Below are 222,740 nucleotides of genomic sequence, written 5' to 3' on the forward strand. Positions count from 1 at the left end.
GAAGACCTGCTCTGCTGGGCGGTAGACGCGAACCACCTGCATGTCAGGCTTCCCGACTTCATCGCCGGAGTAAAGCTGGATGCCGGTGCGAACCGACCGAGCCTCGGCAACAAGGTATCCGTCGCCAGTCCGGCGGGTGCCCGACAGCGTGACTGAATCAGTGAATTGCATTGCTTCGCCTCAAGGAAGGAGCAAGTGTAGGAATGCAACCTGTGGAGGCTACATGACTGGATTCTCTAAGCCGTACGTCGTCTTCTTCGAGGACCTCGGGAGGGGGCCTGAGTATATCCGAGAAGGATACCTGCCCGAAGAACTCGGTGGCACGATCCCTAATGTAGGAGATTTTGTGCTTTATCCGGGCGTTCCGCAGCATGCGGATCGCGGAGACGCCGCTGCTTATACTGTTTACGAAGTGCTAAAACGCTACTTTCAGCCGCAGTCTTCCGAGAAGTATGGGGCTAGGATTCATCTGGTCGTTCAGAGCCGGCCGGGTCGACAAGACGAGATAGAGATACTGGTCAGGTCGTAATGTGCTTCACCGCCCACATGACAGCTTCATCTACCTTGGTCTCTACGAGCAATATCCCTACGGTTGTCGAAGGGGTTTGCTTGATATTTTGCGGCACTTGAAATATATTCTCGCTAAGGTCGCGTTCGCTTTGGGCGTTAGCTGATAGGGACCGCGAAAGCGGGGCATGAGAGCAGCGATCTACCACCCCCCCTTTTTCTTCCTCAACGAGATCATGTCCAACCGACGTTTGCCGGCTTTCACGTCGCCAACGTAGTGGTAGCCAATCCCGTCAATCTCCGCCTTTATGACGAACCGGGGTAACGTACTTTTGTGCGTTTCGGGCGGGTGTATTATTCCCGACCTGACGATCTGAGGTAGCTTCTCAAAGTCCGCAGCTGTGACAGCTATTTGCCCTCTTGGAGTCTCTACCTTTGGGTTCCCATGGTTCTTCAGTGTGTGGGAGATCGACTGATTGCTCACAGAATGTCGGAAACCACGAACATCGACGCCGGTCACCTTTTTGATGGCCCCGGGTCTGACAACTGCGGCGAACTCTACATGAACTGTCGCATTCTGCCCTGCCAGACGCCCTGCCTGCCCAATACTCTCCGAGGTCGGTACAAACCTGCCGTCTCCACCCCTCGGGTGCTTGGCCGGGTCAAACGCTTTTTGGCTTCCGCGATTTCTTCGCTTTCGCGCGTCCTCGAAAGGGCGCGCCACCGAATGGCGCACCTCCGTCTTCAGTCACACCTTCTTTCCAGTCTTCCTTGACCTCTGCGAACAGTTCCGGTCCGAGGATGATCTCACCCTGATATGGCGCCACGTCGGCAAGATCTGGTGCATCCGGATCGTAGCTGATCGTGATGTGAGGCTGGTACTCGGGATGATCCCAAGACGCGCCAGCTTCCTTGATGCTCTCGTGCCGCCACTGCAGCTCGCTCGCCTTGAACAGCAGTACGCGGGCTTCCCCGAACTGCTCCATCAAGCGCGGGCCACCGGCGGCGACCTTTAGCTCGTTCTGCCAGCTCTCACCGATCGACATCCAGTCCACCGGCGTGCGGCTGAAGGCGATCGTGACATGCAGGTCATCGGCCGGGAGCGTGGTCTTGAACCCCTGCCCCTTTGCCCATGCGATCAAATCCGCAGCGTTCAGCACCTTGCGGGACACGTAGAGCGTCCGCGGAGCGGCGTCGTTCGCTGCCTGCTGCATCCGCACCACGTTGTTGGCGTTCGCCTGCTGCGCGGCTGCTGACGCGGCAAGCTCGGCCTCGGATGGCTCTTGCTCGCCAATCTCTCCGAACTCGTCGACTGCATCCTCAAGGCCTGGCAGAACACCATCCTCGACGAGGCGATTGACCAAGGCACGCGATACCGCATCACGAGCAATGATTTCCTGACCTGTCCCGCTACCGACGAGCTGCCTTGCGGCGTCTGCAGTGGTCTTGAATATCTCCGCCCGTTCCTTCTCGCTCATCTGCTCGAGAGGCGCCCAGACCGAGTGAACCTCCGCCGGCCGCGATCCGAGGGCCGATCTGATCAGGCACTCATCAGCGATCTGCAACGCCGGCGAGATCTCCAGCTCCTGGATGGACTGGATCCGATCGTGGTAGTTCTTCATGTCCGAGGTGCCGGTCGCGCTCATGCCTGCAGGCGACTGGCCAAGCAGGCGTGTGACCGGGATATCAGCGGCGCCAGACACGATCTGCATGAAAGCCATGAGGATGTCGGTCAGGCCCGCGAGCTGCGCGCCCTTGGTCTCGTATTCCTCTTCCTTGTCGAGGAGCAGCGTGCCGTTGATGCCCTTCGACATGTTGGCCAGCGTATAGCGCTCGATGATCTTCGCCTTGTACCGCTCGTCGCCGAGCGAGGCCATGAAGTTTGGAATGCGGATCACATCGACCTTCGCCTCGAACACCAGCGAGGCAATGTTGCCGGCCGTGCTGTCAGCGTTTTTGATGGCATCGAGCGTTGCTGTCAGGACGCTGTCGCCCCATCCGTCCAGCGCGTTGAACGTCATCAGGCTGTCGGGCTGGCGAGCGCCGACGAACAGGATCAGACGCGATGGGTGAATTCGCACCATCACGTTGGCGCCGGTCACCTCGTGATAGGAAGGCTTGCCATGATACGGGCTTGTCACGTCCTGCTCGATCGGGCCTGCCGTCATGTCACGGCGGGAAAGGACCGTGAGGTACTTCAGTCCACCTTGGTTGACCGTTGCCGGATCGAGCGGCTTCTCCGGGTTCTGGTCGCCAGTCCCGATGAAGATCGCAGAGCCGCCGAACAAACGCGCCTTCGTCAGCGCATCGAGCACCTTGCCCTTGTAGTTCAGCCGGATCTCTTCCGCCTCGATCAGCTCGATGTCGGTCGCCTTGGCCTGCCAGTCACGCCACTTACGGCAGCTGTCCAGCGCCGGGATGTCGACGATCTTGCGCGGGAGCCAGGAGCCACGATAGGCAGCAAGGGCCTGCTCATCGGTCATCACCGGGTGGGTGTAGAAGACCGTGGCGGCCTTGTCCCTGTCTGTGCCCATGCGGGACACAAGACTGGTCAGGCTGTCATTGAGCATCGCGATCCTCAGATGTTCTGGAGGGTGAAGGTGCTGGCGCTGAGCAGCGCGTTGAAGGCGCGGCTCGTGCTGTCAGCATCATCATCGTGTTTCGCTTCAGGGAAGCTTTCGAGCGAGTTGAACCATGCATCGTTCCAAGGCGCGCGAAGCACAGCGACATTGCCGGCTTCGGCCTGGGCAGAGAACGGACTAAAGCGCGTGATCTTGTCGCCCGATTCCGGCGATGACCGGACATCGAAGCCCGACAGCATCTTCGTTAGGTTGATGATCTGCGACTTGCCCGCCTGCCCCGGATCCTGCGGCAGTGAAATTTGCGTCTCGATACCATCAGCATCAGCCGTGTTCTTGATCAGCCGCTCTACACCGGACGGTGACAGGTGATCGGTGACATGATGCCCGACGATGTAGCTCCCATCTGGCAGCTTGCCGATTTTCGTTCCGGCCGTCGCATCCGGATCCTTGCCTTCGACCTTTGGCGTTGAAGCCAAGTCCCAACCTCGCATCCAGCGGACGCCGGCAGGAACAGCATCGACGACGCGGCACCATCCGCGCTGGAACAGAAGTCCGGCAGCTGGCCTGATCTTCCAGTTGCCGCCGAGGAGGCGTTCCCGTTCGACCGTAGGCTGGGCCATGAGGTTGGCGAGATAGCCAGGATCGGCCGCCATCAGCATGGCGTTGTCGCTGAGCTTAGCCGGGATAAACGTCACCGACTTCGCCGGGATAGGATCGCCGGTCAGCGGGTTTGTGTGGTGTGCAAGCTCCCCGGGGCTGTCCGCCCATATGATCGTGTCGCCGATGCGGATGAACCAGCGAAGGACGCCGGCCCGCTCTGCAATGGCAAAGCCTGTCGCCTGGTCGATCCACCAGGATATGAACTCGGCAACCCAGCTGTCAGCATCGGGGTTGCATGTCGCTCTCACGTAAGGCCGAACGCCACACATCGAGCGGTTACGGCTGAGCATGTACCAGAACTGCTTGGCGCTGAAATGGGTCAGCTCGTCGAAGCAGATGAGCGGGATCTGCGACCCCTGCCAGTTATAGATCGTCTTCTCGTGTTCGAGGTGGGCGAAGGAGACGCCGGCACCCGATGGGAACGACCAGCTCAAGTCCGGCGCCGATCGCGGGTTCGCGCTCAGGTGCGGATAGAGCTTCTCGCTCTCGTCCCAGAGACCACCTTCGTTCCTGACCTGCGTCAGGTTCCTTCGGAAGAATACAGCGCCGAATGCCGGGTTGCCGATATGGCGCAGCGGTTCCATCAGCAGCGCCCAGGTCTTGCCACCTCCTGCCGCGCCACCGTAGATGGCGATGTCTGCCGGCGACGATAGGAACGTTGTCTGTGGGCCCGCTTGCGGACGGATGATTGTCTGGGCTGCCTCGCCCTGGTCAACTCCTGCCATTATCGGGCAACTGGAAGATCGTCACCGGTGACACTGGCACCGGCAAGTCCTTTCCATCCTTCCCTGTCAGCTCGCGCCGATTGGTGTAGCTTCCGCCGACTTCCTCTGCCGCCTGCTTGAGGAGCGAGGATGCGAGAACCATGTTGCCGCTCGTTTCGGCCTTGTCTGCCATGCGCTGAAGAGCGCGAAGACGAACGGCGCGGTGGCTGATGGCGATCGATGCGGTATCTTCGAGGAACGTCTTGCGTGTCTCTTCAAACAGCGCTCGCCACTTCGGTGCAAGACCGGACGCTGCCTTCTTGTTCGGGTCATGACTCTCGACAAGTTGCCGGCTTACGCCGATTCCGAACTCAGTCTTGACTGATCCTGCCACAATGGACGGGCTGTCAAAGCAAGCTAGCGCCTGAACAATGTAGGTTTTTACGTCGTCTGAGAGCTTGGCTTTAGCCATCGTTGTGTCAAAGTCCGGTCAAATGCGGAGGAGCGAAGATGGTCAAGAAGTTAGGCCGCAAAGAGCAGCAAATAATGGACTTCCTTCATGAGCGGGTATTCGACCCGATCTTGGCGTCAGGTGAAGCTTCAGAGAGCTTGAAGCGCGGCATCCGGTACACGAAGATGCGGATGGAAGAGCGAGACGCTCCTGGCATGGTGAAGTACTATTGGTCCGCTATTGTCGGTACCGAACCTAGCATCAACTTCGCGGCGCTCATGCGCAACGAAGGCTTCGCTCGCTTCGAAGAGGCGATAGATGAATTCCGTATGCGCTTCGATGATACATTTCTTCGCGCAAAACCCTAGGACGCGCGCAGCTGGCACGTCCCACATGCATGTTCGATACGAGCGCGAGCTATCTCGGGTGGACGGTTGGCTGCATCAACCATCTCCCGAACGCCTGATGCATCTGTACCATAGCGACGGACTACACCGACGAACTGCTCGACGTCATGCCCGCGGATAGTGAACACCGGTTCGCCTGTGCTCTTACTGAACTTAGGCTGACCGAATGCATCCACTTCTTGGGCAGCGTGGTACAGCTCGTGCTCGACCAAGGCCATGAACTCGGCATCTCCACACTGTGCGCAGTAGGCGGCATCGAGGGTGATGATGAAGTCCGGCACAGAGCCGAACCATTCTTCCACCTGCATGACTGCACGAGCGCGGGACCACTTGCCCATTGCGCCCTGCGGTGATCCTGTCTCGCACTGACCGATTACGCGACGGCCCTTGCTGTTGTTCTCGATGGCTGTCCAGAGGAAGCCGATGCTAGCATTTGCGAGGTGGGCGTGATCGGGGTTGGCGACAGTGGAAGCCTCATCGAAGAACGTTGCCTCTACCCATGCCGTGACTTCAGGTGCAGGCTCGAATGGCTTGCCGTCGATCTCGCTCATGGATTCGGGTGGGTAAGGTCTCATGCTTATGCCGCCTTAGGCGAATGGTCCTGGAACGCGGGCTCACTCATCTCAACTTGCCTAATCCAGTTCTGCGGAGGAAGAGGCTCGGGAGATGAGATCACGACAACCATTCGGCCTCACTCTCCCTATGAGAAGAAAGGAGGTGCTAGATGGACCAAGCTCTAACTCTACTGACTATCGTCGTCATGCTGATACAGATCGTCGACGCAATCGAAGCGAAGCTGTAATGCCGCCATCTCTACCCTATCAGGGTACAGATTGAGGCACCGGAATGGAGGCGGGCCGATGTGGCCTCGCCTCCTTGTTTGAAGAACGGAAATCAGAAGCGCATTCGACCGGCGTCGAGACTGAGCCCGTGGGTGTCGTAGCTCTCGCGGTAGACCGGTTTGAGTTCGCCGATCTTGCGGAATGCTGTGACGCCGGCCTCTCGCATGAAGCGCCAGGCATGGCCGTAGTCGATGCGCAACGCGAGCCGAGCAAAGTCGGCAACGATCAGGGCGACGGATGCGAGGATGTCATACAGGCGGTAGAAGCCGAACATGAAGCTATGGCTGCGCATGCTGTTTCCTTTCTGCAGGTTGAAACGCGAAAAGCCCGCTGGCCGGGTCACAACACCGGGGCGGGCTTCAACTGGTACGGAAATCTCTCTAGCCGTTTTCTCTGCGCTAGGCGCAAATCACGACCATATTCACTACATAGCGCACTCAGAACCTGAAGAAAATACCAGTCAAGCACGCATTCGCAGTTTTCCTGCGTTTTCATAGCCGAAATGCACCGCCAATGCGGTCAGGCCTTGCTTCAGCATCTCGATGTAGGCGCGCTGCAGGTTCTTGCTCTGGGTCAGCTCTGTGACTGCCCTGCCCTCGCCGGCGACTTTGACCATGACGTCGTAGCCGATGCCCAGCACCCGCCGGCAGTCTGCAAGATCGATCCCCGCCTGGATCTGGCGATCTGAAAGCGCCGAACGTGGACCGCCACCGTCGACGAGTTCGCGGCTGTAATCGAACGATCCTGCACCCGCACCGCCCAGGGATTCCCAGATTGTCCGGAATCGCTCACCTGCCTTCACCTGCGCCTGGTCTATCGAACCGCGCTGCTCAAGCGTTACGAGCGCGCTTTCCTTCAGGTTCTTGATGCCGGTGACCTTCTTCGGGTTCCAATGCTCGCCGTCGTGCGCCGGGTTGTGGAGAGGATTATCGATTTCGTCGAGAACCGGCATGGTCTGCCGGTTGCCGATCGCCGCAAGGCTGACATTGCCGAGCTTTGTCTTCCGTGTTTTCTTTACCGCCATCTTCGTTCCCTCGCCTTACGCCCGTTCGACCTGGATAGTTCTGCCCCCGCCGAGGAACAGCATTTCAGCTTTCATGCGGGCCGAGCTGGTCGGCTTCGCATCGAATGTCTCGCCGCGGATCGGCCGGCCGTTCATGAAGGCGACCAGATGTTTCAGCGCTTCTTCGGCAGCCTCGCCCTTCGTGGCGAACACCTTCGGCCTGTCGGCTTCGGCCATGATCGGAGCCGGGTGAGCATCACGGCATAGGCGAAGCATTGCCCAGTATCCAAAACCGCCCGGGATACGATGGGCATAGGCGCTATATTTATTCATTCGATCCATCCCTTCCGGAAAGCTGTCGCGACTAGGCCGGCGGCGTTGCCGGCGTCGAGCGTCTGAATTGCCCGCTGAATGTCGTTGTTGACCATGTGGACGCTGAGCTTGAGATCGGCGGCGATGCGCTTGGCTGGTCTCCCGGTGGAGATCGCATCGATGACCTGCAGCTGTCGGCGCGAAATGCCAATCACCTGCATGTCTTCCTGCAACGTGACCATCATGCCGCCTCCTGAGACTGCGAGACCTGACCAGCTTGTGGCGCCCAGACTTCATCGATTGCCCAAAGGTGGACAGCGCCGGTCGGCAGCTCACGCTTCTTGGTAAGATTGTTGAACGTCTCGTGGCTCTTGCACTCGCGGAGGAACACGAACCCTGCTCGCTGCAGCTCCTCAGCGCGCAGCCGGTGTGTGATGCGCAGATCGTTGAAGCCTTGTGCATGGGTATGCCTCGGCGTGGCTTCGGACTTGGCGTTGAATATGGCCCGGGCGCGCGCCAAGTCCTCGACCATCGGTGCATCCTCTGCCCGGGCGAGGATGGCGAACTCCGGCGCGTTCGGGATGAACGCCCGGTGGATCTCGTATTCGCCGCGGATGATCTTCGCCACGACGCGCTTCAGCGCCGATCCGGATATGCCCTTAAGGGCGAAAGCGTAGACAGCCGGCGCCATGTCAGGCGAAAGCGCGGAAGGCAGGGATAGGCCGGATGACAGCAGAGACTTGATCGCCTCGGCCACATGCGCCTCATTGCTCGGCGCCAGCTTGTCAGTGAGAACGGATATCTCGGCTTTCAAGGTCGAGAGTGTTGCCGGCAAATTCGTCATCGTTGATAATTCCTAGTTTCCGGTCGAATGCTTTGATGGCTGCTTGGTGGCGCTGCTGATGCGGCGTCAGGCTTGGACGCTGTCCGGGAGGCGGCTGCGCTCGCTCCCATGTCCCGGCAGACCTTCGACGGTCGAAGGCGTCTTGAATGGCCGGCACGAAATAGGCCCAGGATCGCGCAGGACGCGTGAGTTTGCTCGCGGTGGAGCGGATGGCCGGCAGAACGTCGAGATCGACGTCAGCCCCCGCTAGGATCAGTTCCATGACGGGTCCGACGACAAACCCACCACTTGGCTGGATCTTATCGCCGGCAGCCTCTCGCATTTTGCTTTCGAGGATCGTCGGATCGAGCGCGGCGCCTGCTGATGCTTCGTTAGAAGCAGAAGCAGTAAGGTTGTCGGTTAAAGGTGGCACGCGCGTGTATGTGCTTTTGCTTTGCACATGCATTGCATTTGCATCTGACGGCTGCTTTTTCGGCTTCGAATAACGGGACTCTGCGGCGGCGCGGCGTTTCTCGATGATGTCATCGGCCTTCGAAAGCTCGGCGTCGATGCGCTTGTGCGTCCAGTTGGGGCCAAACAGCATGGCGATCACGTCGCGGCTCTCCTCCCACTGCTCGACCGTCATGCGGGCGACACGGGCGATGAGCTTTTCGTTTTGTGGAAGATGGCCGTTCTGCCAATAGTGCATGATCAGCAGCAGGTAGGCGCCGTGCTCTGCAGCGTTCAGGTGCCCGGTGTCTGACAGGTAGTCCGCGATGTGAAGCGGCATCCACGCCCGGTTACTCATTTCCACACCTCGACATCGATGTTGTAGGCGGCTTTGATGAGCTTCTGGACGCGCTTGAAATCCTTGGTGACGACGCCCTTTACGTCGATCGTCCGAAACCTGCCGTCCCGGTCATGGTCGATGAAACAGAAGTCGGCGCGGTAGGTGCCGATGATCTGACCATTGACGATCAGTTCGAATTTTCGCTGAAGCACGAGGCCGGAGATGCGGCCTGCGCGCTCGAGGTTCTTGAGGTCGCTGTAGACCTCGCTCTCGCGTTTGCTGTCGAACGTGATGCCGTCGACGACCGTGCGCCTGGCGCCGAACTTGTTGCCCTTCTTCGCACGCCTCTTGCCGTGTTCGATCATGGCGAGCTCGGCGCGGTACTGGCGGCGGGACAGGACCTCGGTCATGCGGAGCCCCTCTCGTCATATCCGGCGTAGCGGACGAGCTTCTTCGTCACTAACGGGGCTGGGCCGACGACTGCCGGCGCCGGAGCGCGTTCGAGGTATGCGGCGTTCATCGCAGCGTTGATACGGCGATCGACGTCAGGCGGGGCTATGCCAGTCTCCGCGGCGATGCGCTCAACGTCTGGGCCGTAGGTGGGGAAGGCTTGCTCGAAGGTCATGCGGCTACCTCATCCTGCTCGATCGAGATCGGCGCGCCTGTGATCCTGCGTTGCGCGATATCGGCATATTCGGGATTGAGTTCGACCATGACGCTGCGAAGTCCAAGCTGCTCGGCAACGAGTGAGACTGTGCCGGCACCACCGAACGGGTCGAAGACGACGCCGGGTTCGGTACCGAAGACCTCGCATATTGGGCCACATCCAGACGGCGCTCCACAGCAGGCGCATATGAGCTTCGGCGTGCCAGCCTTCATGCACCGTTCGGCAAGCGCAGGCGGGAACGTAGCGAAATGAGCGCCGCTGAACGCCTTTGGCGTTATAGTCCAGACGTTGCGGGCATTTCGCGTTTCGACCAGGTCGCCAGTCGCGGCAGCGAAACTCGGCTTCGACTTGCGAAACGGATCCGTTTCTTCAGCAACCTTTGAAACAACTCGGTCCCGACCTCGATCGTTTTCGCCAGCGTTGATCCGATCGAGATGACCCCAGCCGACACCTGTGTCTGACTTCTTGCGAGACACCGGAATTCGATCGACATTCTGCCGACTGTTCTTGCCGGGCTTGCGAGCATGCGCCGTGCCAGTCGTCGGCTCCCTGATCGCCTCGTGATCGTAGAAATAGTCCTCACCCTTCGAGAGAAGCCAGACTTTCTCGTGTGATGTCGTCGGACGGTCGTAGACGGATTCCGGCATTGGGTTTGGCTTGTGCCAGATGATCTCCGAACGCACCCACCAGCCATCATCCTGCAGGGCGATAGCCAGACGGTTCGGGATCATGCAAAGATCCTTCGGTTTCAGGTACCCACCTGGTCGAATCGTCCTGCCGCTATCAGCTCTGTATGCTTCCTTTGCGCCTGCGCGCTGTGGCCCCCTAGTGTCAGGCTGAAGGATCGGCCCGACCGTCGAGAACGGCTTGTCGCGAAAGGTGCGGTCGTCGCTGCCGTCTGCCTTATAAGCCGCGGCCGACTTGCCGTTTGGCTGTGCAGCGTAGCAGTCACCATAGTTCAGCCAGAGCGTGCCGCGAGGCTTCAGGACGCGCCAGACTTCACGGAAGACGGCAACCATTACCTCGAGGTGTTGACCCAGCGTCGGCTCAAGACCGATCTGTCCGGCAACACCGTAGTCACGAAGGCCCCAGTAAGGCGGAGACGTCACCACGCAATCGACCGAGTTCGCTGGCATTGCGCGCATGGCTTCGATGCAGTCACCGACATGCATGGTGCAACGCCCGTCGAGTAGTGTTCGGGTAGCTATCACGATGCGCTCTCCCTACGCTGGAGAGCCGACCGGAGGCGTTCAAGCGTCCGCGTCACGCAAGCAAGCTTGATGTGCTGGTAGCCGTTGTCCTGCTTCGCCATGCGGGCCTTAAGTCCTTCGGCGATGTCGGACTGGACGGTGATCTCTTGGGTAAGGAGTTCGATGTCGGTCATGCCGCCCTCGACTGCTCGATCGCATACCCCGCCCACTGATCAGCCATCGCCGCAGCAATGCCGGTAAAAAAGCGGGAGCGTTCCTTCCAGCGATCTGGGCCGGGGGGCATGCGATGCACGCGCGCTTCGCGACCATCTACCACGTTCGTTGGGACGAGCGGGGGCCGGCCCTTGAGCCAAAAACAGGTGCGCTTGACTTCGGGATGACCGAACTGCCACGGCTGAACGCTCTGGGCAAACTCCCCGTAGTTTTCAATCCGCTCTTTGGCGTGCCGATGCATGACGGGGTTCTCGATCGCGATACGATCAATCGGCGCGTTCCAGAACGATGAGAACAAGGCGGCACCCTCGTCCAGTTCCGCCCACATCTGCTCAGCAGTCTTGCCCGGAGGTGGCGACGACAACCACCGAACACCTGAATTGCAAAGGCGGGTGCATGGTGGGTGCGCCACCATGAGCATGTCCCAGCCGTCGTTGAGCAGATCGCGCGCATCGCCAGTGATGTGGCGATTGCTTCCGTCTTCGGCCGGCAGAAGATCGCAAGACCATGCGTCGTGTCCGCGATCGAGAAACGCGTTTCGAACTGTCCCGGAGAACTCGCAGGCAACGAGAATTTTCATGCTCCTCATTGTTCATTCTCCTCTGTCAGCTCTGGGCAAATCCATTCCGCGAGGCCCGCGGCGCTATCTCTCAGCCACAGTGCGAGCGACTGTCTCCGCTCGAAGCTGAGCCATCTGACGAAGAGCGGCGGTCTTGGCTTTGTAGTCAGCATGGGCGTCCCTCGCCTCCCTCAGGGCTTCGGCTGTTTCGAAAAGCTCGACCATCTGGAAGTGCTTGACGACACGGCTCTCGTTGTTCCACCACCCGCGAAGGCGGCGTTCTGTCCATTGATTTTCAGGGTCGTCGCGGTGAGGAAAGCGTGCACGCAGTTCGCGGCAGGCGGCACGGAACATGTCGCCTACATGGCGCCTCGCTCCGATCTCCTCGACCAAGAAGTTTGCTGTTGCTACGTCACTCATTTTCCTGCGGGCGCCCTGTTTTAAGTTTCCCGAATGTCCGGGTGAGATTTCCGATTTCATGCTCGGCTCCTGTGCGATCTTTGGCTCGTTCGAAGGAGCTACAGATGCGCAGGACCGATGATAGAAAAGACGGCGGTGATCGCCTTGCAGGGCTTTCGCCCGCCGTCTCCGGTCCGCCTGGGCCAACCGTTCTAAAGTTTCCAAACCGCAGAGCCGAACCGCCATCCGGCTTTGCCGCCGAATCTTCTCCGCCGGAGGCTTCGGCACCTTTCGTAGCGCTGGGTCCGATCGTCCAAGCCGTTGTTCTCAGGCTCAAAGACGATCGGGTCAGGCTGCGAGTTGAACGGGTCCATACCGATCGGGAGGATTCATTCGGACTGGACCCGGATTGACGGGCTGGGAGGAGGTCAGCCCGTCAATTGATCAGCCGAGCCAAGCGAATGGCCTCTGGCTGGGTGTTGTCGTCTTGGCTCTTGTGCTCGTGGGCCGCGGCTTTCGAGCCGATCAGCAGAGCAGCGATGAAGAAACCGGCAGGCGCTCCGAAGACGGATCGGACGAGAGCGCCGAGTAGGAACTGGCTCATGCTGACCTCACAGGGCGCTGGACGGGTTTGCGAACGAGGCCGACGCCGCGCTCAATTGCGCGCTGTGCCATTGCATCGATCGAGGATGGGGAGAGGATCGGTGTCATGCCGTCTCGAGCTCCCGCATCGCGGCCAGGCAATTCTGGCAGTGGTTCTTTCCCGATCCGCCGCAGACTTCTTCGCCGGGGTGCCGGCAATGAGGTCGCAGGAGGAGGATGGGATGGTCGGCCGGGCGGCTGGTACTGAACGGCGACCCGGCCTGCTGTGTTGCGGCGTACTGGGGTTGAGCTACTTGATCATCTGGGCACTCTCCTGTGTTGGCGTCGGCGCGGTGAAGTGCCGGCTCAGTTGCCGGTGGCTCGCTCTCGACGCTGGGGGCTTCGGCTTCACCATGAGAGGCCGGAGCGATTTCGGAATTGGCGACGGTTCCGCTCTCGGTACCGACAACTGTCAAGCTCATGTCGTCGGCTTTAACGGTGTCGTTCTGGTTTTCCGCCACACCTGCGTCAGTCCCGTTGGTAGACATTTTGAGGCCGTCTTGAACGGAGCCGAAGCCATCCAGCCTTCTTGTCGCCGTTTCCGGCTGATTGATTGCGACCCGTGCCGAAACCGTCGTCACTGTGCGCGAAGCCTGAAGGGGCTTTGCTGGCGATCTGACCGGAGCGGCCGCTGCCGGCTCGTCGTCCCGCTCGAATGGTTCGGGAATCATGCCGAGGGCTGCAAGGTAGGTATCGAGGATGAGTTCCTGCTCGGTGCGCTCGTGCTCGTCCTTCTTGCGGAGGGCGATGACCATCTTCATGATCTTGGTGTCGTAGCCCATGCCCTTGGCCTCGCCGTAGACATCCTTGATGTCGTCAGCGATGGTCTTCTTCTCTTCTTCGAGACGTTCGATCCGCTCAATGAAGGCGCGGAGCTGGTCGCGGGCTACGCCGTGTGCGTCGGTCATGCTGATATCGCCTTCCTGGAAGATGTGTGCCGGGTAGCAAGCCACTGCCAATCGACGCCCGCGATGCTCTTCCGAGCTGCGGCCGCAATCACACCATTCCAGTGCCGAGGCGAAATGCTGTCTCGCAGTCTCATTTGGCGGGCGGCTTCGTATCCGCAGCCGACGTCAGCGGCGAAATCACCGATGGTGTCCCAGAGGTCGATGAGGCTCGAAATGGAAGTGGGTGTCTCGCTCATGGTCTGCATCGTACAAAAGGTACTGCGTCAACGCAAGCCAAAATCGTACACATTGCACGATAAATTTGAGCGATAATGTACGAATGGAATTGCCAAAGGACAGATTGAAGCAAGTGCGCGCCGCGGCAGGGTATGAGAGCCCGACCGATGCGGCGAACGCGTTCCCGCGTGAGATCAACAAGAATACCCTCATCAGCCACGAGAACGGCAATCGTCCGATCTCACGCAAGGCCGCCGAGAGATATGGCGAACTATTTGGCGCTAAGGCGGGGTGGATTCTGTTCGGTGATGGACCGGGAGAGGATACTGGAGCAGCGTTGAGCGACGTGACACTCAGCCGGGTGGGTATGACGGTCGGGCGCGTTGCCGGCGTGGTCGAGGCTGGCGCTTTCCGCGAGGTCGATGAGTTCGATCAGTCGGAGCCCATCGAGATCATGCTACCGCGGGACGAGAAGTTTCCGAACGCTCGGCAGCTGGTGTTCGATTGCGCTGGCGACAGCATGAATGATTTGCGCCCTCGCCCGATCTTTCCAGGCGATCGCCTCGTGTGCCTGGCTTATGAAGACATCGGGCATATTGAGTTGCGGTCGGGAATGGTTGTCATCGTTCAGCGATCACGGGACGGCGGTCACTTCCGAGAATGGTCGGTTAAGCAGATCGAGGTGTTCCCCGATCGAGCAGAGTTTCACCCTCGCTCCACTAACCCGAAACATAAGCCGATCATAGTCGAGCGTGACGACGAGGCGGACGAAGGCGTTACGGTTGAAGTGATCGCATTAGTTCGTCGCGTTATGAACGATCTGCCGGGGTTCTAACAGTTTAGTTTTCTTCAATATCAATAACGTCATGGACGTGGGTAACTGCGTAGGCCACAGGCTTGCCGCGGACCACTTTCGTATGCACGTCAACTATGAAACCTTTTTTATAGACGTTCTCGTCGGCTTCTCGAATTTCGTGTTTTAGCTTCCGCTCTGCTAGATCCGAACCATACGTGAGGCTGATCGACTTATCTGAAATTTCCTCGATCATGACTTTCTCGCCGGAAGGTTTCCCCAAGGATGCGGAATGAACGTCGCTCCGAGTAAATACCATAAGCACGCGTTCGTGCAGATCTTGCGCCGGCTTTTCCAATTCATGCTGGCGGTGTTCTATAACTTTCTCTGCCGCTCTTGCTTCGGATGTAGTGAATTCAAAACTGTAGCGAACTTTTCTTTTCCCATCCTCAAACACAGCAGCCTCTAGGCGCGATGTAGCTTTAGGATCGCGAGCAATCGCGGTGACGGCCTTTGAAAAGTCCTTGAACTCTTGCGGTGTGGTTGGAGCATCTTTGATTTGATCGTTGATAAGGGCTGAGAGCCTCCTGCCCCATCTTCTAACAAAATCCTCGACGATCATCACTTGGTCGGCGTTCGCAATGAATGGCGCGACGACCGCCATCGCGGGGATCATATCGACGATCGTCGATCCTTTGCGTACCTCCTTCACGAAGAAAGAGGCATCCCCCGCTAGGTCTTTGTGTTGCTCTTTCACGAAGCGCTCGAACTCGTTTCCGATCGCAACGAATTGCGCAACGAAGTCGCCGAGTTCGACTGGTTCTTTTGTTTCGAGTATATAGGTAAGATGGACGGGGCTTTCTCTCATAAGCCCAAGATAGCTGCTGATCATTGATACTCACCTAACAACTTTAGGCTGCGAAGTGTCGCAATCCTTTGAGATCGAACTGCCTACAAGCGTCCGCAATATCTTGGACGAACCACCTCTTGGGCGGATCGCACATGTAGCTTTCGCCATTTGGGCCGGGATAGTTCATGACTGGCAGCACACAGAACTCATCTTCATCACCGACCGGGGCGAATGGGCCCACAGTGAAGTCGTAGCCAGGGAAGCGGCGCGACAGGTAATCCTCGAATCGCTCCTTCGCCGCCGTGACTGCAGCCCGTTGCGCGTAAGGTGGCACGATGATGAAACTCAAGACTTCCCGCTCAATAGCCATTTGACATACCTCCATCGATCCCGAAGAGCCGGCCGATTACGCTTCCGCACGGCTGGCACCTGAACTGGATAGTTTCCAGATAAACGCTTTCGGTCAGTTCATCCGCATCACTCGGAATCCCCTCGCCTACCGGCATGACGATAAACTTCTGACTGTGTCGTAAGCAGTTCTCGCACCGGATATGGAGCGTGAACTCTGCTGATGCCTGAACTGCTGCCAACATTCCGTTCTCCTTCTGTTCTCATGAAAGCAGAACGAACCGGGGGAGTCGAATCGATTCTTCGCCAAACGCTAATTTTGCAAAATCGACGTTTATCGTACAAAATGTACTTGCGCTGAAATCGTACATAAAGTACGTTATCTCCATAGAAGCCGCCCACCAAACCGGGTCGGCGCCAGTGAGGAGAGACAGCATGGGCAAGGTGGTCGAGTTCAAGATCGACATTTCGACTTTCGATCCGGAAGCGTGGAAGCGTCTTGTTGAAGCTCGCAAGGCCGTTGCGGATATCGAGGCCGATATCGTCAAGGCCTATTCCAAAAGCGAACGCGCCAAGGCCGCTTACGATCTCGCAGGGTTTGGCGATTACGGCACGAAATACAACCCGATCACTCGTATCGACGCGAGCCGGATCAGCACATCTGTGAACGTGGACATCGACGACGGCAAGGCTACTGCATCGCCGCGCCCGACGCTCTACCTCGCAGAGAAGACCGTCAACATGCTCCTGAGCGGCAAGCTGCTCAATGACGATCAGAAGAAGGCCTTGCTCAAGCAAGTCGGCTTCGACGTAGACGCTCTCGAAACACCCACAGCCTGATCCGCTTCTTCCTCTCGCATCCGTGCGGGAGTGAGAAACCGATCCCAACGTGAGGGAAACGACATGGCATCCGCAGCAGAAACCACCACCCGCAAGCATCCGATCGAAGCGAATGAAACGCTCGTCGCTGTCGTCTGCAGCCAGCGCATCAAGCGCCAGTACCTGCAGGAAAGCTCCTTCTTCGGAAAGACGATGACGGCGGCAGAACTCCTTGGCGAGCTGGCCGACGACGAGATTGTCACCGTGCTTCGCGTCGATACCACGACATGGAAGTCGGAAGACATCACCGAGTATTGCGCCCGCCAGTTCCTCTACGCGATGGACGAGGAAGAAGGCATTGAGCTCGACGACGAGGATCGTTTCCCCGCCTACGTCAAGACCAGCAAGGCATGGGCGCTCTGGAAGGATGACCTCGAAGCATCCGCTCCTGTCCTCCCCGATCCCGATCGTCTTCACGACGAGCGCCGCGACCATCAGGCAATGGGGTGGGTGGCATGAACAAGGAACGCATCCTCGCGCTAGCCGACCTCATCGAGCAGCAGCTCCATACAACACCTAGCGCGCCGATCGGCTTCACGATGTCCGACTATGTGCACAGCTGCGGGACACCAGCCTGCATAGCCGGGTGGGCGGCTTGGGAGTCAGAGAACCAGCCTGACTTCCTCGATTGGCGGCAGGTCGACTTCAAGGCCACCAAATACCTTGGTCTCGATCAGGAAACCTCTGAAAAGCTGTTCGAACCTGAAGGCGTCAGTTCGTGGTTCGAGATCACGCCGGCACATGCCGCTTTCACACTCCGCCATCTGGCACGAGCCGGCGTCGTCGACTGGGCCGCATATGGCCGCGCCGCTCTCATGGAGAAGGCCGATGCATAGCGGAACCGACTTCGACGAAGAACTGATCCTCATCGAGGCGGGGAGCTTTGCCAAGCGCGCCGAAGAGATCAACCGCAAGATCATGGCACGGCAGAAGGCAGACGCCTTCCTCGTACCGCTCGCCTTTGCCGTGGCATTCGCCCTCATCGCGTCATCTTTCATCTTCTCCGCCATCCCGAACAGCAACCGGACGGCCAAGGTCGAACAGGAGTACTTTTCCTATGCCCAACGATAACCTTTGGAAGTGGTGGCAGGACGCCCTCGCCGGCAACCGTGGACCGATCCATGACAGCGACCCCCAGCAGGGCTTCTACCGCACTCGCTACAGGGACAAGCCTTGGGAGCCCGTGGCCATCTGGTTTGAGGATGGCAAGTGGCACGCCATACGCGGTGATCGCACTATCGACGCCTCCGAAATCTGGACGTTCTGCTGCCGGAACCCAATCACGCACGAAGCCTACACCAAGGCGATCGAAGGCGGCGGCTGGGACGACGAGCCGGAGCAGGTTCGCGGCATGGGCGACAATCTGCCCAGCGATCCGTTCGAAGCTTTGAAGTTGGAATTTGCCGGCGAGCAGGAGCTTGCCGACGCATTGCTCAAGTCCAAGGTCGAGACCCAGGATCAGGCGAACAAGATCGGCGTGCTGTCGAAGCGTATCGCAGGCATCTCCAAGCGCGCCACCGACCTGCACAAGGTCGAAAAGCAGCCGCACCTCGACGCCGGCCGGAACGTCGACAACAAATGGCGCGACCTGAAGGAGGAACCTGACACCCTCTCCAAGCGCCTCAAACGCCACCTCGATGCTTTCCTGCAGGAGGAAGCGCGCAAGGAACGCGATCGCCAGGCAGCAGCTCGCGCGGAAGCCGATCGCATTCAGCGGGAAGCTGATGCCGCCCGCATCGCCGCAGAACAAGCGTCCGCGAAGAACGACAACAGCGCGGCAGCAGAAGCAGAGGCCGAACGCCTCGCCCAGCAAGCTGCCGACGCCGCGAAGGAAACGCAGGCTCGAAACGCCAGCGCCGGCCGCACCGGTGCCAAGGTTTCGCTCCGCACCTTCGTCTTCGCCGAGATCACCGACTTCGATGCTCTCCTACTTTCGCTGAAGGACCGGGCGGAGATCCGCGAAGTCGTCGAGACGCTGGCGAACCGCGCGGCGCGCTCCGGCGTCGAGCTGGCCGGCATGGCGATCAAATCTGAACAGAGGGCTGCCTGATGAATGCTCACGTACCTGCATTATCCGCCGGCGGTCAGGTCATGGCCATTGTGCCGCAGACCTTCGAAGAAACGATGCGTGTCTCTCGCGCCGTCGTCGCTTCGGGCCTCGCGCCCTCTGCTCTTGTCGGCAAGCTCGAGGGTGACGCGGCGGCTGCTGCCGTCGCCGTTGCCATCATGTCCGGCGCCGAGCTCGGCCTTAAGCCTATGGTTAGCCTCCGAAGCTTCACCGTCATCAATGGCAAGCCGGCGCTGTATGGCGATGGCCTGATCAACGTCGTCCGGATGTCCGGCAAGGTCACCTACCTGCGGACCGGCTGCGACGAGGTCAACGGCAAGCTCATCGGCTTCTGTGAAGCGAAGCGGAGCGACACCGGTGAAGACAAGCGCGTCGAATTCAGCCAGGACGACGCCGTTCGGGCAGGCCTGTGGCAGACAGAAGCCGTCGTCACGAAGTGGAACAAGTGGGACAAGAAGAACGAACAGAAGCCGAATGACAGCCCTTGGTATCGCTTTCCGAAGCGGATGCTTGCATGGCGCGCGGCCGGCTACTGCCTTCGTGAACTTTTCGGCGACGTGCTCGGCGGCATTCGCGACGAGTTCGAAGCGCGCGAGATCGCCGACGCCGACGAGATGCGGGACGTAACCCCGACATCTGAAAGCCGTCCTACGCCTCCTAAGCCACCGAAGCCGCCAACGCCGCCGTCCGCGAAGACGATCGAAGCCGAGCCGGCCAAGGAAGATGCCGGTGAAGATCAGTTCGATCTTGGCGGCTATCTCGAGGAAATCGAAACGGCGCTTGGAAGCGCGGCGGATGAAGCCAGCGTCGAGGAGATCTGGAACGACTTCGATGCGCCGGCCACGCTGGAAAGCGAGGGCCATGCCGACATGATCGATGCGGCGTTCTCGATCAAGACGCGGCGTCTTGCGCAGCTTCACCCGATGAATGGCGGCTGATCCATGACCCAGCGCCAACGGTTCATCCTCATCAACGACAAGGTGCGCGCGAACGCCCTCGCCGCTGTTGCTGCTGCCGACGAAGGCAGCGCGATCAGCATCGGGCCGAAGACGCGCAGCGGAGACCAGAACGCAAAGTTTCATGCGATCTGCACCGACATAGCCAGCTCGCAGATGACGTGGGCTGGAAAGCGCCGGGATGCCGAAGCTTGGAAGGTCTTGCTCGTCTCCGGGCATACCGTTGCGACAGCCGGCGAGGTCGAGATCATTCCCGGCCTCGAAAACGAGTTCGTCAACATTCGCGAGAGCACCGCCCGCATGTCGGTCGGTCGCGCCGCGAGCCTCATCACCTACGCGATCGCCTTCTGCGACACGAACGGAATCCATCTCACCGAGACGATCCGTGGCGGCTTCCATGAGGGCGCAAACGATTGGAGAGCAGCATGAGCACCAGTGTCAAAGCGCACACGCGCGGCGCTCCCGATCCATTCGCACCGGTCATGGAAGCGAAACGGAAGCGCTTCGCGTCGAAATGGGGTGTCGAGCTCGTCTCCGCGAATGACGATCGCCTGGCAGCACCTATCCCCGATCCAGTACCGGGGCCGGCGCCTATGAGCCTAGCCGAGATCGCAGATCAGCTTGAGGAGCTATCGAAGCGGGCTGCCATGATCGGGAGGCAGCTATGAGCCGATCGACACCAGAGTGGATTGCCAAGAACGACGATGCCAAGATCCCCGATCGGGTGAAGGTGCGGATCCTCGAGCGCGAAAACTTCATCTGCCATCTCACCGGCTTGCGGATCGATCCGCTCAGGGACGAATACGATTTTGACCATAAGGTCTCGTTGATACTGGGCGGATCGCATCGCGAGTCCAACCTTTTCCCGGCTTTCAGGGAAGAGCACCGGAAGAAGACTGCGGTCGAGGTCGGCATCAAGTCGAAGATCGCCAAGGTTAAGAAGAAGCACCTCGGCATCACCAAGCCGAAATCTTCGCTCTCAGCCGGCCCGTACAAGCGCAAGATGAACGGCGATGTCGTCGACACCCGAACAGGAGAGGTAGTGAGCAGATGAGCAGTGAAACAAAGAACGTCGCCGCAGGCGAACCTGCCGGCTGGCTGTATCAGTTCAAGACCAGCCAGCCGATCTTCATGCTCGAAAAGCGCGACTGGGCAACTCCTACCTCAGGTTGGACCGAAACAGTGCTCTTCGCCGCTCCAGCCATGACCGAACAGAAGCGCCAGCCCATCACGGCTCTAACGCTCACCGAAGACCAGCAGAACGCGATCAGGTCCGTCGCAGCTCGCATGGAGGCTTCACCTGAAGCAGTCCTTAAGCGGGCGATCGGAAGCTACTGCGCGAAGTTCGGCAGCGAACGTGTGGCAAGCGAGGATAACACAACTAACGTGACGATATTAGGAGGCCAGCCATGACCGACATCAACATCTCCAAACAGGCATTCGACGACCTGACGAACATCGGGATCAAGATGTCGAACATCTGCTTCAATATGTCGTTTTCGGGGAGCATCGGCAAAGCCCAGAAGGCAATCCTGAAAGGTGCCAACCAGCGATGGGATGCAGCACTACGTGGCGCCAGATCGTCTGTGGCGGCTCTCGCAGTCGCGCCAGCCATGACCGAACAGAACAAGCAGTCAAGCCGGCCCTTCGCCTGGTACTGGTACGATCAGCACGGCTGCCTCTACATCACTGGGGACGATCGGAAGCCGGACCTGCCGGGCGACGCCCAGCCGCTCTACGCGACCGAACAGAACAAGCAGCCTGATACCCCAGCGCCCGTGCAGTTGACCGTCTGCCGAGAGTGCGCAGGTAGAGGAAAGGTCATCTATGACGGCGACTGCTACGAGGACTGCGAAACCTGCAAAGGTGATCGTTTCCTTGAAGCATTGTCACCCCAGACGCAGGCGGCGTCCCCTATGTCAGAAACCACCCCTGTTTCTGAAACAGACGGAGCGGCTATTTCAGAAAGGGTGGGGGGATGAGCGCTGATCGAGATGGGAAGCAAGCCGGCCCGCTGATGAAGCGGGTCACGATAGAGGGTAGAGACCACTTCCTGCCTGTCGATGCCAAGCTTGCTGAGCCGTTCCCAGCCGGGGGGACGGAAGAGGAGCAGATGACGTGGATGGATAAGCACATGGCAGAAGAGCTTGGAGGGACATGGTGATGACGGGTTTGCCAACGGTATTCACCCCCGAGCAGGTGGCGGAACACATAGGCTGGAGCGAACGCAAACTGCGCGAGTTCGCTAGAGAGCTTGGCGCCTGTCGAGTTTTAGGCAATCGTATGGTGCTCACTCAGCAAGACTTCGATGCGATCATGGAGGCCAGCAGGCCATGCCCATCACCCTCTACAAACGCCCCGGCGGCAAGGTCTTCCACTACCGTGGCACTATCAACGGGCAAAGGTTACGCGGGTCTACTGGAACTGCGAAGAAAGCAATTGCAGAGCGATTCATCAGCCAGCTCGAAGAAAAGCACTGGAAAGGTGATTTCGATGGCCCAGAAGCCATCCTAAGATTTTCAGATGCGGCCGCTCATTACCGGATGGCCGAGCGGTCGCATCGATTCCTTCAGATGGTCGAGGACTATTGGAAGGATACCCTCGTCAAATCGATCGCCTCTGGTGCTGTGCGCAAGGCCGCTATGGCGCTCTATCCGAAAGCGACAGGCGCAACGCGGAACCGTCACGTGATCGTGCCGACGCAGGCAGTGATCAACCACGCTGCATCACTCGATCTATGCAGCCCGCTCAAGGTCGAGCGATTCCCGGAGAACTACAAGATCAAGACGCCGGTGACATGGGAATGGGTGCAGGCATTCATGGCCGCATCGAACCCGCACCTGGCGGCGCTCTGCTGTTTCATGTTCTTGACCGGCGCCAGAGTGAGCGAAGCGATCAATCTTCGTTGGGAGGATGTGGATCTCGTCAAGCGCCGCGCAAAAATCCGGCAGACAAAGATCGGGGACGAGCGAAACGCTCATCTGCCGGCCGCGCTCATCGCAGCAATTGCGAATATCGATAGCGATCGGGAACGTGGGTCAAAGGTCTTCAAATATTCGACGCGCAACACAGCCAACCCGCAATGGGTGAAGGCTTGCAAGCGCGCGGGCATTCCGTTTTACAGCTTCCATTGCTGCCGGCATGGGTTCGCAACCTCGCTCTTGCACAAAGGCGTAGATCCGATCACAGTTTCGAAGCTTGGCGGGTGGAAGTCTGCTCAGCACGTCTTCGAGACATACGGGCACGCGATGAGCGACGATACCCTCGCGGATCGGCTGACTGACACACCAGTGACACCGGCGGCAGCTGTGTCAATGCAAACAATTGGGAAAACAAAGGGTTAGCGTGGAAGACTTGTACCCTCGTTGGGGAGGAGTGTCCCGCCGCCGTGGATAGTGGAAAGATGAGAAAAGCGCAAGTGAAAATGGATTTCTGGAGAGTGCGGCTAGCAAGATCGCGCTGATGGACGCGGAGTAGCACAAGACCAAGATCGGTCCGCTAGCATATGTATGATATGCCGATTCCCCGACTGATCACCCTTGCAAAGTCCAAAAGACTATCGCGCCGATAGTGTCGATATGGCTTGCAGCCCTGCAACGTCAGTGCGTCTCCAGCAATATGAGTCTGAAGCCCGCAGCCTATCGGGAAACTTTTCTCCTCCCAGGCTGTTTGACAGCTTACCTACAGATCCAGGAGCAGACCATGAAACGCTTTTTTGTACTGGCTGCAGCAGGCCTCCTCACGGCCTGCTCGACATCACAGGTCGACCTTTCCCCCATCCCCGGGAGCATCACATACAAAGGGCAGCCTCACACGCGGCTGAAAAACGCACCGGTGGGAAGCAGGATACCCCATGAATTTCGCAACCAGTTCGGTGAACGGATCAGCGAAACTTACGTCATCGAACCTGATCGTAGCCTGCGCATAATCGACAGACACAGGATCGACGGTCCGTTCGATGACTGACCGTCGATCAGACTTCCCTGAAAGCCCTGGATTGGTCGCCTAGACAGTTGACGCCGCGATCTGGCTCTAGCGCGCCTCCTCGTGACGCTCTTAGTGTACCAGTGAGATGAAAGGGCAGAGGCAACCGGTCATCGTCCGAGGCAGGCAAACGACAAAAGGCCGCCCGGAAGGCGACCCTTTTTTCTCGAGGTCGAGATAAAGCTTACTTATAGACCAGCGGAGCCGGTTCCGGCTCGTAGGCGACGGGTGTCGCGCAGCCGCCGAAGACGTAGCGAGCGCCAAGGCGTGCTTCGTGGCTGTAGAAGCCCTTGTCGCGGCCCGGACCACCATTCGAGGCGTAACCGAACATGTCGCCGCCGTCGACATAGCGGAAGCGGTAGCCGACATCGGCCTTGACGTTGCAGGTCACGTCGATGGTCGCGCCAGCCATCAGGGCACCGGTCGCGCGCCACGAGCCCTTGCCGCCGTGTTCAACCGAATCATCGCACAGCGCCGGGTTTCCGGTGGCGCAGGACGTGTTGCGCAGCTTGTCCCATTTCACGTAGGTCGCACCGATACCGGCGCCGACATAGGGCGTGAAATAGGCGTATGTGCCGAGATCGACATAAACGTTGGCGAGAAGGCTATAGGCCCTCATCGATGCACGATCCTTGGAGATGCAGTCCGCCGCCACGCCGCAGCTGCCGCTCGTCGACCCTTCAAAGTCGCTCTTCGTCAGGTAGTCGAAAGTCACGTCCGAGCGAAGGTAGTTGTTGATCTGGTAACCGACACCACCGCCGAACGTGAAGCTGTCGTCGATATCCGTCGACCGGAAATCCGTTTCGCTTGCCGAGCTGCCGCCCTGAAAGAACTTCGCGCCGCGCAGCTTGTTGAAGGAATAACCGACGTCGCCGCGCAGGTACCACCCGGTCGACTCCTGAACGGTCACTTCCGGTGCATCCTGAAAGGCTTCCGGCTGCGGCTGATAGACATCCGCGGAATAGGCAACGGTGGTCGTCAGCAAGAACGCCATCGTGGCTGCTAGGCACTTCTTCATGGCTCATCTCCAAGCTTGTCGCGTCAATGGCAGGCACGACGCCCGGCCACCTCTTTGACAATGAAGAATGAAGAAAAAAGGTTAAATGCTGATTAACTATAACCCCAGCAAGGTTATATTCGTGAAGATTTGCGGTTAACAGCACACTGCTCTTAACGACATGTTCACATTATATAAGTGAATTCTAAAAAATTATCGGCGAATTTTTCGTGAATGACGCCCTCGCTTGCCGCCCACTCGCGTCGGTCAGCCTTCCCGGTCCGCTTTGGCTTTGCGTTTCAGCTCGGCCACGGATCGAAGATGGTCGGCGAGCGCAGTCCTCAGTTTTTCCTGCTCATGCCTTGCGACAAGTTTGACCGCTGCCCTGCGGACAGCTTCGATTTTCACGTGCTGCATCTCTTCCATCCCGTCCTTGCGGGAAAGAGAACGCACCATCTCGAAGTTCGATCCCTAAAAAATCAGGGGTAACTTCTTGGCGAGCCAAGACGTTATCGGCGAACCGATCTGCTGCTTCGGAGTTGTCCGTTCTGCATAGGAAAGGGTCAGGTTTTGACACAACTGAATACCGATACTGGGAAATCATTGGCGGTCCACGCCGACGTGCCGCGACCGATCGCCGAACATGGTGCGGTCGGCAATCTGAGAACCCTGGCGCTGGTTGCGCGCGATGGTGCGATCGATTTTCTCTGCTGGCCGGATCTGGACAGTCCCAGCATCTTCGCCGCACTCCTCGATCCGGAAAAGGGCGGCGCGTTCGAGCTTTCGCCTGACATCGACGATGCCCGTCGTCTGCAGATGTATATCCCCGAGACCAACGTCCTCCTCACCCGCTGGCTCGGACAGCACCAGAGCGCCGAAGTGGTCGATCTGATGCCGGTGCCAAAAACCGAGGACGGGGTGGAGAACCTGATCCGCCGGGTTGAAGTCACCCGCGGCGAGATGACGTTTTCGCTGCGTTGCTGGCCGCGCTTCGACTATGCGCGCAAGGTGCCCGAGGTCACGGTCGACGGCGGCGTGTCAACGTTCCGCTGCGGTGATTTCACCCTTCGCCTCTCGGGCCCGGTGACCTTCGAAAAGGAAGACGGCGGTGTCAGCGCCACGTTTTCATTGAAAGCCGGAGAGACGGCCGACTTTGTTCTGGACGGAAACGACGGCGACGTCTGGGACAAGGACGCTGTCAGCGCTGCAATCGCGGACGCCATAGAATACTGGCAGGGCTGGGCAAAACGCTCGACCTATACCGGTCGCTGGCGCTCCTCCGTCACGCGCTCGGCACTGGCGCTCAAGCTTTTGACCTCGCAAAAGAACGGTTCCATTGCCGCAGCGGGAACATTCGGTTTGCCCGAAGCTCCGGGCGGCCCGCGAAACTGGGATTACCGTGCGACCTGGATCCGGGATGCCTCCTTCACGATCTACGCGCTGATGCGCCTTGGCTATCAGGACGAAGCGAACGCATTTTCCCATTGGCTCGTCGACAGGACGGACCGGTCGCCAGGTGGGGAAATACAGATCATGTACAATCTCGATGGCAGTCGCGTTGACACCGAACAGGAACTCGACCACCTCTCGGGCTATGGTGGCGCCAAACCCATCCGCGTCGGCAACAACGCAGCTGAACAGATCCAGCTGGACATCTACGGCGAGCTTCTCGATTCGGTCTATATCAGCAACAAATACGGCGAGGCGATCTCCCACGACAACTGGAATGCAGTCCGGCGCATCGTCGACCACGTCTGCGACATCTGGCAAGACGCCGATGCCGGCATATGGGAAATCCGCAGCGAGCCGCAGGAACATCTGCATTCCCGGCTTATGTGCTGGGTCGCGGTGGATCGTGCCATCCGGCTCGCGCAGAAGCGGTCGCTAACAGCTCCGTTCGGACGCTGGGTCGAGGCACGCAATGCCATCAGCGACGATATCTGGGCAAACTTCTGGAATGCCGATCTCGGGCACTTCGTTCATGCCAAGGGCGGCAGTGATCTCGACGCGTCCATGCTGATGATGCCGCTCGTGCGCTTCATCAGTGCCACCGACCCGGCCTGGCTGGCGACGCTCGATGCAATCGGCAACGAACTTGCCGATGATGCGCTCGTCATGCGCTACAAGCGCAAGGACGGCCTGGACGGCGATGAAGGCTTCTTCGCCGCCTGTTCATTCTGGTATGTGGAATGCCTCGCTCGCGCCGGTCGTCTGGCCGAAGCCGAGATCAACATGGAAAAGCTGCTTCTGTTCGGCAATCACCTGCAGCTCTATGCGGAAGAATTCGATCCGCGCGGTGAGTTCCTCGGCAATTTCCCGCAGGCCTTTACCCACCTCGCCCTGATCAGCGCCGCCTTCTACCTCGACGGCGCACTGGACGGCAAGTTCAGGCAGTGGCGGCCGTAACCAGCGAACGGCCACAAGGTCGTGGCCCATCCCTCTCCCGTCATAGCCGGGAGAGGCTAGATCCGAACGATCCGTCAGGCCGCTTCCGGTCTGGCGTTGGCAATCACCGTGACGAGATCGCCGACGATGCGCTCCACCTGGGCCCGGTCGTCGCCTTCAGCCATGACACGGATCAGCGGCTCGGTGCCCGATGGGCGGATGACGAGTCGGCCCTTGGTGGCAAGCTCGGCTTCCGCATCCGCGATCGCCTGCCGCACAACGGCGTTTTCCAGCGGCTTGCCACCGGCGAAGCGTACGTTTTTCAACAGCTGCGGCACCGGCTCAAACCGGCGGCAGACTTCGCTCACCGGGCGATCGAGCCGCTTGACGCGGGCAAGGATCTGCAAGGCTGCGACAAGACCGTCACCGGTGGTGCCGAAATCCGACAGCACGATATGACCGGACTGTTCGCCACCCACGTTGAAATCGTGATTGCGCATGTGCTCGACCACATACCGGTCGCCGACCTTGGTGCGAGCAAGCGTCAGGCCCTTGGTCTCCATGAAGCGCTCGAGCCCGAGATTGGACATGACGGTCGCGACAATGCCGCCACCGGTCAGCTTGTCGTCTTCCGCCCAGCTTTCGCCGATGACCGCCATCAGCTGGTCGCCGTCGATGATATCGCCATTCTCGTCGACGATGATGACACGGTCCGCGTCGCCATCCAGCGCAATGCCGATATCGGACCGCGTCTCGTGGACCTTGCGCTGCAGCGCCGCCGGGCTGGTTGAGCCGCAATCGAGATTGATGTTGGTGCCGTTCGGCTCGTTGCCGATGGTGACCACTTCGGCGCCGAGTTCCCACAGAGCCAGCGGCGCGACCTTGTAGGCGGCACCATTAGCGCAATCGATCGCGACCCGAAGACCGTGCAGCGTCACGTCACGCGGGAGCGTGCGCTTGGCCTGTTCGATATAACGGTAGATGTCGCCCTCGACGCGCTTGGCGCGACCGATATCGGCCGATTTTGCCAGCTGCGAATGGAGGTCGCTGTCGAGCAGATCCTCGATCCGCATTTCCAGCTCATCGGAAAGCTTGTAGCCGTCGGGGCCGAACAGCTTGATGCCGTTATCCTCGAACGGGTTGTGTGAAGCGGAAATCATCACGCCGACATCCGCACGCAGCGAGCGCGTCAGCATGGCGACGGCGGGCGTCGGGATCGGGCCAAGCAAAAACACGTCGAGGCCGGCTGCGGTAAAGCCCGCGACCATGGCATTTTCCAGCATGTAGCCGGAAAGACGGGTATCCTTGCCGATCACCACGCGGTGGCGGTGCGTTCCGTTGCGAAAAATTGTTCCGACGGCAATACCGACGCGCATCGCGAGATCTGGCGTCATCGGATAGACGTTGGAATGCCCGCGGATGCCATCAGTCCCAAAATAGCGGCGTGTCATGTAAGCTCCCTGGTACACGCGCTCTCAAAAGCGCGGTCTTCGCCCGGTTATGGCTATATGTGCAACATGCCCGAGCGGATCGGCGGCATTGCCGTCCAAGATCGGCTCATGCCACAGTTCATCTGCGTTGGCACCTAAATTACCGTCAAAATCGCTTATATCCCGTTACCGAACCAGTCCCGCTAAGGTCGATAAGCAAAAGCCGCCGCGGAAGTTTCCGCAGCGGCTTCAATAGGTTTGATGCAGAAGAGATCAGTGCGGCTGCGGTTCAAGACCGCCTTCGGGCGCATCGCCCTTCGGCTCGTCCTTCTTTGCACCGGCGCTCGGCACAGCCGAACCACGGCTTGGCGTCGAATCGTCGCCAAGGTCACGCGACGGCTTCTGGCCGAGAATCAGCGCTCTGATTTCGTCACCCGAAAGGGTTTCGTACTCGAGAAGGCCCTCAGCGATGGCCACGAACTGATCGTGGTATTCGGTCAGGATATGGCGCGCTTCCGTATAGGCTTCGTCGATCAGACGGCGCACTTCGCTGTCGATCTTCTGGGCCGTCGATTCGGACACGTTCTTCGACTGCGAAACCGAATGTCCGAGGAAGACTTCCTGCTGGTTTTCACCATAGGCGACCTGACCGAGGATGTCGGAGAAGCCCCACTGGGTGACCATGGCGCGGGCAAGCTTTGTCGCCTGCTCGATGTCAGAGGAAGCACCGGACGTGATGTTTTCCTTGCCGAACGTCAGTTCTTCGGCAACGCGGCCACCCATCATGATGGTCAGGCGCGACACCATCCACTTGTAGCTCATCGAATAGCGGTCGCCTTCCGGCAACTGCATGACCATGCCGAGCGCACGACCGCGTGGAATGATCGTCGCCTTGTGCAGCGGATCGGCAACGGCCACCTTGAGGGCGGTGATCGCATGACCGGCTTCGTGATAGGCGGTGAGCTTCTTCTCGGCTTCGGTCATCGCGGACGAGCGACGCTCGGCGCCCATCATGATCTTGTCCTTGGCGTCTTCGAATTCCTGCATGGTGACGAGACGCTTGTTGCGGCGCGCTGCCATCAGGGCAGATTCGTTGACGAGGTTCATGAGGTCGGCACCGGAGAAACCAGGCGTACCACGGGCAAGAACCTTGAGATCCACGTTGGGAGCAAGCGGCACGTTGCGCGCGTGAACCTTGAGGATGCGTTCGCGACCGACGATGTCAGGGTTCGGCACGACGACCTGACGGTCGAAACGGCCTGGACGCAGAAGTGCGGGATCGAGAACATCAGGACGGTTGGTTGCGGCGATGAGGATGATACCCTCGTTCGCCTCAAAGCCGTCCATCTCGACCAGAAGCTGGTTCAGCGTCTGCTCGCGTTCGTCGTTACCACCGCCGAGGCCTGCGCCACGGTGACGGCCGACGGCGTCGATTTCGTCGATGAAGATGATGCAGGGCGCATTTTTCTTGGCCTGCTCGAACATGTCGCGCACACGGGATGCACCGACGCCGACGAACATTTCCACGAAGTCCGAACCGGAGATCGTGAAGAACGGCACGTTGGCTTCACCTGCCACCGAACGGGCGAGCAGCGTCTTACCGGTGCCCGGAGGGCCGACAAGCAGCACGCCGCGCGGGATACGACCGCCGAGACGCTGGAACTTCTGCGGATCGCGCAGGAATTCGACGATTTCCTCGAGGTCAGCCTTGGCTTCGTCGACGCCGGCAACGTCCTCAAACGTGACGCGGCCATGCGCTTCGGTCAAAAGCTTCGCCTTCGACTTGCCGAAGCCCATCGCACCGCGTGAGCCACCCTGCATCTGGCGCATGAAGAACAGCCAGACACCGAGGATCAGCAGCATCGGCAACAGCGTGCCGATATAGCTCAGGAAGCCAGACGATCCGTCTGTCTCGGGGCGAGCCATGATCGAGACGTTCTTCGACTGAAGACGCTCCATCAGGCTGTCATCGATGACCGGGGAGTATGTCTGGAAATTGGTGCCGTTCTCGGTATAGGTGCCGAGGACACGATTGCCGGTCACGACGACGTCGCGAACGCGGCCGGAATCCACGTCACGCAGGAACTGCGAATACGGAATTTCGCGCGAGGACGTCTGCGACGGCGCCGTCTGGAACATGCTGAACAAAGCGATCAGCAGCAGGGCTATAATGGCCCAGAGGGCAAAATTGCGAAAATTTGGGTTCATCGAACTCCCCAGTATGCCAACGGTCACATCATGGCGACCGCCCTTCTTGGAACCTAACATAGGGTTGAGCTTTGGCATTGCCAAGGCGAACCGGCACGGACGCCTAGCTTTTCCGCTGCGAAAGCTTAACCGGAAGCGGGGGTATATCGTCGCATCCGACCAAATCGGCGAACTGGGCTGCAATCTCGAGCTCGAACTGCGACAGGAAGCGTTCGAACGTCCCCAGGACCGGGTGCATGTCAATCGCGTGCAGCAGGCCAGTTTCGAGTGTTCGCACCTGTGGCATTGCCGCCATGGCCCGCATCGCGACCGACCCGGGCGCATTCGGGAAAAGCGAGCCCGCCAGCGTGCGATCGGGAATGGTCGGCCCGATCACGATTTCGCTATTGGTTGGGTTGTGGACGCGGTATCGGCCATCCCAGACCTTCCCCGCCCCCGCCGCGATGCGAACAGGGTTCAGATTGCGGCTTTCCCGGTAAAGATACAGCCCATCCCGACGCAGATCGAAGATGACCCGCCCTGCAGACATTCGGCCGAGGTGCCGGCCATCCAGAAATGCCGCGACCCGTGTCATCGTCTCGGTCGAAGGAACGTGTTCCCGTCCGCCCAGGAGCGCGATGAGATGTCCGAGCAGATGGTCCCGAGCCAGTGGATCGCCGCCCAATGCTTCGACCGGAAGATAAGCCAGAACCCCATGGCTGATGGTCAGCTGCTCGCGGGCCAGTTCCGCCGCATGGCGGGACAGACGCGTTCGCGAAGCGCCGGCCGCAGCGATCTCGTCCATCGTCACCGTCTCGATGCCCGTGAGGGCATTTCGAGTTCTGACCCTCTCGTAATGGCTGTCGAGATTGCTAGGGTCGTCGATCCAGCCCTCGCCTCCCGCTGCAAGAAAATCCCGGATCGCTGAGCGACGCACAGACAGAAACGGTCGCAGCAGCCAGCGCCGTCTGTCGAGCAGGACTGCACCTGCCATGCCCGCCAGACCCAGCTTGCCCTTCGTGCCGTTGCGCACTGCGCGCATCGCCACCGTTTCGATCTGGTCGTCCAGCGTATGGCCCGTGAGGATGGCGGTGGCTGCGATCTCGTCAGCGATCTCCATCAGCAGCCGGTAGCGAGCTTCTCGTGCGGCAGCCGGAATGCCGGTCGTTGGTTTGTCGCCGTCCCAGCGGCGGATCGTGTGGGGAATGCCCTTGCGTGCGCAAAGAGATGCCACCGAGCCGGCCTCCGCGCCTGATTCGGCTCGCAGCGCATGATCGATCGTGGCGGCGGCAAGTTCGATCCCGCCTTCCGGGTCAGTAGCCAGCGCCTCTTGAAGCGCGAGCAGAAGCCCGGTCGAATCACTGCCGCCGGAGATCCCCACAAGCAGTTTCGCCGGCCTTGAAAGACCGGCGAGAAATTCACGAACCGCTGACTGCGGGGATGGATCCGGGGTGGTCACCGCCGCAGGATCAGCAGGACAGCCGCTTCTGCTCGGTCGTCACCTTGCCGAGCACGGCGCGCTGCGCATTTGGATAGCGCTTGGGTACCTCGCGAAGCGTCGCGCAGGCCGTATCCTTGTTGTCGAGAGCCGCAAGCGACATGCCGAGCTTCAGCAGCATTTCCGGCGCCTTGGCGGACTTGCCGTAGGTCTGGTGCGCGTTGAGAAAGGTCTTTGCCGCATCGGCATATTTCGCCTGCGAGAACTGCGCTTCGCCGAGCCAGAAATTGGCGTCTGCGGCCCGTGAGCTCTTCGGGTAGCTGGCAAGGTAGCTGGAGAATTCTTTCTCGGCGAGCGGGTAGTCGCCGGAAAGAACATGGTCATAGGCGATCTTGTAGCTGTCGCCCTCACTGCCGAGCGAGGCCGTCTGCTGCGGATCCTGCGACCCACCGCTGCGCGACGAGCCGGAAGCAACACCGGGAAGACCGGCCGAATTGCGGGCATTGTCGTTGCGGGACGCACCGACAGTATTTCCGCTCGTGTCGAGATTCATCGAGCCAAGCGTTGTTGGCGCTGGTGCGGCGCGGTTGCCTGTGGTCGCGGATGGGCTGGAAGGCTCACCAATGATGCGAGCCACGTCGTCGGCGCCTTGCGCGGCAGGTGGGGAGGGTTCGCCGGAGGAAGCCGAAGATGAAGGGCGGTTGGACGCCACGGCCGGTTGCCCGCCCGTGTCGCCCAAGTCGCTTCTCTTCTTCTTTTCCAGGTCCTGGAAACGGAATTCGTTATCTTCCTGCGTTTTGCGCAGTTGTTCCTGCATCTGCAGGAGCTGATAACTCATTTCCTCGATACGGCCGTTAAGCTGCCGTACCTCTTCCTGAAGCTGCTGCGTCCGGACGGCATCGCCGCCCTGCGCGAGGATCACAGGCCGTTGTTCGGCCTGCGGCTGTTGCGGAACGCTTTGCTCGCCCTGGAAGAGTTTCGGAAATGAGAAGGCCCCAGCAGGGCCCGCCATCGCCGCCAGCCCCAGCATCGCTGCCAAGACAATTTTCTTCATGTCGTCCGTCCTGCTTCCCGCGCTTCGGCCCTCAAGCCGGAATGGCTTTCGGAAAGAACGAAGCGCAACCTATGTTCTACAACGCGCTGTGCGCATCGGAAACCCGGTGCGCGGCGCTGTAGCGTGCGCCGGATTGGCGCAATACGGATTTTTCTGAACTGCCGTCAAAAAGCAACCAAGTCGACGTTCAAAATCAAGGGAAACGGGGCCAAACTAAGGAAAAACAAAAAAGGTGGCGCGAAGGCCACCTTTTCTCACCAAAATGTCATGTGTGGAACGGGGACTGGCCCGGCCCCTCACCGGCATTACATGCCAGCGCCACCGAGAACGGTAACCGCGCGGCGGTTCTGCGACCAGCAGGAGATGTCGTCGCAAACTGCGACCGGACGTTCCTTGCCGAAGGAAATGGTCTTGATGCGGTTGGCAGGAATGCCGCGCGAAGCAAGATATTCCTTGGTGGACGAAGCGCGACGGGCGCCGAGTGCCAGGTTGTATTCGCGTGTACCGCGTTCGTCGGCATGGCCTTCGACGGTGATCGCGTAGTTCGGGTAACGCTGCAGCCACTGAGCCTGACGATCGAGCGTCTGCTGGGCATCTGCACGGATCGAGGTCGAGTCCGTATCGAAGAAGATCCGGTCGCCGACATTGACCGTGAAGTCCTGGCTCGAACCAGGTGTCGCCGAGCCGCCGGCGCCACCGCCGTTGAGGCCAAGGTCACCCGCGTTGTTCGGAAGGTTCTTCTTGTTCGCGCAGCCTGCGAGAGCGAGGGCCAGCGTCAGAGCGATGACGGCCGGGTTGCGAGCGAGGGTCTGCATACGGCTCATCGCCGGGGTATGAATGCGGCTCATGGCCGTTCTCTCCTTGATCATTTAATTTAAGAGTTGCCGAACTCTAACGGATTTAGGTTAACCATGATCAAACGCTTATGGTTAACGAATTCCTTCCGGTGCCCTATTTTTCACTCGTTCGCTGCCGGTTGGAACGCAAGCGCGGCAGATCTGCCGCGCCTCAAACGTGCCTCCTATTCAAGAAGCGGCGACCAGGCCGGGTCGGACCCGAATGCCGGTGTCTTGACCATCTGCTCGTTATAGCCGCTGAGATCGATCGAATACAACTGCGGACCACCGGCACCGGCATTCTGACGGAAGAACATCAGAACGCGACCGTTCGGTGCCCAGGTCGGACCCTCGTTATGGAAGCCCGATGTCAGAATGCGCTCGCCGGAACCGTCCGGACGCATGACGCCGATCGAGAACTTGCCGCCCGACTGCTTGGTGAACGCGATCAGATCGCCACGCGGCGACCAGACCGGCGTCGAATAGGAACCATCGCCGAACGAGACGCGGCTCTGGCCCGAACCGTCTGCACCCATCACATAGATTTGCTGGCGGCCGCCTCGGTCGCTTTCGAACGTGATGCGCGCACCATCGGGCGAATAGGATGGCGCGGTATCGATCGCAGCCGTCGACGTCAGGCGCGTCGTCGTGCGCGAACGCAGGTCCATCGTGTAGATATTGGCGTTGCCTTCCTGCTGAAGGCTCATGATCACCTTCTGACCGTCAGGCGAGAAGCGCGGCGAGAACGTCATGCCGGGGAAATTGCCCACCACTTCGCGCTGTCCGGTTTCCAGCTGCAGCAGGTAGACCCGCGGCTGGTTGCCCTCGAACGACATGTAGGTGACTTCCTGGCGGCTTGGCGAAAAGCGCGGCGTCAGCACGAGATCCTTGGTGCCGGTCAGCATGCGGACGTTGAAACCGTCCTGGTCCATGATTGCCAACTGACGCTGACGGGCAGTCTTCGGACCGCTTTCGGATACGAACACGACGCGGGTGTCAAAGTAGCCCTGCTCGCCGGTGATCTGCTTATAGATCGCGTCGGCGATGATGTGCGCCAGACGACGCCAGTTTTCCGGCTGGGTGAAGAACTGCTGGCCGGTCATCTGCTGGCCGGCAAACGTATCCCAGAGACGGAATTCGGCGCGCAGACGACCGTCGCCTTCACGGCTGACACGGCCGACGACCAGCGCCTGGGCGTTGATCGCCTTCCAGTCTTCGAAACGCGGCGCGCGGCCCGGATCGGTGATCTTTTCGATGAACGCCTGCTTGTTCACAGGCGCAAAGAGGCCCGAGCGCTGAAGATCGGCGGCGATAACCTGCGAAATCTGCGGTCCAAGCTCGTTGTTGGACAGGAAATCGGTAATCGCGATCGGCAGCGGCTCAACATTGCCCTTGTTGATGTTGATCTCGACCACCGCGTTTGCGGGGTTGGAGATCGCGGCAGCACCGGCGGACGCCATCATGAGCCCGAGGAAGGAACGTCTGATCATGGTTTGGCCTTTCAAAGCATATCAAGATCGCTGGGGCTGAAGTTCACGATGACTTCGCTCCACGCATCGTATTTGTCTGCCGGCAGGTTCTTGAACGGCGACGAACGCAAGACAGCGCGGCGCGCGCTGGATTCGAGCGTCCGGCGGGCCGTATCTGAACCGCCGCTTGAGGAAACTTCGGGTTCGCCGACGATCATGCCCGACTGGTCGAGCCGCATATGGACGCGGATGACCACGCCTTCTGCACCTTCGATGCCTGCGATATAGGACCAGTTCTTGCCGATCTGCCCGCGCAACGCGTCCATTTCGCTGACGCTGAGCTTTGAACCGGTCGATGGCTTCGTGCTGCCCGTGGAGGCAGGCGACGTCGAACGCTTGGCACCGCCGCCCGACGCGTCCTGCTTGTTGAGAAGCGCTGCAATCTGGTCGGCATTGAAGTCGCTGGCCTTGGAAGACGAGGACTTAGCAGTCTCCTGCTTCTTGCCTTCCTTCTTGTCGGTCGGCTTGGAAGCTTCGGTGGCCTTGGTGTCAGCCTTGGCGGTCTCGGTCGGCTTCGGCGGGTCAGGCTTTTTCTCGACCGGCTTTTCGACGGGCTTTGCCTGCTCCTTCGGCGGTTCCTGCTTCGGCTTGGCGGCCGGCAGCGGAACGCTGTCTGGAAGCGGCGCTTCCTCGGTCTTGGCTTCGGTCGGAGTTGGGGTCGGTGGCGGTGTCTCGGCCTTGGGCGGCGTCGGCTCGGGCTTTGGCGGGGTCGGCTCCGGCTTCGGCTGCGGCAGCGCTGCCACTTCCTGAGGCTTCGGTGCCGTCTCTTCCTTGACGATATCCTTGACCTGGTTGTCCTCGTCCGTCGGGGTCGGCGTCGGGCGCTCCACCGGCTTTGGCGCGGCGGCGGCTTCGGTCTTCAGGGGCTTCTTGGCGGGTGTCGGCGGGGACTTCAGGTCGATGTCGCTCTCGCCGGCATTCTCGGCGTTTTCGACGACCTTCTGGTTCTTGGTTTCCTTCACCGAAGGCTTTTCGGTGAGAGGCGCCTTCTTGTCACCCTGCTGCATCTGGGTGATCGATTCCACCGGGACGATGTCGACCGGAAGCGCCTCGACGTCGGCGACGTTGAGCTGCATCGGTGAACTCAGCGAGACAAGCGCCCAGCCGAGAAGCACCGAATGGAGAACCAGCGATGTGCCGATACTACCCTTCATGGCGTGGGATCACTGCTCCTGTTCCTGAAGGGTAACGAGGCCGAGGTTCTTGTAACCGGCAGACGAAATGCGGGCCATGACCTTCATCACCACGCCATAGGCAGCGGCAGTGTCGCCACGCACATAGATGCGCTCGTTATAGCCGGTCGTGGCGATCGCCTGCAGCTTCGGCAGGATCTCGTCGATCGTGATCGGGGTTTCCTGCAGGAAGATCTGCCCTTCCGGATTGACCGAAACGGTGATCGGCTGCGTATCGGAATTCATCGCCTTGGCCTGGGTTTCAGGCAGGTCGATCGGCACGCCGACAGTCATCATCGGTGCGGCGACCATGAAGATGATGAGAAGCACGAGCATGACGTCGACAAGCGGCGTGACGTTGATTTCGCTGATCGCGCCGCTACGGCTTCGCCCACCGCGACGTCCGCGACGACCGCCTCCCGACTTTGCTCCTCCGGCCGACATGCCCATGGTGCTTACTCCTGGCGTTGTGCCTGATTACTGAGCGGCCTGGCGTGGCTGCAGCTTCTCGTCGATCTGGCGCGAAAGGATGGCCGAGAATTCGTCGGCAAAACCTTCCATCCGCGATGAAAGCTTGCCAGCCTCGCCCATGAAACGGTTGTAGGCGATAACTGCCGGGATAGCGGCAACAAGGCCGATGGCGGTTGCCAAGAGCGCTTCGGCGATACCCGGTGCAACGACCGCAAGGTTGGTGGACTTCGATCCGGCGATCGCCTGGAAGGAGGTCATGATACCGATGACGGTACCGAACAGACCGATGAACGGACCGGCCGAACCGATGGTCGCCAGCGAACCGAGACGTGCCTCGTAGGCCTCGCCTTCACGCGACATCGTCACATCCATGGCGCGGTCGATACGCATCTGCAGACCGATCGGCGAACGGGCGCCGCGCTCAAAGCTTTTCTTCCATTCGCGCATGGCAGCGACGAAGATGGCGGCAAGGCCCGTGTTCTGGCGCTCGCCGAGCGTGCGGTAGAGTTCTTCGAGCGACTGACCCGACCAGAACACCTGTTCGAACTGATCGAACTGGCGCCGCGCCTTTGCAAAGCTCATATATTTGTCGATGACGATCGCCCAGGTCCAGACCGAGGCACCCATCAGCCCGATCATCACCATCTTGACGATCAGTCCGGCCTGCATGAACAGCGCCCAAAGGCTCACGTCATGCGTCGCAGCTTCCAGAGCTACCTGTTCCATCTGTCTTCAATCCCCGAATCCAAACGCCCGGCATTTCACAACCGGGCGGGTTCCAAAGCGCGCTCTCGCGAGAATGTTTCTGTCCGCCGAGATCGCCGCCTAACGCCCAAGATGTCCTGAGTTTTCAGCTTGGCTTCTCGCCTTCAAATTTGGTCAAAGGAAGGCGTGCGTTGCACAAATTCCTCACGGGTTAGTAAGACTACATTATCGTTAATAATGTGTTACGGCCGCAAGCTTGATCAGCGCTTTGGCTCTATTGTCCGAAGCTCAGATCGGCACTGTTAGAAACTTCTCCGCGATCGCCTCCGGCAGTCGTCGTGGACGGCCGTGTCTGTTGATGACGGCGATGACCACCTTCGCCACAATCAGCAGCGTTTCGCCGCGGCGGATTTCCTGGGTGAGAACCATCTTGGCGCCACCCGCCTTTTCGGTGATCGTCTGGATCGTCAGTATATCGTCCATCCGGGCCGGTTGCTTGAAATCGATCTCCATGCGGTGCACGACGAAGACCAGCCCCTCCTCATCCGCCGACAGAAGCGCACCCTGCTCGCAGCCGAGGCAACGCAGATAATCGGTTCGGCCGCGCTCGAGAAAGTGCAGGTAGCGGGCGTGATAGACGAGGCCGGAGAAGTCCGTGTCCTCGTAATAGACCCGCTGGACGAGGCTGTGACCGCCCTCGATCAGTTCTCCGGATAACAAAAAATTCTGCTCTGTCATAAGCTTGCCTTGAAATTCCATCTTCATCCCCTGGATAAAGGCGGAATACCGATCCACTTTCGGTGTCCTGTCATACTTCCCGCCCGCATAAAATAGGGCACCCGCGAACGGAGAGAACATTCATGAAGATTGCAGTCCTTGGCGGCGATGGTTTCGTCGGCTGGCCGACATCGCTTCACCTGTCCGATGCCGGCCACGAGGTGCATATTCTCGATAACCTGTCGCGCCGCTGGATCGATACGGAACTCGGTGTTCAGTCGCTGACGCCGATGGACAGCATTCAGGAACGGACCCGCATCTGGCACGCCGAGACCGGCCGCCGCATCCACTTTCACCTGATCGACCTTGCCAAGGATTACGAGCTTCTGAAGGGTTGGCTGGCGGCGAACCGTCCAGACGCCATCATCCACTTCGCCGAACAGCGGGCAGCCCCCTATTCGATGAAGAGCGACCGCCACAAGAACTACACTGTCAACAACAACGTCAACGCCACGCACAATCTGTTGAACGCCATGGTCGAGCTCGACCTCGACGCGCATCTCATCCACCTGGGCACAATGGGTGTCTATGGCTACTCGACCGTCGGTGCGGCGATCCCGGAAGGCTACCTTCCTGTTGGCATCGAGACGATGGATGGGCGCACGGTTAGCCAGGAGATCCTCTATCCAAGCAATCCCGGCTCGATCTACCACATGACGAAATGCCTCGATCAGCAGCTCTTTGCGTTCTACGCGAAGAACGACGGCCTGCGGATCACCGATCTCCACCAGGGCATCGTCTGGGGAACCCACACGGAGCAGACCCGCCGCCACGAGCAGCTGATCAACCGGTTCGATTACGACGGCGATTACGGCACGGTTCTCAACCGCTTCCTGATCCAGTCGGCGATCGGCTATCCGCTGACCGTCCACGGAACCGGCGGGCAGACCCGGGCCTTCATCCACATCCAGGATTCGGTACGCTGCATCGAAATCGCGCTCAACACACCGCCCGCCCGCAACAACCGCGTCGAGATCTTTAACCAGATGACGGAAACCCACCGGGTGCGCGATCTGGCCGAAATGATCTCCAAGATGAGTGGCGCCCAGATTGCCTGGCTGCCCAACCCGCGCAAGGAAGCCCCCGAAAACGATCTCGTCGTGAAGAACGACAAGTTCCTGAGCCTTGGCCTGCAGCCGACCACGCTCGGCGAAGGACTGCTCGCCGAGATCGTTGATGTCGCGAAGAAATATGCCTACCGCGTCGATCGCAGCCGTGTCCCCGCCGTTTCCGCTTGGACGCGCGATATCGCCGCCAAGGTCGAGCACGATCCGGAAGGCATGCGGCTGAAATCCGTCTCGTGATGGCGCGATGAAAAACGCCTTCGTCACCCTCGTCACCAATGCCGATTACGCGATGGGCGCGACGGCGCTGGCCCGATCGATCAGGTTGACCGGGACCACGGCCGAGATCGTCGTGCTGTATACGGCTGCGGTCTCAGCTTCCGACCTTGGCCCGCTCGAGGCCCTAGGCTGCAGGCTGGTGGAAGTCGCGCACCTTCCGCTGTCCGACGCGTTCAACGACCGTCACGCCCGAAAGAACCTGCATGGGGCGACGCCCTTTACCAAAGGCAACAAGCCGGAGTTCCACACGCCGCTCGACAACTTCTGCAAGCTGCGCCTGTGGCAACTGACCGAGTACGACACAACAGTTTTCATCGATGCCGACGCGCTGATGCTGAAGAACATCGACAAGCTGTTCGCCTATCCGGAGTTTTCCGCGGCACCGAACGTCTACGAGAGCATGGCCGACTTCCACCGGATGAACTCCGGCGTGTTCGTGGCCAAGCCATCGCTGCAGACCTTCGACGGTATGATGGCGGCGCTGGACGTTCCCGACGCCTTCTGGCGGCGCACCGACCAGACGTTTCTGGAACACTTCTTTCCGGACTGGCACGGCCTGCCGGTGACCATGAACATGCTGCAATATGTGTGGTTCGCAATGCCCGATCTCTGGAACTGGGAAAGCATCGGCATCCTCCACTACCAGTATGAAAAGCCCTGGGAGAAGGATCACCCGAAGGCGCAGCAGTTGAAACCTCTGATCGATCTCTGGTGGAACTTTTACGAAGGGCGCTCGCCCGACATCACCGCGCTGCCCAATCCGGCGCCGTTACCATGAAAGTCCTCGTCTCGGGCGGGACCGGACTCGTTGGCCGCTATATCGTCGAAGCGTTGCTGGACGCCAGCTACACGGTCACCGTCGGCGGCCGGACACGGCCGCAACCCGACCTGTTCTCGAAACCAGTCGAATTCGTCCCCCTCTCGCTCGATCCCGATCTCGACCAGAGTGATGTCTTCACCGGTGCCGATTTCTTCGTCCACGCCGCCTTCGACCACGTCGCGGGAAAATACCGGGGCGGCGAAGGCGACGATCTCACGCGGTTTGCCCGCATGAACCTCAATGGCACGATGAAACTGTTCGAGACTGCCAAACGAGCCGGTCTCCGCCGCGCCGTCCTCATCTCCAGCCGCGCTGTCTATGACGGCCTGCCTGACGGGTTGCCGCTGATCGAAGACACGGATCTGTCACCGACAAGTCTCTACGGCGAAATCAAGCATAAAGGCGAATTGGCAGTCGCCGGGCTTTGCGACGCGCACTTTTCGACCGCAAGCCTGCGGTTGACTGGTGTCTACGGACATCTGAGACCCAACAAATGGGATCAGATGTTTGAAACCTACCGTTCCGGCGGCGTCATTGAACCGCGTGCGGGAACGGAAGTAAACGGCAGCGATGTCAGCTCCGCCGTTCGTCTGATGCTGGAAGCCGAAGCCTCCAGGATCGCCGGCGAAAGTTTCAACGTGTCAGACATACTCACCGATCGAAGCGAAATCCTCAGTCACGTCGACAATGGCCGCCGCTTGCCCGAGAAGGCTGATCTGTCGCGAGTGCGCGTCATGCCGACGGCAAAGATCGAGGCGCTTGGCTGGAGGGGCGGTGGCAAACCGTTGCTTGCACAAACAATCCGCCGCCTCGCCTCCTCCTGATCTTATCCCCGCTACGATCCTAGTGGGACGAGGTGCGTTGCGTCTTGGCCTCTTGCTTCGTCTTGTCGATCTGCTTCATGTGCTCTTCGGCCCATTTCTGGCCGGCGTCGCCGCCCCACAAAAGCCAGGCAATGTAACCAGCAGATGGGTTGCCGTCGTCGCCGAAATTGTCGGAGCGCTTGTCGACATTGTGACGCTTGAAGTAGCTTACCATCCGCTTCACCGTCTGTTCCGACAGGTGCTTGCGGTGCTGAAGATCGCGAGCGCGGGCGATCCCGACCGTCGTGCCGCCACGCCGGTATTCGGCGCGCAGCTTCAGGCCCTTCTCGGCCGCAGCCGCAACGTCGGCTGGCGGCTTGTGGTCAAGCTGCGATGGTTTGGACGGGCTGCGCGGGCGAGTCTTAGACTGCTCGTGCTGATGTTCGTGCGAAGATCTTTCAGCCATCGGTCTTCTTCAGCTCCGATTGGCTTTTCAAAACCTTGTCGCCGTCTTCCTGCTTGACGAGGAAGGCGGGCTTGTCGGCATCTGCCTTGCGCTTGATCGTCTTGCCCTTGATCTTACGCTCGACATCCTTGGTGAACTTCTCGGCGACCTTGCCTTCGGCCTTCGACTTTCCCCATTTCCATTCGACTTCGTTTCCGACGCTGATCTTCTGCATGGATCATCTCCTTCTACTCCTGAAAAAACTCAAGGGAGCAAAGGATGTTCCAATATCAGTCTTTCAGATCGAGATCGCCATCGCGCCAGACCACGTGTTTCGGGCTGATGGGCAGATCTTCGATCTCGTCCGCGATGAAATAGGGCGGGATATCCAGCGCCTTCAACGAGACCCTCGTCGCCTTCACCCACTTGAACTCGAGTTCGTGCGTGTCGACGATCCGATGGACGATATCGGTCGGATGAAACGGAAAGCTCTCCGGCAGCTCCATCAGGTAGTAGAAGCCGAGTTCGTGCCAGTCGCGGTCTTCGTAGTGGAAGAAGTTCTCGACCGCCCAGAGCAGCCGTCCGACCTTCACCTCGACCCCGAGTTCCTCGACCATCTCGCGTTTCAGGGTCTCCTCGGAGGTTTCGCCCACTTCCGCGCGTCCGCCGGGAAAGGTCCAGAACGTCTCATGCACGGCGCGGTGCACCAGCACATGGCCGTCGCGAAAACCAAGCCCCGCGATGCGCATCTGAAAAATGCGCTTCGGCTTGAACTTTATCCGGATGCGCAGATCCCGAGGTTCGTCGCTTTTACTCATCGTCGAAACTGATCCTGAACTGGGCCGCTTCCATATCCTTGGGCGGCTGCAGGCCGAGATGCTTCCAGGCGACTGCCGTCAGCACCCGTCCCCGCGGCGTGCGCTGGATAAAGCCCTGCTGGATCATGTAGGGCTCGATAATGTCCTCGATCGCGTCGCGCGGCTCGGAGAGCCCCGCCGCAATCGTCTCGATGCCCACGGGCCCGCCGCCGAAGTTGACGGCGATCATGTTGAGATACCGCTTGTCGAGCTGGTCGAAACCGGCGTGGTCGACATTGAGGCGGATCAGCGCCTCGTCGGCGATCTCCTTGGTCACGGCTTCCGCACGCGCCACTTCGGCGAAATCACGCACACGGCGCAACAGCCGTCCGGCGATACGCGGCGTGCCACGGGCGCGCCGTGCGATCTCGCGCGCGCCGCCATCGGTCATCGGCAGGTTCATCAGGCGCGCACCACGCCGGACGATGCCTTCCAGTTCCTCGACCGTGTAGAACGACAAGCGCACGGGAATGCCGAACCGGTCGCGCAGCGGCGTCGTCAAAAGCCCGATACGGGTCGTGGCAGCAACCAGCGTGAATTTCGACAGGTCGATCTTGACCGACCGGGCCGACGGCCCTTCGCCGATGATCAGATCGAGCTGGAAATCCTCCATCGCCGGATAGAGGATTTCCTCGACCGCCGGGTTGAGACGGTGGATTTCATCGATGAACAGCACGTCGCGGTCTTCGAGATTGGTCAGAAGCGCCGCAAGATCACCGGCCTTGGCAATGACAGGACCGGAGGTCGAGCGGAAATTCACGCCCAGTTCCTTGGCCATGATCTGCGCAAGCGTGGTCTTGCCGAGACCCGGCGGGCCGACGAACAGCACGTGATCCAGGGCCTCGCCCCGGTTCTTGGCGGCCTCGATGAAGATCTTGAGGTTGGCGCGAGCCTCTGCCTGCCCGGTAAACTCGTCGAGCGACTGCGGGCGCAGCGCCGTATCGAAATCTTCGCCCCGTTTTTCCGGCGAGATGAGGCGGTTTTCGTCGGTCATGCAAGAATTTCCATCTCGGGCGCGCAGGATGCGGCCTTTGTGTCTGATGTCATGGAGCAGTGGCACCGGCCATGTGGAGCAGCAACTCTCGGCACGCCGCGATCCTTGATCGCTATCCTGATCTGACCTTCAAGAGCCATGGTCGTGAACGCACCCAATCTGTTACTTCCCGCAATTGTCCGGCCCTACCGATATCCCAGTACCCCGGATATCACGACCTCGCCAGTTCCTTCAGACCCAGCCGGATCAGCTTGGCGCTGTCGGCATCCTCACCGGCTGCCTTCAAAGCAGCGGCGACGGCATTGGCCGCCTGATCGCGAGAATAGCCAAGATTGGTGAGCGCCGAGACCGCATCGCTGACGGGCGCAGACGCCACGCCCTCGCCCAGTTCCTGCTTGAAGCCGATATTTGCGGATGCCTCGCCGGCAAAGGCGGGCGCCTTGTTCTTGAGTTCTGTGACAATGCGGACGGCGACCTTGGGGCCGACACCGGGCGCCCGCGACACTGCGGTCTTGTCCTGCAGCGCAATCGCATTGGCCAGTTCGCCCGGTGTCAGCGTTGAGAGCAAGGCCAGCGCCACCTTGGCGCCGACGCCCTGCACGCTCTGCAGGAGGTTGAACCACTCGCGCTCCAGTGCCGACAGGAAGCCGAACAGTTTCAGCTGGTCCTCGCGCACATAGGTCTCGATAAACAGCACCGCCGCCTCCCCCACGTTGAGGCGGGCCAGCGTGCGGGCCGAACAGAAGGCTTCGTAGCAGACGCCGTGCACGTCAACGAGCGCGTAGTCCTCGCCGATCTCGTCGATAGTGCCTTTGAGCTTGCCGATCATGTTTTAGGTCCGCCGCTGAGGATGAAGGAGAATGGGTTCCGGAAATCATGATGCCGAGCATCGGGAAACAGGCACGATAGAGCGCTGCATCGCGCGTCAGAAGCCGATGCGAGCGTACGGCCTCTGCCGAAATACCTACTGAGGGCGGAAGAACAAGTCAAGAACAGAGGAGGATGATGCGTCAGCCGGCCAAAGCTTGGCGCATGCGGTTTGCAACGCGGTTATGGGCGTGGCAGATGGCGATCGCCAGCGCGTCGGCGGCATCGTTACCCTTGAACTCCGCCTTCGGCATCAGGATCTTCACCATCATGTGGATCTGCTGCTTCTCGCCATGGCCAACGCCGATGACCGCTTTCTTGACCGCGTTTGGCGCATATTCGGAAACAGGCAACCCGGCACGCGCCGGCACCAGCATCACGACGCCACGCGCCTGACCAAGCTTCAGCGTCGCCACCGCATCCTTGTTGACGAACGTCTGCTCGACCGCCGCCTCGTCTGGCGTGTAGGTATGCACAACTTCGGCCAGACCATCGTGCAGCTGGCAGAGGCGCGAGGCGAGGTCGATGTCACCGTCGGACACGACCGTCCCCGATGCCACAAAGCGCAACGAGTTTCCCAGTGTCTCGATGACACCCCACCCTGTGCGGCGAAGCCCCGGATCGATGCCGATGATGCGAATCGGTTTTGTCATGGCAACTGTTGTGTCACGCCGGGAATCCTGCGCCAAGGCCGAAACGCGGAGTGACTCTGCAGGCCAACATGCGGACCGAAGCCGTCGGAAGCGTTCATATTTTGTTAACCATAACCGCATCGTTTTGGGCAGAAGTGGTGATCCAACCGCAACAACCTTTTCCTAATGGCGTTGGTTCGTCACAAAGGGTTTCTTAAGAATCACGAGGAGGCGCCCGAATGATACGGGACTATGATCGGAATGAGACCGAGCTGCGCGATCTTCGCAGAACCGCCGACATCCTGGACGGCGGTCTGCGCCGCTTTGCAAGCGGTGATATCCGCACCACACTTGATGAACCCATGCCCCTGCGTTTTGAGGGCATGCGTCGCGATTTCAATCGTGGCCTCGCAACAATCGCCCGGACCATCGGCACCGTCGTTTCGAGTGTCGAGACGATGCGGGCCGACACCGAAGCCATGGCCGCCATCCTGCGCAGCCAGGCTCAGGCCCGCCAGGATCAGGCAGACAGAATTACCCGCGCGAAGTCAAAGACCAGCGCGCATGAGAGAAGCGCCAAGCAGCGTCAGGCAATCACCCGTCATGTCGGCACGATCGCCCACAACACCAAGCTTGACATGCGCCGACCGCGCGAAGCGGTCGCTGCCGCGTTGAAGCTCATTGAGACGATGGAACTGTCGGCCGGTACGCCCAGTGATACAGGCATGAGCGCAATCCGCGCCAAGACCGAAGAGATCGAGCGCGAACTGCGTGCGATCGGCCTTTACGTCGATGCATTGGCCCAGAATGTCGAGGAACTGACCGAATCCGCCGATGCTCAGGCGGCCGAGGCCGAGGCTATCCGTGGCGAGCTCGACGAAATGGCCAAGGCAAAGGATGCCCGGGCCCCCGAAATCCTGACCACGCCGCTTGTTCTCGACAGTCTGAACCGCAGCATCGGCGAGATTGATCGCGCTGCCGCACGCTACTCCGACGTGACCATTTTGCCGGCGCCGCCAGTCTTTCCGCCTGAAGGATCGCCCCCGTCGTCGGGAGGTCGCAAGCCCTTCCTGCGCCTGATCAAGACCTGAGGCAGCGACCTCACTGTCGGACCTCCACCGACCCCGCCGAGCGACTTTCATCGCCGGCGGGGTCGTATTTGCAAGACCGGCTGCCTAGATAGGGAGAACACGTTTTCCTATCCATTTCAGGATATGCCGATGATCCCGTTTTCCATTCTCGACCTTTCGCTGATCGGCGAAGGGTATTCCGTCAGCCAGGCTCTCGACCAGTCCCGCAGGCTTGCGATCAAGGCCGAACAGCATGGCTATAACCGCCTCTGGCTTGCCGAACACCATGGCATGCCGGGCATTGCCAGCGCGGCCACCGCGCTCGTCATCGCCCATGTCGGCGCCGCGACCAAAACCATCCGGGTTGGCTCCGGCGGCATCATGCTGCCAAACCATTCTCCTCTTGTGATTGCCGAACAGTTCGGCACGCTGGAAGCGCTGCTCCCCGGCCGTGTCGATCTCGGCCTCGGCCGAGCGCCCGGAACCGACATGCGCACGGCAAATGCGCTGAGACGCAATCTCGATGCGGGCGCAGAAAACTTCCCGCAGGATATCGTCGAGCTCAAGCATCTGCTTGGAACGCCCGTCCCGAACCAGGCAATCCTTGCCGTGCCGGGAACCGAGGCGAATGTGCCGATCTGGCTGCTCGGCTCCTCGACCTACAGCGCCCACGTGGCGGCCGCTTTGGGTCTCCCCTACGCGTTTGCCTCGCATTTTGCGCCAGATATGCTGCTCGACGCGATCGCCATCTACCGCGATCGCTTCCAGCCCTCGGCGGATCTCGACAAACCGTATGTGATGGCCGGTGTCATGGGTGTGGCAGCAGATACGGATGAGGAAGCAAACAGGCTCTTCACCTCGTCGCAGCAGCAGTTTGTCAACCTGCGCAAGAACGTCCGCGGCCTTTTCCCGAAACCGCTCGATACGATGGACGGTTTCTGGACGCCGATGGAGAAGATGAATGTGGAGCACACGTTGCGCTACGCAGCGGTCGGCTCGCCACGAACCATCGAACGCAAGCTCGGTGAGTTCCTGGCCGAAACCCAGGCCGACGAGCTCATCATCTCGATGCCGATCCACGATATCGACAAGCGTCTCCGCTCGGTGGAATTGTTTTCGCAGCTGTCGCTGATGGATAGCCAGCTGCAGCGAGCCGCGTAAACGAATACGGGCCGGTCTCAACGACCGGCCCGCTTCATTTCATGACTAGAGAGGCGATCAGGCCGACAACTTGGCCATGACCTCATCAGAGACTTCGAAGTTCGAATAGACGTTCTGCACGTCGTCGTCGTCTTCGAGATTGCCGATCAGCTTCATCAGCGACAGCGCACGTTCCTCGTCGACTTCGATCGTGTTCTGCGGCTTCCAGATCGACTTGACGGTCTCGGCACCGCCGAGCGTGGCGTCGAGTGCCTTGGAGACTTCACCGAGCGCCTCGAACCCGCAGATGATCGTGTGGCCTTCCTCGTCGGAAATCACATCGTCCGCACCGGCCTCGATCGCAGCTTCCATGACCGTATCCGCATCGCCGACTGACGCCTTGTAGGTGATCTCGCCGACATGGTCGAAGGAGAAGGACACCGAACCGGTTTCGCCAAGAGCGCCGCCGGCCTTGGTAAAGATCGAGCGAACGTTGGAGGCGGTACGATTGCGGTTATCGGTCAGCGCTTCGACGATCACGGCTGTGCCGCCGGGACCGTAGCCCTCGTAACGCACCGCGTCGTAGTTCTCGGCGTCGGCGCCCGAAGCCTTCTTGATGGCCCGGTCGATATTGTCCTTCGGCATCGACTGAGCCTTGGCGTTTTGAACGGCAAGGCGCAGCGCCGCGTTCATATCCGGGTCGGGTAGACCGGATTTTGCCGCAACGGTGATTTCGCGTGCAAGCTTGGAGAACATCTTGGAACGGATACCGTCCTGCTTGCCCTTGCGGTGCATGATGTTCTTGAACTGTGAATGGCCAGCCATGGCACCCCTGTCTGCATCATTATCTGGAATTGTGCCGCCTTATAGTTTCGAACCGGAGGCCGTTCAAGAGCCTTTCGGATGAGGAACAAACCCCGCCCCGCCTCCGTTCTTCAACCGCACGACAAAGAAGGAGAATTATAGATGGCGAGCCTTACCGAAGCACGCGAAGCCCCCGAACGTCAGATGTGGGACGAAATCAACGGAATCCATGCGGGCATGCTCGGCATCGAAGGTGCGCACATGCACTTCCAGCCGATGGCGCCGAATGTCGATTCCGAGACCAACACGATCTGGTTCTATACCAGGACCGATACGGATCTGGTGAAGGCGCTCGGCACAGCCTCCCGCGCCCACTTCAACGTGGTCGGCAAGGATCACGATTACCACGCCTGCCTCTCGGGCACCCTGGAAGTCCGCAAGGACGAGGCCAAGATCGATGAATACTGGAGCGCCGTGACGGCTGCCTGGTACGAACACGGCAAGTCCGATCCCCATCTCACCATGCTGGCCTTCCGTGTCGACGACGCCGAAATCTGGGCATCGACCGACAGCACGCTCAAGTTCGGCTGGGAAATCGCCAAGGCGAACCTCAACGACGAGAAGATGCCGGAAGTCGGCGTCAACAAGCGCCTGACCTTCCCGCGTCACGCCTGATCAAACGAAAGACAGGGGCTTAAACAGCCCCTGTCACAGCCCTCGCGGCACCATGATCGTCGGCTTCTTCGGCAGGCTGCGCATCGACACGGTGATCGTCTCGCTTGGCGCGTAGGCGATCTCGAACTTGCCGTCGAACATCGACAGGAACCGCTCGAGCGGCGGTCCGAAACGGTGCATCGGCAGGATCAGCGACGACCGCAGCCGTTGAACGACGCGGCTCATGCTGTCCGCCCCCATCGTCAAACCACCATCGACCGGCACCATCAGAATATCGAGTCGACCGATCTGCGTGTACTGCTGTTCGTTGAGTTCGAAATGCAGGTGGCCGAGATGCCCGATGCAGAGACCGGCGACTTCGAAGATGAAGATCGAGTTGCCGTCCGGCTCGATCCCGCCGCCCCAGTTGCGGATATCCGAGACGACATTGCGGATATAGACATCCCCGACCATTTCCCGATGCTCGGCCTTTTCACCCGGCACATCGCTCCATCCGCGCATCACGTGGGCGATCGCAGGATCCGGCATCATCGTGTAGTGGGTGGAATGCGCCTTGTTCATCGTCACCACGTCAGGCATCCGCGACGGCTGGTGAACGCCGCTGTAATCGGTGGCGATGCCGATACCGTTGGGGCTCTCGATAAAATAGGTCGAGTGGCCGACGAAGGTTATCTTCACCTCTTCCCGCGCCGACAGGTTTACCGGTTTGATGACTGGCGCAAGCGTGGGACCCGAGGGATTGAAGCTGGCATAGCGGACATGGGGGAAATTCTCGCCCGGCAGGTTCTGCGCAATCGCCTGGCATTGGCTGACCGGCAACCCGCCCTCCTGCGCCAGCGCCGATATGGCGGATAGAAGGAGAGCCGAAAAACCGAATGCCAGCGTTCGCAGCTTCATGCCACACCCCGAACCGCGTTGCGAAAAATCGAGCCGATGCGTTCATGCCATTCCGGGGCTCAGGATGCGGCAAGCATGGCGAAGCGTCCAGCGACGAAGCGCCGTGGTCGTCTCACAATCATGTCATTGAGTGGTTAGCGCCTCAACGCGTCCGGCAGACGAAGGGCAGAAATGAGCTCGCTGTCCCGAAGTTCATCGCGGCCATGGTGAGGCGATTGGCAAGATCGATATCACCCTTGGACGACGGGCACACATCCGCACCGTTGGAGCAGCCGGCTGCAATGAAAGCATTGTTCCCCTCAATGAAAGCACGGGTAACGTCGCCGCCAGCGGACATCGAAAGCAGGTCGTGCCAAGCCTTGGCGTAGAAACTGCACTTCTTCTGAGCCCACGTTCCGGCTGAAGGCTGGACGCTTTGCTGTGCCGATGCTCCGAAAACCGGAAGCATCAGAACCGCAAACAGAAGCAGCGCCCGAACCATTCTACCGCCAGAAGCTCGGAATGGTCTCCGCGAGCCGCGGCCCGATCCGGAGCGGCTCGATCTTCTCGGCCAGTCCCGTCGTGTCGGAAATCTCGATGCCGAGACCGCAGATCGTCGCGGGACCGTTTGCCGCCTCGAAACGGCCCTTCGGCATTTTCGAGATGAACCGGTTGAGCGGCTCTTCCTTGTCCATGCCGAGCGACGAATCGTAGTCGCCGCACATGCCGGCATCCGACATGTAGCCGGTGCCGCCGTTCAGGATCTGGCAGTCGGCGGTCGGCACATGCGTGTGCGTGCCGACGACGAGCGACGCACGACCATCGACGAAATGGCCGAAACACTGCTTTTCGCTGGTGGCTTCCGCATGGAAGTCGAAGATGATGGCATCCGCCTGTTCCTTCAGCGGGGCCGCGGCAAGGATCGCCTCGGCGGACTTGAAGGGATCGTCGAGCTCCGGATGCATGAAGACCCGGCCCATGATGTTGGCGACGAGGATGCGCGCGCCATTGCGACCGTAGAAGATGCCGGATCCCTTGCCGGGCGTGCCGGCCGGATAGTTGGCCGGGCGCAGGAACTGGTCGTGGCGACCGGCAAACCCGACGGCTTCCTTCTGGTCCCAGACATGGTTGCCGGTGGTGACAACGTCGGCACCGGCATTGATCGTCTCGAGAAAGATCTCCTCGGTAATGCCGAAGCCGCCGGCGGCATTCTCGCCGTTGACGATCACGAAGTCGAGTTTCAGGTCGGACACCAGCCCCGGCAACTTGTCCCAAACCGCCGTACGGCCGGTTTTGCCGACCATGTCACCCAGAAACAAAAGACGCATGCTTGTCCAATCTACGCGGGCATATCCGCGAACGGCCGATAGCCGCTTTCGGTCAAGACGGCATCGAGCTTCATATCATGAGGTTCTTCAGGCACTGATGCCACTTCCTGGCAGTCGAATGCAATGCCGATCAACCGCGGGTTCAAGCCTTTTTCGCGCAAACGGTGAATGGCCCGGTCATAATATCCGCCGCCATAGCCGATCCGGTGGCCGCGCGCATCGAATGCGGCCAGTGGCACGAGCATGATCTCGGGCTCGAGTTCTTCCGCCTCGGGCCCGGGACCCGATGTCCCGAACGTACCGGGTACAAGCACCGTCTCAGGCGTCAGTTCGCGAAACACGATCGTTTCCTTGTCGAGGACGACCGGCACGCAGATGCGCCCGCCGCGATCCCGCAGCAATGCCATGAGAGGATGGAGATCCACCTCGGATCGGATCGGCAGAAAGCCCGACACGATCGCTCCGGCATGCAACTCGATTGCCCCGGCGCCATGAACGGCAAGCGCCTGGCTCTTTCCGACCCTATCCGAAACAGACAGAGCGTCTCTCGCGGCGAGGCTCTGGCGCCGCAGTTCCGTCTTGCGCATGCGATTGTCGGAAAAAGCCTCGCTCATCGGTCCCGTACCGTCAGTCTGGTGCTCGGCTGAGCAGCAGCTTGTCGATACGACGTCCGTCGAGATCGATCACCTCGAAGGTCCAGCCTCGCGTGGTGAACTTCTCGCCCAGTTCCGGCAGATGCTTCAGCTCGTCGAGAACGAAGCCTGCAACGGTCTCGTAACCCGGGTCATCCTCGATCGGCACGCCCATCTGCGCGGAGAACTCGTCGACTGCCATCCAGCCGGCGACGAGGTAGGATCCATCTTCCCGTGCAACGATGGCGGGTTCTTCAACCTCGTCCTCCTGGAACACGCCGGTGATGGCTTCGAGCACGTCGCCGGAGGTGATGATACCTTCGAAATGGCCGTATTCGTCATAGACGAGAACCATATGTGCCGGTGACTTGCGCAGGGCCTGGATGACGTCGAGCGCGCCGGTCAGGTCGGACACGACAGGCGCTTCGCGCATCAGCGAGGCGGGATCGCCGCCCCTGCCGCCGGCCATGAATTCATAGGCGTCCTTGACGAAGAGCACGCCCTGGATCTCGTCCGACGAGCCCTTGCGTACAGGCAGACGCGAGCGTGTCGTCGCCCGCAGCTGCGCACGAAGCTCTTCCGGCTCATCTTCGGTATCGAGCACCTCCACATCGCGGCGTGGCGTCATGAGGCCGCGCGCGGTACGGTCGGCCAGTCGCATGACGCCGGAGATCATCGCCGATTCCTCGGTCTCGATCACGCCCGCGCTATGCGCTTCGGCAAGCACGGTGCGGATTTCCTCGTCGGTGACTTTCTCGTTCGATTCCCCGCTCTGGCCGAGAAGGGCCAGAAGAAACCGACCCGAGATGTCGAGAAACCACACGACCGGGGCACCGATTGTCGCGACCATCTTCATCGCCGGCGCCACTTTGGCGGCCACGAGCTCAGGCGCCCGCAATGCGATCTGCTTCGGCACGAGTTCGCCGACAATCAGCGACATATAGGTGATGACCACGACGACACCGCCGACGCCGAGCCAGTCGGCGAAGTTTTGCGGCATACCCTGCTCGGACAGCCAGTTGGTCAGACGGGTGCCGAGCGTTGCACCTGAAAACGCGCCGGAGAGAACGCCGACAAGGGTGATGCCGATCTGAACGGAGGAAAGGAAGCGGCCTGGATCTTCAGCCAGCTTGATGGCGGCAGCTGCGCCACGATTTCCCTGCTCTGCCATGACCCGGAGGCGCACGGGACGCGAGGACACGACGGCAAGTTCCGACATTGCGAGGACACCATTGAGAATGGTGAGTGCAACGACGATGAATATTTCGGTTAACAAAAGGGGCTCTTAATCTGGAACAATATCCTGCCTGCAAAACTGACGCCACGGCCCACTTCAACGAGAACCGTTATCGAACGCACCCTATGGGCGCGTCGGCGCTGCTTCGCGCACAGTTCGGAAAACCGCCCGCGATCCTTGGGGGTTCTCGGAGCTATGCACCTTCGCTCGCGGTGGAAATCATAGGGTCAGCATGCGTCCAATGCAATGGCCGTCACTGTGGAACTTGCGAGCGTCCGGTCGGAAAGGGAGAAATCACGCCGTCAGGTCGATCAGCAGTTCGGCGCGGGTGCCGCTTTCGCGCGGCACATACTGGATGGAAGCACCAAGCGTTGCCGCCATCGACTTGACGATCCGACTGCCAAGACCCGTGCCCTTCGGCATGTCGCCTTCCTTCCAGCCGACGCCGTCGTCCTCCACCGCAAGCAGCGCCTTGTCATCATCCTGCCGCTTGAGAAGCACACGCACCTCGCCCTCAGCGCCCGGCGGATAGGCATATTTCAGCGCATTGGTGAGAAGTTCGGTCACGATCATCCCGACGGAGACGGCCCGGTCGGACTTCAGCGAGAGTTCGTCGGCCTGCAAAAGGATCGTCGCGCTCTGGTGATCGTTGACCGTACCCTGCACTTCCTTGACCAGAGTGCCGAGATACTTGTCCATCTCCACCTGGCGCACGTCGTCGGACGTATAAAGGCTGCGGTGCATGCCGGCGATCGCGGAGATGCGCGCCTGCGTCTCCGACAGGGCCGCCTTGACGTCGTCGTTCTTGCTGCTCGACACCTGAAGGCGGATCAGCGCGGCAACCAGCGCCAGGCTGTTGGCGACGCGATGGTTGACTTCCGTCAACAGCACCTCGGCGCGTTCCTTGCCAAGCCGGATCTCCTGATCGGCGCGCTCCTTGGCGCGGCGAAGCTCGGCGGTCGCAATCCCCTGGCCGATCGCGCTCTGCATCAGCGGCCAGAACTCGTCGCCCACCGTCTTGATGACATAGTCGGACGCGCCGTTCTTCAGCGCGTCGATCGCGATCGTCGCATCGCTCGAACCGGTGACGTAGATGACCGGGAGCCCCGCCCCCATCTCGTTCAGCCTGTGAAGGATTTCGAGGCCGGTACCGGTGCTGAGATAGTGGTCGAGAACCACTGCGTGCACGCCACCCTTCTCAACGGTCTCCATTGCCGCGGACAGATCCACGGCATGGACGACCTGATAGCCGAAGCGACCCAGATTGCGCACGGCAAGCCGCGCAAGGGCAAGGTCGTCATCGACGTAGAGAATGGTGTGCTGCATCACGTCTCGTCATTGTCCGGGAATTTGCATCACGGCAAAGAACAGACCGAGCTGTCTGATGGCGTGCGCGAAACTCTCATAATCCACTGGCTTCGTTATATAAACGTTGGCACCGAGATCGTAGCACCGCTGGATCTCTCGCTCGTCGTCGGTCGTGGTCAGGATGACCACAGGCAGTCGCTTCGAGTGAGGGTTGGACTTCACCTTCTCAAGTATGTCAATACCCGACATATCGGGGAGGTTGAGGTCGAGAAGGATCAGCAAATACCGATCCGCATTGGCCGCTCCCAGGCGGTCAGCGCCGAGAATATAATCGAGCGCTGCGTTTCCGTTCGTGAACGGTACGATCTCGTTGTTTACGCCTGCTCGACGGACATTCTTTTCGATGAGGCGCGCATGCCCCTCGTCGTCCTCGACCATAACGATGGTAACTTCTTTGCCGGCAGCATTCATGACCCATGACTCCTGACATATTGGGACAGATCGGTGGGCAGGCGGATGATGAAAGTCGCACCGCCGCCCAAGGTTGACGTGATCGTAATCTCGCCACCTAAATTTCTGACTAATGATCGCACATGCGCAAGGCCGATGCCCTCGCCGGGCTGGTTCTGCACGCCGGAACGGCGGAACAGCTCGAACACCCGTTCGTGGTCTTCCGGCGCAATGCCGCGCCCGTTATCGGCAACCTCGATCCGGACAAAGCTTCGCCCGAGCGGCGTTGACGTGATTGACAGCGCCAGCGGCCGGTCGGGATGCTGGTATTTGACCGCATTGTCGAACAGGTTACCGAAAACCTGCTCCAGCGAGAACCGGTCGGTGACGAGGGTCTTTGCGGCCGACGTGGAAATCGCCACTTCGCCGCCGCCCTCGTTGACCTGATGGTAGACACTCGCGGCAGTTGCCTCCAGGAGTTCGCTCAGGTCGATCCGCTCCGGCTTCAGCTCACGCCGACCGTCGCGGGAGATCTTCAGGATGGCGTTGATTAGGCCATCCATCTTCTTGGTCGACGAACGGATAAAACCGATTGCCTCTGGAAGATCTTCCTCGACTGCAAGCCGGGCGTCCCTCACCTGAAGTTCGCTCGGCTTGACGTCATCGGCCAGCACGTAGGCGGAGATCGATTTGAGCGAACTATCCAGCTCGCTGGTAAAGCCCATGATGTTGACAAGCGGCGCTCTCAGATCGTGCGAGACGATATAGGCGTAGCGCTGGATCTCGCGGTTTGCCTGGATGAGGTCTTCGGTACGCTCGTTGACCCGCTCCTCCAAGCCGGCATTCAAGGTTTCCACCTCGGCACGGGCCTTCTGAAGCTGGCGGACATGCTGGAAGACGATGGCAATCGCGCCGCCGAGAACGAGAATGATCAGGATACCGCCGCCGACGGTAAACCACTGCAGCTTTTCGGAACTTCCGCGAATCTCGCCAATGCCGGAAATCAGGTGTCCATCCAGTTCGCCGATCACGCCGCCAAGCAGGGCGCGCAATTTCTGCATGGCCTCAAGGCCCGACTGGTTGCGAACGATGGCGACTGCCTGCTCGACCTGACCCGAACTTGCGAGCGACAGCGTCGCCTGCATCTCATTGGTCTTTAGCGCGATCAGGCTGCGGATCTCGTCCAGCGGAACGCTGACGATGTCCTGATTGGCCGCCGTCCGCTCCACCTTCTGCAGCTGGAGCGGCAGCGCACCGATGGATGTCCGGTAGGGTTCGAGAAACAGCGGATCCTGCACCAAAAGGTAGCCGCGCTGTCCGGTCTCGGCGGTTTGCACAAGCAAAAGCAGATCGGCAGTGGTCGCGCGCAATGCTCTCAGCTTCGTGACGTCATCAAAATACGTCCTGGTCATCTGCGCCAGGAAGAAAGAAGACATCACGATGCCGAGCAGGATAGCCGCGCCGATGACGAGCATCAGGAGCGACGAGCGGGCGAACGTGGCTTTTGCGTTGGGCATGAAGAAGTCCGCCGATTGAAAACACGCAGACTTACTCGGAAACGGCGCGGCCATTGTCAAGCGTCAGACAGGGGCGCCTGATGCCACATCAGGGGAAAACCGGACTGGCGATCTGACGAACTCGTGTACTGGAAAAAGAAATTAGAAAAAGCGCGGACACATTCGGAACATAAACGTAAGACAACAGTTCATTCATCAGACGTTCATGTTGGGAGTTTCGACAATGTTCTTGAGCAGCCTTCAGCCTACCGCTTCATTCGCCTTTGCCCATGACCACGGCATGATGATGGAAAAGACCGCTATCGAAACGGAACTGAGTTACCTCCCCAACTTCGACAGCAGCAACCTCACTGTCGACGTGACCGGCGACTTCATTGTTCTTGAAGGCGTTGTCAGCTCCAGTGGCGACCATGCCCGCGTTATGCGGATCGCTCGCGAAATCGTCGGCTATGAGCGCGTTCTTTCCCGCGTCCTGGTCTGCTCGATCGCCAAGCGTTCGTAAACAATACCGGACTTTAGACGTGCAAAACCCCGCCTTGAGCGGGGTTTTTCGTTTTTGGGCCCGACCATTATGAATGATCGAGCCCGAATTCTGTAAGGTGCGATCCGCGGCGACCGATGGATTTTTACGATCCTGGGTGCCTACAAACGTAGGTGGGCGCCATATGTCCAAGCCCACGGGCCTGGCCAGGGACAGCTCCCTTTGGATCGAGTATGGCCCCAGGGATTGTGGTTCCTGTCGAGAAGCGCAGAACGCATAACCAATATAAGGGTGAAGTCGGTGGCGCGCCAGTGGCATAGCCAGGCATTTTTTCAACAGATCTTTTGACCTGCGAAAGCCGGTCTTAGTTCGCCGGCGCCCGGCCGTTCAGCTTTGCGGTCAGGCCCTCCAGTCTGGATGACAGCTCGCTCAGAGCAGAAACGATGAGCTCGTCGCTGCGGCTCTGGTTCTCGACGGCACCGGCGCGGTTGGATTTCAGCGACTGCACCTCGCCTTCGAGCGCACCGACCTTGCGGGTCAGCTCGGACAGTTCATCCATGATCATGATCCCTGCCATGACCGTGATGCGGAGATCGCCAATTTCGCCGAACTGGCCCTTCAGATGTCCGACATAGCGGTCGAATTGGTCGGCAAGGTCCGTCAGGTGCTGTTCCTGGCCTTCCTCGCAAGCCATCCGATAGGCTTTGCCGTCGATCGTCACCGTTACCTGGGCCATCTCTTTTTCCTTACCGGTCCAGAACCGCGCGGATGGTCTCCATCGCCGTCACCAGACGGCGGGAAACCTCGCGGTTGACCTCTTCGAGACGATTGGCCCGAAACTGCGACTGATCCAGCTCCTGCGCCAGGCGCGATCGATCGGCATGCACGCGCTTGACCTCGCCTTCCATCTCGCCCTGGTCTCTTTGCTGCTCGATGCGCACATCGACGGCATTCTCCAGCCCGCTTATCGCAGCCCGAAGTTCCGAAAGCGCCAGATCCACCGTCTTTTCTGCCGGCATGCGTATATCCCGTGAGGTCGCGATCGGCGCCGAATCGTACGGCAGCGCCTCGCCAACAAGCGCCGTAGACTATTCACCGCTTGAAAGCCGGTCAATAAAACACGCAGACGATACCGCATCGAACTGTGGATCGTCGCTGATCAAGGGCACTCGGCGGCGGTGCCGAAATAGCAGGCAGACTGTGCTAAACCCGATCATTATGTGCCGCCGGTGGCCCGCCTTTTGTTGACTTGCGCGCCCCACCTGATATGGATCGGACGCTTCCTGACGAGGCCCGATCATAGGGCCTGACCGACACTCGGACGATAGTGGATTAGCCATGATTTCTCGCGAACAACACGACCGGATGGCCAATGCGATCCGTTTCCTTGCCATGGATGCCGTCGAAAAGGCGAATTCCGGACACCCGGGCATGCCCATGGGCATGGCTGACGTCGCAACGGTCCTGTTTACCAAATACCTGAAATTTGACCCGACCAAGCCGCATTGGCCCGACCGCGACCGCTTTGTGCTGTCGGCCGGCCACGGCTCGATGCTGCTGTACTCGGTCCTGTATCTGACCGGCTACCCTGACATGTCCATCGACGACCTGAAGGGCTTCCGTCAGCTTGGTTCCAAGACTGCCGGACACCCGGAATATGGCCATGCGACCGGCATCGAGACCACCACTGGTCCGCTTGGCCAGGGCATCGGCAACGCCGTCGGCATGGCAATCGCCGAACGCAAGCTGCGCGAAGAATTCGGCGCCGACCTGCAGGATCACTACACTTACGTGATCAACGGCGACGGCTGCCTGATGGAAGGCATCTCCCACGAGTCGATCGCACTTGCCGGCCACCTGAAGCTGAACAAGCTGATCCTGTTCTGGGACAACAACTCGATCACCATCGACGGTGCCGTGTCGCTGTCGGACTCGACCGACCAGATCGCCCGCTTCAAGGCCGTGCACTGGAACACGATAGAGATCGACGGCCACGATCAGGCCGCCATCGCCGACGCGATCGAGCAGGCCCACAAGTCCGACCGCCCGACCTTCATCGCCTGCAAGACCACGATAGGCTTCGGTTCGCCGAACAAGGCCGGCAGCCACAAGGTTCACGGTTCGCCGCTCGGCGCCGAGGAAATTGCAGCGACCCGCAAGGCACTGAACTGGGAATACGAACCCTTCGTCATCCCGAACGACGTTCTGTCCGACTGGCGCGAAGCCGGCGTCCGCTCATTGGAAGCCGTCAAGGCCTGGGAAGGCCGCCTCGCAGCATCTGCCCACAAGGCCGAGTTCGACCGCCGCTTTGCCGGTGACCTGCCGGAAGGCTTCGACACTGCCATCAACGACTTCAAGAAGAAGCTTGCTGAAACCAAGCCGACCGTTGCGACCCGCAAGGCGTCGGAAGACGTTCTGGAAGTCATCAACGGTTTCGTGCCGGAAACGCTCGGCGGCTCCGCCGACCTGACACCGTCGAACAACACCAAGACCAGCCAGATGGTCTCGGTCACGCCGACCGACTTCTCCGGCCGCTACATGCACTGGGGTATCCGCGAACACGGCATGGCATCCGCCATGAACGGCGTGACCCTGCATGGCGGTCTGATCCCCTACGGCGGCGGCTTCATGATCTTCTCGGACTATTGCCGTCCGCCGATCCGTCTCGCCTCCCTTATGGGTATCCGAGTCATCCACGTCCTGACGCATGACTCGATCGGCGTGGGCGAAGATGGCCCGACCCACCAGCCGGTCGAACAGGTGGCAAGCCTTCGGGCCATCCCGAACCTGATGGTGTTCCGCCCGGCCGATGCGACTGAGACGGCCGAATGCTGGCAGATCGCGCTCGAAACCAAGGACCGTCCGTCAGCGCTTGCGCTGACGCGTCAGAACCTTGCACCGGCCCGCACCGAATATTCGGAAAAGAACCTCTGCACGCTCGGCGCCTACACGCTCTCGGGCAACGCGGATGCCAAGGTCACCATCTTCGCATCCGGTTCGGAAGTCGAACTGGCGATTGCGGCGGCAAAGACGCTCGAGGAAAAGGGCGTCAGCGCACGCGTTGTTTCCGTGCCCTGCACCGAACTGTTCTTCGAACAGCCGGACGACTATCGCCGCGAGATCCTCGGCAACTCGCCGGTCAAGATTGCGGTTGAAGCAGCCGTCCGTGAAGGCTGGGATGCCTTTATCGGTCCGGAAGGCACGTTCGTCGGCATGAAGGGCTTCGGCGCTTCGGGTCCTGCCAAGGATGTCTTCAAGCACTTCGGCATCACGGCTGACGCCATCGTCGCCGCAGCCGATGCAAAGCTCGCCTGATCATTCAAACGACGGGGCGACTGTAAAACCGCCCGCCCCGTCCAGCTGCCAAACTATTTTCTCGGGAGAACTCTATGACTGTAAAGGTTGCCATCAACGGCTTTGGCCGTATCGGCCGTAACGTCCTGCGCGCGATCGTCGAATCCGGCCGCACCGACATCGAAGTGGTCGCGATCAACGATCTCGGCCCGGTCGAGACCAATGCCCATCTGCTGCGCTACGACTCGATCCACGGCAAGTTCCCGGCGGACGTTAAGGTCGAAGGCGACACGATCATCGTTGCCGGCGGCAAGCCGATCAAGGTCACCGCAGTGCGTGACCCGGCCCAGCTGCCGCACGCCGAAATGGGCGTCGATATCGCGCTCGAGTGCACCGGCATCTTCACCGCCCGTGACAAGGCCGCAGCCCACCTGACGGCCGGCGCCAAGCGCGTCATCATCTCGGCTCCCGGCGACAATGCCGACCTCACGGTCGTGTTCGGCGTCAACGACGACCAGCTTACCAAGGACCACCTGGTCATCTCCAACGCATCCTGCACCACGAACTGCCTGGTTCCGGTCGTCAAGGTGCTGAACGACGCCGTCGGCATCGACCACGGTTTCATGACCACGATCCATTCCTACACCGGCGACCAGCCGACCCTCGACACGATGCACAAGGACCTTTACCGCGCCCGTGCAGCGGCTCTGTCGATGATCCCGACCTCGACCGGTGCAGCCAAGGCCGTCGGCCTCGTTCTGCCGGAACTGAAGGGCAAGCTCGACGGCACGTCGATCCGCGTTCCGACCCCGAACGTGTCGGTCGTCGACTTCAACTTCGTGGCCAAGCGCGCCACGACGGTTGCCGAAATCAACGACGCCATCAAGTCTGCCGCAGACGGCAAGCTGAAGGGCATCCTCGGCTACACCGACGAGCCGCTGGTTTCACGCGACTTCAACCACGACAGCCACTCCTCGATCTTCGCCTTCGACCAGACGAAGGTTCTCGAAGGCACGTTCGTGCGCATCCTGACCTGGTACGACAACGAGTGGGGCTTCTCCAACCGCATGTCGGACACCGCTGTTGCCATGGGCAAGCTGATCTGAAGATAGCGCGCAGGCCGGTCCTTGAGGACCGGTCCTGACGCTCAGGCTTTTAACCCCCTCCCCTTAAAAGGAGGGGGTTTTGCGTTATAGGACATGCTCGGGAGAGGTCGCCCGCGCAAAAATCGTTTAGGACGCCGTAAACTTCACCGTCACGCCGCGCTGGCGAAAGTAGGCCTGCATCAGCTTGCGGCCCTGGCGGTTGTTCTGCACGATCCGCGCCGGGTCGAACTCAGCTTCCTTCTGGCCAGCCTGAGTCAGCGCTGCCTTGAGGGTGGCGATATGCGCGTCGAGATCGGCATTGTTGGCCTGAAGCGATTCATAAATGCGGTTTGTCGCTTCGGCTACGGTCGGTTCGCTCATGGTATGCTCCAGTCATTGTTTCGCCGGCGCTTAGCACACTTTCTGGCACGACCCAATTGCGATCATGACTGCCGGCGTCAGCAGATACCCCATCCGAGGGATGTTATTTTTCGTGAGGGTGGAAACCACGCAGTATCATTGCACGTATTGGCTTTGGACAGACAAACGCCAGCACCACCTGGAGATACGCCATGTTTCTGCGACGCCAGTTGCTGATCGCCTCCGCTCTTGCCCTGACCAGCAATGCAAGGGCGCAATCCGATCCTTGGGCAGAGCTTCGCACTGGCGCGGCTCTGGTGCTGCTTCGTCACGCGATTGCACCCGGAACCGGCGATCCAGCGAATTTTGCGATCGGGGACTGCAGCACGCAGCGCAATCTCTCCGCGCAGGGCATCGCTCAGGCGGGCCGTATCGGCACGCTCTTCCGGGAGAACGGCGTGGCGCAGGCGCGGGTCTTTTCCAGCCAGTGGTGCCGCTGCCTCGATACCGCTAAAGGTCTTGGTCTTGGACCGGTCGAGCCGCAGCCGCTGCTCAACTCGTTTTTCGGCAGTCCCGAAGATGGCAGGCCGCAGACGCAGGCCTTGCGCGCCTGGATGACGGGCTTGCCGCCCGGCCGGCCGGTTGTGCTGGTCACCCACCAGGTCAACATAACCGGGCTTACCAACATCGTTCCTGCCAGCGGCGAACTCCTATTCGTCACGGCACGTGCGGCCGATCCACTGACGGTGATCGGCAGGGTCGCCGCTGAGTAATAGCAGCGAAGGGAAATGCTTTTCGCTCCTTAGACCTGCGCTGCGAGCAGCTCTTCGGCGTGTCCGCGACCAAACCAACCTTCACGACGTGCTGACCGACAATGACGCCATCGTGGCCGAGGTCGCTGCCGGACCGGCCTGCGCCAACCATTCACTTCGCACCGGCGTGATTTTTCTTAGCCCCGGCCCTTCTCTTGCCGGATTTGTTCCCGTCTATTTGAATATGCACATCGAATCGCCCGGCCACTGACCGGGATCTGCTCCATGGCTATCTTGCCGCATCGCGGCAGCGGCACAGGATTCGGCAATCGCCGGGCCTGATGGATGGATTTCCGTAAACGGCGGCGAGAGGAAGGACGGGGACTTTGGAGGCTTTCTACATCATCCTGCTGGTCGGCACGGTTCTGGTGTTGGCTGCGGCCTTTTCCAGCCTGCTTGCCTTCCGGTTCGGCGCTCCCCTGCTTCTCGTCTTCCTATCGATCGGCCTGCTCGCCGGTGTCGATGGTCTTGGCATCCGCTTCGAGAACTACTCCTTCACCTTCATGCTGGGGTCGTTGGCGCTCGCCATCATCCTGTTCGACAGCGGCTTCGGCACCTCGCTCCACTCCTTCCGAATAGCCGCGGTTCCGGCGCTGACGCTCGCGTCCGTCGGCGTGCTGTTGACCGCCGGCGTCTTCGGCGTCGCGGCGAAGTATTTCCTAGGCTTCAGCTGGCTCGAAGGCTTTCTGCTCGGGTCGATCGTCGCTTCGACTGATGCCGCCGCGGTGTTCTTCCTGCTGCGCATCGGCGGCATCAACATACGTGACAAGGTGCGCTCGACGCTCGAAGTCGAATCCGGCACCAACGACCCGATGGCGATCTTCCTGACGATCGCGCTGTCCGAGCTTTTGGCCACCGGCCAGGGCTTCGGCGGCCTCGACCTGCATTTCGCCGTCATGTTCCTCGAGGAAATGGGGCTCGGCGTAATCTTCGGCCTGCTCGGCGGCTTGATGATCGTCTGGGTCCTGAACCGCTTCACCTCCGATCGGGGTCTCGCTCCGATCCTGGTCTTGACGCTTGCGTTGCTCGTGTTCGCCTTCACCGGCGCCATGGGCGGCAGCGGCTTCCTTGCGGTCTATGTGGCCGGCATCTACTCGGGCAATCGCAAGATGTTTGCCAAGCATCAGATCACGCGCTTCAACGAAGGGCTGACGTGGCTGGCGCAGATCATCATGTTCCTGGTGCTCGGCCTGCTCGCGACACCATCCCAGTTCCCGATCCTGCTCGTGCCGGCGATCGGTCTGGCGCTGTTCCTGATTTTCGTCGCCCGCCCGATTGCCGTGTGGATCAGCCTGATGGCCTATGACTTCACGCAGCAGGAAATCGGTTTTCTCTCCTGGGTCGGCCTGCGCGGTGCGGTTTCCATCCTGCTCGCCATCACGCCGATCCTGTCCGGCGCCGAAAACGGGTCCGTCTTTTTCAACGTCACCTTCATCATCGTGCTCGTCTCGCTTCTTCTCCAGGGTTGGACGATCAAGCCGGTGGCGCGGTATCTCGGGTTGATCATCCCGCCGCGGATCGGCGCCGTCGACAAGCTGGAACTCGACCTTCCCGGCAAGGCGACCCATGAACTGATCTCTTACCGCGTCCTGAAAGACAGCCCGATCCTGTCCGGCGAACGCATTCCCCGCTGGGCCATGCCGTCGCTGGTCATCCGCGACGGCCGCAGCCTGCGCTACCAGTATGCCGGACGCCTGCGGGAGAACGATCAGGTCTATCTGTTCGTGACGCCGAACTACACGAAACTGCTCGATCGGCTGTTTGCGAGCCGCGTGCCTGTCGATGATGACGATGCCGAGTTCTTCGGCGCCTTCGCCATCTCGCCGACACGGCCCGCAACCGAACTGGACCTCGCCTATGGTCCGGGCCTGCTCTCGGCAACCGAGCAGGCAATGACGATCGGCGAACTGATGCATTCCCGGCTGGGCGGCAAGACGGAATATGCCGACCGCATGCGTTTCGGCTCGATCGTGCTGATCGTCCGGGAAACCGACGAGCTTGATCATGTCACCAAGATCGGCGTCTCGCTGGAACCGGTGGAGCCTGCCACCAAGCTGCCGATTTTCATCAACATGCGCGAAATTGCCCACCGCATCCGCGACCAGATCCGCAAGTATCGCGGCAAGCCGGTGCCCGGCCGCCCCTCCGCCTGAACCCTGGCCGCCATCCGGCAACCGGCGCAAAGGCTATTTCGTTGACCCGACAGCCTTGCGCCGTCGGACAAGAATAGTATGGTCCCGCCACCCTTTATCAAGCAACGGGATCAGTACCATGCCGGCCTTCAAGACCCTCGACGACCTCACCGATATCGCAGGTAAGCGCATTCTCGTCCGCGTCGACCTCAACGTTCCCGTGAGCGACGGCAAGGTGACGGACGCAACCCGTATCGAGCGCGTTGCCCCAACGATCACGGAACTGTCGAAGAAGGGCGCCAAGGTCATCCTGCTCGCCCATTTCGGCCGCCCCAAGGGTGAACCGGTCGCCGACATGTCGCTGTCCCAGATCGTCATGGCCGTCAATGAAGTGCTGGGTCAGAAGATCCTCTTCGCATCCGACTGCATCGGCCCGGAAGCCGATCAGGCGGTCGCTTCGATGAAGGATGGCGATATTCTGCTTCTCGAAAACACCCGCTTCCACAAGGGCGAGGAAAAGAACGACACCGGCTTTACCGAGGAACTGGCAAAGAACGGCGACATCTATGTCAACGACGCCTTCTCGGCCGCCCACCGCGCCCATGCCTCCACGGAAGGCCTCGCCCACCGCCTGCCCGCCTATGCCGGCCGCACCATGCAGGCTGAACTCGAAGCGCTGGAAAAGGGTCTTGGCGAGCCTGCCCGGCCGGTCGTTGCCATCGTCGGCGGCGCCAAGGTCTCCAGCAAGATCGATCTGCTGCAGAACCTGGTGAAAAAGGTGGATGCGCTGGTGATCGGCGGCGGCATGGCGAACACGTTCATCGCCGCACAGGGCATCGATGTCGGCAAGTCGCTTTGCGAGCATGACCTTGCAGACACCGCCCGCGCCATCATGGCCGAAGCAGAAGCGTCCGGCTGCACCATCGTACTGCCAAGTGACGGCGTCGTTGCCCGCGAGTTCAAGGCGAATGCCGACAACGAAACCGTCGCGATCGATGCGATCCCGTCCGATGCGATGATGCTCGACGTCGGCCCGAAATCCGTCGAAGCCGTCAACGAATGGATCGGCAAGGCCTCGACGCTGGTCTGGAACGGCCCACTCGGCGCCTTCGAGATCACCCCGTTCGACACAGCGACCGTCTCCGCTGCAAAATTCGCAGCCGCTGAGACGAAGGCCGGCAGGCTGGTTTCAGTCGCCGGTGGCGGCGATACGGTGGCAGCACTCAACCATGCAGGCGTGGCCGACGATTTCTCCTACGTCTCGACCGCTGGCGGCGCCTTCCTGGAATGGATGGAAGGCAAGGAACTGCCCGGCGTTTCGGTTCTGACAAAGGCCTGATCGGCCAGCGTTCGGAGAATGCCTCCTGGTGGGTCAGAGGCGCGGGACATAGGCTTCCGCGCCCGATCGGCAAGGCGAATTTAAAGAAATTCAATATTTTAAACGATTGAAACGATTTCAATCGTTTCAATGGCTTAGAGCATCATTTCCCTTTAAAAGAACTTCTGTTATCGGCGGGAGAGAACTTCGGATATGCTCTTCAATATCGGGCTCTCCGAAGATTGAATGGGCATAAGCGCGCAACGCGCCATTGTGAGGGATAGGAGCGATTATGGTAGACGCGAAGATGTTGGACAAAGTCAGGTCGGCGCCCGGTTTCATTGCGGCGCTTGATCAGAGCGGTGGTTCGACACCCAAAGCGCTGCTGCTCTACGGCATTGCCGAAACCGACTACCAGGGCGACGAAGACATGTTCCGCCTGATGCACGCCATGCGCGCCCGCATCATGAAGGCACCGGCCTTTACAGGCGACAAGGTTGTCGGCGCCATCCTGTTCGAACGCACTATGGATGGTGATGTCGACGGCGAGCCGGTTCCTTCCTACCTCTGGAACAAGCGCGGCGTCGTGCCTTTCCTGAAGATCGACAAGGGCCTGGATGCCGAAGAAAACGGCGTTCAGCTGATGAAGCCGATGCCTGATCTTGACGCGCTCCTCATTCGCGGCCGCGAAAAGGGAATTTTCGGCACCAAGATGCGTTCCGTGATCGCCTCTGCCGACAAGGCCGGTATCGCTGACGTGGTGCAGCAGCAGTTCGATGTCGCCCGTCAGATCATCGCCCAGGGCCTCGTTCCGATCATCGAGCCGGAGATCCTCATCAACAGCCCAACCAAGGCTGAAGCCGAGACCATCCTGCGCGACGAGATCGCCCAGCATCTCGATACGCTCGGTCCGGGCGAAGACGTGATGCTGAAGGTGACGATCCCGACGGTTGCCGATTTCTATGCGGATCTCGCTGCCCACAAGTCCGTCGTTCGCCTCGTCGCACTGTCCGGCGGCTACAGCCGCGTCGACGCCTGCGAGAAGCTCAGCCACAACCGCGATATGATCGCGAGCTTCTCGCGCGCGCTCACCGAAAACCTGCGCGTATCGATGAGCGACGCAGATTTCGACGCGAGCCTGGCTGAAACCATCGACGGGATCTATTCCGCAAGCGTCAACAAGGCCTGATGCTCTAACCCTGATGCTGCGGCATCGGGAACACGAACCTGGAAAAGGCCGCCTCAGCTTTAATAGCTCTGGCCCTTTTCATGGGAGGAAGAGGCCGCACCGGGGGGTGCGGCCTTTCTCGTTTCCAGACCCTGCCCAGACAATCAGGATTGATGTCTTCCATCAAAACCATTGTCTGGTGATGGGAGATCGCAGGCTCTAGAAGTGGGGCCTCAACTGAGGAGCCTGTCCATGCCTGTTGCCGATTTCGTCACCGTCGATGTCTTTACCGACCAGCGCTTCTTCGGCAATCCGCTTGCGGTCATCACAGACGCCCGCGGCCTTTCGGGCGATGAGATGCAGGCGATCGCAACGGAGTTCGGCTATTCCGAAACCACGTTCGTGCTTCCACCGGACAATCCAGCCAACACGGCGCGCGTGCGCATCTTCACGCCGACGACAGAGGTTCCCTTTGCCGGCCATCCGAATGTCGGAACTGCCTTCGTCCTTGGAAACCTGCCCGACCTGTTCGGCAGCGCTTTAGGCAACACGCTCCGCTTCGAGGAAATCGCCGGACTGGTCGAGATCGACCTGATCCGGGAGGGCGATGTGGTTGTCGGCGCAACCATCCGGGCACCGCGGCCACTCGAACTGGGCGCCGAGATCGAACCTCAACGTATCGCCGACTGCGCATCCATCGGCGTCGGGCATGTCGTCACGCACAATCACGCACCCGTCTTCGCATCGGTCGGCTTGCCATTCGCAATTGCTGAGTTGGACGGCCTGCAGGCGCTCGCCGCGGCCAGGCCGGATCTCACGTCATTCCATCGCGCGGCCGAGATCAGCCCGGGCGATCAGATGGAGTTTTCGCTGTTTCTCTATGTCCGTGATGCCAAGGATCGCCTGCATATCCGTGCCCGCATGTTCGCACCGCTCGACAATGTGCCGGAAGACCCGGCAACGGGTAGCGCGTCTGCAGCGCTCGGCGCGTTCCTTGCGATGCTTGACCCTGAAACCGACGCCGATATCCGCATGACCGCCGAACAGGGTGTGGAGATGGGCCGCCGCAGCGTGATCGAGCTCGCCATGGTCAAAAGACAGGGTCGCGTCACCGATGTGCGGATCAGCGGAAGCTGCGTGAAGGTGATGAGCGGCCGGATCGAGCTGTAATCAGCCGACGAACTCGCGCAGCAGCAGTGCCACGGACCAGAGCGCGAAGGCGACCAGCGCCAGCTTCCAGAAATCCATTCGGCGCCTGAGGCCCGGGAGGTTCAATGGCTTGATGATCTGCACGACCATGGCCAGCATCAACAGGACGGAGATTGTTTTTGTCATCTGTCTTTCGTCACTGTTTCAAAGGCTCGCCACAGGCTGGACATTTTTGCTCTCCACCACAGTTAGACCGGGAGGAGAATCGGGGTCTGTTGCGTCATGATCTCTGATCTGCCTTACCTTCGTTAACGTCCTGTGCCGGTCTGCGCAACATCGCTCCGGCACGGCAGGGCGGATCACCGACCACGAAGAGAGCTGACAGTATAGACGATGAGCCGTAATCTCCTTCCCGTTCTCGCCCTCCTCACTGGTACGCTCTTTCTGTTCCTCGGCAATGGCCTGCAGGGTCTTTTGTTGCCGGTGCGCGGTTCGATCGAAGGTTACTCGAACGAGGTTCTCGGCCTGCTCGGCACAACCTGGGCCTCAGGCTTCGTCATCGGTTGCTTCGTGGCACCGAATGTCGTGCGCCGCATCGGGCACGTTCGCGCTTTCTCCGGCTTCCTGGCCCTGATCTGCCTCAACGTGCTTATGACCGGCCTGCTGGTCGATGACGTCGCGTGGCTCATCCTGCGGGCAATCACCGGCTTTTGCACTGCCGGTACGTCGATGATCATCGAAAGCTGGCTCAACGAACGTGCCACACCGGAAAACCGGGGCACGATCTTTTCCTTCTATATCTCCATCACCCTGTTCGGCGTTGTCGGTGGCCAGTTGATGGTGCCGTTTGCCGATGTGACGCTGCCGACGCTGTTCATGGTCTGCGGCATCCTCTACTCGATCGCCGCCCTGCCGACGACGCTGTCCAAGGCTGCGTCACCACAACCGCTGAAACGCGCGCGGCTGGATCTCAAGGGACTGTTTCGAAACTCGCCGATCTCCTGCGTAGGCATTCTCTTGGTCGGCATCGCCAACGGGGCCTATGGCACGCTCGGCGCCGTGTTCGCGACCAAGGTCGGCCTCGACAAGGGATCGGTCGCCGCAATGGTATCGATCACCATCTTTGCCGGCGCGATCATGCAGTTTCCGGCGGGCCGGTTGTCGGACAGGCTGGACCGCCGTCATGTCCTTGCAGTCCTCTCCGGCGTCAGTGCGCTGGCAGGCCTTGCCGTTGTGCTGGTTGCGCCGACCAACGTCTACACGATCGTTATCCTCGTCGCGACCTACGGCGCCGCCGCGAACGCGCTCTACCCGATCGCCGTTGCCCATGCCAACGACTTCGCCCAGCCCGAGGACTTCGTAAAGGTCTCCGGCGGCCTGTTGCTTCTTTACGGCATCGGGACGATCATCGGCCCGACGCTCGGAGGTCCTGTCATGACCTGGGCCGGCCCTCACGCTTTGTTTGGCGTCACGGCTGTCGCCCATCTGATGATCACTGTCTATGCGATTGTCCGAAGCCGGCAGCGCGCACCCGTCCCTGCCGGCGAACGCGATGCCTACACGACGGTGACAGGAACCAACGGACCACTCGCGACACCCGAGGGCCTCTCGCTCGATCCGCGCGCAAGACCCAAGGATGCAGCCGCGTCTGAACAGCAGACGACGCCATAACGGCCAAGGAGGCTTGAAATGTCATTTCTCGACGACGACCGCCCGAAGAAACCCGCAGCTCACGAGATCGGCGCCGACCTATCGCTGCTCTCTGCGGACGAACTGCAGACGCGCATCACCATCCTGCAGGAAGAGATCGCGAGACTGGAAGCAGAGAAGGCGAGGAAGGCTGAGGGTCGCAAGGCCGCTGACAGCTTTTTCCGGACCTGATGTGCCGGACTAAGAATAAACCGCAAAACCACGATCAATCTTAAGCAAACATTAATCATTAACAGAGAATATAGCGATGTTCGGTTCTGCCGGACTCAGACAGTTTCACCGCTCGGCGAATGGTCTGATTTCTCCCTGTTTTACCTTGAGAGCCGCTTTTGCGGCTCTTTTTTTTGGCTGTCGGTCTGTACAGGCTCACGCAGCCATCAAAAACCCGTTCCAAAGGCCATTTTCAGGGGACTTGCGCTTTCGCAAGATCTGTTTCATTTCAAGAAGATCGAGGGCGTTTACCGGTTCCTGTGGGTATTAACCTTTCATTAAGAAACGCCTTGCGGATTTCCAGTATAAGGATCATGTTCACTTCATTCAGCGGGCCAGATGGAACTTTTTGAGCCACTTCGCCATTGCCTGAGTAAGAAAGCATTAGCAGGAATGAATTCGATGTCCGAGCAGGGATTGAACACAGTGAGTTTTGCGGGCCGCGCCGCAAGCTCTGCCCAGTTCAAGTCACTATACTCCGAAGGCATGGCTCTTGTTGAAGAGACAGCAAGCTATCTGGACGGTCAGGGTCGTGCTGCATCCAAGGTTCTGCCGCGCATGGCCTCAGTTTTGTATGCAGCTGAATCCATGCGTCTGACAACTCGCCTGATGCAGATGGCATCGTGGCTTCTGCTTCAGCGTGCCGTCAACAACGGCGAGATGAGCCGCGATCAGGTTCTTTCGGAAAAGAGCAAGGTGCGTCTCGACGGCTTCAATGTCGATCGCAATGCTCCGGGCTGGCTCGATCTGCCGGAAAGCTTCCGTGATCTTGTCGAACGCTCGCTTCGTTTGCAGAACCGCGTCGCTCTTCTGGACCGCGAAATCTATCGCGCCCCGGAAGCCGTTGTCATCTCCGACAACGAAAACAGCGTCCGCGCCCAGCAGAACCTGCTTCACACCGCATTTGGCGGCTGAGATCTGAACGTCGACGGTCCAAAGGCAGGCATTGGCCTGCCTTTTTGCGTTTGGGACTATAGAGATAGCGACGCCAGATAGGCGTTGACACTGTCACGACAGTCAAGCCGATGTTTCGGGCCTTCGAAGGCGCTGAACATCCGGTCATGCGCCTCGAATGAATTCCAGTTGTTGTGTCGGAAGCGATAGCCCGCCACCCAATGGAGTAGCTCTTCGAAGGACGCAACGCTTCCCCCGCCCTGAAGACCGCGATGGCGAATGTTTTCGAGGCAGACGTCGTCGGGCAAGTCGAGAAAGATCAGTGTCGTTGCCCGCGTGATCGCGAGACTGGCAAGCCTGCCATACACGCCTTCGATCAACCAAAAATCTCGTGCGGCGATGCTGCGCACGTCCTCGTCCACGACCTGCCTGTCGCGGCCGATGCCGTACCGTCCGGGCTCCCAACGGACATCGTCCAGGTGGACGGGAGCATGGCCGAGCACCTTTCCCAATCTGGTCGCAAGCCACGTCTTGCCCGATCCGCCATTGCCGAAGATCAGCACGCGACGAAGCGGATGGGGTAGCTTCGACAAAAGATCGACATTCTCCTCCATGCCTCCTAGAAAAACAAAAAAGCCCGGCTTTCGCCAGGCTTCTTTTGTCAAAATGCAAAAAGCAATTAGAGGCCGAGACCGCCGAAACGCTTGTTGAACTTGGAAACGCGGCCACCGCGGTCCAGCATCTGCTGGTTGCCGCCGGTCCAGGCCGGGTGCGATGTCGGGTCGATTTCGAGGTTCATGGTGGCGCCTTCGGTGCCCCAGGTCGAGAACGTCTCGTATTCGGTACCGTCGGTCATGACGACCTTGATCTTGTGGTAGTCGGGATGGATGCCAGCCTTCATGTCGATATTCCTGCTCTGCGAGGTCCATTCGTCGCATTGCGCGAGCAAGAACCGTCTTTAATGAATGAAGCCGCAAACCGGCGCGGTCACGGCTTCCCAATTGGATGCGGAGCCTATACAGGAAGGGCGCCGCAAGTACAAGTCCCCGAAAGGCTGAGATTCCGCTGCCCGGGGGCCATGGAGACGACATGGCCGAAAGCCGAGAAAATCAGAAGAAAAACCGCAGTCTCAAGCCGCTTTCCCGACTGCTCCCCTATCTTTCCCGCTATCGAGCCATGGTCGCCGGCGCGACTTTTTTTCTCGTCCTTGCCGCCTGCACCACACTAGCGCTGCCGCTGGCTGTCCGCCGCATGGTGGATCATGGATTCGCATCCTCTGACGGGCATTTCATCAACAACTATTTTGTCATGCTGTTCGTGCTGGCGGTCCTTCTCGCGATCGCAAGCGGCATGCGCTACTATTATGTCATCACCATCGGCGAGCGCGTGGTGGCGGATCTGCGCCGTGAGGTTTTCTCGCATGTGACGCGGCTGTCTGCTTCCTTCTTCGACGTCAACCAGTCCGGCGAGATCGTCTCGCGACTGACCGCCGATACGACCCAGATCAAGTCCGCCTTTGGTTCTGCCGCATCGCAGGCCCTGCGCAACACCATCCTCTGTCTCGGAGCGATGGGCATGATGGTGTATACGAGCCCTAAACTCTCGGCTCTGGCGCTTGGCGCCATCCCGCTGATCGTGTTCCCCCTCGTTGGCTTCGGCCGCTCGGTGCGCCGCCGGTCGCGTGCCGCCCAGGACATGCTGGCCGCGACTTCCGCCTATGCAGCCGAAACGATCGGCGCCACCCGCACCGTTCAGGCCTTTACCGGCGAGGCTGTCGCCACCTCGCGCTACAGCGACACGGTGGAGAATGCCTTTGAAGCCGCCCGCAAGTCGATCCGCGCCCGCGCGCTTCTGACCGGCTTCGGCATCGTGCTGATCTTCGGCTCGATCGTCGGCGTCCTCTGGTACGGCGCCCAGAGCGTGCTTGCCGGCACGATGACACCGGGCACGCTAGGCCAGTTCGTGCTTTATTCGGTGATTGCGGCAAGCTCGCTCGGCACACTGTCGGAAGTCTGGGGCGAACTGTCGTCTGCAGGCGGCGCCGCCGAACGGCTGTCCGAACTGCTGGATGAAGTGTCCGCCGTGCGTGACCCGGAACACCCGAAAGCGCTCCCCTCACCCCCGCTCGGCGATGTCGCGTTCGACAGCGTCTCGTTCGCCTATCCGGCACGCGTCAGCGCCATCACGCTCAATGCGCTTTCCCTGCATGTGGCACCGGGAGAAACTGTCGCCATCGTCGGTCCCTCCGGTGCCGGCAAGAGCACGATCTTTTCGCTGCTGCTGCGCTTCTACGATCCCACAGCCGGATCGATCCGCCTCGACGGCGTCGACCTCCGCCATGCGACCCTTGAAGACATCCGCTCACGGCTTGCGATCGTACCGCAGGACGTGACGATCTTTGCAGCCTCCATCCACGACAACATCGCCTTCGGCGTCCCGAACGCGACTCGCGACGCCGTGCGTGCAGCAGCAATCGCCGCACAGGCGGACGAGTTCATCGCGAAGCTCGACAACGGCTATGACACGCTCGCCGGCGAACGCGGCATCACCCTGTCCGGCGGCCAGCGCCAGCGGATTGCTATCGCCCGCGCGATCCTGAAGGATGCTCCGGTCCTGCTGCTCGACGAAGCCACCTCGGCGCTCGATGCGGAAAGCGAAACACTGGTGCAAAAGGCGCTCGACGGTCTCATGCGCAACCGCACCACGCTCGTCATCGCCCATCGCCTTGCGACGGTGTTGAAAGCCGATCGTATCCTCGTCCTGGAAAGCGGTCGCGTCGTCGAGGAAGGCACGCACCAGAGCCTGGTGGCGGCTGGCGGTCTCTATGCCAAGCTCGCGCGGCTGCAATTCCAGGATCTCGAGCAAACTTCCGTCAGCGCGATCTGATGGACGCGACCCCCATCATCTCCGCAGATCTGGATAGTCTGCTCGATGACGTTCAGCAGCGCACCTTCCGGTATTTCTGGGATGGTGCCCATGCGCAGAGCGGCCTCCCTTATGACAAATGCCTTCTCGACGGCACGCCCGGCATCGATGCGATCTCGATCAGCGGCACGGGCTTTGGTCTGATGGCAATTCTGGTCGCCTGCGAGCGCGGCTGGATCACCAGCGACGAGGCGCTGGTTCGCATTACCACGATTGTCGAGAGCCTCGAACTGGCACCGCGCTACCACGGCGCGTTCTCTCACTTCATCAATCCCGCTACCAGCGCAATGATTCCGTTTTCTGCGCTGGATGATGGGGGCGACATCGTCGAAACGACCCTTCTCCTTCAGGGCCTGATCTGCGCCCGTGAATATTTCGCGGCAGAGACCATTTCCGAGAAATCGCTGCGCACCGCGATTACCCGGCTGTTCGACGAGGTCGAGTGGACCTGGTACACCCGCGGCAAGACCGACGGCCCGATCTACTGGCACTGGAGCCCGATCAACGAGTGGGCGATGAACCTGCCGATCACCGGCTGGAATGAGGCGCTGTCAACCTATGTCTTTGCCGCCGGCTCGGACACGTTTCCGATCGATCCGCAGAACTATCACTGCGGATGGGCACGCAACGGCGCCATGAAGAACGGCGAGGAATATTTCGGCATACAGCTGCCGCTGGGCGAACCCATGGGCGGGCCGCTGTTCCTGTCGCAATATTCCTTCTGTGCGCTCAATCCACGCGGCCTGTCCGATCGCTACGCCGATTACTGGCGCCAGGCTGTCGCGCATTCACGGATCAACCGCGCCTATTGCCTGACCGTGCCGGAATATGCCGCGGCCGGCGTCTGGGGCCTGACGGCATCGGAAGCCCAGGCCGGCTACGCCGCCAATTCGCCGCTGGTCGATTTCGGCGCGATTGCACCGTCTGCAGCACTGTCGAGCTTTCCTTTCGTGCCCGGCCATGCGGAAGAAGCCTTGCGCGCGCTCCTTGCCTACGAGAACGGACGGCTGGTCAACCGCTTCGGCTTCGCCGACGCGTTTGCGCCGAAGACAGGCTGGGTCGCGTCGACCTACATCGCTATCGACCAGGGGCCGATCGTCGCGATGATCGAGAACCACCGCTCGGGTCTGTTGTGGAAACTGTTCATGGCCGCTCCGGAAGTGCGCCGCGGCCTCGATCGGCTGGGATTCCGCTATCCCGATGTCTCCGCCTGAGGCGAGAGCGCAGCCGCCTGATCACTTCGCGCGTTTGAACGTCCATTTGACGACATGATCGCCATTGCGCTTGATCTTGGTCTTCATCTTCAGCTGGACCGATTGCTCGCCGAACGCAGCCTGCGCCTCCTCGAAAGCACGGCGCGCCTGCGCCATCGCCTCGTGATAGGCGGTATTGTCGCGGCGAGGCGTATCTGCCACCGCCTTGGCGATCGCGTCGATGTCGGGTTTGCTGTAGGTCATGTCAGCGTTCGGTAAGCTTCAGTTCGATGCGGCGGTTCTGGTTTCTGGCATCCGGCGTATCGCCAGCCGCGATCGGCTGGAACTCGCCAAAGCCCGCGGCCACCAGCCGGTTGGCCGGCACGCCCTTCGAGATCAGATACTTGACCACGGACGTCGCGCGCGCAGACGAAAGCTCCCAGTTGTCGCGGTAACGTCCGGTGCCGGAAAGCGGAGCGTTGTCCGTATGTCCGTCGACCCGCAGCACCCAGTTGATCTCGGCCGGAATTTCCTTTGCGAGATCGAGCAGTGCGGCGGCAAGCTTGTCCATCTCCACGAGACCGGCGGCATCGAGTTCGTTGCCGCCGATCGGGAAGAGAACTTCCGACTGGAACACGAACCGATCGCCGACGATGCGGATGTTTTCGCGATCGGAGAGAATCTCACGCAGACGGCCGAAGAAGTCGGAGCGGTAGCGATTGAGCTCCTGCACGCGGGCAGCAAGCGCCACGTTGAGGCGACGACCAAGATCCGAAATCTGCGCCTGCGAGTTGGCGTCCTTCGTTTCCGACGCCTGCAGTGCCTGTTCGACGGCGGCGATCTGGGCCCGCAGCGCCGCGATCTGCTGGTTGAGAAGCTCGATCTGGCTCATCGCCCGGGCGCTGACCTGCCGCTCGTTGGAGAGTTCACCCGTCAGACTGGTCACGCGGGAATTGGCCGCGTCGCTTGCACCACTGCCCTGGTTGAGAAGCTGCTGCAGCCGCGACCGGTCGCTTTCAGCAACCGCCAGCGACGATTGCAGGTTGGCGAGCTGGTCTTCGATATCCTGATTGTTGCCCTTTTCCAGCGCCAGAAGCTCTGTCAGTTCCGCGATCTGGCTGTTCAGCCGGTTCAGAACCTCGTCGCGACCGGAAATCTCGCGGGTGAGCAGGAACTGCGCCAGCACGAACACCGTCAGTAGGAACATGATCGCCATCAGAAGCGTGGTCAGCGCGTCGACGAAGCCCGGCCAGTAGTCCACGCCGTGCTGGCGGCGACGGTTCTTGCCCAGCGCCATGGTCTACTTGCTCCCGATCTTGTCGGACTGACCGATCTTGTCGGAGAGCCGGTCCAGCGTGCGCCGCAGGGCCTTGGACTCCTCCTGCTGCGCCTCGATCCAGTCGCGCAGCATCTGCTGCTCGTTGCGCATGTTCTTGACCAGCCCCTGAATGCCTTCAGCAAGGTTTGCCATGGCAGCAAGCGACTTCTCGTTCTGCTGGACATCACCGCTGCCGGTTTTGCCCTGAGCCGCCGCAATCTTGCGCAGCTCGTCGGCAAGCGTCTTGAATTCGCCGGAGGAACCAGCTGAAAGCCCCGCCGCCGCAACCGGCGCGTCCGATCCCGTATCGGTCACCGATGAAAGCCAGTTTTCGAGTTCCGTATAAAAGCGGTTCTGCGCACGTCCTGCCTGGAGATCGAGGAAGCCGAGGATCAGCGAGCCTGACAGACCAAGCAACGACGACGAAAACGCCGTGCCCATGCCGGCAAGCGGCTGCGCAAGACCGGTCTTGATCGCCGACAGAATGTCGTTGGAGCCGCCGGCGCCCGGATCGAGCGCACCGATGACGTCGCTGATCGAGCCGATCGTGCCGATCAGGCCCCAGAACGTGCCAAGCAGGCCGAGAAACACCAGGAGCCCGATCAGGTAACGGGACGTATCCCGCGATTCGTCGAGGCGGGTGCCGATCGAATCGAGAATGGAGCGCAAGGTTGCGGTCGAAAGCGCCGTCTTGCGGCGACCACCGATCAGCGAGCGCATCGGCGCCAGAAGTTTCGGCTCGCGGCCCACCTTGTCGACGGTGCCGGCAGCGCGGAACGAGTTGAACCAGCGCACTTCCGGAATGAGGCCGATGACCTGCAGGAAAACCAGGACGATACCGATCAACAGGACGCCGAGGATCAGACCGTTCAGACCCGGGTTGGTCTGGAACGCTTGTGCAGCCTGGCGGTACAGGATCGAGCAGACAAAACCGACGATGATCAGGAAGATCAGCATCGTCCAGAGGAAGGAAGCCGGGTTGGAAAGCTTTTCGGTAAAACGGCGGCGGTTAGCTTCAGTTTCGTCCAGATCGTCCACTGTCGCATTCGCCATAATAAGCCTCGCCTCTGGGTCGCGTCGCGCGGAGGCTAGAGCAAAATTGCGACGAATTGAAGTGTCGCCACGGTGCAAAGACCGGGACAAGCCGAAGTTTTTTCCTCGCCATTTCAAATGACAAGCAGCACTCCGGCCGTCACCGCTTCAGCAATCAGCGCGACGGAACCGGACGATTGGAAACTTCCAGCAGCGCCTTCTGGATCAGCTCGTTGCCGGCAACAATGCTCTTGGTGCCGAACATATCGGTCGAGCCCTTGATGTCGCTGACAAAGCCGCCCGCTTCGCGGATGAGGACGAGGCCGGCAGCGATGTCCCACGGCGAAAGACCGATTTCCCAGTGACCGTCGAAGCGACCGGCAGCGACATAGGCGAGATCAAGTGACGCAGCGCCAAGGCGACGAACGCCCGCCACTTCGCCCATCACGTGGCGCAGTTCGACCAGGAACTTGCCGTGATCGCCGCGGCCGAGATGCGGCACGCCGCAACCAACCACGCAATCGGACAGGACCCGGCGTGCGGCAACGCGAATGCGACGGTCGTTCAGGAAGGCGCCGCCGCCCTTTTCTGCCGTATAGAGTTCGTCGGTGCCAGGGTTGAAGATCACGCCGGCGACGATTTCGCCATTGCGCTCCAGCGCGATCGACACCGCGAACTGCGGAATGCCGTGCAGGAAGTTGGTCGTGCCGTCGAGCGGATCGACGATCCAGCGGTGAGCGCCGTCCGTGCCCTTCTCCTCCTGGCTTTCCTCACCGAGGAAGCCGTAGGTCGGGCGCGCCTTCATCAGCTCGTCATGGACGATCTTTTCCGCCTTGAGATCCGCCTGGGTCACGAAATCGCCCGGTCCCTTGACCGAAACCTGCAGGTTCTGAACTTCGCCGAAATCCCTGGAGAGCGACTTGCCAGCCTTGAGGGCGGCCTGAACCATGACGTTGAGAAGGGCTGAGCGGGCCATGCGGGAAATCCTGATCGTATGGTCCCGAACATGCATCAGCCGGGACGTGTCTGTGGCGAATTGTCTTGATTGGCCGGTTCAAGACCACAAAACCAAGGGAAATTCAAGTCGAAGCCGACAAAGCCCGCGTGAACGGACAAAATGCGACATTGCCCGCCTGCCTGCGATCTGCCAGAACGCCGGCTATCGAGATTTTAGGAGTATCACCGTGAAGATCGCATTGCCATTCGGCATCAGCCTCGGACTTGTGGGCGTGATGACCATGCTGTCGCTGGGTCTGATCTCGGCGCTGCCGGCCGATACCCAGTTGCCGATCCACTTCACCCTGACCGGCACACCGACCAGCACGGCACCGGCCATGATCGCGCTGCTGCTTCTGCCGGCCTGCGCTCTCTTCGTGACAGCCATGTTCGCACTTGGCCCCCGCATGGGCGGCCGTATCAAGGCCTCGCCGGGCATCTACCTGATCGTCTGGCTGGTAACGCTGCTGATCCTGGCGCTTGCCCACGGCTTTATCATCCGCCACGCCCTTTTCACGCTGGCGGCGATGAAGGCGACGGCCTGATCACGTCAATTACTGGCGTCGGAAGCGGTTCGCCGCGTCTATCGCCTGGCGCTGCTGCTCGTCGTTGATGCCGAGGTAGAAATCCTCTAGCGCCGCGTCCTGAAGTCCGGCGCGACGGGAAAGCACATACCACTTGGCGGCCTCGACCGGGTTCGGTCGTGTCCCCAGCGCCTCGATATAGAGATGCGACAGCTTGTTCTGGGCAACCACATTGCCGCGATGGGCCGCAATCCGCAGCCATTCGAAGCCCTTGTCGTAGTTGCGTTCGCCGCCGACGCCGTTGACGAACCAGATGCCCATGTCGAGTTGCGCCGTGTCGAACCCGGCCTTCGCCGCGCGCTCCAGCCAACGGCGAGCCTCGGCCTTCTTCTCCTCGGGCACGCCCTTCATGTTCACGTAGAGCTGGGCCACCGCATATTGGGCATCGGCCACGCCCTGCTTTGCCGCCCGCTCGTAGAAGGGCAGCGCCAGCTTGAAACCTTTGTCGCCAGGATTGTCCGACACCAGGATCTGGCCCCAGTTGAACTGCGCCGATGAATTGCCGGCTTCCGCCGCCTTGCGCATATAGTCGTCGGCCTTCTTTTTGTCGGCGGGCACGTAACGGCCGCTCATCAAAAGAAGCGAATACTGGAACATGGCGGCAGGATCGCCGCGCTCGGCAGCCTGCCCGTACCAGAAGGCCGCGGTCTTTGCGTCGCGGTTGATGCCGAGCCCCTTACTCATCATTTCGGCGACAAGCGTCTGCGACGCCGCATCGCCGGCCGACGCACGCTTCAGTGCGACATCGAGCGCCTTGACGTACAAGCCGCGCTGGAACGCACCATATGCCTCGTCGATCGGGCCCGTATAGGGCTTCTCCGGCGGCAGTGGCGGCAAGGTCACGCCCATGCGCTGATAGAGTTCGACACCGGCGGACGGCACGATGCCATCGGGCTGTGCACCGCGTTCGACGCCCATTGCATCCGGCGCGACCGGTCTCGTCACCACCTGACGCGACTGCGCCGCCGTCGGCCCCTCCTGCTCCACCGCACCGGGTTGCTGCACCTGCGCAATTGCCGGATGCGGCAAGACGGCCGACGCGGAAAGGCTGGCGGCAAGCATCAGGACGGTGGATGAGGCGCGACGAATCGATGGCATGGAGACCATCAAGCCTCAAACCGTGGCGCTTTTTCGTCCAGATCGGCGTTGACCAGTCGAACTGCTTCCTGCGGTCCTTGGGGATGATCGAAGACAGCCAGTCTCAAAGCCACGAATTCCGCTCCGTTTTCGGCAACCTCGAGCGCCGAGGAAATGTCCGTGCCGCCCATGGCGATGCAGGGAATTTCCACCATCGAAGCCCACCATTCCGCAAGCGCGACGTTCTTCGGATGCGCCTCCGGCTTGATGTCGCCATCGAGCTTGCCGAAGAAAATATAGTCGGGGCGGCGCTCGCCCACTTCGAGCGCCGTGTGACGCTCGGATGCACCACCGGCGCCGACGATCATCTTCGGGCTGAATTTCTCGATCGTTTCTTCCAGCTCTTCCATCGAACCGGCCATATGCAGGCCATCTGCCTTGACGCGACCTGCGACGCGGCTGTCTCCGGCGATCAGCGCTGCGGCACCCGCAGCCTGGATCATCGGCACCATGAGTTCGGCGCGGTCCTGGAACGCGGTATCGTCTTCATCGTATTGCGGCAGGATCACCGAGGCGACATCGCCGCCCGCAAGCGCCTTCTCCAACCGGTCCGCCTGCGCTTTCGCATCCGCATCCTGCGGCACGATCAGCACCAGACGGCAACGCTCTTCCTGTTTCTTCATGTTTCTTCCCATGCAGCGAACCGCAACCCGGCGATCCGCACTCGTTTTCTCTTGAATGATTCGATAGACCGGAAGGATTGCGCAATCAACCGCTCATCCCATCTGCCCGCCTCAACGGTGCAAGCCTGAAGTGCCCATGCCAGACATATTTTCCTCCGATACGCTCAGCCTCGCCTTCTTTGCCGCAGCGGTGCCCGCCGTGATGCTGGTCGGGCTTTCCAAGGGCGGCATTGGCGGCGCGATCGGCCTGATGGGCATGCCGCTGATGTCGCTTGCAGTCGACCCGGTCAAAGCGGCGGCGATCTTCCTGCCGATCCTGATCCTGATGGATATCGTGGCGCTTTGGTCCTGGCGCCATTTCAACGACAGAAAAACCCTGCTGATGATCCTGCCGGGCGGTGTCATCGGCATCGCGCTCGGCTGGGCAACATCGGCCTATGTCTCCGACGACGCATTGCGGATCGTCATTGCGGCAGCAACGATCTTCTTCGCCCTCCGCTACTTCTGGCAGGTCTACGGCCCGGCTAAGAACCGTCCGGCCGCCGCACTGCCGCATCGTCCGGCGGCCGCCACGTTCTGGGGCGCGCTGTCGGGCTATGCCAGTTTCGTGGCGCATGCCGGCGGCCCGCCCTTCCAGATCTACGTTCTGCCGATGAAGCTGGATCCTAAGAAATACACCGGGGCCAGCATCCGCTTCTTCGCCATCGTCAACGCCGTCAAGATCATCCCCTATTTCCTTCTCGGCGCATTGGGGGCCGAAAACCTGACGATCTCGGCGACATTGCTGCCGGCAGCCCTGGTCTCGACCATGCTCGGTGCCGCGATCGTCAAGCATCTGAAGTCGGAAGTGTTCTATCCGATGACCTACGCGCTCGCTCTCGTTGCCGGCGTAAAGCTACTGTGGGACGGCCTGCCGATCTGACCGGTCCATCCGAACATCATAAAAAACCCAATTACAATAAGGCCTTCCGCCGGTCGCGAGACACGAAAACGGTTGATGCTTCGTCAAGTTATGCTTAGCTTCAAACTATGACACTCGATCCGTTTTCAGCCATTGCCGATCCGAACCGGCGCCATCTCCTCGAAGAGCTGAGACGCGCGCCGAAAACCGTGAATGAACTTGCACAAGGACTGCCGATCAGCAGGCCGGCCGTCTCGCAGCACCTGAAAGCACTGCTGGACAGCGATCTCGTGACTGTCACACCAGAGGGAACGCGGCGCATCTATGCCGTGAACGGCAGCGGCTTCACCCGGCTCAACCTGTGGCTCGACCAGTTCTGGACGTGAATTCTGGCCGCGACTGTGACGTTACGACCAGAACTGTTGCTTTTAGTCTTGGAATTTATCGTGCCGCTGTGGGCACCCTCTCACGAATGTACGTGAGGCGCGTGGCGCTTTTGATCGCCTAATGACGGGTGTCGGTCTTTAACCGCTCCACCTCGTCTTTGATGCGCAGCTTGCGGCGCTTGAGCTCTGCGATCTCACGATCGTCGGCGGATGGAGATGCGAGAACGGACTGGAGTTCCTCTTCGAGGTCGCCGTGCTTCTTTTCAAGCGATGCGATATGCGCCTGGACGGTCATGTGGCATGTTCCTTCCTTAGGTACCTGCCTTGGCACTCCTCTGAGCCAAGGCTTCAGGTTTGCAACAGAAGTGTGACACGGTTGGTCCGCTTTGTCGAAGGAGAAATCATGGTCTCTCAGCGGCAAATTCGTGGCGTCGGCTAACTTCCAGTTAACGCGGTTTGATGGTAGGAGCTTGCGGATGAAGCCGGGGTTTGCAAAAAGCCGGCGTAAAAAATGGGGACTGAGCATGCGTGATCAGGAACAGGCGGATAACCGGCTGGTACTCGCGAAACTTCGCCAGGAACACGAAGATTACGACGCCGCGATCAATGCCATGATCAAGGTCGGCTGTGAGGCTCTTCGCATCCAGCGCATGAAGAAGAAGAAGCTGGCCATCAAGGACCGGATGACCCAGATCGAAGACCAGATCATTCCCGACATCATCGCTTGAGTTCACCTTAAAGGGCCTGGAATGTCAGAAAGACCCGCAGTCGCCATCATCATGGGCAGCCAGTCCGACTGGGAGACCATGAAGAACGCCGCCGACACGCTTGATACGCTCGACATCGGTTACGAAGCGCGGATCGTCTCGGCACACCGCACGCCGGACCGGATGTACGAATTCGCCAAGAGCGCCCGCGACGAGGGCTTCAAGGTCATAATCGCCGGTGCAGGCGGCGCTGCCCACCTGCCGGGCATGACAGCGGCCCTGACGCCGCTTCCGGTGTTCGGCGTGCCCGTCCAGTCGAAAACGATGAGCGGAACCGACAGCCTCTACTCGATCGTCCAGATGCCAGCCGGAATTCCCGTCGGCACGCTCGCCATCGGCCGTGCCGGCGCGATCAATGCCGCCCTTCTTGCTGCAGCGGTGCTTGCCCTTTCCGACGATGACCTTGCCGACCGGCTCGACGCCTATCGCGCGCACCACACCGCATCGGTCGCCGAATATCCCATCGACGAAGCACCCTGAGAAACATCATGACGATCCGCACCATCGGCATAATCGGCGGCGGCCAGCTCGGCCGCATGCTGGCGATCGCTGCCGCACGCCTGAACTACCGCATCATCATCCTTGAGCCGCAGGCCGACTGCCCGGCCGCCCAGGTCGCGAACGAACAGATCACGGCGGCCTACGACGACAGGGCGGCGCTGGCCGATCTCGCCAGCCGCTGCGACGTCGTGACCTACGAATTTGAAAACGTACCGGTCGAGGCAGCCGAGTTCCTGCAGCAGTCGGTTCCGGTCTACCCGCCGGCCAAGGCCCTGGAAGTGGCGCAGGACAGGATTGTTGAAAAGCAGTTCCTCAACGGCTGCGGCATCGAGACCGCAAGGTTTCACGCGGTCGACAGCCAGTCCGATCTCGAAGCGGCGCTTGCAGACTTCGGCGGCAAGGGTGTCTTGAAGACCCGCCGCATGGGCTACGACGGCAAGGGCCAGCGCGTGTTCCGCTCCAGCGACGACAAGGCCGATGGCGCCTATGCGGACCTCGGCTCGGTGCCGATGGTTCTCGAAAGCTTCGTGCCCTTCGAGCGCGAAATCTCGATCATCGCCGCGCGTGCCAAGGATGGCACGGTCTCCTGCTACGATCCGGCCGAGAACATCCACCGCAACGGCATCCTTCATACCTCCACCCTGCCCGCGACCATTCCAGACACGACCGCGCAGACCGCGCGCAGTGCCGCCGAAAAGCTCCTCGCTGCCCTCGACTATGTCGGCGTGATCGGCATGGAATTCTTTGTGATGGCCGATGGCACCCTGATTGCCAACGAGATCGCACCGCGCGTGCACAATTCCGGTCATTGGACAGAGGCTGCCTGCGTGGTCTCGCAGTTCGAGCAGCATATCCGCGCGGTGGCCGGCGCAAGCCTCGGCGATCCGCGCCGTCATTCCGATTGCGTGATGACCAACCTGATCGGCGACGACATCCTCGACGTGCCCGGCTGGCTCGCGAGGACCGACGTGCTGGTCCACCTCTACGGCAAGACGGAATCCCGTCCGGGCCGGAAAATGGGCCATGTCACGGAGCTGAAGGGGCGGAAAACCCGGTCATAAAGTGCGTCACAAGGTTGACACGCATCCAGCCACGGGTTATCTGCACGCCAACCTGAGCGCGCCCCTCGTCGACAGATAGGCGGCACGCTTTCGATTGATAGAGACAAGCGGCTCTTTGAGCCCACAGACTTCTGGACCAGTACAATGAAGATCAAGAACTCGCTCAAGGCGCTGAAGGCTCGTCATCGCGATAACCGTCTGGTTCGCCGCAAGGGCCGCGTTTACATCATCAACAAGCAGAACCCGCGCTTCAAGGCCCGCCAGGGCTGATTTGCGCTGATATCGACGGGTTGTCCGGGCACGCCTGAGACGATCAAATTGTCGGTAGCGTGAAATTTCGGGTTTGACCTTCGGCGCATGCGGATTACTTTATCCGCATGCGCTATTTTCGTTCAAGCTTCGTGATCCTTGCTGTGTGTGTTGCGGTGCCTGCCTTTGCGCAGACGCTGCCCCAGCCCATGCCGCCATCCCAGCCGATGCCGCCCGCTCCGCCGCTGGAAAGTCCGCAGCAGGGCGTTCCGGAGGCAGCACCGAATGCCGGCCAGCCTCTAAACGCCAGGGTCGACCCACTATTTGCGGCACTGAAACGTGAGCGCAATCCGGAAAAGGCGCGCGGCATCGCCACGCAGATCGCCATGAACATGGGTGAGTCGGGCAGTCCCACAGTCAATCTCCTGATGGGCTGGGCGGCCACGGCCGCCAAGGAAAAGCGCAACGCCGCCGCCCTCGACTTCCTCGACCGCGTCACTCTCATCGATCCCGCCTATGTCGAAGGCTGGAACCGCCGCGCCACAATGCATTACGCGATGGGCGACCAGCGCAAGGCGATGGCCGATATTGCCGAAGTGCTGAAGCGCGAGCCTCGCCATTTCGGCGCTCTGGCCGGTCTTGCCGGAATCCTCACCGAAGCCGGACGGGACAGCCAGGCGCTGAATGCGTGGGAGCGTTATCTCGACATCTACCCCGCCGATCGCGAGGCGCAGGAAGCTGTGACCAAGCTATCCGAAAAGATCGCCGGCAACCGAACCTGATGGGCCGCCATGGGGATTGTACCTCTCATCTTGTCTCTCATCGCATTCGGCTTCGGCTTCACGGCCTGGAAGGCGAAAGCGATCGAGGCCAACCTTCCGAACGACGGTGAACTCACCGATCTCGGCGATATCCGTATCAACGCCCTTCATGTCGCAGCCCCAGCCGAGAGCGACCTTCCCCCCATCGTCTTCATCCACGGCGCCAGCGGCAATCTGAAGGACCAGGAAGCAGCGTTCCGCAGGCCGCTCGAAGGGCGCGCCGAAATGCTGTTCGTCGACCGTCCCGGTCACGGCTATTCCGAGCGTGGCGGCGAAGAGAACGGCTTTCCGGATGGCCAGGCCGAAACGATCGCTCGCCTCATGGATCGCTACGGCATCGAGAAGGCGATCATCGTCGGCCATTCCTTCGGGGGTGCGATCGCCACATCCTTCGCGCTCTACCATCCGGAAAAGACGGCAGGCCTGCTTCTTCTCGCGCCCGCCACCCATCCCTGGCCGGGCGGCGTCGACTGGTACTACAATCTCGCAGCCCGCCCTTATCTCGGACGCCTGTTTACCCGCTTCCTGGCGCTGCCTGCCGGGCTGGTGCTGATGGAGAAGGCAACCCATGCCGTCTTCCATCCCAACCCCCGTCCGGACCGCTACCTCGACGGCGGCGCCACCGCACTGGTGTTGCGGCCTGAGAACTTCCGCAACAACGCGATCGACGTCGCCAATCTCAACGACTACGTCACCAAGGTCGCACCGCGCTACAGCGAGATCACCGCACCGACGCTGATCATCAACGGCGACAGCGACAAGATCGTCTCGATGGATATCCATGCGAAGGCGCTGACGGCCGCCGTCGCCGGCGCCGAACTGGTCGTCATCCGCGGCCTCGGCCACAAGCCGGATTACCTCGCGACCGATCTCGCCATCGCCGGGATCGAGAAGCTTGCGGGTCACCACCGCGACCTGCAGTCCGTTGCCCGCAGGGTCGAGGCGCGACTGGCGAAAGTGGTCGACGAGCCGATGCCGGACATGGATTTCTCGATCGAAAAGACCTGAAACGACAACGGCCGCCGGATCACTCCGACGGCCGTTTTCATTTCACGCTGTTGATAGCGGGTTTAAACCCCACTCTGCCCATCTGCACCGATATAGGCGATGCGCAGCATGTTGGTGGCGCCAGGTGTGCCCAGTGGCACGCCGGCCGAGATGATGATCCGGTCGCCCGGCTTACCAAAACCTTCGGAGGCGACGATGCGGCAGGCGTTGTTGACCATGTCGTCGAGGTCAGTCGCGTCGTGGGTGACGACGCAGTGCATGCCCCAGCCGATCGACAGTCGACGCGCGGTCTTGACGCTCGGCGACAGTGCCAGGATCGGAACGTTCGGACGCTCGCGCGAGGCGCGAAGGCCTGTTGTGCCCGACGATGTGTAGGTGACGATCACGGCGAGCCGCAGCGTCTCTGCAATCTGGCGGGCAGCAAGCGAGATCGCATCGGCACCGGTTGCTTCCGGTGTGGCGCGCTGCGCGTAGATGATGCTTGGATAAAGCGGATCATCTTCCACCTTGCGGGCAATCGACGCCATCATCGAAACGGCTTCGACCGGATACTGACCGGACGCCGATTCGGCCGACAGCATGATCGCATCGGCACCTTCGAACACGGCGATCGAGACGTCGGAAACTTCGGCGCGGGTCGGAACCGGCGCGCTGATCATCGATTCCAGCATCTGGGTCGCGACCACGACCGGCTTGCCGGCACGGCGACATGCGCGTGTCAGCTGCTTCTGGATGCCGGGGACCGCCTCGATCGGCATTTCGACGCCAAGATCGCCACGGGCCACCATGACGGCGTCGGAGAGATCAATGATCTCATCGATCCGCTCGAGTGCCTGCGGCTTTTCGATCTTCGACATGATGCCGACGCGGCCACGGGCAATCTTGCGAACTTCTGCGAGATCTTCCGGGCGCTGAACGAAGGACAAAGCGACCCAGTCGACATCGTCGGTCTCAAGCACGGCATCGAGATCGGCTCGGTCCTTGTCGGTGAGCACGCCAACGGCGAGCAGCGTATCGGGAAGGCTCACACCCTTGCGGTCGGAAATGCCGGTGCCGGCAACGACAGTGCAGGTGATCGACGTGCCGTCGACCTTTTCGGCCCGCAGCGCCAGCTTGCCGTCATCGATCAGCAGGCGATCGCCGACCTTCACCGATTCGAGAATTTCGGGATGCGGCAGGAAGACTCGGTTCTCGTCGCCGGGAGCCTCGTTATTGTCGAGTGTAAACGTCTGGCCTGGGACCAGCGTCACCTTGGTATCGGCAAACTTGCCGACGCGCAGTTTCGGACCCTGGAGGTCGGCGAGGATGCCGATCGGGCGACCGGATTTCTTTTCGACGGAGCGAATACGCTCGATCAGCGTCCGCATCATCTCATGGCTCGAATGGCTCATGTTGATGCGGAAAAGATCCGCGCCTGCCTCGTGCAGCTTGGCAATCATCTCCTCGTCGGAGGATGCCGGGCCGAGTGTGGCAAGGATCTTAACTTTGCGGTATCGCCTCATCAATTCTGGCCTTCCTGGGATCCGGACGTGTCTGAAAGCTGGACCATCCAGCTGCCCTGACGGCCCGTGTCATATTCCTTGAAACCCATGCGCTGGAAGCCACGGGTGAAGCAGTCGTCGACGCCGACGACCTTGAACTCGTTCTCGGCGACGCACATGTTGACGCCGCCGGTCCAGCGGCCGCCGCGGGCCGCGTCCTCGGCATAGAGATAATAATAGCGGGACTGCAGCTCGCCTTCGATCAGCGTCGCGCAGGTTGATGCGGGTACCTGCCACCAGCCTTCGGTGTTCCAGCCATCCTTGGCACGGTAGCCGATCGCCACGCCGACGAGGTTCTGGGTTCCGTTGCAGACGCGGAAATCCGCAAGTGCCGGAGACGCCATCAACAGCGGCGCACTGACGCAGAGCGCGGATGCCACGGCAGGCACAGAAAACAGGGCGGAAAGATATGTTCTAAGGGATTTTTTCGACACGGTTTCCGTCAGGACTCCATGGTTATTCGTGATGCACTTTCTCGCGCGGCAGGGTTTGAAAGTCAACGCAATCTAATCGATTATATTCTGAACGCCCGCCGGGGGCCGCTTGCCTTGTCCGCGGCGACCATGGCAGGAAACGGCCGAGATATCACCGGGACAGGCTGCGCAAAACAATGGTACAAGCCCCGATGGACACAGACGACTTCCAACCGTTCGAAATCATAGACGGCGATTATGACGGCGGGATGGTTCTTCTCGCCGACCACGCAATGAACCGCCTGCCCGCCCGCTACGGCGATCTTGGCCTGCCAGAAGACGCATTCCGGCGCCACATCGCCTTCGATATCGGCATCGAGGGACTGACCCGCCGGCTGGCCGACATTCTGAACGTGCCGGCCGTGCTCGGCTGCTTTTCCCGCCTGCTGATCGATCCGAACCGCGGCGAAGACGATCCGACGCTGATCATGAAGATCTCCGACGGCGCCATCGTTTCCGGCAATCATCCCATCACCCAGGAAGAATGGGATTTTCGGCTTGCCACCTACCACCGGCCCTATCACCGCGCCGTCGAGCAGACGATCGCGAAGGCCAGCGCGTCCGGCCGGGCACCGCTTGTGCTGTCGCTGCATTCCTTCACGCCGTACTGGCGCGAAACGCCGCGGCCCTGGCATGCGGGCGTGCTGTGGGATACCGACGATCGTGTCGTGGTGCCGCTGATCGAGCAGCTTCGCCTTCCCGGCGATATCGTCGTCGGCGACAACGAACCCTATGACGGCGCACTCCGGGGCGACACCATGTACCGGCACTGCATGATCCCGGGCATTCCGCACACCCTGCTCGAAGTGCGCCAGGACCTGATCGGCGACGAGCAAGGCATCGAGGACTGGGCACAAAGACTGGCGCCGATCTTCACGACGCTCAATGCAGACCCCACATTGCACGAGTACAAAATCTTTCCGTCGCGCACCGGCCCCTACCCCGCGTGAGCGTTCAGACAAAGGAGGTCACGATGACCGAACTTTCCAAGGAACAGCAGACCGAGCTCGAGGCTGCAGCCTTCCGTCGCCTCGTGTCACATCTGCGCGAGCGGACCGACGTTCAGAACATAGATCTGATGAACATGGCCGGCTTCTGCCGAAACTGCCTGTCCAACTGGTACAAGGACGCAGCCGACGAGGCAGGCCTTGCGCTCACGAAGGATGCATCCCGCGAGATCGTCTATGGCATGCCCTACGAGGACTGGAAAAATCTGCACCAGTCGGAATCCACAGGCGCTCAAAAAGCCGCATTCGAGGGCAACAAGCCGACCCATGGCTGACGCCCACGGACAAGGCCCGCGTATTTGGGCCTTGACCTTGCCGCCGCTTTTCGGCAGGTGACAGCCAATCAACACAGATCAAGATCAGGAGGCCCCGATGTCTGATGCTCATGGCGTCGCCCGCGACCAGCTCCGCGCATTTATCGAGCGTATCGAGCGACTGGAAGAAGAGAAGAAGACCATCGCCGACGACATCAAGGATGTCTACGGCGAGGCAAAGGGCATGGGCTACGATACCAAGATCATGAAAAAGGTCATCGCCCTTCGCAAGAAGGACGATCAGGAGCGGATGGAAGAGGACCTCATCCTCGACACCTATCTGGCAGCCCTCGGCATGATCGAAAGCCCGGCCGAACAGGACGCCGCCTAAACAATTTCGAAGACGACAAGGAACCCGCCGGCCACGGCGGGTTTTTTCATGGGCGCAAGCATCGCATCTTCCTCAGAGACGCTCGGAATCGGTCATGGATTATGATGTCATCGTCGTCGGCGCCGGCTTTACCGGTCTGACTGCTGCAACGCAGCTGATGAAAGCGGGCGTGAACGTTGTTCTGCTCGAAGCGCAGGAGCGCGTCGGCGGCCGCGTCGAGGCGCAGGTTTTTGAGGATGGCACGGCCGTCGATGCAGGCGGACAGTTCTTTTGCCGCGACATGCCGGAAGTGGTCTCATTGGCAAGAGAGTTCGGCAGGACCTTTGTGAAGACCTATGCCGAGGGCGACACCACATACCTTCCCGAAGTCCCCCGCGGGCGGGCAGAAGCGATCTGGAACGGCGTCGATGAACTGCGCGAGACGATGATCGCGAGCGATCTTTCCGATCCGGCGCTCAGAAAGCTGACGGCTTACGACTGGGCGCAGAGACAGCCGGTCGAGGACGATATACGGCAGGGGTTTCTGCGCATGGTGACCGGCCTCTGGTGCCGCGCGCCGCAGGAGATTGCCTTCACCTATCTCGCGGCAAACGACAGACGCATCACCAACACCACGTCCGAACTCGAGCTGTTTCTCGCCGGCACGATGCATGCGCTGGCCGACGATCTGGCGGCAACTCTCGGCGATCGGCTAAGGCTTGGCATGCCTGTCACTGAGCTTGCCATTTCCGGTGACGGCGTCACGTTGATGATCGGCACAGGAAAAATGACGGCCGCGCAGGTCGTGCTCGCCGTGCCGCCCATCATGGCGCGCCGCCTGTCCTACGCCCCAGCACTCCCGCCGCATCTGACAAGAGCACTGGATGCGTGGATCTCCGGCATGGTCATCAAGCTCAACATCCGCTTTGAGCGACCCTTCTGGCGAGACCGGGATCTCAGCGGCATGACCATGTGGAATGATCCGCAAGGCCTGTTTGCCTGCGACGCCAGTCGCGACGGTTACGCCGGACTGATCGTCTTCGTCAGCGGACCTTTGGCGGCGACGTGGCACGACAAGCCCGCCCGTGAGCTTGAAACGTTCGTAATTGAGAAACTGGCGGAGGCGCTGGGCGACGAGGCCAGACACAGTCTGGACATTCGCATGCGTGACTGGGTCGACGACCGCTGGAGCGACGGCGCCTATAGTGACGTGATCACCAGTCTCGACGCCACCGATGCGGAAGCGACCCTGACAACCGGCATGCCGCCGCTACATTTCGCATCGTCGGAACTATCGCCGTCTTTCCCGGGCTATGTCGAGGGCGCAATCGTCGCCGGCAAACAGGTGGCGGCCAAAGTCCTGAAACTCAGTCCTGGCCGCTGAACCGGTTGGGATCGATGGCGACGGCAGCACTCACAGGCTTGAAGCCGCTGCTGGTGTAACCGGCCGAATAATCACGATCGAGCGTCCGGCTGACCACGCGAGGCGCCTTCATCGAAACCGGGTTCTGACCTTCGGCGCGATTGTTGTTCACCGCCCATTTCGCCACCATGTCACCGGTCAAGCCGTTCTTGCCAGCTTTGGCCTGCCCCTGTGCAGTCGCAGGCTTGCCGGAGCGGCCGCTCTTGGCGGTGCCGTAGCTCGGCATGGTACCCAGCGACGCCGTTGCAGGACGCGGCGCGTCAAACCCGTCGCCGAACTGCATCTGCTTGGTAGACGGCTGGATCACCTTGGGCGAAATAGCCGCCATCTGGCGCTGCGCAGGCGCGGCCATCGGCACCGGTGCCGACACGGCGACGGCCTGGGCTGGCGCTCTTGCTGGCGCCGCCTGCGGTGCCGGAACAACCGGCGCTTCGACGCTTCGCGACAGCGCTGCCACCAGTTCCGGCGTAAGGCTCTGCTGATCGCTCTGCGGGCGCGATGCAACGAGCGGCGCTGCTGGAGCACCCGGGCGGTGGATCGGAACTGGCACGGAGCCAAGGTTTTCGAATGGCGCCGGCTCTATGGAGGCAGTCAAGACGCTGGTTTCCGCATCACCCTTCAGCCCGCGAGGACCAAGGAGGGTCGGAACCGGAATGGCGTAACCGGACAGATCGGCGAAATTTTCAGCCCGCTGCACATCGGCTGCAGCAGCCGTCTGCATGGCAAGCGCGTCCTGCGCCGCATTGCGGGTCGGCTGATAGAGCGCCGTGGCAAGCCCACCCGGACCCGCGGTGCTGGAATCGGAACGGAAGGCCGGCCGTGACAGCGGCACAGGCGCTGCAATCGCCGGCTCGACCGGCTCAGCAGCAGCAACGAGTGTCGGTGCAGTCGGCGTCGGCGCAGTCGGCGTCGGCGCAACCCGTGCAGTCGCGACCGGTGCCTCTTCGCCATCGTCGGCAGCCGGAGCGGAACGCGGTGCTCCACGGCTGGCGACCATTGGTGCCTTCATGTCTTCGTTGTCTTCGACCTCGTCGGCGCCACCGCCGCCAAACAGTGCGGCAAGGAACCCGCGACGCTTGGGTGCTTCGCCGCGGATCGAGCCGCCGGCTGTGCTGGCGATCGCAATCGAGTCAGAACCAACGCGCTTCTTGTAATCGGCGAGAGCGACCTCGTAGCCCGGCAACGGATTGCCGTCAGCCGGGAGATGCAGCGTGTTGCCCTTCGGGAAGATCTGAACCAGTTCCTTGCGGGTCATGCGCGGCCAGGCACGAACGCCGCCAACATCGAGATGCACGAAAGGGGAACCGGAAGTCGGGTAGAAGCCGACGCCGCCCACCTGCATCTGCATGGCGAGCGCCCGCAGGGTCGAGAGCTTCACGCCCGGAATATAAAAGTCCATCGCCTTGCCGAGCATGTGCTGGCTGTTCTTCGCGACGCCGGTCTTGCGCGAGCGACCGCGCAGCATGCCGTTTGTGGTCGGCGAACGGAAAGCGGAGACGATGTGGATGGAATCGGTGGCGCCGGAGCGCTGGTAGACTTCCCAAACCAGGTCGAACAGGCGCGGATCCATCTTCGTCGGCTGGTTCTGGCGCCAGTCGCGGAGGAACTGGTTGAGCTGTGCCAGACCGCGCGGATCGAATCGGCCATTGCGCTTGTAGGTGATGGTGGCCTTCTCGCCGGTGTGGACGAAATAGAGCTTCAGGCTGCGGGTATCGCCAGCGGCCTCTGCCTCGTGCACCGAAGCTGGAAGAATCGTAAATGCAATTGCAGCAAGGGTCGACGCCACGACGAAACGCTTGGCGATCCGCTTGAAGATCGACGATCTGATCCCTGCAAGACGACCAGATCCGGCGCCAACGCGCGCCGCACGGTCATCGTCAGAGCGCACACCCGAAGGCGTTTTCTGAACTTTGAAATACGGCAAAGCGTTCCCCGTCCTGTCGACAACTACCCTCGTCGTCTCATCTGACTGCTAAATGCGGTGACAGCATGGCAAATGTGTCACACAAGCACAAGCACCTCTCGTATAGTCAATGAATTGCTAATGAGAGATTGACAAGGTTAGGGGAAGAGGCTTGCGCGAAGATTATCGTCATTAAAATCCCGATTTCGCGCCGATTCAGGCCGCTTCCTTCAGCGGATCGTCGGGATCGATGCCATAATCCTTGAGTTTTCTGTAGAGAGTCGAGCGCCCGATGCCGAGTTTGCGCGCCACCTGGCTCATCTGTCCGCGATAAAATTTCAGTGCAAAACGGATCAGCTCTTCTTCCACGTCGGCCAGTTTACGCACTTCGCCGGTGTCGTCCGTGCTGACGATGACGTTGTCGGAAGCCGGATAGGCGGCCGCCAGCAGCGCGCGCGGATCGGGCCGCATTGGCTGGGTATGCATGGCGGACCGTACCGGGATCGGGAAGCCACCATCGACAACGGCCTCGTGCCGCAGACGCGGACGCGGATCCATCTCGAGCGATGAAGGCTGCACGGCAGCGCCGGTCGCGGCCAATTCTTCGCTGCGGAATTCCGGCAGCTGAGCTGCAATCTGAGGGAAATCTTCGTCCGTCAGCTTGTCGCCCTGGGTCAGAACCACGGCGCGGAAGATCGCGTTTTCCAGCTGGCGGATATTGCCCGGCCAGTCGTAGGCGGTCAGAAGTGCCATCGCGCTGGCGCTGATCCCGACACTGCGTTCGAGCTTCTGTTCCACCGAAAAGCGCTCGGCGAAAACCCGGACCAGATGCGGAATGTCTTCCTTGCGGCGACGCAGCGCCGGGATGGTGATGGGGAAGACGTTGAGACGGTAATAGAGGTCCTCGCGGAACCGCCCTGCCCGGACTTCCTCGATCAGGTCCTTGTTGGTCGCCGAAATCAGCCGCACGTTGACCTTCTGGACCTTGCCGGCCCCGACAGTCTCGATTTCGCCCTGCTGCACGGCGCGCAGAAGCTTCACCTGAACTTCAAGCGGAAGATCACCGATCTCGTCCAGGAACAGCGTGCCGCCGTCAGCCTCGACGAACTTGCCGGTATGACGCTCGGAGGCGCCGGTAAACGCGCCCTTCTCGTGACCGAACAGGATGCTCTCGACAAGATTGTGCGGGATGGCACCGCAATTGACGGTGATGAACGGCTTTCCTGCGCGGTCGCTCGCGGACTGGATTGCGCGGGCCACCATTTCCTTGCCGACGCCCGATTCGCCTTCGAGCACCACCGGAATGTTGGAATGCGCGGCGCGCTGGGCCAGATCGATGACGCGCAGCATGTCCGGGCTTGCCGAAACGATATCGTTGAAACCGACGATGCCGGCGCGACGTCGACCGGTGCGCGACTTGGTTTCCTTCTGGCCAACCTTCAAGGCATTGCCGATCGACGCACCGATCCGCTCCGGTGACACCGGTTTGACGACGAAATCGAAGGCACCGGCGCGCATGGCTTCCACCACCGTTTCGATGCCGCCCTGGCCGGTCTGCACGATGACGGGCGTATCGATGCCCATGCTGCGGATGGTTGAAAGAAAGCTCAGCCCGTCCATTTCCGGCATCATCAGGTCAAGCACGATGACATTGACCGGTCCGCTGAGGTTCTGGAGAAAGTCGAGAGCAACGAGGCCGTTCTCGGCGAGATGGGCGACATGTCCGAACCGTTCGACGGCATTCTTCAAGAGGCGGCGCTGGATCGGATCGTCATCTACGACTAGGACATGGGCAATCATGCTCGGCTCCTGCAACGTTCATCGTGCACCCTTGATGGGCTCTTATGCTGCAAGTTGTGTCAGAGAGGCTTGAACATCCCCTTTTGAGAAAAGCTTGCATTTTAACGGCCGAGGGGGAAAACAGTCGGTTCTGGCACAGGATCGCCGTCGACAGGAGAAAACCGTGAGAAATTTCCGTAACTGGCACACCATGACCGCCTCTCCTGCTTTTTCCGGCGCGTCGCCCGCTGCTTCGCCCGCCGACCCCGCGCTCGGTCTCCTGCCAGTCTGGAAATTGTCCGATCTCTACGCTGCCAAGGATGCCCCGGAATTTGTGGCCGATCTGGAAAAGGCGCGCACGCTGTCGCTCGCTTTCGAGGAAAAGTGGAAGGGCAAGCTTGCAGACGCTGCCGCAAAAACCGGTGCCGGCGGACTTGGCGAGGCCTTGTCGGAATATGACGCGCTCGACGACCTCCTCGGCAAGATCGGCTCGTTCGCCGGCCTCACCTATTTTTCAGACACTTCCAACCCCGCAAACGGCAAGTTCTACGGCGACATTCAGACAAAGCTGACGGATCTCTCCTCGCATCTCCTGTTTTTCGCGCTGGAACTGAACCGGATCGACGATGCGGTCATCAATGCGGCGATGGACCGCGATCCCGCAACCGGCCATTTCCGCCCCTGGCTGGTGGACTTGAGAATGGACAAGCCCTTCCAGCTGGACGACAAGCTCGAGCAGCTCTTTCTCGAAAAGTCGATGACGTCGGCCGCAGCCTTCAACCGCCTGTTCGACGAAACCATGTCGGAACTTCGCTTCGAGGTGGATGGAGAAAAACAACCGCTCGAAATCACGCTCAACATGCTGGTGGAGCCCGAGCCGGAAACCCGTGCCAAGGCGGCCGCGGCACTTTCGAAGACATTCACCGAAAACCTGCGTGTCTTCACGCTGATCACCAACACGCTCGCCAAGGACAAGGAAATCTCCGATCGCTGGCGCGGCTTTGAGGATATCGCCGATAGCCGTCACCTGGCGAACCGTGTCGAACGCGAAGTCGTCGACGCTCTGTCGGAAGCGGTCACGCAGGCCTATCCGCGCCTGTCGCACCGCTATTACGCGATGAAGGCGAAATGGCTCGGCGTCGACCAGCTGAACTACTGGGACCGCAATGCGCCGCTGCCCGAAACGCCGAAAGGCCTGATCTCATGGCCGGAAGCAAAGGATACCGTCCTGTCCGCCTACGGCGCCTTCTCGCCGGAGATGGCCGCCATCGCCGGCCGCTTCTTCGACGAGGAATGGATCGACGCGCCGGCACGGCCCGGCAAGGCCCCGGGCGCGTTCGCGCATCCGGTCGTGCCCTCTGCGCACCCTTACGTTCTCGTCAACTATATGGGCAAGCCGCGCGACGTGATGACGCTTGCCCACGAGCTTGGCCATGGCGTGCATCAGGTTCTCGCAGGCGGCCAAGGCGCGCTGATGTGCCAGACACCGCTGACGCTTGCCGAAACCGCCTCCGTGTTCGGCGAGATGCTGACGTTCCGGGCACTCTTGGAAAAGACCAGGGATAAGCGCGAACGCAAGGCGATGCTGGCCCAGAAGGTGGAGGATATGATCAACACGGTCGTCCGCCAGATCGCCTTCTACCAGTTCGAGCGCAAGATTCACACGGCCCGCAAGCAAGGCGAACTGACGTCGGAGCAGATTGGCGAACTGTGGCTGTCCGTCCAGAACGAGAGCCTCGGCCCGGCAATCCGGATCTCGGAAGGCTACGAGACGTGGTGGACCTATATCCCCCACTTCATCCATTCGCCTTTCTACGTCTATGCCTATGCCTTCGGCGACTGCCTGGTGAACTCGCTCTACGCGGTCTACCAGAACGCCGCACCCGGCTTCCAGGACAAGTATTTCGACCTCCTGAAGGCAGGCGGCACCAAGCACCATTCTGAATTGCTCAAGCCATTCGGCCTCGATGCCACCGATCCGTCCTTCTGGTCGAAGGGCCTGTCGATGATCGAGGGTCTGATCGACGAGTTGGAAGCTTTGGACAAGACTGTCTGAACAACGGACGGTCAAACGCAGGTCGGAGGGGTTGCGATGTCTGTGAAGGCCAAGGGTCGCGGTGCAAAACCGGTGGATCTTTCGCTGATCGAAACCATGCGCTGGGAGCCGGGTTCCGGTTTTACCCGGATCGACCAGCATTTGCGTCGGCTGAACCGTTCAGCCGACGCCCTGGGCTTTCGCCCGGCCCCGCCAGACCTGATGAAACAGCTCCAGGCCGCGGTCGAAGGCGAGACGCCGCTTCGCGTGCGGCTGGAGATGACGTTCCGCGGCAAGGTCGAGATCGTCGCCACGCCGTTCGCGCCCGTTGCCAAGGACGCGATCTGGCGGATCGGGATCGCGCAGACGCGCCTGCCCTCGGATGATCCGATGTATCGCCACAAGACATCGCGCCGCGAAGTCTATGACGCCGCCCGCGCCGAATTCCCTGAAGACGTGGACGAGGTGATCCTGCTCAACGAACGCGCAGAGGTCTGCGAAGGCACGCGCACCAATCTCTTCGTGGAGCAGGCCGACGGCACGCTGACGACACCGCCGATCTCATCCGGTCTGCTTGCGGGGATCCTGCGCGGCGATCTGATCCGCGAGGGCCGCGCCAAGTCTGGCCTTGTGAAACAGACCGACCTTGCCGGGAAACGCCTCTTCGTCGGCAATTCCCTGCGCGGCCTGATCCGGGCCGAACTGGTCTGACGCGAAGCCCCTACTGTTCCCGGTAGAGCACCATCCCCGCATGATGCAGCACGCCGTCGATGAAGTCGCCATCGGCGGTGAACCCGGTATCGTCCCAATAATCGATGTGATCGCCGGTGACGAGATACCGGCCCTGATACGCGCTTTTGCGAGAGCCGCGTGCTTCATCATAGCGGTTATCTTGCTGCAGCTCGTGGCGGATATGTCCGTCTGCCGTTACCCACATTCCGACGTAGGGATGACTCGCGGGTTGGATCTTGTTGTCCATGATGTCCTCTGCATGGGAAGGAAGCGCCGCGCCGAAAGACGCGGCGGCAACAAGGAGGAGATGGCGGCGGTTCATGGCAGCCGTACCCTTCACTGCGCCCGCGTCGGGCGAACGACAATCTCGTTCACATCGACATCGTCGGGCTGCTCGATCGCGAAGCGCACGGCGCGACCGATCGCATCCGGCTTCAGGGCAATGGCGCGGTAGGTCTTCATGGCCTCGGCAGCCACGGCATCGGTGATGGTATCGGCAAGCTCGCTTTCCACCACACCCGGATGGATGCAGGTGACGCGCAGGTTGTCATGCTCCTGCCGCAAGCCGTCGGAAATCGCCCGCACCGCATATTTGGTGGCGCAATAGACCGCAGCCGTGGGTGAAACACTGAGAGCGCCGACCGATGCGATATTGATGATCTGGCCTGAGCCCTGCGCCGTCATCAGAGGCAGCACGGCAGCTATGCCGTAGAGCACGCCCTTGATATTCACGTCGATCATCCGGTCCCACTCGTCGACCTTGAGCGAAGACATCAGCGATAGCGGCATGACGCCCGCATTGTTGACGATCACGTCGACCCGGCCGAATTCCGCCACCGCCGCCTGCGCAAATGCCGCGACATCGGCGCGATCGGTGACGTCAAGCCTGCGGATCGCGACCTTGGCGCCCAAGTCCCGGAGTTCCCGGGCGAGCTCCTCCAGCCGGTCGGTGCGGCGGGCGCCCAGCATCAGTGCCGCCCCGGCTTTTGCCAGTTCGCGGGCGATGCCTGCACCGATCCCGCTCGATGCGCCGGTGATGAGAACAACCTTGTCCATGTGATTAGCTCCTTCGCTCTCCGCTTGCCTGCGGATTGCAAGGACCCTATTCCTCCTCCATTGTCGCGATAAGCCGCCCAGCTGTTTCCACAGTGGCAAGGAATTCTAACCAATGCTGACTGATTACAATGCGCTCGCGGTCTTCACGCTGGTCGCAGAAGAAAAAAGCTTTCGTGCCGCCGCCGACCGCCTCGGCGTCACCCGCTCGGCCGTCAGCCAGACGATCCGCCGGTTGGAAGAGACGCTCGGCATCGCGCTCGTTGCACGCACCACCCGCAGCGTTGCCCTGACGGAGGCGGGCGAGCGGCTCTATTCCGAGGTTGCGCCAGCGCTGTCGGAGATGCGCGGCGCCACCGAGGCGGCAGCAAACCTGCACGGACGTCCGCGCGGCCGCCTGAACCTTGCGGTCTCCTCGATTGCCGAGAGCTTTCTATCCGGCCCCGTGCTCGCGTCCTTCGCCGAGGAACATCGGGAGGTGACATTGCATATCACTGTGACCGACGAAGAATTCGATATCGTTGCGGAGGGCTATGATGCGGGCGTGAGGCTCGGCGAAGTCATCGCGCAGGACATGATCGCCGTGCCGGTTTCCGGAAACCAGCGCCAGATCGCCGTCGCCTCGCCGGGCTACCTCAAAGGCTACGGCACCCCGGCTCACCCACGCGAACTTGGCGTTCACCGTTGCATCGGGTGGCGGGCCTCCGTCCATCAGGCGCCCTATCGCTGGGAGTTTTCGCAAGACGGCAAGGAATTCTCGGTCGCCGTTTCTGACACGATCACCACGACCGACATGGCGCTGATGGTTCGCCTGGCCATTGCCGGCGCGGGCATCAGCTTCGGCATGGAAGAGAGCTTCCGCCCGGCGATCGCCACGGGCGAGCTGGTGCCGGTGCTCGAAGAATTCAGCCCGTGGTTTCCGGGCTTCTATCTCTACTATCCGAGCAGGCGGAACATGGCACCAAAACTGCGCGCTCTGGTGGATCACCTGCAAAGGACCAGATGAGTTATGTCAGGCGGGCGACCGGGCGACAGCCACCGCCATGGTGCACCCAAGCGCCAGCACCAGCCAGAACACGACCCACAATCCCCACGCCGGAAAAGCACGTGCCATCGACACGTTGCCGCGACGGATCCTGCTAAGCTTCGACGGCACCAGGATCGCCCCGATGCCCCCGCGCCCTGACCTATTCGGCGACAAGCGCAAACCGAATTTCAACATGACATTCCCCTGGTCGTTCCCAGCAGATTTTAGGGTGCGCGAAAACGGTTCCAAGGGACAGGTGCTAGATTTAGCATTATCCACGCAAAACGGACCAACCGAGCGGAAACCACATTTTGGGCGCCCGGCGCGCCGGTCGGGCGAAAACAACCTCGGGACCGTTATTCCAGCGTAGGCCTCAAACGCGACCCCTTTATTGTGACGAAATTTTGTGATCTAGGCCGGGCATCAGATGCATGTCACACGGGTCCGTTACGCCTGCAAAACGCAGGCTGCGGCGGTGGAAGAGCAGTCGACCCATAGGGAGAATACGATGAAAGACGAGACCTATCCGGTATATGGCGAAATCACCGGTCCGATCGTGATGATCGGTTTCGGATCGATCGGCCGCGGCACGCTGCCGTTGATCGAACGCCATTTCAAGTTCGACAAGAGCCGGATGGTGGTTATCGACCCGCGCGAAGAGCCCTCCGACATGGAGATCCTCAAGAAGCACGGCATCCGTCACATCAAGGACCATGTCACCAAGGAAAACTACAAGGAGCTGCTGAAGCCGCTTCTGACCGAAGGCGAAGGCCAGGGCTTCTGCGTCAACCTGTCGGTCGACACGGGCTCGCTCGATCTGATGAAGATGTGCCGCAAGCTTGACGTCCTTTATATCGACACGGTCGTCGAACCCTGGCTCGGCTTCTATTTCGACAAGAGCATGAAGAACTCCGAGCGAACCAACTATGCGCTTCGCGAGACCGTGCGCCACGAGAAGAAGAAGAACCCGGGCGGCACCACGGCCGTTTCCACCTGCGGCGCAAACCCGGGCATGGTCTCCTGGTTCGTCAAGCAGGCGCTGGTCAACCTTGCCAACGACACCGGCCTCAAATTCGACGAGCCGGACCAGCACGACCGCGAAGGCTGGGCCAAGCTGATGAAGAAGCTGGGCGTCAAGGGCGTCCACATTGCCGAGCGCGACACCCAGCGCACCAAGCATCCGAAGCCGCTCAACGTGTTCTGGAACACCTGGTCGGTCGAAGGCTTCATCTCGGAAGGTCTGCAGCCGGCCGAACTCGGCTGGGGCACCCACGAAAACTGGATGCCGAAGAACGCCAAGAAGCACAAGAAGGGCTGCCAGGCCGCAATCTATCTCGAACAGCCGGGCGCCAACACCCGCGTTCGCACCTGGTGCCCGACGCCGGGTCCGCAATACGGTTTCCTCGTCACCCACAACGAGTCGATCTCGATCGCCGACTATTTCACCGTCGAAAAGGACGGCGAAGTCGTCTACCGTCCGACCTGCCACTATGCCTATCACCCGGCCAATGACGCGGTTCTGTCGCTGCACGAAATGTTCGGCAATGGCGGCACTCAGCAGCCCGTCCTGCACGTGCTCGACGAGCATGAACTGGAAGACGGTGTCGATGAACTCGGCGTGCTGCTCTACGGTCACGAGAAGAACGCCTACTGGTTCGGCTCGCGCCTGTCGCTGGAAGAAACCCGCCGCATCGCGCCTTACCAGAACGCAACCGGCCTGCAGGTAACTTCGGCGGTTCTCGCCGGCATGGTCTGGGCACTCGAAAACCCGAAGGCCGGCATCGTCGAAGCCGACGAGGTGGATTACAAGCGCTGCCTCGAAGTGCAGATGCCGTATCTCGGCCCGGTCGAAGGCCACTACACCGACTGGACCCCGCTCGAAGGTCGCCCGGGTCTGTTCCCGGAAGACATCGACGAAAAGGACGCCTGGCAGTTCAAGAACATCCTGGTTCGCTAGGAATCAATGAGGGGGCTCGCGTCAGCCGCGGGCCCCACCCCCTCTCCCGCTTGCGCGGAGCGGAACCCCGCCTCGATCGCGCCTTGCGGCGGCAACTTGCGGCCTCTCCCAGGCCATGACGGGAAGAACCGGCTGGAGCGTATAAAAGCCACACCCGCGCCCGTTCTTCACAAAGCGAAAACTCCTGCCTGTCCCCAGTCTTCCCAATCCGCAGTCTTGCTTTACATAGGCTCCAGAAGGCATGGTTGCAGACCACAAGCCGGACCGAATCGCGGGAGACAGATCATGAACTTCAAAACGGGCCTCGTGCTCATTGCGGCAGCCAGCCTCACGGCCTGCGTCTCTTCTCCGCCGCCACGCATGGTATCAGCACCAGTGCAGCCGCAGGGCGTCGAGGGCGCATGGGTCGATCCGAACGGTATCGTCTCCACCTTCCAGGCGGGCACGTTCAACACCCGTGCAAGCGACAGCAACGCGCTTCTCGCCTCCGGCACCTATAACAAGCTCTCGCCGACGCTGGTCGAGATCAACATGACCTCGCTCGTGCGCAAGACGCAGTCGCGCGTCAACTGCTCGTTGGTCACCCAGAGCCAGCTGAACTGCACGCAGGATAGCGGTGCGCAGTTTTCGCTCGCCCGCCGCAGCTGATCGCCCAGCTTCACAGTCATTCCAGAGTTAGGGAGGGCCTCGCTTGATGCGGGGCCTTTCGCGTTGTGCGCGAGGGCGAATAGCTCTGGCCTTGTCACATTTACCTTGAAACCAGTTTTGCTTGGTGAAAACATGCGCTGCACAACGATCGTCACCATGGCGTGATACAAAAATCGGGAACATGCACGCCCACACGCGCGCAATCATAAAAGGAGAGAGATGATGATGAGAACTATCGGATTGGGGATCGTGACCGCATCGGTCATTGCCCTTTCGAGCGGCGTCGCGATGGCCGACTTCGAACTCAATATTCTCCACATCAACGACCTGCATTCCCGTATCGAGCCCATCAACAAATACGATTCCACCTGCACGCCCGCAGAAACCGAAAAGAACGAATGCTTCGGCGGCATCGCGCGCGTGAAGTCGGCCATCGACGCCCGCCGCAGCGAATTGCAGGGCAAGAACGTTCTCGTTCTCGATGCCGGCGACCAGTTCCAGGGATCGCTGTTTTACAGCACCTACAAGAGCGCACCCGTTGCCGAATTCATGAACGGCATCGGCTTCGATGCGATGGCGATCGGCAACCACGAGTTCGACGACGGCCCGCAGGAACTGCTGAAGTTCATTACCGCGCTGAAGTTTCCGATCATTTCCGGCAATACCATCGCCAAGGCTGGAACACCGCTGGCCGACAAGTACAAGGGTTACGTGATCAAGGATTTCGGCGGCCAGCGTGTTGCCATCGTCTCCGTTCTCGCGAAAGATACGAGCGAGACCTCTTCGCCTGGTCCCGACATCACCTTCGAGGACGAGATCACCTATGTGAAGAATGCCGTAGCGGACCTTCAGTCGCAGGGCATCAACAAGATCGTGCTCCTCTCCCATGTCGGCTACGTCAAGGACAAGGAAATCGCGGCAGCCGTTGCCGGCATCGACGTGATCGTCGGCGGCCACAGCCACACCTTCCTGTCGAGCACCGACCCCAAGGCATCCGGCCCCTACCCGACCATCGTCAAAAGCCCTGCTGGCGTCGATATTCCGATCGTGACGTCCTACGCCTATTCCAAATATCTCGGTGATCTCTCGGTCGTTTTCGATGACAACGGCGTCGTGAGGTCTTCCGCGGGGGCACCGAAGCTGCTCGATTCCAGCGTTCCGCAGGACGCTGCGTTTGTCGCCAAGGTCAAGGAACTCGGCGGCCCGCTCGAAGAGATCAAGAAGAAGGTCGTCGGCTCGACCGAAGGCGTCATCGATGGCGATCGCCTCAACTGCCGCGCCAAGGAATGCACGATGGGCAACCTGCTTGCCGATGCACAGCTTGACCGCGTCAAGGATCAGGGCATCATGCTTTCCATCCAGAACGGCGGCGGCCTGCGTGCCTCGATCGATTCCGGCGAAGTGACGATGGGCGAAATCCTGACCGTCCTGCCGTTCCAGAACACGATCGCAACCTTCCAGCTGAAAGGCTCGGATGTCGTCACCGCCCTCGAAAACGGCGTCAGCCAGATCGACGACGGCGCCGGTCGCTTCCCGCAGGTGGCAGGCATGAAGTTCTCCTTCGACCGGTCGAAGTCGAGCGGCAGCCGCATCAGCGACGTTCAGGTCAAGGAAGGCGAGGCCTTCGTTCCGATCGACCCGAACAAGACCTACGGCGTCGTTACCAACAACTACGTCCGCACCGGCGGCGACGGCTACAAGATCTTCAACACCGCGGCCGTCAACGCCTACGACTTCGGACCCAACCTCGAAAACGCCGTTGCCGACTACATCTCGGCCAACAGCCCCTACAAGCCCTATACCGATGGCCGCATCACCGACCTGACACCGGCAGACTACAAGCCGTTACCGAAGGCAGCTGCCGCCCCGGCACCGGCACCGGCACCGGCTGCAACACCTGCTCCGGCGCCTGCCGCAACTCCTGCTCCGACGCCTGCTACAACTCCCGCACCGGCTGCACCGGCAACGACGGCCCAGGCTCCTGCCACTCCTGCCACTCCTGCCCCGGCTACCCCTGCACCGGCCACTCCTGCTACTCCTGCTCCGGCCACTCCTGCGCCAGCGGCACCGGCAACCCCGGCACCTGCGACCCCCGCACCAGCAGCACCGGCTCCTGCACCAGCCGCTCCAACCGCTCCCGTGCCCATGACAACGGAACCGGCAGCACCTGCACCAGCCGCACCGGCACCGGCAGCTACAACGGCGTCCCCGGCTCCTGCCGGCCCGAGCAAATACACTGTGGTCAAGGGTGACTCGCTGTGGAAGATCGCCGAAAGCACCTATGGCGACGGCGAGAAGTGGATGGACATCTCCAAGGCCAATAGCCTTCGCAACCCGGATGTCATCCAGATCGGCAAGGAGCTGGAACTGCCGGCCAGATAAAAACGAAAGCGGGACAATTTGTCCTGACGCAAGCGACGGCTCGGGGCTTCCCCGGGCCGTTGATTGTTTCTAAATAGAGCCAGACAATCCTCCGGCCGCATCCTGCGGTCGAACCCGATCGGAAGTGACCGCATGAATATCGTGCCCTCAAAACTGCCTACCGGTCATCCGAAGGTTACCTTCGGCAAAGTTGGCGTCCTGCTCGTCAACCTCGGCACGCCCGACGGCACAGACTACTGGTCGATGCGGCGTTATCTCGCCGAATTCCTGTCCGACAAGCGCGTCATCGAATGGTCGCGGCTGTTCTGGTATCCGATCCTCTACGGTATCGTCCTCAACAAGCGCCCGCAGAAGGTCGGCAAGGCCTATGAGGAGATCTGGAACAAGGATCTCGACGAGAGCTATCTGCGCACCTACACCCGCAGCCAAGGCGAGAAAATGGCCGAGCGGCTGGCCGATCTGCCGAACGTCGTGGTCGACTGGGGCATGCGCTACGGAAAGCCCTCCATCGCCGAGCGCATGGACGCGCTGAAGGCGCAGGGCTGCGACCGGATCCTGCTGTTTCCTCTTTACCCGCAATACGCGGCTGCAACGACGGCGACCGTCAACGACAAGGCGTTCGAATACCTGATGAAGCAGCGCTGGCAGCCGGCCTTGCGCACGGTGCCAACCTATCACGATGACCCCGCCTATATCGTGGCGCTGGCCAATTCCGTTCGCCAGACGCTGTCGACGCTCGAGTGGGAACCGCAGCTGCTGATCACCTCTTTCCACGGCATTCCGCAGTCCTACTTCAAGGCCGGCGACCCCTATCACTGTTTCTGCTACAAGACCGCACGGTTGCTGCGCGAAGAGCTCGGCTATACCGAGAAGCAGTTGCGCCTGACCTTCCAGTCGCGCTTCGGGCCCGAGGAATGGCTGCAGCCCTATACCGACAAGACGATGGAAACGCTTGCCGCCGAAGGCATCAAGCGCGTCGCCATCATGAACCCCGGCTTCGTCTCCGACTGCCTGGAAACGCTTGAGGAAATTGCCGGCGAGGCTGGCGAGATCTTCATGCACCATGGCGGCGAGAATTTCGTCCATATTCCCTGCCTCAACGACAGCGTCGACGGCATCAACGTGCTTGAGACGGTGGTTCGTCGCGAGTTGCAGGGCTGGGTCTGAGCTTTAGGGAGATCGCGATGAAGCGAGCCATCGTTACCGGCGGTGCCGGCCTGATCGGAAGCGGGATCTGCACTGATCTGGCCGACCACGGTTTCGAGGTCGCCTCGTTCGACTTCAGCGAAACGGCTGATGTTCCGAAGGGCGTTCAGCCCGTTCTCTGCGATGTCTCCGACGAAACCTCGGTCGAGGAAGCCTTTGCGCTACTCGGCTGGGACAGTCTCGACCTGCTCGTCAACAATGCCGGCATCGCCAGCCCGAACCATGGCCCGATTGCGCAACTGTCGCTGGCCGACTGGCGCCGCGTGACCGATAGCCATCTCACCGGTGCCTTCCTGATGACCCGCGCTGCAGTTCCGCTGATGTCATCAGGCGGATCCATCGTGAACATGGTGTCGACACGCGCCTTCATGTCGGAACCGGATACAGAAGCCTATGCCGCCTCCAAGGGCGCACTGGTCGCCTTCACCCATGCGCTTGCGATCAGCCTTGGCCCGAAAATCCGGGTCAATGCCATTGCGCCGGGCTGGATCACCAATGAGACGACGCTGAGCGAGGAAGACCACGCACAGCATCCGGTCGGCCGCGTCGGTCGCCCGAAGGACATTGCCGACGCCGTCCTCTATCTGACGGGTGCCGGCTTCATGACCGGTCAGGTCCTGACTCTCGACGGCGGCATGACGAAAAAGATGATCTACGCCGAATAGCGCTTACCGCACTTCGTCGGCGCGAAACCCGTCCGTTGCAGCCTTCCAGAAATCGGCATCCTCGTAATCGGTCGGATCCACGACGCCAGCGAGATGAAACGCCTCGCGACGCTCGACGCAGGTGCCGCAGCGGCCGCAATGCTTTTCTCCGCCCTTGTAGCAGGACCAGGTGTCGCCGAACGGTGTCGAGTGTTTGGCACCGTCGGTGACGATATCGGCCTTCGATCCGTTCACATAAGGCGCCAGTAGCCGCACCGAGGCGTATCCGTCGAGCGCATGATCCTGCATCGTCTGGAATGCGTCGATAAAGCCCGGTCGGCAATCGGGATAGATGAAATGGTCGCCGCCATGGACGGCGATTGCCACCGCATCCGCGCTCTGGGCTGCCGCCACGCCGAACGCGACCGTCAGCATGATCGCATTGCGGTTCGGCACGACGGTGACGCGCATCGTTTCCTCAGCGTAATGACCGTCAGGCACGTCGAGATCGTCCGTCAGCGCCGATCCCGTCAGCTGGGCACCGATCGAGCGCATATCGATGATCTGGTGAGGTACGCCCAGCCGCAGCGCACAGGCCGCGGCATAGTCGAGTTCCTTCCTGTGCCGCTGGCCGTAATCGAACGAGACGAGCCCGATCAATTCCTGCTCGGCAGCGATCTTGTGGGCAAGCGAAACGGAATCCAGTCCGCCGGAACAGACGACGATGGTCTTCATGGTTTTGGTCCTTGTTTTGTCGGGGTAGGCTGCGACCCGTGTGTCCGGCGGTTTCTAGTGCAAGAACATGCGCTTGTGAACACCTCCGCACATCTCTAGGGTTGTCGGGTATGAAACGAACGCAATTTATTGGGCAGGAGGCCTCTTCATGAGCCTGGACGGTTTCGACTATTTTGTCATCGGTATCGTAATCCTCGCGATACTCCTGCTCTTTGCCCTCGTGAAGACCGTGCCGCAGGGCTATAACTACACCGTCGAGCGGTTCGGCCGTTACACGCGCACGCTGGAGCCGGGCCTCAATATCCTGACGCCGTTCATTGAGCGCATCGGCGCGCGGATGAACGTCATGGAACAGGTGCTCGACATTCCCACCCAGGAAGTCATCACCAGGGACAATGCCAGCGTTTCGGCCGATGCCGTCGCCTTCTATCAGGTGCTCAACGCTGCCCAGGCCGCCTACCAGATCACCAATCTGCAGCTCGCCATCCAGAACCTCACGATGACCAATATCCGCTCGGTCATGGGTTCGATGGACCTCGACGAGCTGTTGTCCAACCGCGAAGTCATCAATGAACGGCTTCTGCGCGTCGTCGACCAGGCGGTTCATCCCTGGGGCATCAAGGTCACCCGCGTCGAGATCAAGGACATCCAGCCGCCGGCAGACCTCGTGCAATCGATGGGCCGCCAGATGAAGGCGGAGCGCGAGAAGCGCGCCCAGATCCTCGAGGCCGAAGGCTCGCGCAACGCGCAGATCCTGCGGGCCGAGGGTGCGAAACAGGCAGCCGTGCTGCAGGCCGAAGGCGAACGCGAAGCGGCCTTCCGCGATGCCGAGGCACGCGAGCGTCTGGCAGAAGCCGAAGCACGCGCAACGCAGGTCGTTTCCGAAGCGATCGCTGCCGGCAACGTCCAGGCGATCAACTACTTCGTGGCGCAGAAATATACCGAAGCGCTGGTCGAGATCGGCAAGGCGAACAATTCCAAGATCGTGCTGATGCCGCTTGAAGCCTCGTCGCTGATCGGTTCGCTCGGCGGCATCGGCGCCATCGCCAAGGAAGTCTTCGGAGATGGCGACGGCCCTGCCCCGGCAGCGCCCCGCACGCAACCCGGCCAGCCTTCGCGCACCACCCGCAGCACGCCGAGCGTGACCGCCGTCATCCCGCCCTATACGCCCTCCTCCGACAAATGAGGCTGCAATGATCATCGATCTGGTACGCAGCCTCGGCTCGTGGAGCTGGTGGCTCCTCGGCCTCGTCCTGCTCGCAGCAGAACTTGCCGTTCCCGGTGCCTTCCTGATCTGGATCGGGCTTGCCGCCATCATCATCGGCGCGCTGTCTCTGGCACTCTGGGATACCGGCATCTGGACCTGGCAGGTGCAGCTTCTGCTGTTTGCCGTGCTAGCGGTCGCACTGGCGGTGGTCGGGCGTCGCTTCTATTCGAGCCGTGGCGGCGAGAGCGATCAGCCGAACCTCAACCGGCGTGGCGAAAGCCTCGTCGGGCGCACCGCAACGCTGCACGAGCCGATCGCGGAAGGTCGCGGACGGATCAGGCTTGATGATACGTGGTGGTCGATCATCGGGCCGGACCTGCCAGCCGGCACTCAGGTGGTGATCATCGAATCAAATGGCCGCGATCTTCGCGTCGAAGCAACCGCGACCGTCTTGCGTCCCACCTGAAACTCAGATGGGTTTCAGGCGACGCCGACGCGCAGCAGATCGTGGAAATGGACGATGCCGATCGGGCGCTGATCTTCGCCGACGACGAGAAGTGCACCGATACTGTACTGGTTGAGAAGCGCAAGAGCCGCAGTCGCCAGCGTATCCTTGCCGACAGTCTTCGGGCGCACGGTCATGACCTCGTCCACGGGCATCTTCGTCAGGTCGACATCGAGATGGCGCGCAATATCGCCATCGGTGACGACGCCGACAAGCCGGCCCTCATCATCGGTAACACCGACGCAACCGAACCGCTTGCGCGACAGTTCCTGCACCGCTTCCGGCATCAGAACGCCTTGGCGCACCAACGGAATGCTGTCGCCGACATGCATGAGGTCGCTGACATGCGACAGCATGGCGCCGAGCTTGCCGCCAGGATGATAGACGCGGAAATCGGTTGCCGAAAAACCGCGCGCTTCCAGCAGCGCAACAGCAAGCGCATCGCCCATCGCAAGCTGCATCAGCGTCGAGGTGGTTGGAGCCAGTCCGTGCGGACAGGCTTCCTGTTCCTTCGGCAGAAGCAGAACGACATCTGCCGCTCTGCCGAGCGCTGAGACCTCACCAGACGTGAGTGCGATCAAAGGAATAGAAAAGCGACGGGTGAACGATACGATCCCCTGCAACTCGGCGGTCTCGCCGCTCCAGGACAGCGCCAGCACGACATCGCCGGGCGCAATCATGCCGAGATCGCCGTGGTTTGCTTCGACCGGATGCACGAAGAAGGCCGGCGTTCCTGTCGAGGCAAAGCTTGCAGCAATCTTTTTGCCGATATGGCCGCTCTTGCCGATGCCGGTCACGATGACACGACCGCTGATGCCGCCGATCAGCTCGGCCGCTGCGCGGAACGGGCCGCCCAGGCCATTCTGAAGGGCATGATCAAGGGCTACAAGGCCCTGTTTTCCAAAGGCAATCGTCCGCAGGGCGGAATCAATGACATCGACCTCTGCGGCCTGCAACGCTCTCTTTATCATGTCGCAGGCTTAGCGCTTTTTCCTGGTCAAGTCCATCGCATTAGCCGCTGAGCAAGTATTGCGGACTTCGAGAAAACAATGCGTCGATCTTCGAAAGCGGTCGCCGGCTAGAGTGTCGCTGAGCAAGGAACGGACCATGCAACGGAAAATCGCACGGCTGTTGGCGTTCATCACCAACGAGTCCTGCGTTTCCAGATTTTCGCGGAATAAATACGTCCAACGGCTTCCAGCACACTGCAACCTGATGACGAACGGAGCCCCCTCGAATGTCGAGACGGCTCCTTCTATGGCATTTCGCAGGCTGCAATCAGCAAGTGGTGGCACTTCCGTCGCAGGTGAGCTTTCCTGCTATGTTGCTGAACTGGTTATTCAAAGCGCCGCCGAGCGTTGTTGCGCCGGCAATCAAAGCAACGGAAATAAGTGCGGCAATGAGGCCATATTCGATGGCAGTCGCGCCCGACTCATCCTTCATCATGCGTGCAAGAATTGACATATAACTCTTCCCTGACTCGCCCCTCGGAACGGAATTGCTCCGATGTCAAGTTTCTATACTTGAACTGTAGATACATTTTCTTAATGCGCCTAAACAAATTCAATGTGTGTAAATGTCACGTTTGACTTGGTTAAATCACCGTAAACGCGCGAATTCACTTGACTGGGCAACCGGCGTTTGTGCCCTGCGACCATCCATGCGCGCTGGGAATGTTCATGCAAATGTAGTGGCATCTCCTGGCGAGTGGACGGATAGCGTGAAGGGCAGTCGCGCAGCCCCACTCGGCCGGTTTCACCAACTGTTAACCATAAACTAACCCTTTCGAGGCATACTTCGCGATAAATCCGACAAGGTGACATTCGTGTTTCAAAGCATACACTTAGCCAGGACGGACCTGTGGATGCGGAGCGACGCTGGACTTTGCCTTTGGATCAGCATTTCCGATTTCCGGGCAGTCCGATGATTATCAGCAGGACAAAAGCCACGACGCTTTCGTTGCGCGGCCGTGCGTATGGACTGCTGCTGGCCGGCTCGGCACTGATCCTCCCGTCGGCTGCCGTTTCGCAGAGCCTTTTTCCAGACAGTGGCAGCGCGCTTCCAGCCATTCCCAGCAGCCAGGTCGGAACAGCCGGAACATCGACGATTACCCGCAATACCCCGACTGCACCGGTCGGCGGGACGATTCCCGGCATAGTCGCCGTTGCCGGAGACGAACGGGCCGCCGATACGACGGCGCAACAGAGTGCGGCCGCGCGTGTTCAGGAGCCGGAAGTCGACCTCAACCAGCCGATCGGTCCGTCCGATCTCGAGCCGCTCGATGATGGTCCCGAGGCAATCGATCCGCAGGAGGCTCCGCGTCAAGAGGTGGATCCGACCGGCATCCGGCTCGGCACGTTCATGCTGCGCCCGTCCATCAATCAGAGCATCAACACAGAAATCACCCGCGAGAACGGATCGAAGGAAACGCGCAATTACGCGGCAACCGGGATTCGCGGAACGCTGACCTCCGACTGGTCACGGCATGCGCTGACAGTTACCGGCGAAACCACGATCGAGCACAATTTCACCAAGAGCAAGGAAGGCGAGGATCCGGAGGGCAAGATCAGCGCGGATCTGCGTCTCGATCTTGCAGACGATACCGTTGCGCATCTGACCAGCGGTTACAGTTTTACCCGTGAGGACAATGACGACCCGAACGCCGTCGGTGGCGCCGACGTCCAGTCCGGCGTGCACCTGTTTCAGACCGGGGCCTCGATCGGTCGCGACATCGGCAAGATCAGAGCACTCGCCGCCGTCAACGGCTCTCGATATGTCTATACCGAGGCAAAGCTTGCGGACGGCGGCACGCTCAACATGAAAGACCGCAATCGCAGCGGCATCGATGGACGACTGCGCCTCGGCTATGAACTTTCGCCTGCCCTCATCCCGTTTGGGGAAATCGCATCTGGCCACACATTCTACGATCGCAAACGCGATGCTTCTGGCTATCAGCGCTCATCGCAGACCTATGCCGCACGCACCGGCGTCGAGTTCGATTTCGGCGAGAAACTGCGCGGCGAGTTGGGAACGGGCTATGAGGTCGTTGACTACGAGGATAACCGCCTCAAGAATGTCGGTGGCATCAGCTTTGATGGCGATGCGACCTGGTCACCACAGCGCGGCACCGACGTCAATCTCGGTCTGCGCACGACAGTCCAGGATTCCACAACGCCCGGCGAAGGCGGATGGGTGGAGTATGAACTCACCGCAGCGCTTGCGCACGAGATGCGCGACAGCGTCGTGGCACGCCTGAGCGGCAGCACCGTGTTCCGCAACTTTGATTCCGGCAGCGAAGACGAGGTCACCTGGCTTGCCGGCGCGGGGATAACATGGGCAATCAACCGCTATCTCGATCTCACGAGCGACGTTGAATACGAGAAAACCACGGGCGGCACCGAACAGAACATCGTTCGCGCGGGCATGGGCCTGACTCTGAAGCGATAGCGTCCATCAGGCATTCACGTTTCCGTGATGTCTTCCACATTCGTGCCGACCCTCAGCGCTAGTCCTCTGAGAGGTGTGCCTGGACAATAGGCATAACTTACGGAGTCGCTCGAAACGGCCCGGGATCGTAATGGGTTCTGTCTCCAAACTACCTTCCCGCGAACAATAATTTCTGCACTGCAGCAATCGTTGCTCCAGCCACTCCTCTCGCGCATGGCTTCTTCAGCCTATCACGCCGTCCATGCACGTTGGACAAAGCTTGCACCCGGGCTTCCGCCCACTTCCCCTCAGGACTGTGCGCAACATATAAGCGCTCACGACCAATTGTCGCAGTGCAGCATTAATGCACTCCATCGATACATCCTGATAGATTAGAGGCTCAACGTGGCTGGAATTCCAACCGACAGCGCGACCACACCGCGCACAGCAACAAGTTCGACGGCAGGTAACAATTACCGCTTCGCTCTCGTTGCCCTGACTTCCCTGTTTTTCATGTGGGGCTTTATCACCTGCCTGAACGACATTCTGATCCCGCACCTGAAAAACGTCTTCCAGCTCAACTATACCCAGTCGATGATGATCCAGCTGTGCTTTTTCGGCGCATATTTCATCGTGTCGCTGCCGGCCGGCGCGCTTGTGAAGCGCATCAGCTACAAATGGGGCATCGTCGTCGGCCTGCTGATTGCAGCGATCGGCTGTGCGCTGTTCATCCCGGCTGCCAGCTACCGCGTCTATGCGCTGTTTCTCGGCGCGCTGTTTGTGCTGGCAAGCGGTGTCACCATTCTGCAGGTTGCCGCCAATCCCTATGTGACGGAGCTGGGCGCCCCTGAAACTGCCTCGAGCCGGCTGACGCTGACCCAGGCCTTTAACTCGCTCGGAACCACGATCGCACCGCTCTTCGGCGCCTTCCTTATCCTGTCGGCCGCGACCGGCGACATTCAGAACGCGAGTGGCGACCAACTCGAAGCCTTGCGCCTTGCAGAGGCTGATGCCGTCCGCTTCCCTTACATGCTTCTGGCAATCGCCTTCCTCGTGCTGGCCGCCGTCTTTGCAGCCCTGAAGCTGCCGCATGTCGAAACGGAAGACACGACGGTCGCTGAAGGCGGCGAACGTAGCTCCGCGTGGGCCTACCGTCACCTCGTTCTCGGCGCGATCGGCCTGTTCGTCTATGTCGGTGCCGAAGTGTCGATCGGCTCGTTCCTGGTCAATTACCTGGCAGAACCAAGCATCGCCGGCATGCCGGAATCGGAAGCCGCCCATTACGTCGCCTATTTCTGGGGCGGCGCCATGATCGGTCGTTTCGTCGGCGCCTATGTCATGCGCTTCGTCGACGACGGCAAGGCGCTGGCGTTCAATGCCGGTGTTGCGATCCTGCTGATCCTGCTCACGGTGTTTGCGGGCGGCTCGCTGGCAATGTGGTCGGTCCTCGCCATCGGCCTGTTCAACTCGATCATGTTCCCGACCATCTTCAGCCTGGCACTCAAGGGTCTTGGTCGCCACACCAGCCAGGGATCGGGCATCCTGTGCCTGGCGATCGTCGGCGGTGCCATCCTGCCGGTCGTGCAGGGCATGCTGGCCGATACGGTCGGCATCCACCTCGCCTTCCTGATGCCGGCGATATGCTACCTCTACATCGCCTATTACGGCCTGAAGGGTCACAGGGCGGCCTGATCGCAGGCATGGATCCCTGAAACGAAAAACGCCCCCGCGATCATCTCGCGGGGGCGTTTTCTTTTGCAGTAAAGGATAGGCTTACATCAGCTTCGAGACGAGCGCCTTCAGCGGCTCTTCGATCGCCGGGCGAATGTCCGGGCGCTGCAGGGCAAAGGCGATATTGGCCATGATGAAGCCGTCCTTGGCGCCGCAGTCGTAGGTCTCGCCCTTGAAGTGGTAGCCGGCAAATTCCTGGCTCTTGGCCAGCGCCAGCATGCCGTCGGTCAACTGGATCTCGTTGCCGGCGCCACGTTCCTGGGTTTCCAGGATTTTGAAGATCTCCGGCTGCAGGATGTAGCGGCCGTTGATAAAGAAGTTTGAAGGAGCTGTGCCCTTGGCAGGCTTCTCGACCATCTCGGTGATCTTGAAACCGTCGCCGACGGTCTCACCCTTGCCGACGATACCATACTTGTGAGCCTGGTCCGGATCGCATTCCTCGACCGCAAGAACGTTGCCGCCGGTCTGATCGTAGAGTTCGACCATGCCCTTGAGGCAGCTCTTCTCCGACGACATGATCATATCCGGCAGCAGAACCGCGAAAGGCTCGTTTCCGACGATGTCGCGCGCACACCAGACGGCGTGACCTAGACCGAGCGGAACCTGCTGGCGGGTGAAGCTCGCCGTGCCGGCCTTCGGCAGGATATGCGAGAGCAGCGTCAGTTCGGCATTCTTGTTGCGCTCGCGCAGCATCTGCTCGAGTTCGAACTGGATATCGAAATAGTCTTCGATCACACCTTTGCCACGGCCGGTCACGAATACGAAATGCTCGATGCCGGCTTCCGCCGCTTCATCGACCACATATTGGATGACCGGCTTGTCGACGACCGTCAGCATTTCTTTTGGCACAGCCTTTGTGGCCGGCAGGAAGCGGGTGCCGAGGCCCGCAACAGGGAAGACTGCTTTACGAATTTTCCGTTCTTGTGACACTCATGCCTCCTGATGCATTTCGCTGTGCGGTTTCGGGTCTTTTGTCGGCTGTAATAAACATTTGCTACCTTTTAGCAAAGATCTGCCCCGGCCGCGCGTTTCATGGTAAAGAATTTGTTGACCCTATCCTGTTATCACATCGTTGAGCCGCATCCCGATCTCGCCATGATGGCCAGAATAAAAATGGACCGACTGCCGATGAAAAAAATCAGCCCCAACCGCTTCCGCGCAACGATCTTCTCGCTTGTCGCCGGCCTTGCCATATCGACCTGCGCGATAGATGCCCGCGCCGATGCCGGTTTCAAGACGTGGGTTGCAAATTTCTATTCGACTGCTGCCAAAAGCGGCATCAGTCGCTCGACCTATGATCGCGCCTTTGCAGGCATCAGCGGTCCCGATCAGGAAGTCCTGCGCAAGGCCGAGTACCAGCCGGAATTCAAGTCGAAAATCTGGGATTATCTCGACAGCCGCGTCAATCCCTACACGGTCAAGATCGGCCGCGAAATGGCTGCCCGCCATGGCGCGACGCTGAACGCCGTGGAGCGGCATTTCGGTGTCGACAGAAACATTCTCCTCGCCATCTGGTCGATGGAATCCAACTATGGCGCAGCTCTGGAAAATCCCGAACGTCTGCACCACGTGCCGCAGGCACTGGCGACGCTCGGGTGGGGCGATCCGAAGCGCGGCAAGTTCGCGCGCAACCAGCTGATCGCCGCATTGAAGATTCTCCAGGCTGGCGACGTATCCCCCAAGCAGCTGACCGGTTCCTGGGCAGGCGCGATGGGCCATACCCAGTTCATCCCGACGAGCTACCTGCTCTATGCGGTCGACGCTGATGGCAACGGCAAGCGCGACATCTGGCATTCGGTTCCCGATGCGCTGGCGACCTCCGCCAACCTCCTGGCCAAGAACGGCTGGACTGCCGGCAAGACCTGGGGCTACGAATCCGTGCTTCCCGCCGGCGCCGCAAAATACGAAGGCCAGAGCAAGACCCTGGCACAGTGGGCAGCGCTGGGCTTCCAGCGTCCGAACGGCAAGGGTTTTCCGCGCGGAGCAGACCGCGCGACATTGAAGCTGATGGCCGGCGCGAACGGTCCAGCCTACCTGATGCTCTCCAACTTCTTCACCATCAAGCGCTACAACGCAGCCGACAGCTACGCGCTCGCGGTCGGTCTTCTCGCCGACGAGATCGCAGGTTTCGGCGGTGTACAGCAGTCCTGGCCGCGCCCCAACGGCACGCTCGACATCAAGGAGAAGTTCGAGCTGCAGAGCCGCATGAAGGAACTCGGCTATTACGAAGGCGAAGTGGACGGCAATTTCGGCTCCGGCTCGAAGGCCGCGATCTCCGCCATTCAGAAGCGCCTTGGCATGCAGCCGGATGGCGAGCCGTCGCATTCTCTTCTCAAGGCGATCCGTTGAGGCTAGCATGCGATGCGCCGCATCGTGAACGGTGCGGCCAAAAGGCATGAAAACGATGAAGCTCTTGCGCCACAACAGGCCAAACCGACGCCTGGTCCGGACGGTATTCATGGTAGCGACCAGCCTCGTGCTGTCGCTGCCATCAACCGTTTCGTTTGCCCAGGACGGCAGCGATCGGCGCAACCTGTTCAACATGCTGTTCGGTGCGCCCCGCACAGAGCGATATGAACGCTACGAACGTCCGACCCGGCGATATGACCGGCAGGATGGATCGATCATCGAGATGGCGCCACGCCGGCAGAGAAGCCGTGCCACTCCGCAGGCTGCGGCTCCCCGCACGAGGACGGCGCCGATACCCTCTCAGCCCCAGGCCGAACCCGTCGCCAAACTGGAAACCGCCAAAAAGATCCTCGTTATCGGCGATTTTCTCGCCGGCAATATCGGGGGTGAGCTGGAAGCGACGTTTGCGACCTCCCCGGGGGTTTCGATCATCAGCCGCAGCGACGGATCCTCCGGCCTGGTGCGCGACGACCATTACGACTGGCTTGGCCAACTGCCGGCTATTCTCGACGAGGCCAAACCCGCGATCGTGGTCGTCATGCTGGGTGCCAACGACCGCCAGCAAATGGACACAGCCAGCGGCCGCGAGAAATTCCGCACGGATGCGTGGTTCAAACAATATGAAACCCGTGTCGCGGAGCTTGCAGGCATGATCGCGCAGCGCAAGCTGACGCTGCTTTGGGTCGGCCTGCCGGCGTTCCAGTCGCCATCGATGATGGCGGACGCGGTCACACTCAACACGCTTTATCGGGGACAGGTGGAGAAGGTCGGCGGCGAATTCGTCGACATCTGGGACGGCTTCGTCGACGAGGACGGCAGGTTCGTGCTGACTGGCTCAGACGTCAACGGACAGCAGGTACGCCTGCGCAATTCCGACGGCATCACGCTCACCAAGCCCGGCAAGGAAAAGCTCGCCTTCTATGTCGACAAGGTCCTGCGCCGGCATCTGGGCGACATGGCAAGCCCCGATCTCGCAAAATTCGACAGCAGCACCCTCCCGCCGCTCCAGACGCTCGAATCTCCTGCCAACCCCGAAGTGCCCGTACGGCCGATCAGCCTGGTTGACCCGGAGCTGGACGGCGGCCAGGAGCTTCTGGGCGGCAATGCGCCACCGGCCCGTCTGACGGAAACGCCGCGCGACAAACTGGTCAAACGCGGCGAACTCGAGCCCGCCCCGGCCGGTCGGATCGACGACTACCGGCTCACGACCCAGTAGGTCTTTGACACGAGCGCGAGCTCTCGCCGGTAGCTTCGTGAAAAAACGTGCTACATAGTCATAAATTCCCAGTTCAGACGTGCATGGCCTAGCTGATCTCTTTTATCGGAGTGCCCGCATGAACCTGCTTTTTCGCGTTATCGTATCCACGATTCTGCTTGCGACGCCGGTCCTTGCAGACGTTCCGCCGTTTCCATCCACCTTCAGGACCCAAACTGTCCATGTCGGCAACGTAGACATCCATCTCCGGATTGGCGGCAAGGGACCTGCCGTCGTTCTGCTACATGGCTACGGCGAAACCGGCGACATGTGGGCGCCGCTGGCTGCAAAGCTGGAGATGGATCATCTGGTCATCGTTCCCGATCTTCGCGGCATGGGTCTGTCATCACACCCCGAAGGCGGCTTCGACAAGGCGAGCCAGGCCCGCGACCTGGCCACCATTCTGAACGGACTGCACATTGATCGTTTCGCGCTGGTCACGCACGATATCGGCAACATGGTGGGCTTCGCCCTCGCGACGCAGCAACCCGCCCGCGTGACCCGCTTCGCGCTGCTCGATGCGCCCGTTCCCGGCATCGGCCCATGGGACGAGATCCTGAAAAACCCGCTTCTCTGGCATTTCCGCTTGGGGGGGCCGGACATGGAGCGTCTCGTCGCCGGGCGCGAGCGGATCTATCTGGACCGGTTCTGGAACGAATTTTCCGCCGACCCAAAGCGGTTCGACGAAGCATCCCGCAAACACTATGCCGCCCTCTATGCCTTGCCAGGCGCCATGCATTCCGGCTTCGCCCAGTTCGCGGCCTTCGACCAGGATGCGATCGACAACCGCGCCTGGGCAGCCACGGGCGCAAAACTGGAAATGCCCATTCTGGCCGTTGGCGGTGAAAAGTCCTTCGGGCCGGGCATGGCGGCGGTGATGCGCACGGCAGCCACGCAGGTCAGCGAGGGCGTAATCGCCGATGCCGGCCACTGGCTGCTGGAAGAACAGCCGGATGCCACCGTCAAGATGATCGACGCGTTTCTCTCCAGCAGCGAGTGATGCGATCACAAAACCAGGCGCTTATTGTGGAAAGCAAGCGTCGCCCAAGCAGCAATTCGCTTCGATCCTACTGATGACCGTCTGCGCGCAGGAATCGGATCGTGAAATTACTGATCCGGGCGATGCACAGCGTATCGAGCAGGCCAAGATCGATTGCGGGATGGTCATGGGCAAGCATGACCTGATTCTCCCGAAACAAAAACGGCCCCTCCCCGCGAAACGGAGAGAGGCCGTTCATTTTGACATATCAGTTAGCGCGGCAGGACGCTCGATCCCATCAGCGCTTCGTCGATGGCTCGTGCTGCCTGACGGCCTTCGCGGATCGCCCACACCACCAACGACTGGCCGCGGCGAACGTCGCCGGCGGTCCACAGCTTGTCGACCGAGGTCTTGTAGTCGCGCTCGTTGGCAATGACGTTGGTGGAGCCGCGGCGGTCGACATTGAGCGCCAGCTTGCCATCGAGTTCGGACAGCACGCTATCCGTTGCAGGGCCCGAGAAGCCGATGGCGATGAAGGCGAGATCGGCCTTGATGATGAAGTCGGTGCCCGCGATTGGCTTGCGGCGATCATCCACTTCGCAGCAGCGAACGCCGGTCAGCTGGCCGTCTTCGCCGACGAATTCCAGCGTTGCCACCTGGAACTCGCGGATCGCGCCTTCGGCCTGGCTGGACGACGTGCGCATCTTGGTGGCCCAGAATGGCCACACCGCAAGCTTGTCTTCCTTTTCCGGCGGCTGCGGGCGGATGTCGAGCTGGGTCACCTTGACGGCGCCCTGGCGGAACGCGGTCCCGACGCAGTCGGAAGCGGTATCGCCACCGCCGACGACGACGATATGCTTGCCACCGGCAAGGATCGGCTCGGCGGCCCAGGCGACGCTGTCGATATTTTCGCGGCCGATGCGGCGGTTCTGCTGCACCAGATACGGCATCGCATCATAGACGCCGTGCAGTTCCGTGCCGGGAATGCCGGCCGGACGCGGAGTTTCCGAACCGCCGCAATAAAGCACGGCGTCGAATTCCGCAGTCAGTTCTTCCACCTTCTTGTCGACGCCGATATTGACGCCGTAGTGGAAGGTCACGCCTTCGCCGGTCATCTGCTCGACGCGGCGGTCGATGAAGTTCTTCTCCATCTTGAAATCCGGAATGCCGTAGCGCAGCAGACCGCCGGCCTTGGACTCGCGCTCGAACAGATGCACGTCGTGACCGGCACGCGAAAGCTGCTGGGCCGCGGCCATGCCGGCAGGACCCGAACCGATCACGGCGACCTTGCGGCCGCTCTTCACCGTCGCCGGCTGCGGCACGATATACCCGAGCTCATAGGCCTTGTCGGCAATCGCCTGCTCGACAGTCTTGATCGCGACAGGCGCATCTTCGAGATTGAGCGTGCAGGCTTCCTCGCACGGCGCGGGACAAACGCGACCGGTGAATTCCGGGAAGTTGTTGGTGGAATGAAGGTTGCGGATCGCCTCCTCCCACTTGTTGTTGTAGACGAGGTCGTTCCAGTCGGGGATCTGGTTATGAACAGGGCAGCCGGTCGGGCCATGGCAATAGGGAATGCCACAGTCCATGCAGCGGGCTGCCTGTTTCGTCACTTCCGCATCCGACATCGGAATGGTGAATTCGCGGAAATGGCGGATACGATCGGACGCCGGCTGGTACTTGCCAACCTGCCGGTCGATTTCCATGAATCCCGTAACTTTGCCCATAGTCTTTCCCTCAGTTCACAGAGGCGGCCATTGCGGCCCCCAGTACCAGTAGGCGAAACCGATCACCGCCCCCAGCACCACAAATTCCAAAACTAGCGCACCATTGACCAGTGCGGCGACCGTTGGAACGGCCGCGGCGATTGCCACGGCCACTCCGGCATGAACGATGCGTCCCTTGCGGTTCACTCCGCAGCCACGCCCATCCGCATCCGTTCCATCTCCACCAGCGCACGGCGATATTCGACCGGCATGACCTTGCGGAATTTCGGACGGAACTCGCTCCAGCGGTCGAGAATGTCCTTGGCGCGTGTCGAGCCGGTATAGTGCATGTGGTTGGAGATCAGCTGGTAGAGCCGCTCCTCGTCGTGACGCGTCATGTCTTCGGAAACGTCCACGCGTCCCTTGTGCATGATGTCGCCGCCGTGATGGTGCAGCTTCTCCAGCATGTCGTCTTCTTCAGGTACCGGCTCCAGTTCCACCATCGCCATGTTGCAGCGCTTGGCGAAATCGCCTGTCTCGTCGAGAACGTAAGCCACGCCGCCCGACATGCCGGCTGCGAAGTTGCGGCCGGTTTCGCCGAGCACGACAACGATGCCGCCGGTCATGTATTCGCAGCCATGGTCGCCCACGCCTTCGACCACCGCGATGGCGCCCGAGTTGCGCACCGAGAAACGCTCGCCGGCAACGCCGCGGAAGTAGCACTCGCCGGTCGTTGCGCCGTAAAGCACGGTGTTTCCGACGATGATCGAGTTCTCGGCGACGATGTTGGAGTTTTCCGGCGGCCGCACGATGATGCGTCCACCCGACAGACCCTTGCCGACATAGTCGTTGCCGTCGCCGATCAGATCGAACGTGATGCCGCGTGCGAGGAACGCCGCGAAGGACTGTCCGGCCGTGCCGCGCAGCGTCACATGGATCGTGTCGTCCTTAAGACCCTTCTGGCCCCAGCGCTTGACCAGCGCACCCGACAGCATGGCGCCGACGGAACGGTCGACGTTCTTGATCGGCACTTCGAAAACGACAGGCTCCTTGCTATCGAGGGCTGCCTGCGACTTCTCGATCAGCTTGCGGTCGAGAATATCGTCGATCGGATGCTTTTGCCGCTCGGTCCAGTAGGTCGCAGACTTCGGAGCCTCAACCTTGTGAAACAGCTTGGTGAAGTCGAGACCCTGCGACTTCCAGTGCGCCAGCATGTCGTCCTTCTCGAGCAGCTCGGAAAGCCCGATGATCTCGTCGAACTTGGTGAAGCCAAGCGAGGCGAGGATCTCGCGCACTTCTTCGGCCACGAAGAAGAAGTAGTTGATGACGTGTTCCGGCGTGCCCTTGAAGCGCTTGCGCAGGACCGGATCCTGCGTCGCGACACCGACGGGGCAGGTGTTGAGATGGCACTTGCGCATCATGATGCAGCCGGCGGCAATGACCGGTGCTGTCGCAAAGCCGAACTCGTCCGCTCCGAGCAGCGCACCGATGATGACGTCGCGGCCGGTCTTCAGGCCACCATCGACCTGCAGCGCGATACGCGACCGCAGACCGTTCAGCACCAGCGTCTGCTGCGTCTCGGCAAGGCCGATTTCCCATGGGCTACCGGCATGCTTCAGCGACGTCAGTGGCGAAGCACCCGTGCCGCCGTCGAAGCCTGCGACCGTGATATGGTCGGCGCGTGCCTTCGCAACGCCAGCCGCAACCGTGCCGACGCCCACTTCCGAGACCAGCTTGACGGAGATGTCGGAGGTCGGGTTGACGTTCTTCAGGTCGTAGATCAGCTGCGCAAGGTCTTCGATCGAATAGATGTCGTGATGCGGCGGCGGCGAGATGAGGCCGACACCCGGCGTCGAGTGACGGGTCTTGGCCACGGTCGCATCCACCTTGTGGCCGGGCAACTGACCGCCCTCGCCGGGCTTTGCGCCCTGCGCCACCTTGATCTGCAGCATATCGGCATTGACCAGATACTCGGTCGTCACGCCGAAACGTCCGGATGCGATCTGCTTGATCGCCGAGCGTTCCGGGTTCATCGAACCGTCGGCCAGCGGCAGATAGCGATCGCTTTCCTCGCCGCCTTCACCGGTGTTCGACTTGCCGCCGATGCGGTTCATGGCGATTGCCAGCGTCGTATGCGCCTCACGGGAAATCGAGCCGAACGACATGGCGCCGGTCGAGAACCGCTTGACGATATCCACTGCCGGTTCGACTTCGTCGAGCGACACAGGCTTGCGGCCGGACCGTTCCGCCGACTTGATCTTGAACAGGCCGCGAATGGTGTTCATCCGCACGGCGCTCTCGTTCACCATTTCGGCAAACTCTCGGTAGCGATCCTGGCTGTTGCCGCGCACGGCATGCTGCAGGGTGGCGACCACATCCGGCGTCCAGGCGTGGCTTTCACCACGCATGCGGTAGGCATATTCGCCGCCGATATCGAGCGAAGAGGCCAGAACCGGATCCTTGCCGAAGGCTGCACGGTGGCGGGTAACGGTTTCCTCGGCGATATGATCGAGGCCGATACCTTCGATCGACGTCGCGGTGCCGAAGAAATACTGGTTGACCAGCTCGGTGTTCAGACCGACGGCATCGAAGATCTGGCCGCCGCAATAGGACTGGTATGTCGAGATGCCCATCTTGGACATGACCTTGAGAATACCCTTGCCGACCGCCTTGATATAGCGCGAGACGATCTCGGAACTGTCAACTTCCTTCGGGAATTCGCCGCGCATATGCATGTCGGTCAGCGTGTCGAAGGCAAGATAGGGGTTGATCGCTTCGGCACCGTAGCCGGCGAGAAGGCAGAAATGGTGGATCTCGCGCGGCTCTCCCGATTCGACGACCAGACCGACCGAGGTGCGAAGACCCTTGCGGATCAGGTGGTGATGCACGGCAGCGGTTGCGAGAAGCGCTGGGATGGCAATCCGGTCCGGACCGATCTGACGGTCGGAGAGAACGATGATGTTGTAGCCGCCCTTGACCGCCGCTTCCGCACGCTCACAGAGGCGATCGAGCATTTCCGGCATGCCTTCGGCGCCGCGCTCGATATCGTAGGTGAAATCGAGCGTCTTGGTGTCGAAGCGGTCTTCCGTGTGACCGATCGAGCGGATCTTTTCCAGATCGCCATTGGTGAGGATCGGCTGGCGCACTTCCAGGCGCTTGGCGTTGGCCGCACCTTCATGGTCGAGAATGTTCGGCCTCGGCCCGATAAACGAGACGAGGCTCATGACGAGCTCTTCGCGGATCGGATCGATCGGCGGGTTCGTCACCTGCGCAAAGTTCTGCTTGAAATAGGTGTAGAGCAGCTTCGACTTTTGCGACATCGCCGAGATCGGCGTGTCGGTGCCCATCGAACCCACGGCTTCCTGACCGGTCGTCGCCATCGGCGACATCAGGATCTTGGTGTCCTCGGATGTGTAGCCGAATGCCTGCTGGCGATCGAGCAGCGATACGTCGCGGCGCAGCGCGCGCGGTTCAACCGGCTTCAGGTCCTCAAGGATCAGCTGCGTGCGATCCAGCCACTTTTCGTAAGGATGGCGGGTTGCAAGCGTGGTCTTCAACTCCTCGTCGGAGATGATCTGACCCTTTTCCATGTCGATCAGCAGCATCTTGCCCGGCTGCAGACGCCACTTCTTGATGATGCTTTCTTCCGGCACCGGCAGCGTGCCGGCTTCGGACGCCAGAATGATGCGATCGTCGTCCGTGACGAGATAACGCGCCGGGCGCAGACCGTTGCGGTCAAGCGTCGCGCCGATCTGGCGGCCATCGGTAAAGCACACGGCAGCCGGACCGTCCCATGGCTCCATCAGAGCCGCATGGTACTCGTAGAACGCCTTGCGCTCCTTCGACATCGACTGGTTGCCGGCCCATGCTTCGGGGATCAGCATCATCATCGCATGCGCCAGCGAATAGCCGCCACGCAGCAGGAATTCGAGCGCGTTGTCGAAGCAGGCCGTATCCGACTGGCCCTCGTAGGAGATCGGCCAGAGCTTGGAAATGTCGTCGCCGAACAGTGGCGAGGACACCGACGCCTGACGCGCCGCCATCCAGTTGACGTTGGAACGCAGCGTGTTGATTTCGCCGTTATGGGCAACCATGCGGTATGGATGCGCGAGCTTCCAGGACGGGAACGTGTTGGTGGAGAACCGCTGGTGCACGAGGGCGACAGCACTTTCAAACCGCGGGTCGGCCAGATCCTTGTAATAGGCGCCGACCTGATAGGCGAGGAACATGCCCTTGTAGACGATCGTCGTCGATGACAGCGATACCGGATAGAAGCCGGTTTCCTGGCCGCCGAACTGATCGTAGATACGGTTGGAGATGACCTTGCGAATGAGGAAGAGCTTGCGCTCGAAATCCTGATTGGTCGCGGCATCGCGGCCGGCGCCAATGAACACCTGGAGGTGATAGGGCTCGGTACCGGCAATATCCGGCGCCTTGGACAGCGAGGAATTGTCGACAGGCACTTCGCGGAAGCCGATGAACTGCTGGCCCTCTTCAGCCGTCACATCGACGATCACCTTCTTGAAGTGCTCGATCTGATCCGGGTCGCGCGGCAGGAAGAAGTGACCGACGGCATACTCGCCAGCCTTGGGCAGGGTGATGCCCTGCTTCGCCATTTCCTCGCGGAAGAACTTGTCGGGGATCTGCAGCAGAATGCCGGCACCATCGCCCATCAGCGGGTCAGCACCGACGGCGCCGCGATGGGTGAGGTTTTCCAGAATGAACAGGCCATCCTTGATGATCTGGTGCGACTTCTGGCCCTTCATATGGGCGATGAAGCCGACGCCGCAGGCATCGTGCTCGTTGCGCGGGTTGTAAAGCCCCTGCGCGGCCGGAATGCCGGAGGCAATGAATGGCAGACGCTGTTCGACGCCCGGGCCAGCTTCCGCCGCGGTCGCGGTGGCGGGCAGACAGTGCACTTCAGGAACATTCTTCGTCATTGCTATTCCTCCTGTTGGCCACTCACGATCGAGCTTGCAAACGGCGTATTCTTCATTTCACCCGAAGAAATGCCTCGTCCTTTCAGGTGACAGACTGCTGGAGCAGCAAGCCCTTGAGAGTGCGAAGCATACCCTTGAACACGTCGACGGTCACCGCTCGGAAGCGAAAAACCACCTTCAGTTCAAAAATTAGGACAACATTTCTGTCCTAATTCTCGAATTTTATGACATATGTGCCGCCTGTCTTCAATCCCCGGCCCACGAAAAAGTTAAAGCTAAACGACACTTGATTACTGGTTGCGATGCCAGCTTGAAATAATCTTGCGCCGCGAATGACAAAATTCGGCTTTGATTACGCGGCACGAGCAGACACCGCTCATTCGGCACGTTTCCCGATTGATCAACGGTCCAAAAGGCTTATGGTCCGCCTCGCTCAAAGCCCCGCATCTTATCCCACATCGCTTGCAAGGTAACGTCATGTTCTTCGCCTCGGACAACTGGGCTGGCGCCCATCCCGCAATCAATGAACGCTTGTCGAAGGAATCCACCCGCTTTGCCGCGGCCTACGGCAACAGCGAGCTCGACCGCTCGATCGAGGCTCGCTTCAACGAGATGTTTGAACGCGACGTCGCCGTCTTCTTTGTCGCGACCGGCACGGCAGCCAATTCGCTAGCGCTTGCCAGCGTCGCCCGCCCCGGCGGCCTCACCTTTTGTCATTCCGAAGCGCATGTGATCGAGGACGAATGCGGAGCACCCGACTTCTTCTCGGGCATGCGCATGGTCGCGGTCGAGGGCCCGGCCGGCAAAATGCTGCCGGAAAACCTCGTGGAGCGCATCTCACGCTACCCGCAGGACGCCATTCACCACGGCCGCGCCGCCGCCATCACCATGACGCAGGCAACAGAAGTCGGCACGATCTATACGCTCGATGAAATCGACGCGATCGCAAAGATCGCCAAGGACAACGGTCTGCCGCTGCACATGGACGGCGCCCGCTTCGCCAATGCTCTGGTCGCGCTTGATTGCTCGCCCGCCGAGATGACCTGGAAGCGTGGCGTCGACGTGCTGTCCTTCGGCGGCACCAAGAACGGCTGCTGGTGCGCCGAGGCGATCGTGTTCTTCAATCCTGATCTCGCCAAGGATTTTGCATTCCTGCGCAAGCGCAGCGCACAGCTGTTTTCGAAATCGCGCTTTATCGCAGCCCAGTTCGACGCCTATCTGAAGGACGACCTGTGGATGGGTCTCGCCGGCCATGCCAACACCATGGCCGATCGCCTGCGCACCGGCTTCAGCGCGCTCAACAGCGCACGGCTTGCCTGGCCGACGACATCGAACGAAGTGTTCGCGATCCTGCCGAAAGCCTCCGCCAAGGCCGCCGAAGAACAGGGCGCACGCTTCTACAACTGGCCGGCACCACGCGACATTCCGGAAAAGGTCAAGGCAGACGAAGTGCTCATCCGCATGGTCACATCGTTTGCCACCACGGAAGAAGACGTCGACCAGTTCCTGTCGATCTGCGCTTCCGCCTGATCGTCAGCCCTGCTTTTGCGGCGCAATCTGCGCCGTAATCAGGCTGGACAGGGCCTCGACCAGCGCTGCATCTGCGCCGCGCCTGGAAATCAGCACGAACTCGACATCCTGCAGCGTTGGCAAACGGTCCCCGGTGATCTCCTTGAGGCCTTCGGGCGCCATGCTGCGCGGCTGCACGAGCACGCCCATTCCCGCCCGCGCCGCAGCCGTCAAACCGCTGAGACTGCCGCAGGTGCAGACGATCCGCCAGGACATACCGGCTCCATCCAGCGCCTCTTGCGCCACCCGCCGCGTGATCGAGGGCGACGGGAAGGCGATCAGCGGCAGAGCATCGGTCCGGTCGATCATGCGCTCCGGATCCCGCGCCAGCCACACAAGCGGCTCGCGGTAGAGCAGACGCCCATGGGTTTCCCCCACATGCCGTTTGGCGAGAACCAGATCGAGATCGCCCGCGTCCTGCATCTGATTGAGCACGGCCGACAGCGCCACGGTCAGCTCCAGATCGACGAGTGGATGCAAACGAATAAAATCTTCGAGAATGCCCGTCAGCCGGCTCGCAACCACATCCTCGGAAACGCCGAGCCGCAATCTGCCACGCAGCCGGCTTTCGCCGAACAGCGAGGACACCTTGCTGTTGAGATCCAGCATTCCGCGCGCATAGCCCAGCAGCGCCTCCCCTTCCGTCGTCAGCCGCACGTGGTGCGTATCCCGCGAAACGAGCTGACGCCCGAGCGACTTTTCCAACCGCTGGATATGCTGGGTAACGGTCGACTGCCCGAGCCCCAGCCGCGCTGCCGTATCGGTAAAACTTCCCGTCTGCTCCAGCACGAGAAAACTGTTCAGGTGATGCAGGTTGAGCATGGTTATCCGACTTCACGATAGCTGTTAGTGTTTGCATTCAAATTCATGATAAGCGAAGACAGCCTCGACAAACAATGAAATCGTCGAAGGATTTTCCATGCGCCGCTACCTGCCGGATCGCTTCACCGTCATGCTCGTCTGCACCGTCATCCTCGCCTCCTTCCTGCCGATCCAGGGCGTATGGGCGGAATGGTTCGGGGTGGCGACAGACATCGCCATCGGCCTCCTCTTCTTTCTGCATGGCGCTCGCCTGTCGCGGGATGTGGTGGTCGCAGGCGTCCTGCACTGGCGCCTGCATCTGACGATCCTTCTGACGACGTTTGCGATCTTCCCGATCCTTGGGCTCATGATCGGTTTCGTTCCGGAAGACATCCTGCCGGCACCGCTTTACATGGGCATCCTCTTCCTCTGTGTGCTGCCGTCCACCGTGCAGTCGTCGATCGCCTTTACCTCGATGGCGGGCGGCAACGTGCCGGCGGCAATCGTTGCGGCATCCGGTTCCAACATTCTCGGCATGTTCCTGACCCCGCTTCTGGTCGGCCTGCTTCTGTCGACGACCGGCGACGCCGGCGTTTCGACCGATGCCATCCAGAAGATTGGTCTTCAGCTTCTGGCACCGTTCATCGCCGGCCAGATCCTGCAGCCGTGGATCGGCAACTGGATCCGCTCCAAGAAGAAGATCCTCTCGCCCGTCGACCGCGGCTCGATCCTGATGGTCGTCTACCTCGCCTTCTCGGAAGCGGTCATCGAAGGAATCTGGAGCCGATTTTCGGTGAGCGACATCGCGGCAGTCGTCGTCATCGACATGCTGCTTCTGACCGTCGTCATCTGCATCACCATGTTCGGCAGCAGACTGCTCGGCTTCAAGAAGGAAGACGAGATCACCATCACCTTCTGCGGCTCGAAAAAATCGCTGGCAAGCGGCGTACCGATGGCCAACGCCATCTTCTCCGGCCAGTCGGCCTCGATCGGCGCCATCGTCCTGCCGATCATGCTGTTCCATCAGATCCAGCTGATGGCCTGCGCCGCGATCGCCCAGAAATACGCCGATCGCGCCAGGGCCAAGGAAGAAGCCCTCGCCAAGGTCGCCGCAGCCTGAAACCGGCGTGCAGACCTTAAGGTGTGCCAATCAGGGCCGAAGCTTTGGCCCTGATCAATCCCACGCAAAAACGCCCCTTCCCCGGCAAGGGAAGAGGCGTCTGTATGCTACCCGTGACTGGAGGTCATTGGGCTTTCATTACTCTCCGTGGCGGGTCAGTTGACCTGCTGCGGAGCGATCTGCGCTTCGATCGTCTTGACGCTGTCGGACGCATCGGCCGCAATCGAGATACGGCGTGGCTTCAGCGCTTCCGGAATGTTGCGCACCAGATCGATGTGCAAGAGACCGTTCTTCAGCGAAGCGGTTTCGACTTCCACGTGATCGGCGAGCTGGAAGCGGCGCTCGAAGGCGCGCTTGGCGATGCCGCGGTAGAGATATTCGGTCTCGGCACCGGCTTCGTCATCGCTCTTCTCGCCCTTCACGGTCAGCGAATGGGCCTGGAATTCGATCGAGAGCTCCTTCTCGTCAAATCCCGCGACAGCCATCGTGATGCGATAGGTGTTGTCGCCGGTCCGCTCGATATTGTAGGGCGGATAGCTCTGGGCCTGATCGCCAAGGTTGCGATTGTCGAGCAGATTGAAGAGACGGTCGAAACCGACGGTGGAGCGGTAAAGGGGGGAAAAATCGACGTGACGCATAAAGTCCTCCATTGAAGCGACGTTGCGGTTTAGCTTTGGTGTCTCACCCCGTTCTGGCGATGAAGACCCCGTTCTGCAGGCCCTTTCGGCGCCTGCAGAGGAAAGATGGGAATTGATTTTCCGTCATTCAAGAGGTTTTTTGTCGGGGGAAATTCATCCGGTGACGGGCTCGGCTTTCTGGTTATAGGCCGGCAGGTCAGAGTTCTCCGCTCCGGCCTCGCCTCTATCCGCATCCACCATTTCAGATGATTTCACTTGACGTGGCGGCCCGGATCGCTTGAGCCTGTCGGCATGACTGACACGCCCCACGCCTCACAGACCCTGTTGCGATCGACCCCGGAAAATCCGGCGCCGGCCGATTACACCGCTGGCCATTTCACCGGTCACCGCGGCACGAAGCTGCGTTACGCGCTTTTCCGCTCACCGGTCTCACCGGCCCGCGGCACGATCGTGCTGCTGCAGGGGCGCAATGAGTTCATCGAGAAATATTTCGAGACTATCCGCGAGCTCAACGCGATGGGCCTGTGGGTCGCGACCTACGATCTGCGCGGCCAGGGCGGTTCCGACCGCGAGACACGGCATATGAAAAAAGGCCATGTCAGACATTTCTCCGACTACCAGAAAGACCTCGACATCTTTCTCGAGCAGATCGTGCTTCCGGATGCACGCCTGCCTTTTTTTCTGATCGCCCATTCCACCGGCGCACTGATCGCACTGTCGTCGACGCCGAAACTCGCCAACCGGATCAGCCGCATGGCGCTGCTGTCGCCCTATATCGGCTTTCAGGGCCAGGCCCTGCCGGAACGCATCGTCTGGCCGCTTTCGACGGTCATGCGCTGGACCGGGCTCGGCAAGATCCAGCTTGGCGGAGACAAGCGCTTCATACCCTTCGAACGAAACGGCCTGACCGGCGATCGCACCCGCTTCGAGCGAAATCTCGGCCTCTACGCTGCCTATCCGGAACTGACAGTCGGCGCACCGACGGCCGGCTGGGTTCACGAGACCCTTCGCGCAAGCCGGCGCGTCTCGTCGCAGGCGCATCTGACACGGATCACCATTCCGACGCTGATCATCGCGCCTGTCCTCGATGGCGTCGTGCCCTATTCGGCCCAGGAGGAACTCTCGCGCAATTTCCGGGCGGCACAGCTCATCACCATCACCGGCGGCCGCCATGAGCTGCTGCAGGAAAAGAATATCTACCGGGCCCAGGTGATGGCGGCGCTCGAGGCCTTCATGCCTGGGCTCGATGGCGGCATAGACCTCAGCGAAACCGCGGCCTGACCCGTCTTATCGGCGCGCCAGCAGCGCAAGCGCTTCGGCGTGCACGCTACGCGAACCGGCGGCGATGATATTGCCGCCGTTCTCCGGCCGGCCACCGTCCCAGTCGGTGATGATGCCGCCCGCCTGCTCGATGATCGGGATCAGCGCACCGACATCATAGGGCTGAAGATTGTTCTCAACCACGAGATCGATATGACCGCCCGCCAGAAGGCAATAGGCGTAGCAATCGCAGCCATAGCGGAACAGCCGCACCTTCTCTTCGATCGAGCGGTAAAGTGCCAGATCCTCGCCCTCGAAAATATGCGGTGACGTGGTGAAGAGAACCGCATCGGACAGCTGTCCGCAGTCACGCACGGCAAGGACGGCCTCACCACCCGGGCCGCGATAGGTTGCGACTTTGCCATCGGCAAAATAGCGTTCGCCGGTAAACGGCTGGTCCATCATGCCCATCGTGGCCCGACCATTCGACTGCAAGCCGATCAGCGTGCCCCACAGCGGCACGCCTGAGATAAAGGCCCGCGTCCCGTCGATCGGATCGATGACCCAGACATGCTCGCGGTCGAGCCCGACATTGCCATGCTCTTCGCCCAGGATGCCGTGTTCGGGAAACCGCGCCTCGATCAGGGCCCGGATGGCGGTTTCCGCCGCCCTGTCGCCCTCGGTCACCGGATCGAACCCGCCGGCCAGCTTGTTGACGACGGAGACACCGGTGCGGAAGCGCGGCAGCGTCTGCTCGCGGGCGGCGTCGGCGAGCGTATCGAAAAAGGCGCGATCAGGCAGCATCAACAACTCCGTCCCAGAAAAGCTGCCCCCGTTCTAAAGCAGGTCTTGACGCTTAGAAAGGCCTGAACCGTTCTTCGAGTGACCAAAACGCGGTCACATCGCCGAATAATGATGCAATTTTCATCACACAAAATAATTGATTGACAAATGTGCATAACGGACGTAGCGTCTTCATACAGTCTTTGACTGTAAATACCCTCCTTGGGTGTTTCCTCCCTAGACTTAGCCGCGCTGTAAGCGCGGTTTTTTTTGTCCAAATACAGGGGATGGAAGGATATCGCTCGATGAGCACGCAGATGTCTGCATGTTGCGGCATCGAATGCGTTCTGTCAGGGAGTCGGCTACCTCGGCGATCGAAGTCAGCCTGATGCGGGGATACTATTCCGCGGCGAGCGCGGTATCGCCGGCCGAGAAATCAGCGACGAAGTCGGCCATCTGGCGCATGAAGAGCGAGAGTGCGGCGGCGATCGCATCAAATTCCGGCCGCTTCGAAAGCGTCCCCTCATCCACGTAAAGCCCGCGGTTGATCTCGATCTGCAGCGCGTGCAGGCCGCGCACGGGCCGGCCGTAGTGTTCGGTGATGAAACCGCCCGCGTAAGGCTTGTTGCGCACGGCGGCAAAACCCATCTCGCTCAGGAAGCTGAGCGCTGCGCGGGAAAGCTCGGCAGACGCGCTTGTGCCGTAGCGATCGCCGATGATGAAGTCGGGCTTCACGTTCGAACCCGAAAGCCGGATATTGCCAGGCATCGAATGACAATCAATCAACACGCAGATGCCGAACCGGGCATGCGTGGCCGCGATCAGCCGGCGCAGGCAGGCATGGTATGGCTTGTAGATTGCCTCGATCCGGGACAGGCCCTCCGCCACCGAAAGCTTGCGCCGGTAGATATCCATGTTCTCGGCGACGATGCGCGGAATGGTGCCGAGGCCACCGGCAACGCGCATCGATCCGATATTGGCGTAAGGCGGCAACGGACCATCGAACATACGCGGATCGAGTTCGAACGGCTCGCGATTGACGTCGAGATAGGCCCTGGGGAAATGGGCGGCCAGCAAGGGCGCGCCAAGTTCCGGCGCATCGGCGAAGAGATCGTCGACATAATGATCTGCCGAACGGCGAATCGACATCGAGTCGAGATTGCTGTCGGCAAGAAAGCTTTCCGGGTAGCACCGGCCGCTATGGGGAGAGTTGTACACGAAGGGAATGGTCTGCCTGGCGGGTTCCCTTACCTCGAAATGCTCAGGATCGCCGGCGTTGAAATCCATTCCGTTTTTACCATGTCATGAACAAGTCGGATGAGGTATGTTGCCAGTTGCCCGGCGGGAAGTCCATACTATGTAATCCCACCAAGGCTGCTTCGGCTCTTATTAAACGGATGTTTACCGTCAATTGAGAGTGTAGACGGCCATACAGCCACGACTCATAGACAGATAGCGGTCCCCGAGATGCTTCCAAAAATCCTTCTCGCCGAAGATGACAACGACATGCGCCGCTTCCTGGTGAAAGCGTTGGAAAAGGCGGGCTACAAGGTCATTTCCTTCGACAACGGCGCCAGCGCCTACGACCGGCTCCGCGAAGAGCCTTTCTCGCTGCTCCTGACCGACATCGTCATGCCCGAGATGGACGGCATCGAGCTCGCCCGGCGCGCGACCGAACTCGACCCCGATCTCAAGGTCATGTTCATCACAGGGTTTGCCGCCGTCGCTCTGAATTCTGATTCGAAGGCCCCGAAGGATGCAAAGGTTCTCTCCAAGCCCTTCCACCTGCGCGATCTTGTGGATGAAGTGAACAAGCTTCTGGCCGCGTAAGCCCGGTTTTCCGGCGGCTGTCAAAAAGACTTCACAAAACCGGAAAAAGCCTATTGACGGCACATCGGTTTCTGTGGTCTTAAGCCGCCCATCGGATGGGCGTATAGCTCAGCGGGAGAGCACTACGTTGACATCGTAGGGGTCACAGGTTCAATCCCTGTTACGCCCACCATCCTGATTAGCCGCAAGGCACGAAAGGCTTCCGGAAAACCGGAAGCCTTTTTCGTTTCAAGCCGTTAACCGACCGCATAACGTCCCGTCACCATTCTTCCATCCGTAACAATACCAATAGCGCGAGGCTTGCGGATGCGGGAGCTTGTGGGTCTGAGTTTGTGGCTGGCCTCTCGGCCAGTGGCACTCAGGCGGCCGGGGTCGTGTGGGGCTCCGGCCGCTTCAATAGCGCTTCACTTCCCGAATTTACCGCAAACAAAAGCCGCCCGTGGAAGCTCCTGGGCGGCTTTGCTGTTGTGATCCTTGGGGTCTTTCTTAGAAGACCACGGCGCCTGCCGTCAGTGCCAGAACCAAGAAGATCAGGAAGATCACGATAGCGATAAAGAACAGGATTTTCGCAATGCCCGCGGTGGCAGAGGAGACGCCGGAAAAGCCGAGGAAGCCTGAAATCACGGAGATGACGAGAAAGATGAGAGCCCATTTCAGCATGGTATTATTCCTTCATATTTGATGCGGGAACAACGTGAGAAAAGGTTCCAGGTTCCAGCGCCGTGATGGCCGCGAAGAAATATTCCGGCAAAAATGTGAACTACCCGTCGGCAAGCAGATGCACTCGTCCCGAGATGCCGATCGACACCCGGTCGCCTGACGCAAGCAGCTCGCGGCCGGGGATATCCAGACGGAAGGAAATCTCGCCCTCGGCGATACCGTCTCCGGCGAGTGTTATCCTCGCATCAAGCGACGGCCCGCAGAAAACCACGTCGCTGACCACAGCCGAGACCCCGTTGTCCGGCGCGTATTCGATCCGGCTGACGGTAAACTGCTCAGGCCGGATCATGATCTGCGCCCGGCCGCGATAGGTGACGTCCGCAACCTCTAGCCGGCCGATCGGACTGTCGGCTATCCCGTCGCTCACCATGGCCGGCAGCACGACCGCTTCTCCGAGGAAGGTGGCCGTCGCCCGGTCGACGGGTTTCAGATAGACCTCGCGCGGCGTGCCGACCTGGGCGAATTTTCCCGCCCGCATCACGACCAGCTCATCGGCGAAGGCAAGCGCTTCCGCCTGGTCATGGGTAACGAGAATGGTGGTGACGCCGGCAGCCGACAGCACGGCGGCCACAGCCTTTCGGGTGGCGGTCCTCAGGCCCATGTCGAGCGCCGAGAAGGGTTCGTCCAGCAGCATCAGCCGCGGCCTGCGGGCAAGCGCTCTTGCCAGCGCCACGCGCTGCTGCTGGCCGCCGGAAAGCTGATCCGGCTTGCGGGCAAGCATCGCCCCGTCAAGCCCGACCATCTCCATCAGTTCCGCAGCCCTTGCCTGTTTGGCGTCGCGATCCGCATCCATGCCGAAACCGATATTGTCGAGCACCGAAAGATGCGGAAACAGGCAGCCGTCCTGCGCCACGATGCCGATATTACGTCGGTAGGCAGCAACATGCGCGTCCGCATTGGACATGATCTCGCCGCCAAGCGTGATCGAGCCGGCGTCAGGAACCTCGAACCCGGCAATCAGCCGCAAAAGCGTGGTCTTGCCGCAGCCGGAAGGGCCGACGATGGCCGTGCGGCTTCCGCTTTGGGCTGCAAGGTCGACACCGGCAACGGCTGCGACGGAACCGTAGCTCTTGGCAACGGAGGAAAGGGTAAGCAGCGTCATCGCCCGGCGATCTTTTTTGACTGGTGGTGAAGGAGAAGGGTGAGCGGAAGCGAAAACAGGATCATCAGCAGCGCATACGGTGCGGCTCCCGCATAGTCGATCTCGCTGGTCAGCGCCCAGAATGCCATGGCAAGCGTGCGCGTGCCGTTGGGCGCAAGCATCTGGGTCGCGGTCAGCTCGTTCATGATGCCGAGCGAGGAAAGCGCCATGGCAGATGCAGCGCCGGGCGCCGCCAGCCGCACTGTGGTGGACCAGAGCGCCCGCGCGGGCGAACGTCCGAGACTTTCGGCCGCCTGTTCCAGCTCTGCCGGCACCTGCGCGATGCTGGCGCGCAGGCTGACCAGCGCCCGCGGCAGAAACATGATGACGTAAGCGATGACGATCGTCGCCACCGTCTGGTAAAGCGGCAGCATCACCCGGATCGAGATCGTCACCAGAGCGAGCGCGACAACCACGCCCGGCATCGAGCTTGCGAGATAATAGCAGCCTTCGAGAAACCGACTGGAACGCGTCGGGCGGCGCACCGAAAGCCAGGCGATCGGCACGGCGGCAGCAGCCGTCGCCACACCGCCGATCACGCAGATCGTCAGCGTCTGGGAAAGGGCCAACCCGATCTCGCTGAATTGCCAGATATCAGCACCACCGGCGATCAGCCAGCGCCCGAGCGTCAGCACCGGCACGCCAAGCGAAACCGCAGTAGTCACGACCGGCAGCAGCAGGCAGGGATATCGCCAGACGCCAAGCGAGGCGCGCACCGGATGGCGGGCAACGCCCGAGCCCAGCCGGGCATAGCGACGGCGGCCCCGCACAGCGGCATCGACGCCGATCAGCACGAAGCAGCAGGCCACCAGCACCAGCGCCAGCATATGCGCTGCAACGCCGTTGTAGGTGGACTGGAACTGGTCAAGAATTGCCGTCGTGAATGTATCGAACCGGATCATCGCATAGAGCCCGTATTCCGACAGGAGATGCAGGCTGATCAGCAGCGCCCCGCCACACAGTGACAGTCTGAGTTGCGGCAACACAACACGCCGCATGACAGCAGCGGGCGAAAGACCGAGAGAGGCCGCCTGATCCTCCAGTGCCGGATCGATCAGCCGAAGGGCCGCCGACACGGGAAGGTAGACGAAGGGAAAGTAGGTCACGACCGAGATCGCGACGCCCGCTCCAAGCCCGTTCAGCCGCGGCCACATACCGATCCAGGCATAGGACTGCACGAAAGCGGGAATGGCGAGCGGCACGATGGCAAGCCAGGCCCATAGCTTTGCACCCGGCAGGTCGGTGCGCTCCGTCAGCCATGCAAGCGCTGTTGCAAGAACCGTCGCGACCGGCACCGTGAAGACGATCAGCGCAACGGTATTGAACAGGAGGTCGCCGACACGGGAACGGAAGATCAGCTGCGATGCCGTTTCCCAGCCGGTCGCAACCGTTGCCCAGAACACGAACCCGAGCGGCGTCAGCGTCAGGGCGGCAATCGCAACGGCGATTGCCAGCGTCCAAGACGATCCGGCAAGGGGTTTCCCCGCAGGCTTCCGGCGCGGCCGGCTGGCAACCATGCTCTCGGTGGTAAACGTCATCGCGTGCTCAAGAAAGAAGAGACATCGCAGGTACGCCCTGCGATGTCCGTGCGCAACAGGATTCGATGGTGTTTAGAGAATGCCGGCGGCTGTCATCATGTCGGTGACCTTGGCATTGTTGAGGCTCGAAGGCTCGACCTTCGGCGCCTGAAGGTCGGCAATCGGAACGAGCGCCTTGTTGGAAGCCTCGTCCTTGCCGACGGCGTATTCGAACGAGGTGCCGTCACGCAGAATCTTCTGGCCGCCCTTGCCGGCAAGCCATTTCAGAAATGCCTGCGCCTGCTCCTTGTGCTTGGAAGAGGCCAGAATGCCGCCGCCGGAGATCGACACGAAGGCGCCCGGATCCTGGTTCTTGAAGTAATGCAGCGCAACGTTCTTGCTGTTTTCGCCGGTCTTCGCCTGATCGCCGAAATAGTAGTAGTGATAGATCAGCGCGCCTTCGAACTGGCCCGCATTGACGGCCTTCATGGCGGTGGAATTGCCACGCACGGCCGTGAAGTTCTCCTTCATGCCCTTCAGCCAGGAAGCAGTTTCCGTCTCGCCCTTCAGCTGCAGAAACGCACCGACGATCGCCTGGAAATCGGCGCCCGACGGCGATGCGGCCCAGCGGCCCTTCCATTCGGACTTGGCGAGATCGAGCATCGATTTCGGCAGCTTGTCCTCGGTAAGCTTGGTCTTGTCATAGGCAAACACGGTGGAACGCGCGGCAATTCCGGTCCAGTGACCGTTGGCCGGGCGGAACTGCTCGGGAACGAGATCGAGCGTTGCCTTGTCGACAGGCTCAAACAGCCCCTTGCCATCGACAAGCGCCATGGCCGGCGAATTTTCCGTCAGAAACAGGTCGGCCGGCGAGTTGGCGCCTTCCTGCACAATCTGGTTTGCCATTTCGAGGTCGGATCCGTTGCGCACCGTAATGACGATGCCGGTCTCTTCCTTGAAGGCCTCGACCCATTCCTTGGTCAGGCCCTCGTGCTGGGCATTGTAGATCGTCAGGCTGTCGGCGACCTGCGCGTTGGCCGGCATGGACAGAGCGAGTAGCGAAACGGCGAGCGAAGCTCCGGCCGAAAGAGCAGACAGAATTTTCAAGTTTGCCTCCAATTCATAAGCGTCATCGCATCGATAGCCAAAGCCGACCCGCGTAGTCAAGTTTAAGAATCGAACGGGGATGGAGACCGATTGCGGCAAATGCCGGCGAATCAGGTAGAGCTGAAACGAACACATCAAGAACAAGCCGCGGAAGCTGAATGTCGGTTGCTTATCTGGAAAAATTGAACGAGGCCCAGCGCCGCGCGGTCGAGCATGGTTCGGACGTGCCGGATGGCGGCGCTGCCGGACCGCTTCTGGTCATTGCAGGCGCAGGCTCCGGCAAGACCAACACGCTTGCCCATCGCGTCGCCCACCTGATTGTGTCGGGCGCCGATCCTCGCCGCCTGCTGCTGATGACGTTTTCCCGCCGTGCGGCCTCCGAAATGGCCCGCCGCGTCCAGCGCATCTGCCGCGAAGTGATGGGGGCGAAGTCCGGCGTCATGACCGATGCGCTCGCCTGGGCCGGCACGTTTCACGGCATCGGCGCAAGGCTGTTGCGGATCTATGCCGAACAGATCGGCCTCGACCAGGAATTCACCATCCACGACCGTGAGGATTCCGCCGACCTGATGAACCTCGTTCGCCACGAGCTCGGCTTCTCCAAGATGGAAAGCCGGTTTCCGACCAAGGGCACCTGCCTTGCCATCTATTCGCGCGCCGTCAATTCCGAGACGCCGCTGGACGAGGTGCTGAAGACCTCCTTCCCGTGGTGCCTTGCCTGGGAACCGCAGCTGCGCGATCTGTTTGCCTCCTATGTCGAGGCCAAGCAGGCGCAGAACGTGCTCGATTACGACGATCTTCTGCTCTACTGGGCGCAGATGATGAGCGAGCCGCTGATTGCGCAGGATATCGGCGAACGGTTCGATCACGTCATGGTCGACGAATACCAGGACACGAACCGGCTGCAATCCTCGATCCTGATGGCGATGAAGCCCGGCGGCCGCGGGCTGACGGTGGTGGGCGACGACGCCCAGTCGATCTATTCGTTCCGCGCCGCCACGATCCGCAACATCCTCGATTTCCCAGCAACCTTCGATCCGCCGGCCAACATCGTCACGCTCGACCGCAACTACCGCTCGACCACGACGATCCTTGCAGCCACCAACGGCGTCATCGAACTTGCCCGCGAGCGATTTACCAAAAACCTGTGGACCGACCGGCAGTCGGATGAGCGGCCGCGTCTGGTCACCGTCAAGGACGAGACCGAGCAGGCGAGCTATATCGTGGAGAAAATCCTCGAGAACCGCGAAACCGGCATGTTGCTGAAGCAGCAGGCCGTGCTGTTTCGCGCCTCGCACCATTCCGGTCCGCTGGAAGTGGAACTCACGCGCCGCAACATTCCCTTCGTCAAGTTCGGCGGCCTGAAATTCCTCGATAGCGCCCATGTGAAGGACATGCTGGCGGCTCTGCGCTTTGCCCAGAACCCGCGTGACCGGGTTGCGGGGTTCAGGCTTCTGCAGCTCATTCCGGGTATCGGCCCGCAAACGGCGGCAAAGATCCTCGATGCGATCGCAGCCGATCCGGAACCGCTGGCAGCACTCCAGGAAATCCCCTCGCCTCCAAGGTCCGGCGAAGACTGGCCGGCCTTTGTCGAGATGCTTGGCGCCGTCAGGAAAAGCGAAGGCTGGCCTTCCGAAATCGGTCTCGCCCGCCAATGGTACGAGCCGCATCTTAGCCGCATCCACGAAGATGCCGACACCCGCAAGGCCGACCTTCTGCAACTGGAGCAGATCGCCTCGGGCTACGCGTCGCGCGAACGCTTCCTCACCGAACTGACGCTCGATCCGCCGGATGCGACGAGCGATCAGGCCGGCGTTCCGCTGCTGGACGAGGATTACCTGATCCTTTCGACCATCCATTCCGCCAAGGGCCAGGAATGGCGCTCGGTTTTCCTGCTCAACTGTGTCGACGGCTGCATTCCCTCCGATCTCGGCACCGGCACGACAGCCGAAATCGAGGAGGAACGGCGGCTGCTCTACGTGGCGATGACGCGCGCGAAGGATCACCTTCACCTGATCACGCCGCAGCGTTTCTTTACCCACGGCCAGCATTCCCAAGGCGACAGGCACGTCTACGCCTCACGCTCCCGCTTTATCCCGGCAACGCTGCTGCAGTTCTTCGAAAGCACCGCCTGGCCGGTGGTGGCGCAAATGACCGAAGCCGAACGCCAAGCCCGCCACCAGATCCGCATCGACGTAACCGCAAGAATGCGCGGCATGTGGCGCTGACCGTCACAAGTTGCGCGAACGTATAGGCAAGCTGCCTGACAATGGAGATTGCGTGTTGGAAATATCGTCGCTTGAAACCGCATTCTCGATGAAGGAGCCGGTCATCGGCCTCCGATTTGCATCCGAAGACCTGTCCGATTTCATCACGTCCGAATCGAAATTTTCGGATTGCCGGTTCAACGATTGCATCTTCGATGGCGCGAAGATCAGAGAATGCGAATTCATCGGCTGCAGCTTTTCCAACTGCTCCTTCAAGGAAGCCGAGTTTTTCAACTGCATCTTCGTCGATCGCGAAACGCAGGCAGGATCTGCGTGGAATTACTGCGACCTCAACGAGGCGAAGTTTAAGGCCTGCAACCTTTCCAACAACCGCATCGTCAAATGCGAAGCCTTCCTGCTCGAGATCACCGATTCGTCGGCCGTCGGTCTGCAGTTCGACGCCGAGGTTCATCGCAAGATCAGCAAGCGCATGATGTTTGGCGGCGTCGTCTTACAGCGTTGCAAGCTGCAGTACGCGGTGTTTGCGGCCTCAAGCTACGAAGAGAGCCGGTTCGAGAGCTGCGATCTCAGAGACTGCTCGTTTGTCGAAAGCAATCTCAGCCGCGTCAGCCTGATGGGATCGAGCCTCAACAATATCGATTTCACCGGCGCGACGCTTGATTTCGCCAACCTGTCGCAGGCGACCTTCGACGAGATGGATCTTGCAGCCATGGCGTCGTTCAAGGGCATGACTGTCAGCCGCGACCAGCACGAAAACCTGCTCCGCTCGATGGGAATTCTGACGTCGGGATAAGCAGCAGACACAACCGGTGGGCGGAAAGGCTTTCCTTTCAAACCGAAAAAGCATTAGAGCGACCGTTCTGCGTCGAAGGAGACTGAAGTGGACAGCAATCAATCGGCAAGGCCACCGCAGGCGACGTCGTCGGCCCAGCCGGCCCCGTCGACGAAGAAGGCTGCAGCGTGGATGCTGACGTCGATCAGCCTGCTGCTGCTGATGGCGATTTCCGGCCGGATCATCACCCGCGAGATCGACGTGTTCCAGGTGATGGAAATGCGCTCGATCATCGCCTTCTTCATGCTTTTGCCGCTGGTGTTTCGCGAGGGTGGCTTCAAAGCCATGCGCACCACCATCCTGCCGGCCCATATCGGCCGCAACGTCGCCCACTATATCGGCCAGTTCGCATGGCTGATGGGCCTGACGCTGATCCCGCTCGCGCAGGTGATCGCCATCGAATTCACCGCCCCGATCTGGGCCGCGCTGATGGCAGCGGCTTTCCTCGGGGAGAAGCTGACATGGCGCAAGGGTGCGGCGATCGGCTTCGGGCTCGCCGGCGTGCTTCTGATCCTGCGGCCAGGCGCCGCCCCGCTCAACCCAGGCCACCTGATCGTGCTGGGCGCTGCCTTCTTCTTCGCCATCTCCTTCATCACCACCAAGCTCCTGACGCGCACCGACAGCGCCACCAAGATCATCTTCTGGATGCTGATCATCCAGTCGATCATCGGGCTGATTCCGGCGCTCCGGGTATGGACCTGGCCGTCCGCGGGGATCTGGCCGTGGATCTTCCTGATCGCGTTCACGGGCACATTCGCGCATTACTGCATGGCAAAGGCGCTGTCTTATGCCGATGCGACGGTGGCGATGCCGATGGATTATCTCCGCGTGCCGGCCTCGGCCCTCATCGGCTACCTTCTCTACGCCGAAGCCATCGACGGCCTGACCGCCGCCGGCGCAATCCTCATCCTCGCCGGCAACCTCTTCAACCTGCGACGCCCGAACGCCGGAAGAATCCAACAGACGCCGCCGTGAGATCGGTTTAGTCTTGTTCCTTGAATGCTGCGGGGATATCGCGCGCGCCGTGCAGGATGCGCTCAATTCTCACACCATTCTGGGACACGGTGTAGAACATCACGTACCGTTTGAAGTGGATGCAACGAAGCCCGGCTGATAGTTCCGGCCGAGCCGTCCCCTGTATGGTGTCTCTGAAAGACGTTCGCAGTGGGTCCGCAACTCGGCGATAAAACGGTACGCCGCGGCCGGATTTTTCAGGGCAATGTAGTCGCCAACCTCTTCCAGATCTTTCGAGGCGGAAGGGGCAAACAGTACGCGCATCAGGAGCGGCGTCCGCCATATCTGGCTTCGAGCCGATCGAAGACGTCATCTGCCGGAATGCCCGGCCCGCTCTCGATACCGGTGCGGATATCCGCCTTCAGTGCATCGAGCCCAGCCTTGCCATGCTCCTCCATCTCTTCGAGCAGGCGAAGGCTATCGCGCATGACGTCGCTTTCGCTCGCATAGCGTCCGCTTTCCACCAGTTTGCGCACGAAGCTTTCGTAATGGGGGCCGAGTTCATAACTGGAAGGCATAAGATCCACCCTTGTTTCCCGGAAATTATCATCTTCGAGATCCACGTAAAGCGTGTCCCCTCTCACCCCTCACCCAGACTAATCATCGTTTCTCCAGCAACTCGATCTGGATCTGCTGGAGTTCTGCGAGCCGTTCCCACTGCTTGGCCATCTGGTGATCGATCTTTTCATGCAGCTGGCGGATTTCGAGTTCGGCTCGAAGGTTGACCATGTAGTCGTTTTCGCTGCGCAGCCGGTCCTTGTCCTCCTGCCGCCTCTGGCTCATCATGATGACGGGTGCCTGCAGGGCGGCAAGCGAGGACAGGACGAGATTGAGCAGGATGAACGGAAAGGGGTCGAACGGATCGGCGGACAAACCGACCACGTTAAGCGCCATCCACAAAACCAGCACGGCTAAAAAGGACAGGATGAAGGTCCAGGAGCCTCCGAAGGCGGCGACCCTGTCGGCGACCCTTTCCCCGAACGTTTCCGCCTGGTCGATTGCGGCGGGCGCGCCCGCCTGAACCGTCAGCGTTCCCTTTTCGAAACTGTCGAGCACGCGGGCGTCAAGCTCGGTGATCTCGCCCCGCTCCTCTTCCAGCAGTGCCTCCACGTAGCGCCGCCTGAAGCGCGCCAGATCCTCGTCGCAGATCAGACTGTCGGCGCTACAGGTCTTTACCTCCTCCGCGATCATCTCGAAGAGATGCGGCCTGAGAGTGCCCGCCTTGTGAAGCTTCGATACCGCAAACGTGCGACCGCAGATGAGGCATTGCCCGGTTCTCCCTGTCGTTTGAGAAGCATGCTTACCCATTGTCTCAAGCCTCGTTCTTCGTATCGACAGCCAGGAGCGGCGCCAGATGAAATACCTTTGGTGAAAATCTGTCCGAAAACACGTCGGAGCGGCCGATATAGAGGAGTGTCGAGCCGGTAAGCCCGGCCAGCACGTCGAGCAACAGCGCCTGCGTCTCCGGTTCGAGCCCTTCCAGGACGTCGTCCATGATCAGCCAGTCCGGCTTTCGAAGCACGGCATTGGCGATCTGCAGCGCCACTTCCTCGTCCTTGTCGAGCAGCCGGTCCCATCGCTCCACCTCGTCGAGTTTATCGACGAGCCGATGCAGACCGACTTTCTCCAACGCTTGCGCCAGCGCCGCGTCGGTCATGTCGGGAATGCCATCGCGCATGCCAGCAGGCCCAGTCGCCGGATAGGTCATGACCTCGCGCAGTGATGCGGTCGGCAGATAACCTTCCTGCGGCATCATGATCATCCGATCTGCGGCCGGCAGTCGGATCTCGCCCTTGCCCCAGGGCCAGATACCGGACAGTGCCTGGAACAGAAGATGCCGGTCTGTCCCCGGATTGCCGTTGATCAGCACGCGCTCGCCGGGCCGGATGGTGAAGGCGCCTTCCGCGACCCTGATGCCATGGCCGTCCCCACCCTTGTCGGGTTCGCCGAAGACCGCAAGGTCGGTGACGGACAGCACGTCCTCCCCATCGCTTTTCCGGTAGGTGAGGACGGAGCCTTCCATCGCCGGCGTATCCATCGAAACCAGGGCATTGCGGAACGAGGAGACACGGCCGAGCGTCGCCCGCCAGTCGGCGATGACGCTGAAATTCGCCACATACCAGCGCAGCGCCTGGTTGACCTGGTTGAAGGCGCCGACCGCCATCATCAGACCGCCGAACGAAAGATTGCCGGAAAAATACATCGGCGAGGCAATGATGATCGGCGCCACCAACGCCAGCCAACCGAAACCGGCCGACACCCAGGTCAGGTTAGTGAGCGCCCAGGCAAGCTTGCGCAGCATGCCGAGCACGCCATCGATTGCGGTGTGAACGCGGAAAAGCTCGCTTTCCTCGCCGCGCGCAAGCGTGATCGGCTTCATGTTCTCGTTCGCCCGGACAAGGGTCGCGCGCAGATCAGCCTCGCGGGCATAGCGCTGCGCATTCAGCCGCGCCAGCCGGCTGCCGACGACGTTGCTCATGACGGATCCGAAAAGGGCGTAGAGGATCGTCGCCCACAGCATATAGCCGGGAATGACAATGGTGCGACCGCCGATCTGCAGGCCGAAATCGGTCGAGATCGCCCATAGCACGCCGATGAAACTTGCAAGAAGAATGGTCGAATTGACGAGACCGATCGACAGTGACGTCGTGTTTTCGGCCAGGATGCGGGTGTCCTCATGCAGTCTCTGGTCCGGATTGTCGGCGATCGCGCCGGCACCGGCAAGCTTCAGGGCCCGCCCCGGCGTCAGCCAGACATCGGCGAGATCGCGGGCCAGCCCTTCTCGCATCCGCATCGCGGCGATCTGGTTCAGCCATTGCTGGATGACGTTGAGCAGTGTCAGGAGCGAGGCGAGGACTCCGAACACCACAAGCTGGTGGAGGAATTCGGGCATGTCGCGCCGCGCCAAGGCATCGTAGAACGGTCCGTTCCACTCGTTCAGCCGATAGGTGGCGTAGGTGGTCGCAAAGATGACGCAGAGCAGCGCGGCCGTGAGCGCGAGAACGGGATTGCGCACCGGGGACGCCCAGAACGCCCCTGTCATCATTTTGAGCTGGCCAGACAGAGGAAGTTCATAGGGCTCCGCCTTATCTTGCGAATTCACCATCTGCCGCCGGCTCCTGCCTGTCTGTGTCGAGTCCTAACTACCACAAGGGAATTGCGAAGGTGCGAGAAAGGCGTGCCGTTCACGGCTGACCGGGAACAGCGTCGAGCGTCCCACGATCGAATGCGGACGTCCGCTCGTCACATCGCCTTGAACAGCACACTCGGATCGGTGAGGTATTTCGCAAAGATCGGCAGGCTGGCGCCGCCGATGGCGCGGGCGTGGCTGCCGACCTTGCCCTCGATGATATCGGGGATGATGACACCTTGCAGATCGAGCCGCTTGACGGCCTCGATCGTCTCGGTGACGATCCGCTTGCGCACCCATGACGGAAATCCGCCATCGATCACGGCAGCCCCGAAATCGATGATCGAGGCGCTGGCAATGATCGCCTGGGCAAGCGCTGCCGCCGTCTCGCCGATCCACAGATCGAGCGGCGCGCCGAAATCGATCCATTCGTCGGCCGAATACCAGAGCGGCTCCGGATCGATCCCCTTTTCCTTCAGCATGTTCTCGAGAACGAAAATTGAAGCGACGTCGAGCAACTGCCGGGTTGAACCGTCCCTGCCGCGCACCGGAAGTGGCGCGACGGCGCCTGCCGTCCCGGTACGGCCGGAAAACACCGCGGAGTTCAGAACGATGCCGCCGCCGATAAATGACCCGATGAAAAAATAGACAAAGTCCGGATAGGACGGACCGATCCCGAACACCAGCTCCGCACCGCAGGCGCTGGTCGCGTCGTTCTGCAGGTAGACGGCATGCTTGGTCGAGGCGGAGACCTCCTGCTGCAGGTCGAAATCGCGCCAGAGGTCCATCGCGCCCGCAGGCGCGCCGACCTCGTCTGCCCAGTTCCACAGTTCGAACGGCGCCGAGATCCCGATGCCGGCGATCCGCTCACGCTCGACCATGCTGAGCTGGCCCTCGAGCCTGCCGATCCCCTTGCCGATGATCTCGATGATCTTCTGCGGCACTGGGTAGGCGTAGGTTTCGTGATGATGCATCCGGATCTGCCCGACGAAATCCATCAGCACCAGATCGGCGCTGCGCCGGCCGATTTTCACCCCGAAGGAAAACACGGCATCGGGATTGAGCCGCATCGGGACCGACGGCTGCCCCACCCGGCCGCGGATCGGTTCGCCGCGCAGCAGAAGCCCGTCCTTTTCGAGCGATCGCATGATCACCGACACAGTCTGCGCCGACAGTCCGCTGGCGCGGGTAATGTCCGCCTTCGACATTTCGCCGTGCATGCGAACAAGCGAAAGGACCAGCCTCTCGTTATAGGCACGCACGCGAACCTGGTTCGATCCGCCCGAAAAACTGCCGAGCGGCATCGACCCTGTCGCGGTACTTCCCGCGATCGACATTGGAACTCCTCCCGAAACTCGCCGTGGATCGTCGCTCCACGCACGCCGAATATGCCACCGTGGATAAATAATTCAATCGGAATTAATTATTGACAGCTCATGGAAAACTGGTCTTAATCCGGGCTGCAGAGGACATGGGAGGCTTGGAGACGGCGCTCGTCGAATTCGATGGCACCCGGTGTTTCTGAACATTTGCATCAATCGCCCCAAGCTTGGGGAAAAGATCTCTCGGGAGGAGATATCATGAAAAAGACTGTGCTTTCTGGCGCCTTTGCGGCGCTTGTCCTCGGCGTTGCGTTTTCCGCTCCGGCGCACGCAGCCGACGTCTCCGCCTGCCTCATCACCAAGACAGATACCAATCCGTTCTTCGTGAAGATGAAGGACGGTGCGACCGCGAAAGCCAAGGAACTCGGCGTCACGCTGAAATCCTATGCCGGCAAGATCGATGGCGATTCCGAAAGCCAGGTTGCCGCGATCGAAACCTGCATCGCCGATGGCGCCAAGGGTATCCTGATCACCGCGTCCGACACCAAGGGCATCGTGCCGAACCTCAAGAAGGCTCGCGACGCCGGCATGCTGATCATCGCCCTCGACACGCCGCTGGAGCCGATCAACGCGGCCGACATGACGTTCGCGACCGACAACCTTCTGGCCGGCAAGCTGATTGGCCAATGGGCCAAGGAAACGCTCGGCGACAAGGCCAAGGAAGCCAAGGTGGCCTTCCTCGACCTTACCCCGTCGCAGCCTTCCGTCGACATCCTGCGCGACCAGGGCTTCATGATCGGTTTCGGCATCGATCCGAAAGATCCGAACAAGATCGGCGACGAGAACGATCCGCGCATCGTCGGCCATGACGTCACAAACGGCAATGAAGAAGGCGGCCGCACCGCGATGGAAAACCTTCTGCAGAAGGATCCGACGATCAACGTCGTCCACACCATCAACGAACCGGCAGCAGCCGGCGCCTATGAAGCGCTGAAGGCCGTCGGTCGCGAAAAGGACGTGCTTCTGGTTTCCGTTGACGGCGGCTGCCCGGGCGTCAAGAACGTCGCCGGCGGTGTCATCGGTGCAACCTCGCAGCAGTATCCGCTGCAGATGGCGTCGCTCGGCATCGAGGCGATCAAGAAGTTCGCCGATACCGGTGAAAAGCCGAAGCCGACTGCCGGCAAGGACTTCTTCGACACAGGCGTAACGCTCGTGACCGACAAGCCGGTTCCGGCGATCAAGTCGATCGACACCAAGGAAGGTCTGAACAAGTGCTGGGGCTGATCCCCACCTGCATTTGAAAGATCAAACCACTACCCTCCCCGCAACGGGGAGGGCTTGATCCGGCGGCAACCGCTCAGACAATCCATGCGTCCGCCGCAAGTCTCCTCCCACCGGGGTGGGAGAGATGGCCGGCAGGCCGGAGAGGGTCTCTCACCGTCGAGCGACAACGGAATTTCTCGGAGGAACATCCATGACCGAGCCAACGGCGGCATCGCCGCATCATGACTACGAAAAGGTTCTGAAGGACAGTTCGACCGACGTCGCGTCCTTCGACGGCGACAAGAAAACGCCAGTCCAGAAATTCCAGCACTTCCTGCACACCAGTCCGTCGGCGGTTTCGCTGATCGTCCTCGTCGCAGCCCTGCTGGTGTTCGGCATCCTTCTCGGCGGCAAATTCTTCAACGCCTTCTCCCTGACGCTGATCCTGCAGCAGGTGGCAATCACCGGCATTATCGGCGCGGCGCAGACACTGGTCATCATGACCGCCGGCATCGATCTTTCGGTCGGCGCCATCATGGTCCTCTCCTCTGTCGTCATGGGCCAGATGGTCTTCCGCTACGGAGTGCCCGTTGAAATCGCCATTCCCTGCGGCTTCGCGGTCGGCGCGATTTGCGGCTTCATCAACGGCTTCCTGATCGCCCGCGTGAAACTGCCGCCCTTCATCGTCACGCTCGGCATGTGGCAGATCGTGCTTGCAACCAACTTCCTCTATTCCTCCAACGAGACGATCCGCTCGCAGGAAATCGAGGCGACGGCCCCGCTTCTGCAGTTCCTCGGCACGACGTTCAAGGTCGGCGGCGCCGTCTTCACCTTTGGCGTCGTCGCAATGGTTCTGCTGGTCGCCGTCCTCTGGTACGTGCTCAACCAGACCGCCTGGGGCAGACATCTTTACGCAGTCGGTGACGATCCCGAAGCGGCAGAGCTTTCCGGCGTCAACGTCAAGCGCATGCTGATTTCGGTCTACGTTCTGGCCGGCACCATCTGCGCGCTTGCCGGCTGGGTCTCGATCGGCCGCAACGGTTCGGTTTCCCCGACAGTGGGCCAGTTCGCCAACATCGAATCCATCACCGCCGTGGTGATCGGCGGCATATCGCTGTTCGGCGGCCGCGGCTCGATCCTCGGCATGGTGTTCGGCGCCCTCATCGTCGGCGTGTTCTCGTTCGGCCTTCGAATGCTCGGCACCGACGTCCAGTGGACCTACCTCCTGATCGGCGTGCTGATCATCGCCGCCGTCGCAATCGATCAATGGATCAGAAAGGCAGCCGGCTGATGGCACGCGATCCGAACACTCAACCCATCCTCGCCGCCCGCGGCCTGGTCAAGCGCTACGGCCGCGTGACCGCCCTCGACAACGCCGATTTCGACCTCTATCCGGGTGAAATCCTCGCCGTCATCGGCGATAACGGCGCCGGCAAGTCGTCGCTGATCAAGGCGATCTCAGGCGCGATCCGTCCCGACGAGGGCGAGATCACGCTGGAAGGCAAGCCGGTCCAGTTCCGCTCGCCGATCGAGGCCCGCGATGCGGGCATCGAGACCGTCTACCAGAACCTCGCACTCTCGCCGGCACTGTCGATCGCAGACAACATGTTCCTCGGCCGCGAAATCCGCAGCAAGGGCTTCATGGGAAAATACCTGCGCAAGCTCGACCATGGCGCCATGGAGAAGTTTGCCCGCGGCAAGCTCTCCGAACTCGGCCTGATGACCATCCAGAACATCAACCAGGCGGTCGAGACCCTCTCGGGCGGTCAGCGCCAGGGTGTGGCGGTGGCGCGCGCTGCAGCCTTCGGTTCCAAGGTGATCATCCTCGACGAACCGACGGCAGCGCTCGGCGTCAAGGAAAGCCGCAAGGTGCTGGAACTGATCCTCGACGTGCGCTCGCGCGGCATTCCGATCGTGCTGATCAGCCACAACATGCCGCATGTCTTTGAAGTGGCCGATCGTATCCACATCCACCGGCTCGGAAAACGACTGACCGTCATCAACCCGAAAGACTACACGATGTCCGACGCCGTCGCCTTCATGACCGGCGCCAAGGTCCCGACGGAAGCCGTCGCGGCCTAACGGAAATACCTGGGAATGCCCACTCCCCGCTCGCGGGGAGTGGGCACGTACCCTGATCTGACTCTGAGCGCGCAGCCTGCGTCCTTCTCCCCGCCCGCGGGGAGAAGGTGCCGGTAGGCGGATAAGGGGCAATCTCAGCCGGATGACCCTTACCCGGCACAACCATCGAAAACCGAACGAAGCTCACCTTTCGACACGAGCGGGAAAACAGCCTGCCCCGCCTTGCATTCTTTTCATGCATTGCACAAACTCGCGGCAACGATGACGTAACGGCCCGTTCAACAAGGCCGGCAAGGGGCATAATGTCGATCAAGGCGAGCATCTACCACCTCACCCATTACAGCTATGACAGGCCGGTCCGCATGGGCCCGCAGATCATCCGGCTGAAGCCCGCCGCTCATTCCCGCACAAAAGTGCTGTCGCATTCGCTGAAGGTCACGCCGGAGAATCACTTCGTCAACCTGCAGCAGGACCCCTACGGCAACTACCTCGCCCGCTTCGTGTTTCCCGAACCGGTGACCGAATTCAAGATCGAGGTCGACCTCGTCGCCGACATGACGGTCTACAATCCCTTCGACTTCTTCGTCGAGGAAGAGGCGCAGGCCTGGCCGTTCACCTATCCGGCCGACCTTATCGAAGACCTGTCGATCTACCGCACGCCCGAGCCGCCGGAACCGGCGCTCATTGAATATCTGAAGACGCTGGACATGTCGCCCGGCCAGCCGACCGTCGACATGGTGGTTGGTATCAACGCCCGCCTGCAGCAGGCGATCGGTTATGTCATCCGCATGGAACCCGGCGTCCAGACGCCCGAGCAGACGCTGACCTCGGCCATGGGCTCCTGCCGCGACTCGAGCTGGCTGCTGGTACAGATCCTGCGCCATCTCGGCTTTGCCGCCCGCTTCGTCTCCGGCTACCTGATCCAGCTGACGCCGGACCTGAAGGCGCTCGATGGTCCCTCCGGCACCGAGGTCGATTTCACCGATCTTCATGCCTGGTGCGAAGTCTATCTGCCGGGCGCCGGCTGGATCGGCCTTGATCCGACATCGGGCCTTTTGACCGGCGAAAGCCACATTCCACTCGCCGCCACGCCGCATTACCGCAATGCCGCGCCGATATCGGGCGGTTACTTCGGTGAGGCGAACACGTCGTTCGATTTCGCCATGAACATCACCCGTGTTGCCGAGCATCCGCGCATCACCAAGCCATTCTCAGATGACAGCTGGGACGCGCTGAACGATCTCGGCGAACAGGTGGACCGCGTGCTGGAAGCCCAGGACGTGCGCCTCACGATGGGCGGCGAACCGACCTTCGTGTCGATCGACGACTTCGAATCCGACGAATGGAACACCGGCGCCGTCGGCCCCACCAAGCGCGAAAAGGCCGACGTCCTCATCCGCAAGCTGCGTGAAAAATTCGCGCCGGGCGGTTTCCTGCACTACGGCCAGGGTAAATGGTATCCGGGCGAAAGCCTGCCGCGCTGGACGTTCTCGCTCTACTGGCGCAAGGACGGCAAGCCGATCTGGAGCAATCCCGATCTGGTGGCCGAAGAAGGCCGCGACTATGGCAGCGGCGAGCAGGACTCGCAGCAATTCCTGACGGCACTCGCAGCGGAACTCGATATCGGCGAAGAGATGGTCGTGCCCGCCTATGAGGATCCGGCCGAATGGATCATCAAGGAAGGCTCGCTGCCTGATAATGTCGATCCATCCAATTCGAAACTCAAGGACCCGGAAGAGCGCAACCGCATCGCCCGCGTCTTCGAGCGCGGCCTGACCAACCCGTCGGGCTATATCCTGCCTGTTCAGGCCTGGCAGTCGCACGCGAGAGGCGGCAGCCTGGGCGCAAAGCGCTGGATCAGCGAAAAATGGAGCACCCGTCGCGGCAAGATCTTCCTTGTGCCCGGCGACAGCCCGGTCGGCTACCGCCTGCCGCTCGGCACGCTTCCCTATATCCCGCCATCGCAATTCCCCTATATCCACGAGGCCGATCCCTCGATCCCCCGCACCGCCCTGCCCGACGTGATCGTCCCGCCGGGTCACGAAGCGACCGAAGGCCGGGCGATGCCCGAGCAGTCGTTCACGGCCGGCGACCCGACCAATCCCGGCCGCGTCGAGCAGACGCTCGGTGAAATCGGCGGCGCGGTGCGCACCGCAATTTCCGTCGAGCCGCGCGATGGCCGGCTTTGCGTCTTCATGCCGCCGGTCGAAAAGATCGAGGACTATCTCGAACTGATCGCGGCTGCCGAAAATGCGGCGACCAAGCTCGGTCTCGCCGTCCATATCGAAGGCTACGCGCCGCCGCATGACGAGCGCATCAACGTCATCCGCGTCGCGCCCGATCCTGGCGTCATCGAGGTCAACATTCATCCGGCCGCAAGCTGGAAGGAGACGGTCGAAACGACAACGGCGATCTATGAAGAGGCCCGCCAGAGCCGTCTCGGCGCAGACAAGTTCATGATCGACGGCCGCCACACCGGCACCGGCGGTGGCAATCATGTCGTGGTCGGTGGCGCCAACCCGAACGACAGCCCGTTCCTGCGTCGCCCGGACCTGCTCAAAAGCCTCGTGCTGCACTGGCAGCGCCATCCGGCGCTGTCCTACCTGTTCTCCGGCCTGTTCATCGGACCGACCAGCCAGGCACCGCGTCTCGACGAGGCCCGTCACGATTCGATGTACGAGCTCGAAATCGCGATGTCCCAGGTGCCGATGCCGGGCCAGGGTGCAGCACCGCTGCCATGGCTCGTCGACCGGCTGTTCCGCAACCTCTTGACCGACGTCACCGGCAACACCCACCGTTCAGAAATCTGCATCGACAAGCTGTTTTCCCCTGACGGACCGACCGGCCGTCTGGGCCTCGTCGAATTCCGCGGTTTCGAAATGCCGCCGAATGCACGCATGTCGCTCGCCCAGCAACTGCTCGTGCGCGCGCTGATCGCCCGCTTTTGGAAAAACCCGGTTCAGGGCCGGTTTACCCGCTGGGGCACGGCGCTGGCGGATCGGTTCATGCTGTCCCATTACATCTGGGCCGATTTCATGGACGTGCTGGCGGACCTGCGCGAAAACGGCTTCGACCTTCGGCCCGAATGGTTCGAGGCACAGCTCGAGTTCCGCTTCCCGTTCTTCGGTGAGGTCGAGTACGAGGGCGCAAAGCTCGAACTGCGCCAGGCGCTGGAACCCTGGCATGTGATGGGCGAACAGGGCGCGATCGGCGGCACGGTGCGCTATGTCGACAGTTCCGTGGAGCGCCTGCAGGTGCGGCTCGAGACCAGCAACCCGCAGCGCTATACGGTCGCCTGCAACGGCCGCGCCGTGCCGTTGACGCCGACGGGCGTATCCGGCGTTTCGGTCGCCGGCGTGCGCTTCAAGGCATGGCAGCCGTCGTCTGGCCTGCATCCGGTATTGCCGGTCAATACGCCGCTGACATTCGATATCTATGACACATGGTCCAGCCGCTCGATCGGTGGCTGCATCTATCATGTTGCCCATCCGGGTGGTCGCAACTATGAGACCTTTCCGGTCAATGGCAACGAAGCGGAAGCGCGAAGGCTCGCACGGTTCGAACCGTGGGGACACACGGCGGGCAGTTATGCTTTGATGCAGGAAATGCCATCGCCCGAATTTCCGCTGACACTCGATCTGCGCCGGCCACCCGGGATTTAAACGGACCGCCTGGGTTTTAACTGGAGTTGACAGCAAGCCATGTCCAACGGACCGGCAACAGAGCACGCCAAGGCGGAAGCCGCCATTGGCGAGACAGGCGTTGGCGAGATCGGCATTGACCCGATCCTCGGCTACGCGGCCTTGGCCGGCGTCACCGACGAGATGCTGGACGCCGAAGGTCGTATCAAGCCGGTCTGGGAGAACCTGATCGCGCATCTGAGCCGTCTCTCGGAAGCCGAGCTGCACGAACGGTTTGCCCGCGCCGACCGCTACCTGCGCGATGCCGGCGTGTTCTACCGCACCTATGCGGCACCCGGCAGCACGGCCGGAAGCGGCAGCGGTGAACGGGCCTGGCCGATCAGCCATATCCCGGTCCTGATCGCGGAAAAGGAATGGGAGGAGATCTCCCGCGGCCTCAAGCAGCGCGCCGACCTTCTGGAGGCGATGCTTGCCGATATCTACGGCGACAACAAGCTGGTCGAGGAAGGGTTTCTGCCGCCGCAGCTCGTCGCCGGCAATCCGGAATTCCTGCGCCCGCTGGTGGGCATAAAGCCGGTCAGCGGCCATTACCTTCATTTCTGTTCGTTCGAAATCGGCCGCGGTCCGGATGGCGACTGGTGGGTTCTGGCTGACCGTACGCAGGCCCCATCCGGCGCAGGCTTTGCGCTGGAAAACCGCGTCGCCACCACACGCGCGCTGTCGGATATCTATGCCGAAAGCCATGTCCACCGCCTCGCCTCCTTCTTCGGCGCCTTCCGCGATGCGCTGCAGAGCCACAAGCAATATCCTGACGACCGGATTGCGGTTCTTTCCCCCGGCCCCGCCAACGAAACCTATTTTGAACACGCCTATATCGCCCGCTATCTCGGCTTCATGCTTCTGGAAGGCGAGGACCTGACCGTTCTCAACAACCGCGTCATGGTCCGCACCGCGGCGGGTCTGAAACCCATCGGCGTTCTCTGGCGCCGCCTCGACGCCTCCTACGCCGATCCGATGGAATTGAACCAGAGCTCCCATATCGGCACGCCCGGCATGGTCCAGGCCCTGCGGTCCGGGTCGCTGACACTCGTCAATGCGCTCGGCTCCGGTATCCTCGAAACCCGGGCGCTGCTCGCCTTCATGCCCGCCATCTGCCACCGCCTGCTCGGAGAAGAACCGATCATGCCGTCGATCGCGACCTGGTGGTGCGGCCAGAAGGCCGAGCGGGACCATGTGGCCAAGAATATCGGGCGGATGGTCATCGGCCCGGCCTATTCCGGCCTGCCCTTCTTCGACGACAACGGCCAGTCGGTGCTCGGATCGTCCTTGAGAGAGACCGCAAGAGAATCGATCGGTGAATGGCTGTCGAGCGAAGGCGCCAAGCTCGTCGGCCAGGAAGTTGTGACGCTGTCGACAACGCCCGCTTATGTCGACGGCAAGCTCGTGCCGCGGCCGATGTCGCTGCGCGTCTTTGCGGCCCGCACCGAAGACGGCTGGCAGCTGATGCCCGGCGGTTTTGCCCGTATCGGCTCGGGCGACGACGTGGCCGCAATCGCCATGCAGGCGGGCGGCACCGCGGCCGATGTCTGGATCGTCTCCGACAAGCCCGTCGACAAGCCGACCCTGCTGCCGCCCGAAGAAAGCTTTACCCGCAACATGCCGGGGTCGCTGCCTTCGCGCGCCGCCGACAATCTGTTCTGGCTTGGTCGCTATATCGAGCGCTCGGAAGGTGCGTTGCGCATCCTGCGCTCCTGGCACCTGCGCTACGCGGAGTCAGCAGATCCCGACGCGCCGCTTCTGGTCGACGTCGCCGGCTATCTGAAGTCGATCGATATGGACATGGCAAAGGCCGTGCCGGCGCCGCTTCTGTCCCACCTCAACAGCGCCATCTATTCGGCCAGCAACATCCGCGACCGCTTTTCGCCGGATGGCTGGCTGGCCCTGACGGACCTTGCCAAGACCACCAAGCGCTTTCATGAAACCGCACAACCGGGCGACGATGCCGCCCATGCCAGCACCATCCTTCTGCGCAAGCTGGCGGGTTTTGCCGGTCTCGTGCATGAAAACATGTATCGCTTCACCGGCTGGCGCTTTCTTTCCATCGGTCGCTACCTCGAACGCGGCCTTCATATGACGCGGCTGCTCGCCCACATGTCCGGCCCCGACGCGCCGGACGGTTCGCTCGACATGCTGCTCGAAATCGGCGACAGCGTCATGACCCACCGGCGCCGCTACAACGTCAACACCGCGCGGCTGACCGTCGCCGACCTCCTGGCCCTCGATCCGCTCAACCCGCGTTCCATTCTCTTCCAGTTGAACGAGATCCGCACCGAGGTCGAGCAGCTGCCGAATGCCGTTGTGAACGGCCAGATGTCGCCCTTCTATCGGGAAGCAGTGCGACTGCATTCGGGCCTTGCAGTCATGACCCCCGAGGGCATGGACGTGGAAGTTTACCGTAAGCTTGAGCAGGAGCTTGAACGGCTTTCCGACATTCTCGCCCGAACCTATTTCAACTGAGCGGGAGAGGACACGCCATGCTTTACGACCTCTCCATGCACATGGGCTATGTCTATGACCAGCCGGCCTCGGTCGCACGGCATGTGATCCGGGTCCTGCCCCTGTCGCTGCCCGGCCGCCAGCGGCTGATTGCAGGCACGATCACCGTCACGCCGAACGCAGAGGAGAAAGCCACCTTCATTGATTTCTTCGGCCAGCAGGCGACCTCAATCCTGCTGCGCGCGCCGCATGAACGGTTCGACATCCGTATGCAGGCGCGCGTCATGGTCGAGACCCCGACGATCTCCGCGGATCTGTCGCCACGGCTCGATGGCTTGAGGCGGGAGCTTGCAGCGTATCTTAGCGTCGACGGCAGCTCGCCGCACAACCTGACCGGCGCAAGCCCTCGCCTGCCCGAAGATCCGCAGATTGCCGCCTATGCCCGCGACGTCGTCAAGCCGGGCCAGACGGTGCTGGAGATTGCAAAGGAGCTCTGCACCCGCATCTACGACGACTTCAAGTATGACTCCAAGGCGACCAAGGTCGACACAACCCCGCGCGAGGCCTTCAAGCTGAAGCGCGGCGTCTGCCAGGACTTTGCCCATATCATGATCACGGCGCTGCGCAGCCTCGGCATCCCCGCAGGTTATGTTTCGGGCTTCCTGCGCACTCTGCCGCCCCCGGGCAAGGAGCGTTTGGAAGGCGCCGACGCGATGCATGCCTGGGTCAAGGTCTGGTGCGGCGAGGCGGTCGGCTATGTCGAACTGGACCCCACCAACGACATCATGGCCGGCACCGACCATATCGTCGTCGCCTACGGCCGCGACTATTCCGATATCGCACCTGTCATCGGCGTGCTCAAAGGTTACGGAAATCGAAAGATCATCCAGGCGGTTGATGTGATACCGGTCAGATAGACCCGTTTTGGCGCTGAATCGTCGTGTTGGTTCAATTTTTAAAGGTTGATTTAGCGGTTCCTCCACCCGCTCCGCGCTATCAAGACCACGTGTTAGTGCAAATGAGTTGCGCGGTTACGGCACGGGGGTAAGTGCGATGACAGCATCAATTTGGACGCGGTTTGCCAAGAACCGCGACGGAAATTTCGGCCTTATGACAGCGGTGCTCCTGCCCATCCTCCTGGGTTCGGCGGGCGTTGCGCTTGATTTCACCAATGCCATGCAGATCAAGAGCAAGATGCAGGGTCTGGCGGATTCCGCGGCACTGGCAGCTGCCTCATCGATGGCCCAGAAAGGCATGAACGAGAAGGACGCCCAGGAACTGGCGACCGACTACCTCGCCGGCCAGATCCTTGCCAATGGCATAGACGCGAACGCCACACCTGAAGAAAAGGCAGCGCAGCAGGAGGCGATCCGCAAGGCCACCGCCGTCAGCGCCAAGACCACCAACAACAGCGCTTCCAGCAAGGGCTACACGGTGGCGCTCAACACCAAGTACACGATGAAGCTGAATCCGATCACCAGCATGATCGGCGGCCAGTCCATCACGCTGAATATTGCGGCCACGGCATCCAGCAGTTCGGAAACGACCAACGGCATCTCGATGTACCTGGCGCTTGACCGGTCCGGCTCGATGTCCTTTGTCACCAGCGACAGGAATACACTGCGGTCCTACTGTGACAACTACACCAACGCTGACTGGCCGTCGGTCGCCTTCTACTGGCCCTGCTACATCCGCAAGATCGAGGCCCTGCAGACGGCGGCAATGGGGCTGTTCACGTCGCTGAAGACGTCCGACCCGAAAAATACGCTGATCCGTGTCGGTGCGGTTTCCTACACCGATGAGACGCAGTCTCCGACACCGATGACATGGGGCACGACCGAGGCTGCCAAGTACGTGGCGGCGCTTCCAAGCGTTCCGACCGGCGGCACCGATGCCAGCGGCGCGATGACCCTCGCACTGAATGCGCTGAAATCGAGCAACACGACCGAGGCAACGGCGCATACGGCCAAGGGCAATGCCACCTTCAACCGCTACATCGTGCTGATGACGGATGGCGAAATGACCGGCAAAAGCGCCAACTGGAATCCGGCGCTGGACAGAACAGTGCGCAGCCAGTGCGAAACCGCCAAGGCCGATGGCATCAAGATCTTCACCGTTGCCTTCATGGCGCCGGACAAGGGCAAGTCGCTGCTGAGCACCTGCGCAAGCGCCAGCGACTACTATTACGAGCCCGAAGACATGACCGATCTCGTCAACGCGTTCGGCGATATCGCCAACAAGGCGGCAAAATCCGCGGTTCGCCTCACCAACTAGGCGGCAGTCTAAGTCTCTCGGAACGTTTGATTATTTGCAGAACCCCGTCCAACCGGCGGGGTTTTGCTTTTTTGCGAATCCACATGCCCATGACATATTTCAAGACCAATATCATTGCCCGTTGCAAGCGTTTCGTAACGGTGCATAACTGGTTTCCCAGATCTTCAACGAGGGTCCGAATCGGACGCAATTCTCACGCTTAACCAGAAAGTTAGCGCGACATGGACAAGACCTCTTCTAACGTCGAACTCCCCTTTCCGGCACCACGCAGCTCCCGGCCTGAAATCATGGCGGAGGAGATTATCGAGCGCCTGACCTACCGGATCGGCAAGGATGCGCAGGTCGCCAAGCCGCATGACTGGCTGACAGCAACGATCCTGGTGGTGCGCGACCGCATTATCGACCGGTGGATGGATTCGACCCGCAAGGTCTACAAGACCGGCGAGAAGCGCGTTTACTATCTATCGCTGGAATTCCTGATCGGCCGCCTGATGCGCGATGCCGTCAGCAATCTCGGCCTGATGTCGGAAATTCGCGACGCGCTGACATCGCTCGGCGTCGATGTGGCTGTCATTGCCGGCCTCGAACCCGATGCCGCCCTCGGCAACGGCGGCCTCGGCCGTCTCGCCGCCTGTTTCATGGAAAGCATGGCAACCGTCGAGATCCCGGCCTACGGCTACGGTATCCGCTATGTCCACGGCCTGTTCCGTCAGCAGATGGCCGACGGCTGGCAGGTGGAACTGCCGGAAACCTGGCTTGCCCACGGCAACCCCTGGGAATTCGAGCGCCGCGAAAGCTCCTACGAAATCGGCTTCGGCGGCACGGTCGATACCGTCGGCGGTTACGACGATGCGCCGCGCTACGTCTGGAAGCCAGCAGAGCGCGTCATCGCCATGGCCTACGACACCCCGATCGTCGGCTGGCGCGGCAAGCGCGTCAACACGCTGCGCCTCTGGTCGGCCCAGCCGATCGATCCGATCCTGCTCGATGCCTTCAATGCCGGTGACCACATCGGCGCGCTGCGCGAAAGCAACAAGGCCGAAAGCCTGACCCGCGTCCTCTACCCGGCCGATGCCAACCCGGCCGGCCAGGAACTGCGCCTGCGCCAGGAATTCTTCTTCTCCTCGGCCTCGCTTCAGGACATCCTGCGCCGCCACCTGCAGCAGTATCCGGACTTCACCAATCTTCCCGACAAGGTCGCGATCCAGCTCAACGACACCCATCCGGCGATTTCGATCGGCGAACTGATGCGCCTTCTGGTCGACATCCACGGCGTGGATTTCGACGAGAGCTGGGAAATTGTCCGCAAGACCTTCTCCTACACCAACCACACGCTTCTGCCCGAGGCGTTGGAAAGCTGGCCGGTACCGTTGTTCGAGCGCCTGCTGCCGCGCCACATGCAGCTCGTCTATGCGATCAACACCAAGATCTTGCTGGAAGCGCGCAAGCTGAAGAACTTCTCCGAAACCCAGATCCGTTCGATCTCGCTGATCGACGAGGGTGGCGAGCGCCGCGTGCGCATGGGCAACCTTGCCTTTGTCGGCTCGCATTCGATCAACGGCGTCTCGGCCCTGCATACCGACCTGATGAAGGTCACTGTGTTCCAGGACCTGCACACGCTCTATCCCACACGCATCAACAACAAGACCAACGGCATCACCCCTCGCCGCTGGCTGATGCAGTGCAATCCGGGCCTCACTTCGCTGATCCAGGACGCCATCGGCGACAAATTCCTTGATGACACTGAGGCGCTGACAGATCTTGAGAAATTCTCAAGCGACAGCTCGTTCCAGGACAAGTTTGCGGCGATCAAGCGCACCAACAAGATCGCACTTGCCAATCTGGTCGGCAGCCGCATGGGCATCAGGCTCGATCCGTCGGCCATGTTCGACATCCAGATCAAGCGCATCCACGAATACAAGCGCCAGCTCCTCAACATCATCGAGGCGGTAGCGCTCTACGACCAGATCCGCTCGCATCCGGAACTTGACTGGGTGCCGCGTGTCAAACTGTTCGCCGGCAAGGCGGCGCCGAGCTACCACAACGCCAAGCTGATCATCAAGCTGGCCAACGACGTCGCTCGCGTCATCAACAACGACCCATCGGTGCGCGGTCTCCTGAAGATCGTCTTCATACCGAACTACAACGTGTCTCTCGCCGAGATCATGGTCCCCGCGGCCGATCTTTCCGAGCAGATCTCGACGGCCGGCATGGAAGCGTCGGGAACCGGCAACATGAAGTTTGCCCTGAACGGGGCACTGACGATCGGCACGCTCGACGGCGCCAATGTCGAAATGCGTGACCATGTCGGGGAAGACAACATCGTCATTTTCGGCCTGAAGGCCGACGAGGTGCAGAAGGTCCGCGACGAGGGCCACGATCCCCGTGCAGTTATCGACCAGTCGCCGGAACTCGCACAGGCCCTGAATGCCATCGCGACCGGCGTGTTTTCGCCGGATGACCGGTCGCGTTTCACGGTCCTGATGGACGGGATCTACAATCACGACTGGTTCATGGTTGCCGCCGACTTCGATGCTTACGCAGCAGCGCAGCGCAGCGTTGACCAAATCTGGTCGGACCCTAAATCATGGTATTCGAAGACTATTCTCAACACCGCCCGCATGGGTTGGTTCTCCTCCGATAGAACCATTCGCCAATACGCGTCGGAAATCTGGAGAGCCTGATGACAAAAGCGCCGCGTACGCTCGATGACGGGAGAGCTCCTGGAGAAATCCCGTTATCCGAGATCGAGGCGATTTTGGAAGGCAGGCATACAAACCTCTTTGCCGTTCTCGGCCTGCACAAGGTCGGGCACGTCTACAGGGTCCGCTGTTTCATCCCCGGCGCCGAGGCCGTCACGGCCACGGCGCTGAACGGCACGGAACTGGGCGAACTCACCTGCCGCCACGAAGCCGGTTATTTCGAAGGCATCGTCTCCGCCTCGCAACGCCAGCCCGTCCGTTACCGCGCCCGCCGCGGTGATGACGAGTGGGCGGTGACGGACCCCTACTCGTTCGGCCCGGTTCTGGGACCGATGGACGATTATTTCGTCCGCGAGGGATCGCATCTGCGCCTGTTCGACAAGATGGGCGCCCATCCGATGAAGCACGAGGGCGTAGAGGGATATCACTTCGCCGTCTGGGCACCGAATGCCAAGCGCGTCTCTGTCGTTGGCGATTTCAACACCTGGGATGGCCGCCGCCACATCATGCGGCTGCGTCAAGACACCGGCATCTGGGAAATCTTCGCGCCCGATATCCTGGCTGGCACCCCCTACAAGTTCGAGATCGTCGGGAGCGACGGCGAGGTCCTGCCCCTCAAGGCCGACCCTTACGCCCGGCGCGCCGAGATGCGCCCCAAGACGGCGTCGGTGACGACACCGGAACTGGTGCAGAAATGGGATGACGACGCGCACCGCGAATTCTGGGAAAAGGCCGATCACCGCCGTCAGGCGATCACGATCTATGAGGTTCACGCCGGTTCATGGCGTCGCAAGCAGGATGGTTCGTTCCTCTCCTGGGACGAACTTGCCGCCGAACTCATTCCCTACTGCACCGACATGGGCTTTACCCATATCGAATTCCTTCCGATTACCGAACATCCCTATGATCCGTCCTGGGGCTACCAGACCACCGGTCTCTATGCGCCGTCGGCCCGTTTCGGCGAGCCGGAAGGCTTTGCCCGCTTCGTCAACGGCTGCCACAAGGTCGGCATCGGCGTCATCCTCGACTGGGTGCCCGCCCACTTCCCGGTCGACGCGCACGGGCTGCGCCATTTCGACGGCACCGCACTCTACGAGCATGAAGATCCGCGCCAGGGTTTCCACCCCGACTGGAACACGGCGATCTACAATTTCGGCCGACTGGAAGTCCTGTCCTACCTCGTCAACAACGCGCTCTACTGGTCGGAGAAATTCCACCTCGATGGCCTGCGTGTCGATGCGGTCGCTTCGATGCTCTATCTCGACTATTCCCGCCGCGAGGGCGAATGGGTGCCGAACGAATATGGCGGCCGCGAGAACCTGCAATCTGTCCGCTTCCTGCAGAAGATGAATTCGCTTTCCTACGGCAATCATCCCGGTGTGATGACCATTGCCGAAGAATCCACATCCTGGCCCAAAGTCTCGGCGCCGGTCCACGAAGGCGGTCTCGGCTTCGGGTTCAAGTGGAACATGGGTTTCATGCACGACACGCTGAGCTATCTCGCGCGCGAGCCTGTTCACCGCAAGCATCACCACAGCGCCATCACCTTCGGCATGGTCTACGCCTATTCCGAAAACTTCGTCCTGCCGCTCAGCCATGATGAAGTCGTGCACGGCAAAGGGTCGCTGATCGCCAAGATGGCCGGCGACGACTGGCAGAAATTCGCCAATCTGCGCGCCTATTACGGGTTCATGTGGGGTTATCCGGGCAAGAAGCTGCTGTTCATGGGCCAGGAATTTGCCCAGTGGAGCGAATGGAGCGAGGAGCGGTCGCTGGACTGGAATCTGCTGCAATACAGCCCGCACGAAGGCATGCGCCGTCTCGTCCGCGATCTGAACTTCTGCTACCGCTCCAAGCCCGCCCTGCATGCCCGCGATTGCGAGAGCGAAGGGTTCCGCTGGCTGATTGCCGATGATGCCGAAAACTCCGTGTTTGCCTGGCTGCGTATGGCGCCGGGGGAAAAGCCGGTGGCGGTGATCACGAATTTCACCCCGGTCTACCGGGAAAACTACCGTATTCCCTTGCCAAGCGAGGGCAGATGGCGGGAAATCCTCAACACCGATGCCGAGATCTATGGCGGCACCGGCAAGGGGAATGGCGGACGCGTGCAGGCGGTGAATGCGGGAGGAACGATCACCGCCGACATCACGTTGCCGCCTCTGGCGACGATCATGCTGGAATTGCAATAACGACCGGGAGGGAGAACCATGAACGACAAACGCATACAGCCACTCTCACGCGACGCGATGGCCTATGTCCTGGCCGGCGGCCGCGGCAGTCGCCTGAAGGAACTGACGGATCGCCGCGCCAAGCCAGCGGTCTACTTCGGCGGCAAGGCGCGCATCATCGATTTCGCGCTGTCGAACGCGCTGAATTCCGGCATCCGCCGCATCGGCGTTGCGACCCAGTACAAGGCGCATTCGCTGATCCGCCACATGCAGCGCGGCTGGAACTTCCTGCGTTCAGAGCGCAATGAAAGCTTCGACATCCTGCCCGCCTCCCAGCGCGTTTCGGAAACGCAATGGTATGAAGGCACGGCCGACGCAGTGTTCCAGAACATCGACATCATCGAAGGCTACGCGCCGGAATACATGGTCATCCTTGCCGGCGACCACGTCTACAAGATGGACTACGAGTACATGCTGCAGCAGCACGTGAACTCCGGCGCCGACGTCACCGTCGGTTGCCTCGAGGTTCCGCGCATGGAAGCCACGGGCTTCGGCGTCATGCATGTCAACGAGAAGGACGAGATCATCGATTTCGTCGAAAAGCCGGCCGACCCACCGGGAATTCCCGGCAATCCGGATTTCGCGCTGGCCTCGATGGGCATCTACGTCTTCCACACCAAATTTCTGATCGAAGCGCTGAAGCGCGACGCGGAAGCAGAAGGCTCCAGCCGGGACTTCGGCAAGGATATCATTCCCTATATCGTCGAGCACGGTAAGGCCGTCGCGCACCGCTTTGCCGATAGCTGCGTCCGGTCCGATTTCGAGCGCGAGCCCTACTGGCGCGATGCAGGGACGGTGGACGCATACTGGCAGGCCAATATCGACCTGACAGAAATCGTGCCCGGCCTTGACCTCTACGACAAGTCCTGGCCGATCTGGACCTTCGGTGAAATTACACCACCGGCAAAGTTTGTGCATGACGACGAAAACCGCCGCGGGTCCGCAACGTCCTCGGTCATTTCCGGCGACTGCATAATTTCCGGTTCGTCGCTCAACCGAAGCCTTCTCTTCACCGGCGTGCGTGCCAATTCCTATTCCAAGCTCGAAGGCGCGGTTGTGCTGCCGAACGTGCGGATCGGACGGCGCGCCCAGCTTCGCGACGTCATCATCGACCACGGCGTGACCATTCCGGAAGGCCTGATCGTCGGGGAGGATCCGGAACTCGATGCCAAGCGCTTCCGCCGCACCGAGAGCGGTATCTGCCTGATCACCCAGGCGATGATCGACAAGCTTGAGCTGTGAACGGGATCCTCCGATGAATGTTCTGTCGGTCGCGTCCGAAGTCTTTCCGCTGGTGAAAACCGGCGGCCTCGCCGATGTGGCCGGCGCACTGCCGCTGGCACTCAAGAGCCAGGGCATCTCGGTGAAGACCCTGATGCCGGGCTATCCGGCTGTCATGCGGGTGCTGAAGGATGCAAAACTCGTCATGAGTTTCGACGACCTTCTCGGTGCCAGTGCCGATATCCTCGAAGTCACGCACCAGGGGCTAGACCTCCTGGTGCTCGATTGCCCCATGTTCTTCGACAGGCCGGGCGGCCCCTATCTCGATCAGACGGGCAAGGACCATCCCGACAACTGGAGACGCTTCGCGGCACTGTCCAAGGCGGGTGCGATCATCGCGCAGGACGGTATCGCGGGCTGGCGGCCCGACATCGCACATGTCCATGACTGGCAGGCGGCCATGCTTCCGGCCTTTATGCGCTACTCGGAAACGCCCGAAATCCCGACGCTGATCACCATTCACAACATCGCGTTCCAGGGCATGTTCGGCGCCGATATCTTCCCCTTTCTCGGTCTGCCGGACCATGCCTTTGCGATGGACGGGATCGAATATTTCGGCGGCATCAGCTATTTGAAAGCCGGGCTGGAGACGAGCTGGGCAATCTCTACCGTTTCTCCCTCCTATGCCGAGGAAATTCTGAGCGGCGAATACGGCATGGGGCTCGAGGGTCTGCTCTCCCGCCGCTCCGTGGATCTGACGGGTATCGTCAACGGCATCGACGCTGAAATCTGGGACCCGGAAACCGACATCAACCTGCACACCCGCTACGGTGCCGAAAGCCTTGCAAGCCGCGCCGGCAACAAGCGGGCGATCGAGGAGCGGTTCGGCCTCGTCGAAAGCGACGGTCCGCTGTTTTGCGTCATCTCCCGCCTCACCTCGCAGAAGGGCATGGATCTGCTGGCGCAGGAGATCGACAACCTTGTCGAAGCCGGCGGCAGGCTGGCGGTGCTCGGCTCCGGCGATCAGGCGCTCGAAACCGCATTTCACGCCGCTGCAGGCCGCCATCCGGGCAGCGTTTCGGTTCTGACTACCTATGACGAGCCGCTGTCGCACCTGCTTCAGGGCGGCTCCGATGCCATCATCATCCCCTCCCGGTTCGAGCCGTGTGGCCTCACCCAGCTTTACGGTCTGCGTTACGGCTGCATCCCGGTCGTTGCCCGCACCGGTGGCCTCAACGACACGGTCATCGACGCCAGCCCCGCCGCACTTGCTGCGAAGGCCGCAACCGGTGTCTCCTTCGGCCCGGCAACAGCCGACAATCTTGGCCGCGCCCTGCGCCGCGCCATCCGTCTCTATAAGGATCCTGATGTCTGGACGGAAATGCAGAAGCAGGGCATGAAATCCGACGTTTCCTGGGACAGGAGTGCTGGCCTCTATGCCGCGCTCTATTCCGACCTACTTGCAAGAAAAGGCATTTGAGATGATCAAAACCGTATCGACCACGCCCTATCAGGATCAGAAGCCTGGAACCTCCGGCCTGCGCAAGAAGGTGCCCGTCTTCGCTCAGGAAAATTACGCCGAGAACTTCATCCAGGCGATCTTCGACAGCCTCGAGGGTTTTGCCGGCAAGACGCTGGTGATCGGCGGCGACGGCCGCTACTACAACCGCGAAGTCATCCAGAAGGCGATCAAGATGGCCGCGGCTTCCGGCTTCGGCAAGGTCATGGTCGGCCAGGGCGGTATCCTGTCGACGCCGGCCGCCTCCAACATCATTCGCAAATACCACGCCTTCGGCGGCCTGATCCTGTCGGCCAGCCACAATCCCGGCGGCCCGAACGAAGATTTCGGCATCAAGTACAACACCGGCAACGGCGGCCCGGCGCCTGAAAAGATCACCGATGCGATCTATGCCCGTACCAAGGTCATCGACACCTACAAGATCGCTGATGCGGCCGATATCGACCTCGATGACGTCGGAACGTTCAAGATCTCCGGAATGGAAGTCCAGGTCATCGATCCGGTCGCTGACTATGCCGAACTGATGGAGCAGCTGTTCGATTTCGTGGCAATCCGTGCCCTGCTTGCGAGCGGCGTCCGCATTGCGATCGATTCGATGGGCGCCGTCACAGGCCCCTATGCCGTGGAAATCTTCGAGAACCGGCTTGGCGCGCCCGAGGGCTCGGTACGCAACGCGATCCCGCTTCCCGACTTCGGCGGTCATCATCCGGACCCGAACCTTGTCCATGCCAAGGAACTCTATGACGACGTGATGAGTAAGAGCGGCCCGCATTTCGGTGCCGCCTCCGATGGCGACGGCGACCGCAACATGGTCGTCGGCAAGGGCATGTTCGTGACACCGTCGGACAGCCTGGCGATCATCGCAGCAAACGCGACGCTCGCACCGGGCTACGCCAAGGGTATTGCAGGCATTGCCCGTTCGATGCCGACAAGTGCGGCAGCCGACCGCGTGGCCGAAAAGCTGAAGATCGGCATGTACGAAACGCCGACCGGCTGGAAGTTCTTCGGCAATCTGCTCGATGCCGGCAAGGCCACCGTCTGCGGCGAGGAAAGCTTCGGCACCGGTTCCGACCACGTGCGCGAAAAGGACGGCCTCTGGGCGGTTCTGTTCTGGCTGAATATCATGGCAGCCAGAAACGAGAGCGTCGCTGAAATCGTCAAGTCGCATTGGGCCGAATACGGCCGCAACTACTATTCCCGCCACGACTACGAGGAAGTGGATTCGGATGCAGCGAACGCTCTCGTGGCGGCCCTGCGCGAAAAGCTCCCGACGCTCCCCGGCCAGACCTTCGGCGCACTCAAGGTCGAATTTGCTGACGATTTCGCCTATCTCGACCCGATCGACGGCTCCGTCTCGAAGAACCAGGGCATCCGCATCCTGTTCGAAGGTGGCTCACGCGTCGTGTTCCGCCTGTCGGGCACCGGCACGTCGGGTGCGACGATCCGCGTCTATGTCGAGCGCTACGAACCCGATGCCAGCCGCCACGACATCGAGACCCAGACGGCGCTCGCCGACCTGATCGCGGTGGCAGACGAGATTTCGGATCTCAAGAAGCGCTCCGGCCGGGATGCCCCGACGGTGATCACCTGATCGAGGCTGCCGGGTGACATTGCCCCTCATCCGGCGACAGCAACCTTCTCCCCGCAATCGGGGAGAAGGATTTGCCGCAGCGACACGGGACCCTACTTCCACAGGACACGTCTCTTCTTCCCACCAAGCCGAGAGAAGGCAGGCTGATTGTCAGCCGCGAACGCACGGTCGCTGGCGAAATGGATGAGCGATAAGGAACCCGATATGTCTCACGCACACGCTCAAAGACGCGGCGCTGTTCTCCTGGATAAGATGGCGGAATTCTCGGTCTGGTCGCAGCATGCGGAAAAGATCGAACTCTGCCTGTTCGATGCCGATGGCGAGACGGAAACCGCCCGCCACCCGATGACGCGCGGCGACGACAACCTTTACCGCATCGACCTTCCCTCGATCAGACCCGGCCAGCGCTACGGTTTTCGTGCCCATGGCATCTATGATCCGGATAAAGGCCTCTGGTTCGACCCGTCGAAACTGCTTGTCGACCCCTACGCCAAAGAACTCGACCGCCCCTTCGTCTACGATCCGAACCTCTCGAAGTTCAACTTCGACACGGCCGGCCTGGTGCCCAAGGCGATCGTCACGGAGCACGTCGCAGCCAAGATCGAAGCTCCGCGGTTTAATCCCGGCAGACTGATCTACGAAGTCGCCGTAAAACCCTTCACCATTCTTCATCCCGACGTGCCGGAAGATATCCGCGGCACAGTCGCGGCGCTCGCGCATCCAGCGGTCATCGCCCATCTCAAAAGGATCGGCGTCGACGCGATCGAGCTGATGCCAATCACCGCCTGGATCGACGAACGGCACCTCCCGTCGCTGGGTCTCACCAATGGCTGGGGCTACAATCCCATCGCCTTCATGGCGCTCGACCCGCGCCTTTGCCCGGGCGGGGTTGAGGAACTGCGCGACACCGTCGCCACCCTGCACGAGGCCGGCATCGGCGTCATCCTCGATCTCGTGTTCAACCATTCGGGCGAAAGCGATCGCTACGGTGCCACGCTGTCGATGCGCGGGATCGACAACCTCGCCTACTATCGCCACGCGAAAGACGAGCCGGGCCTTCTCATCAACGACACCGGCACCGGCAACACGCTCGCCTGCGACCATCCCGAAGTCCGGCGCCTGATCGTCGATACGTTGCGCCATTTCGTCATTCATGCAGGCGTCGACGGCTTCCGCTTCGATCTTGCACCGATCCTCGGTCGCACCTCGAACGGTTTCGATGCCGATAGCGAAACGCTGACCACGATGCTCGAAGACGAGGTCCTGAAAGACCGCGTCATGATCGCCGAACCCTGGGATATCGGCCCCGGCGGCTATCAGCTCGGCAATTTTCCGGTAAAATTCCTTGAGTGGAACGACCGCGCCCGCGACGACATCCGCCGTTACTGGCGCGGCGACGAGTGGACGACAGGCGCGCTCGCCACCCGGCTTGCCGGCTCGTCTGACCTATTCTCTGGACACACGCGCACGGTCAATTTCCTCGCCGCCCATGACGGCTTCACGCTGATGGATCTCGTGTCCAACGAGCACAAACACAATGAGGCGAACGGCGAAGACAACCGCGACGGTCACGGCGACAACATGTCCTGGAACAACGGCACCGAAGGCGTGACCCGCGACCGCGATATCCTCGCCGACCGTCGAAGGGACGCCGAAGCCCTGCTTTCGACGCTGTTTGCCAGCCGAGGCACGATCATGCTGACGATGGGCGACGAGGCCGGTCGCTCCCAGCGCGGCAACAACAACGCCTACGCGCAGGATAACGAGATCACCTGGATGGACTGGGCCACGCTCGACAAGGCGCTGGTCGAGCACACGGCAATGCTTTCAGCCCTCCGCAAACGGTTCTCCGTATTCTCCGAAACCAGCCTGCTCACGGGCGATGGCGATATCGAATGGATCTCGCCAAGCGGCCAGCCGATGCAGGTCTCCGACTGGGAAAACCCCGCCAATCCGGTCCTCGGTTTCATGCTGAAAACCGACGATGCAACGACCGGAAAGGCCACGCGGCTCGCCATCATCGTCAACCGCGGCCACACCCCGCAAACCTTCGCCCTTCCCGGCCCGAACTGGCGTTGTTATCCTGATAACCAGCCGTGGGATACGGCACTTGCCCCCCGGTCGGTCAGCTTTTGCATCGAAAATTGATGCACTGCAAAAACCTGTCGCCAAGTCCTTCAAAGCCTGTAAGAGTCCGCATCACAACCAACGGAAAGAGCAGCGCATGCGTGAAATTTCCCTCGCCGATGTTGCAGGACTGGTCGGTCAGGAACTGGGTGTTTCCGACTGGATTACCGTCAACCAGACAATGATCGACCAGTTCGCCGATGCGACGCTCGATCACCAGTTTATCCACGTGGATCCAGAGCGCGCCAAGGCCGAAAGCCCATTTGGCGGCACCATCGCCCACGGCTTTCTGTCGCTGTCGCTGCTGTCAGCCATGAACTACGAAACCATGCCGAAAATCCGCGAACAGACGATGGGGATCAACTACGGGTTCGACAAGGTCCGCTTCATGTCGCCCGTCAAGAGCGGCGCGCGGGTCCGCGGCCACTTCACGCTGGCCGACAGCCGCTTCCGCGGCGCCGGCATGCTGATGACCACATACGAGGTTTCGATCGAGATCGAGAACGAGAAAAAGCCAGCACTGACCGCCACATGGATCACCATCGTCCAGTTCGACCCGAAGGATCGGCCGGAAGACGCCTGAGTTACCTCCCGTTCATCTCCTCTCGCGTCATCCCAATTCCAGCATCAGCAACCCGATGAGCGGCGGCAAGGCGGCACCGATGAGAAGGGGCGCCGTCCGGGATGCCGTCAGCCCCAGCGCAGAACCGGAAACCCCGGCCGCGATCAACCCGGCGATCGGCATCGACAGACTGCGGTCGATCCCCGGCACGAGCGAAGCCAGTAGCGCCGCAATGACCGCTACTCCGCCGACCAGAATGCCCTTCCACAGTTCGACACCGGACAACTTCGCCGCTACCGCGCCCCCGGCGATGGCGGCAGCGATCCCGAGCAAGACCCACTGAATATCCGGCCAACCAGCGTCCACCATAAAAAACCCTCCCATTCTGCAATGGGAGGGTGCGGTATTGTCGAACCCAATTCAAGTCAGGCGATGGTCGAAGAGCTAGAGCGCAGCGTCTTTCGCGCCTTCCGAGAGAAGGCCGAAGGCGTAGTCGGAAAACGACCGCCAGACTTCCATCCGGAACGCCTCCTCGCCCGTGCGCAGAAGCACCACTTCCACCTTGCCAAACAGCGTGCGCGAGCAGGCGCCGACTGGAAAGACTGAAAGCGACAGATCCTGCGGGCAACCCGTGTTGATCGCGGCCTCCGCACCCGGACCCGAAATCAGGATCGCGGTGTTGCGGTGCGACACGTCGGTCGCCGAATGCAGCACGCCGGAATTTGCGACAGCGGTCATCAGGCCGCTCTCGCTTTCGTCGATCACCAGCCACTCGTCCGGTCCGAGCCACAGAGCGGTGCGGCCATTGGCGGATGCGGACGTCTTCGGCCTCACCGGCAGATCGACACCCAACGAGCCGGAAAGTGCTGAGACATCCTCCGCCTTCGCCCGCAGCGAAATGCGGCCGGCCGGAGCTGCCGGTTCGAGCCGGACGACGGAAGATCCGCCGTGGAAACCGGTCATCGGGAGTACGCGCTGAGCCATTGCAAAATCAGCCATTGATGCGGCCTCCTTCCTTGTCGAAGAACACCATGTCGGTCACTTCCACCGAAATCGTCCTGTCGGCCATCGGCACGTAGAGCGTGCTTCCCATCTTCGCCCGTCCGCCGGCAACCAGCGCGATCGCGATCGATCGGCCGAGAGTTTCCGACCAGTAGGACGAGGTGACATGACCGAGCATGGTCATCGGCTTGGCCTGGTTCGGATCGGCAACGATCTGCGCGCCCTCTTCCAGCACATCCTTCGGATCCTTGGTGAACAGGCCGACCAGCTGCTTGCGTCCCTCGCGCACGAGGTCCGGACGCTTCAGCCCTCTGATGCCGACGAAATCGGTCTTCTTCTTCGAGACCGCCCAGCCATAGCCCGAATCGTCGGGCGTGACCGTGCCGTCCGTATCCTGGCCGACGATGATATAGCCCTTTTCAGCGCGAAGAACGTGCATGGTTTCCGTGCCGTAGAGGCAGGCCCCCATCGTCTGCGCCCGTTCCCAGATCGCTTTCCACACGGCCGCCCCGAAATCGGCGGGGACATTGACCTCGAACCCGAGTTCGCCGGTAAACGACATGCGGAACAGCCGCCCCGGCACGCCCATGATCGTGCACTCGGCAACGCTCATATGCGGGAAGGCTTCGTTGGAAATGTCGAGCCCTTCGATGAAGGGAGCGATGATCTCGCGCGCCTTCGGACCCTGAACCGCAATCACAGCCCATTGTTCGGTTGTCGATGTCAGCCAGACGTTGAGATGCGGGAATTCGGTCTGCAGATAGTCTTCCATATGCTGCAGCACCCGCGGCGCGCCGCCGGTCGTGGTCGTGACATGGAAACGGTCTTCTGCCAGGCGCCCGACGACACCGTCGTCATAGATGAACCCGTCTTCCCGCGTCATGATGCCGTAGCGGCTCTTGCCGGGTTTCAGCGTATCCCAGGCATTGGTGTAGAGCAGGTTGAGGAATTTCGCCGCATCCGGGCCGACCACCTCGATCTTGCCGAGCGTCGAGGCATCAAACACGCCGCCGACCTCACGCACGGTTCTGCACTCGCGATTGACGGCTGCGTGCATGTCTTCGCCGCGCTTGGGGAAATACCAGGCGCGTTTCCAGTTGCCCACATCCTCGAACTCGGCGCCCTCAGCCGCTTCGAGCGCATGCATCGGCGTCTTGCGGGCCGGATCGAACAGGTCGCCGCGCGAATGGGCGATCAGCGTGCCGTAGGTGACAGGCGTGTAGGGCGCGCGGAACGTGGTGAGACCCACCTGCGGGATCGGCCGGTCGAGTATTTCCGACGCGATGGCGAGGCCATGCATGTTGGAAAGCTTGCCCTGATCGGACGCCATGCCATTGGTGGTGAAGCGCTTGATATGCTCGATCGAATGCATGCCCTCGCGCACGGCAAGACGGATATCCTTGGCGGTCACGTCATGCTGGAAATCGACGAAGGCCTTGACCGCATCATCAGGTCCGGCCCCTTCGGCCGCACCGATCATGCCGCCGGTCCATTCGAACCGGTTTTCGCCCGAGACAACAGCTGCACCGCCGCCTGCGGCAATCGCCTCGTCGATCAGATCGGCGAGATCGTCGGTTCCGTTGCAGGCCCCGACCGAGATGCAGTTCTGGGCGTAGATATCCGGCAGGAACCGCTGGTTTGCCTCGTCGAAGCGCAGTTTTCCGCGAGACTGCGAGAACAGATGCACTGACGGAGTCCAGCCTGCCGAGATGAGCAGCGCGTCAACCTTGATCTTGCGCGCATTGGCGCCGCCATTGCGGGTGACGGTGATGGAGTTGATCCGCAGCCGGCCGGACGTGTCGGTCACGGCATGGCCTGTCAGCACGTCGATCCCGAGCGCACGAGCCTCGGCAAGCACACCATCGCCCGGATGGCTGCGGCTGTCGACGATCGCAGCGATCGACACACCCGCCCGCTTCATGTCGAACGCCGCCTCATAGGCGCTGTCATGCGCGGTATAGACGCCGACATTGCGGCCGACGGCAACGCCGTGATGGTTGAGGAAACTGCGCGCGGCAGACGCCAGCATGATGCCCGGCCGGTCGTTGTTGGCAAACACCATATGCCGTTCGATCGAGCCGGTCGCCAGCACGACCTTTTTCGCACGCACCTGCCAGAGACGCTCGCGCGGCAGGTCCCTGCCCGGCAGCGCCACATGGTCGGTCACTCGCTCCACAAGGCCGAGGAAACCGTGGTTGTAATAGCCGAACACGGTGGTGCGGGTCAGCACCGTGACATTGTCCATCGCCTTCAGCTTTGCAGCCATGGCCTGTGCCCAGTCGAAACCGTTTTGGCCGTCGATCACCGTGGAACTGTCGAAATGCAGCGCACCGCCGACTTCCGGCTGTTCGTCGACGAGAATCACCTTACTTCCGGTCGCAGCCGCCGAAAGTGCCGCCGTCAGGCCGGCGACACCGGCGCCGGCGATCAGCACGTCGCAATGCACGTAGCGGCTGGCGTAATGATCGGGATCGGCTTCCTTCGGCGCTTCACCCAGACCCGCGGCGCGACGGATGATCGGCTCGTAGAGTTTGTGCCAGGCTTCCCGCGGCCACATGAAGGTCTTGTAGTAGAAACCCGCGGCAAAGAACGGCGACAGCATGTCGTTGAACGCGCCGATATCGTATTTCAGCGACGGCCAGCGGTTCTGCGAGGCGATCTTTGCGCCATCGAACACTTCCTGCACCGTGGCGCGCACGTTCGGCTGACGGCGAGCGGCATCGCGCGACACGTCGAGCAGCGCATTCGGCTCTTCCGGACCTGATGTCAGGATGCCGCGCGGGCGGTGGTATTTGAACGAGCGGCCGAGCAGATGCACGCCATGCGCCAGAAGCGCTGACGCGACCGTATCGCCCTCCAGCGCCGTGTAACTTTTGCCGTCGAAGGTGAAGCGCGCGGTGCGGGCCGGCGTATGACGGCCGGCGCCCTTGATGCGGAATTCGCCCGAGTTGGAGGAAGAACTCATCTTGCGTCTCCTTCCGTAGCTTCCCAGGTTTCGACGGTCTTTTCCTCGGCAATCGCTGCCGCCTTGCTTGCGACCGGGATCGGCTGTTTCGGCAAGCCTGCCTTGTAGGTCATCAGGAACCTGTCGCTCACCGTATCGCGGGCCGCGTTGAAGAAGCGGCCGCAGCCGTGAATATGCCGCCACCGTTCATAGGTGAGACCCTTTTCGTTGTTGCGCAGGAAAAAGAACTCGGCGAATTCCTCGTCGGAAATCGCCGCGATATTCTCCGGCCGGGCAATATGCGCCTCGCCGGCCCAGCGGAATTCCAGTTCCGAGCGATCTTCTTCACAATAGGGGCAGTGGATCAAAAGCATCTGGTCTATCCCCTCACTATCAGTGCGCGACGGCAGCGGCTGCCGCCTCGTCGATCAGCCGGCCCGTGCGGAACCGGTCGAGATTGAGACCCGACGCCAGTTTATGCGGTTCGCCCTTGGCGATCAGATGCGCAAACAGGTTGGCCGAGCCGGGCGTCGCCTTAAAGCCGCCGGTACCCCAGCCGCAGTTGACGAACAGTCCCGGAACCGGGGTGACACCCTGGATCGGCGACCTGTCAGGCGTGTTGTCGGTGATCCCTCCCCACTGCCGCATCATCTTGACGCGGCGGAAGATCGGAAACAGTTCGCAGATCGCATCAAGCGTATGGGTGATGATCTGCAGGCCGCCGGTCTGCGAGTATGAATTATACTGGTCGGTACCGGCGCCGATCACCAGCTCGCCCTTGTCGGACTGCGAGATATAGGCATGCACCGTGTTCGACATGACGACGCAAGGGAAGATGGGTTTCAGCGGTTCCGACACCAGCGCCTGCAGCGGGTTGGAATGCAGGGGCACGCGAACCCCCGCCATTTCCATCACCACCGACGAATGGCCGGCAGCGGATACGCCGACCTTGTTGGCACCGATGAAACCCTTGGAAGTCTCGACGCCCTGAACTTCGCCACCCGGTCCGCGGCGGATGCCGGTGACTTCGCAGTTCTGAATGATATGGACGCCGCGATCGGCCGCCGCACGCGCATAGCCCCAGGCAACGGCATCGTGGCGGGCTGTGCCGCCGCGGCGCTGCAGGGCAGCACCATTGATGGCGTAGCGTGCCGTCTTCGAAATATCGAGAACCGGAACGAAGGCCTTGGCCTGTTCCGGCGTCAGCCATTCGTTGTCGATACCGTAGAGCCTGTTGGCATTGATATGGCGCTTGAACGACTGCTGGTCATGAATGTTGTGCGACAGCATCATCACGCCGCGCGGCGAATACATGACGTTGTAGTTGAGCTCCTGGCTCAGGCCTTCCCACAGCTTGAGGGAATGCTCGTAGATATCCATGCTCTCTTCATAGAGATAGTTGGAGCGGATGATGGTCGTGTTGCGGCCGGTATTGCCGCCGCCGAGCCAGCCCTTCTCGATCACCGCGATATTGGTGATGCCGTGTTCCTTGGCGAGATAATAGGCGGCACCGAGACCATGACCGCCGGCACCGACGATGATGACGTCGTAAGAGCTGCGCGGCTCGGGAGAGGTCCACTGCGCCTCCCATCCCTTGTGGGCGCGCAGTGCCTCGCGGGCTATGGCGAAAACCGAATATTTGCGCATGAGGCCGCTTCTCCTTGATCCGCCGGTAAGGCTCTTGGGTAGAACCATACCCATCGCAAATCAATATGCGCCGCAATGGCCGTTTTGCGACGCCTCAGAGGATTGTTTCGACACGCGCGGAAAACAGGCCCGGGAACCTCGGACGAAAGGCCCGGCCGTTGTTCATGTGACGACGGCGGAGGGAAGATGGGGTCGTGACGTTAGAGCGACCGGCCGTTAACGCGGCCACAGGCTTTCTGTGAAATTTGGACAGACAGAAACCGGGGAAAGTTTCCCCGGTTTGTCATCGAGAGGCAAAATCAGGCCCGGAGCAGCACCTTGCCGGTGCGGCCGTGCTCGCCGGCTGCCTTGGCCGCCTTGGCGATGTCATCGAGACCAAAGACCTCGGAGACGGTGAGGGTCACGGTGCCGTTGGCGACGGCCTCGACGATCTCGCTGATATGGCTCTTCATCTTTTCCGCAGGAAGCTTGGGCGCGATCTTGGCGAGCCAGAAACCCTTGACCACAGCCTGCTTGAAAATCATGTCGCTGGCTGAAAGCTGCATCGGCGTTCCCGACATCAGTCCGAACGAGATCAGCAGGCCGTTTTCGCCAAGCACCGACAGCAGGTCTCCGGAGGCCGGGCCGCCGACGCCATCGACCCCCGCCTTGATCGCGGCTCCGCCCGAGAGCGCATTGACCGTATCGCGCCATCCGGTCTGCGACGTCGAGACGACATTCTGGATGCCGAGATCCGCCAGTTCGCGCACCGCCTCGTCACGTCGGACGAGGTTGATGACATTGATCTGACGCGGCTTGGCAAACATCGCGAGCGTCTTGCCGACCGCACCATTGGCCGCGTTCTGGATGATCCAGTCACCTTTTTCGACACCCGCAAAATCGAGCAGTGTCAGGGCGCTGAGCGGCATCGAGATCAGCTGCGCGCCAGCCTCATCGGAAATCGAATCGGGCAGCGGCACGGCCGCCATGGCCGACGCGATATAATACTCCGCCCAGGTGCCCTGCCCTGAGGCCGCCACACGCTGCCCGACCTTCAGGTGCGAGACGCCCTCGCCCAGCGCATCGACGATACCGGTTCCTTCGGTGCCGGCGACGGCGGGCAGGTCGGGCTTGTAGCCGTAATCGCCGGAAACCGTCAGAAGATCGTGATTGTGGATCGCCGCCATCGACATGCGGATCCGGATCTGGCCGGGGCCGGGCTGCGGAATTGGGCGATCCTCGATCGACAGGACGGAAGACGGATCGCCGAAACTGGAATGAATGGCACTACGCATGAGATTTCTCCGTTCGGTCCCGCGTGGCTCGGCAGGACAAGGCTTGGGCCGGTTGGGAACAGGTTCCCGCATGGGCGCAAATCGACTATGGCTTGGTGGCGGATATAGGACATCGCTAGGCTGATATAACCCCGCGCGGAGCAGCGGCTGTAAAATTCTTGAGAAGCCCGCAGCCGCGGGTAGACTTTTGACATCTCCTCTGTTAAGTGCCTTCACCAATCGCTTCGGCTATCCGCCGGGCTCCGACATTCTCTCGCCTCGAATCCTGCAGATTCCCTGGCGATAACAAACCAAAGGAACGGGATTTCACGTGCAGGTACTTGTCCGCGACAACAACGTTGATCAGGCTCTCCGCGCTCTCAAGAAGAAGATGCAGCGCGAAGGCATTTTCCGTGAAATGAAGATGCGTGATTACTACGAAAAGCCTTCGGAAAAGCGCGCCCGCGAAAAGGCTGAAGCCGTTCGCCGCGTCCGCAAGCTGGCCCGCAAGCGCATGCAGCGCGAAGGTCTTCTTCCGGCAACGCCGCGCCCGGCAACCGCCCGTCCGGCTGCTCGTTGATCGGTCGTTTTTTCGACGTTTTCATGTGATTATGAGCGGTGGCGACATGGGCGCCGCCGCTTTTTTGATTCGGAACAGTCGACATTCCGACACGTTCTGCCGATCCTGACAGCCCGATACGAGGACATGCGCCTGATGGCCGCCAAGACTGCCGTTTTTTCCGATGGAACCCGAAACTCCGGCCATTCCTTGACCGTCGCCCCAATTCGCAAGGCCCTCGCTCCGATCGGTATCGTAGCAATGCTCGCGCTTGCTGGCTGCTCGACGACCACGTCGACGGACATGATCAGCGTCGATCGCGCCCAGGGGTCGGAACAGAACATCTCGTCCCTGTCCTCCGTCATCAGCTCCAACCCGTCTGATCCGGAAGGCTACAACATTCGCGGGTCGGCCTACGGCCGCGCCGGCGAATTCAAGCGGGCGCTGGACGATTTCAATCGCGCGCTCCAGATCAATCCGCAGTTCTACCAGGCCTATGCGAACCGGGCGCTCGTCTATCGCAACATGGGCAAGCCTGTCGAAGCCGCGAACGACTACAATCGCGCGCTCCAGATCAATGCCAATTACGACGTCGCCCTGATCGGCCGCGGCAATATCTACCGCCAGGCTGGCCGCCTCAACGAGGCATTCAGCGACTTCAACAAGGCCATCGATCTCGATACGACCGATGGTCGCGCTTACCACAACCGCGGCCTGATCTATCAGGCCCGCAATCAGCACGCGCAGGCGATCGACGACTTCTCCAAGGCGATCTCGCTCTCCTCCAGCTCGGCCGAGCCTTATAACGGTCGCGGTATTTCCTATCTCGCCATGAACGACGACGAGAATGCGTTTGCCGACTTCAACCGTGCCATCGAGCTGAACGACAAGCTTGCCGAATCCTGGGCCAACCAGGCACTGGTGTATGAGCATCGCGGCGACCGTGCCCGCGCCAACCGTTCGTTCTCGCATGCCGTCCGCCTGGACCCGAACTACAAGCCGGCCCAGGACGGCGCGGCACGTACGCGCGGCGGCAATAGCTAAGCGGAGCCATGACGATGCAGCAGTCCGGTCGCCATGATATCATCGTCATCGGCGGCGGGATTGTCGGCGCCTCGATTGCCTGGCACCTCACAGTGTCAGGCGCCAAAGTCCATCTTCTCTCTGAAAAACCGGGCGGCATAGCGACGCCGAATTCCTTCGCCTGGATCAACGCCAGCTGGGGCAATCCGCGCGCCTATTTCGACCTGCGCATGCGCTCCATCGCCGAATGGAAACGCCTTGCGAAGGACGTCCCCACCCTGCCCCTATCTTTCGCGGGCGGCCTATGCTGGGACATGTCGCAGGCTGACTTGACGACCTACGCCAGCCAGCATTCCGGCTGGGGCTACGATATCGCTGAGGTCGATGCCGTCAGGATTGCCGCCATCGAACCGGCCTTGAACGACGTGCCTAACACCGCGCTTTACGCCGCGATGGAGGGTGTAGCCGAGCCGCAGGCGAGCGCCGAGATCCTCATCGCAGACGCCCAAAGACGCGGCATGCTTCTCACCGAAGGCATCCGGGTCACTGCCCTCAGGCGCGATGGCGAAGGCCATGTTGCAACTGTGGTCACCGACAGCGGCGAATTCACAGCCCGTGAAATCGTGCTCGCCGCCGGCGCCGGCACCACGACCCTTGCCGCTTCTGTCGGAATAGACGTTCCGGTCGACACACCACCGGGTCTCCTCGTCCACTCGACGCCGGTCGCACCGATCCTCAACGGCCTTGTCATTGCGCCGGAACTGCATGTCCGGCAAACCGCCGAGGGTCGGCTCGTCGCCGGGACCGATTTCGGCGGCATGGATCCGGGTACCGATCCGGATGGCGCGGCGGAAGAGCTGTTCGGCAAACTGAAGCGGTTCGTCAAAGGCGGCGACAGCCTGGTCATGGACTTCTACACCGTCGGTTATCGCCCCACGCCAAAGGACGGCTTTCCGATCATCGGACGTGCCGAAGATCAGACCGGTCAAACCCTCACCGGCCTCTACATTGCCGTCACCCATTCGGGCATCACGCTCGCTCCGGCGATCGGCCTGTTCGCCGCCACCGAAATCCTGGAAGGGGCGCAAGAACCGCTTCTCGCCCCCTACCGTCTGTCGCGCTTTAGCTGACAGCCCTCAGCGCCAGCCGAGCGCTGGCGCCACATGCTTCAGGATCGACTCGATGACATGGGCATTATAGTCGACGCCGAGCTGGTTCGGCACGGTCAGAAGCAGCGTATCGGCCTCGGCAATGCCCTCATCCTGGCGCAGCTCCTCGATCAGGGCTTCCGGTTCTGCCGCATAGGAACGACCAAAGATCGCCCGCGTGCTGTCGTCGATATATCCGACCGAGTCCTGCTCCTTGCCGCCGCGGCCGAAATAGGCCCGGTCGCGATCGTCCGTCAGCGCAAAGATCGAGCGGCTGACCGATACCCGCGGTTCGCGCTGATGGCCGGCCGCCTTCCAGGCGTCGCGATAGGCGCGGATCTGCTTTGCCTGCTGGATGTGGAAAGGCTCGCCCGTCTCGTCGTTCTTCAGGGTCGAGCTCTGCAGGTGCATGCCCTTCCCGGCCGCCCAGACTGCCGTTGCATCGGAGCTTGCGCCCCACCAGATGCGGTCTCGCAGCCCTTCCGAATGCGGCTCCAGACGCAGCATGCCCGGCGGGTTAGGAAACATCGGGCGCGGGTTGGGTTTGGCAAAACCCTCGCCCTTCAGCACGTCGAGAAAGACTTCGGCGTGGCGGCGGCCCATATCGGCATCCGTCATCCCCTCGCCCGGCTCGTAGCCAAAATAGCGCCAGCCCTCGATCACCTGTTCCGGCGAACCGCGGCTGATGCCAAGCTGCAGGCGACCTTGCGAAATCAGATCCGCCGATCCCGCGTCTTCCGCCATGTAGAGCGGGTTTTCATAGCGCATGTCGATGACGCCGGTGCCGATCTCGATCTTCGACGTGCGCGCACCGACGGCGGCCAGAAGCGGAAACGGCGAAGCCAGCTGGCGGGCGAAATGGTGAACGCGGAAATAGGCGCCGTCGGCACCGAGTTCTTCGGCAGCGACGGCAAGATCGATCGACTGCAACAGCACGTCGCCCGCAGAGCGCGTCTGCGATTGTGGCGACGGCGTCCAGTGGCCGAATGATAGGAAACCGATTTTCTTCATAATAGGGCTCCGGCAATATGCGCATGAGAAGAGGTGTTGCCCCCTACATGGCATGCCGGAGCAGCATCCGTTAGGGCCCTGCCGCGAATTGGGCGCAGACGGATTGTTCGCAGATTGCGAACGAGTGTTGTGAAGATGGAATGAAATAGCGTCTGGAGTACCTGTCGGCAGGGTCGCGCGGGTGCAACGTCACACCCGCGCTCCGACAGAAACAGATCCGGCTTAGCGCAGCAGGAAGACGCCAGCGATATTCAGGATGATGAAAACGATGAGGCCGCCGAGAAGTCCGGCGCCGCCGAAGAAGCCGGCCGCCATGGCGATCATCAGAACGACGGTAGACATCGTGCCCCATTTTGCAGCGGCCAGAAAACCCTCGTAGGTTTTCTCGTGCTCGCGATAATCCATGGGAGCACCGGTCTCCATAGGTCCGCTCTGGTGATTGTCCATCATCGATCTCCTTCAACGCCGCGCCCACGAGCCGATCACGGCGGGGTGGCGCGGTAGCCTCCTCCTCGCTCTTCGAATCCTTGGCAGATCACCGAAAAGCGCCTCTCGATCCAGATTACACACACCGCTTCAAAGCGCAATCGCGCCACGCCGCGGCTGGTGCTTTAACACCTACTCGGCGAACGCCATTTCCTGAGAGGTCGGCCTTCCCGCGATCCTCGCGGTCGGCAGAACGGTGAGTGGCGGACTGTCGAACTGCGCTTCGTTGCCGAACATCATCCGCCGTTCATAGGCCTCCGACCGGAACAACGGGAACCGCCGCATCAACTGCGGCCTTACCTCCTTGACGCGTGACGCAAGAAGCGTGAGCTCGAAGCCGTAGATGCCGGCCATCGTTGGCGGCACGACGATATCCGCCAGGAAGATGCGCTTGTAGAACGAGGCATGCGGCGGGCGGATATGCTGCAACACCCGGTCGGCATCGAAATGGATCGCAGCCATGATGCTGGGCCGCAGCGTGATATAAGGGATCGTCGGCAATTCGGCGACGACAGCCGGATCGACCGCAAACCGGGCCGGGTCGATCAGCGTCATCCCGGCATCGAGGAAAGCGTGGACCGCATCGGGAAACACGCCTGTCGACTGGCACACACGATGGTCAGGCGTCACGTAATGGACGCGGATCGTCGCGATGAGTTCTTCGTAATGATGAATGCCGAAGACATAGGCGTTGCGGTCGAAATCGATCTCATCGAGCATGTCCACCGCACCGACGGGGAGAACATCCTGCGCCTTGTAGGCTTTGTATCTTAATCTGGCGATATCTTCGAAATCTTCGGCGCTCTGAATGCGGCGGTATTCGATGTGGTCGAGGGATGCGAGGAGCTTTTCGGAAAATGGTGCTTCAGGAACAGATTGCTTTATCGGCATGTGAATTATCCATGGGACGTTAACCCAGGATTAACCGTGAACTGAGCCTTGATCGCAATCGCCGAAATTATGTTTAACAAACTTTAAACAGAAATAGTTAACCGCCAACGGTAACCTTATGCCGCGGGTGCAAAAAATAGCCCGTGAAGATATGGGGAAGCGCGTCTAGCCAGCCGCGCTCAGTGACCGCGGCGCGTCGTTCTTGCGGCCCGATACGGCACGACTACCCGCCTTGCTGAGAGCAACGCCGTTAACGCGCAGACTCTCCAGCGCATCGACCGGCACCGGCGGCGAGAAGATGTAGCCCTGAACCAGGTCCGCAAAATTGTGCTTGCGCACGAGATCCAGCTGTTCCTGAGTTTCGACGCCTTCGAGAACGATGCGGAGATCGAGCTCGCGTGAAAGATGCACGATGCCGCTCAAAAGCTTCATGCGGCGCGGATCGGTACCGATGTCGCGCACGAAGGCGCGGTCGATCTTGACGATATCGATCGGCAGGGAATCCAGATAGCTGAGGCTCGAGAACCCGGTGCCGAAATCGTCGATTGCGATCGTCACGCCGTTGGCGCGCAACCGGCTGAGCGTCGCACTCACGGCGACAGGCTCCTCCATGAAGCAGCTTTCGGTTACTTCCAGATGCAGCCGTGCGGCAGGCAGACTGTAGCGCGCCAAAGTCTCGGCCACCATTGCCGTGATCGCACCGCCACGAAGATCCTTGACCGAGAGATTGACGGAGACCGCCATGCCGCCCGACCATTCGGCGCAGTCGGCGCATGCCTTGTCCAGCACGAACCGGGTGACGTCCGAAATCAGGCCCATGCTTTCGGCAAGCGGGATGAAGATGTTGGGGCCGATCCAGCCGCGCTCGGGATGCGACCATCTCACCAGTGCCTCGCAGCATTCCATCTCGGACCCGTCCGGCCGGTACATCGGCTGGTAGACGACGGACAGATGGCCGTTTTCGATGGCATGGCGCAGATCGGTCCGCAGACGCTGCTCGGCCACATACCGACCATCCATTTCCGGCCTGAAGGTTCTAACCGTGCCGTTGCCGGTCGACTTTGCCTCGTTGAGGGCAAGGTCCGCCTTGATCTGCCAGGATTCCATGTCGAAATCTTCAGCGGGCAGAATGACGCAACCGCTGTTGAGCGATACCGAAAGACTAAGCCCGTCGACCCGGTAATCCCCCTCGAATGTCCGATGAATCTCGCGGATACGCGCCTCGATCGCGCAAGAACCGTCTTTGCCGGTCACCAGCAGAACGAACTCGTCACCGACCAGCCGGCCGATCAGAACCTCGTCGCTCGCAAACGCCGCTGCCCGTTCGGCAATTGCTGCAAGGAGCTTGTCGCCCACCACGTGGCCGCGCATGTCGTTGACATGCTTGAACCCGTCGACATCAAGAATAGCAAGCCCGGCCCACATCTCCGGACCTGCATTTGCCAGCCGACGTTTGACCTGTTCGGTGAAATGTCCCCGTGTCGGCAGGCCGGTCAGCGTGTCGAAACGAACAAGGTGAAGGATTTTCTCTTCGGCAGCGACCCTTGCGCTGACATCCTCGAAGATCATCACGAGACCGCCCTCGGAACGGCGGCTGAGCGAGAATTCCAGATAGGTGTCGTCATTGAGACGCAGCAGCGTCTTGCCCGCCTGCCCTTCCAGCAAGCCGCCGATCTGCGTCAGGATCTCGTCCGGAAACGCATTTTCGCGGTCGCGAAGGGCGGCGATGAAACTCGCGCCCATCAGGTCTTCGGCATCGCCCAGTCCCAGCAATTCGTGCGCGCGCCGGTTGACGACCTGCACCCGGCCATCGGCGTCCAGCATGATCAGCGCATGCGTCATGGTGCTGAGCGCACTGTCGAGCTGGTCGGCAACCGTCTTCATCTCGCGCGAAACGATGACGTTCTTGTAGAGAAATTCCCGCACCCCCGTCGCCATCGACTGGGTGGTCAACCCGAACGGCACGAGAAAGAGCGCCATCAGCGCAAGATTGATTTCGCCGGTCAGCACGCAGGCAATGATCAGCGGCAGGCAGCAGCCGGTCGTCTGCAGCGCAACCGCGCGAGCAGACCCGTAGTTGCGGCCGACGATCGACACCATCGACGCCATGGTGACCGCGATGCACATGAAGGCGGCCATCATGTCCCGCAGAACAAGAACCGCGTAGGCGCTGCTGATACCGAGAAGAAAAGCAGTCGCCGCGGCGCCGTAGACGTAGCGTGTTTCCCAGCTTTCGATCTCGTCGCGGGAAAGAACCGCACGGTCGAGACTGTCGAAGCGACGGAACGAGATGACCCGGAACGTGAAGACGGCCAAGAACACCGCAATCAGCATGATATAGAAGGTAGAGCCCGTCGTCGCAAAAATCACTGCGCACGACAGGATATGGACCACCATTCCAGTCCACAGCGTTCCACGATTTCTAAACAGCGATTCGACGAACGACAGATACACTTCTGTCGGCAGCGTTTGCGCTTCCGCATTCTTCATAGGGGCACATTCCCTTGCCATCAGACCGACAATGGAGAAAACGTTTTAAAAATTGATTGTTGTCGGAGTGCGACCCCTTGGATTGTGGGGGTTCGTCGAAAAGCGATCAATGAACGGTAACAGGGATTGCTAAAACTCTCCAAACTCAATTATGCGCTCTCGCGACCACCTTCGCAATAATATTTCGCGGAATGCCTGGAAACGGCATTTATGCGACCTATGGGGGTCTTTTCTTTTAATAAGCGTTCGTTTACATCGCCTCATTCGGGCAGAGGTAAAGACCTGCTGGGGAGCGAGCGAGTATGGCGGGCCTGTTGAAATTCAGCGCGTTAATTGACCGTGTCAGCGAAATCGTCGGAAAATTTGCGGGTTATCTCGTCCTGGCCTGCTGCCTGATCAGTGCCGGTAATGCCTGCATCCGCTATGCGTTCAACTACAGCTCGAATGGCTGGCTGGAAATCCAGTGGTATCTGTTCGCGTTTATCGTTCTCTTGGGCGCATCCCATACGCTTCGTCTCAACGAACACGTCCGCGTCGATCTGATCTACGGCGCCGTCTCGGATCGCAAGCGGTTGTGGATCGATGCGATCGGCCTGGTGATCTTTCTGATCCCGGCATGCCTCTTTCTCGCATGGCTGTCCTGGCCGTTCTTCTCCCTGTCTTTCATGCAAGGCGAAGTGTCTTCGAATGCCGGCGGCCTGATCCGCTGGCCCGTCAAATTCATCATCGTCTCGGGGTTCGTGCTCCTTGCCTTTCAGGGCCTGTCCGAGCTGATCAAGCGCATCGCCGGCCTCACAGGCACCCTCCAGGTCGACACGACCTACGAAAAGCCACTGCAATAAGACCGCGCCATTCCGGGGGGAAACCAAGCTCATGTTTGAATACGGCGTAATGCCACCGGCCATGTTTCTGGGCATGATCATTTTCATGCTCTACGGCTTTCCGGTCGCCTTTTCCCTTTCGGCGGTCGGGCTGTTTTTCGGCTTCCTCGGTATCTACACCGGTCATTTCGAATATGCGTTCATGCAGGCCCTGCCGCTGCGCATTTTCGGCATCGTCTCCAACGACCTGCTTCTCGCCATTCCCTTCTTCACCTTCATGGGTGCCATTCTTGAACGCTGCGGTCTTGCCGAGGACCTGCTCGAAGGCACCGGAAAACTGTTCGGCGCAATTCCCGGCGGCCTTGCCTATGCGGTGATCATCGTGGGCGCAATTCTCGGCGCCATCACCGGCACGGTTGCCGCATCCGTCATCACCATGGGTGTGATTTCCCTGCCGATCATGCTGAAATACGGCTACAACCCGCGTCTCGCAACCGGCGTGATTGCAGCCTCCGGCACGATCACTCAGGTCATCCCGCCGTCGCTCGTCCTCATCGTTCTGGCCGACCAGCTCGGCCGTTCGGTCGGCGACATGTATCTCGGCGCCATCGGTCCTTCGATCCTGCAGGTCGTGATCTTCCTGCTGTTCATCCTCTTCACCTCGATCGTCCGGCCCCAGGACGTTCCGGCGCTGCCGCCGGAGGCCCGCGGCGAACTCAATGCCGCGCTGGTGTTGAGAGTGCTGTGGGGCATGGTCCCTTCGGTCGTGCTCATCTTCCTCGTCCTCGGCACCCTGTTCATGGGACTTGCCACACCGACGGAAGCCGGCGCGCTCGGCGTCGTCGGCGCCATGGCGCTTGCTGCCATGCACCGCCGCCTGACCTGGGACCTCGTCAAGCAGGCCATGCATTCGACCATGACGATCACCTCGATGGTCGTCTTCATCCTCGTCGGTGCCACCTGCTTCAGCCTCGTCTTTCAGGGCATGAACGGCGGGCTCTGGATCGAATTCCTGCTGTCTCATATTCCGGGCGGCGCCCTCGGCTTCCTGATCTTCGTCAACATCTTCATTTTCTTCCTGGCCTTCTTCCTGGATTTCTTCGAGATCGCCTTTATCGTCCTGCCGATGCTGGCACCGGTCGCAACCGCGCTCGGCATCGACCTGATCTGGTTCGGCGTGCTGCTCTGCGTCAACATGCAGACCTCGTTCATGCACCCGCCATTCGGCTTCGCACTCTTCTACCTGCGCTCGATCGCGCCGAAGACTGTGAAGACGAAGGACATCTATCTCGGCGCCATTCCGTGGCTCGGGATGCAGCTGATCCTCGTCGCCATCATCATCTTCTGGCCGGAATCCGTCACCTACTGGCTGGACAAGGCGCCGGACGTCGATCTCAATACGATCAAGATCGAAATCCCCGGCTTCGGCAATGATAGCGGCAACAACCAGATGCCCAATTTTGGCCTGCCGCCGATGGATGGTGCGCCCGGTCAGGGCGGCGGCGCGCAACCTTCCCCCGGACTACCCGGCATGCCCAACTTCGGCGAGCCACCCAAGATCAACCCGTAACGGCTTCGTCTTGCCAGAAAACCGGTGCAGTAGTACATTGGAGTGGAGAGCAAAGCGCGAACTCTGCCCTCCGTTTGTTATTTGACTAGGAAATTGAGCCGGACGGACACTGACCAGCCCGTCCGGTATTTCCTAACCAGCAACGTAATGCTCAGTGGAAACCACATCGCATCACCTCCTGTTCGACGGCAAGGCTTTTGCCTAAAAGTCGGGGAAGCCCGTCTTCTCCGATACTCCGGCTGGCCACGGAGTGCTCTGCTTCTGCTTTCGAACACTGCCATCATAGATAACAGCGTGTGATTGTCGAGCCGACGCAACCGGGCATACGTGCAGCGCGTCTATTGCGTGAATCCAGTCCGGCGCCATCCCTCAGCTGCAAAACAAAACCCCGGACCTTGCGATCCGGGGTACGTGTCGTAGCAACGCTATGGAAAGATCAGATCTTGCCGTTTCGCTGCTGGATCATCATGAACGTGTCGAATGTGTACTCCGAAAGCTGCATCCAGAGGTAACCTTCCTTCTTGAATGCGACCTGGTCGTCGTAGACCTTCTTGAAATCCGCGTTGGTTGCGGAAATACCTTTGTAGACGTCCATTGCAGCCGTGTAGCAGGCCTCGGGGATATCCTGGCTGAATGGCCGCAACGTCGTCCCCTGCGATACGATCTGCTTGATCGCCATCGGGTTCTTCAGATCGTATTTCGCCATCATGTTGGTATTGGCGAAAGCGCAGGCATCGGTCAGCGCCGACTGATAATGCTTTGGCAGGCTGTTCCACTTGTCGAGGTTGATGAAGGCATGGATTGTCGGGCCGCCTTCCCAGAAAGCCGGATAGTAGTAATACTTGGCCACCTTGTAGAAGCCGAGCTTGTGGTCGTCATAGGGACCGACCCACTCCGCCGCATCGATCGTGCCCTTTTCCAGCGCCGGATAGATATCGCCTCCGGCGATCTGCTGCGGTACGGCGCCGAGCTTTTCGAGCACCTTCCCGGCAATGCCGGCAATGCGCATCTTCACGCCCTTAAAGTCGTCGACGGTGTTGATTTCCTTGCGGAACCAGCCGCCCATCTGGGCCCCGGTATTGCCGGCCGGCATGCCGTAGATCTGATGCTTGGCATAGAACTCGTTCATCAGCGTATTGCCGTTGCCCTGGTAGAACCACGAGTTCGTCAGGCGCGCATTCATGCCGAAGGGGATCGCCGTGCCGATCGCAAAGGTCGGGTCCTTGCCGACAAAATAGTAGGAGCAGGTATGGCACATCTCGACCGTGCCAGCGGAGACCGCATCGGCCGCCTGCAGACCCGGGACGATCTCACCACCTGCAAACGGCTGGATCGTGAAATTGCCGTCGGTGGCGGCTGCAACATGCTTCGCGATATCGTCGGCGCCGCCATAAATCGTGTCCAGCGATTTCGGAAATGACGATGTCAGGCGCCAGTTGATCTTCGGGTTCTGCTGGGCAATGGCAGGTGTCGAAAGCGGAACAGCAAGCACTGTGGCTGCAGCGGCTCCCGCGCCGCCGACTGCCGTCTTTTTCAGGAATGAACGACGATCCATCAAAAATCCTCCCGGGTTGAACAGACCGCGAAGATGTCTCCTCCCATACCTCGCCAGTCCTAGATGAGGTAATCATGTTGCTTGAATGCTTGCAAGCAGACCATGTAACAATGACGGCGGACCAAGGTTAAACCGCATTATACTTTCGTCTTCCGCGATCGTCGTGGTTCACGCTGCACGGCGTCGCTACGGCTTGACTTCACCCCGCCTCCGGCAGCAATACGGGATAAGAACCACTGCCCCGCCTGGAGATTGTTCATGCCCGTCTCGTGCCGCAAGCCCATCGTCGCCGTTCCCGCCGATCTCAGGCAATTCGAAGGCGCCCTCTGGCACGCCACACCCAACCAGTATGTCAATGCGGCGCTGAAAGTGGCGGACGTCATGAGCTTCATCGTTCCCGCCTTCGAGGAGGGCAACGATGTCGACACGATCCTCGACCGGGTCGACGGCGTGCTGGTTTCCGGCGCCGTCAGCAACGTCCACCCGTCGCTCTACGGCCGCGAAGCGACCGAGGGAGACGGCCCCTTCGATCACGGCCGCGACGCCACCTCGCTGCCGATGATCCGCCGCGCGATCGAACGCGGTATTCCGCTTCTTGCCATCTGCCGCGGCATCCAGGAACTGAACGTTGCGCTGGGCGGCACGCTGGCAAGCGAGATCCAGGATCAGCCGGGCAACTGGGACCACCGCAAGCCCGACGTGCCAGACCGCGACGCGATGTACGCGATCCGCCAGCCGGTCTTCGTCAAGGAAGGCTCCTGCATCGCGGATTTCCTCGGATTTTCCGGCGAAGTCCAGGTGAATTCGCTCCACCGCCAGGCGATTGCAAAGACCGCTCCCCGCCTGAAGGTGGAGGCGACGGCCGCAGACGGCACGATCGAGGCGGTGTCGGTGATCGACGCGAAGAATTTCGCCGTTGGCGTCCAGTGGCATCCGGAATACTGGGCCGAAACCGACGCACCGTCGGGCGCCCTGTTCCGGGCGTTCGGCGATGCGGCCCGCGCCTATGCGGCATCGACAAGCGGTGCGACCAGCCCAACGGTTGCCCGCACCGCGTGAAGCAAACGCCCTCGCCGTGTTTGCCAGTTATCCTTTGACGGGGGTTTCCGGAACCGGGGTCAGCACGCGGCCATCCTTGAACCAGCCGATCAGGTTGTCGACGACAAGATCGGCCATCGCATTGCGGGTCTGAACCGACGCGGATGCGACATGCGGCAGAAGGCAGGTATTATCGAGAGCGATCAGCTCCGCCGGTACGTTCGGCTCGTCGAAGAACACGTCAAGCCCGGCCGCGGCAATCGTCTTGTCGCTGAGGGCGGCAATCATTGCCTCCTCGTCAACGCTCGATCCACGTCCGACATTGATGAACACGCCGCCCGGCCCAAGCGCTTCGAAGATCTCCGCATTGATGATCTTGAACGTATCCGGCGTCCCGGGCGCGATGCAGATCAGCGTATCGACGGCCTCAGCCATCTCCTTTAAGGACGGATAGTAGATATAGCCGACATCCGAGCGCTGGCTGCGGCTATAATAGCCGATCGTCACCTTGAACGGCTCAAGCCGCTTTGCGATTTCGAGACCGATGCGGCCAAGGCCGAGAATGCCGATGCTGCGGCCCTTCAGTGAAAACGGCGACAGCGGAAACGGCCCTTCGCTCGCCCACCGGCCTTCGCGCAGATAGGTTTCCGCCTTCGGAAACTGACGTAGCGTATTGAGGAGCAGCGCGATCGCCGTATCGGCCACTTCATCGTTCAGGACGTCAGGCGTGTTGGTGACGATGACGCCCCGTTCGGCCGCCGTCTTCGTATCGGTGCCGTCGTAACCGACGCCGAAGCTGGAGATGACTTCGAGATTGGGAAACGCGTCGATGACGGCAGCATCGCATTTGCCGGAAACCGCGATGCCACGCACGCGCGCCCTCGTCTCGGCGTCGACGGATGCCAGTTCGGCATGCGGAGCCGAGATGACCTCGAAACTGTCGTTCAGACGCTCCAGAACGCGCGGATGAATACGGCCCGGCACGAAGATGGTGGCAGGATTCTCAGACATGCAGCAACCTCTTTATGAAGAATAATCAGCGTGGACGAAAGACGCCGGTCGACTGGCGCAGACGCATTTCCGGCTTGATCAGATGGAGACCGTCAGGCTCATGGCTCCCGGCAAGACGATCGAGCAGTGCCCGCGCCGCTAAGCGCCCGACATCGGCCTGTCCGTTGGAAACGGTGGTCAGAGACGGCGTCGAGATCGACGCCTGCTCCAGATCGTCGTAGCCGGTGACGGAGATATCGACGCCCGGCGTCAGCCCGGCGCGCGCAATGCCGTTCATCAGGCCGATCGCCACCAGATCGTTCCAGCAGACCGCAGCCGTCGGCTTTTGCGGCAGCGACAGGAAATGCACAGCCGCCTCGAACCCGCCCTGCATCGAGCGGGGCCCGGGAATGCGCAGGTTCGGATCGACCTCGATATTGGCCTTCAGAAGCGCGTTGACATAGCCCTGGTATCGGTCGCGGCCGGTCGAGGTCTGGTCGGTGCCGCCAATCATGGCGATCGCCCGGTGGCCAAGTCCGATCAGATGGTTGGTGGCAAGCGAAATGCCGTAAGCGTCATCGCCGCGAAAGGTCGGCAGGTCGAGGCCTTCCATCGAGCGAGCGACGAGAATGGCCGGCATGCCGTTTTCTTCGGCAAGCTTCATGTCCTCGATCGGCGTCCCGATCGCCGGCGACATGATCACGCCGTCGCCGCCGAGCTGCAGCAGCGTCTCGATGAACGTGCGCTGCTTTTCGACCGAATCGTAATGGTTGGAGAGAATGAACGTATGACGGCTGCGGTCGAGCTCGCTCTCGATGGCTTTCAGGATTTCGCCGTAGAACGGGTTCATCACGTCATGCACGACGACACCGATAATGCCCGAACGCGAGGTGCGCAGGCTGGCGGCACGGCGATTGTAGATGTAGCCAAGCGCCCGCGCCTGTTCCTTGATCTTCTCGCGGGTATCGGCAGCGACAAGCGGACTGTCCCGGAGTGCAAGCGAAATCGTGGCTGTGGAAAGACCGAGACTTTCGGCAATCGTCGACAGTTTGATTTTCTGCGCCATCTACCCCCGCGTTCTCATGCAGCCTGCATTCTTACGCAGAGCACCCGAATTAAAGTTTAAATAAACAATTTAATCCGATGCGACAATCCTGTGACAGGATTTTTCGGACGAGCAGGTCGGCAAACGCAACCCTCAGTCGCGATCGCCCTCATCCGACTGAAGATTGTGCTCGACGGCTTTGAGAAGTTTGAGAAGGGTGCGAACTTCCTTGTCCGAAAGACCTTTGACCGCCAGTTCGCCGCACTCGGACACCGCGCGGCCGATCTGCTCGACGCTCTTCAGACCAGTCTCTGTCAGATGCACCTTGGTCAGGCGACCATCCGTTCCATCCGACCGGCGCTCCAGAAATCCCTGCGCTTCCATGCGGCCGATCGTGCGGGTCATGGTGGGAGCCTTGACGCCCATGCGGTTGGCAAGATGACCCGGCGTCATGCCGTCTTCCTCGGAAAGCGCCAGGATCACCCCGTCCTGCCCGGCATAAAGGCCGCTTTCGACCAGACTGCGCGACAACGCGGTGCGCATCGACCGGGCGGTCTGTGTAATGACAGGCGCAAGGTCGGTTGCGGAAAGACCAGCGCCGTCCTTCTTCTTGCCCGACTTGGATTTCTTGTCGCCTTTTTTCTTGCTCATAGGCTCCGCCCGTTTTGCGTCATGGAAGTCGGCGCTATAACTATACCACGCCACCCTTATCGAAACCCGGAATTGACCGCCAGATGCCGCATCCCTTGCCGCGCTATCATGACAACGATGTTACGCCCCCGTCCACAGAAAGCGCTAAAAGAGGCGACTGGATAGCCGTTCTGCCGCTCGGCGCCCACGAACAGCACGGTCCGCACCTGCCTTTCGAGACCGATACGCTGATCGCACAGGGCCTTGTCGACCGCATCATCCCTGCCCTTCCGGCTGATCTTCCGGTCACCTTCCTCCCGGTGGAGCCGGTCGGCTACTCGATCGAGCATATGGATGTGGCAGGAACGAAGACGTTGGCCTTCGACGAGGCTGTCCGCCGCTGGCTCGGCATCGCCGAGGAACTTCACAAGCAAGGCATCCGCAAACTGGTGATGCTGAACGCCCATGGCGGCAACGCGCCGCTGCTGACGATCGTCACGACAGAGGCCCGCGTCCGTTTCAACATGCTGGCGGTCGCAACAAGCTGGACCCGCTTCGGCCAGCCCGAAGGCTGGATCGCTCCGGAGGACAAGGCAATCGATATCCACGGCGGCGATATCGAGACCTCCGTCATGCTGGCACTGTGGCCGGACCGTGTGAGCATGGAAAGGGCCGAAAACTTCCCATCGCGCCAGACAGATTTCGCGAAAGACTTTCGCCACCTGCGCGCGTACGGCCCACATGCGTTCGGGTGGAAAATGTCGGACCTCAACGAAAAGGGCGCCGCCGGCAACGCAACCGCTGCCACCGCAGAACGGGGCGAGCACCTGGTGAAGCACGCGGTGAACGGCATCATCGAGTTGCTACGGGATGTGGCACTGTTTGATGTTGACGCGTTGAAGTAGCGCTGAGCCGCATAATGTGCGAGACTTGCGCACACGAAGGTGGTGTCTCATGACCCTCAACATTAGCAGTGAAGAAGCTCAGGCACTTGCGAAAGAGCTCGCGCAGATAGATGGAACGACAATCACGCAAGCGGTGGTCACCGCACTGCGGGAAACCATCGACAAGCGCGCGCAGCAGGAGACGCCAGGCGAGACAGCCAGCCGCATCCTTGCAAAGCACGGGCTTTCCTTCAAACAGACTCGACCCGTGCCCCCAGCTTCCGCCTATCACGATCTCGACCACGACCTGGATTGATCGCACATGTTTGTCGATGCTTGTGCGATCGTATCGTTGATGGCTGGCGAAGATACCGCGGAAGCCTATGAAAGGGCGTTGGCAAAATCGACACTGCCATTCACGTCTCCTCTCGCTGCCTGGGAAGCAATTATCGTGCTTTCTCGGCCCGACCAATTAGACTGCGCCTACGGCCAGGCAGAAAGCGCTGTCGTGGAATGGCTCGACGCGCGCGGCATTGATATCCGTGAGGCGGGCTCGCCGCGTGCGCTCTTAAGCTTTGCTGTCGCGGTGGCTCAGAAACATGGCATCGGTAAGCGGCACTTGAGCAACTTCGACTGTTTCCATTACGCGCATGCGAAAGTGGCCGGCGAGCCGCTTCTCACGCTCGACCAGCTTCTTCGGCAAACCGACGCGTCGACATTGCCTTGATGTGATCATATAACATTCAAAACCCCTTTGAACTCGCGCGGCCTTGCCCTTATATGAGGCCAACACGCTTCCGCGCTCCCCCGAGCGCTCCAGAACCCTTAGAGGTTTCCCATGACTGAAAACACCGCTCCCGTCGCTGCAAAGCCAATTCCTGTGACCGTGCTGACCGGCTATCTCGGCGCCGGCAAGACGACCTTGCTCAACCGCATCCTGTCGGAGAGCCACGGCAAGAAATACGCCGTGATCGTCAACGAATTCGGCGAAATCGGCATCGACAACGATCTGATCGTCGAGTCCGACGAAGAGATCTACGAGATGAACAACGGCTGCGTCTGCTGCACGGTTCGTGGCGACCTGATCCGTGTCGTCGAGGGCCTGATGCGCCGCCCGGGCCGCTTTGACGGCATTATCGTCGAGACGACGGGCCTGGCCGATCCGGTTCCGGTCGCCCAGACCTTCTTCATGGACGACGATGTTCGCGCAAAGACCGAACTCGACGCCGTCATTGCTCTGGTCGATGCCAAGCATCTGCCGCTGCGCCTCAAGGATTCCCGCGAGGCCGAAGACCAGATCGCGTTTGCCGACGTCGTTCTGATCAACAAGACCGATCTCGTGACCCCGGAAGAGCTGGCGATCGTCGAAGACGTGGTTCGCGCCATCAACCCGACAGCCCGCATCTACAACACCAGCCGTTCGGGCATCGATCTCGCCCGCGTGCTGGATCAGGGTGCCTTCAATCTGGAACGGGCGCTGGAAAACGATCCGCATTTCCTCGACCACGACCACGAAGACCATGTCTGCGGCCCCGATTGCGGTCACGACCACAGCCACGATCACCATGGGCATGACCATCACGCGCACGACCACGATCATCATGATCACGGGCACGATCACAAGCATCATGACCACGGCCATCATGCGCATCACGATGCGATGTCGCCGATCCACGATATCACGGTCAAATCGGTCTCCCTGCGCGGCGGCGAGATGAACCCGGATCGTTTCTTCCCATGGATCCAGAAGATCACCCAGGCAGAAGGTCCCAACATCCTGCGCCTCAAGGGCATCATCTCCTTCAAGGGCGACGAGGAGCGTTACGTCATCCAGGGCGTCCACATGATCGTCGAAGGCGATCACCAGCGTCCGTGGAAGGATGGCGAGAAGCGTGAAAGCCGCCTCGTCTTCATCGGCCGCGACCTCGACTTCGACAAGATCCAGAAGAGCTTCATGGCTTGCCAGGCTGAGGTTGCTGTCGCCTGATGCCAACCGTTGCACCTCTTGATATCGACGGTCATGTCGTCGCGGCTCACTTTCTCGGCGACATCCCGATCTTTGCCACTGCAGCCGGCACCATTCACCGCCTTGACGGCGGTGAGAAGGTAACGGACGCGCATCACGGCCTGTTGACCTGCATCCGCGACCCCTTCAGCGCCACGCTTTTGAGTGGCGGCGAAGACGGCAGGGTGCAGCGCATCTCCCATGACGGCACAGTCAGCACGATTTCGGAAACGCCGCGCAAGTGGATCTCCGTCGTTGCCGGCGGGCCGCAGGGCGCGGTCGCCTGGGCGCAAGGGAAATCGAGCTTCGTCAAGCTCTCCGACGGCACCGTCAAGGAAGTGAAGGAAGAGCGCAGCGTCGAAGCCATCGCCTTCGCACCGAAGGGCCTCCGGATTGCCGCTGCGCGCTACAACGGCGTATCGCTGCATTGGGTCGGCACCAACAGTCCGATGCAGGATCTCGACTGGAAGGGCGCCCATACCGGCGTCACCTTCTCGCCTGATGGCCGCTTCCTCGTCACCATGATGCAGGAAAACGCCCTGCACGGCTGGAAGCTCGACAGCAAGTCGGGCGAAAGCCGCCATATGCGCATGACCGGCTATCCGGCCAAGGTGAAATCTTTGTCCTGGTCGGTCAAGGGCAAATGGCTCGCCTCTTCCGGCGCGCCGGCCGCGATCGTCTGGCCGTTTTCGGCCAAGGACGGCCCGATGGGCAAGGCACCGATGGAACTCGGCACACGCGCCAACATCATGGTGACGCAGGTGGCGTTTCATCCGCTCGAGGAAGTGCTCGCCATCGGCTTCATCGACGGCATGGTCCTCGGTGTGCGCATTGCCGACGGCAAGGAAGCACTGCTGCGCCGGCCCGGAAAGGGCGCCATCACCGGCATGAGCTGGAGCGCCAGCGGCAAGCTGCTCGCATTCTCGTCGGAAGCCGGCGATTGCGGCGTGATCGACATTTCAGGCTGAGCTGACAGTCTGATTCCCAGTGAAACATGCGGGGCCTGCCCCGCATGTTCGGTCCCAGATCACGGCCGCACCCAGCGCTTGGTGCTTACGCTGATGCGACAACCCCGATAATATCGGCGAGGACACCGTGCAGTTGGTCGCGGTAGCCGTTTCGGGCAGACGGACCGCTCTCCCTTGATGTCATCACCACGGTCATGTCGAGCGACGGAACCACGTAGACCATCTGACCGCCATAGCCCCAGCCGAACTTCACATCGTGCCCTCCGATCTCACGCAGAAACCATCCGTAGCCATAGCCATCGCCGGAAAAGCGCGAGTTGGTGCGGGGCGTCCAGGACTGCTCTATCCAGCTCTGCGATACCACCTGCCGGCCGCCCTTGGTTTTCCCGCCGTTGCGGTAGAGATCGCCGAATGCCAGCAGGGATGCCGCCGTCATCGCCATCTGGTTGCCGCCGAGATAGATGCCCTGCGGATCGCGCTCCCAAGCCCCGATGCGAAACCCGTCGACCGGCTCCAGCCAGTCGCGCGCCAGCGCCAGCGTCGGCCGTTTGCCGACGCGGGTGAGGATAGCCGACAGAAGATGAGTCGACGCCGTCGAATAAAGCATCTGACCGCCCGGCTCGCCGTCGAACGGCTCCGACAGTGCAAACCGCACCCAGTTGGAACTGGCCACCCAGCGCCCGTAATTCGGACCGGACATGCGAGACAGACCGGCCTGCATGGAGAGAAGATTGCCGATGGTGACCTCGGAGAGACGCGGATCCGCATCGCGCGGCAGATCGGCCTTCAGGATCGAGGCAATCTTCTGGTCCGGCCCTTCAAGCAGCTTGCGATCGATCGCGATGCCGACAAGGCAGGAGATGATCGATTTCGACGCCGACTTGATGTTGGTCGAGGCGTTGAGGCCGCTGCCGTTGAACGCTTCCCTGGCAATCGTCTCGCCCTTGCGCGACACCATCACGACCTTCAACGGCTCGAGGTCAGCCGCCCGGCCGAGCACGGCCTTCAGCGTCTCCGGCGCCTGCGCGACACCCGCCCCACCGGGTTGCTGCGCAAAGGCGCGCATGGATGTGAGGACAAAAGGAGTGGCAAGAAGAGCTGTGCGGCGTGTGATCATGGATGCCAATCTAGGTCGAGAGCCGCACGCGACTATGGCCGAGCCCCGAGATTCACGCGAAGGTGACGGAGCGTGAAACCATTGCGCCAGCTCTCGCCCGTCGAAAAACGAAAGACCCCGCCTCCTTTTCGGGAAGACGGGGTCCTATGGATCCCTCAATTGCAACCGCAGCTCAGGCGAGCTTGCACCCACTCGCAACGATCATGCCGGCTGCACCTTCGAGCCAACCGGATTTCAGCTCCAGCGCCAGGAAACGCGCGCGGTCGCAGGGGCCGGGCATCACCAGATGCTGGGTCTTGCCACCGAAAAAGCCGAAGCGCTCGTAATAGGCGGCGTCACCGACCAGAAGCACGGCGCCGTGGCCACGCTCATGCGCCTGAGCGATCGCCGCACGCATCAGGGCCGCACCGATGCCCTTGCCCTCATGCGACGAGCAGACGGCAAGCGGTCCAAGCAGAAGCGCGTCGATCGCGTTGCCTTCTGGCGAAATGCCGGCCTCGATGTTCCACAGACGCACGGTGCCGATGACATGACCGTCCTCGTCGCGCGCAACGAGCGCCAGGCCTTCGGCCGGCACGCGGTTCTGGCGGATCTTTTCGGACGACTTCAAGCGTCGGTCGGCGCCCATGGCGCGATCGAGCAGAGTTTCACGAGCCACCACGTCGGCCGGAGTTTCGGCAGTGATGGTGAATGTGGACGCGGGCGCAAACAGCGCACGGACAGAATCAAGAACAGTGGCCATCTTGGCCTCCCGCACTTAAAACCGTTTCAAACGGTATCGGACGATCATTGTGAATTTGCGGCTCCCGTCTGGAGGTCGGGAACCGCGAAAGTAGTGACGCTTGTAACGCCTTAGATGACGTAGGCCTTGAGCGGATCGAAGCCGTTAAACGCAACCGCCGAATAGGTGGTCGTGTAGGCGCCGGTGCCCTCGATCAGAACCTCGTCGCCGATCGAAAGCGAGATCGGCAGCGGATACATGTTCTTCTCGTACATCACGTCGGCCGAATCGCAGGTCGGGCCGGCCAGAACGCAAGGCTCCATCGCGTCGCCGTCCCGCTCGGTGCGGATCGGGTAACGGATAGCCTCGTCCATGGTTTCGGCGAGACCACCGAACTTGCCGATGTCGAGGAAGACCCAACGGTGGTTGTCGTTGTCGGACTTCTTCGACACGAGAACGACTTCAGCCTTGATGACGCCTGCATTGCCGACCATGCCGCGACCCGGCTCGATGATCGTCTTCGGCAGGTTATTGCCGAAATGCTTGCGCAGCGAAGCAAAGATCGCCTGGCCGTATTCTTCAGCCTTCGGCACGTCACGCAGGTACTTGGTCGGGAAACCGCCGCCCATGTTGACCATCTGCAGAACGATACCCTGCTTTGCGAGCTGGCTGAACACGCGCTTGGCATCGGCCAGAGCCGCATCCCAGGCATCGACCTTCGTCATCTGCGAACCGACATGGAACGAGACGCCGTAGCTTTCGAGACCAAGCTGGTGTGCGTAGACGAGAACGTCGACGGCCATCTGCGGCACGCAGCCGAACTTGCGCGACAGCGGCCATTCGGCGCCTTCGCCATCGGTCAGCACGCGGCAGAACACCTTTGCACCCGGAGCTGCACGGGAAATCTTTTCGACTTCCTCATGGCTGTCGACGGCGTAGAGGCCAACGCCGAGCGCGAAAGCACGCGCAATGTCGCGTTCCTTCTTGATCGTGTTGCCGAACGAGATGCGCGATGAGTTTGCACCGGCATCGAGTGCCATCTGGATTTCGGCGACGGAGGCGCAGTCGAAGTTGGAACCCATCGAAGCAAGAAGCTTGAGGATTGCCGGCTCGGGATTGGCCTTCACGGCGTAGTAGATCGCGCTGTCCGGCAGGGCATGACGGAAGGCGTTGAAATTGTCGCGCACGACATCGAGATCGACCACGAGGTAGGGACCATCGGGACGCTGGGTCTTGATGAAGTCGAGGATGCGGGCAGTGGTCATGGTCAATCCCTTCCAAATCTCAAAGGCTCCGGCTTGCGAACCGGAGGACAAAGGACGGATGAACATGCGCCAGGATCCAGTCGGTGGAGACACCGGTTCCCTGACACGCTCAAACGCGCGGTAAGTGGATCAACGTTCTGCCAAGAACGAAAATCCGGCTTTGTCTGCCATGGATTGGAGGGAGGTCCCTACCGCACTTCCGGCAATGATGGTGTGCCTCTTCAGTAACCCCGGCTGTTGGAAAGCCGGGAGAGAACAAAAAGGCCCGCACCGTCGTTGCTTTAGATGTCCTCGCATTTCCCGGATGGCCGGAATAGCGACTGGAGGGGTTAGTTCCAGGTACCTTACCGATGACCTCACCAAATAGAGGGTCGGCGGACACCCACGGGCACGTGCGACTTTGGGCTGCACGGGAGATAAGAATATTCGCGGTCATAATCAAGCGGTATTTTGGGCCGGGGGGAAAATAATCAAAAGGCAGCCCCCGGTAGAATTTCCGCGAGGGCACGCGCACGATTCCACTGGTGGAACAGGCCAGCGTTGGAGATACTGGATGCCGACGGTTGGGAAGCAGACCACACATGGATCACCGTCCTCAACGGTGATCTCGCCTGAAATTCGGGAGCAGCTTCTGGAGCTGAAAAGCCCTGAGGCCCAGGCTCGGCTGGCAGCCGCGATCGCAAGCCTTGGTCCGGAAGAGGAACGTGAGATCCTCGAATGGATGGAGAGGGTTGCGGATTGGAATGAGGACGAGCCAGGCGGGACGCGGCAAGAATGAAACGAGGCGACATCGTCACCGTTTCCATCTCCGGCGACTACGGGAAGCCGCGCCCGGCCATCGTGATCCAGACGAACGATTTGTCCGATACCTGTCCTTCGGTCGTCGTCTGCCCGATGACATCGACACGTCTTGATCTCGACTTCGGCATCCTTGTCGAACCCGATCCGGAAAATGGCCTGCGGCATCCGTCACAGGTCATGACGGACAAGTTCATCGGCGTCGCTTGCTTGAAATTGGCAGCAGATCGGCGCCGTCAGCCAGAAAGACATGCGTCGGCTCAGCACAGCGCTTGTATTTCTGCTTTCCCTGGCGGAGACAGAAGACTTCTGAGATCGGGAGCACCCTTCGCCCATGGACACACTCACCCGCATGCGCGCCTTCATCGACGTGGTCGAGGCCGAGGGCTTTTCGGCCGCCGCCCGTCGCACCGGCCGTTCCAAGGCGCTGCTGTCGAAATATGTCCGCGAACTGGAAGACGATCTCGGCGCGCTTCTTCTCAACCGCACCACCCGCCAGTTCTCGATGACGGAGGCGGGCCACACCTATTACCGCACCGCTGCCGATATCCTGAAGGAGATCGACAATCTCGCGGACCTCGTGCGCGAGAACAATGCCGATCTCAAGGGCCGCCTGCGGATCTCCGTGCCGCGCACCTTCATCGATGCGGATGTCGGCCAGTCGTTCATCGATTTCGCTAAGGCGCATCCGGACGTCCAGTTGGAAATCGTCGCCGATGACCGGTTTGTCGACCTGATCGAGGAAAATTTCGATCTGGCGATCCGAATCACCCGGCTGGAGGATTCCGGCCTGATCGCCAAGAAGCTCGCCGATTTCCGGGTCCATGCGGTGGCAACGCCCGATGTCGTGGCGCAATACGGGCCCCTTACGCATCCGCAGCAGCTGAACAAGGTGCCGTTCATTATCGACACCAATTCGCGCTGGCACAACAATATCCGCTTCGTCGATCCTGATGGCTCGATGATTTCAGTTGCGGTCTCCGGCCCGATCGAGGTCAACAGTCCGCAGGCAACCTTGCGCGCGGCCCGCGCCGGTCTCGGCGTCGCGATCATCCCAGACTTCGTCGCCATGGCCTCGATCCAGTCGGGCGAACTCGTCAATCTGTTCGACGAATACATCACCCGTGAACGCGGCATCTATGCGGTCTATCCGCATCGCCGTTACCTCCCGGCCAAGGTGAGAAGCTTCGTGGATTTTCTCGCCAACTGGTTCCGCCAGCCGCGCTGACATGTAATGCTGTAACGCCGCAGTCGAAATTCCGTCCCATTTCGGGGCCAGACCACAGCTTGCGGACGAACGACACCCCTTTTGATTTGGCGCAGGTCCGGACGCAATGCCGCTGCGCAACTATGCTGGACCTGCTCGGATATGCGAAACAGACTTGCGACAATTCTGACGGCAGCGGCCCTGGCTGCACCCTTCGCCGTTCCAGCGCCGGCACTTGCGCATCCGCATATCTTTGCCGAGGCCCGGCTGGAGATTGTCGCAGGCGCCGATGGCACCGTGCAGGAACTGCGCAATGTCTGGCGCTTCGATGAAGTGTTCTCCTCGAGCGTCATCCTCGATTTCGACAAGAACGGCGATCTCAAGCTCGATCCGCATGAACTCGCCGAACTCGGCGAAACCATCCGCACGTCGCTTGCGGACTACCATTACTTCTCGACCGTGACGCTGGACGGCGCCCAGATCGGCATAAAGAAGCCGGAAGTCTTTCACACCACGATGCAGGATAAGCAGCTGATGCTGATCTTTGCGGTCAAGCCTGAAAAGCCCGTGCCGCTCAAGGGCAAGCTCACATTCGGCATCTACGATCCCACCATGTACACGGCGATCGACTTCCCCACCGACAAGGATCTGGTGCTGAAGGGTGCGGGCTTCGAGAAGTGCCAGCACAAGGTCGTACGGCCCGATCCAGACGATGTGATTTCGCAAAACAGCGCTTCGCTCACCGATGCCTTCTTCAACGATCCGACGGGGACCGACATGACAAAGCTCTTTGCCACCCGCATGGAAGTGACATGCTGAGGAAAGCGTCGACCGGCCTGCTGTTTGCCGCTCTCGCGGCTACGCTGGTCGCCACCGCCGCCCACGCCCAGTCGCCGCTCGGCGTCGGTGCAGCGGAACCCTCTTTCTCGGTGGGCGGCCCGCTCGCCCCCTTCTTCCAGTGGATCAACGCCTACCAGCAGGGCTTCTACCGCTCTCTGACCGGCGCACTGCGGGCGATGCGCGAGGATCCGTCTGCGCTTGTCGGCCTGATCGGCCTGTCTTTTGCCTATGGCGTCTTCCACGCCGCCGGCCCCGGCCACGGCAAGGCGGTGATTTCCTCCTACATGATCGCCAACGAAGTCGAACTGCGCCGCGGCGTCACGATCTCCTTCATCTCCGCGCTTTTGCAGGGCCTGGTGGCGATCCTCGTGGTCGGCGCTGCCTTCGTCTTGCTCCGCGGCACCGGCATCACCATGACCCAGGCCACCTGGACCATGGAGGTTGCAAGCTTTGCCATGGTCTCCCTGTTCGGCGCCTGGCTTTTGGTCAAGAAGATCCGGGCACTCCGCATGCGGGTCGTGCGCGCTCCAGACCGCGGCCGGACAGCGGCAGCGGCGACTTCAGCCGGCGGATCGACCGCCATGCTGTTCGACGGCTCTTCCAACGGACGACGCGCGACCGGTCTCAAATTCCAGGCAGTCGAGATCGACGACCACGCATTTCAGGGAGACAGCGACACCTGCGAGGCCTGCGGCATCAGCCACATGCCGGACCCGTCGACGCTTGGCGCCCGCAACTTCAACCTCAAGGAAGCTTGGTCGGCGATCATTGCCGTCGGACTGCGCCCCTGCTCCGGCGCCATCCTCGTCATGAGCTTCTCGCTTCTGAATGGCCTCTATCTCGGCGGCGTGCTGTCTGTCCTCGCCATGTCGATCGGCACGGCGATCACGGTGACGATCCTCGCAACGTTAGCCGTCGGCGCCAAGGATATCGCGCTCAAGTTCGCAGGCCCCGGCTCGCGCAGCGGACGACGCATCGGCCATGCGATCGAGATCGGCGGCGCCCTGTTCATCCTGCTGATCGGCCTTTCCCTGCTCGGCGCCTCGCTGCAGGGCTGAACGCTCAACCCGGCTGCGGCATCGCCTTGATGAAATCGATGAAGGTGCGCAGCGGAGCCGGCACCAGCCGTCGCCCTGGATAGTAGAGAAACGGCCCTGAGAATGAGGGCCACCACGGCTCGAGCACCTGCTCCAGCGCACCACTGTCAAAATGCGGCTTCAGCCAGTCCTCGAACAGCGCGACGATACCGGTGCCGGCAATCGCCGCGTCCACACCGAGATCGGACCCGCCACCCGCCTGCACGATCAGCTGCGCCGGTGGATCCACCACCACCTCCTCGCCATCGCGTTCGAACTCCCAGGGCGTGACCGGACGGTCCCTGAACCGGCTCCGGATGCAGGAATGCGCCAAAAGATCCCGCGGATGGCCCGGTCGGCCCCGCGCGGCAAGATAGGCGGGAGACGCCGCCAATGCGAAACGCTGTACGCGCGGACCGATCGGCACGGCGATCATGTCCTGCTCCAGCCGTTCGTCATAGCGAATGCCGGCATCGCAGCCGGCAGCGATGATATCGACGAAGCTCTCGTCGGTCATGATGTCGAGACGGATGTCCGGATAGGCAGCCAGAAACGCCGGCACGATCTGCGGCAGGACGATCCGCGCCGCACTGGCCGGCACATTCAGCGTCAACAGTCCCGCCGGCCGCCCCCGAAACCCGGCAGCCATGTCGAGCGCCGCTTCCATTTCCGATAGCGCCGGTCCCAGCCGGTCGAGCAGTGCCCTGCCCGCTTCCGTCGGAGTGACGCTGCGGGTCGTGCGGTTGAGAAGCCGGACGCCGATCTTCTCTTCCAGACGCCGGACTGCATCGCTTAATCCGGAAGCGCTTCCGCCGGTCAGCCGGGCAGCATCGCGAAACCCTTTGGTTCTCGCCACCGCGACGAATGCCCCGAGATCACCAGCGTCGTATTTCATTGTCCGCCCTGCCGTACAGCCCGTCCGAATTGTAACCGATTATCGCGCGGGCTGGATAGCCCTATCTCTGCCTCATCCGACAGGGAGTAAAACCATGACCAATCTTGAAAAAGCCGGCACCTATAAACTCGGCGACCGACACGTAAAACGTCTCGGCTACGGCGCCATGCAGCTAGCCGGCAAGGGCGTGTTCGGCCCGCCGAAAGACCGCGCGGAAGCCGTTGCGGTGCTGCGCGAAGCGATCGAAGCCGGCGTCGACCATATCGACACCAGCGACTTCTACGGTCCGCATATTACCAACGAGATCATCCGCGAAGCGCTGCATCCCTATAGCGACGATCTCGTGATCGTCACCAAGGTCGGCGCCCTCAGAGGCGAGGACGCATCCTGGAACCCGGCCTTTTCGAAAAAAGCACTCACGAAGGCCGTCCACGATAACCTCAGGAATCTCGGTCTCGATGCGATGGAGGTGGTCAATCTGCGTTCCATGCTGGATGTCCACGGTCCGGCCGAAGGCTCGCTGGAAGAACCGCTGACAATCCTTGCCGAACTCCAGCGCGAGGGCCTCATCAAGCATATCGGCCTGTCGAACGTGACGCGAAAGCAGGTTGAGGATGGCCGCAAGATCACCGAGATCGTCTGCGTCCAGAACCAGTACAATCTCGCGCACCGCGACGACGATGACCTCATCGATCATCTGGCGGCAGAAGGCACGGCCTACGTCCCCTTCTTCCCGCTCGGCGGCTTCTCGCCCCTGCAATCCTCGACGCTGTCGGATGTAGCAGCAAGGCTCGACGCAACGCCGATGCAGGTGGCACTGGCCTGGCTGCTGAAGCGCTCGCCGAACATCCTGCTGATCCCGGGCACCTCGTCGCGCGGGCACCTGCGCGAAAACCTCGCCGTCGCCGATATCGAACTGTCGGCGGATGTGATGGCGGAGCTGGAAGCGATCGGCGCCAAGCCGGCCTGAGGTGAGCTGCTAGCTCACCACGGATATCTCATCCCTGTGGCAGACACAGGGATGAGGACGTTTCAGGCTTTCGCCCGACCCGACTAAATCTCGCACTTACTTCCGCCGCTGGTACCGCGCCCGCAGCCAGAAGATCAGGAAGAAGCCGAGAACCAGCAGCGCGCCGACGAAAAACGCCAGCAGCGGCGAGTAATTGCCGATCCACAACACGATGGTCGGCATGAGATAGATGACCACCGCCGCGCCGAAGAGAATGGCGGCAGCCGCGATCGCCTGTGATTTCGCTTCTGGCGTCATGTGGTTTTCCCGCCGGCAAATTCGGCCCTGAGATCTTCCAGCCGCTTTTTCTGCCGGCCGTCTTCATCGAAATTATCGGGCGAGAGCCAGGCCTCGAACCCGGCCTTGATCACCGGCCACTCGCTGTCGATCATCGAAAACCAGGCCGTATCGCGGTTGGCACCGCGCGAGATGATGTGCTGCCGGAACACGCCTTCGAAAGTAAAGCCGTAACGCAGCGCGGTCACCTTGGAAGGCTCGTTCTCGTTGTGGCATTTCCATTCGTAGCGACGATAATCCAGCGTCTCGAACACGTGGCGAGCCATCAGGTAATGCAGCTCTGTCGACATTGGCGACCGCTTCATGGCAAGCCCATGCGCCACGGACCCCACCTCGATCACACCGTTCTTCGGGTCCGGCCGCATATAGCTCGCCATGCCGACAACCGCGCCAGAGGCGTTTTCACGCGCAACCAGCGTTACGAAGCCGAAATTCGCATTCACATTGTCCAGCCACGCGCCAAACTCTTCGGCGGTCGAATATTGATCGTTCGGAAAATAGCGGATCAGCTCGTTGATCCCCTCGGCACCGCCCAGCGCCTCCCAGAGATCAGCCAGATGCTTTTCACGGTCATAGGGCTCGAGCGTCACGAACCGTCCGGTCAGGGTGACGGGGCTGGGAGCGGCAACTTTGTAATTGGAAAGATCGCGCATTCGGGCAGGTCCAGCAAGATGGCAGCGGCTGCGTCGCAACCGCTGCAGATGAGGCATCAAGGCTTAGGCCAGCACCTGTGGAAAGGCAACCGGCGGAAGCGATCGATGGAGCTTACAGCTGCGCCTCGATGGCGGCCTTGTCGACAATCGACCAGACCTGCACGATCTTGCCGTCGCGGAACCCGTAAAAGACGTTTTCACTAAACGACACCCGGCGCCCGTTGACCGGAAGCCCCAGAAACTCGGCCCGAGGCGAACAATCGAACAGCAACCGGCTGACCACATGCGGCGGATCGACGACCAGCAGATCGATGGAAAAGCGCAGGTCGGGAATATCGCTGAAATTCCCGACGAGCATGTCGCGGTAGCCGGACAGCCCGAGCGGCCGGTCATTATGGATGACATCGTCATCCACAAACTGCCCGAGCCGCCCCCAGTCCTGCCGGTTCAGGCAATGGATGTAATCGCGGTAGATTTCACCGAGATCGTTACCCATGTTCTCGCCCGTTAAGCGGGCACTTTTGCCGCGGTGACCGTGGCATCGATATGCTCGAGCAAAGCATCGGGCAGGCCGAGGCGTCCGGCGAGAAGATCGAGATAACCGCGCTCGGCCCGCGTATCGGGATCGATCGTCATGCGGGTCGCGGTGTAAAGCTCCACCTTCTGCTCCTCCGTGCGGGCAGCAGCGACCAGATCGTCGATATCGACAGGGTTCGCAAGCTCGTCGCGGATGAACGCTTCCGCCTCGTCGCCGAGATCGACTTCATGGACCTTGTTCATGATGTTGGCCCGCTCGGCCGCATCGATATGGCCGTCCGCCTTGGCGGCAGCGATCATGGCGCGCACCAGGGTCAGGGCGAAATCGTTGGTGAGCTCAGGCGACTGCAGCGAAAACGGGCTGCCCGGCGGCGGCAGCGCGATAGGCTCTGCAGCAGACGGCGTCGGCTGAATCGCTGCCTGCGGCGACTGGCCGGATTTGTAGTTCTTGTAGGCGAGATACCCGAGACCCGCGACAGCTGCGATGCCGCCCACCGTCACCACATTGCCGGCAATCTTGCGGCCGGTCTTGGTGCCGAGAAGTGCGGCGGCAATGCCTGCAGACTTCAACGGATTGTTCTTCGCCATATCGCCGAACTGCCCAGCCCGGCCCTTCACGCTTCCCGAAAGACCGGGAACCTGCGAACCCAGGAACTGGTCAAGAAGCTTCTTTGCGTCGAACATCCGTATCTCCTACTGTTGAATTCGAACACGGAGATAGGAACGGCAACACAGGAAAACAATTTTCCCGCGCTGCCGATAACGAAAATGTCAGAAACGGCGTCTGGCCCCACGCCCTATCGCAGGTTCTGCGGCAACCCGTCGGCGATGTCGTAATAGTCGCCCTTATCGGCCACGAAGATGTGCTTCTTCAACCGTGCACCGGTCGATGCATCGAACGCACCCATCGCGACCGCGATCCAGTCGCGCTGCGTCGAATCCCAGAACAGCGAGGACCCACAGGTCCCGCAGAACCCGCGCCGCACCTTTTCGGAGGATTGATACCAGCAAACATTCTCGCCACCCTCGACGGCCAGCTTGTCCCGGGCGACATCGACGGATGCGAAATAGTGGCCGGATTGCTTTCGACAGGCCGAGCAGTGGCACGCGTCGGGCGCGGCAATGTCACCTTCGATGGTGAACGTCACTGCGCCGCAGAGGCATGATCCCCTATGGCGCAGTTCATGTTCGTAAGAGCCATTCTGCATAGGGACCTCCATGGTCCCATGCTGGTCATTCCGGCTTTCAGCGTCAAGCCCTGAGCGCGAAAGCCTCGGAGGCGAGCTTGGTGATCGCGGCCCAGTCGCCGGCTGCGACGAGTTCTTTCGGGGCTACCCAGGAACCGCCGACGCAGATGACGTTGGGGAGCGACAGGTAATCGTTGGCATTCTTCAGCGAAATGCCGCCGGTCGGGCAAAACAGCGTGCCTGCGAGTGGCGATGACAGGGCCTTCAGATAGGCGGCACCACCGGCCTGCTCGGCAGGAAAGAACTTCATCACGTTGTAACCGGCTTCCCGGAGCGTCATCACTTCGCTGGCAGTCGCTGCACCCGGCAAAAGCGGAACCGGCGAATCCTTGGCGGCAGACAGCACGCCCGGAGAAACGCCCGGCGACACAATAAAGGTCGAGCCGGCCTTCACGGCGGCTTCCCAGTCTTTCGCGTTGAGGATCGTGCCGGCACCGACATTGGCGCCTTCGACTTCGGCTGCAACCGCCTTCACGGCGTCGAGTGCTGCCGGCGTGCGCATGGTGATCTCGATCGCCCGGAGCCCGCCGGCGACCAGCGCCCGCGCAAGCCCGACAGCAGACTTCGCATCGTCAACGATCAGCACCGGAACGACGGGCTGCAATTTCAGGATGGTCAGCAGCTTTTCAGTCTTGCTTGGGTTCTGGCCCGGAATCTGGTCAGCCATGAAGAACACTCCCTAAAACGATTGAAATCCCTTGCCCGGAAATAACGGTCGATCACGTCATTGTCGAGAACAAATCCCCCGATCGACGCAACCTCGGGCCCCTTGCCGACTTCTCTTAAGCACCCGGCCGAAGCACCGCTTTACCATGCTCTTGCCGATACTCTTGCCCTTGTGCATCTTTGCGCTACGGTACATCTCCACAACCAAGACGAGGCCCATGGGACAGGAAATCGAGCGCAAGTATCTGGTCAAGAACGATGCCTGGCGGAACGAGGTCGCATCCTCCTCGCGGTTCCTGCAGGCCTATATCGCCGTTGCCGCTGATCGCTCGGTTCGCGTTCGCATCATGGATGACGAGAAGGCCAAGCTGACGATCAAGATCGGCTCGGAATTGTTCTCGCGCTCGGAGTTCGAATACGAGATTCCGCTCGCCGATGCCAAGGACATGGCAGCTGGTGCCACCGGCATCGTCCTCGACAAGACCCGCTTCAATGTCGAGCATCAGGGCTACACCTGGGAAGTGGATGTGTATGAAGGCGTCTATAACGGCCTGGTTGTCGCCGAGGTCGAACTTCAAAGCGAAACCGAACGTCCGCCGATACCGGACTGGATCGGCGACGACGTCACCGGCGATCGCCGCTATTCCAATGCCGTCATGGCCAACCAGGATCTGAGCCGGGAGCTTCTCGATGGCCTACCACCTGCGACCCGATAAGCCGTTTACCGCCGAGTTCGTCGCGGTTGCCGAGCAGCAGCTGTCGAAGGCGGTCCGATATCTCGCCGACAAGCCTGATGGGGCGCACACGGCGATCCACGATGCGCGCAAGCGTTTCAAGCGCGTGCGGGCGCTGTACCGCCTGATCCAGCCGGACGCCAAAGAGTTCAGAAGCCGCGAAAACAAGCGTATCGGCGACATGGCCCGCAGCCTCTCTGCCGTGCGCGATGCAACGGCACTTGTCGAAACGGTCGATTATCTCGCCGGTCAATCTACTCTGCCGGAAGAACAGGCAGCCCTTGCATTCGCCCGCGACGCGCTTTCCAAACGCCGCGACGAGATTGCCGAGAGCCAGGAAGACCTGCCCGCCCGCATGGCGACGGCGGTGATCATCTGCCACGAAGCCATCGACGCGTTGCACGGCCTCTCCCTCGACGACCGGCCGGAAAAGACCGCCAACCGGCTTGCCAAGGTCTGGAAGAAACAACGCCTGCAGGCGATCGCCGCGATAAAGGAATGCGAAGGCAATGCCCATGCCGAGGCATTCCACGAATTGCGCAAGAGCGGCCAGACCTACTGGATGCATCTTGCCCTCCTGCGCGACATCTGGCCGTCGGCGATGCGCGCCAAACAGGCCGAGGCGAAATCACTGGTCGATCTTTTAGGTCACGAGCACGATCTTTCCGTTCTCTCGGGCCTCGTCAACGAAAGCCCCGACCTGTTCGGCGACAGCGACACGCTGGCGCGGCTACTCGCCGCCATCATCGCCCGCCAGCAGGCACTCCGGAAAGAAGCACTGCCGATCGCCCAGTCGGTGTTTTCCGACAGTGCCGCCACCGAAAGCAAGCTTGTCGCACTCCTTTGGAAACACGCGGCGTCGTGACGACGACGACGCCCGATCCATTGCGCAACAGCGCATCTGGTTGTATGGGACCGGCATGACCGAAAGCCACCTTCTCCCCCGCCCCGAAGCCACGGGCGCATTTCTCGTTGCCGCGCTCTATCACTTTGCGCGGTTCGAACGTTTTGCGGATTTCCAGACGCCGCTGCAGGCCTTCTGCGACGCGCGCGGCATCAAAGGCACGCTGCTGATCGCGCGCGAAGGCATCAACGGTACGGTGGCGGGTTCCGACAGTGAGATCGCCGAGCTTCTGACATTTCTGCGCGCCCAGCCCGAATTCACCAGTCTGGAGCACAAGGAAAGCCGCGCATCGAAAATGCCCTTCGTGCGCATGAAGGTAAAGCTCAAGAAGGAAATCGTCACGATGGGGGTCGAGGATATCGATCCCAACAGAATAGTCGGCACCTATGTCGAGGCCAAGGACTGGAACGCGCTGATCTCGGATCCCGAGACCATCGTCATCGATACGCGCAACGATTACGAGACCGCGATCGGCATCTTCAAGGGCGCAGTCGACCCCAACACCAAGACGTTTCGCGAATTCCCGGACTGGGTGAAGAACAACACCGGCCTGCACAACAAGCCAAAGATCGCCATGTACTGCACCGGCGGCATCCGCTGCGAAAAGGCGACAGCCTTCATGAAGCAGCAGGGTTTCGAGGACGTCTACCACCTGAAGGGCGGCATCCTCAAATATCTCGAACAGGTGCCGGAAGAAGAAAGCCTCTGGGAAGGCGCGTGTTTCGTGTTCGACGAGCGCGTCTCCGTTGAGCACGGCCTGAAGGAAGGCAACCACAAGCTCTGCCACGCCTGCCGCAATCCGATCACCGCCGAAGATGTCACCTCGCCCAAGTATGAGGAAGGCGTCTCCTGTTCCCATTGCTACGACAGCCGCACCGAGGAAGACCGGTTGCGTTACCGTCAGCGGCAGCTCCAGATCGCCCTCGCCAAACAGCGCGGCGTCAAACATATCGGTAGCTGAGCGTCCGCGAGAAGGATGGAGTAACCTGAAAAACATCCTTTTCGTCTGCAGCCAGAACAAGCTGCGCAGCCCGACGGCCGAGCAGGTTTTTGCAGAATGGCCCGGCATCGAGGTGTCGTCCGCCGGCACCAACAATGATGCCGAAAACCCTCTCTCAGCCGAATTGATCGAATGGGCCGACACCCTCTTCGTCATGGAACGGACCCACCGGGCAAAGATCCAGCAGAGATACCGATCGCAGCTCAAGGGCAAGCGGCTGATCTGTCTCGATATACCCGACGATTACGACTTCATGGATGCGGGCCTGATTGCAATCCTGAAGACAAAGGTGCCGCGGCATCTCTAGCCTGAGACGTTTTCAGGCAATCCGCTTTCCGTCCCGTCCCCGGTCGGTGCGGTAGATGACGTCGATCTCATGGGCTTCCATCGGCCGACCGAAGAAATAGCCCTGCAATTCATCACAGCCCGTCATCCGCAACTTCAACGCCTGGTCCTCGCTCTCGACGCCTTCCGCCGTCACCGGCATGCCGAGCGAACGGGCAAGCGCCACGGTCGCCTGCAACGTCTGAACCGCGTGGTCACCCTCGGACATTGCATGCACCAGCGAGCGATCGATCTTCATCCGGTCGAAACCGAACTGCCGCAGATATCCGACGCTTGAAAAACCAGCGCCGAAATCGTCGAGAGCGATCTCGACCCCGAGCTTTTTCAGCCTGGCAATCGCTGCGCGAGCGCGGTCTGGGTTCTGAATAAAATACCCCTCGGTCATTTCCAGCGTGATGCGCGACGGATCGGTTCCGGTCTTGCGGAACATCGAGGCCACATGCTGCGAAAATTCGGGATCACGGAACTGGCCGGGCGAGATATTGACGGCAAGCTTGATGCCGGGCCAGTCGGCGATGCGCTCGCAGGCCCGGTGCATGACGAACAGACCCAGTTGGTCGATCAGTCCGCTTGATTCCGCAATCGGAATGAACACATCCGGCGGCACCGGTCCGTAACCCTTGCGGGTCCAGCGGGCCAGCGCCTCGACGCCGATCAGCCGCCAGTTCGTCGCATCCACCACGGGCTGGTAGACGATGTTGATTTCGCGCCGCTCGATGGCGATCCGCAGGTCCACTTCCAGCCGGTTGCGCTCCTCGCGCTCGGCATCCATTTCCGGCCGGTAATTCTCATAGCGGCCGCGGCCGGTTTCCTTGGCACGGTACATCGCCATGTCGGCCCGACGGACAAGCTCTTCTCCCGGCACGTTGCCGCGCGGCGAGATGGCGACACCGATACTGGTTCCGATCACAGCCACCCGTTCGCCGATGACGAAGGGCTCGCCGAAGAAGCCGAGAATGCGGTCGCAGAGAATAGGTGCCACCGGAGATGCCCCCATCACCGGAAGAGCGATAGCGAATTCGTCGCCGCCAACGCGCGCCAGGATCGCCTCGCTGCCAACAAGCGTCTTCAACCCGGCCGCCACGCCGCGGATCAGCTTGTCGCCGGTCCCGTGACCATAGGCATCGTTGACCTCCTTGAAGCCATCGAGATCCAGATAGAGAAGCAAAACATGCGCGCCCTGCGCCCGGCTTTCGAGAACAAGGGCGTCGAGAGCGGTAAAGAAACCTGACCGGTTCAAAAGCCCGCTCAACCGGTCGCACATCGCGAGCCGTCTCGCATCGGCTTCGTCGCGCTTGAGCTGGTTTAGGGTGATGCTGCCACTGACCACGAGCAGCAGGAAAAACAGCCCGACCATGGCAAGCGCGCCATAGACCAGAGGCTGCACCTGGGAGAAGCCGAGGTCGCCCGGACGCCGCGGCTGCCACGAAAGCTTGACCAAAAGCTTGCCGTGCAGGTTGCGAAGTTCGACACTGTTGCTGGTCTGATCGGTCTTGTCGATGAACCGCAAACCCTCGACAACATAGGTCCTTGCAAGTTCCGCCACCTTCTTTTCGTCCAGCTGGCGGGCAAAGACGAGAAACCGTCTCTCCGAAAGCGGCTTGTCGAGCGCGCCGGATTTTTCGCGCACCAGGGCGACGCCGACAGCCGCAACGCCGTCGCGTGTCTGAACAAAGCCCGTGGCTTCCGGCAGACCGTCGCGACCCGTGGACAGGACCCGATCGAACAAGGTCCAGAGCGACGTATCGAAATACTCGCGCGGGTTCCATTCCGCCGGACGTCCCTCCTGATAGGACATCAGCACGTTGCGCTCGGTGTCCATCACGATCGCGATATCGAACAGGCCGCTGTTGGACGTCATATCGCCGTAATTGCTGACAACCCAATCCTGGCCGTCCTGGGCATAGACGAACTGGGCAGCATCATCCCATGCCGAATAATCGTTGAGGGTGGCCTGAAGCTGGGTTCGGAAGGTCTGCAGCGCGCCTTCGGTGGTCTGCATCGAGCGGCTGTCGTCATACCGGTTGGCATAATCTGCAATGCGGCCGACGGCCGTCAGAATGAAGACGGTCACGAGCGTGACGACGACTGCGAACAGGACAAGTTGCATCGCCACGACAGACCGACGGCCGGCCGGAACGGAACGCCGGAAATGTGACGGCATGAACAACAATAGCCCGCCCCTTCATTAAGGGGGCCACATTGGACGGCGATCTCTTCAGATATCGTTAACTTCAATAAGAAAAGCCGGTCTCCGCGGAGACCGGCCTCGATTAGATCACTTCACTCTGAGATCCTACCGTCTTTCGACGTGTTACCAGGACGGAATGACGACGCCCTTGAACGTGTCGAGCACGAACTGCTTCACCTCAGGGCTGTGATAGCTGTCGACCAGCGTCTTGACCCAGGCTGCATCCTTGTCCTTCGCGTTGATCGCGATGATGTTGATGTAAGGTGCCTTTTCGCCTTCCTTGGCGATCGTGTCCTTGGCCGGGTTGAGACCACCCTCGACCGCGAAGTTGGTGTTGATCACGGCCGCATCGACGTCATCGAGCGAACGCGGAAGCTGAGCTGCGTCGAGCTCGGCAAATTCGATCTTCTTCGGGTTTTCGGTGACGTCGGCCGGCGTTACCTTGAGGCCCTTGTCGGCATTGAGCTTGATGAGACCCTTGTCGGCCAGGATCAGCAGCGCGCGGCCGCCATTGGTCGGGTCGTTGGGGATCGAAACCGTAGCACCTTCCTTCAGTTCGTCGAGGCTCTTCACCTTCTTGGAATAGACACCCATCGGGAAGTTGACGGTTGTGCCGACGGCGATCAGGTCGAACTTGCGGTCGGTCACCTGATTGTCGAGATACGGCTTGTGCTGGAAGGAATTGGCCTGAAGCTCGCCATCAGCCAGCGCCTGGTTCGGGACGACATAGTCGGAGAATTCGAGGATATCGATGTTGAGGCCCTTGGGGGCTGCGATTTCCTTGACCTTTTCCATGATCTGCGCGTGCGGACCGGGCGTCACGCCGATCTTGATGTCTTCGGCAAAGGCCGATGCGGCAGTGAGCGCACTGAAGGCGGCCGCGAGAATGATGTTCTTCATGTCTGTCTCCTTGGATTTGAAAGAATGAATGGCTTGTTGTTGATCAGGTCTTGCGGTTGCGCCTGTCGAACCGTCGGGCCAGACTGTCGCCGGCGCTCTGGACCAGCTGAACCAGAACGATCAGCACCACGACGACGGCAAGCATGACTTCCGGCATGAAGCGCTGATAGCCGTAGCGGATCCCGAGATCGCCGAGACCACCGCCGCCGACCGCACCGACCATCGCCGAATAGCCGATCAGGCTGACCATGGTCATGGTGAGCGCGAGGATCAGGCCGGGCCGAGCTTCGGCCAGCAGCACCTTGAAGACGATCTGCATCGGCGAAGCCCCCATGGCGCGGGCCGCTTCGATCAGCCCGCTGTCGATCTCCCGGATGGCCGCCTCCACGAGACGCGCGAAGAACGGAATGGTGGCGATCGTCAGCGGCACGATCGCCGCATTGGTGCCGATCGAGGTCCCCGTGACCAACCGGGTAAACGGTATGATCGCAACGACCAGAATGATGAACGGCGTCGAGCGCGCGGCATTGACGATGAGGCCGATGACGCGGTTGGTCGCCGGTGCCGGAAACAGCTCGCCACGGCCGCTGGTGGCAAGAAAAATGCCGATCGGCAGCCCGATGGCCGAGCCGATCAAGCCGGCGATCGCCACCATCTGCAGCGTCTGGGTCAGCGCCTTGGTGAGAAGGTTGATGAGCATCTCAAGCGACATAGCCGAGCACCTCCGTCTTCAGGCCGGTCTCGGCATAGAATTGTTGCGCCCGCGCCATCACGGCCGGGTCGGCGGAATAGGAAACGACCAGCGATCCGAAAGGCTCGCCGGCGATCTCCTCGATCGCGCCCGCCAGAATGTTGACGTCGGCGCCCAGTTCGGCAACCAGACGTCCCGTCAGCGGCTTGAAAGCCGTGTCGCCGAAGAACACCAGCCGCACCAGCGCCCGGTCCCCCGCCGATGGTTGCCGTTTGATGCCGTTGCGCAGCCATTCCGGCAGGTTGAGCGAAGAGGCAAGCAGCGTGCGCGTCGTCTCGTGCCTGGGATCGGCATAGACCTCGAACGTGCGCCCGGCCTCGACGATGCGACCGGCATCGATCACCGCCACATGGCTGGCGACCGTTTTCACCACTTCCATTTCGTGCGTGATCAGAAGCACCGTCAGCCCGAGTTCGGCGTTGATGCGCTTCAGAAGATCAAGGATCGAATGCGTGGTCTCCGGATCGAGCGCCGAGGTGGCTTCGTCTGAGAGCAGCAGTTTCGGATCGGTCGCCAGCGCGCGGGCAATGCCGACGCGCTGCTTTTGCCCACCCGACAGCTCGGACGGGTAACGCCCGGCCTTGTCGCCGAGACCGACGAGATCGAGCAGAGGCCCGACCTTGGCCTTGATCGCCGCCTTGTCCACACCGGCAATCTCGAGCGGCAGCGCCACATTGTCGAACGCGGTTCGCGAGGACAGCAGATTGAAATGCTGGAAGATCATGCCGACCTGGCGGCGCAGCGAACGCAAACCATCTTCGCCGAGCCCGCCCACTTCGACGCCATCGACCACGACCGTGCCGGACGTCGCCTTTTCAAGCCCGTTGACCAGCCGGATCAGAGTCGACTTTCCGGCCCCGGATCGGCCGATGATACCGGCGATGGAGCCGCGGGCGACCGAAAAATCGATACCGTCGAGCGCGGTGAATTCGGGCTGCCCGGACGCACCGCCGAACCGCTTCACCACCTTTTCGAACGACACCATGGGCGCAGCATTCGCCACGTCAGGCGAAGCGGCATCGGCCACGGCAGTAACAAGTGTCATGATAAGCTCACACGTTCAGTCAGGTCATCCCGGCGACAAGGGTCGCCGTCTCAATTCATGCAGCCAGGCGGCACATTCGATGACAGGTGACTTTGCGGAGCATTCGATCGGCTTTCGATGAAGCCGGGAGGCCTCGTTATTGATGGCGCATCAATGCCCCGCCTGCGCCACATTTTACAGGGATGAGATTTCAAATTCGGCGAAAACGAGAAAAAATCTTCTACGCAGCGCAAAATTAAGCCGGTGCGTGGTTACCCTTGGGGAACTCTGCAGCCAGATCCCGATACCATTTGCCGCTCTGCTTGATCGTGCGAACCTGCGTCTGATAGTCGACATGGACGAGGCCGAACCGCATCTGATAGCCCTTGGCCCACTCGAAATTGTCCATCAGGCTCCACGCGAAATAGCCCTTCATCGGATAACCGTCGCGGGCGAGATCCGCGACGACGCCGAGATGTTCGACATAGTAGTCAAGCCGCATCGTGTCATCGATTGTGCCGTCGGCGCCAAGATCGGTATTGTCGCAGGCACCGTTTTCCGTGACGTAGCATTCCGGCAGGTCGTAGCGACGGTAGAGATCCTCGACCAGCAATTTCATGGCGGGCGCACAGATCTCCCAGCCGATATCGGTCACCGCCGTTTCGACGAAGGGCGCAGGCTGCGTTGCCGGGAATTCCGCACCCTCAGCGGTATCGGCAAGAACGCGCATCGGCGTGTAATAATTGAGGCCCCACCAGTCGAGTTTCTGGTTGATGACGGCAAGATCGCCGTCTTCCACTTTCGGCATCCGATCGCCAAGCGCCGACATCAGCGACGCCGGATATTCGCCCTTGAACACCGGGCCGAAAAAGGCGCCGTTGTGGAAGTCGAAGGCACGCTCGGCAGCAGCGCTATCTTCGGCGCTATCGGAACCCGCAATGACGGAATGTGCGTTGAGGACGAGACCAACAGGCACATTCGGCGTCACATGCCGGATCGCTTCGACCGCCAGTCCATGCGCGAGATTGGTGTGGTGCATGGCGGCAAGGGCCGCCTCCATGTTGCGCTCGCCCGGCGCATGCTCGCCGTAGAGGTGGCTCAGCCACACCGAGCACCACGGTTCGTTGAATGTCGCAACCGAATCCAGCCGGTCCCCAAGACGCGCCATCACCACCTTGGCGTAGCGCTGGAAGGCGTAGGCAGTCGATCGCGCGGCCCAGCCGCCGTCGCCCATCAGCGCCAGCGGCAGGTCCCAGTGATAGAGCGTCGCGAAGGCCTTGATGCCGCGCGCCTTCAATCCGTCGATCAGCTTGTCGTAGAAATCGAGCCCCTGCTCGTTGATCCGGCCGGTGCCCTCAGGAATGATCCGCGGCCACGCCAGCGAGAACCGGTAGGCGGAAACGCCCATGTCCGCGATCAGATCGAGATCCGCTTCCCAGCGATTGTAGTGATCGCAGGCGATATCGCCATTGTCGCGGTTGTGAACCCGCCCCGGCATGTTGGAAAACGCATCCCAAATGGACGGCTTCCTGCCATCCGCCTTGGTCGATCCCTCGATCTGGTAGGCCGCGGTCGCAACGCCAAACGTGAAGTCACCCGGGAAGCGGGCTGCGAGAATTTTGGGATCAGTCATGAGGATGCCGCCATATGGAGGTGCGACCGAGACAATGACCCCGGCCGTCATAGCAGCGACGTGTACCCAAATGCCCGCCCGTTGTACAGGTTTTGGAGCGCGAAAACCCGTTCAGCGCGACGAGCTCGTTCGCGATTATCGTCTTAAGTACGCTCTATACTATCTCTCATAGTGAAAACGGCACTGGATGATTTGAAGTTGCTGGGTGCTTCCTTTACCCGACACACAATACACCAGTCGATGCTCCCCAAGAATGCGCCTCGACCAGAACCCGGAGAGACTGCCCTTCAGCGGTTCCGGTTTTCCAAGCCCCTTGAAGGGCGATCTCTTCGTATCCCTGATCAGCTCGTTGATTTTCTCGACCATCGATTGATCGACGCTTTGCCAGTATTGGTACTCTTCCCAGGCGTTTCCCGTCCAGAGAAGGTTCATGTCAGAGAGTCGGGTCTTTTTCGATCAGCTCTTCTCCGCGAAGCTGCGCAATACTCTCGCGCAGCCGATCAGAATTCGCTGGAGTGGAAAGAAGGTGCAGAGTTTCCTGCATGCTCTCGTATTCGCCCTCAGCAATCAGAACCAACGCCTCTGACCCCTGACGCGTGACCAGCAAAGGAGCGCGAGAGGCGATCACGTTGTCGAAGTGGGTCGCAATGTTCTGCCTAAACTCGGTCAAACGAACGTGGGCCACAATGCTCTCCTCTCAGAATGTACATATATCTGTACAGATTGAATGGAAATGTCAATATTGGGCTCCTGACACTGGAGGTAGATCCGGCCGCGGCGAGGGTTCCAACGCCTATCCGGGTGCCGCCACCTCTTCCCCAGGCCCCTCATCCGGCTGCGTCCTGCGGACCCTTCTCTCCGCAGTTGGGGAGAAGGTCCTTTGCCGCACGCGCCTTGCCCCGATCGAGCCACGTCCCCTCTCCCCGTCTACGGGGAGAGGGTTAGGGTGAGGGGCAGACGCCGCCCACCAAGTCTTTACACCTTCACCCAAGCACCATTGTTCCGAGACGACTCCACGCAGGCCTCGACAAAGGCGACGCCCTTCACGCCGTCGTCGACGGTTGGATAGATAACCGCCTCGTCCAGTTTCGCGCCCGTCCGGTGGGCGTGAATTGCCAGTGCCGCCTCCGTGTAGATCGTTGCAAAGGCTTCGAGATAACCTTCCGGATGACCCGATGGAATGCGGGAGACACGCGCAGCAGCGGCGCCGGAACCGGCGCCATTGCGGGTGATCAGCCGCTTTTCTTGCCCGAACGGCGTGAACCACAGGTAGTTCGGATCGGCCTGCACCCATTCGATGCCGCCCTTGGTGCCGTAGACGCGGATTTTCAGGCCGTTCTCGTGGCCCGGCGCCACCTGGCTGCACCAGAGCATGCCCTTGGCCGGCTTCTCGCCGTGTCTTGCCGCGAAGCGCAGCATGACATGGGCATTGTCGTCGAGCCGGCGGCCCTCAACGAAACTGTCTAGATCCGCGGCAAGGCTATCGAGCGTCAAGCCGGTGATGAAGCAGGCAAGGTTATAGGCATGCGTGCCGATATCGCCGGTCGAGCCGCCGGCACCCGATTGGGCCGGATCGGTACGCCACACCGCCTGCTTGGCGCCGGTCTGTTCGACCGCCTCGGTCAGCCAGTCCTGCGGATATTCCGCCTGGACGATACGGATATCGCCGAGCACGCCACTCTCGACCATCTCGCGGGCCTGGCGCACCATCGGATAGCCGGTGTAATTGTGGGTGAGGATGAACAGTGCGCCGCTCTCGTCGGCTACCTGCTTCAGCGCCTTCGCGTCGGCAAGGTTGGAGGTCAGCGGCTTGTCGCAGATGACGTGGATACCGCGCTTGAGAAAAGCTTTGGCGGCATCGAAATGAACATGGTTCGGCGTGACGATCGACACCGCCTCGATGCCGTACTCACGCTCCGCCTCGCGGCTCGCCATCTCCTCATAGGAGCCGTAGGTTCGGTCCGTATCAAGCCCGAGTTCCCGCCCCGATGCCGCCGATTTCTCCGCCGTCGAGGAAAGCGCGCCGGCGACAAGCTCGAACCGGTCATCCAGCCGCGCCGCCATCCGGTGCACCGCGCCGATAAAGGCACCTGATCCGCCGCCGACCATGCCGAGCCGGATACGGGGTGCGCGTGTCTGTTCGTCCTTGGCTTCGATGGTCACGATGATGTCTCCTTGGAAATTCATTGCGGGGAAAGTCCCCTCTGGCCTGCAGGCCATCTCCCCCACAAGGGGGAGAGACCCCTCCGCAACGTCTCGGGTCATGACCGAAGGGTGCGGCAGGTTAAGCCCTCCCCTTGTGGGGAGGGGTTTCTATGAAAGCCCCAGCATCCGCCTGTTGGCCGCCTCGTCCGTGCCGCCGGCGGCAAAGTCGTCGAATGCATGTTCCGTCACGCGGATGATGTGGTGCTTGACGAATTCCGCGCCTTCGCGGGCTCCGTCTTCGGGATGCTTCAGGGCGCATTCCCATTCGACCACGGCCCAGCCGTCGAAATCATTGGCCGCCATCTTGGAAAAGATCGCGCCGAAATCCACCTGGCCGTCACCCGGCGAACGGAACCGTCCGGCCCGGTTCACCCAGCTCTGGAAGCCGCCGTAGACGCCCTGCCGCCCGGTCGGATTGAACTCCGCATCCTTGACATGGAACATCTTGATCCGGTCTCTGTAGATGTCGATATTGTCGAGATAATCCAGGCATTGCAGGATGTAGTGCGACGGATCGTAGAGCATGTTGGCGCGCGGATGGTTCTTCACCCGCTCCAGGAACATCTCGAACGTGACGCCGTCATGCAGGTCCTCGCCGGGATGGATCTCGTAACACACGTCGACGCCGTTTTCGTCCGCATGATCGAGGATCGGCGTCCAGCGGCGGGCAAGCTCGTCGAAGGCGGTCTCGACCAGACCGGCCGGGCGCTGCGGCCACGGATAGATGTAGGGCCAGGCGAGCGCGCCGGAAAAGGTGGCATGCGCCGTGATGCCGAGATGCTTCGAGGCTGTGATCGCCATCTTCACCTGCTCGACCGCCCATTCCTGACGTGCCTTCGGATTGCCGCGCACTTCCGGCGCAGCGAAGCCGTCGAAGGCGTCATCATAGGCCGGATGCACGGCGACCAGCTGCCCCTGAAGATGGGTGGACAATTCGGTCACTTCGACACCGTTCTGGCGGGCGACACCGGCGAACTCGTCGCAGTAATCCTTCGACGAGGCAGCTTGTCTGAGGTCGATCAGCTGGCCAGCCCAGGTCGGCACCTGCACACCGAGATAACCCTTGTCGGCCGCCCATTTGGTGATGCCGTCCCAGCTGTCGAACGGCGCCTTGTCTCCGGCAAACTGACCGAGAAAAATGCCCGGACCCTTGATCGTCTTCATGGTGTTTCCTTTCCGATATGCCGCCCTCGATGTCGGGCTCGGTGCGTTCCGCAAACTCTCCGGCATTCCTGTGCTTGTCACAGGAATCCAGTGACCCGATTTCCGTCGGGTCAGAGCAATTTTCTTCAGCCCAGCGACTTGGGCTGGCTTGAATCCCTGTCACGAGCACAGGGATGACGCGAGGAAAGAGGGCGTCTTGCGACAAACGCCCCCTCTCGCCTTGGTGATCTCAGAACGGCGAGTCGGCGAAGTAGAAGTTCTGCGCATTCTCCTTCGTCACCAGCGTGGCGTCGAGGATATAGTTGCCGCTGACCGGGACCTGATCGTAGAAGTTGGCCGCCGTCAGCTGCATGGCCGTTGCCACCATCGCCGGCGGATAGAGCACGTCGACCGGCATCATCTTGTCGCCGTCCATGACGCGCTTGATCATGTCCTTGGAGCCGGCACCACCAACGACATACTGAATGTCGGTGCGCTTGGCCTGCTCGATCGCCTCCAGCACACCGACGGCCATGTCGTCGTCCTGGCACCAGACCACGTCGATCTTCTGATGCTTGGTCAGGAAGTCCTGCATCACCTTGAAGGCGTCGTCGCGGCTCCAGTTGCCGTATTGGCGCTCCAGCACCTTCACCTTGGAACCGGCAATCCCCTTGTCGAAACCGTCCTGGCGCTGCTGGTCGATCGGGATCGGCAGGCCGCGGATCACGACGACCTGCGCTTCCGGCGTCTTCTCGGCGATATACTTTCCGGCCACTTCGCCAAGCGCCGGGTTGTTGCCGGCCACGTAGAGATTGCGGATGGTGTTGTCGTTGACCGATGGTGCACGGTCGACCAGCGCCACGAACTTGCCGTCGTCCTTCACCTGCTGGATCGCGGTGACCAGCTGAT

At 60.9% G+C, this 222,740-nt stretch carries 226 protein-coding genes, 1 tRNA gene, 1 other RNA gene and 6 pseudogenes (2 of these 234 only partly in view); 110 read left to right on the forward strand and 124 right to left on the reverse strand.

The window, feature by feature from the left end; all coding sequences use genetic code 11:
• On the reverse strand, positions 1-171 hold the beginning of the coding sequence (locus IFT66_RS10425; RefSeq protein ID WP_192077568.1) for a DUF2213 domain-containing protein. 978 nt of this gene lie to the left of the window's left edge; the window shows 171 of its 1,149 coding nt (coding positions 1-171); its start codon is at positions 169-171; the stop codon falls past the left edge of the window.
• Between the two features lie 52 nt (positions 172-223).
• Between IFT66_RS10425 and IFT66_RS10430 the strand changes: the two genes are divergently transcribed.
• The gene (locus tag IFT66_RS10430; protein WP_192077569.1) at positions 224-529 is read left to right on the forward strand and encodes a hypothetical protein; all 306 of its coding nucleotides are present in this window, start codon (positions 224-226) and stop codon (positions 527-529) included.
• Positions 530-709: 180 nt separating this feature from the next.
• Here the strand turns inward: IFT66_RS10430 and IFT66_RS23925 are convergent, their stop codons facing one another.
• Genes IFT66_RS23925 through IFT66_RS10450 form a run of 4 tightly spaced genes read right to left on the reverse strand, consistent with a single transcriptional unit; the run spans position 710 to position 4,925 of the window.
• On the reverse strand, positions 710-1,243 hold the full coding sequence (locus IFT66_RS23925) for a PBECR3 domain-containing polyvalent protein (RefSeq protein ID WP_446737879.1): 534 nt from the start codon (positions 1,241-1,243) through the stop codon (positions 710-712).
• On the reverse strand, positions 1,170-3,077 hold the full coding sequence (locus tag IFT66_RS10440; RefSeq protein ID WP_192077571.1) for an anti-CBASS protein Acb1 family protein: 1,908 nt from the start codon (positions 3,075-3,077) through the stop codon (positions 1,170-1,172). Before IFT66_RS10440 ends, IFT66_RS23925 begins: the two co-directional genes overlap by 74 nt.
• Before the next feature lie 8 nt (positions 3,078-3,085).
• A complete protein-coding gene (gene terL / locus IFT66_RS10445) occupies positions 3,086-4,474 on the reverse strand; it encodes a phage terminase large subunit (protein ID WP_192077572.1) in 1,389 nt (462 codons plus the stop codon).
• Positions 4,461-4,925: a DUF2280 domain-containing protein gene (locus IFT66_RS10450; RefSeq protein WP_192077573.1), complete on the reverse strand. Its 465-nt coding sequence runs from the start codon at positions 4,923-4,925 to the stop codon at positions 4,461-4,463. The genes terL and IFT66_RS10450 overlap by 14 nt, the downstream gene beginning before the upstream one ends.
• A 38-nt stretch (positions 4,926-4,963) precedes the next feature.
• On the opposite strand from IFT66_RS10450, the gene IFT66_RS10455 reads away from it, so the two are divergent.
• Positions 4,964-5,272, forward strand: coding sequence for a hypothetical protein (locus IFT66_RS10455; protein WP_192077574.1), 309 nt, complete (start codon positions 4,964-4,966; stop codon positions 5,270-5,272).
• Here IFT66_RS10455 and IFT66_RS10460 read toward each other — a convergent pair.
• From IFT66_RS10460 to IFT66_RS10530, 15 genes and pseudogenes are all read right to left on the reverse strand, one after another.
• Positions 5,269-5,886 (reverse strand): putative metallopeptidase, encoded by a 618-nt coding sequence (locus IFT66_RS10460; protein WP_192077575.1) that lies wholly within the window; start codon positions 5,884-5,886, stop codon positions 5,269-5,271. The two genes, IFT66_RS10455 and IFT66_RS10460, sit on opposite strands and share 4 nt — an antisense overlap.
• Before the next feature lie 319 nt (positions 5,887-6,205).
• Positions 6,206-6,445 carry a hypothetical protein gene (locus IFT66_RS10465; RefSeq protein WP_192077576.1) on the reverse strand — a complete coding sequence of 80 codons (240 nt, stop codon included), beginning with the start codon at positions 6,443-6,445 and terminating at the stop codon, positions 6,206-6,208.
• Positions 6,446-6,613: 168 nt separating this feature from the next.
• Complete coding sequence (locus tag IFT66_RS10470) at positions 6,614-7,177, reverse strand: hypothetical protein (RefSeq protein ID WP_192077577.1); 564 nt, start codon at positions 7,175-7,177, stop codon at positions 6,614-6,616.
• Positions 7,178-7,192: 15 nt separating this feature from the next.
• Positions 7,193-7,489: a hypothetical protein gene (locus IFT66_RS10475; protein WP_192077578.1), complete on the reverse strand. Its 297-nt coding sequence runs from the start codon at positions 7,487-7,489 to the stop codon at positions 7,193-7,195.
• Positions 7,486-7,713: a LuxR C-terminal-related transcriptional regulator gene (locus IFT66_RS10480; RefSeq protein ID WP_192077579.1), complete on the reverse strand. Its 228-nt coding sequence runs from the start codon at positions 7,711-7,713 to the stop codon at positions 7,486-7,488. The genes IFT66_RS10475 and IFT66_RS10480 overlap by 4 nt, the downstream gene beginning before the upstream one ends.
• Entirely contained in the window at positions 7,710-8,312 is a 603-nt protein-coding gene (locus IFT66_RS10485; RefSeq protein ID WP_192077580.1) for a hypothetical protein, read from the reverse strand. Before IFT66_RS10485 ends, IFT66_RS10480 begins: the two co-directional genes overlap by 4 nt.
• Positions 8,254-9,099, reverse strand: a complete 846-nt coding sequence (locus tag IFT66_RS23530) for a YdaU family protein (RefSeq protein ID WP_249406421.1) — start codon at positions 9,097-9,099, stop codon at positions 8,254-8,256. Before IFT66_RS23530 ends, IFT66_RS10485 begins: the two co-directional genes overlap by 59 nt.
• Positions 9,096-9,491: a DUF1064 domain-containing protein gene (locus IFT66_RS10495; RefSeq protein WP_192077581.1), complete on the reverse strand. Its 396-nt coding sequence runs from the start codon at positions 9,489-9,491 to the stop codon at positions 9,096-9,098. The genes IFT66_RS23530 and IFT66_RS10495 overlap by 4 nt, the downstream gene beginning before the upstream one ends.
• Positions 9,488-9,706 (reverse strand): hypothetical protein, encoded by a 219-nt coding sequence (locus IFT66_RS10500; protein ID WP_192077991.1) that lies wholly within the window; start codon positions 9,704-9,706, stop codon positions 9,488-9,490. Before IFT66_RS10500 ends, IFT66_RS10495 begins: the two co-directional genes overlap by 4 nt.
• Positions 9,703-10,959 carry a DNA-methyltransferase gene (locus IFT66_RS10505; RefSeq protein WP_446737880.1) on the reverse strand — a complete coding sequence of 419 codons (1,257 nt, stop codon included), beginning with the start codon at positions 10,957-10,959 and terminating at the stop codon, positions 9,703-9,705. The genes IFT66_RS10500 and IFT66_RS10505 overlap by 4 nt, the downstream gene beginning before the upstream one ends.
• Positions 10,956-11,132, reverse strand: coding sequence for a hypothetical protein (locus tag IFT66_RS10510; protein WP_192077582.1), 177 nt, complete (start codon positions 11,130-11,132; stop codon positions 10,956-10,958). The genes IFT66_RS10505 and IFT66_RS10510 overlap by 4 nt, the downstream gene beginning before the upstream one ends.
• Entirely contained in the window at positions 11,129-11,761 is a 633-nt protein-coding gene (locus IFT66_RS10515) for a hypothetical protein (protein ID WP_342344762.1), read from the reverse strand. Before IFT66_RS10515 ends, IFT66_RS10510 begins: the two co-directional genes overlap by 4 nt.
• A gap of 54 nt (positions 11,762-11,815) precedes the next feature.
• Positions 11,816-12,211: a hypothetical protein gene (locus IFT66_RS10520; RefSeq protein WP_249406422.1), complete on the reverse strand. Its 396-nt coding sequence runs from the start codon at positions 12,209-12,211 to the stop codon at positions 11,816-11,818.
• 355 nt (positions 12,212-12,566) lie between these two features.
• A complete protein-coding gene (locus tag IFT66_RS10525; RefSeq protein ID WP_192077584.1) occupies positions 12,567-12,734 on the reverse strand; it encodes a hypothetical protein in 168 nt (55 codons plus the stop codon).
• Positions 12,735-13,422: 688 nt separating this feature from the next.
• Positions 13,423-13,680: pseudogene (locus tag IFT66_RS10530) on the reverse strand (DUF2312 domain-containing protein); the annotation flags it as partial.
• A 319-nt stretch (positions 13,681-13,999) separates the two neighbouring features.
• On the opposite strand from IFT66_RS10530, the gene IFT66_RS10535 reads away from it, so the two are divergent.
• Complete coding sequence (locus IFT66_RS10535; RefSeq protein ID WP_192077585.1) at positions 14,000-14,731, forward strand: peptidase S24; 732 nt, start codon at positions 14,000-14,002, stop codon at positions 14,729-14,731.
• Between the two features lie 4 nt (positions 14,732-14,735).
• Here IFT66_RS10535 and IFT66_RS10540 read toward each other — a convergent pair whose 3' ends face one another.
• Together IFT66_RS10540 and IFT66_RS10545 are read right to left on the reverse strand one after the other, a co-directional pair.
• Positions 14,736-15,581, reverse strand: a complete 846-nt coding sequence (locus tag IFT66_RS10540) for a hypothetical protein (RefSeq protein ID WP_192077586.1) — start codon at positions 15,579-15,581, stop codon at positions 14,736-14,738.
• Between the two features lie 19 nt (positions 15,582-15,600).
• Positions 15,601-15,909: a hypothetical protein gene (locus IFT66_RS10545; RefSeq protein ID WP_192077587.1), complete on the reverse strand. Its 309-nt coding sequence runs from the start codon at positions 15,907-15,909 to the stop codon at positions 15,601-15,603.
• Positions 15,910-16,322: 413 nt separating this feature from the next.
• Between IFT66_RS10545 and IFT66_RS10550 the strand changes: the two genes are divergently transcribed.
• From IFT66_RS10550 to IFT66_RS10615, 14 genes are all read left to right on the forward strand, one after another.
• Positions 16,323-16,727 (forward strand): hypothetical protein, encoded by a 405-nt coding sequence (locus IFT66_RS10550; protein ID WP_192077588.1) that lies wholly within the window; start codon positions 16,323-16,325, stop codon positions 16,725-16,727.
• Between the two features lie 63 nt (positions 16,728-16,790).
• Positions 16,791-17,225 (forward strand): hypothetical protein, encoded by a 435-nt coding sequence (locus tag IFT66_RS10555; protein WP_192077589.1) that lies wholly within the window; start codon positions 16,791-16,793, stop codon positions 17,223-17,225.
• The gene (locus IFT66_RS10560; protein WP_192077590.1) at positions 17,222-17,602 is read left to right on the forward strand and encodes a hypothetical protein; all 381 of its coding nucleotides are present in this window, start codon (positions 17,222-17,224) and stop codon (positions 17,600-17,602) included. The genes IFT66_RS10555 and IFT66_RS10560 overlap by 4 nt, the downstream gene beginning before the upstream one ends.
• On the forward strand, positions 17,595-17,837 hold the full coding sequence (locus IFT66_RS10565) for a hypothetical protein (protein ID WP_192077591.1): 243 nt from the start codon (positions 17,595-17,597) through the stop codon (positions 17,835-17,837). Before IFT66_RS10560 ends, IFT66_RS10565 begins: the two co-directional genes overlap by 8 nt.
• On the forward strand, positions 17,824-18,816 hold the full coding sequence (locus IFT66_RS10570; protein ID WP_192077592.1) for a hypothetical protein: 993 nt from the start codon (positions 17,824-17,826) through the stop codon (positions 18,814-18,816). The genes IFT66_RS10565 and IFT66_RS10570 overlap by 14 nt, the downstream gene beginning before the upstream one ends.
• A gap of 41 nt (positions 18,817-18,857) precedes the next feature.
• On the forward strand, positions 18,858-19,772 hold the full coding sequence (locus IFT66_RS10575) for a recombinase RecT (protein WP_249406423.1): 915 nt from the start codon (positions 18,858-18,860) through the stop codon (positions 19,770-19,772).
• Positions 19,773-19,775: 3 nt separating this feature from the next.
• Complete coding sequence (locus IFT66_RS10580; protein WP_192077594.1) at positions 19,776-20,219, forward strand: recombination protein NinB; 444 nt, start codon at positions 19,776-19,778, stop codon at positions 20,217-20,219.
• Positions 20,216-20,458, forward strand: a complete 243-nt coding sequence (locus IFT66_RS10585) for a hypothetical protein (protein WP_192077595.1) — start codon at positions 20,216-20,218, stop codon at positions 20,456-20,458. The genes IFT66_RS10580 and IFT66_RS10585 overlap by 4 nt, the downstream gene beginning before the upstream one ends.
• Complete coding sequence (locus IFT66_RS10590) at positions 20,455-20,844, forward strand: HNH endonuclease (RefSeq protein ID WP_192077596.1); 390 nt, start codon at positions 20,455-20,457, stop codon at positions 20,842-20,844. The genes IFT66_RS10585 and IFT66_RS10590 overlap by 4 nt, the downstream gene beginning before the upstream one ends.
• On the forward strand, positions 20,841-21,203 hold the full coding sequence (locus IFT66_RS10595; RefSeq protein WP_192077597.1) for a hypothetical protein: 363 nt from the start codon (positions 20,841-20,843) through the stop codon (positions 21,201-21,203). Before IFT66_RS10590 ends, IFT66_RS10595 begins: the two co-directional genes overlap by 4 nt.
• Complete coding sequence (locus IFT66_RS10600) at positions 21,200-21,772, forward strand: hypothetical protein (protein ID WP_192077598.1); 573 nt, start codon at positions 21,200-21,202, stop codon at positions 21,770-21,772. Before IFT66_RS10595 ends, IFT66_RS10600 begins: the two co-directional genes overlap by 4 nt.
• Positions 21,769-21,954 (forward strand): hypothetical protein, encoded by a 186-nt coding sequence (locus tag IFT66_RS10605; protein ID WP_192077599.1) that lies wholly within the window; start codon positions 21,769-21,771, stop codon positions 21,952-21,954. The genes IFT66_RS10600 and IFT66_RS10605 overlap by 4 nt, the downstream gene beginning before the upstream one ends.
• 169 nt (positions 21,955-22,123) lie before the next feature.
• Positions 22,124-23,134 (forward strand): tyrosine-type recombinase/integrase, encoded by a 1,011-nt coding sequence (locus tag IFT66_RS10610; protein ID WP_192077600.1) that lies wholly within the window; start codon positions 22,124-22,126, stop codon positions 23,132-23,134.
• A 358-nt stretch (positions 23,135-23,492) separates the two neighbouring features.
• The gene (locus IFT66_RS10615; protein WP_062583120.1) at positions 23,493-23,756 is read left to right on the forward strand and encodes a hypothetical protein; all 264 of its coding nucleotides are present in this window, start codon (positions 23,493-23,495) and stop codon (positions 23,754-23,756) included.
• Between the two features lie 202 nt (positions 23,757-23,958).
• Here the strand turns inward: IFT66_RS10615 and IFT66_RS10620 are convergent, their stop codons facing one another.
• Positions 23,959-24,792: an outer membrane protein gene (locus IFT66_RS10620; protein WP_062460728.1), complete on the reverse strand. Its 834-nt coding sequence runs from the start codon at positions 24,790-24,792 to the stop codon at positions 23,959-23,961.
• Between the two features lie 213 nt (positions 24,793-25,005).
• On the opposite strand from IFT66_RS10620, the gene IFT66_RS23405 reads away from it, so the two are divergent.
• Positions 25,006-25,260, forward strand: coding sequence for a hypothetical protein (locus IFT66_RS23405; RefSeq protein ID WP_207105883.1), 255 nt, complete (start codon positions 25,006-25,008; stop codon positions 25,258-25,260).
• An 81-nt stretch (positions 25,261-25,341) separates the two neighbouring features.
• A complete protein-coding gene (locus IFT66_RS10630) occupies positions 25,342-27,177 on the forward strand; it encodes a glycoside hydrolase family 15 protein (RefSeq protein ID WP_092659909.1) in 1,836 nt (611 codons plus the stop codon).
• A 74-nt stretch (positions 27,178-27,251) separates the two neighbouring features.
• Here IFT66_RS10630 and glmM read toward each other — a convergent pair whose 3' ends face one another.
• The 10 genes from glmM to ybgC all read right to left on the reverse strand — a co-directional run bounded on the left by glmM (position 27,252) and on the right by ybgC (position 38,716).
• Entirely contained in the window at positions 27,252-28,607 is a 1,356-nt protein-coding gene (gene glmM, locus IFT66_RS10635; protein ID WP_062460737.1) for a phosphoglucosamine mutase, read from the reverse strand.
• A 252-nt stretch (positions 28,608-28,859) separates the two neighbouring features.
• Positions 28,860-30,794, reverse strand: a complete 1,935-nt coding sequence (gene ftsH, locus IFT66_RS10640; protein WP_062461836.1) for an ATP-dependent zinc metalloprotease FtsH — start codon at positions 30,792-30,794, stop codon at positions 28,860-28,862.
• Between the two features lie 103 nt (positions 30,795-30,897).
• The gene (gene tilS / locus IFT66_RS10645) at positions 30,898-32,232 is read right to left on the reverse strand and encodes a tRNA lysidine(34) synthetase TilS (protein WP_192077601.1); all 1,335 of its coding nucleotides are present in this window, start codon (positions 32,230-32,232) and stop codon (positions 30,898-30,900) included.
• Between the two features lie 10 nt (positions 32,233-32,242).
• Positions 32,243-33,265 (reverse strand): tol-pal system protein YbgF, encoded by a 1,023-nt coding sequence (gene ybgF / locus IFT66_RS10650; protein ID WP_062582428.1) that lies wholly within the window; start codon positions 33,263-33,265, stop codon positions 32,243-32,245.
• A gap of 305 nt (positions 33,266-33,570) precedes the next feature.
• Positions 33,571-34,113: a peptidoglycan-associated lipoprotein Pal gene (gene pal, locus IFT66_RS10655; protein WP_062460745.1), complete on the reverse strand. Its 543-nt coding sequence runs from the start codon at positions 34,111-34,113 to the stop codon at positions 33,571-33,573.
• Between the two features lie 173 nt (positions 34,114-34,286).
• Positions 34,287-35,591, reverse strand: coding sequence for a Tol-Pal system beta propeller repeat protein TolB (gene tolB / locus IFT66_RS10660; protein ID WP_062460748.1), 1,305 nt, complete (start codon positions 35,589-35,591; stop codon positions 34,287-34,289).
• A gap of 11 nt (positions 35,592-35,602) precedes the next feature.
• Entirely contained in the window at positions 35,603-36,784 is a 1,182-nt protein-coding gene (locus IFT66_RS10665) for a cell envelope integrity protein TolA (RefSeq protein ID WP_062460751.1), read from the reverse strand.
• Positions 36,785-36,793: 9 nt separating this feature from the next.
• Positions 36,794-37,252 carry a protein TolR gene (tolR, locus tag IFT66_RS10670; RefSeq protein WP_062460755.1) on the reverse strand — a complete coding sequence of 153 codons (459 nt, stop codon included), beginning with the start codon at positions 37,250-37,252 and terminating at the stop codon, positions 36,794-36,796.
• Positions 37,253-37,279: 27 nt separating this feature from the next.
• Entirely contained in the window at positions 37,280-37,999 is a 720-nt protein-coding gene (gene tolQ, locus IFT66_RS10675) for a protein TolQ (RefSeq protein WP_062460759.1), read from the reverse strand.
• Positions 38,000-38,266: 267 nt separating this feature from the next.
• Positions 38,267-38,716: a tol-pal system-associated acyl-CoA thioesterase gene (ybgC, locus tag IFT66_RS10680; RefSeq protein WP_192077962.1), complete on the reverse strand. Its 450-nt coding sequence runs from the start codon at positions 38,714-38,716 to the stop codon at positions 38,267-38,269.
• Between the two features lie 122 nt (positions 38,717-38,838).
• Here ybgC and IFT66_RS10685 point away from each other — a divergent pair, with 122 nt between their 5' ends.
• Genes IFT66_RS10685 through IFT66_RS10695 form a run of 3 tightly spaced genes read left to right on the forward strand, consistent with a single transcriptional unit; the run spans position 38,839 to position 41,742 of the window.
• On the forward strand, positions 38,839-40,059 hold the full coding sequence (locus tag IFT66_RS10685; RefSeq protein ID WP_113165977.1) for an NAD-dependent epimerase/dehydratase family protein: 1,221 nt from the start codon (positions 38,839-38,841) through the stop codon (positions 40,057-40,059).
• 7 nt (positions 40,060-40,066) lie between these two features.
• On the forward strand, positions 40,067-40,876 hold the full coding sequence (locus IFT66_RS10690) for a glycosyltransferase (protein WP_192077602.1): 810 nt from the start codon (positions 40,067-40,069) through the stop codon (positions 40,874-40,876).
• Positions 40,873-41,742, forward strand: coding sequence for an NAD-dependent epimerase/dehydratase family protein (locus tag IFT66_RS10695; RefSeq protein WP_192077603.1), 870 nt, complete (start codon positions 40,873-40,875; stop codon positions 41,740-41,742). Before IFT66_RS10690 ends, IFT66_RS10695 begins: the two co-directional genes overlap by 4 nt.
• Before the next feature lie 19 nt (positions 41,743-41,761).
• Here the strand turns inward: IFT66_RS10695 and IFT66_RS10700 are convergent, their stop codons facing one another.
• The 6 genes from IFT66_RS10700 to ruvC all read right to left on the reverse strand — a co-directional run bounded on the left by IFT66_RS10700 (position 41,762) and on the right by ruvC (position 45,537).
• Complete coding sequence (locus IFT66_RS10700) at positions 41,762-42,187, reverse strand: hypothetical protein (protein WP_342344763.1); 426 nt, start codon at positions 42,185-42,187, stop codon at positions 41,762-41,764.
• On the reverse strand, positions 42,180-42,401 hold the full coding sequence (locus IFT66_RS10705; RefSeq protein ID WP_062460771.1) for a DUF2945 domain-containing protein: 222 nt from the start codon (positions 42,399-42,401) through the stop codon (positions 42,180-42,182). The genes IFT66_RS10700 and IFT66_RS10705 overlap by 8 nt, the downstream gene beginning before the upstream one ends.
• A 55-nt stretch (positions 42,402-42,456) precedes the next feature.
• Positions 42,457-42,915 carry an NUDIX hydrolase gene (locus IFT66_RS10710; RefSeq protein WP_446737900.1) on the reverse strand — a complete coding sequence of 153 codons (459 nt, stop codon included), beginning with the start codon at positions 42,913-42,915 and terminating at the stop codon, positions 42,457-42,459.
• Between the two features lie 61 nt (positions 42,916-42,976).
• Positions 42,977-44,017: a Holliday junction branch migration DNA helicase RuvB gene (gene ruvB / locus IFT66_RS10715; protein ID WP_062460777.1), complete on the reverse strand. Its 1,041-nt coding sequence runs from the start codon at positions 44,015-44,017 to the stop codon at positions 42,977-42,979.
• Positions 44,018-44,228: 211 nt separating this feature from the next.
• Positions 44,229-44,846 carry a Holliday junction branch migration protein RuvA gene (gene ruvA / locus IFT66_RS10720; protein WP_062460779.1) on the reverse strand — a complete coding sequence of 206 codons (618 nt, stop codon included), beginning with the start codon at positions 44,844-44,846 and terminating at the stop codon, positions 44,229-44,231.
• Between the two features lie 181 nt (positions 44,847-45,027).
• Positions 45,028-45,537, reverse strand: coding sequence for a crossover junction endodeoxyribonuclease RuvC (gene ruvC / locus IFT66_RS10725; RefSeq protein WP_062460782.1), 510 nt, complete (start codon positions 45,535-45,537; stop codon positions 45,028-45,030).
• A 218-nt stretch (positions 45,538-45,755) separates the two neighbouring features.
• Here ruvC and IFT66_RS10730 point away from each other — a divergent pair, with 218 nt between their 5' ends.
• Together IFT66_RS10730 and IFT66_RS10735 are read left to right on the forward strand one after the other, a co-directional pair.
• Positions 45,756-46,607: a methyl-accepting chemotaxis protein gene (locus IFT66_RS10730; protein ID WP_192077605.1), complete on the forward strand. Its 852-nt coding sequence runs from the start codon at positions 45,756-45,758 to the stop codon at positions 46,605-46,607.
• A gap of 129 nt (positions 46,608-46,736) precedes the next feature.
• Positions 46,737-47,747 (forward strand): LLM class flavin-dependent oxidoreductase, encoded by a 1,011-nt coding sequence (locus IFT66_RS10735; RefSeq protein WP_062461844.1) that lies wholly within the window; start codon positions 46,737-46,739, stop codon positions 47,745-47,747.
• 57 nt (positions 47,748-47,804) lie between these two features.
• On the opposite strand, the gene IFT66_RS10740 is transcribed toward IFT66_RS10735, so the two are convergent.
• Positions 47,805-48,551, reverse strand: a complete 747-nt coding sequence (locus IFT66_RS10740) for a YebC/PmpR family DNA-binding transcriptional regulator (RefSeq protein ID WP_062460788.1) — start codon at positions 48,549-48,551, stop codon at positions 47,805-47,807.
• 141 nt (positions 48,552-48,692) lie between these two features.
• On the opposite strand from IFT66_RS10740, the gene IFT66_RS10745 reads away from it, so the two are divergent.
• A complete protein-coding gene (locus IFT66_RS10745) occupies positions 48,693-49,205 on the forward strand; it encodes a pyridoxamine 5'-phosphate oxidase family protein (RefSeq protein ID WP_113165983.1) in 513 nt (170 codons plus the stop codon).
• A gap of 33 nt (positions 49,206-49,238) precedes the next feature.
• Here the strand turns inward: IFT66_RS10745 and IFT66_RS10750 are convergent, their stop codons facing one another.
• From IFT66_RS10750 to IFT66_RS10785, 8 genes are all read right to left on the reverse strand, one after another.
• Positions 49,239-50,102 carry an MBL fold metallo-hydrolase gene (locus IFT66_RS10750; RefSeq protein ID WP_192077606.1) on the reverse strand — a complete coding sequence of 288 codons (864 nt, stop codon included), beginning with the start codon at positions 50,100-50,102 and terminating at the stop codon, positions 49,239-49,241.
• 142 nt (positions 50,103-50,244) lie between these two features.
• The gene (locus tag IFT66_RS10755; RefSeq protein ID WP_184654370.1) at positions 50,245-50,583 is read right to left on the reverse strand and encodes a hypothetical protein; all 339 of its coding nucleotides are present in this window, start codon (positions 50,581-50,583) and stop codon (positions 50,245-50,247) included.
• A 1-nt stretch (position 50,584) separates the two neighbouring features.
• Complete coding sequence (locus tag IFT66_RS10760) at positions 50,585-51,409, reverse strand: TIGR00282 family metallophosphoesterase (protein ID WP_062460799.1); 825 nt, start codon at positions 51,407-51,409, stop codon at positions 50,585-50,587.
• 11 nt (positions 51,410-51,420) lie between these two features.
• On the reverse strand, positions 51,421-52,023 hold the full coding sequence (locus IFT66_RS10765) for a 5-formyltetrahydrofolate cyclo-ligase (protein WP_244631406.1): 603 nt from the start codon (positions 52,021-52,023) through the stop codon (positions 51,421-51,423).
• A gap of 13 nt (positions 52,024-52,036) precedes the next feature.
• Positions 52,037-53,317 carry a hemolysin family protein gene (locus IFT66_RS10770; protein ID WP_192077607.1) on the reverse strand — a complete coding sequence of 427 codons (1,281 nt, stop codon included), beginning with the start codon at positions 53,315-53,317 and terminating at the stop codon, positions 52,037-52,039.
• A 255-nt stretch (positions 53,318-53,572) separates the two neighbouring features.
• Positions 53,573-54,604: a sensor histidine kinase gene (locus tag IFT66_RS10775; RefSeq protein WP_062460805.1), complete on the reverse strand. Its 1,032-nt coding sequence runs from the start codon at positions 54,602-54,604 to the stop codon at positions 53,573-53,575.
• 9 nt (positions 54,605-54,613) lie between these two features.
• The gene (locus IFT66_RS10780) at positions 54,614-55,057 is read right to left on the reverse strand and encodes a response regulator (protein ID WP_062460808.1); all 444 of its coding nucleotides are present in this window, start codon (positions 55,055-55,057) and stop codon (positions 54,614-54,616) included.
• Entirely contained in the window at positions 55,054-56,553 is a 1,500-nt protein-coding gene (locus IFT66_RS10785) for a sensor histidine kinase (RefSeq protein ID WP_174196153.1), read from the reverse strand. Before IFT66_RS10785 ends, IFT66_RS10780 begins: the two co-directional genes overlap by 4 nt.
• A 223-nt stretch (positions 56,554-56,776) precedes the next feature.
• On the opposite strand from IFT66_RS10785, the gene IFT66_RS10790 reads away from it, so the two are divergent.
• The gene (locus tag IFT66_RS10790; protein WP_184654372.1) at positions 56,777-57,055 is read left to right on the forward strand and encodes a BON domain-containing protein; all 279 of its coding nucleotides are present in this window, start codon (positions 56,777-56,779) and stop codon (positions 57,053-57,055) included.
• A 97-nt stretch (positions 57,056-57,152) separates the two neighbouring features.
• Here IFT66_RS10790 and ssrS read toward each other — a convergent pair.
• The 3 genes from ssrS to IFT66_RS10805 form a co-directional block, all read right to left on the reverse strand.
• A non-coding RNA gene (ssrS, locus tag IFT66_RS10795) (6S RNA) lies at positions 57,153-57,311 on the reverse strand.
• An 87-nt stretch (positions 57,312-57,398) separates the two neighbouring features.
• Positions 57,399-57,770, reverse strand: a complete 372-nt coding sequence (locus IFT66_RS10800) for a cell division protein ZapA (protein WP_113165987.1) — start codon at positions 57,768-57,770, stop codon at positions 57,399-57,401.
• 10 nt (positions 57,771-57,780) lie between these two features.
• Entirely contained in the window at positions 57,781-58,053 is a 273-nt protein-coding gene (locus IFT66_RS10805) for a DUF4164 domain-containing protein (RefSeq protein WP_062460818.1), read from the reverse strand.
• A gap of 319 nt (positions 58,054-58,372) precedes the next feature.
• On the opposite strand from IFT66_RS10805, the gene tkt reads away from it, so the two are divergent.
• A complete protein-coding gene (tkt, locus tag IFT66_RS10810) occupies positions 58,373-60,349 on the forward strand; it encodes a transketolase (protein WP_192077608.1) in 1,977 nt (658 codons plus the stop codon).
• Between the two features lie 74 nt (positions 60,350-60,423).
• Positions 60,424-61,434, forward strand: a complete 1,011-nt coding sequence (gene gap, locus IFT66_RS10815) for a type I glyceraldehyde-3-phosphate dehydrogenase (RefSeq protein WP_062460824.1) — start codon at positions 60,424-60,426, stop codon at positions 61,432-61,434.
• Positions 61,435-61,560: 126 nt separating this feature from the next.
• Here gap and IFT66_RS10820 read toward each other — a convergent pair whose 3' ends face one another.
• Positions 61,561-61,794, reverse strand: coding sequence for a hypothetical protein (locus IFT66_RS10820; protein ID WP_192077609.1), 234 nt, complete (start codon positions 61,792-61,794; stop codon positions 61,561-61,563).
• Between the two features lie 191 nt (positions 61,795-61,985).
• Between IFT66_RS10820 and IFT66_RS10825 the strand changes: the two genes are divergently transcribed.
• From IFT66_RS10825 to IFT66_RS10850, 6 genes are all read left to right on the forward strand, one after another.
• Complete coding sequence (locus tag IFT66_RS10825) at positions 61,986-62,546, forward strand: histidine phosphatase family protein (protein WP_174196150.1); 561 nt, start codon at positions 61,986-61,988, stop codon at positions 62,544-62,546.
• Positions 62,547-62,634: 88 nt separating this feature from the next.
• Positions 62,635-62,796: a hypothetical protein gene (locus IFT66_RS10830; RefSeq protein ID WP_162763059.1), complete on the forward strand. Its 162-nt coding sequence runs from the start codon at positions 62,635-62,637 to the stop codon at positions 62,794-62,796.
• A 115-nt stretch (positions 62,797-62,911) separates the two neighbouring features.
• Positions 62,912-64,738 (forward strand): potassium/proton antiporter, encoded by a 1,827-nt coding sequence (locus tag IFT66_RS10835; protein WP_062460829.1) that lies wholly within the window; start codon positions 62,912-62,914, stop codon positions 64,736-64,738.
• Positions 64,739-64,856: 118 nt separating this feature from the next.
• Positions 64,857-66,056: a phosphoglycerate kinase gene (locus tag IFT66_RS10840; RefSeq protein WP_184654375.1), complete on the forward strand. Its 1,200-nt coding sequence runs from the start codon at positions 64,857-64,859 to the stop codon at positions 66,054-66,056.
• Between the two features lie 271 nt (positions 66,057-66,327).
• Positions 66,328-67,224: a fructose bisphosphate aldolase gene (locus tag IFT66_RS10845; protein ID WP_192077610.1), complete on the forward strand. Its 897-nt coding sequence runs from the start codon at positions 66,328-66,330 to the stop codon at positions 67,222-67,224.
• Between the two features lie 231 nt (positions 67,225-67,455).
• Positions 67,456-68,373: a PhzF family phenazine biosynthesis protein gene (locus IFT66_RS10850; RefSeq protein WP_192077611.1), complete on the forward strand. Its 918-nt coding sequence runs from the start codon at positions 67,456-67,458 to the stop codon at positions 68,371-68,373.
• On the opposite strand, the gene IFT66_RS10855 is transcribed toward IFT66_RS10850, so the two are convergent.
• A complete protein-coding gene (locus tag IFT66_RS10855; RefSeq protein ID WP_092659869.1) occupies positions 68,374-68,538 on the reverse strand; it encodes a hypothetical protein in 165 nt (54 codons plus the stop codon).
• Between the two features lie 207 nt (positions 68,539-68,745).
• Between IFT66_RS10855 and IFT66_RS10860 the strand changes: the two genes are divergently transcribed.
• From IFT66_RS10860 to rcdA, 3 genes are all read left to right on the forward strand, one after another.
• Positions 68,746-70,023 carry an MFS transporter gene (locus IFT66_RS10860; protein WP_062582392.1) on the forward strand — a complete coding sequence of 426 codons (1,278 nt, stop codon included), beginning with the start codon at positions 68,746-68,748 and terminating at the stop codon, positions 70,021-70,023.
• Between the two features lie 18 nt (positions 70,024-70,041).
• Entirely contained in the window at positions 70,042-70,233 is a 192-nt protein-coding gene (locus tag IFT66_RS10865; RefSeq protein ID WP_062460843.1) for a DUF1192 domain-containing protein, read from the forward strand.
• Positions 70,234-70,674: 441 nt separating this feature from the next.
• Positions 70,675-71,187 (forward strand): protease adaptor protein RcdA, encoded by a 513-nt coding sequence (gene rcdA / locus IFT66_RS10870; protein WP_062461855.1) that lies wholly within the window; start codon positions 70,675-70,677, stop codon positions 71,185-71,187.
• Positions 71,188-71,243: 56 nt separating this feature from the next.
• On the opposite strand, the gene IFT66_RS10875 is transcribed toward rcdA, so the two are convergent.
• Together IFT66_RS10875 and rpmE are read right to left on the reverse strand one after the other, a co-directional pair.
• Complete coding sequence (locus IFT66_RS10875; protein ID WP_174196145.1) at positions 71,244-71,780, reverse strand: AAA family ATPase; 537 nt, start codon at positions 71,778-71,780, stop codon at positions 71,244-71,246.
• 65 nt (positions 71,781-71,845) lie between these two features.
• A complete protein-coding gene (gene rpmE / locus IFT66_RS10880; RefSeq protein ID WP_062460846.1) occupies positions 71,846-72,067 on the reverse strand; it encodes a 50S ribosomal protein L31 in 222 nt (73 codons plus the stop codon).
• Positions 72,068-72,255: 188 nt separating this feature from the next.
• Between rpmE and IFT66_RS10885 the strand changes: the two genes are divergently transcribed.
• Together IFT66_RS10885 and IFT66_RS10890 are read left to right on the forward strand one after the other, a co-directional pair.
• A complete protein-coding gene (locus IFT66_RS10885) occupies positions 72,256-74,052 on the forward strand; it encodes an ABC transporter transmembrane domain-containing protein (protein ID WP_192077612.1) in 1,797 nt (598 codons plus the stop codon).
• A complete protein-coding gene (locus IFT66_RS10890) occupies positions 74,052-75,305 on the forward strand; it encodes a glucoamylase family protein (protein WP_192077613.1) in 1,254 nt (417 codons plus the stop codon). The genes IFT66_RS10885 and IFT66_RS10890 overlap by 1 nt, the downstream gene beginning before the upstream one ends.
• A 21-nt stretch (positions 75,306-75,326) precedes the next feature.
• Here the strand turns inward: IFT66_RS10890 and IFT66_RS10895 are convergent, their stop codons facing one another.
• The 4 genes from IFT66_RS10895 to IFT66_RS10910 form a co-directional block, all read right to left on the reverse strand.
• Complete coding sequence (locus IFT66_RS10895; RefSeq protein ID WP_062460856.1) at positions 75,327-75,548, reverse strand: hypothetical protein; 222 nt, start codon at positions 75,546-75,548, stop codon at positions 75,327-75,329.
• Position 75,549: 1 nt separating this feature from the next.
• A complete protein-coding gene (locus IFT66_RS10900; RefSeq protein WP_192077614.1) occupies positions 75,550-76,581 on the reverse strand; it encodes a peptidoglycan -binding protein in 1,032 nt (343 codons plus the stop codon).
• Positions 76,582-76,584: 3 nt separating this feature from the next.
• A complete protein-coding gene (locus IFT66_RS10905) occupies positions 76,585-77,655 on the reverse strand; it encodes a flagellar motor protein MotA (RefSeq protein ID WP_192077615.1) in 1,071 nt (356 codons plus the stop codon).
• A gap of 154 nt (positions 77,656-77,809) precedes the next feature.
• Positions 77,810-78,610, reverse strand: coding sequence for an inositol monophosphatase family protein (locus IFT66_RS10910; protein WP_062461861.1), 801 nt, complete (start codon positions 78,608-78,610; stop codon positions 77,810-77,812).
• Between the two features lie 208 nt (positions 78,611-78,818).
• On the opposite strand from IFT66_RS10910, the gene IFT66_RS10915 reads away from it, so the two are divergent.
• A complete protein-coding gene (locus tag IFT66_RS10915) occupies positions 78,819-79,175 on the forward strand; it encodes a hypothetical protein (RefSeq protein WP_062460866.1) in 357 nt (118 codons plus the stop codon).
• A gap of 9 nt (positions 79,176-79,184) precedes the next feature.
• Here the strand turns inward: IFT66_RS10915 and IFT66_RS10920 are convergent, their stop codons facing one another.
• Positions 79,185-80,312 carry a tetratricopeptide repeat protein gene (locus IFT66_RS10920; protein ID WP_062461864.1) on the reverse strand — a complete coding sequence of 376 codons (1,128 nt, stop codon included), beginning with the start codon at positions 80,310-80,312 and terminating at the stop codon, positions 79,185-79,187.
• Positions 80,313-80,320: 8 nt separating this feature from the next.
• Positions 80,321-80,974, reverse strand: coding sequence for a thiamine phosphate synthase (locus tag IFT66_RS10925; RefSeq protein WP_192077616.1), 654 nt, complete (start codon positions 80,972-80,974; stop codon positions 80,321-80,323).
• Positions 80,975-81,110: 136 nt separating this feature from the next.
• On the opposite strand from IFT66_RS10925, the gene IFT66_RS10930 reads away from it, so the two are divergent.
• Together IFT66_RS10930 and IFT66_RS10935 are read left to right on the forward strand one after the other, a co-directional pair.
• On the forward strand, positions 81,111-81,896 hold the full coding sequence (locus tag IFT66_RS10930) for a sulfite exporter TauE/SafE family protein (RefSeq protein ID WP_113167687.1): 786 nt from the start codon (positions 81,111-81,113) through the stop codon (positions 81,894-81,896).
• Positions 81,897-82,003: 107 nt separating this feature from the next.
• Positions 82,004-82,261, forward strand: a complete 258-nt coding sequence (locus IFT66_RS10935) for an ArsR/SmtB family transcription factor (RefSeq protein WP_062460875.1) — start codon at positions 82,004-82,006, stop codon at positions 82,259-82,261.
• Positions 82,262-82,379: 118 nt separating this feature from the next.
• Here the strand turns inward: IFT66_RS10935 and IFT66_RS10940 are convergent, their stop codons facing one another.
• Positions 82,380-82,556, reverse strand: coding sequence for a YdcH family protein (locus IFT66_RS10940; protein WP_082471995.1), 177 nt, complete (start codon positions 82,554-82,556; stop codon positions 82,380-82,382).
• A 229-nt stretch (positions 82,557-82,785) separates the two neighbouring features.
• Between IFT66_RS10940 and IFT66_RS10945 the strand changes: the two genes are divergently transcribed.
• The 6 genes from IFT66_RS10945 (at position 82,786) to IFT66_RS10970 (ending at position 86,668) form a co-directional block, all read left to right on the forward strand.
• Positions 82,786-82,989 (forward strand): YdcH family protein, encoded by a 204-nt coding sequence (locus IFT66_RS10945; protein ID WP_062461867.1) that lies wholly within the window; start codon positions 82,786-82,788, stop codon positions 82,987-82,989.
• Between the two features lie 21 nt (positions 82,990-83,010).
• Positions 83,011-83,508, forward strand: a complete 498-nt coding sequence (gene purE / locus IFT66_RS10950) for a 5-(carboxyamino)imidazole ribonucleotide mutase (RefSeq protein WP_062582383.1) — start codon at positions 83,011-83,013, stop codon at positions 83,506-83,508.
• Positions 83,509-83,516: 8 nt separating this feature from the next.
• Positions 83,517-84,590 (forward strand): 5-(carboxyamino)imidazole ribonucleotide synthase, encoded by a 1,074-nt coding sequence (locus tag IFT66_RS10955; RefSeq protein ID WP_113109771.1) that lies wholly within the window; start codon positions 83,517-83,519, stop codon positions 84,588-84,590.
• Between the two features lie 144 nt (positions 84,591-84,734).
• On the forward strand, positions 84,735-84,860 hold the full coding sequence (gene ykgO, locus IFT66_RS10960) for a type B 50S ribosomal protein L36 (protein WP_003497670.1): 126 nt from the start codon (positions 84,735-84,737) through the stop codon (positions 84,858-84,860).
• Between the two features lie 107 nt (positions 84,861-84,967).
• On the forward strand, positions 84,968-85,621 hold the full coding sequence (locus tag IFT66_RS10965; RefSeq protein WP_113109770.1) for a tetratricopeptide repeat protein: 654 nt from the start codon (positions 84,968-84,970) through the stop codon (positions 85,619-85,621).
• A 9-nt stretch (positions 85,622-85,630) separates the two neighbouring features.
• Positions 85,631-86,668: an alpha/beta fold hydrolase gene (locus IFT66_RS10970; RefSeq protein ID WP_192077617.1), complete on the forward strand. Its 1,038-nt coding sequence runs from the start codon at positions 85,631-85,633 to the stop codon at positions 86,666-86,668.
• Between the two features lie 62 nt (positions 86,669-86,730).
• Here IFT66_RS10970 and pyk read toward each other — a convergent pair whose 3' ends face one another.
• Positions 86,731-88,170, reverse strand: coding sequence for a pyruvate kinase (gene pyk / locus IFT66_RS10975; protein ID WP_062460890.1), 1,440 nt, complete (start codon positions 88,168-88,170; stop codon positions 86,731-86,733).
• Positions 88,170-88,544, reverse strand: a pseudogene (locus IFT66_RS10980) (DUF1036 domain-containing protein); the annotation flags it as partial. The gene pyk and the pseudogene IFT66_RS10980, both read right to left, overlap by 1 nt.
• A 290-nt stretch (positions 88,545-88,834) precedes the next feature.
• On the opposite strand from IFT66_RS10980, the gene IFT66_RS10985 reads away from it, so the two are divergent.
• The 4 genes from IFT66_RS10985 (at position 88,835) to IFT66_RS11000 (ending at position 91,697) form a co-directional block, all read left to right on the forward strand.
• Positions 88,835-89,632 (forward strand): N-formylglutamate amidohydrolase, encoded by a 798-nt coding sequence (locus tag IFT66_RS10985; RefSeq protein WP_192077618.1) that lies wholly within the window; start codon positions 88,835-88,837, stop codon positions 89,630-89,632.
• Positions 89,633-89,655: 23 nt separating this feature from the next.
• The gene (locus IFT66_RS10990) at positions 89,656-89,964 is read left to right on the forward strand and encodes a DUF1244 domain-containing protein (RefSeq protein WP_113167692.1); all 309 of its coding nucleotides are present in this window, start codon (positions 89,656-89,658) and stop codon (positions 89,962-89,964) included.
• 97 nt (positions 89,965-90,061) lie between these two features.
• The gene (locus tag IFT66_RS10995) at positions 90,062-90,334 is read left to right on the forward strand and encodes a DUF2312 domain-containing protein (RefSeq protein WP_062460899.1); all 273 of its coding nucleotides are present in this window, start codon (positions 90,062-90,064) and stop codon (positions 90,332-90,334) included.
• A gap of 94 nt (positions 90,335-90,428) precedes the next feature.
• The gene (locus IFT66_RS11000; RefSeq protein ID WP_192077619.1) at positions 90,429-91,697 is read left to right on the forward strand and encodes a flavin monoamine oxidase family protein; all 1,269 of its coding nucleotides are present in this window, start codon (positions 90,429-90,431) and stop codon (positions 91,695-91,697) included.
• Here the strand turns inward: IFT66_RS11000 and IFT66_RS11005 are convergent.
• From IFT66_RS11005 to IFT66_RS11010, 3 genes and pseudogenes are all read right to left on the reverse strand, one after another.
• Positions 91,681-93,660, reverse strand: a complete 1,980-nt coding sequence (locus IFT66_RS11005; RefSeq protein ID WP_199864805.1) for a DUF882 domain-containing protein — start codon at positions 93,658-93,660, stop codon at positions 91,681-91,683. The two genes, IFT66_RS11000 and IFT66_RS11005, sit on opposite strands and share 17 nt — an antisense overlap.
• A gap of 195 nt (positions 93,661-93,855) precedes the next feature.
• Positions 93,856-94,068 (reverse strand): annotated as a pseudogene (locus IFT66_RS23930) (helix-turn-helix domain-containing protein); the annotation flags it as partial.
• 182 nt (positions 94,069-94,250) lie between these two features.
• Positions 94,251-95,439, reverse strand: a pseudogene (locus IFT66_RS11010) (sigma-54-dependent transcriptional regulator); the annotation flags it as partial.
• A gap of 190 nt (positions 95,440-95,629) precedes the next feature.
• Between IFT66_RS11010 and IFT66_RS11015 the strand changes: the two are divergent.
• Both IFT66_RS11015 and IFT66_RS11020 read left to right on the forward strand, forming a co-directional pair.
• Positions 95,630-97,474: a M3 family oligoendopeptidase gene (locus tag IFT66_RS11015; protein WP_192077964.1), complete on the forward strand. Its 1,845-nt coding sequence runs from the start codon at positions 95,630-95,632 to the stop codon at positions 97,472-97,474.
• Positions 97,475-97,510: 36 nt separating this feature from the next.
• Entirely contained in the window at positions 97,511-98,164 is a 654-nt protein-coding gene (locus IFT66_RS11020; protein WP_162734965.1) for an aminotransferase class IV family protein, read from the forward strand.
• Positions 98,165-98,174: 10 nt separating this feature from the next.
• Here IFT66_RS11020 and IFT66_RS11025 read toward each other — a convergent pair whose 3' ends face one another.
• Both IFT66_RS11025 and IFT66_RS11030 read right to left on the reverse strand, forming a co-directional pair.
• A complete protein-coding gene (locus IFT66_RS11025) occupies positions 98,175-98,507 on the reverse strand; it encodes an Atu4866 domain-containing protein (protein WP_092659841.1) in 333 nt (110 codons plus the stop codon).
• Between the two features lie 14 nt (positions 98,508-98,521).
• Entirely contained in the window at positions 98,522-99,241 is a 720-nt protein-coding gene (locus IFT66_RS11030) for an SDR family oxidoreductase (RefSeq protein ID WP_062582362.1), read from the reverse strand.
• 112 nt (positions 99,242-99,353) lie between these two features.
• Between IFT66_RS11030 and IFT66_RS11035 the strand changes: the two genes are divergently transcribed.
• Positions 99,354-100,244, forward strand: coding sequence for a LysR family transcriptional regulator (locus tag IFT66_RS11035; RefSeq protein ID WP_192077620.1), 891 nt, complete (start codon positions 99,354-99,356; stop codon positions 100,242-100,244).
• 6 nt (positions 100,245-100,250) lie between these two features.
• Here IFT66_RS11035 and IFT66_RS23410 read toward each other — a convergent pair whose 3' ends face one another.
• Positions 100,251-100,460, reverse strand: a complete 210-nt coding sequence (locus IFT66_RS23410) for a hypothetical protein (protein ID WP_207105884.1) — start codon at positions 100,458-100,460, stop codon at positions 100,251-100,253.
• Positions 100,461-100,773: 313 nt separating this feature from the next.
• On the opposite strand from IFT66_RS23410, the gene IFT66_RS11040 reads away from it, so the two are divergent.
• The 5 genes from IFT66_RS11040 to IFT66_RS11060 all read left to right on the forward strand — a co-directional run bounded on the left by IFT66_RS11040 (position 100,774) and on the right by IFT66_RS11060 (position 107,123).
• The gene (locus IFT66_RS11040; RefSeq protein WP_192077621.1) at positions 100,774-102,222 is read left to right on the forward strand and encodes a homospermidine synthase; all 1,449 of its coding nucleotides are present in this window, start codon (positions 100,774-100,776) and stop codon (positions 102,220-102,222) included.
• A 285-nt stretch (positions 102,223-102,507) separates the two neighbouring features.
• Positions 102,508-102,870: an outer membrane lipoprotein Omp10 gene (gene omp10, locus IFT66_RS11045; RefSeq protein WP_062460929.1), complete on the forward strand. Its 363-nt coding sequence runs from the start codon at positions 102,508-102,510 to the stop codon at positions 102,868-102,870.
• 222 nt (positions 102,871-103,092) lie between these two features.
• Positions 103,093-105,252, forward strand: a complete 2,160-nt coding sequence (locus IFT66_RS11050; protein WP_192077965.1) for a 5'-nucleotidase C-terminal domain-containing protein — start codon at positions 103,093-103,095, stop codon at positions 105,250-105,252.
• Between the two features lie 132 nt (positions 105,253-105,384).
• Positions 105,385-106,419 (forward strand): ferrochelatase, encoded by a 1,035-nt coding sequence (hemH, locus tag IFT66_RS11055; protein WP_113109760.1) that lies wholly within the window; start codon positions 105,385-105,387, stop codon positions 106,417-106,419.
• A 17-nt stretch (positions 106,420-106,436) separates the two neighbouring features.
• Positions 106,437-107,123 carry an SDR family NAD(P)-dependent oxidoreductase gene (locus IFT66_RS11060; protein WP_192077622.1) on the forward strand — a complete coding sequence of 229 codons (687 nt, stop codon included), beginning with the start codon at positions 106,437-106,439 and terminating at the stop codon, positions 107,121-107,123.
• A gap of 3 nt (positions 107,124-107,126) precedes the next feature.
• Here the strand turns inward: IFT66_RS11060 and queC are convergent, their stop codons facing one another.
• On the reverse strand, positions 107,127-107,837 hold the full coding sequence (gene queC / locus IFT66_RS11065; RefSeq protein ID WP_062460937.1) for a 7-cyano-7-deazaguanine synthase QueC: 711 nt from the start codon (positions 107,835-107,837) through the stop codon (positions 107,127-107,129).
• Positions 107,838-107,985: 148 nt separating this feature from the next.
• Here queC and IFT66_RS11070 point away from each other — a divergent pair, with 148 nt between their 5' ends.
• A complete protein-coding gene (locus IFT66_RS11070) occupies positions 107,986-109,023 on the forward strand; it encodes an SPFH domain-containing protein (RefSeq protein WP_062582348.1) in 1,038 nt (345 codons plus the stop codon).
• Between the two features lie 7 nt (positions 109,024-109,030).
• Positions 109,031-109,510 (forward strand): NfeD family protein, encoded by a 480-nt coding sequence (locus IFT66_RS11075; RefSeq protein WP_062582346.1) that lies wholly within the window; start codon positions 109,031-109,033, stop codon positions 109,508-109,510.
• 14 nt (positions 109,511-109,524) lie between these two features.
• Here the strand turns inward: IFT66_RS11075 and IFT66_RS11080 are convergent, their stop codons facing one another.
• Positions 109,525-110,520 (reverse strand): KpsF/GutQ family sugar-phosphate isomerase, encoded by a 996-nt coding sequence (locus IFT66_RS11080; RefSeq protein WP_062582344.1) that lies wholly within the window; start codon positions 110,518-110,520, stop codon positions 109,525-109,527.
• Between the two features lie 307 nt (positions 110,521-110,827).
• A complete protein-coding gene (locus IFT66_RS11085; RefSeq protein WP_062460949.1) occupies positions 110,828-111,013 on the reverse strand; it encodes a Flp family type IVb pilin in 186 nt (61 codons plus the stop codon).
• A gap of 459 nt (positions 111,014-111,472) precedes the next feature.
• On the opposite strand from IFT66_RS11085, the gene IFT66_RS11090 reads away from it, so the two are divergent.
• Complete coding sequence (locus IFT66_RS11090) at positions 111,473-112,996, forward strand: outer membrane beta-barrel protein (protein ID WP_062582342.1); 1,524 nt, start codon at positions 111,473-111,475, stop codon at positions 112,994-112,996.
• Positions 112,997-113,389: 393 nt separating this feature from the next.
• Entirely contained in the window at positions 113,390-114,667 is a 1,278-nt protein-coding gene (fucP, locus tag IFT66_RS11095; RefSeq protein ID WP_244476245.1) for an L-fucose:H+ symporter permease, read from the forward strand.
• A gap of 81 nt (positions 114,668-114,748) precedes the next feature.
• Here the strand turns inward: fucP and galU are convergent, their stop codons facing one another.
• A complete protein-coding gene (gene galU / locus IFT66_RS11100) occupies positions 114,749-115,636 on the reverse strand; it encodes a UTP--glucose-1-phosphate uridylyltransferase GalU (RefSeq protein WP_062460958.1) in 888 nt (295 codons plus the stop codon).
• Between the two features lie 198 nt (positions 115,637-115,834).
• Here galU and IFT66_RS11105 point away from each other — a divergent pair, with 198 nt between their 5' ends.
• The 3 genes from IFT66_RS11105 to IFT66_RS11115 all read left to right on the forward strand — a co-directional run bounded on the left by IFT66_RS11105 (position 115,835) and on the right by IFT66_RS11115 (position 119,370).
• Entirely contained in the window at positions 115,835-117,055 is a 1,221-nt protein-coding gene (locus tag IFT66_RS11105; protein ID WP_082472037.1) for a lytic murein transglycosylase, read from the forward strand.
• 109 nt (positions 117,056-117,164) lie between these two features.
• Positions 117,165-118,331: an SGNH/GDSL hydrolase family protein gene (locus IFT66_RS11110; protein ID WP_192077623.1), complete on the forward strand. Its 1,167-nt coding sequence runs from the start codon at positions 117,165-117,167 to the stop codon at positions 118,329-118,331.
• A 118-nt stretch (positions 118,332-118,449) separates the two neighbouring features.
• Positions 118,450-119,370 carry an alpha/beta fold hydrolase gene (locus tag IFT66_RS11115; protein WP_192077624.1) on the forward strand — a complete coding sequence of 307 codons (921 nt, stop codon included), beginning with the start codon at positions 118,450-118,452 and terminating at the stop codon, positions 119,368-119,370.
• Positions 119,371-119,621: 251 nt separating this feature from the next.
• Here the strand turns inward: IFT66_RS11115 and IFT66_RS11120 are convergent, their stop codons facing one another.
• Genes IFT66_RS11120 through gltB form a run of 3 tightly spaced genes read right to left on the reverse strand, consistent with a single transcriptional unit; the run spans position 119,622 to position 125,995 of the window.
• Positions 119,622-121,076: a glutamate synthase subunit beta gene (locus IFT66_RS11120; protein ID WP_192077625.1), complete on the reverse strand. Its 1,455-nt coding sequence runs from the start codon at positions 121,074-121,076 to the stop codon at positions 119,622-119,624.
• Positions 121,077-121,091: 15 nt separating this feature from the next.
• A complete protein-coding gene (locus tag IFT66_RS23415; protein ID WP_207105886.1) occupies positions 121,092-121,262 on the reverse strand; it encodes a hypothetical protein in 171 nt (56 codons plus the stop codon).
• Positions 121,259-125,995, reverse strand: coding sequence for a glutamate synthase large subunit (gene gltB / locus IFT66_RS11125; RefSeq protein WP_192077626.1), 4,737 nt, complete (start codon positions 125,993-125,995; stop codon positions 121,259-121,261). The genes IFT66_RS23415 and gltB overlap by 4 nt, the downstream gene beginning before the upstream one ends.
• Positions 125,996-126,472: 477 nt before the next feature.
• Here gltB and IFT66_RS11130 point away from each other — a divergent pair, with 477 nt between their 5' ends.
• Positions 126,473-127,525 (forward strand): threonine aldolase family protein, encoded by a 1,053-nt coding sequence (locus IFT66_RS11130; protein WP_192077627.1) that lies wholly within the window; start codon positions 126,473-126,475, stop codon positions 127,523-127,525.
• A gap of 3 nt (positions 127,526-127,528) precedes the next feature.
• Here IFT66_RS11130 and IFT66_RS11135 read toward each other — a convergent pair whose 3' ends face one another.
• Positions 127,529-128,386 (reverse strand): LysR family transcriptional regulator, encoded by an 858-nt coding sequence (locus tag IFT66_RS11135; RefSeq protein WP_062460971.1) that lies wholly within the window; start codon positions 128,384-128,386, stop codon positions 127,529-127,531.
• 97 nt (positions 128,387-128,483) lie between these two features.
• Here IFT66_RS11135 and IFT66_RS11140 point away from each other — a divergent pair, with 97 nt between their 5' ends.
• Entirely contained in the window at positions 128,484-129,485 is a 1,002-nt protein-coding gene (locus IFT66_RS11140) for a bile acid:sodium symporter family protein (protein WP_062582327.1), read from the forward strand.
• A 155-nt stretch (positions 129,486-129,640) separates the two neighbouring features.
• Here the strand turns inward: IFT66_RS11140 and IFT66_RS11145 are convergent, their stop codons facing one another.
• Positions 129,641-130,123 (reverse strand): Hsp20 family protein, encoded by a 483-nt coding sequence (locus IFT66_RS11145; RefSeq protein WP_062460976.1) that lies wholly within the window; start codon positions 130,121-130,123, stop codon positions 129,641-129,643.
• Between the two features lie 291 nt (positions 130,124-130,414).
• Here IFT66_RS11145 and IFT66_RS11150 point away from each other — a divergent pair, with 291 nt between their 5' ends.
• Positions 130,415-131,404: an alpha/beta fold hydrolase gene (locus tag IFT66_RS11150; protein WP_192077628.1), complete on the forward strand. Its 990-nt coding sequence runs from the start codon at positions 130,415-130,417 to the stop codon at positions 131,402-131,404.
• Positions 131,405-131,410: 6 nt separating this feature from the next.
• On the opposite strand, the gene hisN is transcribed toward IFT66_RS11150, so the two are convergent.
• Positions 131,411-132,187 carry a histidinol-phosphatase gene (gene hisN, locus IFT66_RS11155; protein ID WP_062460982.1) on the reverse strand — a complete coding sequence of 259 codons (777 nt, stop codon included), beginning with the start codon at positions 132,185-132,187 and terminating at the stop codon, positions 131,411-131,413.
• Positions 132,188-132,565: 378 nt separating this feature from the next.
• The gene (locus IFT66_RS11160; protein WP_092659802.1) at positions 132,566-133,453 is read right to left on the reverse strand and encodes an N-formylglutamate amidohydrolase; all 888 of its coding nucleotides are present in this window, start codon (positions 133,451-133,453) and stop codon (positions 132,566-132,568) included.
• A gap of 180 nt (positions 133,454-133,633) precedes the next feature.
• Here IFT66_RS11160 and cpdR1 point away from each other — a divergent pair, with 180 nt between their 5' ends.
• Both cpdR1 and IFT66_RS11170 read left to right on the forward strand, forming a co-directional pair.
• Complete coding sequence (gene cpdR1, locus IFT66_RS11165; RefSeq protein WP_062460988.1) at positions 133,634-133,996, forward strand: response regulator CpdR1; 363 nt, start codon at positions 133,634-133,636, stop codon at positions 133,994-133,996.
• Between the two features lie 97 nt (positions 133,997-134,093).
• Positions 134,094-134,168, forward strand: a tRNA-Val gene (locus IFT66_RS11170).
• A gap of 314 nt (positions 134,169-134,482) precedes the next feature.
• On the opposite strand, the gene IFT66_RS11175 is transcribed toward IFT66_RS11170, so the two are convergent.
• The 4 genes from IFT66_RS11175 to IFT66_RS11190 form a co-directional block, all read right to left on the reverse strand.
• Complete coding sequence (locus IFT66_RS11175; protein WP_082471987.1) at positions 134,483-134,656, reverse strand: DUF1328 domain-containing protein; 174 nt, start codon at positions 134,654-134,656, stop codon at positions 134,483-134,485.
• Between the two features lie 100 nt (positions 134,657-134,756).
• Positions 134,757-135,818: an ABC transporter ATP-binding protein gene (locus IFT66_RS11180; protein WP_192077629.1), complete on the reverse strand. Its 1,062-nt coding sequence runs from the start codon at positions 135,816-135,818 to the stop codon at positions 134,757-134,759.
• The gene (locus IFT66_RS11185; RefSeq protein WP_113165480.1) at positions 135,815-137,395 is read right to left on the reverse strand and encodes an ABC transporter permease; all 1,581 of its coding nucleotides are present in this window, start codon (positions 137,393-137,395) and stop codon (positions 135,815-135,817) included. The genes IFT66_RS11180 and IFT66_RS11185 overlap by 4 nt, the downstream gene beginning before the upstream one ends.
• Before the next feature lie 72 nt (positions 137,396-137,467).
• A complete protein-coding gene (locus IFT66_RS11190) occupies positions 137,468-138,418 on the reverse strand; it encodes an iron ABC transporter substrate-binding protein (RefSeq protein ID WP_446737902.1) in 951 nt (316 codons plus the stop codon).
• Positions 138,419-138,639: 221 nt separating this feature from the next.
• Here IFT66_RS11190 and IFT66_RS11195 point away from each other — a divergent pair, with 221 nt between their 5' ends.
• The 3 genes from IFT66_RS11195 (at position 138,640) to IFT66_RS11205 (ending at position 142,516) form a co-directional block, all read left to right on the forward strand.
• A complete protein-coding gene (locus IFT66_RS11195) occupies positions 138,640-140,709 on the forward strand; it encodes an ATP-dependent helicase (protein WP_192077631.1) in 2,070 nt (689 codons plus the stop codon).
• Positions 140,710-140,761: 52 nt separating this feature from the next.
• Positions 140,762-141,502 (forward strand): pentapeptide repeat-containing protein, encoded by a 741-nt coding sequence (locus IFT66_RS11200; protein WP_184654401.1) that lies wholly within the window; start codon positions 140,762-140,764, stop codon positions 141,500-141,502.
• A gap of 171 nt (positions 141,503-141,673) precedes the next feature.
• Positions 141,674-142,516: a DMT family transporter gene (locus IFT66_RS11205; RefSeq protein WP_062461885.1), complete on the forward strand. Its 843-nt coding sequence runs from the start codon at positions 141,674-141,676 to the stop codon at positions 142,514-142,516.
• A gap of 7 nt (positions 142,517-142,523) precedes the next feature.
• Here IFT66_RS11205 and IFT66_RS23845 read toward each other — a convergent pair.
• From IFT66_RS23845 to IFT66_RS11230, 5 genes and pseudogenes are all read right to left on the reverse strand, one after another.
• Positions 142,524-142,819: pseudogene (locus tag IFT66_RS23845) on the reverse strand (type II toxin-antitoxin system RelE/ParE family toxin).
• A complete protein-coding gene (locus IFT66_RS11215) occupies positions 142,819-143,073 on the reverse strand; it encodes a type II toxin-antitoxin system ParD family antitoxin (protein WP_192077632.1) in 255 nt (84 codons plus the stop codon). Before IFT66_RS11215 ends, IFT66_RS23845 begins: the two are co-directional and overlap by 1 nt.
• Positions 143,074-143,155: 82 nt before the next feature.
• The gene (locus tag IFT66_RS11220) at positions 143,156-143,863 is read right to left on the reverse strand and encodes a DUF1003 domain-containing protein (protein WP_192077633.1); all 708 of its coding nucleotides are present in this window, start codon (positions 143,861-143,863) and stop codon (positions 143,156-143,158) included.
• A 4-nt stretch (positions 143,864-143,867) separates the two neighbouring features.
• Complete coding sequence (locus IFT66_RS11225; protein ID WP_192077634.1) at positions 143,868-145,661, reverse strand: ABC transporter ATP-binding protein/permease; 1,794 nt, start codon at positions 145,659-145,661, stop codon at positions 143,868-143,870.
• A 137-nt stretch (positions 145,662-145,798) separates the two neighbouring features.
• Positions 145,799-147,022, reverse strand: coding sequence for an ROK family transcriptional regulator (locus IFT66_RS11230; protein WP_062461012.1), 1,224 nt, complete (start codon positions 147,020-147,022; stop codon positions 145,799-145,801).
• A 243-nt stretch (positions 147,023-147,265) separates the two neighbouring features.
• Between IFT66_RS11230 and IFT66_RS11235 the strand changes: the two genes are divergently transcribed.
• From IFT66_RS11235 to IFT66_RS11300, 14 genes are all read left to right on the forward strand, one after another.
• A complete protein-coding gene (locus IFT66_RS11235; RefSeq protein ID WP_192077635.1) occupies positions 147,266-148,291 on the forward strand; it encodes a sugar ABC transporter substrate-binding protein in 1,026 nt (341 codons plus the stop codon).
• Positions 148,292-148,481: 190 nt separating this feature from the next.
• Complete coding sequence (locus tag IFT66_RS11240; protein WP_062461017.1) at positions 148,482-149,561, forward strand: ABC transporter permease; 1,080 nt, start codon at positions 148,482-148,484, stop codon at positions 149,559-149,561.
• A complete protein-coding gene (locus IFT66_RS11245; RefSeq protein WP_062461891.1) occupies positions 149,561-150,352 on the forward strand; it encodes an ATP-binding cassette domain-containing protein in 792 nt (263 codons plus the stop codon). The genes IFT66_RS11240 and IFT66_RS11245 overlap by 1 nt, the downstream gene beginning before the upstream one ends.
• 302 nt (positions 150,353-150,654) lie before the next feature.
• Positions 150,655-154,014, forward strand: coding sequence for a transglutaminase family protein (locus tag IFT66_RS11250; RefSeq protein ID WP_192077636.1), 3,360 nt, complete (start codon positions 150,655-150,657; stop codon positions 154,012-154,014).
• 39 nt (positions 154,015-154,053) lie between these two features.
• Positions 154,054-156,510, forward strand: coding sequence for a circularly permuted type 2 ATP-grasp protein (locus IFT66_RS11255; protein WP_192077637.1), 2,457 nt, complete (start codon positions 154,054-154,056; stop codon positions 156,508-156,510).
• Positions 156,511-156,527: 17 nt separating this feature from the next.
• A complete protein-coding gene (locus IFT66_RS11260) occupies positions 156,528-157,406 on the forward strand; it encodes a transglutaminase family protein (protein WP_192077638.1) in 879 nt (292 codons plus the stop codon).
• A gap of 136 nt (positions 157,407-157,542) precedes the next feature.
• Positions 157,543-158,763 (forward strand): vWA domain-containing protein, encoded by a 1,221-nt coding sequence (locus tag IFT66_RS11265; protein ID WP_192077639.1) that lies wholly within the window; start codon positions 157,543-157,545, stop codon positions 158,761-158,763.
• 221 nt (positions 158,764-158,984) lie between these two features.
• Positions 158,985-161,447 (forward strand): glycogen/starch/alpha-glucan phosphorylase, encoded by a 2,463-nt coding sequence (locus IFT66_RS11270; RefSeq protein WP_062461031.1) that lies wholly within the window; start codon positions 158,985-158,987, stop codon positions 161,445-161,447.
• Positions 161,447-163,654 (forward strand): 1,4-alpha-glucan branching protein GlgB, encoded by a 2,208-nt coding sequence (gene glgB / locus IFT66_RS11275; RefSeq protein ID WP_192077640.1) that lies wholly within the window; start codon positions 161,447-161,449, stop codon positions 163,652-163,654. The genes IFT66_RS11270 and glgB overlap by 1 nt, the downstream gene beginning before the upstream one ends.
• A gap of 18 nt (positions 163,655-163,672) precedes the next feature.
• Entirely contained in the window at positions 163,673-164,935 is a 1,263-nt protein-coding gene (gene glgC, locus IFT66_RS11280) for a glucose-1-phosphate adenylyltransferase (RefSeq protein ID WP_062461037.1), read from the forward strand.
• A 13-nt stretch (positions 164,936-164,948) separates the two neighbouring features.
• Positions 164,949-166,394 carry a glycogen synthase GlgA gene (gene glgA / locus IFT66_RS11285; RefSeq protein ID WP_192077641.1) on the forward strand — a complete coding sequence of 482 codons (1,446 nt, stop codon included), beginning with the start codon at positions 164,949-164,951 and terminating at the stop codon, positions 166,392-166,394.
• A 1-nt stretch (position 166,395) separates the two neighbouring features.
• A complete protein-coding gene (locus IFT66_RS11290) occupies positions 166,396-168,024 on the forward strand; it encodes an alpha-D-glucose phosphate-specific phosphoglucomutase (protein WP_192077642.1) in 1,629 nt (542 codons plus the stop codon).
• Positions 168,025-168,228: 204 nt separating this feature from the next.
• Positions 168,229-170,172 (forward strand): glycogen debranching protein GlgX, encoded by a 1,944-nt coding sequence (glgX, locus tag IFT66_RS11295; protein WP_192077643.1) that lies wholly within the window; start codon positions 168,229-168,231, stop codon positions 170,170-170,172.
• A gap of 76 nt (positions 170,173-170,248) precedes the next feature.
• Positions 170,249-170,734 (forward strand): MaoC family dehydratase, encoded by a 486-nt coding sequence (locus tag IFT66_RS11300; RefSeq protein ID WP_062461045.1) that lies wholly within the window; start codon positions 170,249-170,251, stop codon positions 170,732-170,734.
• Positions 170,735-170,761: 27 nt separating this feature from the next.
• On the opposite strand, the gene IFT66_RS11305 is transcribed toward IFT66_RS11300, so the two are convergent.
• The 6 genes from IFT66_RS11305 to IFT66_RS11330 form a co-directional block, all read right to left on the reverse strand.
• A complete protein-coding gene (locus IFT66_RS11305; RefSeq protein WP_062461049.1) occupies positions 170,762-171,082 on the reverse strand; it encodes a hypothetical protein in 321 nt (106 codons plus the stop codon).
• A 75-nt stretch (positions 171,083-171,157) separates the two neighbouring features.
• Complete coding sequence (locus tag IFT66_RS11310; RefSeq protein WP_192077644.1) at positions 171,158-171,712, reverse strand: sarcosine oxidase subunit gamma; 555 nt, start codon at positions 171,710-171,712, stop codon at positions 171,158-171,160.
• Positions 171,705-174,680, reverse strand: a complete 2,976-nt coding sequence (locus IFT66_RS11315; RefSeq protein ID WP_192077645.1) for a sarcosine oxidase subunit alpha — start codon at positions 174,678-174,680, stop codon at positions 171,705-171,707. Before IFT66_RS11315 ends, IFT66_RS11310 begins: the two co-directional genes overlap by 8 nt.
• Entirely contained in the window at positions 174,677-175,033 is a 357-nt protein-coding gene (locus IFT66_RS11320) for a sarcosine oxidase subunit delta (protein WP_062461058.1), read from the reverse strand. The genes IFT66_RS11315 and IFT66_RS11320 overlap by 4 nt, the downstream gene beginning before the upstream one ends.
• A gap of 19 nt (positions 175,034-175,052) precedes the next feature.
• Positions 175,053-176,306 carry a sarcosine oxidase subunit beta family protein gene (locus IFT66_RS11325; RefSeq protein ID WP_092659764.1) on the reverse strand — a complete coding sequence of 418 codons (1,254 nt, stop codon included), beginning with the start codon at positions 176,304-176,306 and terminating at the stop codon, positions 175,053-175,055.
• A 299-nt stretch (positions 176,307-176,605) separates the two neighbouring features.
• On the reverse strand, positions 176,606-177,580 hold the full coding sequence (locus IFT66_RS11330) for a zinc-binding dehydrogenase (RefSeq protein WP_192077646.1): 975 nt from the start codon (positions 177,578-177,580) through the stop codon (positions 176,606-176,608).
• A gap of 310 nt (positions 177,581-177,890) precedes the next feature.
• Here IFT66_RS11330 and rpsU point away from each other — a divergent pair, with 310 nt between their 5' ends.
• The 3 genes from rpsU (at position 177,891) to IFT66_RS11345 (ending at position 180,271) form a co-directional block, all read left to right on the forward strand.
• Entirely contained in the window at positions 177,891-178,139 is a 249-nt protein-coding gene (rpsU, locus tag IFT66_RS11335) for a 30S ribosomal protein S21 (RefSeq protein WP_062461068.1), read from the forward strand.
• A 240-nt stretch (positions 178,140-178,379) separates the two neighbouring features.
• On the forward strand, positions 178,380-179,162 hold the full coding sequence (locus tag IFT66_RS11340; protein ID WP_446737823.1) for a tetratricopeptide repeat protein: 783 nt from the start codon (positions 178,380-178,382) through the stop codon (positions 179,160-179,162).
• A gap of 14 nt (positions 179,163-179,176) precedes the next feature.
• Positions 179,177-180,271, forward strand: a complete 1,095-nt coding sequence (locus IFT66_RS11345; protein ID WP_192077648.1) for an NAD(P)/FAD-dependent oxidoreductase — start codon at positions 179,177-179,179, stop codon at positions 180,269-180,271.
• Between the two features lie 6 nt (positions 180,272-180,277).
• Here IFT66_RS11345 and IFT66_RS11350 read toward each other — a convergent pair whose 3' ends face one another.
• From IFT66_RS11350 to IFT66_RS11365, 4 genes are all read right to left on the reverse strand, one after another.
• Entirely contained in the window at positions 180,278-181,300 is a 1,023-nt protein-coding gene (locus IFT66_RS11350; protein ID WP_113109729.1) for an LLM class flavin-dependent oxidoreductase, read from the reverse strand.
• Between the two features lie 222 nt (positions 181,301-181,522).
• A complete protein-coding gene (locus IFT66_RS11355) occupies positions 181,523-181,747 on the reverse strand; it encodes an aa3-type cytochrome c oxidase subunit IV (protein WP_062582159.1) in 225 nt (74 codons plus the stop codon).
• Between the two features lie 171 nt (positions 181,748-181,918).
• The gene (locus tag IFT66_RS11360; protein WP_180215465.1) at positions 181,919-182,677 is read right to left on the reverse strand and encodes an N-acyl amino acid synthase FeeM domain-containing protein; all 759 of its coding nucleotides are present in this window, start codon (positions 182,675-182,677) and stop codon (positions 181,919-181,921) included.
• A gap of 165 nt (positions 182,678-182,842) precedes the next feature.
• Positions 182,843-185,167 (reverse strand): putative bifunctional diguanylate cyclase/phosphodiesterase, encoded by a 2,325-nt coding sequence (locus tag IFT66_RS11365; protein ID WP_062461077.1) that lies wholly within the window; start codon positions 185,165-185,167, stop codon positions 182,843-182,845.
• A 302-nt stretch (positions 185,168-185,469) separates the two neighbouring features.
• Between IFT66_RS11365 and IFT66_RS11370 the strand changes: the two genes are divergently transcribed.
• Positions 185,470-186,009: a TRAP transporter small permease subunit gene (locus IFT66_RS11370; RefSeq protein WP_062461080.1), complete on the forward strand. Its 540-nt coding sequence runs from the start codon at positions 185,470-185,472 to the stop codon at positions 186,007-186,009.
• A gap of 31 nt (positions 186,010-186,040) precedes the next feature.
• Positions 186,041-187,558 (forward strand): TRAP transporter large permease, encoded by a 1,518-nt coding sequence (locus tag IFT66_RS11375; protein WP_192077649.1) that lies wholly within the window; start codon positions 186,041-186,043, stop codon positions 187,556-187,558.
• Positions 187,559-187,994: 436 nt separating this feature from the next.
• Here IFT66_RS11375 and IFT66_RS11380 read toward each other — a convergent pair whose 3' ends face one another.
• Positions 187,995-189,113 carry a TRAP transporter substrate-binding protein gene (locus IFT66_RS11380; RefSeq protein WP_192077650.1) on the reverse strand — a complete coding sequence of 373 codons (1,119 nt, stop codon included), beginning with the start codon at positions 189,111-189,113 and terminating at the stop codon, positions 187,995-187,997.
• A gap of 258 nt (positions 189,114-189,371) precedes the next feature.
• Between IFT66_RS11380 and IFT66_RS11385 the strand changes: the two genes are divergently transcribed.
• Positions 189,372-190,172: a gamma-glutamyl-gamma-aminobutyrate hydrolase family protein gene (locus tag IFT66_RS11385; RefSeq protein WP_192077651.1), complete on the forward strand. Its 801-nt coding sequence runs from the start codon at positions 189,372-189,374 to the stop codon at positions 190,170-190,172.
• Positions 190,173-190,199: 27 nt separating this feature from the next.
• On the opposite strand, the gene IFT66_RS11390 is transcribed toward IFT66_RS11385, so the two are convergent.
• The 3 genes from IFT66_RS11390 to IFT66_RS11400 all read right to left on the reverse strand — a co-directional run bounded on the left by IFT66_RS11390 (position 190,200) and on the right by IFT66_RS11400 (position 192,837).
• Positions 190,200-191,162: a 2-hydroxyacid dehydrogenase gene (locus IFT66_RS11390; RefSeq protein WP_192077652.1), complete on the reverse strand. Its 963-nt coding sequence runs from the start codon at positions 191,160-191,162 to the stop codon at positions 190,200-190,202.
• A gap of 25 nt (positions 191,163-191,187) precedes the next feature.
• Complete coding sequence (locus IFT66_RS11395) at positions 191,188-192,207, reverse strand: LacI family DNA-binding transcriptional regulator (protein ID WP_192077653.1); 1,020 nt, start codon at positions 192,205-192,207, stop codon at positions 191,188-191,190.
• Between the two features lie 132 nt (positions 192,208-192,339).
• Positions 192,340-192,837, reverse strand: a complete 498-nt coding sequence (locus IFT66_RS11400) for a MarR family winged helix-turn-helix transcriptional regulator (protein ID WP_192077654.1) — start codon at positions 192,835-192,837, stop codon at positions 192,340-192,342.
• A gap of 83 nt (positions 192,838-192,920) precedes the next feature.
• Here IFT66_RS11400 and IFT66_RS11405 point away from each other — a divergent pair, with 83 nt between their 5' ends.
• The 5 genes from IFT66_RS11405 (at position 192,921) to IFT66_RS11425 (ending at position 196,673) form a co-directional block, all read left to right on the forward strand.
• Positions 192,921-193,721 (forward strand): creatininase family protein, encoded by an 801-nt coding sequence (locus IFT66_RS11405; protein WP_192077655.1) that lies wholly within the window; start codon positions 192,921-192,923, stop codon positions 193,719-193,721.
• A gap of 49 nt (positions 193,722-193,770) precedes the next feature.
• Positions 193,771-194,016 (forward strand): type II toxin-antitoxin system VapB family antitoxin, encoded by a 246-nt coding sequence (locus IFT66_RS11410; protein ID WP_062461108.1) that lies wholly within the window; start codon positions 193,771-193,773, stop codon positions 194,014-194,016.
• 6 nt (positions 194,017-194,022) lie between these two features.
• The gene (locus IFT66_RS11415) at positions 194,023-194,427 is read left to right on the forward strand and encodes a type II toxin-antitoxin system VapC family toxin (RefSeq protein ID WP_062461111.1); all 405 of its coding nucleotides are present in this window, start codon (positions 194,023-194,025) and stop codon (positions 194,425-194,427) included.
• A 111-nt stretch (positions 194,428-194,538) separates the two neighbouring features.
• Positions 194,539-195,687: a CobW family GTP-binding protein gene (locus IFT66_RS11420; RefSeq protein ID WP_192077656.1), complete on the forward strand. Its 1,149-nt coding sequence runs from the start codon at positions 194,539-194,541 to the stop codon at positions 195,685-195,687.
• Entirely contained in the window at positions 195,687-196,673 is a 987-nt protein-coding gene (locus IFT66_RS11425) for a WD40 repeat domain-containing protein (RefSeq protein ID WP_192077657.1), read from the forward strand. Before IFT66_RS11420 ends, IFT66_RS11425 begins: the two co-directional genes overlap by 1 nt.
• A gap of 85 nt (positions 196,674-196,758) precedes the next feature.
• Here IFT66_RS11425 and IFT66_RS11430 read toward each other — a convergent pair whose 3' ends face one another.
• From IFT66_RS11430 to odc2, 3 genes are all read right to left on the reverse strand, one after another.
• Positions 196,759-197,790, reverse strand: a complete 1,032-nt coding sequence (locus IFT66_RS11430) for a serine hydrolase domain-containing protein (protein ID WP_192077658.1) — start codon at positions 197,788-197,790, stop codon at positions 196,759-196,761.
• Between the two features lie 172 nt (positions 197,791-197,962).
• The gene (locus tag IFT66_RS11435; RefSeq protein ID WP_192077659.1) at positions 197,963-198,532 is read right to left on the reverse strand and encodes a GNAT family N-acetyltransferase; all 570 of its coding nucleotides are present in this window, start codon (positions 198,530-198,532) and stop codon (positions 197,963-197,965) included.
• 110 nt (positions 198,533-198,642) lie between these two features.
• The gene (gene odc2 / locus IFT66_RS11440; RefSeq protein WP_174196097.1) at positions 198,643-199,776 is read right to left on the reverse strand and encodes an ornithine/lysine decarboxylase; all 1,134 of its coding nucleotides are present in this window, start codon (positions 199,774-199,776) and stop codon (positions 198,643-198,645) included.
• A 553-nt stretch (positions 199,777-200,329) separates the two neighbouring features.
• On the opposite strand from odc2, the gene IFT66_RS11445 reads away from it, so the two are divergent.
• The 5 genes and pseudogenes from IFT66_RS11445 to IFT66_RS11465 all read left to right on the forward strand — a co-directional run bounded on the left by IFT66_RS11445 (position 200,330) and on the right by IFT66_RS11465 (position 203,679).
• Positions 200,330-200,554, forward strand: coding sequence for a hypothetical protein (locus tag IFT66_RS11445; RefSeq protein ID WP_192077660.1), 225 nt, complete (start codon positions 200,330-200,332; stop codon positions 200,552-200,554).
• Positions 200,551-200,718, forward strand: a pseudogene (locus IFT66_RS23545) (type II toxin-antitoxin system PemK/MazF family toxin); the annotation flags it as partial. The gene IFT66_RS11445 and the pseudogene IFT66_RS23545, both read left to right, overlap by 4 nt.
• A gap of 190 nt (positions 200,719-200,908) precedes the next feature.
• Complete coding sequence (locus IFT66_RS11455; RefSeq protein WP_062461123.1) at positions 200,909-201,802, forward strand: LysR family transcriptional regulator; 894 nt, start codon at positions 200,909-200,911, stop codon at positions 201,800-201,802.
• A 141-nt stretch (positions 201,803-201,943) separates the two neighbouring features.
• On the forward strand, positions 201,944-202,600 hold the full coding sequence (locus tag IFT66_RS11460; protein ID WP_192077661.1) for a DUF1007 family protein: 657 nt from the start codon (positions 201,944-201,946) through the stop codon (positions 202,598-202,600).
• The gene (locus IFT66_RS11465; protein ID WP_062461130.1) at positions 202,594-203,679 is read left to right on the forward strand and encodes a nickel/cobalt transporter; all 1,086 of its coding nucleotides are present in this window, start codon (positions 202,594-202,596) and stop codon (positions 203,677-203,679) included. The genes IFT66_RS11460 and IFT66_RS11465 overlap by 7 nt, the downstream gene beginning before the upstream one ends.
• 4 nt (positions 203,680-203,683) lie before the next feature.
• On the opposite strand, the gene IFT66_RS11470 is transcribed toward IFT66_RS11465, so the two are convergent.
• Positions 203,684-204,592, reverse strand: a complete 909-nt coding sequence (locus IFT66_RS11470) for a LysR family transcriptional regulator (protein WP_192077662.1) — start codon at positions 204,590-204,592, stop codon at positions 203,684-203,686.
• 94 nt (positions 204,593-204,686) lie between these two features.
• Here IFT66_RS11470 and IFT66_RS11475 point away from each other — a divergent pair, with 94 nt between their 5' ends.
• Entirely contained in the window at positions 204,687-205,562 is an 876-nt protein-coding gene (locus IFT66_RS11475; protein ID WP_192077663.1) for an aldo/keto reductase family oxidoreductase, read from the forward strand.
• A 96-nt stretch (positions 205,563-205,658) separates the two neighbouring features.
• Here the strand turns inward: IFT66_RS11475 and IFT66_RS11480 are convergent, their stop codons facing one another.
• From IFT66_RS11480 to IFT66_RS11505, 6 genes are all read right to left on the reverse strand, one after another.
• Positions 205,659-205,859 (reverse strand): hypothetical protein, encoded by a 201-nt coding sequence (locus tag IFT66_RS11480; protein ID WP_062582124.1) that lies wholly within the window; start codon positions 205,857-205,859, stop codon positions 205,659-205,661.
• Positions 205,856-206,551, reverse strand: a complete 696-nt coding sequence (locus IFT66_RS11485; RefSeq protein WP_192077664.1) for a GNAT family N-acetyltransferase — start codon at positions 206,549-206,551, stop codon at positions 205,856-205,858. Before IFT66_RS11485 ends, IFT66_RS11480 begins: the two co-directional genes overlap by 4 nt.
• 112 nt (positions 206,552-206,663) lie before the next feature.
• A complete protein-coding gene (locus IFT66_RS11490; protein ID WP_192077665.1) occupies positions 206,664-207,047 on the reverse strand; it encodes an ester cyclase in 384 nt (127 codons plus the stop codon).
• An 11-nt stretch (positions 207,048-207,058) separates the two neighbouring features.
• Positions 207,059-207,772, reverse strand: coding sequence for a tellurite resistance TerB family protein (locus IFT66_RS11495; RefSeq protein WP_192077666.1), 714 nt, complete (start codon positions 207,770-207,772; stop codon positions 207,059-207,061).
• 113 nt (positions 207,773-207,885) lie between these two features.
• Complete coding sequence (locus IFT66_RS11500) at positions 207,886-208,296, reverse strand: GFA family protein (RefSeq protein WP_192077667.1); 411 nt, start codon at positions 208,294-208,296, stop codon at positions 207,886-207,888.
• 43 nt (positions 208,297-208,339) lie between these two features.
• A complete protein-coding gene (locus IFT66_RS11505; RefSeq protein WP_192077668.1) occupies positions 208,340-209,002 on the reverse strand; it encodes a 2-dehydro-3-deoxy-phosphogluconate aldolase in 663 nt (220 codons plus the stop codon).
• Positions 209,003-209,219: 217 nt separating this feature from the next.
• On the opposite strand from IFT66_RS11505, the gene IFT66_RS11510 reads away from it, so the two are divergent.
• From IFT66_RS11510 to IFT66_RS11525, 4 genes are read left to right on the forward strand one after another with little or no spacing between them, the layout of a single operon-like run.
• Positions 209,220-209,717, forward strand: coding sequence for a CYTH domain-containing protein (locus IFT66_RS11510; protein WP_113109712.1), 498 nt, complete (start codon positions 209,220-209,222; stop codon positions 209,715-209,717).
• Positions 209,692-210,600, forward strand: a complete 909-nt coding sequence (locus IFT66_RS11515) for a CHAD domain-containing protein (RefSeq protein WP_192077669.1) — start codon at positions 209,692-209,694, stop codon at positions 210,598-210,600. The genes IFT66_RS11510 and IFT66_RS11515 overlap by 26 nt, the downstream gene beginning before the upstream one ends.
• A 55-nt stretch (positions 210,601-210,655) precedes the next feature.
• The gene (gene trhO, locus IFT66_RS11520; protein ID WP_184654430.1) at positions 210,656-211,600 is read left to right on the forward strand and encodes an oxygen-dependent tRNA uridine(34) hydroxylase TrhO; all 945 of its coding nucleotides are present in this window, start codon (positions 210,656-210,658) and stop codon (positions 211,598-211,600) included.
• Positions 211,601-211,625: 25 nt separating this feature from the next.
• Positions 211,626-211,946 (forward strand): low molecular weight protein tyrosine phosphatase family protein, encoded by a 321-nt coding sequence (locus IFT66_RS11525; protein ID WP_184654687.1) that lies wholly within the window; start codon positions 211,626-211,628, stop codon positions 211,944-211,946.
• A gap of 12 nt (positions 211,947-211,958) precedes the next feature.
• Here the strand turns inward: IFT66_RS11525 and IFT66_RS11530 are convergent, their stop codons facing one another.
• The 10 genes from IFT66_RS11530 to IFT66_RS11575 all read right to left on the reverse strand — a co-directional run.
• Positions 211,959-214,094: a bifunctional diguanylate cyclase/phosphodiesterase gene (locus tag IFT66_RS11530; RefSeq protein WP_249406452.1), complete on the reverse strand. Its 2,136-nt coding sequence runs from the start codon at positions 214,092-214,094 to the stop codon at positions 211,959-211,961.
• A 204-nt stretch (positions 214,095-214,298) separates the two neighbouring features.
• Positions 214,299-215,075: a MetQ/NlpA family ABC transporter substrate-binding protein gene (locus tag IFT66_RS11535; RefSeq protein ID WP_062461166.1), complete on the reverse strand. Its 777-nt coding sequence runs from the start codon at positions 215,073-215,075 to the stop codon at positions 214,299-214,301.
• A 43-nt stretch (positions 215,076-215,118) separates the two neighbouring features.
• Complete coding sequence (locus IFT66_RS11540) at positions 215,119-215,787, reverse strand: methionine ABC transporter permease (protein WP_192077670.1); 669 nt, start codon at positions 215,785-215,787, stop codon at positions 215,119-215,121.
• On the reverse strand, positions 215,777-216,811 hold the full coding sequence (locus tag IFT66_RS11545; RefSeq protein WP_113167550.1) for a methionine ABC transporter ATP-binding protein: 1,035 nt from the start codon (positions 216,809-216,811) through the stop codon (positions 215,777-215,779). Before IFT66_RS11545 ends, IFT66_RS11540 begins: the two co-directional genes overlap by 11 nt.
• A 295-nt stretch (positions 216,812-217,106) precedes the next feature.
• Complete coding sequence (locus tag IFT66_RS11550) at positions 217,107-218,483, reverse strand: GH1 family beta-glucosidase (RefSeq protein ID WP_192077671.1); 1,377 nt, start codon at positions 218,481-218,483, stop codon at positions 217,107-217,109.
• A gap of 159 nt (positions 218,484-218,642) precedes the next feature.
• Positions 218,643-218,915, reverse strand: coding sequence for a Txe/YoeB family addiction module toxin (locus tag IFT66_RS11555; protein WP_062461172.1), 273 nt, complete (start codon positions 218,913-218,915; stop codon positions 218,643-218,645).
• A gap of 1 nt (position 218,916) precedes the next feature.
• Positions 218,917-219,168, reverse strand: a complete 252-nt coding sequence (locus IFT66_RS11560; protein ID WP_092659709.1) for a type II toxin-antitoxin system Phd/YefM family antitoxin — start codon at positions 219,166-219,168, stop codon at positions 218,917-218,919.
• A gap of 290 nt (positions 219,169-219,458) precedes the next feature.
• Positions 219,459-220,646, reverse strand: coding sequence for a Gfo/Idh/MocA family protein (locus IFT66_RS11565; protein ID WP_192077672.1), 1,188 nt, complete (start codon positions 220,644-220,646; stop codon positions 219,459-219,461).
• 150 nt (positions 220,647-220,796) lie between these two features.
• The gene (locus IFT66_RS11570) at positions 220,797-221,852 is read right to left on the reverse strand and encodes a sugar phosphate isomerase/epimerase family protein (protein ID WP_192077673.1); all 1,056 of its coding nucleotides are present in this window, start codon (positions 221,850-221,852) and stop codon (positions 220,797-220,799) included.
• 229 nt (positions 221,853-222,081) lie between these two features.
• Positions 222,082-222,740, reverse strand: the 3' portion of a protein-coding gene (locus tag IFT66_RS11575) for a substrate-binding domain-containing protein (protein WP_192077674.1). It continues 307 nt past the right edge of the window; 659 of the gene's 966 nt are visible here — the last part of the coding sequence; the start codon falls outside the window, past its right edge — the gene reads right to left on this strand; it ends in the stop codon at positions 222,082-222,084.

The sequence above is a fragment of the Rhizobium sp. CFBP 13726 genome (assembly GCF_014841925.1).
GTDB classification, from domain to species: Bacteria; Pseudomonadota; Alphaproteobacteria; order Rhizobiales; family Rhizobiaceae; genus Neorhizobium; species Neorhizobium soli.

Excerpts from the sequence above, each read along its gene's own strand:
- IFT66_RS10430 (WP_192077569.1), top strand. The coding sequence starts at position 224 with ATGACTGGATTCTCTAAGCCGTACGTCGTCTTCTTCGAGGACCTCGGG.
- IFT66_RS10440 (WP_192077571.1), bottom strand. The coding sequence starts at position 3,077 with ATGCTCAATGACAGCCTGACCAGTCTTGTGTCCCGCATGGGCACAGAC.
- terL (WP_192077572.1), bottom strand. The coding sequence starts at position 4,474 with ATGGCAGGAGTTGACCAGGGCGAGGCAGCCCAGACAATCATCCGTCCG.
- IFT66_RS10450 (WP_192077573.1), bottom strand. The coding sequence starts at position 4,925 with ATGGCTAAAGCCAAGCTCTCAGACGACGTAAAAACCTACATTGTTCAG.
- IFT66_RS10455 (WP_192077574.1), top strand. The coding sequence starts at position 4,964 with ATGGTCAAGAAGTTAGGCCGCAAAGAGCAGCAAATAATGGACTTCCTT.
- IFT66_RS10460 (WP_192077575.1), bottom strand. The coding sequence starts at position 5,886 with ATGAGACCTTACCCACCCGAATCCATGAGCGAGATCGACGGCAAGCCA.
- IFT66_RS10465 (WP_192077576.1), bottom strand. The coding sequence starts at position 6,445 with ATGCGCAGCCATAGCTTCATGTTCGGCTTCTACCGCCTGTATGACATC.
- IFT66_RS10470 (WP_192077577.1), bottom strand. The coding sequence starts at position 7,177 with ATGGCGGTAAAGAAAACACGGAAGACAAAGCTCGGCAATGTCAGCCTT.
- IFT66_RS10475 (WP_192077578.1), bottom strand. The coding sequence starts at position 7,489 with ATGAATAAATATAGCGCCTATGCCCATCGTATCCCGGGCGGTTTTGGA.
- IFT66_RS10480 (WP_192077579.1), bottom strand. The coding sequence starts at position 7,713 with ATGATGGTCACGTTGCAGGAAGACATGCAGGTGATTGGCATTTCGCGC.
- IFT66_RS10485 (WP_192077580.1), bottom strand. The coding sequence starts at position 8,312 with ATGACGAATTTGCCGGCAACACTCTCGACCTTGAAAGCCGAGATATCC.
- IFT66_RS23530 (WP_249406421.1), bottom strand. The coding sequence starts at position 9,099 with ATGAGTAACCGGGCGTGGATGCCGCTTCACATCGCGGACTACCTGTCA.
- IFT66_RS10495 (WP_192077581.1), bottom strand. The coding sequence starts at position 9,491 with ATGACCGAGGTCCTGTCCCGCCGCCAGTACCGCGCCGAGCTCGCCATG.
- IFT66_RS10500 (WP_192077991.1), bottom strand. The coding sequence starts at position 9,706 with ATGACCTTCGAGCAAGCCTTCCCCACCTACGGCCCAGACGTTGAGCGC.
- IFT66_RS10510 (WP_192077582.1), bottom strand. The coding sequence starts at position 11,132 with ATGACCGACATCGAACTCCTTACCCAAGAGATCACCGTCCAGTCCGAC.
- IFT66_RS10515 (WP_342344762.1), bottom strand. The coding sequence starts at position 11,761 with ATGAGGAGCATGAAAATTCTCGTTGCCTGCGAGTTCTCCGGGACAGTT.
- IFT66_RS10520 (WP_249406422.1), bottom strand. The coding sequence starts at position 12,211 with ATGAAATCGGAAATCTCACCCGGACATTCGGGAAACTTAAAACAGGGC.
- IFT66_RS10525 (WP_192077584.1), bottom strand. The coding sequence starts at position 12,734 with ATGAGCCAGTTCCTACTCGGCGCTCTCGTCCGATCCGTCTTCGGAGCG.
- IFT66_RS10535 (WP_192077585.1), top strand. The coding sequence starts at position 14,000 with ATGGAATTGCCAAAGGACAGATTGAAGCAAGTGCGCGCCGCGGCAGGG.
- IFT66_RS10540 (WP_192077586.1), bottom strand. The coding sequence starts at position 15,581 with ATGATCAGCAGCTATCTTGGGCTTATGAGAGAAAGCCCCGTCCATCTT.
- IFT66_RS10545 (WP_192077587.1), bottom strand. The coding sequence starts at position 15,909 with ATGGCTATTGAGCGGGAAGTCTTGAGTTTCATCATCGTGCCACCTTAC.
- IFT66_RS10550 (WP_192077588.1), top strand. The coding sequence starts at position 16,323 with ATGGGCAAGGTGGTCGAGTTCAAGATCGACATTTCGACTTTCGATCCG.
- IFT66_RS10555 (WP_192077589.1), top strand. The coding sequence starts at position 16,791 with ATGGCATCCGCAGCAGAAACCACCACCCGCAAGCATCCGATCGAAGCG.
- IFT66_RS10560 (WP_192077590.1), top strand. The coding sequence starts at position 17,222 with ATGAACAAGGAACGCATCCTCGCGCTAGCCGACCTCATCGAGCAGCAG.
- IFT66_RS10565 (WP_192077591.1), top strand. The coding sequence starts at position 17,595 with ATGCATAGCGGAACCGACTTCGACGAAGAACTGATCCTCATCGAGGCG.
- IFT66_RS10570 (WP_192077592.1), top strand. The coding sequence starts at position 17,824 with ATGCCCAACGATAACCTTTGGAAGTGGTGGCAGGACGCCCTCGCCGGC.
- IFT66_RS10575 (WP_249406423.1), top strand. The coding sequence starts at position 18,858 with ATGGCCATTGTGCCGCAGACCTTCGAAGAAACGATGCGTGTCTCTCGC.
- IFT66_RS10580 (WP_192077594.1), top strand. The coding sequence starts at position 19,776 with ATGACCCAGCGCCAACGGTTCATCCTCATCAACGACAAGGTGCGCGCG.
- IFT66_RS10585 (WP_192077595.1), top strand. The coding sequence starts at position 20,216 with ATGAGCACCAGTGTCAAAGCGCACACGCGCGGCGCTCCCGATCCATTC.
- IFT66_RS10590 (WP_192077596.1), top strand. The coding sequence starts at position 20,455 with ATGAGCCGATCGACACCAGAGTGGATTGCCAAGAACGACGATGCCAAG.
- IFT66_RS10595 (WP_192077597.1), top strand. The coding sequence starts at position 20,841 with ATGAGCAGTGAAACAAAGAACGTCGCCGCAGGCGAACCTGCCGGCTGG.
- IFT66_RS10600 (WP_192077598.1), top strand. The coding sequence starts at position 21,200 with ATGACCGACATCAACATCTCCAAACAGGCATTCGACGACCTGACGAAC.
- IFT66_RS10605 (WP_192077599.1), top strand. The coding sequence starts at position 21,769 with ATGAGCGCTGATCGAGATGGGAAGCAAGCCGGCCCGCTGATGAAGCGG.
- IFT66_RS10610 (WP_192077600.1), top strand. The coding sequence starts at position 22,124 with ATGCCCATCACCCTCTACAAACGCCCCGGCGGCAAGGTCTTCCACTAC.
- IFT66_RS10615 (WP_062583120.1), top strand. The coding sequence starts at position 23,493 with ATGAAACGCTTTTTTGTACTGGCTGCAGCAGGCCTCCTCACGGCCTGC.
- IFT66_RS10620 (WP_062460728.1), bottom strand. The coding sequence starts at position 24,792 with ATGAAGAAGTGCCTAGCAGCCACGATGGCGTTCTTGCTGACGACCACC.
- IFT66_RS23405 (WP_207105883.1), top strand. The coding sequence starts at position 25,006 with ATGACGCCCTCGCTTGCCGCCCACTCGCGTCGGTCAGCCTTCCCGGTC.
- glmM (WP_062460737.1), bottom strand. The coding sequence starts at position 28,607 with ATGACACGCCGCTATTTTGGGACTGATGGCATCCGCGGGCATTCCAAC.
- ftsH (WP_062461836.1), bottom strand. The coding sequence starts at position 30,794 with ATGAACCCAAATTTTCGCAATTTTGCCCTCTGGGCCATTATAGCCCTG.
- ybgF (WP_062582428.1), bottom strand. The coding sequence starts at position 33,265 with ATGAAGAAAATTGTCTTGGCAGCGATGCTGGGGCTGGCGGCGATGGCG.
- pal (WP_062460745.1), bottom strand. The coding sequence starts at position 34,113 with ATGAGCCGCATTCATACCCCGGCGATGAGCCGTATGCAGACCCTCGCT.
- tolB (WP_062460748.1), bottom strand. The coding sequence starts at position 35,591 with ATGATCAGACGTTCCTTCCTCGGGCTCATGATGGCGTCCGCCGGTGCT.
- IFT66_RS10665 (WP_062460751.1), bottom strand. The coding sequence starts at position 36,784 with ATGAAGGGTAGTATCGGCACATCGCTGGTTCTCCATTCGGTGCTTCTC.
- tolR (WP_062460755.1), bottom strand. The coding sequence starts at position 37,252 with ATGGGCATGTCGGCCGGAGGAGCAAAGTCGGGAGGCGGTCGTCGCGGA.
- tolQ (WP_062460759.1), bottom strand. The coding sequence starts at position 37,999 with ATGGAACAGGTAGCTCTGGAAGCTGCGACGCATGACGTGAGCCTTTGG.
- ybgC (WP_192077962.1), bottom strand. The coding sequence starts at position 38,716 with ATGACAGAGCAGAATTTTTTGTTATCCGGAGAACTGATCGAGGGCGGT.
- IFT66_RS10685 (WP_113165977.1), top strand. The coding sequence starts at position 38,839 with ATGAAGATTGCAGTCCTTGGCGGCGATGGTTTCGTCGGCTGGCCGACA.
- IFT66_RS10690 (WP_192077602.1), top strand. The coding sequence starts at position 40,067 with ATGAAAAACGCCTTCGTCACCCTCGTCACCAATGCCGATTACGCGATG.
- IFT66_RS10695 (WP_192077603.1), top strand. The coding sequence starts at position 40,873 with ATGAAAGTCCTCGTCTCGGGCGGGACCGGACTCGTTGGCCGCTATATC.
- IFT66_RS10700 (WP_342344763.1), bottom strand. The coding sequence starts at position 42,187 with ATGGCTGAAAGATCTTCGCACGAACATCAGCACGAGCAGTCTAAGACT.
- IFT66_RS10705 (WP_062460771.1), bottom strand. The coding sequence starts at position 42,401 with ATGCAGAAGATCAGCGTCGGAAACGAAGTCGAATGGAAATGGGGAAAG.
- IFT66_RS10710 (WP_446737900.1), bottom strand. The coding sequence starts at position 42,915 with ATGCGCATCGCGGGGCTTGGTTTTCGCGACGGCCATGTGCTGGTGCAC.
- ruvB (WP_062460777.1), bottom strand. The coding sequence starts at position 44,017 with ATGACCGACGAAAACCGCCTCATCTCGCCGGAAAAACGGGGCGAAGAT.
- ruvA (WP_062460779.1), bottom strand. The coding sequence starts at position 44,846 with ATGATCGGCAAGCTCAAAGGCACTATCGACGAGATCGGCGAGGACTAC.
- ruvC (WP_062460782.1), bottom strand. The coding sequence starts at position 45,537 with ATGACAAAACCGATTCGCATCATCGGCATCGATCCGGGGCTTCGCCGC.
- IFT66_RS10730 (WP_192077605.1), top strand. The coding sequence starts at position 45,756 with ATGATACGGGACTATGATCGGAATGAGACCGAGCTGCGCGATCTTCGC.
- IFT66_RS10735 (WP_062461844.1), top strand. The coding sequence starts at position 46,737 with ATGATCCCGTTTTCCATTCTCGACCTTTCGCTGATCGGCGAAGGGTAT.
- IFT66_RS10740 (WP_062460788.1), bottom strand. The coding sequence starts at position 48,551 with ATGGCTGGCCATTCACAGTTCAAGAACATCATGCACCGCAAGGGCAAG.
- IFT66_RS10745 (WP_113165983.1), top strand. The coding sequence starts at position 48,693 with ATGGCGAGCCTTACCGAAGCACGCGAAGCCCCCGAACGTCAGATGTGG.
- IFT66_RS10750 (WP_192077606.1), bottom strand. The coding sequence starts at position 50,102 with ATGAAGCTGCGAACGCTGGCATTCGGTTTTTCGGCTCTCCTTCTATCC.
- IFT66_RS10755 (WP_184654370.1), bottom strand. The coding sequence starts at position 50,583 with ATGGTTCGGGCGCTGCTTCTGTTTGCGGTTCTGATGCTTCCGGTTTTC.
- IFT66_RS10760 (WP_062460799.1), bottom strand. The coding sequence starts at position 51,409 with ATGCGTCTTTTGTTTCTGGGTGACATGGTCGGCAAAACCGGCCGTACG.
- IFT66_RS10765 (WP_244631406.1), bottom strand. The coding sequence starts at position 52,023 with ATGAGCGAGGCTTTTTCCGACAATCGCATGCGCAAGACGGAACTGCGG.
- IFT66_RS10775 (WP_062460805.1), bottom strand. The coding sequence starts at position 54,604 with ATGCAGCACACCATTCTCTACGTCGATGACGACCTTGCCCTTGCGCGG.
- IFT66_RS10780 (WP_062460808.1), bottom strand. The coding sequence starts at position 55,057 with ATGAATGCTGCCGGCAAAGAAGTTACCATCGTTATGGTCGAGGACGAC.
- IFT66_RS10785 (WP_174196153.1), bottom strand. The coding sequence starts at position 56,553 with ATGCCCAACGCAAAAGCCACGTTCGCCCGCTCGTCGCTCCTGATGCTC.
- IFT66_RS10790 (WP_184654372.1), top strand. The coding sequence starts at position 56,777 with ATGTTCTTGAGCAGCCTTCAGCCTACCGCTTCATTCGCCTTTGCCCAT.
- IFT66_RS10800 (WP_113165987.1), bottom strand. The coding sequence starts at position 57,770 with ATGGCCCAGGTAACGGTGACGATCGACGGCAAAGCCTATCGGATGGCT.
- IFT66_RS10805 (WP_062460818.1), bottom strand. The coding sequence starts at position 58,053 with ATGCCGGCAGAAAAGACGGTGGATCTGGCGCTTTCGGAACTTCGGGCT.
- tkt (WP_192077608.1), top strand. The coding sequence starts at position 58,373 with ATGATTTCTCGCGAACAACACGACCGGATGGCCAATGCGATCCGTTTC.
- gap (WP_062460824.1), top strand. The coding sequence starts at position 60,424 with ATGACTGTAAAGGTTGCCATCAACGGCTTTGGCCGTATCGGCCGTAAC.
- IFT66_RS10820 (WP_192077609.1), bottom strand. The coding sequence starts at position 61,794 with ATGAGCGAACCGACCGTAGCCGAAGCGACAAACCGCATTTATGAATCG.
- IFT66_RS10825 (WP_174196150.1), top strand. The coding sequence starts at position 61,986 with ATGTTTCTGCGACGCCAGTTGCTGATCGCCTCCGCTCTTGCCCTGACC.
- IFT66_RS10840 (WP_184654375.1), top strand. The coding sequence starts at position 64,857 with ATGCCGGCCTTCAAGACCCTCGACGACCTCACCGATATCGCAGGTAAG.
- IFT66_RS10845 (WP_192077610.1), top strand. The coding sequence starts at position 66,328 with ATGGTAGACGCGAAGATGTTGGACAAAGTCAGGTCGGCGCCCGGTTTC.
- IFT66_RS10850 (WP_192077611.1), top strand. The coding sequence starts at position 67,456 with ATGCCTGTTGCCGATTTCGTCACCGTCGATGTCTTTACCGACCAGCGC.
- IFT66_RS10855 (WP_092659869.1), bottom strand. The coding sequence starts at position 68,538 with ATGACAAAAACAATCTCCGTCCTGTTGATGCTGGCCATGGTCGTGCAG.
- IFT66_RS10860 (WP_062582392.1), top strand. The coding sequence starts at position 68,746 with ATGAGCCGTAATCTCCTTCCCGTTCTCGCCCTCCTCACTGGTACGCTC.
- IFT66_RS10865 (WP_062460843.1), top strand. The coding sequence starts at position 70,042 with ATGTCATTTCTCGACGACGACCGCCCGAAGAAACCCGCAGCTCACGAG.
- rcdA (WP_062461855.1), top strand. The coding sequence starts at position 70,675 with ATGTCCGAGCAGGGATTGAACACAGTGAGTTTTGCGGGCCGCGCCGCA.
- IFT66_RS10875 (WP_174196145.1), bottom strand. The coding sequence starts at position 71,780 with ATGGAGGAGAATGTCGATCTTTTGTCGAAGCTACCCCATCCGCTTCGT.
- rpmE (WP_062460846.1), bottom strand. The coding sequence starts at position 72,067 with ATGAAGGCTGGCATCCATCCCGACTACCACAAGATCAAGGTCGTCATG.
- IFT66_RS10885 (WP_192077612.1), top strand. The coding sequence starts at position 72,256 with ATGGCCGAAAGCCGAGAAAATCAGAAGAAAAACCGCAGTCTCAAGCCG.
- IFT66_RS10890 (WP_192077613.1), top strand. The coding sequence starts at position 74,052 with ATGGACGCGACCCCCATCATCTCCGCAGATCTGGATAGTCTGCTCGAT.
- IFT66_RS10895 (WP_062460856.1), bottom strand. The coding sequence starts at position 75,548 with ATGACCTACAGCAAACCCGACATCGACGCGATCGCCAAGGCGGTGGCA.
- IFT66_RS10900 (WP_192077614.1), bottom strand. The coding sequence starts at position 76,581 with ATGGCGCTGGGCAAGAACCGTCGCCGCCAGCACGGCGTGGACTACTGG.
- IFT66_RS10905 (WP_192077615.1), bottom strand. The coding sequence starts at position 77,655 with ATGGCGAATGCGACAGTGGACGATCTGGACGAAACTGAAGCTAACCGC.
- IFT66_RS10910 (WP_062461861.1), bottom strand. The coding sequence starts at position 78,610 with ATGGCCCGCTCAGCCCTTCTCAACGTCATGGTTCAGGCCGCCCTCAAG.
- IFT66_RS10920 (WP_062461864.1), bottom strand. The coding sequence starts at position 80,312 with ATGCCATCGATTCGTCGCGCCTCATCCACCGTCCTGATGCTTGCCGCC.
- IFT66_RS10925 (WP_192077616.1), bottom strand. The coding sequence starts at position 80,974 with ATGAAGAAACAGGAAGAGCGTTGCCGTCTGGTGCTGATCGTGCCGCAG.
- IFT66_RS10930 (WP_113167687.1), top strand. The coding sequence starts at position 81,111 with ATGCCAGACATATTTTCCTCCGATACGCTCAGCCTCGCCTTCTTTGCC.
- IFT66_RS10935 (WP_062460875.1), top strand. The coding sequence starts at position 82,004 with ATGACACTCGATCCGTTTTCAGCCATTGCCGATCCGAACCGGCGCCAT.
- IFT66_RS10940 (WP_082471995.1), bottom strand. The coding sequence starts at position 82,556 with ATGACCGTCCAGGCGCATATCGCATCGCTTGAAAAGAAGCACGGCGAC.
- IFT66_RS10945 (WP_062461867.1), top strand. The coding sequence starts at position 82,786 with ATGCGTGATCAGGAACAGGCGGATAACCGGCTGGTACTCGCGAAACTT.
- purE (WP_062582383.1), top strand. The coding sequence starts at position 83,011 with ATGTCAGAAAGACCCGCAGTCGCCATCATCATGGGCAGCCAGTCCGAC.
- IFT66_RS10955 (WP_113109771.1), top strand. The coding sequence starts at position 83,517 with ATGACGATCCGCACCATCGGCATAATCGGCGGCGGCCAGCTCGGCCGC.
- ykgO (WP_003497670.1), top strand. The coding sequence starts at position 84,735 with ATGAAGATCAAGAACTCGCTCAAGGCGCTGAAGGCTCGTCATCGCGAT.
- IFT66_RS10965 (WP_113109770.1), top strand. The coding sequence starts at position 84,968 with ATGCGCTATTTTCGTTCAAGCTTCGTGATCCTTGCTGTGTGTGTTGCG.
- IFT66_RS10970 (WP_192077617.1), top strand. The coding sequence starts at position 85,631 with ATGGGGATTGTACCTCTCATCTTGTCTCTCATCGCATTCGGCTTCGGC.
- pyk (WP_062460890.1), bottom strand. The coding sequence starts at position 88,170 with ATGAGGCGATACCGCAAAGTTAAGATCCTTGCCACACTCGGCCCGGCA.
- IFT66_RS10985 (WP_192077618.1), top strand. The coding sequence starts at position 88,835 with ATGGACACAGACGACTTCCAACCGTTCGAAATCATAGACGGCGATTAT.
- IFT66_RS10990 (WP_113167692.1), top strand. The coding sequence starts at position 89,656 with ATGACCGAACTTTCCAAGGAACAGCAGACCGAGCTCGAGGCTGCAGCC.
- IFT66_RS10995 (WP_062460899.1), top strand. The coding sequence starts at position 90,062 with ATGTCTGATGCTCATGGCGTCGCCCGCGACCAGCTCCGCGCATTTATC.
- IFT66_RS11000 (WP_192077619.1), top strand. The coding sequence starts at position 90,429 with ATGGATTATGATGTCATCGTCGTCGGCGCCGGCTTTACCGGTCTGACT.
- IFT66_RS11015 (WP_192077964.1), top strand. The coding sequence starts at position 95,630 with ATGACCGCCTCTCCTGCTTTTTCCGGCGCGTCGCCCGCTGCTTCGCCC.
- IFT66_RS11020 (WP_162734965.1), top strand. The coding sequence starts at position 97,511 with ATGTCTGTGAAGGCCAAGGGTCGCGGTGCAAAACCGGTGGATCTTTCG.
- IFT66_RS11025 (WP_092659841.1), bottom strand. The coding sequence starts at position 98,507 with ATGAACCGCCGCCATCTCCTCCTTGTTGCCGCCGCGTCTTTCGGCGCG.
- IFT66_RS11030 (WP_062582362.1), bottom strand. The coding sequence starts at position 99,241 with ATGGACAAGGTTGTTCTCATCACCGGCGCATCGAGCGGGATCGGTGCA.
- IFT66_RS11035 (WP_192077620.1), top strand. The coding sequence starts at position 99,354 with ATGCTGACTGATTACAATGCGCTCGCGGTCTTCACGCTGGTCGCAGAA.
- IFT66_RS23410 (WP_207105884.1), bottom strand. The coding sequence starts at position 100,460 with ATGTTGAAATTCGGTTTGCGCTTGTCGCCGAATAGGTCAGGGCGCGGG.
- IFT66_RS11040 (WP_192077621.1), top strand. The coding sequence starts at position 100,774 with ATGAAAGACGAGACCTATCCGGTATATGGCGAAATCACCGGTCCGATC.
- omp10 (WP_062460929.1), top strand. The coding sequence starts at position 102,508 with ATGAACTTCAAAACGGGCCTCGTGCTCATTGCGGCAGCCAGCCTCACG.
- IFT66_RS11050 (WP_192077965.1), top strand. The coding sequence starts at position 103,093 with ATGATGAGAACTATCGGATTGGGGATCGTGACCGCATCGGTCATTGCC.
- hemH (WP_113109760.1), top strand. The coding sequence starts at position 105,385 with ATGAATATCGTGCCCTCAAAACTGCCTACCGGTCATCCGAAGGTTACC.
- IFT66_RS11060 (WP_192077622.1), top strand. The coding sequence starts at position 106,437 with ATGAAGCGAGCCATCGTTACCGGCGGTGCCGGCCTGATCGGAAGCGGG.
- queC (WP_062460937.1), bottom strand. The coding sequence starts at position 107,837 with ATGAAGACCATCGTCGTCTGTTCCGGCGGACTGGATTCCGTTTCGCTT.
- IFT66_RS11070 (WP_062582348.1), top strand. The coding sequence starts at position 107,986 with ATGAGCCTGGACGGTTTCGACTATTTTGTCATCGGTATCGTAATCCTC.
- IFT66_RS11075 (WP_062582346.1), top strand. The coding sequence starts at position 109,031 with ATGATCATCGATCTGGTACGCAGCCTCGGCTCGTGGAGCTGGTGGCTC.
- IFT66_RS11080 (WP_062582344.1), bottom strand. The coding sequence starts at position 110,520 with ATGATAAAGAGAGCGTTGCAGGCCGCAGAGGTCGATGTCATTGATTCC.
- IFT66_RS11085 (WP_062460949.1), bottom strand. The coding sequence starts at position 111,013 with ATGTCAATTCTTGCACGCATGATGAAGGATGAGTCGGGCGCGACTGCC.
- IFT66_RS11090 (WP_062582342.1), top strand. The coding sequence starts at position 111,473 with ATGATTATCAGCAGGACAAAAGCCACGACGCTTTCGTTGCGCGGCCGT.
- IFT66_RS11105 (WP_082472037.1), top strand. The coding sequence starts at position 115,835 with ATGAAAAAAATCAGCCCCAACCGCTTCCGCGCAACGATCTTCTCGCTT.
- IFT66_RS11110 (WP_192077623.1), top strand. The coding sequence starts at position 117,165 with ATGGTAGCGACCAGCCTCGTGCTGTCGCTGCCATCAACCGTTTCGTTT.
- IFT66_RS11115 (WP_192077624.1), top strand. The coding sequence starts at position 118,450 with ATGAACCTGCTTTTTCGCGTTATCGTATCCACGATTCTGCTTGCGACG.
- IFT66_RS11120 (WP_192077625.1), bottom strand. The coding sequence starts at position 121,076 with ATGGGCAAAGTTACGGGATTCATGGAAATCGACCGGCAGGTTGGCAAG.
- gltB (WP_192077626.1), bottom strand. The coding sequence starts at position 125,995 with ATGACGAAGAATGTTCCTGAAGTGCACTGTCTGCCCGCCACCGCGACC.
- IFT66_RS11130 (WP_192077627.1), top strand. The coding sequence starts at position 126,473 with ATGTTCTTCGCCTCGGACAACTGGGCTGGCGCCCATCCCGCAATCAAT.
- IFT66_RS11135 (WP_062460971.1), bottom strand. The coding sequence starts at position 128,386 with ATGCTCAACCTGCATCACCTGAACAGTTTTCTCGTGCTGGAGCAGACG.
- IFT66_RS11140 (WP_062582327.1), top strand. The coding sequence starts at position 128,484 with ATGCGCCGCTACCTGCCGGATCGCTTCACCGTCATGCTCGTCTGCACC.
- IFT66_RS11145 (WP_062460976.1), bottom strand. The coding sequence starts at position 130,123 with ATGCGTCACGTCGATTTTTCCCCCCTTTACCGCTCCACCGTCGGTTTC.
- IFT66_RS11150 (WP_192077628.1), top strand. The coding sequence starts at position 130,415 with ATGACTGACACGCCCCACGCCTCACAGACCCTGTTGCGATCGACCCCG.
- hisN (WP_062460982.1), bottom strand. The coding sequence starts at position 132,187 with ATGCTGCCTGATCGCGCCTTTTTCGATACGCTCGCCGACGCCGCCCGC.
- IFT66_RS11160 (WP_092659802.1), bottom strand. The coding sequence starts at position 133,453 with ATGGATTTCAACGCCGGCGATCCTGAGCATTTCGAGGTAAGGGAACCC.
- cpdR1 (WP_062460988.1), top strand. The coding sequence starts at position 133,634 with ATGCTTCCAAAAATCCTTCTCGCCGAAGATGACAACGACATGCGCCGC.
- IFT66_RS11175 (WP_082471987.1), bottom strand. The coding sequence starts at position 134,656 with ATGCTGAAATGGGCTCTCATCTTTCTCGTCATCTCCGTGATTTCAGGC.
- IFT66_RS11180 (WP_192077629.1), bottom strand. The coding sequence starts at position 135,818 with ATGACGCTGCTTACCCTTTCCTCCGTTGCCAAGAGCTACGGTTCCGTC.
- IFT66_RS11185 (WP_113165480.1), bottom strand. The coding sequence starts at position 137,395 with ATGACGTTTACCACCGAGAGCATGGTTGCCAGCCGGCCGCGCCGGAAG.
- IFT66_RS11190 (WP_446737902.1), bottom strand. The coding sequence starts at position 138,418 with ATGCCGGCCAACGCGCAGGTCGCCGACAGCCTGACGATCTACAATGCC.
- IFT66_RS11195 (WP_192077631.1), top strand. The coding sequence starts at position 138,640 with ATGTCGGTTGCTTATCTGGAAAAATTGAACGAGGCCCAGCGCCGCGCG.
- IFT66_RS11205 (WP_062461885.1), top strand. The coding sequence starts at position 141,674 with ATGCTGACGTCGATCAGCCTGCTGCTGCTGATGGCGATTTCCGGCCGG.
- IFT66_RS11215 (WP_192077632.1), bottom strand. The coding sequence starts at position 143,073 with ATGCCTTCCAGTTATGAACTCGGCCCCCATTACGAAAGCTTCGTGCGC.
- IFT66_RS11220 (WP_192077633.1), bottom strand. The coding sequence starts at position 143,863 with ATGGGTAAGCATGCTTCTCAAACGACAGGGAGAACCGGGCAATGCCTC.
- IFT66_RS11225 (WP_192077634.1), bottom strand. The coding sequence starts at position 145,661 with ATGGTGAATTCGCAAGATAAGGCGGAGCCCTATGAACTTCCTCTGTCT.
- IFT66_RS11230 (WP_062461012.1), bottom strand. The coding sequence starts at position 147,022 with ATGTCGATCGCGGGAAGTACCGCGACAGGGTCGATGCCGCTCGGCAGT.
- IFT66_RS11235 (WP_192077635.1), top strand. The coding sequence starts at position 147,266 with ATGAAAAAGACTGTGCTTTCTGGCGCCTTTGCGGCGCTTGTCCTCGGC.
- IFT66_RS11240 (WP_062461017.1), top strand. The coding sequence starts at position 148,482 with ATGACCGAGCCAACGGCGGCATCGCCGCATCATGACTACGAAAAGGTT.
- IFT66_RS11245 (WP_062461891.1), top strand. The coding sequence starts at position 149,561 with ATGGCACGCGATCCGAACACTCAACCCATCCTCGCCGCCCGCGGCCTG.
- IFT66_RS11250 (WP_192077636.1), top strand. The coding sequence starts at position 150,655 with ATGTCGATCAAGGCGAGCATCTACCACCTCACCCATTACAGCTATGAC.
- IFT66_RS11255 (WP_192077637.1), top strand. The coding sequence starts at position 154,054 with ATGTCCAACGGACCGGCAACAGAGCACGCCAAGGCGGAAGCCGCCATT.
- IFT66_RS11260 (WP_192077638.1), top strand. The coding sequence starts at position 156,528 with ATGCTTTACGACCTCTCCATGCACATGGGCTATGTCTATGACCAGCCG.
- IFT66_RS11265 (WP_192077639.1), top strand. The coding sequence starts at position 157,543 with ATGACAGCATCAATTTGGACGCGGTTTGCCAAGAACCGCGACGGAAAT.
- IFT66_RS11270 (WP_062461031.1), top strand. The coding sequence starts at position 158,985 with ATGGACAAGACCTCTTCTAACGTCGAACTCCCCTTTCCGGCACCACGC.
- glgB (WP_192077640.1), top strand. The coding sequence starts at position 161,447 with ATGACAAAAGCGCCGCGTACGCTCGATGACGGGAGAGCTCCTGGAGAA.
- glgC (WP_062461037.1), top strand. The coding sequence starts at position 163,673 with ATGAACGACAAACGCATACAGCCACTCTCACGCGACGCGATGGCCTAT.
- glgA (WP_192077641.1), top strand. The coding sequence starts at position 164,949 with ATGAATGTTCTGTCGGTCGCGTCCGAAGTCTTTCCGCTGGTGAAAACC.
- IFT66_RS11290 (WP_192077642.1), top strand. The coding sequence starts at position 166,396 with ATGATCAAAACCGTATCGACCACGCCCTATCAGGATCAGAAGCCTGGA.
- glgX (WP_192077643.1), top strand. The coding sequence starts at position 168,229 with ATGTCTCACGCACACGCTCAAAGACGCGGCGCTGTTCTCCTGGATAAG.
- IFT66_RS11300 (WP_062461045.1), top strand. The coding sequence starts at position 170,249 with ATGCGTGAAATTTCCCTCGCCGATGTTGCAGGACTGGTCGGTCAGGAA.
- IFT66_RS11305 (WP_062461049.1), bottom strand. The coding sequence starts at position 171,082 with ATGGTGGACGCTGGTTGGCCGGATATTCAGTGGGTCTTGCTCGGGATC.
- IFT66_RS11310 (WP_192077644.1), bottom strand. The coding sequence starts at position 171,712 with ATGGCTGATTTTGCAATGGCTCAGCGCGTACTCCCGATGACCGGTTTC.
- IFT66_RS11315 (WP_192077645.1), bottom strand. The coding sequence starts at position 174,680 with ATGAGTTCTTCCTCCAACTCGGGCGAATTCCGCATCAAGGGCGCCGGC.
- IFT66_RS11320 (WP_062461058.1), bottom strand. The coding sequence starts at position 175,033 with ATGCTTTTGATCCACTGCCCCTATTGTGAAGAAGATCGCTCGGAACTG.
- IFT66_RS11325 (WP_092659764.1), bottom strand. The coding sequence starts at position 176,306 with ATGCGCAAATATTCGGTTTTCGCCATAGCCCGCGAGGCACTGCGCGCC.
- IFT66_RS11330 (WP_192077646.1), bottom strand. The coding sequence starts at position 177,580 with ATGCGTAGTGCCATTCATTCCAGTTTCGGCGATCCGTCTTCCGTCCTG.
- IFT66_RS11340 (WP_446737823.1), top strand. The coding sequence starts at position 178,380 with ATGCTCGCGCTTGCTGGCTGCTCGACGACCACGTCGACGGACATGATC.
- IFT66_RS11345 (WP_192077648.1), top strand. The coding sequence starts at position 179,177 with ATGCAGCAGTCCGGTCGCCATGATATCATCGTCATCGGCGGCGGGATT.
- IFT66_RS11350 (WP_113109729.1), bottom strand. The coding sequence starts at position 181,300 with ATGAAGAAAATCGGTTTCCTATCATTCGGCCACTGGACGCCGTCGCCA.
- IFT66_RS11355 (WP_062582159.1), bottom strand. The coding sequence starts at position 181,747 with ATGGACAATCACCAGAGCGGACCTATGGAGACCGGTGCTCCCATGGAT.
- IFT66_RS11360 (WP_180215465.1), bottom strand. The coding sequence starts at position 182,677 with ATGCCGATAAAGCAATCTGTTCCTGAAGCACCATTTTCCGAAAAGCTC.
- IFT66_RS11365 (WP_062461077.1), bottom strand. The coding sequence starts at position 185,167 with ATGAAGAATGCGGAAGCGCAAACGCTGCCGACAGAAGTGTATCTGTCG.
- IFT66_RS11370 (WP_062461080.1), top strand. The coding sequence starts at position 185,470 with ATGGCGGGCCTGTTGAAATTCAGCGCGTTAATTGACCGTGTCAGCGAA.
- IFT66_RS11375 (WP_192077649.1), top strand. The coding sequence starts at position 186,041 with ATGTTTGAATACGGCGTAATGCCACCGGCCATGTTTCTGGGCATGATC.
- IFT66_RS11380 (WP_192077650.1), bottom strand. The coding sequence starts at position 189,113 with ATGGATCGTCGTTCATTCCTGAAAAAGACGGCAGTCGGCGGCGCGGGA.
- IFT66_RS11385 (WP_192077651.1), top strand. The coding sequence starts at position 189,372 with ATGCCCGTCTCGTGCCGCAAGCCCATCGTCGCCGTTCCCGCCGATCTC.
- IFT66_RS11390 (WP_192077652.1), bottom strand. The coding sequence starts at position 191,162 with ATGTCTGAGAATCCTGCCACCATCTTCGTGCCGGGCCGTATTCATCCG.
- IFT66_RS11395 (WP_192077653.1), bottom strand. The coding sequence starts at position 192,207 with ATGGCGCAGAAAATCAAACTGTCGACGATTGCCGAAAGTCTCGGTCTT.
- IFT66_RS11400 (WP_192077654.1), bottom strand. The coding sequence starts at position 192,837 with ATGAGCAAGAAAAAAGGCGACAAGAAATCCAAGTCGGGCAAGAAGAAG.
- IFT66_RS11405 (WP_192077655.1), top strand. The coding sequence starts at position 192,921 with ATGCCGCATCCCTTGCCGCGCTATCATGACAACGATGTTACGCCCCCG.
- IFT66_RS11410 (WP_062461108.1), top strand. The coding sequence starts at position 193,771 with ATGACCCTCAACATTAGCAGTGAAGAAGCTCAGGCACTTGCGAAAGAG.
- IFT66_RS11415 (WP_062461111.1), top strand. The coding sequence starts at position 194,023 with ATGTTTGTCGATGCTTGTGCGATCGTATCGTTGATGGCTGGCGAAGAT.
- IFT66_RS11420 (WP_192077656.1), top strand. The coding sequence starts at position 194,539 with ATGACTGAAAACACCGCTCCCGTCGCTGCAAAGCCAATTCCTGTGACC.
- IFT66_RS11425 (WP_192077657.1), top strand. The coding sequence starts at position 195,687 with ATGCCAACCGTTGCACCTCTTGATATCGACGGTCATGTCGTCGCGGCT.
- IFT66_RS11430 (WP_192077658.1), bottom strand. The coding sequence starts at position 197,790 with ATGATCACACGCCGCACAGCTCTTCTTGCCACTCCTTTTGTCCTCACA.
- IFT66_RS11435 (WP_192077659.1), bottom strand. The coding sequence starts at position 198,532 with ATGGCCACTGTTCTTGATTCTGTCCGTGCGCTGTTTGCGCCCGCGTCC.
- odc2 (WP_174196097.1), bottom strand. The coding sequence starts at position 199,776 with ATGACCACTGCCCGCATCCTCGACTTCATCAAGACCCAGCGTCCCGAT.
- IFT66_RS11445 (WP_192077660.1), top strand. The coding sequence starts at position 200,330 with ATGCCGACGGTTGGGAAGCAGACCACACATGGATCACCGTCCTCAACG.
- IFT66_RS11455 (WP_062461123.1), top strand. The coding sequence starts at position 200,909 with ATGGACACACTCACCCGCATGCGCGCCTTCATCGACGTGGTCGAGGCC.
- IFT66_RS11460 (WP_192077661.1), top strand. The coding sequence starts at position 201,944 with ATGCGAAACAGACTTGCGACAATTCTGACGGCAGCGGCCCTGGCTGCA.
- IFT66_RS11465 (WP_062461130.1), top strand. The coding sequence starts at position 202,594 with ATGCTGAGGAAAGCGTCGACCGGCCTGCTGTTTGCCGCTCTCGCGGCT.
- IFT66_RS11470 (WP_192077662.1), bottom strand. The coding sequence starts at position 204,592 with ATGAAATACGACGCTGGTGATCTCGGGGCATTCGTCGCGGTGGCGAGA.
- IFT66_RS11475 (WP_192077663.1), top strand. The coding sequence starts at position 204,687 with ATGACCAATCTTGAAAAAGCCGGCACCTATAAACTCGGCGACCGACAC.
- IFT66_RS11480 (WP_062582124.1), bottom strand. The coding sequence starts at position 205,859 with ATGACGCCAGAAGCGAAATCACAGGCGATCGCGGCTGCCGCCATTCTC.
- IFT66_RS11485 (WP_192077664.1), bottom strand. The coding sequence starts at position 206,551 with ATGCGCGATCTTTCCAATTACAAAGTTGCCGCTCCCAGCCCCGTCACC.
- IFT66_RS11490 (WP_192077665.1), bottom strand. The coding sequence starts at position 207,047 with ATGGGTAACGATCTCGGTGAAATCTACCGCGATTACATCCATTGCCTG.
- IFT66_RS11495 (WP_192077666.1), bottom strand. The coding sequence starts at position 207,772 with ATGTTCGACGCAAAGAAGCTTCTTGACCAGTTCCTGGGTTCGCAGGTT.
- IFT66_RS11500 (WP_192077667.1), bottom strand. The coding sequence starts at position 208,296 with ATGCAGAATGGCTCTTACGAACATGAACTGCGCCATAGGGGATCATGC.
- IFT66_RS11505 (WP_192077668.1), bottom strand. The coding sequence starts at position 209,002 with ATGGCTGACCAGATTCCGGGCCAGAACCCAAGCAAGACTGAAAAGCTG.
- IFT66_RS11510 (WP_113109712.1), top strand. The coding sequence starts at position 209,220 with ATGGGACAGGAAATCGAGCGCAAGTATCTGGTCAAGAACGATGCCTGG.
- IFT66_RS11515 (WP_192077669.1), top strand. The coding sequence starts at position 209,692 with ATGGCCTACCACCTGCGACCCGATAAGCCGTTTACCGCCGAGTTCGTC.
- trhO (WP_184654430.1), top strand. The coding sequence starts at position 210,656 with ATGACCGAAAGCCACCTTCTCCCCCGCCCCGAAGCCACGGGCGCATTT.
- IFT66_RS11530 (WP_249406452.1), bottom strand. The coding sequence starts at position 214,094 with ATGCAACTTGTCCTGTTCGCAGTCGTCGTCACGCTCGTGACCGTCTTC.
- IFT66_RS11535 (WP_062461166.1), bottom strand. The coding sequence starts at position 215,075 with ATGAAGAACATCATTCTCGCGGCCGCCTTCAGTGCGCTCACTGCCGCA.
- IFT66_RS11540 (WP_192077670.1), bottom strand. The coding sequence starts at position 215,787 with ATGTCGCTTGAGATGCTCATCAACCTTCTCACCAAGGCGCTGACCCAG.
- IFT66_RS11545 (WP_113167550.1), bottom strand. The coding sequence starts at position 216,811 with ATGGTGTCGTTCGAAAAGGTGGTGAAGCGGTTCGGCGGTGCGTCCGGG.
- IFT66_RS11550 (WP_192077671.1), bottom strand. The coding sequence starts at position 218,483 with ATGACTGATCCCAAAATTCTCGCAGCCCGCTTCCCGGGTGACTTCACG.
- IFT66_RS11555 (WP_062461172.1), bottom strand. The coding sequence starts at position 218,915 with ATGAACCTTCTCTGGACGGGAAACGCCTGGGAAGAGTACCAATACTGG.
- IFT66_RS11570 (WP_192077673.1), bottom strand. The coding sequence starts at position 221,852 with ATGAAGACGATCAAGGGTCCGGGCATTTTTCTCGGTCAGTTTGCCGGA.